Here is a 221369-nt window from a genome sequence, read left to right as displayed (position 1 = left end):
CTGGCCCGCACCATCGTTGGCAGCCCTCATGTCAGCCAGGCCCGTGTGCATATCGCCAACGGGTCGACCAATCCGTTCCAGCGCAGCGTGGCACCGACGGCCTCGGTCTATCTGGTGCCGTCGGGGGCGCAGGTCACATCGGATCAGGCCAAGGCGATCCGGTTTCTGGTGGCTTCGGCCGTCAGTGGTCTGGCGCCCGAGAATGTCACCGTCGTCGATTCGAACGGGGCTGTGATCGGCGCGCAGGAAACGGCCGTTGCCGCGGATACGGCCGATGACAAGGCGCGCCAGTTGCGTGAACGGGTGATGCGACTGGTTGAGGCGCGCGTCGGCACCGGGAACGCAGTGGTCGAGGTCAGTGTCGATACGGTGACCAAGACCGAATCCATCCGCGAACGCCGTTTTGATCCCAATGGGCGCGTCGCCATCAGCACCGATATCGAAGAACGCTCGGACAGCGCCCGCAACCAGTCTGCCGATGTCACCGTGGCCTCGAACCTGCCCGATGGGGACGGTGCTGGTGGCGACGAATCGAACTCCAACGCAACGCAGACGCGCGAGCGGGTGAACTATGAGGTCTCTGAGACCGAGCTTGAGGTTCACAACGCGCCCGGCGCGATCAAACGCCTGACGGTTGCGGTTCTGGTCAACGGAACGCGCACAGTCGACGCGACCGGGGTGGAAAGTTTTGAGCCGATGCCAGAGGCCGAGATGGATGCTCTGAAAGAGCTGGTGGCCTCAGCCGTTGGGTTTGATGAAGCGCGCGGGGATGTCATTACCCTGAAATCGCTGGACCTGCCGGTGGTTGAACCGCAGGGCACGATGGCCTCGGCCTCGATCTGGCAAAAGGTGCATTTCGACGCGATGTCGCTGATCCAGATGGCGGTTCTGGCGATTGTTTCGCTGGTACTCGGCCTGTTCGTGATCCGCCCGATCCTGACGAAACCGGCGATGACGCCCGCGTTGCTGCCTGCCGGGGCTGCTCCGGAGCCTGAGGCCTATCTGACCGGTGAAATCGCAACCGACGAGACCGGACAATTCACTTCGCTTCCAGGTCAGGCACCTGCTGGCGATGTTCCGGCGCTGGCCGCGCAGCAGAGTGCTGATCCGGTAGATCGGCTGCGGGCGATGATCGGCGACAAGCAAGAAGAGACGGTCGAAATCCTGCGCAGCTGGCTCGAAGAAGGGGAGGAGCGTGTCTGATGTCGATTGCCCATCTTCTTGAGGATTTCACCCTGCAGGCCGGCGGCGGCAAGCTGCACTTGCTGGACGAGGACGCGCTGGAAGAACAACGTCTGGCTGCGTTTGAGCAAGGCTATAGCGCCGGTTGGGAAGACGCGGTTCAGGCGCAAGAACAGAGCCGAAGCCGGGTCTCGGCGGAACTGGCCAAATCGCTTGAGGATATGTCCTTCACCTATCACGAGGCCGTCACCCGGATGGCCCTGTCGCTGGAACCGATGTTTCAAAGTCTGGTGCAGGTAGTCCTGCCTGAGACGCTGGATCGCGGCTATGCCGTACGGCTGGTGGAACAACTGGCTGATATGGCACGCGGACAGGTCAGCCAGCCGATGCAGATCTTCGTGCCCACGGGTCGGGGGGGCGAGGTCGAGGCCTTGTTGCCGCAGGATCTGTCTTCACCCGCCCGCGTGATCGAGGACCCGTCGCTGGAGTCCGGACAGGCTCGGCTGCAGGTTGGAACCTCTCAGCGCGAGGTGGATTGCACTGGCCTGCTCGCCTCGGTCGCCGGGGCATTTGACGCATATGTATTTGAGGCAAAAGAGGCAGTGAACCATGAGTGACCCCCAGACCCCGAAACCTGAAAGAGCCAACCCGTTCGAGGCCGTTCCGATTGAGGTCACGGTGTCCGTCGGTCGCGCGCGGCCCCTTATCCGTGATCTTCTGAACATGGGTGAAAACGCCGTACTGACGCTGGACAAACGGATCGAGGATCCGGTCGACCTTTATGTCGGTGATCAACTGGTCGCTCGAGGCCTGCTGGAAGAGATGGAGGGCGATCAGGCGGGTCAGCTTGCCGTGCGCCTGACCGAGATCGCGGATTTGCAGAACGGGATCGGTTGATGCGGGTTCTGCTTTGGCTGTTTGTCGCGCTTGCGACCCTGTCCCCATCTCTAGCTGCAGCGCAAGAGTTGTCGCTTTCCCTGGGCGAGGGTGGCTCGATCTCGGCGCGGACCATCCAGCTAATCCTGTTGATCACGGTGCTCAGCCTCGCGCCAGGGCTTGCGATCATGGTCACCTGTTTTCCGTTTCTGATTACCGTTCTGGCCATCCTGCGGCAGGGCATTGGCTTGCAGCAATCACCGCCCAACATGCTGATTGTCAGCCTGGCGATGTTCCTGACCTATTTCATCATGGAGCCGGTCTTTACCGAGGCCTGGGCTACCGGTATCCGACCCATGGTCGAAGAAACGATGGAGGTTGAGCCAGCGCTTGAGATCGCCATCAAGCCGTTCCGCGCCTTCATGGCTGCGCGGCTGAACCCCGACACCTTTCATTCCATGGCCGCCCTGCGCCCCGGCGGAGATGCGATTGCGTTGTCGCCTCAGGCACCGCTGTCGATCCTGATGCCGTCCTTCATGCTGTCCGAGATCGCTCGCGCGTTTCAGATCGGATTTCTGATCTTCCTGCCGTTTCTGATCATCGATCTGGTAGTGGCGGCGGTGTTGATGTCGATGGGGATGATGATGGTGCCGCCTGCAACTGTGTCGCTGCCTTTCAAGCTGGCGTTCTTTGTTATCGCGGATGGCTGGTCATTGATCGCTGGGGCATTGGTGCGCAGTTACATGACCTAGAGCGGTCACTGTCGGGTGATCTGCAGCCGAGCCCGCAACCCCTGATCCCCTGCCTCGAAGCTGAGGGAACCGCCGTGCTGTTCGGCAATCGTGGCTACGATGGTCAGCCCAAGACCGAACCCGTCTGAGGACCCGATATTCGAGCCGCGGCGGAACGGGGCCATCAGCGCCTCAATATCTGAAACGGACAGATCGGCCCCTTTGTCCTCAACAGTGATGGTGGCCGTACGGGCATCGGTTTCAAGCTGCACCTCGGCATGACGGCCGTATTTCAAGGCGTTGTCGATTAGGTTAGTCAGTGCGCGTTTCAACGAGATCGGCCGGGCCATCACCAGCATCCGCCGCGTTTCCGGAAGCGACCCATGCCCACGTCTTGACATGAAGACCGAGGGCGCGCCTTCGACTGCGACCGGGGCGATTTTCTTCAGTGTCACCGGCAGGTCCATGTCTTGGTAGTCGGCGACCAGAGACTCGACCAGCGCGGTCAGTGAAATCTGACGGGGTTCCTCGACGCTCAACTCGGACCGGGTGTAAGTCAGCACGCTTTCGATCATGCCGGTCATCTGATCCACATCCGCCTCGAGCTTTTCGCGCAACTCGTCATCAGGAATAAGCGCCGCCCGAAGGCGAACCCGGGTGGCAGGCGTGCCCAGATCGTGACTGACCCCGGACAGAACGGTAGCGCGTTTTTCAAGCTGGTCCCGCTCGGCATCCAGATGGTCGTTGACGGCCGAGACGATCTCGCGCAGTTCTGCAGGCCCGTCGGTGTCATAGCTGTTCGGTCCACCCCGGCGCTTGCGGTCGCGCAGCGCACCAGCAAACCGGGTGAAGGTGTCCGAGACATTGCCCACCGAGGTCAGGATGACCGCCAGCGTCACGATCGCAGCGAGAATGGCGGGCAGTCGCAGATCGGCAGGGGCGGCCTTGCAGCCCCAGACATCGGTGCCATCCACCTGCCGCCAGTCATTGCGCCCGAACCGGGCGATTAGAATCGGTTCGCTGCAGTAAGTGGCCAGCAGGCGGGTCAGGTTGCCCAGCTTCTCGGCACCGGTCTGATCAATGCGCGACAGGATATCGGACACCGGATAGACCAGCCGGTCGGACATCACCGCAAGCGTCAACTCTCGCCCGGCCAGAGGGGCGGTATTGTCGGTTAGGATCGATAGGTTGGTGACAAAGCTGCGGTCCGACAGGCCCGGCAATTGTTCGAACCGGCCTGCATCGGCCAGTTGAGCAGCCTCGGCGGACAAAGCTGTCACGGTAACACCCGGCGGCGGGGTAATCCCGACCCGCAGTTCTTCATAGACGGAAAAGCCAGCGACATAGGCGCGAGTGAGAAAATCGTCCCAGGCGCGGGCTGATGAAAACCATAGCCCGGCAGACAGCAAGCCGGTGGCAAAGGCTGCTCCGGTCCAGATCCAGCCCAGGCTGCGTAGGCGCGGCGCGCGCGGCGTCATGCGCCCTCGTCCACGAACACCTCGGCGGCAAAGACGTACCCGACGCCGCGCTCAGTGCGCAGCATCTGCGGGTCTTTCGGGTTCGTCTCGATCTTGGATCGCAACCGTCCAACCAGCATGTCTATGGCGCGGCCTTGCGCTTCGGGCTTGTCGGCGCTGCCGGTGACATCCAGCGCGGCGGCGATCTCATCCCGGGTTAGTGGGATATGCGGGTTGGCCAGCAATACCTTGAGCAGCGCGGTTTCCCGCTGTGAGAGCGAAACCAGATAGCCCTCAGGCGAGTGGACCTCATCCCGTTTGCCGTCATAGGTCCAGTCATTGAAGCGAAAGGTCCGCGTGCGGCGGCGATAGGCCAGCGACGGCGTGCGGCGGGCACGCTGCATCACCGCGCGGACGCGGGCCAGCAGTAGCTGCGGGTTGAACGGTTTGGCGATATAATCGTCAGCCCCGACCTCATACCCTGCCATGCGCTGATGATCGGCAGACAGGGCCGAGACCAGAATGATCGGCACATCCTGCTCGGTCCGCAGGCGGGCGCAGATCTCGACCCCGTTCTCATCCCCCAGCATCACATCCAGCAGGATCAGGTCGATCCGGCCAGCCGTCAAATGCGAGCGGATTTCGTTTTCCGAGCTGGCAGGCAGGGCGATGAAACTGTTCTGCTGCAGGAACTGGGTCATCATCGACCGCATCTCGGGGTCGTCGTCCACCACCAGTAGTCGCGGAATGCTCACGCGGCTTGTCCTCCCAATTTCTGCTCCTCCGGTATCGTGCATTGTAACGAACGGAAACAGATTCAATGTCAACGTAACACGCTGTAACAAAAGCGGTGAATATTTGGGCGGTGACAGGATTTCGCACCGGATTCAGCGTTGCCAGACAGGGATATGGGCGCAGTATGTCGGGCATCGCTGCGTTTGCAGTCACAAAGTTCTCAGGGAGGAGACACGTAATGAAGCGTTTTGTATTTGCCACTGCATCGACTCTGGCCATGGTGGCCGGAACGTCGGTTGTGGCCGAACCACAGGCCGAAGTTCTGCATTGGTGGACGTCGGGTGGCGAGGCCAAATCGGTGGCCGTTCTTCAGGAAGAGTTTGCCTCGAACGGCGGCACCTGGACCGATATGCCGGTTGCCGGTGGTGGCGGTGATGCCGCAATGACCGCTCTGCGTGCTCGTGTTCTGGCTGGCAATGCGCCGACCGCCGTTCAGCTGAAAGGCCCTGCCATTCAGGAATGGTATGAAGAGGGTGTTCTGGCCGATATCTCGAGCGTAGCTGAGGCTGAAGGGTGGGCCGATGTACTGCCCGCTTCGATCGCCGGTCATATGATGTGCGAAGGCACATGGTGCGCCGCACCGGTGAACGTCCACCGCGTTGACTGGATCTGGGCCAACGCGGATGTGCTGGCGGCCAATGGCATCGAGATGCCGACCACATGGGATGAATTCAACGCCGCCGCGACCAAGCTGATGGATGCTGGTGTGATCCCGCTGGCCCATGGTGGTCAGGCGTGGCAGGACGCCACCGTGTTCGAAGCCGTTGTTCTGGGCATCGGCGGCCCCGAGTTCTATCAGAAGGCTCTGGTTGATCTGGACCCCGAAGCGCTGACCTCGGACACGATGGTTCAGGCGTTCGATCAGATGCGCACAATGCGCGGTTATGTCGACGAGAACTTCTCGGGCCGCGACTGGAACCTTGCCACTGCGATGGTCATGAACGGCGAGGCTGCCTTCCAGATCATGGGCGACTGGGCCAAGGGTGAATTCCTGGCTGCTGGCAAGAAACCCGGCGAAGACTTCCTGTGCGCCTCGACCCCCGGTGACGGCTATCTGTACAACGTCGACAGTTTTGCCATGTTCAACGTGGACGGTGACGACAAGAAAGCCGGTCAGGACCTGCTGGCCAAGCTGATCGTCGCGCCGAACTTCCAGAAAGTGTTCAACCTGAACAAAGGCTCGATCCCAGCACGCACCGACGTGGCACTGGATGACTTTGATATCTGCGCCAATCTGTCGGCCGAAGATATGGGCTCGACCTCGGCCAGCGGCTCGCTGCTGCCGTCCTATGCGCACGGTATGGCGCTGCGCGGATCGCAGTCCGGTGCAATCACCGACGTTGTGACCGCTCACTTCAACTCGGATATGTCCTCGGCTGACGCGGTTCAGCAATTGGCGGACGCGGTGGCAAACAGCTACTGATCCGAATCTGCTCTGCCCCCTATACTGACGGGGCAGAGCATCTTTTCTCCCGGAGGAAAAAATGTCCGAATGGCTGGAAAACCACCTTCCCAAGGTGGTGCTGGCACCGTCGTTCATTGCCGTATTGATCTTTGTTTACGGCTTTATCGGATGGACGGCCTGGGTGTCACTGACCCGATCGAAACTGTTGCCGAAATACGAGATCAAGGGATTCATCCAGTATGAACGCCTGTTCGACTCGCCCCGCTGGGACACGGCAATCAACAACCTTTACCTGTTCGGTACCCTGTTCATCGTGATCGCGATGGTTCTGGGTCTGCTGCTGGCGATCCTGCTGGATCAGAAAATCCGCGTCGAAGGGGCCATTCGGACGATCTACCTGTACCCGATGGCGCTGTCGATGATTGTGACCGGTACCGCGTGGAAGTGGATATTGAACCCGGGTCTGGGTATCGAATCCATGGTGCAGGGTTGGGGTTTCACGAACTTCGAATTCGACTGGCTGGTGAACCCGGATTACGCCATCTACACCATCGTGATGGCCGCGATCTGGCAGAGCTCGGGCTTCGTCATGGCGCTGTTCCTGGCCGGTCTGCGGTCGGTGGATGGTGAGATCATCAAGGCCGCGCAGGTCGATGGTATCCCGACATGGCGCATCTACACGGCGATCATCATCCCCTCGATGGCCCCGATCTTCCTTTCGGCCTTCATCGTGCTGGCCCACCTTGCGATCAAAAGCTTTGACCTTGTCATCGCCCTGACGGGTGGCGGTCCGGGCTACGCGACCGACCTGCCGGCAACCTACATGTACGCAATGGCCTTTTCGCGCGGCGATATCGGTCAGGCGGCTTCCTCCGCGATGATCATGATGCTGGTCGTCTTTGCCATCGTGGTTCCTTACCTTTACTCAGAGTTGAGGGCGAAAAATGACTGATATTTCGATGCCCCATACGGAAACCCGTACTCAAAGCGCCACTGGCAAGATTGCCCTACGTTGGTTGCTTTACGTCCTGCTGGGCCTGTTCGCGCTGTATTACCTGATGCCGCTGTTCGTGATGGTGACCACATCGCTGAAAAGCCTTGAGGAAATCCGCACCGGGTCTCTGATATCGCTGCCGCGCGAGGTGAGCTTCGAGGCTTGGAAAACCGCATGGTCCGGTGCTTGTACCGGTATCCAGTGCGAGGGCCTGCAGCCCTATTTCTGGAACTCGGTCCTGATCGCGGTGCCTGCGGTGGCCATCTCGACCCTGCTGGGCGCGCTGAACGGCTATGTGGTCGCGCAATGGCGGTTCAAAGGCGCGAACATCATCTTCTCACTGATGCTGTTTGGCTGCTTCATCCCGTTCCAGGTTGTTTTGCTGCCGATGGCGCGCCTGCTGGGCATCATGGGGATTGCCGGGACCATTCCGGGCCTAATCTTCGTCCACGTGATCTATGGGCTGGGCTTCACCACGCTGTTTTTCCGCAACTACTATATCACCATTCCGGCCGAGCTGACCAAAGCCGCGCGGGTTGATGGCGCTGGTTTCATGCGTATCTTCTGGTCGATCTTCCTGCCGCTGTCGCTGCCGATCATCGTTGTGACCGTTATCTGGCAGTTCACGCAGATCTGGAACGACTTCCTGTTCGGCGTGTCGTTTAGCCAGGCGGGCACGCAGCCCGTGACCGTGGCGCTCAACAACATCGTAAACTCCACCACCGGCGTCAAAGAATACAACGTCGACATGGCCGCTGCGATCATCGCAGGGCTACCGACGCTGCTCGTCTATGTCGTTGCCGGTAAGTATTTCATCCGCGGCCTGACCGCTGGCTCAGTGAAGGGATAAGACCAATGGCACCCATCCTTGATATCAACAAACTCTACAAGAATTACGGCCCTGTCGAAATTCTCAAGGACATCAACATCTCAATCGAACCGGGCGATTTCCTGGTTCTGGTCGGCCCCTCGGGCTGCGGCAAGTCCACCCTGCTGAACTGTATTGCAGGGCTTGAGGAAATCACCGGCGGCACCCTGTCCATTGGCGGCAACGACATGACTCATGTCAGCCCCAAGGACCGCGACATCGCGATGGTGTTCCAGTCATATGCGCTGTACCCGACCATGACCGTGGCCAAGAACATTACCTTCGGCATGAAGGTGCGCGGGGTCGATCAGGCGACGCAGGACGCCAAGCTGAAAGAGGTCGCCCAACTGCTGCAGATCGAACCGCTTCTGAACCGTCGCCCCAGCCAATTGTCGGGTGGTCAGCGTCAGCGTGTCGCGATGGGTCGGGCGCTGGTGCGTGATCCCAAGCTGTTCCTGTTTGACGAACCACTGTCGAACCTCGACGCTAAGCTGCGGGTCGAGATGCGGACTGAGATCAAGAAGCTGCACCAGACGTTGGATGCGTCCATCGTCTATGTGACCCACGACCAGATTGAGGCGATGACGCTGGCAACCAAGATTGTCGTGCTGAAAGGCGGTATCGTGCAGCAGATCGGCACCCCGGCCGAGATCTACAACAGCCCGGCCAACCTGTTTGTGGCCGATTTCATGGGCTCACCGGCAATGAACCTTATCCCGGCGCAGGCGACCAAGAATGGGTCTGGCACCGAGATCGCCATCGCACGCGAAACGGGTGAGACTCTGGTGTTGAAGGATACCCGCGATCTGTCACTGCCTAAGGACGTGATCCTCGGTCTGCGCCCTGAAGATATCGCCGAGGCTGGCTTCCGCGCCGGGGCCGGCGTGCAAGAGGCTGAATGCCTTGTCGATATGGTCGAACCCGCAGGCGCTGATACCTATGTGGTCTCGGAACTGGGCGGCAAACAGGTCACCGCACGTCTGCACGCGGAAACCAGCGCACAGGCAGGCAAGATGCTGAACCTTGCCTTTGACATGAGCAAAGTGTCCTACTTTGCCGAGGAAACCGGCGAGCGTTTAAACTAAACAAAAAAGCGCCGCGCGAACTTAATCGCGCGGCGCTTGTTCAAACTGTAAACCGGATCAGCTGACTTTGTTGCGGTTCATGTCCTTGATCAGACGGTTCAGATCACCACCGCGCGCATCCAGCATCGCGCCGATCTCGGTCCGCTCGGTCAGCAGCATATTCACGCCTTCGATGAACATGTTGAAGAACTTGTCACGTCCTGATTTGTCCGACACCAAGAAGGTTACCTCGAACGGTGACGAGCCCTGCAGCTTGACCGAGGTGCGCACCTCGTAGCCTGCCTTGATCTTGCGGGCATTGCGCACGGTCACCTGACCGCCGATGAATTCGCGGAAACGACGTCCGTATTTATTCGAGATATAGCCCTGGAACGCTCTGGTGAACTGTTTCAGTTGCGACGGGCTGGCTGAACGACCGTCGGCCCCCAACACATAACGCGCCATAATCGGCACATCGGCGTATTGCACAAAGATCTTTTCGAAATCGCGGATCATCGCTTTTTCGGATTTGCCCGAGGCGATCACGCGGTTGATGTCATCCACGACACTGACAACCAGAGCTTTGGCGCTGGCTTCGGTCTGGGCAAAGGCGGGAAGGGCGGTCAGCATCACGCCGGCCAGGCCGGTGGCAATAAAACCGCGTCTGTTCAGATGGTTATTCGGCATAGGGGTCCTCGTAGGGGTCTAGGTAGGGGTCCCTGACAGGGTCGGTCCCGGTTTCTGCATAGGGGTCATCATACAGACCCAGATAGGCTTCCTCATCATCACGTGCCAGTTCGAAGCGGCGATTTTGGATGTAGATTGTCTGTGCCTGCGCATAACTGTCGGCGCTTTCGTATAGAATCGAATCCACCGTATCCGAGAACCGGCCCCGGTCACCCATCCGGCGCACAACCTCGGCATAGACGCCGATATTGTCGACCGGGCGCACCGGGCTAAAGTTGATCGGGTTCGAGAACAGGTTGACGACCACGCCAATCGAATCCCGCTGGGTCGAGGGGCCGTAGAAAGGCAATTCGACATAAGCACCCTCGCCAACGCCCCAAACGTGCAGGGTCTCGCCGAAATCGGTATCCACCGGCGGCAGGTTCAACTCGGCGGCTGGGTCAGACAGGCCCAATCCGCCCACCGTGGAATTGACCACAAAGCGCAGCAGAGCGTTGCCGGATTGCTTGACGTTGCCCTGCAACAAGTAATCCAGTGCCTGTCCGGGCATCGTCAGGTTTTCGGCGAAGTGATTAAAGCTGGTCACCATCGGGTCGGGCACGATCTTGACGTACCCTTTCGAGGCCGGGCGGAACAGAAACCGGTCTACGCCCAGGTTGAACTTGTGAATGCCCCGGTTGGTTCTTTCATAGGGATCGAACACCTCATTTGGTGGGGCCCCTTCCGGAGGTCGCGTGGCGCAGGCGCTCAGGACTGTCATCAGGGACAGCACGATCAGGTGCTTCAGGCGGGGTCTGCTCAACACTGTCTTTGCCACTCCAAACCGTTCGGGGTCGTTGACCCGAACTATCAATCAATACTGCCTATGGCCACATAGCGCGGCCTAATCTGACGTCACATATACGTTCCAAAACAAGCAGGAAACAAATAGCGTTTAACCTGCCCGGTGGGCCAAGGTAAAGCGGCACTGCTTCAACTGTTCGGAATAAGAAGAGTTACGCCCACCTTTCGGGCAGGTCCATCCCCGTTTTCAGGCTTTCCGAACCTGACCTTCCCGGTTAGCTTCGCCGCGACTCAAGATTTGGAGAAACCCTCATGAGCATTGCAGCGAAACTGGAAAGCCTCGGCATCAACCTACCGGACGCGCCCGCACCGGCAGCGAATTACGTGCCTTTCGTACGGGTCGGCAACATCGTTTATGTGTCGGGTCAGATTTCCAAGGATGATGAACTGATCACCGGCAAGCTGGGCGATGACATGGATGTCGACGCCGGTGCGGCTGCAGCCAAGGTCTGCGCCATCAACCTGCTGGCACAGGTCAAGGCGGCCTGCGGTGGCGATATCGACAAGCTGGTGCGCGTCATCAAGCTGACCGGTTTCGTAAACTCGACCGCCGATTTCACCGCACAGCCGCAGGTCATTAACGGCGCGTCCGATTTCCTGGTCGAAGCGCTGGGTGATGCCGGTCGTCATTCCCGTTCCGCCGTCAGCGCCGCCGCGTTGCCGCTGGGCGTCGCCGTCGAAATCGAAGGCATCTTCGAGGTCCAATGACACCGTCCCTGCCTTCCGTATTCTTGCAAACCCCGATCGCGCATCGGGCACTGCATGACAAATCGGACAACCGCCCGGAAAACAGCCGGGCGGCCATTCACGCCGCTGTCGAAGCCGGATACGGGATCGAGATCGATCTGCAACGGACATCGGACAACCGGGCGATGGTATTTCATGACTATGACATGACGCGTCTGACCGGGCAGGCGGGGCCGATTCAGCAGGTCTCGGCAGCGCAGGCGCAAGCCACCCAATTGCTACACGCAGATGACGGTATCCCAACGCTGGATGAGGTGTTGGAGATGGTGGGCGGCACGGTGCCGCTGCTGATCGAGTTCAAGGATCAGGACGGCGCGATGGGCACCGATGTCGGACCGCTAGAGGCGGACGCGGTGCGGGCGCTGCAAGGCTATGACGGGCCTGTGGCTCTGATGTCCTTCAACCCCAATTCAGTGGCCGAGCTGGCGCGCCTTGCGCCGCATCTGCCGCGCGGCTTGGTGACGTGCTCGTATCAGCCCAAAGAGGAACTGTTGTCGCAGACCGTCTGCGATCACTTGCGCGACATCCCTGATTTCAACCGGGTCGGCGCCAGTTTTATCAGCCACGAGGTTGCCGACCTTCCTCGCCCCCGTGTGGCCGAGTTAAAGGCGCAGGGTGTTCCGATTCTGTGCTGGACGGTGCGGTCGCCTGAACAAGAGGCAGAAGCGCGTAAGATTGCCGACAATGTTACCTTCGAAGGGTATCTGGCACAGCAGTCGGGTTGAACCCACCCCCAACCGTCACAGATAAAGACCAGACGCGGAGGGCATATGGATCAGGCGCAAATCGAAGTTCAGGTTCTGGGATCGCTGTCGCAGATTTCTGCTGAAGACTGGGACAGTTGCGCCTGCCCTGAGGCCGCCGAGGGCGGACGGCCTATGGACCCGTTTACCACCCATCGGTTCCTGCTGGCGCTGGAAAACAGCGGCTCGGTCGGGCGTGGTACCGGTTGGCAGCCGCAATACCTGACAACCTATCTGGACGGGATGCTGATCGGTGCGGCCCCGATGTATGCGAAGTCGCACAGTCAGGGCGAATACATCTTCGACCATAACTGGGCCCATGCCTATGAAAACGCAGGCGGGCGGTATTACCCGAAACTGCAGATTGCCGTGCCCTTTACCCCCGCCACCGGGCGGCGCTTTCTGGTGCGTCCGGGCTATGAGGCGGTGGGAATGTCGGCATTGGTACAAGGCGCAGTGCAACTGGCCGCCGACAACCGGGTATCCTCGCTGCACGCCACGTTTTGCACCGAGGGCGAGGCCATCGCCGGTGAACAGATGGGCCTGATGTTGCGCACCTCGCAGCAGTTTCACTGGCTCAATGATGAATACGCGGATTTCGACGGGTTTCTGACCGCGCTGTCCTCGCGCAAACGCAAGAATATCCGCAAGGAACGGGCGCAGGCCTGCGGGTTTGGTGGCGAGATTCGCACGCTGACTGGCGATGAACTGCGCCCCGAGCATTGGGATGCCTTCTGGACGTTCTATCAAGACACCGGATCGCGCAAGTGGGGCACGCCCTACCTGACCCGTCAGTTCTTTGATATCGCACAGGAAACCATGGCGGATGACATGGCCTTGGTGCTGGCGGAACGCGACGGATATCCGATTGCCGGGGCGCTGAACTTCATCGGGCGCGAAACCCTGTTTGGCCGCTATTGGGGCTGCGTCGAACATCACCCCTGCCTGCATTTCGAATTGTGCTACTATAGGGCGATTGATTTTGCCATTGCCCATGACCTGGCTCGGGTTGAAGCCGGGGCGCAGGGTGAACACAAGTTGGCACGAGGCTATTTGCCCACGCGCACGCATAGCTTGCATTGGGTCGGTGACCCCGGTTTTTCCGATGCGATCCGAAAATATCTAGACGCCGAGGCCGCCGCAGTGGGAGAAGAGATCGAGATCCTGACGGAATATGGCCCGTTCAGGAAGTTGAACCCGGAGGAACAGCAATGACCGAACTACTGTCGATCGAGACCCGCGGGCCGCTGCTGGACCCGCTGTTCGAAAATGGTTGGACCATGGTCGAAGGCCGGGATGCGATCACCAAGACCTTTATCTTCGAGGATTTCGTCCACGCCTTCGGCTGGATGACGCAGGTGGCGATATTTGCCGAGAAATGGAACCACCACCCCGAATGGTCCAATGTCTACCGTACAGTCGAGGTTACTTTGGCTACCCATGACGTGGGTGGCCTGTCAGCGCTGGATGCCAAGCTGGCCCGCAAGATGGACAGTCTGTGTTAGCGACTGCCTGAACCGACGCCGCCAGCCAGCGATGCGGCAGTACCCATCTGCTGAAACTCCGCGGGTGTAACGGTGCCACTACTGACATCAATGCCCTCAGGAATACGTGTAGTCCGGTTGCCGATCTGGCGTACGCTGCGTGCGGCCGGGTTAATATCCAGACAGCGATTGTTATAGCAGGTCAGCCCAGCGGTGTTGATCTGGATACGCGTCTGCCCGTCCGGTCCGGTCACTACTGGCGCTTGCGGCGCGTCGCAGGCCGCCAACAGGCCCAAAACTCCGAGAATTACCCATTTTTGCATGGCACGCTCCCTGAGTGGATGGCCCCGCAAATCGCGAGGCCGTCCGGTTTAATCCAATAGGCCGTTCTGGTCTTTGTCGGCCGACAGGAAATCGTCGTTCATCTGGTAGTCGTATTCCGACCTTGACATAAAGCCGTCATTGTCGCGGTCAACCTGCTGAAACTGGTCGTCGTCCAGATGCGGTTTTGCTTCTTGCAGTCCCACCGAATTGTCTTTGTTCACATCCATCGACTGGAAGGCGTAGTCGGCAAAGGCGTCGTATTCTTCCCGGGACAGGAAACCGTCGTTATTCTTATCGATGGCTCTCAGCTCGTTTTCGTGCAGCTCGGCAACGTTTTCGGCCGAGGCGGCACCGGCCAGCAAAACGGCCGCAGCGATAATAAGTCCACGTGTCATTCCGGCTCTCCTCAACATGCGTATCTGTTGCCTTGAACGGCACCGGTGGCTGCACCTGCCGCTGTCAGGATAGACTTGCCTGACCCGCCACCGAACTGGTTTCCGATTGCGCCGCCGATCAGTGCGCCACCCAGTGACCCGCTCAGACAGGCGATCTCATGCTGCCGTGCCGCCTGTTGTTGCGGCGTCGGCGCCGGGCCGCAGGCGGCCAATGCCCCCGCAGACCCAATCAATAGCGTAATAATCTTCAGTTTCATTCAGCAAACTCCCTGATTGTATTGGTCAAATATTGGCAGATCGGGGCGTCGCATCAAGTTAAATGGCACTAGCGGCCCCAAGGTTACCCGGGGCCTTGTGGTATCAGATCACATCCAGCAGGCCCTCACCTGCGGATATTTCGCAGGCACCGGGGTTTTCTTCCAGATTCAACGCCACAACTTTTCCGTCCTCTACCAGCATGGCATAGCGCTTGGATCGCGCGATCAGGCCGGCTGGCGGGGCGTCGAAATCCATGCCGATGGCCTTGGTGAACTCGGACGCGGCATCGCCCAGCATGGTCAGTCCAGCATCGGTGGCGCCGGTGGCCTCACCCCAGGCTTTCATGACGAAGGGGTCGTTAACCGAGACGCAGATGATCTCGTCCACGCCTTTGGCATCGAACTGATCCTTGGTGCGCATGAAGCTGGGCACATGGGCCGAATGGCAGGTCGGCGTAAACGCGCCGGGCACCGCAAAAATCACCACTTTGCGCCCTTTGGTCTTGTCTGAAATCCGCACCTCTTCGGGGCCGTCTGCACCCAGTTGGGTCAGCGTGGCGTCGGGCAGCATGTCACCTGTTGAAATCATTTTAAGCTCCTGTCGTTTGGATTTGCAGAGTCGGGCTCAGCCGCAATATAGGTGGTCACGTGGATGAGACCACGGGAATTCGACACGGTGGGAGGAACATGAGCCATATTGTCGTGATCGGTGCGGGGCAGGCGGGGTCTTCGCTTGTTGCCAGACTGCGCAAAGACGGGTTTGACGGGGATATTACCCTGATCGGGGCCGAGCCGCATCTGCCTTATCAGCGCCCGCCGCTGTCCAAGGCCTATCTGCTGGGTGAGATGGAGCTGGAGCGCCTATTCTTGCGGCCCGAGAGTTTCTATTCCGAGAACAACATCACCTTGCGTCTGGGGCAGCGTGTGACTGCGATTGACCCGCAGGCCAAGACCGTGACCGTCGGGGATGAGGTCATCGCGTATGACGAACTGGCGCTGACCACAGGATCCGATCCACGCTACCTGCCCGCAGCAATTGGCGGGGATCTGGAAGGCGTACACGTGGTGCGCGATCTGGCCCATATCGATGAGATGGAGCCCCGCGTGGCAGACGGCGCGCGCGCGCTGATCGTCGGCGGCGGTTACATCGGGCTTGAGGCCGCCGCAGTCTGCGCCAAGCGCGGGGTCAAGGTGACCTTGGTCGAGATGGCGGACCGGATTCTGCAGCGGGTCGCCGCCCCCGAGACCAGTGACTACTTCCGAGCGCTGCATACCGAGTACGGCGCCGATATCCGCGAGGGCGTCGGGCTGGATCGTCTGATCGGTGAAAACGGTAAGGTCGTCGGAGCTGTCCTGACCGATGGTACCGAGCTGGAGGTTGATTTCGTAGTCGTCGGCGTGGGCATCGCCCCTTCGACACAACTGGCTGAGATGGCGGGGCTGGAACTGGACAACGGCATCAAGACCGATGCTCATGGCCGCACCTCAGATCCGTCGATCTGGGCCGCGGGCGATTGTGCATCCTTTCCGCATGGTGAGGGACGTATCCGTCTGGAAAGTGTCCCGAACGCGATCGATCAGGCCGAGATCGTTGCCCAAAACATGTTGGGCGCAGCCAAAGACTACGTAGCAACGCCGTGGTTCTGGTCGGATCAGTATGACGTCAAGCTGCAGATCGCGGGCCTGAACACTGGCTATGACCGCGTGGTGACCCGCAAGGGCGAAGGACAAACGGTGTCCTTCTGGTACTACAAGGGCGATCAGCTGATTGCGGTGGACGCGATGAACGATCCGCGCGCCTATATGGTCGGAAAACGCCTGATTGAATCGGGCAAGACCGCCGATCCTGCCATCGTGGCCAACCCTGATGCGGACCTTAAACCGCTGCTCAAGGCGTGAGGATCATCGCCGGAGAGTTCCGGGGCCGCGCGTTGGCCTCGGTCGGCAAAGGGGATGCGGGCGCACATCTGCGCCCCACCACCGACCGCGTGCGCGAAAGCCTGTTCAATGTGCTCAGCCACCAGATCGACTTTGACGGTCTGCGTGTGCTGGACCTGTTCGCGGGCACCGGCGCATTGGGGATTGAGGCGTTGTCGCGTGGGGCGGCGCATGTGACCTTTGTCGATGACGGCCGCGTGGCACAGGGTCTGATCCGTAAAAACATCGATCTGACCCGCAGTACTGACCGCACCGATCTGATCCGCCGTGACGCCACGCGGCTGGGCGAAAATCCTGGCGCGCCTTATGATCTGATCTTTATGGACCCACCCTATGGCAAGTCCATGGGCCAGAAAGGCATCGCCGCCCTGTCGCAAGGCTGGATCGCCGACGATGCCCTGATCGTATGGGAGGAAAACGCCCCGATGCAACCGCCCGAGGGGTTCACTCTGCAGGACAGCCGCAAATATGGTGACACGCATATCACCCTGATGTGGAGCGCGGATCCGAATGCATGATCTGGTCATCTTCGATTGCGACGGCGTTCTGGTCGACAGTGAGCCGCTGTCCAATCTGGTGATGGTCGCAAACCTAGCCCGACACGGTTTGTCTTTGACGGCGGATGAATGCCACAGGATCTTTACCGGCAAGACCATGCCGGAAGTTCAGGAGATCGCCCGCAGTTTGGGGGCTGATCTGCCCGAGAACTGGATTGCGGAATTCGATGCTGAAACCGATGCCCATCTTCGGCAGGGGGTGCCTCTGGTTCCCGGCGTGTTGGAGTTGTTGACGCTTCTGGACGAACGCGGCGTGCCTTTCTGCGTTGCCTCCAATGGCGGGCCGGACAAAATGCAGGTCACGCTGGGGCAGAACGGCCTTTGGGATCGGTTCAAGGACGTGATGTTCTCGGCCTACACCTTAGGCGTGGGCAAACCCGACCCGACAATGTTCCTGACAGCGGCGAAACAATTCGGCGCTTCGCGGCCGGTGGTCATCGAAGACAGTGCCAGCGGTGTCACCGCCGCAATCCGCGCCAATATGCGCTGTCTGGCCTATGCGCCGCATGGAGGCGGGGAAAAACTGGCCAAACTTGGCGCCGAAGTGTTTGCAGACATGGCCGAGGTTCCAGCGCTTTTGGGGATTTGACCGGGACGTGCTAGTATCAGCGCATGGACCGTGCCCTGAAACTCCCGTTATGGACTGTACCGCAGGAAACCGACGCAACCACTGGCCCCGAGCAGAAACCCATGCGCGCGCCGGTGTTCATCCATGACGCGGTCACGCCATGGGGGCAGGAAACCCTGTTGCTGAAACTGATGCGCGATCAGGCCGCTGATCAGGAGGAATAGGTCGGATGAAACTTGTCGCCCGGTGACAGGGTGAAGATTTCGACCCCATCCGCCGTAACACCTACCGAGTGCTCGAACTGCGCAGACAGCGACTTGTCGCGGGTCACAGCGGTCCAGTCATCGGCCAGCGTTTTGGTCTCAGGGCGGCCGAGGTTCACCATCGGCTCGATGGTGAAGAACATGCCCTCTTCCAGAACCGCGCCAGTCCCTGGACGGCCATAGTGCAGCACGTTCGGCGGGGCATGGAACACCCGACCCAGACCGTGGCCGCAGAAATCGCGTACGACGCTCATCCGGTGCGCTTCGACATAGGCTTGAATAGCGTGGCCGATATCACCGAAGGTGTTGCCTGGCTTGACCATCTCGATACCCTTGAACAGGGCGTCATGGGTCACCTGGATCAGGCGCTCGGCCTTGCGGGGCAGTTTGCCCGCCACATACATGCGTGAGGTATCGCCGAACCAGCCGTCGACGATGACCGTGACGTCAATGTTCAGGATATCGCCTTCCTTCAGCCGCTTGTCGCCGGGAATGCCGTGGCAGACCACGTGATTCACGCTGATGCAGCTGGCGTGCTGATAGCCCTTGTACCCGATGGTCGCCGAGGTAGCGCCTGCGTCCTCAACCATCTGAGTGATCAACCCGTCAATCGCGCCGGTGGTTTGGCCGGGAAAGACGTGTTCGGCAATGTCATCCAGAATCCGCGCGGCCAAGGCCCCTGCCGCGTGCATGCCGGCAAAGTCACCCTGTTCATAAATGCGGATACCGTCCTTGGTCAGACGGCCACGATGTTCTTTCATGGATGCGAGGCTCCAAATGTTTCGCGCAGCATTTCTTTTACGCTGCTTGTGCAGAAAGTTCCAGAGGGGCTGTTTCTGACCTCTCAAATGGTACTGAGCACCCGTGGTTCAAGAGCTGTTTGCTTCAACAGTCTTACAGCGGCGAAAGCCAAGCCAGCGGGCGCTGAGCCCCGATTCCTTGATCGCTACTTTCAGACGATCTGAGAAAAATACACGGCTTCGAATGCTGCGATCCATCCAGAAGTCTAGATCATTAGCTGATGACGGATCCACGGCGAGTTTGCTGGATCCCTCGGAAAATGAACTCCACACCAGTCCCTCGGATCCTACAGGATTTAGACCAGTAGACTGTTCCGGAACCAATGTTCTTCGATTCTCCAAAATATGCATGAAAAACCATCGCCGCCCTGGATAAGGCGTTTCTTGGTCATATTCGCGCAACTCCACCTCATGAAACCGGGTTCGGCCGAGCTCAAACTCCATCAGCAGATCACGCATCGACTCCGACACAAAAACCAAACCCAAATGGCCCGTAAAAATATCCGGCAGATTTTCCTTCGTTTTCTTGGGGAGATCGCGAAATTCGAAATACACGTAGTCCGGATACTCGGACACATCTATGTCCTGCGCATCTTCGTATCTGTCCTGAAACGCCACATACCCTGACGGTCGTGGAGCATCTAGATGGACCTCGACGGGTTGGACATTGCGGGTGTCGAATATAAGGAGAGATTCCCAAACTTTCTTATGTGTCACTGCGTCCTAAAATCCGGTAATTGCGTAGAATTTTATCAATACCTTAGTTGTAAACTACCCCATGGGTTTTCCGATCCAAACCCCCTCGGGCGTAATTTGCGTCCCATAGACTAACCGCTCGACCCCCTGCGCCTGCGCGGCTTCGAACGCCGCTGCATAGGTCGGGTCGATATCAGCGGCCAGCGCCAGACGGTCGCAATCGGTGCGCTGGACTAGGTACAGCATGATTGCCCGGTGCCCCTGTGCCACCATCGCCGCCAGCTCAGCCAGGTGTTTGGTGCCTCGCGCGGTTACGCTGTCGGGGAACTCGGCCAGACCGGGTTGGCGGGACAGGGTGACGCTTTTGACCTCGACATAGGCATCCGGCAGGCCGGGCTGAGTCAGCAGAAAGTCGATGCGGCTGTTTTCGCCGTATTTCACCTCGGGGCGGATGGTTTCATAGGCCGCCAGTTCGGGGATTTCACGCGCCTCAAGCGCCGCGCGCAGGGCTTTGTTGGGAACCGAGGTATCGACACCGGTGAAATGGCCGTTTTCGTGATCGACCAGCCGCCAACCGTATTTCAGCTTTTTCTTGGGGTCGTCATTGGGCTCCAGCCAGATTTTCTCACCCGGTCCGGCCAGACCCATCATTGAACCCGGATTGGCGCAATGGGCGGTCACCTCGCGCCCGTCCTCCAGCGTGCAATCGGCCAGAAAGCGTTTGTAGCGGCGGATCAGGCGGGCGGGGACAAGGGGGGTTTCAAATCGCATGTCTCAGGGCCTATACCTGCCCTAACGATCGATCAAGAGGGGGCACGCGCCATGGCAAATCCAACCGCTGCAATGCTGGTGATCGGGGATGAGATCCTCTCGGGCCGGACCCGCGACGCGAATATGCATTACCTAGCCGGGGAACTGACCAAACTTGGTATTGATCTGAAAGAGGTTCGGATCGTCAGCGATGATGCCCCGGCGATCGAGGCGGCGGTCAAGGCCCTGTCCGAGGGCCATGACCACGTGTTCACCAGCGGTGGAATCGGCCCGACCCATGACGACATCACTGCCGATTGTATCGCGCGCGCTTTTGGGGCGCAGATCGACATTCGCGACGATGCTCGCGCCCTGCTGCAGGCACATTACGACAAGTCTGGGCTGGAGCTGAACGAGGCTCGGCTGCGCATGGCACGTATTCCAGACGGGGCTGCGTTGATCGATAACCCGGTCTCGACTGCGCCGGGGTTCATCATTGAAAACGTGCATGTGATGGCCGGAGTGCCATCGGTGTTTCAGGCCATGGTGGCAAGTGTGCTGCCCGGCTTGACTGGCGGTAGCCCACTGCTGTCGCAAACCTTGCGTGTGGACCGGGGCGAAGGCGACATCGCTGCCATGCTCTCGGCACTGGCTGATGATTTCGCGGATCTGACGATCGGGTGCTATCCGTTCCAGATCAACGGCGTTTTCGGCGCCAATGTCGTCGTACGCGGCACTGATGGCGCTCGTATAGATGCCGCCACCACCCGGCTTGCGAAAGAGCTTGATCTGTGAGCGTCAACTGGGCCGGTATCGTTGACGGCACATGGCCCGCTGCCGGGTATGAGCGGCTGGGGCCGTTTCAATTGCGTCAGGGGCAGGGTGGCGGGTCTCGCGTGTCTGCTGCCAATGCGCTGGGCCCGGCAAGCGAGGCTGAGATCGACGCCGCCGAGGCCGCGATGCAGGCGATGGGTCAAAAGCGCATCTTCTGCCTGCGTCCAGGGGATGAGGCGTTGGATGGGCAACTGGCCAAGCGCGGCTATCAGATTCTGGATCCGGTCAACATCTATGCCTGCCCTACCGATCACTTGACTGGTACACCAATCCCGCGCGTAACAGTGTTCCTCACACCTGAACCGCTGGCAATCATGCGTGAGATTTGGGCGAAAGGGGGTATCGGCCCCGAGCGGGTCGCGGTGATGGAGCGCGAGCAGGGTCCTAAGACTGGCCTGCTGCTGCGCCACAGCGATCAACCTGCCGGGACCGGTTTCGTTGCGATTCACGACGGCGTTGCGATGGTGCATGCGCTGGAAATCCTGCCCGATCATCGACGTCAGGGCTTGGGCGGCTGGGCTATGCGCGCCGCTGCCTTATGGGCGCGGGACAACGGGGCAGACACGTTCAGCGTGATCTGCACCAAGGCAAACGCCGGGGCCAACGGGCTTTATCACGCGCTCGGGATGGAGATTGCCGGCGAATACCACTACCGTCAGCTTGTTCAAGGAGAAAGCCCGACGTGACCGACCAAACTGCCCCCACCGCGCTGGACCTGCCAATGGTGGACCCGCTGCCGCCCGAGACTCAGAAGTACTTTGATATCTGCGTTGAAAAGCTGGGCTTTGTGCCGAATGTACTGCGGGCCTATGCCTTTGATATTGATAAGCTGAACGCCTTCACCGCAACGTATAACGACCTGATGCTGGGCGATAGTGGCCTCAGCAAGCTGGAACGTGAGATGATCGCCGTGGTCGTATCGGCGATCAATAAGTGCTTTTACTGCCTCGTGGCCCATGGCGCGGCGGTGCGACAATTGTCGGGTGACCCGCAGCTGGGCGAGATGCTGGTGATGAATTACCGCGTTGCGCCCCTGGACACACGACAGCGGGCGATGCTGGACTTTGCCGCCAAGATGACCACCGCCAGCACCGAGATTGAGGAACCTGACCGTCAGCGCCTGCGGGATGCAGGGTTCACCGATCGCGATATCTGGGACATCGCCAATGTGACCGGATTTTTCAACATGTCGAACCGGGTCGCCAGTGCCACGGCGATGGTTCCGAACGACGACTATCACGCGCAGGCCCGATGATCCGCTTTGCCTCATTGATTCTGCTGCTGTTGGCCGGGCCGGGTGCTGCGCAGGACCTGACACTGCCTTCGGGCGCGCGCCAGATCAGCGACCGGATCAGCCCGCTGGACAGCTATGACCTGCCCACCGGCCCGTATGCCGACGATACCCTACCCGCGCGGCAGGTCGAGGGGCGAGTTGAACGGATCACATGGCGCGTGCAATCAGGGTCCAGTACAACGCTGCAACTGCTGGCGCCTCTGCGCGATCAGATCGTGGCACAAGGCTATGACGTGCTGTTCGAATGCGAGGCCCGTGCCTGTGGTGGGTTTGATTTCCGATTTGGAACCGAGGTTGTTCCGACGCCCGATATGTATGTGGCGATTCAGGATTACCGTTTTCTGTCCGCCACCCGCGGCGACGATGTGCTAAGCCTGCTGGTCAGCCGCAACCCGCCCAGCGGGTATATTCAGCTGATCCGGGTCACCCCGGTTGACGCAGAAGCCCCACCGCCACTGGTTATCGAGGAAACTGCCGAGGCGTCCGGTGGGCTGTTGGCCGCGTTGGAGCAAAATGGGCATGTGATTCTGGACGATTTGCATTTCCGCACCGGAGAGATCACGCTGGGCGACGGTCCATTTGCCTCACTGGACCTGATCGCAGCCTTTTTGGCCGACAACCCCGATACCCGGCTGGCGCTGGTTGGGCACACGGACGACACCGGCGCACTGGATGCCAATATCTCGGTCAGTACCGGCCGGGCACAGGCAGTCCGCGCCCGTCTGATTGAAGCCCATGGCGTTGCCGCCGACCGGGTCGAGGCCCGCGGCATTGGCTATCTGGCCCCGCTGACCTCAAACGCCACGCCGGAAGGTCGCGACGTGAACCGCCGGGTCGAGGCGGTTTTGCTGGTCAATTGACCCTGGTGGCATAGGTCAGACTGGCAAACCGATCGAAATACGAAAGGAGCCCCCCATGACTGACCAGACACCAACGCCGCAGGCATTGATTATTGGCGCAGGGGCCGGTCTTTCAGCGTCGTTCGCGCGGGCCTTGTCGCAGGGCGGATATGCGGTGAACCTGGCCGCCCGCGACGTTTCAGATCTGGGACCTCTGGCTGCCGAGACCGGAGCGAAGCTGCATCAACTGGATGGCACGGATGCCAAGGGCGTGGCGGCGCTGGTGGCCAGCTTGCCGGGTGAGCTGCGGGTTGCGTGCTATAACCCCTCGGCCCGGCAACGCGGCCCGATCGCCGAGCTTGACCCGGAAACCGTCCGCAAGGCAGTTGAGGTAACGGCACATGGCGCTTTCTTGCTGGGACAGGCCGCCGCCCGCCGCATGTTGGATCAGCCGATGCGCGACAACAGGCGTGGCACGATTCTGTTCACCGGTGCTTCGGCCGGGGTCAAAGGCTTCCCGCTGTCGGCACCTTTTGCCATGGGCAAGTTCGCGCAACGCGGGCTGGCGCAATCCATGGCACGCGAGCTGCACCCCCGAGGCATCCATGTGGCCTGGATCAATATCGACGGAGCTATTCGCAACCCAGAACGGGCTGCGACTGCTGACACGCCTGATGCTATGCTGGACCCGGACGCTATCGCGCGGGAATACATGCATCTGATCCATCAGGATCGATCCGCCTGGAGCGATGAACTGACCCTGCGCCCCTGGGTCGAACGGTTCTGAGCAAAAAAAAGACCCGCACAGATACGCGGGCCGTTGAGGTTCACCGGGGGAGATATTACCAGTCCATCGGGCCCTTCTCGTTGAAGGACTCGACAAGAAAATCAATGAATGCCCGCACCTTAGGTTGGGTAAAGCGACCGGGCGGGTAGACGGCATAGATGCCCTGCACCTCGTCGGGCAGCGACGGCATCGCATCCAGAACAGCGCCGGATTTCAGCGCTTCCGCGTAGAGATAGCTGGGCAGATAGGCGATCCCCAGTCCGGAGATGGCTGCATTCAACAGTGACTGACCGTCATTCACGCTTAGCCAGCCAGCGGTGCGGACCTGTCGCTTTTCGCCCGAAGGCGCGGTCAGTTTCCAGACATTCCCCGAGGATTGGCTGGAATAGTGCAGCAGCTTGTGTTCGTTCAAGTCGTCGATCTTCTGCGGACGCCCGAATTTCTCAATATAGCTGGGCGCCGCAACCATCCGTTTCACGGTTTCGGTCAGCTTACGGGCGCGCAGGGTGCTGTCCTCCAGCTCACCAATGCGCACAGCGACATCAAAACCTTCCGAGATCAACTCGACATAGCGGTTGTTCAGCACCATGTTCACGGTGATGTCCGGATAGGCGGCAAGGAAATCCGAAAGAACCGGCGACAGATGATTGACGCCGAAATCCGTGGCCACGCTGATCCGCAGCAGACCCGAGGGGGCGGATTGCATCGAGGTCACCAGCGCATCCGCTTCGCCTGCGTCATTCAACACCCGGCGGGCGCGGTCGTAATAGGCCAGCCCGATTTCGGTCGGGGAAACGCGGCGCGTCGTGCGGTTCAACAGCCGTGCACCCAGACGGGCCTCAAGGCTGGACACATGCTTTGACACGGCCGATTTGGAGATGCCCATTTTCTTGGCCGCATCGGTGAATCCACCCTGGTCCACCACATTGGCAAAGGCTTCCATTTCGGTAAGTCGATCCATTCTCGTTCCCCGGGTGCTTAGTCTTTGACAGACTTTCGCCTTCAATCTGGGCGGAAACAGGGCAGACATGGGATAATATCAGGGATTTGAATCGGATCGTTTGCAGATGGGAAACGCGGAAACAATAGTTCTGGCGTTGACACAAAGCCTGCACGGCAAGGATTTTTAGTGTTTGTCGGCAAATGTGTTAAGGTGACAATGGCAAATTTGTGACCACGGAGGAGATCATGAAAGCCTTGCTTGCCCTTGCTGCCCTGTGCCTGTCCGCAACCCTTGCGCTGGCCGGAGGAGAAACCCCATCAAACCCCGACGCGAAGGTTTATTTCGTGAATCTGGCCGATGGGGACACCGTGCAATCCCCTGTAACCGTGGTCTTTGGCCTCAGCGGCATGGGTGTGGCCCCTGCCGGAACCGAGAAGGAAAACACCGGCCATCACCACTTGCTGATCGATCGCCCGCCGCTGGGTGAGGGCGAAGACGGCGCGGATGAACTGGCCTATGGTCTGCCCGCAGACGACAACCACCTGCATTTCGGCGGCGGCCAGACCGAGGTGACGCTGGACCTGCCCCCGGGTGAGCATACGCTTCAACTGGTGCTGGGTGACGCGGGCCACGTGCCGCATTCCACTCCGATTGTGTCCGAGGTGATTACGATTACGGTGGAATAGTCACCGACGTCATCCAGGAAACCGGTTTACAACCATCTGAACGTCGGAAACTCTGTCGGCCAAAACAGGAGGCCGATATATGTCGCTGGAGTTCTTTCTGACATCCCTGATTGTGGTGTTACTGCCCGGAACCGGGGTGATATACACACTGGCAATCGGCCTTGGACGCGGGTTTCGCGCCAGCCTTGCTGCGGCGGCGGGATGCACATTGGGGATCGTCCCGGCCGCTTTGGCCAGCATCATCGGTCTTGCCGCCCTGTTACATACCAGCGCGTTGGCATTTCAGATCATCAAGTATATGGGTGTCCTGTACCTGTTCTACATGGCTTGGGGGATCGTCAAAGACGGTGGCGCAATGGAGGTCAACGCCGAGAAATCCTCGGCAGGTCATCTCAAGATCGCGATGACCGGGACGTTGATCAATGTGCTGAACCCCAAGCTATCCTTGTTTTTCCTGGCCTTCCTGCCTCAGTTTCTGCCGGCAGGCACGGCGAATGCCGGTTTGGAACTGGTCAAGCTGGCCGCCGCCTTTATGGCGATGACCTTTGTGGTTTTTGTCGGGTATGGCGCCTGTGCAGCCCTTGCACGGGACTATGTCATTCGCAGGCCATCGGTGATGGCCTGGATAAAACGGTGCTTCGCAACAGCGTTCGGGGCGCTGGGCGTCAAGCTTGCGCTTTCCGAGTGATCAGAGAGCAGCTGCCAGCCTTGTGCCCTGATTGATCGCCCGTTTCGCGTCCAGTTCCGCCGCCACATCCGCGCCACCGATTACGTGCGGAGTAACTCCGCGGTCGATCAGCGCATCCGCTAGGCTGCGTTCGGACACCTGGCCTGAACACAGCACGATTGTATCCGCCGCGATCAGGGTTGGATCGGCGCGTTCCTCGCCAAAGCTGATATGTAGGCCGTCATCGTCGATGTGCTCGTAGTTCACACCGCCCACGAAATTGACGTCCTTCATCTTCAGCGTTGCACGGTGAATCCAGCCGGTCGTCTTGCCCAGCCCCTTGCCATGTGCCTGCTTCTTGCGTTGCAGCAGAGTGATGTCGCGCGCTGGGGCTTCAGGTTGCGGGCCTTCCGGTGCCAGGCCCGAGCGGTGTTGTTCCGGATCGGTCACGCCCCATTCCTTCATCCACGCAGGCAAGTCGGTGGTGATGCTGTGGCCGTTCTCCAGCAGGTATTCGGATACGTCGAACCCAATGCCGCCCGCGCCGATAACGGCGACGGACTTGCCGACTTCAGCCTTGTCGCGCAGCACGTCGATATAGTTGATGACGTTGTCGCGGTCCTGTCCGGGAATTTCCGGATCGCGCGGGGTGACGCCGGTGGCGATGACCACCTCGTCAAAGCCGGTTAGATCGTCGGCGCTGACCTCGCGGTTCAGTTCCACCTTAACGCCCAGATCGGACATCATGGTTCGGTACCAATCGACCAAGCCCCAGAACTCTTCCTTTCCGGGCACCTGTTTCGCCATGTTTAGCTGGCCGCCAATCTCACTGGCGCGGTCGAACAAGGTCACGTCGTGGCCGCGCTGGGCGGCGGTCATCGCGGTGGACAGGCCAGCCGGACCGGCACCGACAATGGCGACGGTCTTTGGCGCCACAGCTTTGCCAATTTCCAACTCGGTCTCATGGCAGGCGCGCGGGTTGACCAGACACGAGGTCAGCTTGCCGCTGAAGGTGTGATCCAGGCAGGCCTGATTGCAGGCAATACAAGGCGCGATTTGCGCGGATTGACCCGCAATCGCTTTGTTCACGAAATCCGCATCCGCCAGCATCGGGCGGGCCAATGACACCATGTCGGCGCAGCCGGTGGACAGAACCTCCTCGGCGACTTCAGGTGTGTTGATCCGGTTCGAGGTGATCACAGGGATGCCAACCTTGCCCATCAGTTTTTTGGTGACCCAGGCAAAGGCCGCGCGCGGCACGCTGGTGGCGATGGTCGGAATCCGGGCTTCATGCCAGCCGATGCCGGTGTTGATGATCGTGGCCCCGGCCTTTTCGACGCGTTGGGCCAGTTCCACAACCTCTTCATGGGTCGAGCCGTTGGGAATCAGATCGATCATCGACAGGCGGTAGATGATGATGAAATCGGTGCCCACGGCCTCGCGCGTGCGGCGGACCACCTCGATAGGCAGACGCATCCGGTTTTCATAGGAACCGCCCCAGCGATCCTCACGTTTGTTGGTGTGGGTCACAAGGAACTGGTTCAGGAAATACCCTTCAGAGCCCATGATCTCGACTCCGTCATAACCCGCTTTCTGCGCCAGAACGGCAGCGTTGACGATGTCGCTGATCTGTTTCTCGATGCCTTCCTCATCCAGCTCATTCGGAGGGAAGGGCGAGATCGGGGATTTCACCGGGCTGGGTGCCACGCATTTCGGACCATAGGCGTAGCGGCCCGCGTGTAGGATCTGCATCGCGATCTTGCCGCCTGCCTCATGCACCCGCTGGGTGACGATCGAGTGGTTCGCGACCTCTGTATCGTTGGTCATCATCGAGGCGCCGGGCAGAACCGAGCCTTCGAAATTCGGACCAATCCCGCCCGTCACCATCAGCCCAACGCCGCCACGGGCCCGGTCGGCATAGAATTCGGCCACCCGGTTCCAGTCGCCGGTCTCTTCCAGACCCGTATGCATCGAGCCCATCAGCACGCGGTTTTTTAACGTGGTAAAGCCCAGATCCAGCGGGGCCAGCATGTTTGGGTACGCAGTCATGGCGAACTCTCCCTCCCGATTCTTCGTTGATAGATTGACGTTCACGTCACCTTTGTCACGCAGAACCTAACGTCACACCCTTTGCTGTTCCGGAACCGCTTGATACAGAGTTGCCAGAGCAATGTACGAGGCCGCGCATGACCCCTGAAGAAATCGTCAAACTGCCCTATCGTCCCTGTGTCGGGCTGATGCTGATGAACGCCGAGGGCAAGATTTTCGTCGGCCAGCGCAATGACCGCCACAAGGACGCGTGGCAGATGCCTCAGGGCGGTGTGGACAAGGGCGAAGACCCCCGCGATGCCGCCCTTCGTGAGCTATGGGAAGAAACTGGCGTGATGGCCGATCTGGTTGAGGTCGTGGCCGAAACCGACGGCTGGCTGCCCTATGATCTGCCCCATGACATTGTCCCGAAGATCTGGAAAGGTCGCTATCGCGGGCAAGAGCAGAAATGGTTCCTGTTGCGCTTCACTGGCAGCGACGATCAGATCAATATCGAAACCGCCCACCCGGAGTTCACCCGCTGGAAATGGCAGGAGCCTTCGCGCCTGATCGAAGAAATCGTGCCATTCAAGCGCGAGGTATATGAGCAGGTAGTGGACGCCTTTGCCGCCCATCTGTCATAAATCAGTATGCGTATCGAGGACATCTGGCCCCAATACCGCGCCCGGCTAAAGGCTTTCTTGCATACACGCGTGTCGAACCCGGCGGATGTAGACGACCTGTTGCAGGAGATTTCGGTCAAGGTCTTCACCGGCCTGCCCGGTCTGAGTGATCCGGCCAAGTTGCAGCCATGGCTGTTCAAAACCGCAGACCGCACCATAATCGACCATTACCGAAAGTCCGGTCGTGCGCAGGCGCATCCGGACGATCTGTGGTACCACCGCGATGATCCAGAAACCCGTCAGGATCTTGAGGGCTGTGTCGAGCCCTTCATTCGCGGCCTGCCTGAAGAAACTGCGGACATGCTGATGGAAATCGACATCAACGGCATGTCCCAGCGTGACTATGCACAGGCGCAGGGCCTGTCCTATTCAACGCTCAAATCGCGGGTTCAGAAGGGCCGGGCCGAGTTGCGCAAGGCGTTTGAAGACTGCTGTAACATCACGATGGACGTGCGAGGCAATATCACGGACGTGCAGGAAAAAGCCGCTGCATGCAAAAAATGCTGATCTGAACGTCGTCTTTTTGGCGCGGGCTTCGTCTGACAGGTGAAGCAAGCAAAAGGAAAGATCGATGATCCGTATCATTAGCTTTAAAATCTGCCCGTTCGTTCAACGTGTCACCGCGCTGCTCGAGGCCAAGCGGGTTCCGTATCAGATCGACTTTATCAGCCTCAGCGACAAGCCGGACTGGTTTCTAGAGCTTTCACCCACCGGCCAGGTGCCGGTGCTGGTGACCGAAGGTGGCACGCCTCTGTTCGAGTCGGACGCAATTGCCGAGTACCTCGATGAGGTCGCCGCCCCGCTGCAACCCGATCTGACGCCCGAACAACGCGCCCTGAACCGCGCCTGGAGTTATCAGGCCAGCAAGCACTATCTGGTTCAGTGCAGCGCCATGCAAAGCGCCAACAGTGCAGTGTTTGCCGAGCGTATGAGCAGACTGAACGCCTCATTCACCAAGGCGGAACAGCAACTGGGCGATGGCCCGTTCTTTGCAGGGCAGGTGATGGGCAATGTCGACATGGCATGGCTTCCTCTGTTGCACCGGGCTGCGATTGTGGCCGATCACAGCGGGCACGACATGCTGGCAGCGTATCCCAGGGTGAAGGCGTGGCAGCAGGCCTTGCTGGCCACAGGTATCCCGCAGAAATCCGTCTCCGACGATTTCCACGCCCGCTTTGCCGATTTCTATCTGGCGGACCGGACATGGCTGGGTCGTGGGGCGAACGAGAACGAAGCGCCCGCCACGCCGCAAGTGAAACAATCCGGCGGTTGCTGCGGTTAAGTCAATCACCGACCCGCACGTTGGCGTGAGCGGGCGTGGCCGCAAGCCCCGGGCCTCTCTAGCTTGGCGGTATGAAGGACTATTCAGCCATAGTGCCCGCAGGGCGCAGGTTCACCGGAACAGATCGTCGCGCGCCCCTGCGCGGCGGTTTGCAAAGCTGCGGTGAATACGGTGCGGGCCAAACGGCGGGGCGGTTCTATCCCATCGCCTGCGTCGCGCTTGAGGTCACGCAGCGCTGCAATCTGGACTGTTCGCTCTGTTACCTCTCAGACCGGGCTGAGATGACCTATGATCCGCCGCTCTCGGTCCTGTTTGCGCGGCTGGCGACGATCCGCAGCCATTACGGCACCGGGGTTTCGGTGCAACTGACCGGGGGTGATCCGACCCTGCGCAACGTTGAGGACCTTGAGGCGCTGTGCCGCGAGATCCGCCGCTTAGGCATGCGGTCTTGTCTGATGACCAACGGTATCCGTGCCAGCCGGGCAAAGCTGACTCGGTTGGCGGCGGCTGGTCTGGACGATGTGGCCTTTCATGTGGACATGACGCAGGACCGCAAAGGCTTTGGCAGTGAGGTCGAGCTGAACACGGTGCGCCGAACCTATATCCGCCGGGCGCAGGGGCTGGGGCTACGCATTCTTTTCAATACGACCGTCTTTGGCGGCAATTTCGACGATCTTCCGGCGCTGGCGCGTTTCCTAAGGGATTGCCCCGAGGTCGCCTTTGCCTCGTTCCAGATGCAGGCCGATACCGGGCGCGGCGTCCTGCGTGCGCGGCCTGATGCTATCACGCAAGACAGTGTAGCGCGTGCGATTGAGACCGGATATGAGACGCCGCTGCATTTCGGGTCAGCGGCTGTCGGGCATTCCAATTGCAACCGCTATGCCAGCGTTGTCAGCGCCGGAGGGCGCGCAGTTTCGCTGTTGTCGAACCAGCGTCTTGTGCATCGGGTAATTGCCGCGCTGGACCGCGTGGATGACGGGCAGGACGCCCATATCCGTATCCGTCCCAACCTATCGCGCGTGTTTCGGCGCCATCCTGTGTTGGCGCTGCGTGCGCTGGTGCATCTGGCCGTTAGCATTGTGCGTCTGGGGCCGGGATTGTTGCGCGGTCCAGTACGGCGACAGGCGGTGTTCATCCATAACTTCATGGCGGCGGATGTGTTGGAGGACGACCGCTGCGCGTCCTGCGTGTTCATGGTGGCCACGGCGAACGGCCCCTTGTCGATGTGCGTGCACAACGCGCAGCGCGATCAGCATTTGACCAGCCCGGACAGGATCGAGGGGCCAGCCGGACCGAAATGGTGGAATGCAGCAGTGCCCCGTTTGTCTGCCTCTTCGGATTTGCCCGATCTGAATGACCCCGCATTGGCGCCGCTCAAACGGCTAAAAGGCCAGATGCGGGCGATGCGCCAGATCCAAAAGGATGCCTCATGAAAAAGCTAGTGATCGTGATGCTGCTGCCCCTTCTGGCGGCCTGCGCCAGTGTTGAGCGTTTGGCGTTGCCCGCACCCGAGGCGTTGCCGGGGCAAACGCTGACCCGGTTTGCCTCTGCGCCGGGGCAACAGGTCGATCATAGGGACTGGAGTGCATTTCTGTCCCGCTATGTCGCGCCGGATGATCAGGGCGTGAACCGGGTGGCCTATGGGCAAGTAAGCCCTGCGGATCGCGCCCGGTTGGATGGATATCTGAATGAGTTACAAGCCGTTGACCCAATGCGGCTGACCCGCGACCAACAACTGGCCTATTGGATCAATCTCTACAACGCGGTGACGGTAGATGTGATCCTTGAGAATTATCCCGTTGCATCTATCCGCGACATCAAAGACGGTCCGTTGTCCATAGGTCCTTGGAACCGCCCACTGGTGCAGGTTGCAGGGCAAACGCTGACCCTGAATGATATCGAGCATCGTATCATCCGGCCCAATTTCAATGAGCCTCGCATCCACTATGCGTTGAACTGCGCAGCTGTAGGCTGTCCCAACCTGATGAACCGTGCCTGGCAGGCCCAGACGTTGGAGCGTGACTTTGCCGCCGCCGAACACGCCTATATCAACGACCCACGCGGGGTTCGGTTCGACGACCGCGGCAGGCTGATCCTGTCCAAGATATATATCTGGTTCCGTGAAGATTTTGGCGCGAACGAGCAGGCGGTTCTGGACTATCTCCAGACAGTGGCTGACCCCGAATTGCGCGCGCGGTTACAAAGCACCGCGCGCGTCAAAGCTTATAAATACAACTGGGCTCTAAACGGCGCAGCTGCGGCGTTTTAGAGGGTTACAGCAACCCTTCGGCGCGCAGCAGGTCCTGCATATTTGCCTCGGGGCGTGGGCCGATATGGCTGATTACTTCGCGGGCACAGACATTGCCAATCTTCGCACAGGTCTCGTAATCGCGGCCCGTGGCCATGCCGAACAGGAAGCCTGCTGCAAATTGATCACCCGCGCCGGTTGCGTCTACCGGAACCACTTTTTCCACCGGCACGTCGACGCGCTGACCGTCATACATGACAGTTACACCGTCGCCCGAGCGTGTGCAGACAATCAGCGGGCAGATCGCGGCGGTTTTGGCCAGCGCTTCTTCCAGATCGTCGGTTTCGAACAGCGATTTGATCTCGGCCTCGTTGCCGATGACGAAATCCAGCTCGTTCTCGATCAGCAGCAGGAAATCGACCCGGTGGCGTTCGACGCAGAACGGGTCGGAAATGGCGATCCCCGCCTTGCCGCCACCCTTGTGGCAGTTGCGCGCGGCTTCGAGAAACGCGGCCTTGCCCTTTTCCTTGTCGAACAGATAGCCCTCGAGGAACATGATCTGGCTGTTGCCTGCCACATCCGACGACACATCGGCCGAAGACAGTTCCGACGAAATCCCCAGATAAGTGTTCATCGACCGTTCACCATCGGGCGATACAAAGATCATTGAGCGCGAGGTTGGCAGCTCACCACCCGGCACCGGCGGGTTCACGAAATCCACGCCATCCTCGTTCATCGCATCCGCGTAGAACCGACCCAGAGCGTCGTCATGCACGCGTCCGATGAAAGCTGAATCCAGACCCAGCGCGCCGGCGCCGGCAATGGTGTTGGCCACTGATCCACCCGGCGTCTGTACCCGGCCTTCCATCGAGGCATACAGAACTTCGCCGCGTTCCTGCTCGATCAGCTGCATGATGCCTTTTTCGATGCCCATCAGTTCCAGGAAACTGTCATCGGCCTGGGAAATCACGTCCACAACGGCATTTCCGATACCAGTCAATTGGTAGGTTTTCATAGATTCTTGTCCTCAAATTCGCAGAGATCGCGGATGATACAGGTTGGGCACAACGGTTTGCGTGCCTTGCAGTGATAGCGGCCATGCAGGATCAGCCAATGATGCGCATGGAGCTGGAAATCGGTTGGAATATTGTCCTCGATGGCGCGTTCAACCGCGTCCACATTTTTGCCGGGGCAGATGCCCGAGCGGTTGCCGACGCGAAAGATATGGGTATCCACGGCCTGCGCCGGATAGCGCCACCACATGTTCAGAACCACATTGGCCGTCTTGCGGCCCACCCCGGGCAGCGATTGCAGTGCGGCGCGGGAATTGGGGACTTCGCCGTCATACTCGTCAACCAGAATGCGGCTGAGCTTGATGACGTTCTTGGCCTTTTGGCGAAACAGCCCGATGGTTTTGATGTGCTGGGTCAGGCCCTCTTCGCCCAGATCCAGCATTTTTTGTGGCGTGTCGGCAATCTTGAACAGCTCTTTGGTGGCTTTGTTGACGCCCGCATCGGTGGCCTGCGCGGAAAGCGCCACGGCCACAACCAGAGTGTAGACGTTAACATGGTCCAGCTCACCCTTGGGTTCGGGATCAGCCTCGTGAAAGCGCGTAAAGATCTCGCGGATCTTGTGATATCCAAGTTGTTTTGCCATCCGGGCCTTAATGCCGCCCGAGGGGCCGTGACACAAGCCCAAAGCCAATGCGCATGTTCCGGGTCGCGGGGGCGTGGCCGGCACGCTATGTTTAACCTCAGACAAAGAGGTGAAAGACATGAACGTCCAGACCCCCGAAAGCGGTTATCACTACAACGTCATGCGACGCGCGATCGAACTGATCGATCAGGGCGGCGAGAGCCTGAGCCTTGAGGAACTGGCCCGCCAGATGGATATGAGCCCGGCTCATTTCCAGCGCCTGTTCTCACGTTGGACCGGCGTGTCGCCCAAGCGCTATCAGCAATATCTGACGCTGGGCCACGCCAAGGCGCTGCTGCGAGAACGGTTCACCACGCTTGAGACGGCGCACAATGTTGGTTTGTCCGGCAGTGGCCGCCTGCACGATCTGTTTCTGAAATGGGAATCCATGAGCCCTGGTGAATACGCCCGCAAAGGCGCGGGTCTGACGATCTTTTGGGGGTGGTTCGAAAGCCCCTTTGGCCCGGCGCTGGTTATGGGCACCGACAAAGGGATTTGCGGCATGGCCTTCGGCGCCGAAACCGGCGAGGAAGAGGCGATGGAGGACATGCTATCGCGCTGGCCGCAAGCGGAATTCGTAGAGGACCCGATGCGCCTGCGTCCCTGGGTGCTGAGCGCCTTTGGGTCCGTCAGCGACCGGCTGGAACCGACGCCGCTCTATCTGATCGGCTCTCCGCTGCAGATCAAAGTGTGGGAGGCGCTGATGCATATCCCATCCGGTCAGGTGACCACCTATTCCGAGATCGCGGAACGGGTCGGCTCACCACAAGCGGTGCGCGCTGTTGGAACAGCAGTTGGACGCAACCCTGTCAGTTGGCTGATCCCATGTCACCGCGCGCTGCGGAAATCCGGTGGCTTGGGTGGCTATCACTGGGGCCTGCCGGTCAAACGCGCGATGCTGGCCTTTGAGGCCGCGCAGGCGGATGCCTGATTGACAGAGCGCGTTGCCGATGCCACATGTCACGGCAGGTTTGGGTCTCCTGCCGTTCGCGGCCTATGGCTTTGGTGAAACCCTGTTGAAACTCATCTGTTGCCCTTTCACGGCGCGCGGATGGCAATGCGAACCCCGTCCTTATCTTGCGCCCGTTCAAGGAAACGAGGCAGATGACAAAAGAAAACAAGTATATTGCTCCGGTTGAGGAGCTTAAAGCGCAGGCCAAACGCCTGCGGCAAAACCTGCTTGGCGATGGTGTCCAGATATCCCACAGCAAAGCGTTGGAGCTGATCGCGCATCAATATGGTGCGCGCGATTGGAACACCCTTCACGCGCTGGCCGGAAACCGGATGCATCTGCAAGTAGGTGACCGCGTTGCCGGTCGCTACTTGGGTCAGCCGTTTAAGGCCGCTATTTGTGGGATGGCCGTTCTGGGCGATGGCGCGCGCCGTCGCCTGACGCTGCAATTTGACGAGCCGGTGGATGTTGTTCGATTCGACAGTTTTTCATCCTTCCGGCAGCGCGTGACCGGGGAAATCGGTTGGGATGGCCGGTCGCCGCGACAGACGTCGGACGGTCAACCACAGCTGATTGTGCGTCCCGAATAAGAAAAGGGCGAGGCGCTATGCCTCGCCCGATCTTTCGTTTTCAGGGGGCAGGTCTATTCTGCGGCCCAGCCACCGACGGCTTTGACTTCCAGAAAGTCCTCAATCCCCCAAATGCCGCCTTCGCGCCCGTTGCCGGATTGCTTCATTCCTCCGAACGGAGATCCCGCGCTGCGCGACTGGCCGTTCATCTCGACCATGCCGGATCGCAACACGCGAGCCATACGGTTGGCACGGGCGCCGTCCTGCGTCTGGACATAGTTCGTCAGGCCATAGGGTGTGTCATTGGCGATCTCGACAGCCTCTTCTTCGGTGTCGAAGGGGATCATGGTCAGGACCGGGCCAAAGATCTCCTCACGCGCGATTGTCATCTGGTTGTTGGCGTCGGCAAAGACAGTGGGGCGGACGTAATAGCCCTTGTTCAGGCCTTCGGGCCGACCGGTGCCGCCTGCGACCAGACGGGCGCCTTCGTCGATTCCCTTCTGGATCAGGTCCTGAATCTTGGTCCACTGGAGTTCATTCACCACCGGTCCGATATGGCGGCCTTCTTCCAATGCGGGGCCGACCTTGACTATGTTTGCCACCTCGGCGGCCGTTTCAACCGCCTGATCGTAGACGGGTCGCTGCACCAGCATACGGCTTGGGGCGTTACAGCTTTGGCCGGTGTTCTGCATCATGTGCAGCACGCCGCGTTTGACCGCCTTTTCATCGGCATCGGCAAAGATCACGTTGGCACCTTTGCCGCCCAGTTCCAGGTGAACCTTTTTCAGCGTATCCGCCGCAGCCTTGGAAATTGCCGTACCCGCGCGGGTCGAGCCGGTGAAGCTGACCATATCCACGTCCCTGTGCGCCGACAGCTGCGAGCCGACCCCTACGCCATCGCCATTCACCAGATTAAACACGCCGGGCGGGAAACCGGCCTCATCCATCATTTCGGCAAAGATCATGGCGTTCAGCGGGCTTTGTTCCGAGGGCTTCAGCACCATCGTGCAGCCTGCAATCGCAGCCGCGCCAACCTTGAGCGTGATCTGATTCATCGGCCAGTTCCACGGCGTGATCAGGGCAGCGACGCCGACGGCCTCATAGATAATCCGATCATTGGGCGCGTGATCACCCAGAGGGCGATCGAACTGAAACGCTTTGGCGGCGCGGATAAAGTTCTTCAGGTGGTACATCCCGGCACCGGACTGCGCGGTGCGCGACAGATCCAGCGGCGCGCCCATCTCAAGCGACATCGCCTGCGCCAGATCCTCGGAACGGGTCATGTAGATTTCGACCAGTTTCTCAACCAACGCGATCCGGTCCTCGACCGGAGTGGCCATCCAGCCGGGCAGGGCGGCTTTGGCGGCGGCGACGGCTGCATCCGTATCCACTTGCGCGCCCAACGAGATCACCGCGCAGGGTTCTTCGGTCGAGGGGTTAATCACGTGAAAGTCATTGGCCATTGACGGGGCGACCCACTGACCGTTGATGTAGAAATCGCGTTTTTCGATCATGGCGTATCCTCTTATGCCCGCTGTCCGAGGTTGGGTTTTCGGGGTCACTCTGGCACCGGTGCCGGGGCGCGGCAAGCGGCAATTTGATCAAAACAATTCATGCCCCTGGACTGTTTAACAATCGCGCAAAGTGTTTAGGTTGACGACAACCGACTCGGGTTTTTCACAGGAGAGGAGATTTACCATGGGTTTACGCATTAACGACACGGTTCCGAATTTCACCGCAGAAACGGATCAGGGCACGATTCAGTTCCACGACTGGATCGGAGACAGCTGGGCTATCCTGTTCTCGCACCCCAAGGATTTCACTCCGGTCTGCACCACCGAATTCTCGGCCGTGGCGCAACTGAACGACGAATGGGCGGCGCGGGGAACCAAGGTGATCGGCGTATCGGTCGACGGTGTTGAAGACCACAAGAAGTGGAAGAAAGACATCGAAGAATACGGCAAGGCCATCCCTGGATTCCCGATCATTGCCGATGACGGTTTGGCTGTGTCCAAGGCGTTCGATATGCTGCCGGCCGAGGCTTATCTACCCGATGGCCGTACACCTGCGGACAGTGCCACGGTTCGGTCGGTCTTTATCATTGGCCCCGACAAGCAATTGAAACTGTCGATGACCTATCCGATGACTGTAGGCCGGAATTTTGCCGAGATCCTGCGCGCACTGGATGGGTTGCAGATGTCGGCCAAGGGCGTTGCGACACCAGCCAACTGGGTGCCGGGTGAGGATGTGATCATTCCGCCTGCGGTTTCGAATGACGAAGCGAAAGAGAAATTCGGCGAGTTCGAGACGATCTTCCCCTATCTGCGCAAGACCAAAGCGCCGTCGTAAGACTGGGCCGGGTCGGGGGGCTGTCTGCCCCCCATCGCGCCATGGGCGCGATTCCGCCTGAGAATTTTTTCAGCCAGATGAAGCTGGCGGGCGTTGCGGGTGCAGGAGGAGCTTTGCTCGGTAAGTCGCGCGTTTGAACTCGCGGGTCAGTTTTTCTGACAACGGCGGTTTGGTCTGAATGGTCGAGCCGCCGATTTCACCTGCGACCTCCTGATTGCCGCTGCCTTGCAGGGCGTGGATGGGCTGACCAGTCAGCCAGTGCATTTGCAGGAATGTATCCACCGGGCGGTCGATCTTGTCGGTGGCAGCCAGCAGGCGCTCGGCGGCGCGACGTCCCACCACCTGACACACGCATTGCAGGCCGATCACCTTGGGCAGGATCAGCCGCAGCTCATCCTGTTCCGCAAGCGTCTGGGCCGGTACTTCGCGCTGTTTCACCGGGATGCGGATGTAATGATCGGGGGTGGCAAGCGGAGCCAGCATGTCCAGCACTGCGGCCATGCGGTCCGGGTCGACGCGCAGGTCATCCTCGGTGATGATGGCCAGGTCGATCTGTTCTTCGACCAGCTTGCGCCAGATGCGGCGGTGGCTTTCGAAAACACCAATCTCGGCCGGGCGCAGGGCAAACGGATAATGTGGGCGGTGCAGATTGCCGGGATACAGTTCAACGCCTGCGATCTGGTCGGGATCACGGCCGTTCACGGCTTCGAACAGTTCGGCATTGGGCAAGTCCGCGCACAGCTGGTCGGCATTGGGACGTCGGGCCGTGCTGGAGGACATATGGATGACAAAGGATCGCATGATCCCGTGCATAGAACACGGGACCATGGGGGGGAAGAGAAACCGGAGAGAAACTCTGCCCCTAAAGCGCTCAGAAGCTGTAGCGCAGGCCGACATTGACGCTGAACGCGTCGATATCGTCTTCGACGGTGCCGGTGGAGGCACCATTGGGAGCCAGCCGTTCGGATGACACGTCGAACGCGCGGGAATAGCGGGTGTCCAGCGTCAGGGCCGTGGTTGTGTTGAGTTCATAGGCGACACCGGCAATGACTTGTGCTGCGAAGGTCGTATCACTGTCATCCAGTGCTACACCCGGACCATAGACGAAATCCACGTTGGAGTAGGTGGCACCCAGACCCAAACCGACATAGGGGGTGAAAGCGCCTGCCTGTTTGAAATCCAACAGAACATTGGCAAACAAAGAAGTTTGCGTCACATCGCCTGAGATGTTGCCTTCGGCACCCGGCCCATTGCCTGAAAAGTTCACTCCGTCCACGTCGCCGTCGCGGTAAGACAGTTCCAGCTCAACCCGTGTGCCGATTGTGTCATTGGACCACCGTGGGATTTCGGTGCCAATCGCAACACCCAGCCCGTAGCCAGCGTCGAAATCCGTGTCCACCGATTGCGACGACCCGTTGACCGTGCCGCTGAAGTCGCTGTCCTGCAGCTGGCTGTAACCTGCGAAACCCTGAATATACAGGCCCTCTGACAAGCTTTGCGCGGCCAGCCCCGAGGCGTTGATCGTCAGGGCCGCCAAGGCCAAAATGAGACGCGTAACCATAACCATGTCCTTTGTTCCGAGTTTGGTATGGCGCACATGTGGGCGATGCTGGTGGGAAAGAAAGGCGACGGGCCATCACTTCGTTTCACAGGTTTTTTGGGCTGTGTGAGTGAATAATCGTGCGCGGGTTTTCCGCGTGCCGGAACCGAACAAAATCCGGGGCGGGAACGGGGGGTTTGGCTTTGCTATGGTATACGCTCGATAGTCGCGCCCACCTTCAGGCGATATGGTGTGGTGCTCCAACAAGTGCTGTCTAAAGGGCATCCATCTATTGGGTCCTGACTGGCGACGACTCTTGTCTTTTCTGAAAGGGTCAACGTCAAACCAATGTCATCTGGGGTGACGGAATAGTTTTCCTTGTAGGCGTTGAAATTCAGAGCCTTGGCTATTGGTCGCAATTCTTCATCGGTTATACGTACCAGCTGTTTGCGGTCGCCATCTGACAATTCAGGCAAGTATGCTGTGACGGAGCAGCTACGCCCTCTGCTGGGGAGCCCCGAAGTTTCCCCTTCTATCAGATACAGGGTTTCAGACCATCCAACGGAGATTTCCAAGGCGGATTCCTTGGAGTCTTTTGCTGAGCTCCATTCGTTGACTTCGTAGACAAGTCTCAATCGATCTGCTTTCAGCCTGTGCTTTAAGCCGAATTGACGTGCCGCCGATTCAAAATCTGCAAGACGGTTCGGGCTGGTCAGGCACAAGTCTTTGAACAACTGAACAAACTGACTTTGACCGACAATTGGACTGGGACCCGGCAGAACATAGGCATTGGCATCCGACGGCGTCGGGTTCGAGTCAGAGGCGCACGCAAAGAGGAGAGAAAACCAAGCTAGGGTGACTAGTTTCTTCAAATGAAAGGTTCTCTCAAAAGGATAATTCAGATGAGTGGGTCATACATACCTTGTTTTTGCAACACTTCGCTAATGTCCGTTTGCTTGCAGGGTGCGTATCAGTCTGTTTTGCAGGGCAATCAAACAGTACAGTGACCAACCAAAATAGGCCCAAAGAAAAAGCCCCGGCGTTTCCACCGGGGCCTTCGTTACTTGAAAGGGGGCAGATTACTCTGCGCTTTCCTCTTTCTTTTCTTTCTTCTCGGGAACGATCTCTTCGCCGGTTTCCTGATCGACGACTTTCATCGACAGGCGGACCTTGCCGCGATCGTCAAAGCCAAGCAGCTTAACCTTTACTTCCTGACCTTCTTTCAGAACATCCGACGGATGGTTCAGGCGGCGGTTCTCGATCTGGGACACGTGGACCAGACCGTCGCGCTTGCCAAAGAAGTTCACAAAGGCACCGAAGTCGACGATCTTGACCACTTTACCGGTGTAGATCTGACCCTCTTCCGGTTCGGCCACGATCGAATAGATCATGTCATAGGCCTTCTTGATCGATTCACCATCCGGCGAGGCGATCTTGATGACGCCGTCGTCGTTGATGTCGACCTTGGCACCCGAGGTTTCCACGATCTCGCGGATGACCTTACCGCCCGAGCCGATCACTTCACGGATCTTGTCGGTGGGGATGTTCATGGTTTCGATGCGCGGGGCGTGGACCGAGAATTCGTTGGTTTCGGACAGGGCTTTGCCCATCTCACCCAGGATGTGCATCCGGCCGTCCTTGGCTTGCGCCAGGGCTTTCTCCATGATTTCAGGCGTGATGCCCGCAACCTTGATATCCATCTGCAGCGAGGTGATGCCGTTTTCGGTACCCGCCACTTTGAAGTCCATGTCGCCCAGGTGATCTTCGTCACCCAGAATGTCCGACAGGATGGCATAGTTGCCGTCATCTTCCAGGATCAGACCCATGGCCACACCGGCAACCGGCGCTTTCAGCGGAACGCCCGCATCCATCATCGACAGCGAACCGCCGCAGACAGACGCCATCGAAGACGAGCCGTTGGATTCGGTAATCTCCGACACGATGCGGATCGTGTAGGGGAAGTCGGTTGCCGCAGGCAGTACCGCCTGCAGGGCGCGCCATGCCAGCTTGCCGTGGCCGATCTCACGACGGCCGGGGCCACCTACTCGGCCAACTTCACCAACCGAATACGGAGGGAAGTTGTAGTGCAGCAGGAAGTTCGATTTGAAGTTGCCATGCAGCGCGTCGATGAACTGCTCATCATCACCGGTGCCCAGTGTGGTCACAGCCAGCGCCTGCGTTTCACCACGGGTGAACAGGGCGGAACCATGTGTACGCGGCAGCATCGAGGTTTCTGCAACGATCGAACGGATATCGGTGGTCGAACGACCGTCGATCCGCTTGCCGCCCTTGACGACGTCGCCGCGCAGAATGCCGGCTTCCAGCTTTTTCATCGCGGAACCGAGGTTGCCGTCTTCCAGCTGCTCTTCGGTCAGTGCTTCCTTGATCGCTTCACGGGCAGCGGCAACAGCGGCGGTGCGCTCTTGCTTGTCGGTGATTGCGAACGCGGCGCGCATCTGCTCTTCACCGGCAGCCTTAACGGCGGCGGACAGTTCGGAGTAATCCGGCGCTTGGAAGTCAAACGGCTCTTTCGCGGCTTCTTCAGCCAGCGAGATGATCAGATCGATGACCGGCTGAATCTGCTCATGCGCAAAGTTAACCGCGCCCAGCATTTCTGCCTCGGACAGCTCATATGCTTCGGATTCAACCATCATCACGGCGTCTTTGGTGCCGGCAACAACCAGATCCAGACGCTGTTCGGGGTTTAGGCGCAGGTCCTGCATGTCGTCGACGGTCGGGTTCAGAACGTACTCGCCATCCTCAAACCCAACGCGGGCACCGGCGATCGGGCCACGGAACGGCGCGCCCGAGATGGTCAGGGCGGCAGATGCGGCGATCATCGCGACGATGTCGGGATCGTTGACCAGATCGTGGCTCAGCACGGTACACATCACCAGAACTTCGTTTTTGAAGCCGTCAACGAACAGCGGGCGGATCGGACGGTCGATCAGACGCGCGGTCAGCGTCTCTTTCTCGGTCGGGCGCGCCTCGCGCTTGAAGAAGCCACCCGGAACTTTACCGGCGGCATAGTATTTTTCCTGATAGTGGACGGTCAGCGGGAAAAAGTCCTGACCCGGTTTTTGAGCCCGCGCAAAGGTCACGTTTGCCATGACGCTGGTTTCGCCCAGCGTGGCAATCACACTGCCGTCCGCCTGACGGGCAACCTTGCCGGTTTCCAGTGTAAGCGTCTCTTCGCCCCACTGCATAGATTTCTTTGTTACATCAAACATATGCGTATCCTAGATGGGAGCACTCCCGCCCCTGCGGGTCTCCCGTTTTGCATGGCGGCCCCATTGCCGCCGACCCAATTTTAACTTTCGTCTGAGTGCCGGGGTCAGGGCACAACGTCTCAGATACCGCGCGCATACATGAGAATGGACCCAAAGGAAAGGGAAACCGCATGGGCGACAATACCGGAAAGCTTTGGAATGACCTGAGCGCTTTACAGAGACCGTTCACGCGATTTGCGCAGCGACCGGATGTCTTGCGCGGGTTCAGTTACTGATGGCGGGGGCGAGTATTCCGCGTCAGTATCTTCTGATTTCAGCAACGCCAGTGCCGAGATCGACCAGAGCCACGAATTCAGCCACAGCAGTGCTCCACCGGCGGCGGCGGCTCTCAGAATGACCTCGAGGTCGAAGTTTGGCAAACTCTGTGCGTTGACGATCGAGACCACCGACAAAAGGATCGGCATTAGGGCGTACAAGGCGGTGAAAAAGCCGAAATAAAACTGCAGGAAGATCGAGACGAAAAAGACACAGAACAGCGGGACAAAACTGCGCCCGAACCCATTGAAGAACCCGTGGCTTGGGGCGCGGTGCCCTGCGGAATGTGCAGCGCTGGCCATGGGCACAGCCATGAGGGCGTAGAAAACTGCCAGCGCGACATACATCACGATTGCGTTGCTGCCCAAAGCGATCAAAGCAAATGCAATCTGTGTGGATTCCGCTGCATTTTGCATAGCGGACCACGAAAAAGGCTCTCCCACTTGCCACATGGCAAAAGCAACCGCGGATAGGTTGATAATAAGCTTCAGCGCAGCCAAAACCGCGGCAAAGAACAACCCGTAGATCACCGAATACAGGATCATGGCCCGGTAATCTGTGTGCCGCTTGTCCCCCTTTGAGGCCAAGGCCGCGCGTATCCCAAACAAGGTGATAAAGGCGGTCGTGACCGGTTCACTGACGTAGCCGGCCATGCCGAGGGTCAAAACGCCAAGAACCGTCCAGACAACAACCGAGGCAAGGCTGATCACAAAGAACGGAACGATCATGCGCAGCGTTACGCGGATCGACAGCGTCAGCGAGTTGAGGATCAGCATCATGGGAGAAGTGCCTGTCAAAATTACCAAAGTATCAAAGCGAAAACTACCTGAAGGAGAGTTGCTTGCAAGGGGTAGGAAAAAAGCAAATATATTCCCGTACGTGAATGCGTTTTGTGGAAAAGTGATTGCCGTGTAGGATGTTACCACTGAACCTGCGGTCGAAAGGACGGAAACGCGCCAGGGGATAGAACACTCATACCCGTCGGCCGCACGAATACCTTGGCGTTTGCATCTAGCGAACAGAGGGGCATCGTATGGCTCAAACAAAGAAAATGCTGGATCCCGATCCGCGGATCTATGACTTCGAAACAGAGTACGAACTGGGGCAGGATAACGTCCGCCCGTTCGGTCTGGACATTCACAATCCGGTCTTTCTGATATCCAGCGTCCTGATCTTTGCCTTCGTTCTGATCGCATTGGCCAATCAGGAAGCTGCGGCATCGTTTTTTGGCTGGCTCCGGCCCTGGTTAACCAGCACGTTCGATTGGTTTCTGGTCCTGTCCGTTGACGCGATCACTCTGTTCTGTCTGGTGCTGATTGTCCTACCTGTCGGCAAGGTCCGGATTGGGGGCAAAGACGCCAAACCCGACTATTCCTATGCTGGCTGGATTGCGATGATGTTCGCGGCCGGGATTGGAATTGGTCTGTTGTTCTTTGGCGTGATGGAGCCCGTCTATTACAACTTTGCCGAGGAAGGGAATGCTGTCCCTCTGGGCATTGATATTGCGGTTCCGGGCAATGAATACGCCGGGGTTGTTGGCACCATTCACCATTGGGGTCTGGAAGGTTGGGCGGTTTACGCCGCTGTCGGTCTGAGCCTTGCGATCTTTGCCTATAATCTCGATTTGCCACTTACCTTACGGTCTGCATTCTATCCAATTCTGGGTGAACGCGTTTGGGGTTGGTGGGGCCATATGATCGATACGCTGGCGGTGTTTGCAACGCTGTTTGGTCTGACCACCTCGCTTGGTCTTGGCGCGCAACAGGTTGCGGCTGGCCTGAACGAGGTGTTCGGCATCGAACCCAGCCCGACCGTTGTTGTCCTTCTGATTATCGGCATCACGCTGATTGCGCTGGGTTCAGTCCTGATGGGCATGGATGCAGGCGTCAAACGGTTGAGCGAGATCAACATGATCATGGCCGTGGGCCTGTTCATCTTCGTAATCGTCGTCACCGGTGTAGGAACCGCCATCGCGCGGTATTTCAACGTCATGGTGGATTACGTGACGCACCTGCCGGCCTTGTCCAACCCGTTCGGACGTGAAGACACAAGTTACTTCCACGGTTGGACGACATTTTACTGGGCCTGGTGGATTGCATGGTCACCCTTCGTCGGAATGTTCATCGCCCGCATTTCGAAGGGTCGCACAGTGCGCGAGTTCATCCTCTGCGCCCTGCTGGCACCGACGGCCGTTTGTGCCCTTTGGATGTCGACCTTTGGTGGTGCAGCCATTGACATGCTGAACGCGGGCGGAGCCGAAGGTGTCCGGGCCACGGTGATCGACAGCTATGCCCCCGAGGGCGCACTGTTCGGGTTCCTGAAGGAACTGCCTCTTTACGGCATCATCGCGCCTATCGCGCTGATCCTGATCGTGGTGTTCTTTGTCACCTCGTCCGATTCGGGTTCGTTGGTGATCGACACGATCACGGCTGGCGGCAAGATGGACGCGCCAGTGATCCAGCGCGTGTTCTGGTGCACGCTCGAAGGTCTTGTGGCCATCGCGCTGTTGCTGGGCGGCGGCCTGTCGGCCCTTCAAGGCGCGGCGGTCTCGACCGGTATACCGTTCACGCTGGTGGTTCTGATGATGTGCTACTGCCTGTGGCTGGCGCTGAAATCGGAGCGGGCCAAGATGTGAGGTTTGTACGCCAGGAAAACGAAACGCCCGCCTTTTGGTGGGCGTTTTCTTTTTAAGCAGGTACAAGTTCCTGAGGCGATCTCAGGTGGGCAGCGCGTCCGATGCGTACTGGCTTGCGAACGCGCCGGCGGGTGGGATGGGCTTAATCACATCAATCAGCACACCGTTCGGATCGCAGGTGATGAAATGGCGTTGACCAAAAGCTTCGTCAGTCAGCGTTTTGAGGATCGGCAGGCCAGCCTCTTTCAGGCGCTGAAACTCCGCGTCAACGTCTTCAACCTCAAAATTCAGGATCAGGCCTCTGACGGTTCCACGCCCTTCGGTTGGGATGGTTTCATGATCGCCCTCTAGGATTGCGATGTTGACCTTCGGATCCTCGCTTGATTGCAAATGACAATACCAATCGGCCTCAAAACTGACTTCGAAACGGAAGTTGTTCACATAGAAGGTCTTCGTTGCTTCTACATCGTTAGTCTGGATAACGGGATAGTACTGAGTGCATTTCATGTTGTATCTCCCTCAAAAATACATACAGTCTGTATGTGGATATCTATAAACATACAGGCTGCATGTATGCAACAGAAAAATCAAACCCGAACCAACAAGTCGCGTACGGAAGAAACCAGAACTGCGCTGATAAACGCGGCACGACAGTTGTTTGCGGAAAAGGGATATGCCGAAACTTCAACGCCCGAAATCGTCAAGGCAGCAGGTGTGACGCGTGGTGCTCTCTACCATCACTTTGACGACAAAGTGGCTTTGTTTCGGGCTGTTGTCGCTGAAGAATACACGCGTGTTGCCGAGGATATCACCGCTGCTGCGGCAAAGGTTGCGGGAACAGCGGTTGAAGCTTTGCAGCAGGGCGGCAGGGCGTACCTTGGTGCGATGCAGGATAAAGGGCGTGTTCGGATCATGCTCTTGGATGGGCCAGCGGTGCTTGGGCACCCAGAACTTGAGAGCATTGACCGCGAAACATCCGCGGACGCCCTGCGCCTAGGGCTTGCCGAAGCGATGCGCAGTAAGCAGATCAAGGATCTGCCGCTTGATGTACTGACAGTTCAGCTTTCAGCGCTTTTTGACCGCGCTGCGCTGGCAATATCCGACGGGGATGATCCGGAAGAACACCAGCAGGTCATAGACGCTGTATTTGCAGGGTTTGCGCATTAGCGTCCTACTTGGCTGCTGTTAAAATCTGATCAACGGCACGTCTTTATAACTGCAAGCGAGGAATGACTGCGTTGGGCCCCCGAAGGCACCGTTCAAACCAGCCCACATACGTCAAAGAAAACGCCCGCCAAATTGGCGGGCGCAAAACCGGTGAACCGGCTTCAGATCTTGTACAAAAAAGCGCTTAGCGGCGGATGCCCAGCTTTTTGATCAGGTCCTGATAGCGCGCTTCTTCTTTGCCCTTCAGGTAGTCCAGCAGCTTACGGCGCTGAGCAACCATTTTCAGCAGACCGCGACGACCGTGGTTGTCTTTTTTGTGGGTCTTGAAGTGCTCGGTCAGGGTGGTGATGCGCGAGGTCAGGATGGCAACCTGTACTTCAGGCGAACCGGTGTCGCCCTCTTTGGTGCCGAATTCTTTCATGACGCGTGCTTTTTCAGCGGCAGTAATCGACATCGGGGTCTCCTTTAAAGGTTAGAGTTGATGGCGCAGGCCGGGATGTCGTCCAGCACAGGCCCATGGAGAGAACCGCACCGATTCCAATGCGGATGCGCGCGTATAGGCGCATTTCCGGCAAATGGCAAAGGGATTCTGATCAGTCAGCCCATCGCGGTCAGCTGCGCCAGCTCGGCCTCTGAGATCAGTTGAATGTCATCCGAGGTCAAGCCCTCGGCCCCCAGCAATTGCGCCACGTCCTGCCCGTCGATCAGCACATGGGTCAGGTTTTCGTTCTCGGCATCCTGTTCAATCTGGATGTCGGGATCTTCGTCGCCGTCCCATGACACGAACAGCTTGTCCTGCCCAGGCTGGAAATCCATCACCGTCACGGCCTCATCCTCGGGTTCTGGGTCGAGGGTGATCGCATCGTCGCCCTCACCGCCGGTGACGATATCGCCGCTGTCGGCGAGAATCGTATCCTCTCCGGCACCGCCGTTCAGAAAGTCGGGGGCCTGCTCACCTTCGCCATCGTCACCGGTCAGGACGTCATCACCGTCTCCGCCGAACAGAACATCCTCACCCGCGCCGCCGCGTAGTGTGTCGTCGCCATAGCCACCATGCAGCGCATCGTCCCCTTCGCCCCCGTCCAGCGCGTCGTCGTCCTGACCGCCGTCCAGCGTGTCGTCGCCCTCACCGCCATCCAGTTGATCCGCACCGAAATGGCCGTAGATTTCATCGTCGCCCTCATCCCCGCTCAGCAGGTCATCGCCGCCCTCACCGTGCAGGATGTCGTCGTCGTCCCCGCCCCAGACGGTGTCCGCACCTTCACCCCCGTGCAACACGTCATTGCCGCCGCCGCCGTAGATCAGGTCATCCGCGCCGAAGCCGTTGATCTGATCGACGCCGTCCTGCCCGGTCAGGACATCTGCGCCTTCGGTCCCGGCAATGATCAGATCGCCCTGATATTCCGAGATAACTGTGCCGGTCGACGGGGCGGGGTCTTCGGTCTTGGCGGTTTCGTCCGCCTCACCGGTGTCATCAGTGGTCGAAGAGGCTTCGGCGCTGTCATCGATCTCAAGGAAATTGCCCTCGGGCACCTCGTCGATCTGATCTTCGGTTATTTCGTCATCCTCAGGCTCATCCTCGGGTACGAAAACGTCGCTCATAGCGTAGGCGGCACCGCCTACGGCGGCCAGTCCAAGCAATCCGACCAAAAACATGAGTACCCTCCGTGAACGCACTGGTCCGAGGGTAAATGTCTCATGCGATCAGTCACTTGGTCAAAGCCGAACTGATCTTGTGGTTAACCCTTTGTCACCACGCTTCGGGTTGCTGGGTGTAAGCGATATAGAGCGGGTGTTTCGGATGCCCGGCCTTGGTCAGACCCAGATGGAACAGCGACTGGCCGGTACCGCGCAGCAGGGTTTCGACTGCCGGGCCGCGGTCAAGATGCGCGCCATGGGTGCCCCAGGCGGCAATGACCTGATCGGCCCATCGAACACCATCCAGAATCGCCGCGTCATTCTCGGGGCCCACCGGATCGACGGCTGCGCGCATCTTGCGCGGGTCGGTGTCGCGCCAGGCAAAGATGTTGGTCACCTGAAACGCCCCAAACCCCAGCGCCCGCGCGCGGCGTTCGCAGCGTTCGACTGTCGGATCGTTCTGTACCTCGGTCGCGGTCGAGGGGTTCAGCATAACAAACAGCGCCTTGCGCCCAGCGGGATCCCAGACGCGGGTCAGGCTGTAACGATACTTCTCACAATCAGAGTAGATGGCGGTCGAGGGCGCGTCGCCCTTAGTATGCGAACGGGTGATCATGCCACTCGCCTACCACGGAGTTCAGTCAACGAACACCCGGCTTGGGTGCAATTCGCCGGATTTGTAGATCCCAACCGCCACGGCTTTGCCATCCAGCGAAGCCCAGGCCTCGTCGCCGTATTCCACGTTCGAGGCCAGAACCATGCCCGGGTTACCATTGCGCAGGCGGGTTGCACCTTCGGGGGTGCATCTCAGCTCGGGCAAGTCGGCGAGGCCGACCTCTAGCGGATGCAGGTACTCGTCCAGCGCGGTGGTCTTGGCCATCTCGTCGATCTGTTCGATGGACAGGCCATCTTCGACCTCGAACGGGCCGGACCAGATACGGCGCAGTTCCCGAACGTGGCCGTGGCATCCTAGTGCCGCGCCCAGATCGCGTGCGATCGAACGGACATAACCGCCCTTGCCGCAGGTCATCTCCAGCACGACGTGGTCTTCGTCAGGGCGGTCGACCAGAATCAGTTCTTCAACCCACAAGGGCCGGGCGGACAGTTCCACAACCTCGCCATCGCGGGCCAATTTGTACGCACGTTGGCCATCGATCTTCACCGCCGAGAATTTGGGTGGCACTTGCATAATGTCACCCAGAAACGGGGCCAACGCCTGCTTGATATCGTCGTCCGAGGGGCGCGCATCGCTTTCGGCGATCACCTCGCCCTCGGCATCATCGGTGTTGGTGGCCTGACCCAGACGCACGGTGAAAGTATAGGCCTTCAATGCGTCGGTGATATAGGGAACGGTTTTGGTCGCCTCACCCAGAGCTACAGCCAGAACACCGGTTGCCTCGGGGTCCAGCGTGCCCGCATGACCCGCTTTTTTTGCGTCCATAGCCCAACGTACCTTGTTGACCACGGCAGTCGAGGTCATGCCCGCGGGCTTGTCCACAACCAGCCAACCGGAAATGTCGCGACCCTTGCGTTTGCGTCCCATGTCTTACCTTGCTCTTTGCTGAGGCGCGCGAGTTAGCGGATCACTCTGCCGCTGTCAATTTGTGGGAACGTCTTCGACCACACCCACGATCGGTCCCAGCGAGAACCCGATATCGGAACGGTTGCTTGCCCGCTCGTACATCCGGGAAATATTGCCATCCAGAAACAGCGCGTTCGGGGTTTCGAGAACATCCCGGAACAGGCTGCCGAATTCGTGGAAGGTGACATAATCGTCCGAGATCGCAAACACTGCACGCGTACCATCTGCACTGGTGCCAACCCCGTTGCGCACATAGCGCGAGGTGGAATCGCGTAGGAAACGCGGGTGCAATTCTCCGTCGATCACAAGCATCGGGCCGGACTGCGTGGCGAACCGGCATTCAGGAGCCTGATCTACATAGTCCAACGTCTCGAACACATCGGCGCGGCCGTCACGGATACAGAACACACCATTGGGCAGCAGGCCGAAATTGCCGGGGCCAGCGTTTGGGATCACCCGCATCTGTTCTTGCCCCTCTTCGACATAGTGGCCGACGGGCGAGCGGTCGTCGTGGTACATCCCAGCATTCATTGCGAAAGCAAGTTGCTTACCGCCGGGGCCCAATGCCTCGTTCACCGAGGAGAAATGCCCCAGCAAGTCGCCGTTTTCATCATTGAGGAACAAGCGGAGGTCCTCGTTGGCGGCATCCACTTCGCAGATAGTGTACCGCATGTCTTCATGGGTGAGTTTTTCACAGCTCACCGCTCCAGCTTGTGCGGCCCAAAGGAGCGCGCCCAATGTGGCCAGCGCTCGGATCACTCGTCCAGATCGCGGCGCACCGCGTCCTGTTCGAACATGCGGCGGGTGTCGTCCAGACGGTCAAACGTGTCATCCAGACGGAACCGCAGATCGGGCGAGAATTTCAGGTTCAGCTTCTTGCCGATCACGCGCCGCAGCTCACCCTTGTTGCGGGCCAGCAATTCGATCACGTCTTCCTGCCCTTTGCCGCCAAGGGGCAGAACATAGGCGGTGGCGATTTTCAGATCGGGCGAGGCGCGCACTTCGCCTACAGTGATTGACATACGGTTCAGGTCGGGGTCGTGGACATCTCCGCGCGCCAGAACCTCGGACAGGGTGCGGCGGATCAGTTCGCCGACGCGTAGCTGCCGTTGGGACGGGCCGGGGCCATCGTGGAATTTGTTCTTTGCCATACACCCCGATCTAAGCGCAAAGCAGGGCTTTGCCAAGCGGGCGCGAACGGGGTAGGAGGCTTTGAGCCGACAAACGCGAAAGGACCAGCGCAATGACCCATATTCCGGGGATCGTCATCACAGGGGCTTCGGGCCGAATGGGGCAGATGCTGATCAAGACCGTGACTGACAGCGATCAGGCGCGTCTGGTGGGCGTGGTCGAGCGTACTGGCCATGACTGGATCGGTCAGGATGTGGGCACGGCGATGGGTGGCACAGCGCTGGGCGTCACTGTGACTGATGACCCGCTGGAGGCTTTTGCGCAGGCGCAGGCCGTGATCGACTTCACCGCGCCCGAGGCAACGCTGGAATTTGCCGCGCTGGCCGCGCAAGCGCGTTGCGTGCATGTGATCGGCACCACCGGCATGACGGATGAACAGATTGCCGCGCTGGAACCGGCTGCGCGTCACGCGGTGATCGTGCGGGCCGGCAACATGAGCCTTGGCGTCAACCTGCTGGTGCAACTGACCAAAAAAGTCGCCGCCGCGCTGGACGAGGATTTTGATATCGAAGTGATCGAAGGCCATCACCACCACAAGGTTGATGCGCCCTCTGGCACTGCGCTGATGCTGGGTGAAGCCGCCGCCGAGGGGCGGGGGGTCAATCTGGCAGACGTGTCCGACCGGGGCCGCGACGGCATCACCGGCGCGCGCCAACGCGGCAATATCGGCTTCCACGCCATTCGTGGCGGAGACATCGTCGGCGAACATGACGTCCTGTTCGCCGCCCCCGGAGAACGCATCGTCCTGCGCCATCTGGCCACCGACCGCGCCATCTTTGCCCGCGGTGCGCTGAAGGCAGCGCTGTGGGGGCAGGGTAAAGCGCCGGGTCAATATGACATGGTGGATGTGTTGGGGTTGTAAGCCCCGTCACTTGAACGCAGTCAAACCGGGCGGCTTTGCGCCGTCCTGTTCGATTCGTGCAAACAAGGCACCCAGTCGCTGATCCCAGGTCGGGAACTGGCCAGTCACCGCATAGGTCAGGCGCTCGGCCCCGATGGAAATTCCCAGCGGCGCGGCCTCTCCGCCGATGACAATCTCACCGATTTCGGTCCAGTCAGCTGACGGAGGATAGGAGCCGGGGGCGGTTTCATCCGTTTCCCCCACGCGGTAATAGACACCCATGGTCACGATGTAGTCATCGCCAAACGGATCGGGGAAGAAAAAGCCTGAAGCATCGCGGGCGGCCAAAGCCTCGGCTTCGTCTCGTAACAGGACTTTTTCAGCAAAAGGCAAGCCCATCGCGTCCAGCACCGGGCGCAGGGCATCGGATTGCGGCACGCTGACAAAGGCAATGCGGGATGGGTCGAGACCGAACCCCTTTGTCAGAAGGCGCATCATCAGACGGGTCGTGGCCTGACCATCAGCATCCGTGGGGTGACAGCCGACCTCGTGGAACAGAGGTAACACATCCGGGCGGTGTTGTTCGTCCACATCCGCCACCCGCGCCAGAGGCTGGATGACAAAGGCATTGGCAGGCAGAACGGACTGATCGAAATCGTGCCGAAGCCCGCCGTTATAATCCGTGACCCCGGATACAATCGAAAGCGGGTCGGATTCGGTGAGCCCAAGCTCGGCGAATAACGTTCTCAGGCGCGTGAGCGTATCGCTAAAACCTTGTTCGAATGCCTCATTCTGATCTGCTGCCGCAAGCGAGACGCGCGGCAGCAGTGTTCCGACCGTTGCCGCGGTTCCCAACTGGACAACCTTACGTCTGTTCAGTCCCATCTGATGCCTCCCATGTCCATCGGACTTGGATCGACCGTATCACAGATGTCGGCGGCAAGGGTTAAGGGTTTTTGAAGGCGATGTCAGAGGTTCCTGATCTTGTCCGCGCGCAGCGGGCATGCGAGGTAGACGCCGAATTCTTTGCCGATATCGGCGCTGACACGGGCGTGAACTGCGCCCTGCCGGTCGAGGAAGCGTTGGTTATCCTCAACCGGGAAAATCCCCTCATGCCAGATGCCGGGATGGATATAGAGCCCGCGCGAGCCGTCGCACCAAAACGCCACCACCTTTTCCGGTGTAAGGTTGTCTCCAGGCAGAGCGGCGGGGATGATGAACGGCTTGTTGTCCAGCGGCCAGAACATTTGTCCACCGTCGGGGTGATAGTTCATGTGCCACAGCAACACTTGATCGCGGGGTGCGGTCTGGCGTTCCGCCTTTGCCTGTTGTGGATCGGTCGACCAGCCGAGGACATAGTGGCCGTTCACCGCTTCGTTCCGGCCATAGAGCACATCACCCTTCCATTCGCCATGAAACGTGCCCTCGACCCAGCCGCCTTCGTCGCCGGTGCCCTCGTCGATTGGCCGCCAGCCTTGCTGCGGCCAGCGGGTGATCTCGATCTCGAAGGTTGCGGGATCATCGACCAAACAACCATAGCCCTTGACCGACTCGTCGGTGGCGCGGATCAGCGGGACCTCGTGCCACGGCAGCGAGGGTTTGGTGCTGGCTTCAAAGATATATTCCGGCGCGTTCATGACGCCCCCATGTGTTTGTCGACCATACGCTGCACCATCGGTGCGAAATGGGCATAGTCCGGCGTTTCCATATCAGCGCGCTTACCCGCCTCGTCCAGATAGCGGACCTGAATGATCTCTTTCAGGTTCGGGTTGGATTCGAATTCAACCACTTCCTCGGTACTCATCGGGCCGCCCTGCAGTTCCAAAGTGTGGACCGAGGCGTCGGACAGGCGGTTGAAATACTCGGGCTTGGTGGCACAAAGATACCGTTTGGCCGCCACGTGGTAACGACAGCAATCGGTGATGACCGAGGGGAAGAACTGTTCCAGAACCGCAGCACCAGCGTCTTCGTGATGGCGGTCTTCGGTATCGTCCGGGTGATAGCTGCCAAATTCCGAGGTGAAATGACCGATATCATGCAGCAACGCGCCAACGATGATCTCTTCGGGCATGCCGTTCTGTTCGGCGATGGTGGCGCCTTGCAGCATGTGCTCGGCCATGGTGACAGGCTCGCCCAGATATTCTTCGCTGCCGCGGCGGGTGAAAATGTCACCGATGAACGCGACGATATTGTTTTGGTTCAGGGTCGAAAAATCCGGTTTCATTCTGCCGCCTCCGGTTGCGTCATGTCCATGGCCGCCAGTGTCGACAGCAGCCCATCCTTGTCGGCGTAGCAGCCCTGCAGCCAGCGCGATCCAGCGCCGGAATAACCTAGCCGCGCGTGCAGGACGCGGGTGTTGTCGACGATGAAGCTTTCACCCGGTTCCAGCTTGAACGATACGCCCATCGCCGGGTCGTCGATGATCTCGCCTAACTGACGGTAGGCGGTGTAGTAGGCCTCCATCTTGTCAAACGGGATATCGATCAGCGGCGCGGTCGAACGGTTGTTGAAGCGGATGCCGAGCAGCTCTCCGTCCGGTGACAGTTCGATCATTGGGCGACGTGACCGCAGGCAGACCCCGTCCGAGCCTTTGTATTCGAACCGCGCCGGGTAGCCTGCCAAAAGGGCAAAGCCCACGGGGTTCTGGTTGCGCAGTTTCTCGGCCGCGCGGAAACCGTCGACCACGATTGAGTCCCCGCCTTCGGCGCTGTTTTCTAGGCAATAGAGTATTTGCAGCGTTGGCACCGGATCGCGATAGGGGTTGTCCGTATGGGCCTGCAGGCCAAGCCCGGTATAGGCGAGGTTGGTCGGGTTCACCTCGGTCCGGACCTCGAAATAGGGGCCATAGTTAGTCTCGCGCACATAGCCGAACAGGTCCGCTACTTTCAGCAGCGATTCCGGTTCGGTCGGACCATTTGTCAGCTTTGCAAAGCCAAACTCGGCCACCGCAGCCAGCCAGTCTCGCTTGGCGGCAGGGTTGGCATGAACCGCATCCCAATCCGCGCTGGGCGCATCGATGCCCCGTTCCCACGTCGTGATACCGGGGGCGGTGCGGCCGGTTGCTTGCGCCGGGTCACGGTCATAGGTGTGATCGGCCAGCCAAGCGGCTGGAAATGTCACGGTCTTGTCTTCTGGTTGGAAGGTAACGCTCAGATCGCCGTTCAGAACCTCGGCAGAGCTGATCGAAGTAGCGGCGGGAATGTCACCGACGGTGATCAGGCGTTGGCCGTTGCCCGTCGCGCGGGTCTCAGGGTCCAGCGCGTTGTCGCGCAGCCAGATGGCGTGGAAGCGGGCCCGGGTGCCGGTGTCAAATTCAACGGTCACGACCGAGGCGTCATGGGTGGCGGTGCGCAGCATGGGGCTCTCCTGTTCAGCGCGGCTTTGCTTGAGGAAATACGCGCCCCGTGGCATTACGACAATTAATCCTTATTGCTGCTGAGGCTTGGAAAATCTTATGGCTAAAAAAAAGATCGGATTACCGCCACTGGACTGGTTGCGCGTGTTCGAAGCAGCCGGGCGGTTGGGTGGATTTTCGGCCGCCGCCAAGGAGTTCGGTTTGACACAGGCCGCAGTCAGCCAGCGGATCGCAAATCTGGAAACCTGGCTGGGCCGCACGCTGTTCGTACGCGAGGCACGGGGTGTGTCTCTGACGGTCGAAGGTGAGAGCTACCTGCCGCTGGTTCAGGACAGTTTACAGGCGTTGGAGCGCAACACCGAGGACCTGTTCGGTAAATCCCCGCGAGAGCTGCGCGTCGCGGGCCTGTCGTCCCATATCTACGCTTTGGTTCTGCCATGCCTGACATCGTTCCTCAAGGCCCGGCCCAAGGTGCAGGTTCTGACCGATTCCGTCGCACGCCGGTCTTCGCTGGATGAGGAAAAGACATGGTTGCAAATACGCTATGGCCGGGGCGCGTGGCCGGGGCGAGAGGCCGCCTTGATCGCACAGGAGGTTCTGGTGCCGATGGCCGCGCCCGGCATTGCGTGGGGGGCACCTCTGGTCGATCAGCGCGGCGAACGCCCGGGTTGGCGCGATTGGGCCACGGCGGCGGGGGTCAGCGAGTTGCCTCCTGCTCGGGTCAGCTTTGATTCAATGGGCCACGCGATTGCGGCGGCCCGGCAGGGGATGGGAGTGGTTTTGGGCTCGGTGCCCCTTGCGTCAGGGCATGTGCGCAGCGGGCAATTGTGCAGGCTTGACCTGCCGGAACTGCAAACGCGCGAAGGGTACTGGCTAACATGGCCCGAGGATCGGGTTCGGTCAAAGAAACAGCGCGCATTGATCGACGATTTTCTGAAGGCGCTGCGGGGCTGAACGATCAGAAATCGATCGCGATGCCCTTCTTCTCCCAATCGCCGTAACGGGCCGGGTCAGGACCATCGCGGCCGCCCAGTTCCTTGGGCATTTCTTTTGCCTCAGCCTCTGCCTTTTTGCGGCGCTCTTCAGCCTCGGCCAAAGCACGCTGGGCTGCTGGGGGCAGGTCTTTGCGGTCATCGCTCATGACATCGGGTTCCTTTCCGTGCAGGGTCTTGATATACGCCCCCGTCCGCGTTTGGCAATGCGGGCGAGGGTCACATCAAAGGCGGTTCCATGTCCGACAACGCAACAGCAGCGCGACGCAGCGCGATCTATCTGCTGGATCAGATTTTGGGAGAAGGCCGGTTGCTGTCTGAATGTCTGGCCGCAGGCGCGCTGGATCGGCTGGACCCCGAGGATCGTGCGCGGGCTCAGCGGCTGACGCTGGAAACCCTGCGCGGGCTTGAGCGCGCCGACCGTCTGCTGGGCAACCACCTGAACCGAACACCTGCTTTGACCGTGCACAACGCCCTGCGCCTTGGCGCGGTTGAGCTTTGCCACGGTGAGGCCGCGCATGGTGTGGTCAATTCCATGGTCGAAATCGTCGGCCGCTCGCGCAAGCATGGTCGCCTAAAGGGTCTGGTAAACGCTGTGCTGCGCAAAGTGGCCGCAGAAGGGCCCGATGCTTGGCCCAAGATGCGGGTGCCGCGTTTGCCGGAATGGCTGCGCGAGCCGTTGATCATGGCTTGGGGCACTGAGGCCGTTGCGGGCATGGAACAGGCCCATTTCGCAGGTGCCCCACTGGATATCACAGTAAAGCCGGGAGCGACCGGCCCTGGTGATACCCTGCCGACCGGGTCGCTGCGTTTGCAGGATGCGGGTCAGGTCTCGGCTTTGCCGGGCTTCAATACAGGCGATTGGTGGGTGCAGGACGCGGCGGCGGCGCTGCCAGTGCAGGTATTGGCGCCGAACCCCGGAGAAACTGTGCTGGATCTCTGCGCTGCGCCGGGGGGCAAGACGCTGCAACTGGCCGCTGCTGGAGCTAAGGTCACCGCTCTGGATATCGCGGACTCGCGGTTGGAGCGGGTGCGCGACAACCTCAATCGCACAGGCCTGAGCGCCAATGTCGTCGCGGGCGATGCCTTGGAGCATCAGGGCCAGTACGACGCCATCCTGTTGGACGCACCCTGTTCCGCCACCGGCACCATTCGCCGCCACCCGGATTTGCCCTTTGCAAAGGATGGATCGGAATTCGGTGGGCTGATCGAGTTGCAGGCGCAGATGCTGGCCCATGCCTGGACCTTGCTGAAACCGGGTGGGCGGCTGGTCTATTGCACCTGCTCCCTGCTGCCCGATGAGGGCGAGGTTCAGATCGAGGAGGGGTTGGAGCAGTACCCGGACATGGCCGTGGACCGCGATGCGCTGAACATTACCGGGGTTGAACCCGGCTGGATCACCGAGGAGGGCGGCCTACGCCTGCGGCCCGATTATTGGGCGGATCGTGGCGGGATGGACGGGTTCTACGTGGCCTGCCTGAACAAATCCGCCTGATGCGACGCTTTTCGGTGACTTGACGATCTGGGCGGTCTATCGTTGGGTCTCAAGCGCCAGCAGAGCGCAAGGGGCAGAGTAACGAGCGTCATGTCAAAATCAGATACCATGACCAATCGGTGGACACGGTTTCAGAACCGTCTCTATGCGCGGCTCAGTCAACGGCGTAAGGCGGTTAAAGGCTTTGTCGGTGAACCCGAGCCCCGCACTGTCGGGTCGTTTGCGCGGGGGCGGCAGTTGGTGGCGGGTAATCTGCTGTTTGCGGGGTATCTGGTCGAGGCACAGGATACCAACCTGTGGGATGTAGCGGCTCCGAGCGCAGGGTTTGACAACGAACGCCACGGCTTTGCCTGGCTGGATGATCTGGCAGCGGTCGGCGACATGCGCGCCCGTGAAAAAGCGCAACGCTGGGTCTGGGGCTGGATCGACGCACACGGGCGTGGGCAGGGGCCAGGATGGGCGCCTGATCTGACTGGTCGGCGGGTGATGCGCTGGATTAATCACGCGATTTTCCTGCTGCGTGGCGCGGATGAAAAACAAAGCCGGGCGTTTTTCCAGTCGCTGGCGCAACAGACCTGGTTTCTATCCAAGCGCTGGCAGGCCGCCACACCGGGTCTGCCTCGGTTCGAGGCACTGGCGGGGTTGGTTCAGGCCGGGTTGGCTTTGGAAGGGGCCGAGCGCATGGCTGATCCGGCCCTGCGCGCGTTGGCCAAGGAATGTGAAAAACAGATCGACGCGCAAGGTGGCATTCTCACCCGCAATCCAGAAGAGTTGCTGGATGTGTTTACCCTGCTGTCCTGGAACTCGGCCGCGCTGAGCGATCTGGGGCGAGGCACACCGGCTGCGCAGGCTGATGCGATCAAGCGGATGGCGCCGACGCTGCGCAGCCTGCGCCACGCCGATGGTGCGCTGGCCCGGTTTCACGGTGGCGGCCGCGGGGTTGAAGGGCGGCTGGATCAGGCGCTGGCTCAAAGCGGGGTTCGTCCGCAGCACGCGACGGGTTTGGCGATGGGGTTTGCTCGGCTTTATGCCGCGCGGACCAGTGTGATCGTGGATGCCAGCACACCGCCAAAAGGGGCCGCGTCGCTGAACGCCCATGCCTCGACCCTAGCGTTCGAGCTGACCTCGGGGCGGCGGCCGTTGATCGTGAATTGCGGCTCGGGCGAAAGTTTCGGGTCGGAATGGCGGAGGGCAGGCCGTGCGACGCCGTCGCACTCGACCCTGTGCCTGGATGGATATTCCAGCGCCCGTCTGACCCCGGCGGGGACTGGCAGCGAGAGTGAGGCGCTGGTCGATGCACCGCAAGATGTGCCTGTCGACACCGAAGAGGCGTTCGAGGGCGCACGCTTTATGGTCGGACATGACGGCTATACCAAAACCTTTGGCCTGACCCATGCCCGTACGTTCGAGCTGCGTTTTGACGGCCGCCAGCTGACGGGCGAGGATATTTTGCTAACTGCCACCGACAAGGCCAAGCGGCAGTTCGACAAGGCGATGGATGCCTCGGGCCTCAAGGGTATTCGCTATGACGTCCGGTTTCACCTGCATCCGGACGTGGATGCAGCCATTGATCTGGGTGGCGCGGCGGTGTCGATGGCGCTCAAAAGCGGTGAGATCTGGGTTTTCCGCCATGACGGTGTTGCAAAATTAGCCGTCGAACCAAGCGTTTACCTTGAAAAAGGCCGATTAAAGCCCCGCGCGACAAAACAGATCGTTCTATCCGGGCGCGCAATGGAGTATGCGACGCGCATCCAGTGGACGTTGAGCAAGGCACAGGATACAGCCTATGCCGTGCGCGACCTGCACCGGGACGAGCCCGAGTTTGACTGACGCCAAAAGGACCTTTGGACCCATGACCGACCTTCACCCCGTGCGCCGCGCGTTGCTTTCCGTATCCGATAAGACCGGACTGATCGAACTGGGACAGGCGCTGTCCGAGCGCGGGGTCGAGTTGCTGTCGACCGGGGGCACCGCAAAGGCGCTGCGCGACGTCGGGCTTTCGGTGAAGGATGTCAGCGAAGTGACCGGCTTCCCCGAAATGATGGACGGCCGGGTGAAAACCCTGCACCCTATGGTGCATGGCGGCTTGTTGGCGCTGCGCGACAATGACACCCATGTGGCCGCGATGACCGAACACGGCATCGGCGCGATCGATTTGCTGGTTGTGAATCTCTACCCGTTCGAGGCCACCGTGGCCAAAGGCGCCGACTACGATGAATGCGTCGAAAACATCGACATCGGCGGCCCAGCGATGATCCGTGCGGCGGCGAAGAACCATGCTTTCGTGAACGTGGTCGTGGACGTCGAGGATTATGAAAAACTGCTTGGGGACATGGACCAGCACAACGGTGCAACCTGCCCGAAATTCCGCCGCAAGCTGGCGCAAAAGGCCTATGCCCGTACAGCCGCCTATGACACCGCCGTGTCCAACTGGCTGGCAGACGCGCTGGAGCTTGAGGCCCCCAAACGCCGTGCCTTTGCCGGTGAGCTGAAACAGACCCTGCGCTATGGCGAGAACAGCCACCAGTCGGCGGCCTTCTACACTGACGGCACCAACCGTCCCGGCGTGGCGACCGCTGTACAGCATCAGGGCAAAGAACTGAGCTACAACAATATCAACGACACCGACGCGGCGTTTGAACTGGTGGCCGAGTTTGACCCGGCACAAGGCGCTGCCTGTGCCATCATCAAACACGCCAACCCCTGCGGTGTGGCCAAAGGCGCGACCCTGTTGGAGGCCTACAAAGCGGCATTCGATTGCGACCGCACCTCGGCCTTTGGTGGCATCGTCGCGCTGAACCAGCCGCTGGATGCCGAAACCGCGCAGGAAATCACCGGTATTTTCACCGAGGTTGTGATCGCGCCTGGCGCATCGGATGAGGCCAAGGCGATCTTTGCCGCCAAGAAAAACCTGCGTCTGCTGACAACCGATGGTCTGCCGGATGTGACCGCAGGCGGCAAAACCGTGCGTCAGGTTGCCGGTGGCTTGCTGGTGCAGGACAAGGACAATGGCTTTGTCGGCATGGATGACTTGAAAGTGGTCACCAAGAAGGCCCCGACCGAGGAACAGATGCGCGACCTGCTTTTCGCGTGGAAAGTGGCGAAACACGTCAAATCCAACGCCATCGTTTACGTCAAGGATGGCGCTACCGTAGGTGTGGGTGCTGGCCAGATGAGCCGCGTTGACTCGGCCCTGATCGCGGCCAAGAAAGCCGAGCGCATGGCCGATGTGCTGGGGTTGCCGCAACCGCTGACCATCGGCTCGGCTGTGGCGTCTGACGCGTTTTTCCCCTTCCCCGACGGTCTGATGGAGGCCGCCGAAGCGGGCGCTACTTGCGTGATCCAGCCTGGCGGCTCGATGCGTGATGACGAAGTGATTGCTGCAGCGGATGAGGCCGGTTTGGCCATGGTGTTCACCGGCATGCGTCATTTCCGTCACTGATGCGCTATCGCCTTCTGCTCTGGGCCGCGCTGGCCGCGTTTCTGATCGACCAGATCAGCAAGTATCTGGTCGTTCACGTGATGCGCGTGGCCGAGGGCAATATCGACGTCCTGCCACCTTTGCTGGTGTTCAAATACGGCGAGAATCGGGGCATCAACTTTGGCCTGTTCCAGGGGGATAGCGACTCTGCCCGCTGGGTTCTGATCGGTATCTCGCTGGCCATATCGATCGGCGTGCTGATTTGGCTGGTACGCACGACCCCGTCGAAACTGATGCTGTTCTGCGGCGGTCTGCTGATTGGCGGCGCGCTGGCAAATGTGTTGGACCGGGTGATCTATGGCTATGTTCTGGATTTCCTGAACATGTCCTGCTGTGGCATCAACAATCCGTTCGTGTTCAATCTGGCCGATGTGTTTATCTTTGCCGGTGTGATCGGACTTGTGTTGTTCGAAGGCAAAAAGCCCTCGTGACGCGCCCGGTGATATGCGATAAAAGCGCCTGAAACTGGCTGGAGACTCTGATGCGGTTGCCGCGTTCCATATTTGCTGTGACACTGATCCTTGCGGTTGCCGGGTGCTCGAATATCGGTTTGCGCCACCTTGAGGCTCCGGGACAGGGACCGGATGAGTTTTCAGTCATGCCGGTTGAGCCACTGACTCAGCCCAAAGACTACAAGTTCCTGCCGGCACCGACACCGGGCGGGACAAACCTGACCGACCCGAACCCGAAAGGGGACGCGGTTGTGGCCTTGGGCGGAAGCGAGGCCGCACTGAACGCCAATGCCGCCATCCCATCCAGCGATGCAGCACTGGTAACGGCCTCTAGCCGTTATGGCGTGCCGTCCAACACGCGGCAGGTTGTCGACACCGAAGATGCCGAATTCCGCAAAAAGCAGGGTCGCCTGACCCGCCTGCGCCTATTCAAGGTGGATCGCTATTCTCAGGTGTACCAACGTCAGGCGCTTGATGCCGACGCCCAAAATCAGGCGGCGCGCCGTGCGGGGATCGAGACACCCTCTGCGCCTCCGGCGGATGAATAAACCTTAACTTTCCGTCATCGGCCTTGAACCTGCGCCGCGCCACCGTAGTTTGAACACCATAAACGAAACGGAGGACGCCCCATGGTTCGGGCTCTGGCCTTGTCTGCCGCCCTTGTCGCCGCCACGCCTTTGATTGCCAAAGAAGGGCACGAGGCGGTCACAACCTTTACGCTGGATAACGGCATGGATGTCGTTGTGGTCGAAGATCACCGCGCGCCTGTCGTGCAGCACATGGTCTGGTACCGCGCCGGATCCGCGGATGAGCCGGTCGGCTCGTCCGGTGTGGCGCATTTCCTGGAACATCTGCTGTTTAAAGGTACCGACACGCTGGCCCCGGGAGAATTTTCGGCAACGGTTGCAGCCAATGGCGGCAATGACAATGCGTTCACGTCCTATGACTACACCGCCTATTACCAACGCGTCGCCGCCGATCGGCTGGAGCTGATGATGCGGATGGAGGCGGACCGGATGCGCAATATCCGTCTGTCGGAAGAGGATATTCGAACAGAACGCGACGTGATCCTTGAAGAACGCAACCAGCGTACCGACAACAGCCCCCGCGCCCTGTTTGGCGAGCAGATGAACGCGTCGCAGTACCTCAACCATCGCTATGGCGTGCCGATCATCGGCTGGCGGCATGAGATGGAGACGCTGGACATGGACGACGCGCTGTCCTTCTACCAGACGCACTATTCGCCCAATAACGCCATTCTGGTGGTGACCGGCGATGTGGAGCCCGATGCGGTCAAAGCGTTGGCCGATCAGTACTACGGTGTCATCCCAGCCAACCCGGACCTGCCCGAGCGGGTGCGTTCGCAAGAGCCGCCACAAACCGCCGAACGTCGCCTGACCTTCAAGGATGCACGGGTGTCCCAGCCCTATGTGCAGCGCAGCTATCTGGCGCCCGAACGTGATCCGGGCGAACAGGAAAAAGCCGCCGCTCTTTTCCTGCTGGCCGAGTTGCTGGGTGGCAGCACCACGTCCTATCTGAACGAAAAGCTGCAGTTCGAACAGCAACTGGTTGTCTATGCCGGTGCCTTCTATCGCGGTGTTTCGCTGGATGACACGACCTTCGACTTGCTGGTTGTCCCGGCGCAGGGCGTGTCGCTACAAGAGGCCGAGGATGCAATGGATCAGGCAGTTGCCGATTTCATCGCCGAAGGGGTGAACGAAGACGACCTCGACCGGATCAAAATGCAATTGCGGGCCTCGCAAACCTATGCGCGCGACAATGTGGACGGGATCGGCAATCGCTATGGCCGCGCCCTGACCAGTGGTCTGACGGTCGAAGACGTGCAGGCCTGGCCCGATATCCTACAGGCCGTAACCGGGGATGAGATCATTGCCGCCGCCCGTGAGGTACTGCAACGTGAGGCATCCGTGACCGGCTGGCTGATGCGCGACGATGAGGTGACGCAATGAAACGTATATTTGCAACCCTGATCGCCGTCGTCATCGCGTTGCCCGCCTGGGCTGATATCGAGATCGAAGAGGTGACATCCCCTGGTGGGATCACCGCATGGCTGGTCGAGGATCACTCGATCCCCTTCACCGCGTTGGAGCTGCGGTTCCGCGGCGGCACTTCGCTGGACGAGCCCGGCAAGCGTGGGGCTACCTATCTGATGAGCGGTCTGATCGAGGAAGGCGCAGGCGACATGGATGCTCGCACCTATGCGCGCGAGCTGGAATCGCTGGCGGCATCGTTCAGCTATAACGCATCTGACGACACGGTATCGATTTCGGCGCAGTTCCTGACCGAAAACCGCGATGAGGTGATCGACCTGCTACGCACCACCATTCACGAGCCGCGCTTTGACGAGGACGCGGTGGAACGGGTGAAGGCGCAGGTTCTATCCGGGCTGCGCTCGGATCAGACCGATCCCAACGAAATCGCCAGCCGCAGCTTCGCGCAGATGGCCTATGGTGATCACCCCTATGGCACCGAGGGTAAGGGCACGATCGAAAGCGTCAGCGCGCTGACCCGCGATGATGTAGTGACTGCCTATGAGAATGTCCTGGCCAAGGACCGGTTGTACGTTGGCGCCGTGGGTGACATCACTCCCGAAGAGCTGGGCGCATTACTGGATAAGCTGCTGGCGGACTTGCCTGAAACCGGCAAGCCCATACCGGACCGTGCCGATGTAACCATCCCCGGTGGGGTCAGTGTGATCGACTTCAATACTCCGCAATCTGTGGCCCTGTTTGGCCATGCGGGCATTGACCGGGATGATGAGGACTTCTTTGCCGCCTATATCCTGAACCACATTCTGGGGGGTGGCGGGTTTGAAAGCCGCCTGATGCAGGAAGTGCGCGAAAAACGCGGCCTGACCTATGGTGTGGCGACCTATCTGGTGCCCAAGGATCTGGCCTCGGTCTATCTGGGCTCCGTGTCCTCGGGCAATGATCGTATCGCAGAAGCGGTCGAGGTGATCCGTGCCGAATGGGCCCGCGCCGCGTCACAGGGCGTGACCCAGAAGGAACTGGATGACGCCAAGACCTATCTGACCGGTGCCTATCCGTTACGGTTCGATGGCAATGGCCGGATCGCCGGGATCATGGTTGGGATGCAGATGCAGGACCTGCCCATCGACTACATCGCCACCCGCAACGATCAGGTGAACGCGGTGACATTGGATGAGGTCAACCGCGTGGCCCGTGAGTTGCTTGACCCTGAAGGCCTGCATTTCACCGTTGTCGGTAAACCCGAAGGTTTGGAAACCACGAACTGATGAAAAGGGGGCTGAGCGCGCCTCAGCCCTTTTTCCCCGCTGCGCTTCGCAGCATCTGCCCCATCATCTGACCGAATTTACCCGATCCGCGCTGATACAGAGCGCCATCTACGGCCATCACCGTGCCGCTGATATAGCTGGCCAGATCAGAGCTGAGGAACAGGCAGGCATTGGCCACGTCCTGTGGCTGACCCCAACGACCCAAAGGCACATCGCGGCGCAGTTCTTCATGGGCGTTTTCGGTGGGGGCCAGACGTTTCGCGCCCTCGGTGCCTTCGATGAAGCCCGGAACCACCGAGTTCACCCGGATGCCTTCAACGCCCCATTCCATCGACAGGGTGCGGGTGATCTGATCAACGCCCGCTTTGGCGGCGCAGACATGCGCCTGACCTTCGTAAGGCAGATAGGACTGCGGCGCCGAGATGTTGATGATGCTGGCGCCGGGGCGTTTGAGATAAGGATACGCCCCTTTCATCACGTGGACCGTACCCATCAGGTCAATATCGATCACGGTTTTGAACGCATTGACCGACATCTCTGACGTCAGAGCCGGGAAGTTGCCCGCCGCGCCTGAAACCAGCACATCGAATTCGCCGAACGCGTCGTGAAACTGCTTCAGGCCCGCAGCCACAGCCTCGGGATCACGCACGTCAAACGCTGCACCAATGGCGTCAGCTGCGCCCGCAGCTTTCAATGCTGCGACGGTGTCATCCACCTTGTCCTGCGATCGGCTGGCCACGGCCAGTTTGGCACCCGAGGCCGCAAAGGCCTCGGCTATGCCCCGGTTGATACCGCTGGTGCCGCCGATGACGATGACGGTTTTGTTTGCAAAATCCATGTAGGTCTCCCGTGATGCGGGAGCCCTACTCGCCGTAGGGCACCCAGACGTTCTTGATTTCGGTTGCAGCCTGCAGGAAGCGGCGGGAATGGTCCACGCCCCAATCAAGTGCCGTCGCGTTATTGACCCAGGTCCGTTTCAGGTTCCCAGCCGAGACGACCTCGATCTCTTTCGACAGATCCGTCGATGAGAACGACCAGACCGCGTCCACGTTCAGATGCGAGGCCAGCGGTTTCGCCAGTTCCGCGTGGCTGCCGGTCAGGATGTTCACCACGCCTGCTGGCACGTCCGAGGTTTCGAGGATCTGGTAGAAATCGGTTGCCGCCAGCGGATAGGGCTCGGATGCCGCCAGCACCACTCGGTTGCCCATCGCAATCGCCGGGGCCATGGTCGAAACCAGACCCAGAAGCGGTGCCTCATCGGCGCAAAGCGCGCCGATCACACCAACGGGCTCTTTCATCGCAATAGCAACACCCCGGATCGGAACGCCATGAACCTGACCGTCATATTTATCGGCCCAGGCGGCGGCGGTGAATAGCCGCTGGATCGAGGCTTCAACCTCTTTCGCGCCGTCTTTCTTGCCGGTCATCGCGTCGATACGCGCAGCGAATTCATCGGCGCGGGCCGAGAGGTTCTCACCGATGTAATACAGGATCTGAGCCCGCAGATGGCCAGTGGTCTTGGACCAGCCTTTAGCACCCGCCGCAGCCTCAACCGCGTTGCGCACGTCCTTGCGGTTGGCAAGGCCGACATGGCCCAGCAGCCCCGGCTTGCCCCAGACAGGTTTCGAATAGCCCCCATCGGGCCGCGCCTGTTTGCCGCCCACATACATCTTGGCGGTGCGGTCGATGGGATCGACCGGAGCGCCTTCGCCCGTGGTCGCCTCGACCTTTGTCAGCGGCTTGGCTTTGCCTTTGGGCTTGGTGTAGGCCGCCAGACCTTCCCAGCCGCCTTCTCGGCCATAACCGCTTTCACGTACGCCACCGAAACCGGCGGCGGCGTCGAACAGGTTGGTGGCGTTGACCCAGACCACACCGGCAACCAGCTTGGGCGCAATATCCAGCGCGAGATTGACGTTCTCGGTCCAGACCGTTGCGGCCAGGCCGTATCGGGTGTTGTTGGCCAGCTCGACCGCCTCAGAAGGCGTGCGGAAGGTCGAGGACACCAGAACAGGGCCAAAGATTTCTTCCTGCATCAGCGGATCGGACGTTTCGAGCCCCGAGATCAGCGTCGGAGGGTAGTAGCAACCGTTTTCAGGCAGCTCGCACGCGGCCTGATGCACGTGGCCGGCGGTGTTGCTTTCGACCAAACCCTTGATGGTCTGCAGTTGGACCGGGTCCACAACTGCGCCCACGTCGATGCACTTGTCCAGCGGGTTGCCAACACGCAGCTTGTCCATCCGTGCGCGTAGCTTGTCATGGAAACGGTCGGCGATGCCTTCTTGCACCAGCAGACGCGAGCCTGCGCAGCAAACCTGACCCTGATTGAACCAGATCGCATCGACCAGACCTTCAATGGCGCTGTCGATATCGGCATCGTCGAACACGATATAGGCGGATTTTCCACCCAGCTCTAACGTCAGTTCCTTGCCCGAACCTGCGGTCGCCTCACGGATACGACGACCAACAATGGTGGATCCGGTAAAGGCGATCTTGTCCACGTCGGCGTTCACGATCATCTCACCCACGGCACCATCGCCAGTGACGATGTTGACCACGCCTTTCGGCAGCCCGGCCTGCGCGCAGATATCAGCAAACAGCAGCGCGGTCAGCGAGGTGTACTCGGCCGGTTTCAGAACCACCGTGTTGCCCATCGCCAACGCAGGCGCGATCTTCCACGCCAGCATCAGCAGCGGGAAGTTCCACGGGATGATTTGCCCGCACACGCCTACAGCCTGCGCATCCGGTAGCTCGCTTTCCATCAACTGCGCCATTCCGGCGTGGTAGTAGAAATGGCGCTGCGCCAGCGGGATATCGATGTCGCGCGATTCACGGATCGGCTTGCCGTTGTCCAGGCTTTCCAGCACCGCAAACAGACGTGAATGCTTCTGCAACAGCCGCGCGATGGCATAGAGGTGCCGCGCACGGCCTGCGCCGCCCAACTTCTCCCACTTAGGCTGCGCCTTGCGGGCGGCGGATACGGCGGCATCCACGTCAGCTTGTTTGGCTTGCGTCAGCTTGGCCAGAACCTCTCCGGTCGCCGGGTTGCGGCTGTCGAACCCTTTGCCAGGTTTGGTGAAAGCCCCATCGATATAGTGGCCGAACTTGTCGCCTTGATCGACCAGCCAGGCCAGCGCCTCGGCCGCGCTTTCGGGGGCGGGGCCGTAGTCCATGGTTTCGAAAATCTCTTTGACTGTCATTGTTCTTGTCCTCAGCCCATGGAGTGACGGTGGCCGGCGGAGTACGCGCCCGTCACATAGTGTTCCAGCTGCCGCTCGATATCACCCAGCAGCGACGAGGCGCCAAAGCGGAACAGGTCCGGCTCCAGCCAGCGGTCGCCCAATTCGTCCTTGATCAGCGACAGGTAAACCAGCGCATCTTTGGCTTTCGAGATGCCACCCGCAGGTTTATACCCGACACGGTATCCGGTGCGATCATAGTAGTCGCGGATCGCGCGGATCATCACCAGTGAGACGGGCAGGGTGGCGTTGACGCTTTCCTTTCCGGTTGAGGTCTTGATGAAATCTGCCCCCGCCATCATGCAGACCAGCGAAGCTCGCGCGACATTGCGCAGGCTGCCCAACTCTCCGGTTGCCAGAATGGCTTTGACATGCGCATCACCGCAGGCCACGCGGAAGGCTTTCATTTCGTCATACAGCGCTTGCCAGTCGCCCGACAGCACATGACGGCGCGAGATTACGATGTCGATTTCTTCGGCCCCGGCTTTCACGCTTTCCTCGATCTCGGCTACGCGCAGATGGAAGGGGGACAAGCCCGCTGGGAAGCCGGTCGAGACTGCAGCCACCGGGATGCCCGTGCCTTTCAGCGCCGCAACCGCCGTTTCGATCATGTCGTGATAGACACAAACCGCGCCAGTGGTGATTGGCGGCATATCCATAGCTTGCAACACCGACGACGCAACCGGTTGGCGCGCCTTCGCGCAAAGACGCCGCACACGGCCCACCGTGTCATCGCCTGACAAGGTGGTCAGGTCGATCATCGTGACAGCTTTCAGCAGCCACGCGGCCTGATAGTCCTTTTTTACCGACCGCCGACCCGGCAGGGTCGCTGCGCGGCGTTCAATGGCCGAAGTGTTGGCCTGTACGGCCCGCACCCAATCCAGATCAAGGTCCATACCGGGGTTTCTGGGCTCGGTCACTTGCGGCAGATGCGCGGTGCGCACGGGGCTGTCTGAGCTCTGCGTTTCCATAGTCACATCCTTTGGGAGGTTTGTGCCAAAATCGCATGGGCGGCGCATAAATGGAAGGCGTAGCGAGGATGGAGGTGTAAATTTTTTGACCAAATGGACAAAATAAGCGATTTTTTTGCGAATAATTCGCAATAGCGTTGACTTAGTTGCGAATGGTTCGCATATTCATTCTTAACTGTTTAGCAACTCGGGGTCTGAAATGATTCGTCGTAGCTTTCTTGCAGCTTTAGCTTTCGCCGCTGCATTGCCCTTGACGGCCTGGGCCGAAGCGCCGCTGAAGGTGGTTGCCACCACCGGCATGATCGCAGATGCCGCGCGACAGGTTGGCGGTGATCAGGTTGAAGTGAAGGGCTTGATGGGGCCCGGCGTCGATCCGCACGCCTATCGCCAGACCCGCAGCGATATCGTTGCCATGACCCGCGCAGACCTGATCCTGTGGCACGGCCTGTATCTTGAGGCACAGATGGAGGATTTCTTCCACGATCTGGGCCGCAAACGGCCAGTTGTAGCCGTAGCCGAAGGGATCGACACGTCGAAACTGCGCGCCCATGACGATTATGCTGACAAGTATGACCCGCATGTGTGGATGAGCCCTGCTCTGTGGCGCGATGTTGTGGTCGAAGTGCAGGATGCACTGACCGAGGCACGCCCTGACGCGGCCGACATCTTTGCTGCAAACGCGCAGGCGCATCTGGCCGAGATCGATCAGTTGGAGGCTTATGCCGGTCAGGCTCTTGCATCTGTGCCCGAAAACAACCGCGTGTTGGTCACGGCGCATGACGCCTTTGGCTATTTCGGGGCCGAATACGGCTATGAGGTGATGGGCATTCAGGGCATCTCGACCCAGTCCGAAGCCGGCCTGAACCGGATCGGAGAACTGGTGGACACACTGGTCGACAAACAATTGCAAGCGGTGTTCGTGGAAAGCTCGGTGTCTGACCGGTCGATGCGCGCGCTGATCGAAGGCGCTGCGGCCAAAGGTCATGATGTGGGTGTCGGCGGCGAGCTATATTCCGACGCAATGGGCGAACCGGGCACCTATGAGGGTACGTATATCGGCATGTTGGATCACAACATCACCGTCATCGCAGGCGCGCTGGGCGCGGATGTGCCGGATCGCGGCATGAACGGCAAACTGTCGGCGGGGTTTTGAGTTATGCTGGAGCTGGCCACAAATCAGGGTGTGACGGTTACTGAGAACAGCCTGGAAGACAGCCCTCTGGCTATTCGCGGCCTGACTGTTTCCTACGGCCAGAAGCCAGCAGTGTTTTCAGTAGACATGACCGTACAACCCGGCGCGATGACTGCGATCATCGGGCCGAACGGTGCGGGGAAATCGACCCTGCTCAAGGCCGCATTGGGGATCGTATCTCCGCTGTCCGGGCAGGTGACTGTTTACGGCAAGCCGCTGGAGCAGCAGCGCGCCCGCATCGCTTATGTGCCGCAGCGTGCCAGTGTGGATTGGGATTTCCCAACCCGTGTCATCGACGTGGTGCTGATGGGCCTGTCGCGAGAACTGGGCTTGCTGGGCCGTATCCGCGGTCGCCATATGGCCCGCGCGATGGATTGTTTAAACCGCGTTGGGATGCGCGATTTCGCGGATCGACAGATTGGCCAGCTTTCCGGCGGCCAGCAGCAGCGGGTGTTCCTGGCCCGCGCTTTGGCGCAAGAGGCGGATCTGTACCTGCTGGACGAACCCTTTGCCGGGGTCGATGCGGCCACGGAAAAGGCCATCATCGCGGTGCTGAAATCGTTGAAAGAGGCGGGCAAGACCGTTGTTGTCGTGCATCACGATCTGGCAACTGTCACCGACTATTTTGACCACGTTTTCCTGATCAACACCCGCAAAGTGGCCGAGGGTCCGGTGAGTGAGGCCTTCACCGCCGAGACCCTGCAATCGGCGTACGGAGGCCGCTTGGCCACCGCCCAGATCGACCAGATCTCTCGCGCGCTGGGGTAATCCATGCTTTGGGACGCTCTGACCCTGCAGCTTGGCTATAACGCCACGCTGGTTGCCATCGGCGCGACTCTGCTTGGTGTTTCGGCCGGGGTCACGGGCACCTTCCTGTTTCTGCGTAAGCGCGCTCTTGTCAGCGATGCGATCAGCCATGCGACGCTGCCGGGCGTGTGCCTTGCGTTCATGGTTTTGGTTGCCTTTGGCAGCGATGGGCGCAATCTGATTGGCTTGTTGGCCGGGTCGGCGATCTCGGCTTGGATTGGCCTATTATGCATGAACTGGCTAACTCGCCGTACGCGGCTGGCTGAGGACGCTGCAATTGGGGCGGTATTGTCCGTTTTCTTCGGCTTTGGCATCGTTTTGTTGACTGTGATCCAGACAATGGGCGTCGGTCGTCAGGCGGGTTTGGAAGGGTTCCTGCTGGGCTCAACCGCCGGGATGCTCTGGGCCGATGCACTGATCATCGCGATCGGTGGGGCAGCGACACTGCTGATGGTAATGATTATCCGCCGCCCGATGACCATGGTGGCCTTTGACCCGGAATATGCCGCGGCCCGAGGGCTGCCTGTGCATCGCATCGACCTGGCGATGATGGGTCTGGTGATGGCCGTCACCGTGGTTGGCCTCAAGATCGTTGGGCTGATTCTGATTGTGGCTTTGCTGATCATCCCCGCCGTCACGGCGCGGTTCTGGACCGAGCGGTCGGATCGGGTGGTGTTGCTGGCCGGTTTGGCGGGTGGTCTGGCCGGATATCTGGGCGCGGCGCTGTCAGCCTCGGCCCCAAACCTGCCGACGGGCCCGATCATCGTGCTGGTCAGTTTTGGTTTCTTCGCTCTCTCGCTGCTGTTGGCCCCAGTGCGCGGTGTGCTGGCGGCGGTACTTAAACATCTGCGGTTCCAACGCCGTGTCCACATCCGTCAAGGTCTGCTGGCGCTGGCGCAGGATCAGAAGATCTATGAACCGCTGACCCTGCGCTTGTTGAAGCGCGCCGGATTGGCCCGTGCCGACGGCGTCGCCACCGAGGCCGGCAAAGCCCGTGCCGCCAAAGCCCTGCGCGACGAAAAGCGCTGGGAAGTCGTCCGTGCCGACCAGGCACATGAGGCGACAGCCGCGCTTTATGACGGGTTGCGCGATATCGAAACGGTGCTAACCCGCGACCAGATTGCCGAAATCGACCGCCAGATTGGCGGCCCGCAAGGGGTACCTTCATGAGTGGTGAAGAATTTGTCCCCCTGTCGTTAACACCTTTGTTGATCGGCACCTTTGCGGCGATTGCCTGCGCGTTGCCGGGCAATTTTCTGGTGCTGCGTAAACAAGCTCTGATCGGCGATGCAATCAGCCATGTGGTGCTGCCCGGCATCGTGGTGGCCTTTATCCTGACCGGAGCGATCTCGACCTGGCCGATGATGCTGGGTGCGGCGGGGGCTTCGATTGTCGCCGTGGTGATGATCGAGGCGATCCGGCGGTTGGGCCAGATCGAACCGGGTGCGGCGATGGGAGTGGTGTTTACCACCATGTTTGCAGGCGGTGTGCTGCTGTTGGAGCAGACCGATACCTCGACCGTGCATCTGGACGTGGAACATGCGCTTTACGGCAATCTGGAAAGCCTGATCTGGTTGGATGCGATAGGGTGGTCATCCCTGTTGGACCTGACAGCCTTGGCCGGGTTGCCGCCGGAACTGCCGCGCATCGCACTGACGCTGGTGGGCGTTGTTCTGTTCATCTGGCTGTTCTGGCGACCGCTGAAAATCTCTACCTTTGACGAAGGCTTTGCCCGCACAATCGGCATTCGTACTGGTGCGCTTGGCATGGCGTTGGTGATCGTTGCAGCGATTTCCGCGGTGGCGGCCTTTGACGCGGTGGGGTCGATCATCGTGATCGCCATGTTCATCTGCCCCCCTGCCGCCGCGCGTTTGATGACCAACCGGCTAGAAACCCAGATTGCGTGGAGCGTAGTCTTCGCCAGCATCTCGGCTATTTCGGGCTATGTGCTGGCGGGGTACGGGCCCCTGTGGCTGGGCGGAGCGGACGCGGTCAGCGCGGCGGGCATGATCGCCACCATGTCGGGTCTGATCCTGGCCGCAGCAGCGTTGTGGGGACCGTGCCGAACCCGCGCCGGAGCGCCCCAGGTCTCTTGACACGGCGTGTTCCCGCCACCGCTTTCTGCGACGGGTCGGCTGGAATCTGCTCAGTCTGCAAGCGTATGCGGAGTTAATGACGTTGAATGCGTTGATCGTGTTAAACCGCTTCCAGAAATTTTCTGTATGACCACCACTCACTTCGGATCGTTCGGACAATCGCGACCCTATATACCGTTTTTAAACATCGGTATGGCGCGATTGTTCGAACGCCCCTCCTTAAAATTGAAGCGTCCAAACCGGTGGCAGAATCGTACGCGCCTGTGCTAGGTCTGGTGGTATGGCGCAGACACACCCCAATATCAGCGAAAACCCACCCGTTATCCGGCAGCTGGATGACGCTGCGATCAACCGTATCGCCGCGGGTGAGGTGGTGGAGCGTCCAGCCTCGGCGGTCAAGGAACTGGTGGAAAACGCCATCGATGCCGGGGCATCAAGGATCGCCATCGATATCGCCGATGGCGGCAAGACGCTGATTCGCGTCACCGACGACGGGTGCGGAATATCGGCGCAGGACCTGCCGCTGGCTCTGTCGCGCCACGCGACTTCCAAAATTGACGGCTCGGATCTGTTGAACATCCACACATTCGGGTTTCGGGGCGAAGCGCTGCCGTCATTGGGCGCGGTAGGTCGACTGACCATCACCAGCCGGGTGCCGGGCGGGGATGCGGCGCAAGTCCACGTGGCAGGCGGCAAGATGGAAGCGGTGAAGCCCGCCGCCCTGCGCGCCGGTACCGTGGTGGAGCTGCGCGACCTGTTCTTTGCTACGCCTGCACGGCTGAAATTCATGCGCACCGACCGGGCCGAGGCGCAGGCGATAGGTGACACAGTTAAGCGTCTGGCGATGGCTGAGCCAGCGATCACCTTCTCTTTGCGTGATGTTTCGGGCGGGGGCGAGGGGCGCGTGACCTTCCGCGCTGACCGAGAAAATGGCGATCTGTTCGACGCGCTGCATGCACGTCTGGCCCGCGTGATCGGGCGCGAGTTTGCTGAGAACGCCCTGCAGATCGACGCCACGCGCGAAGGTATCCGGCTGTATGGCTACGCGGCGTTGCCAACCTATTCCCGAGGTGCCGCCGTGGCGCAGTATCTCTTCGTCAATGGCCGCCCCGTGCGGGACAAGATGCTGACCGGTGCATTGCGGGCGGCCTATTTTGACTTCCTCAGCCGCGACCGCCATCCGGCGGCAGCTCTGTTCATCGATTGTGACCCGACGCTGGTGGATGTGAACGTCCATCCCGCCAAATCCGAGGTGCGTTTCCGCGATCCCGGTGTGGCGCGCGGGCTGATCGTCTCGGCCTTGCGGCACGCGTTGGCCGAGGCGGGGCACCGGGCCTCGACCACTGTGGCCAATGCCACGCTGGGTGCGATGCGGCCCGAACCGGCGCAGCCTGCTCCGGCGCGGGTGTATCAGATGGACCGGCCTTCACCTGTGGCGCGTCAGGTGGCCTATCAGGCGCAGGCGCCGGGTTTCGCCGAGCTGTCCCGGGAATATAGCGGCAGCGTTGTCGACTCCGCTCCGGTGGTTCCGGTCGCAGTCGAAGAACCCACACCGCAGGACTTGCCGCTGGGTGCCGCGCGTGGACAGGTGCACGAGAATTACATCATCGCCCAGACCGCCGATGGCATGGTGATTGTCGACCAGCACGCGGCGCATGAACGGTTGGTCTATGAAAAGCTCAAAACTCAGATGGCCGAGAACGGCGTTGCTGCACAGGCGCTGCTGATCCCCGAGATTGTTGAGCTATCCGAAGGCGATTGCGCGCGGCTGATGGCTGTGGCCGATGACCTGTCACGCCTTGGCCTGACGTTGGAGCCGTTCGGCGGTGGCGCCATCGCCGTACGCGAAACCCCAGCCATTCTGGGTGAGGTCGATGCCCGCGCGATGATCCTCGATATCCTCGACGAACTGGCCGATCAGGGTGAAAGCCAGACAGTGCAGGCGCGGATCGAGGCGATCCTCAGCCGGGTGGCCTGTCATGGCTCGGTCCGGTCGGGTCGCCGGATGCGGGCCGAAGAAATGAACGCCCTGCTGCGCGAGATGGAGGCAACGCCCCATTCCGGCCAGTGCAATCACGGGCGGCCGACTTACGTGGAGCTGAAGCTGAGCGACATCGAGCGTCTGTTCGGCCGCAGTTGATACTTTGGCCTTGCCGGGCTATGAAGAATAAAACAAGAACATTCGAGGCAACATGATCGAGATTGCTGGCACCCAAATTGCATTGAACGACCCCGTGATCCTGATTGCGGGCGGTGTGTTGGCGCTGATCCTGCTGCTACTGTTTTTGTCCATGCGGGCAGCGCAACGCTCGGCGCAGTTGGCGGAACCACTGGCGCGGCAGATGGCGCATCTGGGTCAACACGTGCAACAGCTGGGGCAGGGGCAAGAGCAGCTGCGCGGCGGATTGCAGCATGTCTCGGACACGCAGGCCAATGCGCAGGTGCAGGTGATTCAGACGGTCGAATCCCGCCTGTCTTCGGTGCAGCAGCAAATGAATGACCGGTTGGCAGATAACGCGATGAAGTCCGCCCGAGCACTGGCCGAGATGCAAGAGCGGATGAAGGAATCGCTGCACGGTTCTTCGAAACAGACCGCGACTTCACTGACCCAGTTGCAGGAACGATTGGCTGCCATCGACAAGGCACAGGACAATATCACCAAGCTGTCAGGAGACGTGCTGTCGCTGCAGGATATCCTGTCGAACAAGCAGACCCGCGGCGCGTTTGGTGAGATTCAGCTGAACGATATCGTCTCCAAAGCACTGCCCTCGGACAGTTTCCAATTGCAGGCGACGCTGTCGAACGGACGTCGCGCAGATTGCCTGATCCACCTGCCGAACCCACCGGGGCCGATTGTGATCGACAGCAAGTTCCCTTTGGAGGCGTATGAGGCGCTGATCGGATCGACCAATGACGCCGAGCTGAAAGCGGCGGTGCAGATGTTCCGCAGTACGGTGCGCAAGCACATCAACGATATTGCCGAGAAGTACATTCTGGACGGCGAAACAGCCGATGGCGCGCTGATGTTCCTGCCGTCCGAGGCCGTTTATGCCGAGCTGCACGCCAAGTTCCCTGAACTGGTGCAGGAAAGTTTCAGCAAACGCGTCTGGATCGTGTCCCCGACAACCTGCATGGCAACGCTGAATACGATGCGCGCGATCCTGAAAGACGCGCGGATGCGCGAACAGGCAGGCGCGATCCGTAAGGAATTGGGCCTGCTGCACAAGGATGTGGAGCGTCTGGGCGACCGTGTCTCGAACCTGGACCGGCATTTCGGGCAGGCGGCCAAGGATATCTCGGAAATCAAGATCAGTGCCGAAAAGGCCGGGCGTCGGGCACAGCGGCTGGACAATTTCGATTTCGAGGAACTGGCCCCGGACGAGCATCCAAACGTCGTGCCGCTGGGCAAATCTGAGGCCTGAGACCTACTGGATTGACAAATCCAGATTATAGCCGACTGTCTTGCCGGTGTCCCGATCATTGCCCATCAGATAGACGCGGATCGTGTAATCTCCATCTTCCGGCAGGTCGATCCGGGCGGTGTTGCCGTTGATTGAGCCATTGTATATTGCATTGCCGTCGCTGCCCGGCGGCAGGATGTTGAAGTAAATCACACCGTTGCCGTTGGTGTCGCTGACCTTTAGTTCGGCAAACATTTCCTGACCGGCATTCGCACCAAGGCTGTAGTCAAAATACTCGTCACCAGTGATGGTTCCGCTGACCATCGTGCCGAAATTGCCGGGCTCGAATTTAACCTCGGCGGCGCGTTGCGCCCAGGCGGCGCAGGCAAGACCGGCAAAGACGATACTCAGGACCAAACGCGTTTTCATGATCACCTCCCAAACCAATTGCAGGCCCAATGTAACACGGTGCGATCGAATTTCTCAGATACGCAGGAAGGGTTGAAACAGGCGCGGCATCAGTTTGTTGAATTTCAGCGGTGCGTCGGTGACGGCCAAACAGATACAATCTTCCGAGATGTCGGCGGTCGGTGTGTGGTGCAGATCTTCATCGGCGATCTCAACATCGCCGCGACCGAAACGATCTACCTCGTCCGAGAACGCACCCTGCAGAACCATTGTCAGCTCGACACCGTTGTGGCTGTGATCTGGCACGGCCGCACCTGCGGGAATAAACAGCAGGCGCGCGGTTGCCTCGCGTGTGGTTGGCAAGATCGCCTGTTTCACACCCATGCCGATAGATCGCCATTTGATGTCGTTCACATCTCCGCCCACGTAATCCTGCAGAGGAGCGGGCAGAACCGAACAGGTCGGACGGGCCGGTTTAGCGATCGGCGCGCCTTGTGCAATCAACGCCATGGTTGCGGCCAGAGATCCATCGCTCATATTCGCCGTCGCGTCCTGATCCTGCAAAACGCAACCGCCGACCGCTTCGAAACTCTCTGCGCGGGCACGGCAGTGGTCGCAGAGAGAAAGATGCGTGGCCACCATTAGGTCGAATGCCTCGGGCAAAGTGCCAGCGGCATAGGCCATCAGCAGGTCGTCTGTCAGGTGATGTTTGATATCGTTGCTCATTGTCATCATCTCAGTTCATCGCGTGGCGCAAGCGGTCCAGCGCCAGCCGTATACGTGATTTGATCGTGCCCAGCGGTAATCCGGTTGCAGAGGCAATCTCTCGGTGGCTCAGATCGCCAAAATAGGCCTTTTCGATCAGTTCTCTTTGCGCCTCGGGCAATGCCGCCATGGCATCACGAAGCTGCGCGGTTTCTTGTTGCAGCACGATCACGTCGTCCTGTTCCGGTTCTGCCTCTGGGCCCCATCCCAGATCTTCGGGCTCGGGCCGGCGTTGTTTGCGCAGAACGTCGATGCGCTTGTTCCTTGCAATCGTAAACACCCAAGTTGCGACAGTCGCACGCGTGGGGTCGAACAGATGCGCCTTGTGCCACAAGGTCGCCATGACCTCTTGCGCGCATTCCTCAGCCAGCGCAGGGTCTGACCCTGACTTGATCAGGAATGCCTTAATCCGCGGCGCGAAGTGCTGGAACAGCTCGGCAAAGGCCGCCTGATCCTGCGCGTCCCGAATGCGTCTGACGTGGCTCACCCACTCAGTTCTGGTATTGCAACTGCCATCCGCTTTGTTCACCGGCTTGCCCCTGATGCGTTTCTTTTCGCGCCAAGGTTTGAGTGCGGGCCTTTCAGCCGCCGGTTCATCCAAGGTCACGGTATCGATCTCGGTAAACATAACAATAATACGTGCGTCAGCCCAAGGCGGATCACTTTGTTTGCGGCTTTTAATCCGTATTGGGCTAACTTTCGTATACTCTGGTACAAGCGGACAAGGAAAAGAATGCCGTTTGAACGGTTTACAGGCAAAGCAAGGAATGCGGCGTGAACAGGATCGACCATATCGCGGGCCACACCTTTCACGGGCGAAAGGGGGATATTCAGAACGCCTTTCGCTATTCCGTCGACTATATTCTGCTGGATCCAGAAGGCGAACCGGAAACCCCGCTGCTGTTTTCCCTGAACCGGGCCAACGTGACCAATTGGCGAGACCGCGACCATGGCGGAGAGCCGGGGCAAGGCCGTGGCGCTGCTTGGCTGCGTGAGCAGTTCGACCAGATGGGTGTTACCCAACCGGCGCGGATCGCTTTGCTGACCCAGCCGCGCGTATTCGGTCATGTATTCAACCCGGTCAGCTTCTGGTTCTGTTTCGACGCTGAACAACAGCTTTTTGCAGTGGTGGCCGAGGTCACCAACACATTTGGCACGCGCCACAGCTATTTGTGTTACAATCCAAATTTCGCGCCGATCCAACCTTCGGACCGGATTGTGGCGGACAAGCTGATGCATGTCTCGCCGTTTCAAAAGATCGAAGGGATTTATACCTTCCGCTTTGACTATCGACCCGACCGGGTCGGCGTCTGGATCGACTACGGCCGCGAGGGCGGCGGGCTGATCGCGACGCTGACCGGGCCGCGCGCACCGCTTTCCGATGGTACGATCCTGTGGTCGCTGCTGCGCCGCCCGTTCGGTGCCCGTCGCGCGTTTGCCCTGATCCTGTGGCAGGCGCTGAAACTGTGGGTCAAAAAAGCCCGGTTCCGCCCGTTTCGCACTGCGCCTGTACCCGACCAACCGGTTTCCCGCATCCGCGAGCCATAAGGCCGCATTGTTTGCGTAAGATCAAAGACTCAGATCCCGCCGAGTGGTTGTGGTAGACTAGAAACCGCGAACACGAGGAGTTGGGACATGTTGGAAATCTCGGCAAGAAAAATCGCTCAGGTCGCCATGATGGGGCGTGAACTGGACCGCGCCGAGGGTGAACTGCGCGCCTTCATTGACCGTATGGGTGAGGACGAGCAGGCCGAACTGGTCGCCGTTATGTGGATAGGGCGCGAGAGCTTTTTCGCCGAGGATCTGGCCGAAGCAATTGCAACCGCCAAGTCCGAGGCCTCGACCCCTTGTGCCGACTATCTGATCGGCACGCCGCACCTGTCGGACCATCTGGAAAACGGTCTGGATGCGCTGGGTATTTCGGCCGAGGATGTGGAAAACGATTTGATGTAGACACAGTGCCCGCGATGATTGCGGGCATTGTTTTTAAGGCCGTTTACAAATTTGCACAGGTTTGATTCAGTCCAACCGAATATACTTTTGGTTGATTGAATGACTTCTGATATTTCTGCTGATCCCCCGAAACGCAAACTTACATTTGTCCGCGTGGCCATTGTTCTGGTCGTGTTGTGCATCGTGGCGCTGCCGATTTTTCGCAAGAAACATGACGCGCTGGTTGAAATCTGTAGCTCGGATAAAGGTGACGTACAGACCACCCTCGACGCCTGCGATCTGCTGTTGGACTGGGCCGTCTTTGACCCGGCTGAGCGGTCTATGGCCTATCGCAACAAGATGCGGCTTTACATGGAGTTGGAGGATTGGGAGGCCGCAAAGCGTGAAGCCGATCTGGCGATTGCAGCGGATCCCGAAAGCGAAGTGCCGCTGCAGTGGAAAGCACTAGTGTTGATGCGCACCAAGGGCTACGCCGACGCACTTGTGGCTATTGAGGCGGCGTTGGCACGCGCACCTGCTAGTGATTACTCGCTAGAAATGAAAGGGAAATTGCTTCGCGCGATGGGTGCGGACGACCAACTGCACGCCTATTTCGCGAAACTAGCAAAGACTTACCCCGATCGCAGATGGATTAAAAAGACGTGGGGAAGTCACCTAATTGAGGATAAGCTTTATTATCAACTGCTCGAAATGACGGTCGAAGGGATCAATCGCGATCCGCAGGATAACGGCCTCATTGGCTATTACTACGGGGCATGTCTTGGTCTTGGGCCTCACTGCCCGCCACTTTTTCCCGAACGGCGGGAAACCTATCCTGAACTCACATGCTCTGAAGCGATCAAGCGATTGGGTGAGCACTTTGACTATTACGGCGACAAACTGCGAGAGACTGGCTTGCAGACTGTAAGTGAGCTTTATGCTCAAGAAACAAGGTGGAGCAAATACGACATTCAGGCTCTCTACGCGGGTCAGATCGCAGTGTTGACGCAAAGCGATCCTATTGAAGCTTCCGAGGGCTTCATTTTAGCGAGCAAAGTGTTCGATTGCGTTTTCCCCGAAAAATATATCTATCCGCTCCGATATGTCGGCCCCGAGGGTGATGATGCGACGATGGTCTATGCGCATTTGTTTACTCCGCCACTGCGCCAAAATCTGCTTGATCTGGCGTATGTGTATCTGGACGCACCCAACAACGATCCCTGACCCAATACATTAACCCTTTTTAATCTATCCCTCTGGCTGCGTTAACGCGGGCTTCTTTTATCTGTTTCAGCAACGACGAATGCAATTCAGACTGAAAGGAGAAAGTCATGGGATACGCACAAACTGTAACTCCGCAGAAGGGGCTCTTCTTCGGTATGTTCTCGAATTACGCCGAAGCACGGGTCGAAAACTTCCGCCGTGGGATTTATGCCAAAACCGTCCGGTCGCTGGAAAACCTGACCGACCGACAGCTGGAAGACATTGGCATTCCGCGCTGCGACATCAACCGGCGCGCCTATGAAAGTGTCTACCACAAGAAGCCCTTTCGCCGCCCCGTGCAGTGATCCAGGCGCCGTGCCTAGCGTGAAAGATGGAGGAGAGGATGCTGGATTCAAAACTCACCTACGAACCGCCGGTAAGGGCCAGTTCCGTGTTGTTGTTCGACCGGGCCATGCGGCTGCAGGCGATCAAATCGGATATCGTTCGCGCCGCGCAGGATTTGAACCGACTGTCTGATCAGGATTTGGCCGAGCTGGGCATCAATCGCAGCGACGTCGAAGCGGTAATCGCGCAATACATCTAGGCTTGATGCCGACGTAAAGTGCGACTGAGAAAACTGGAAAGCCATCCCGCGAAACCGGGATGGCTTTTTGGTTTCTGTGTTGCTCTGGACATGGTGCAAGTCATGTGGCTAGGTCTGACGGAATACACTTTAGGTTGATTAAATGAATTCCGATTTTCCTGCCAAGCCACCTAAACGCAAATCGAAACTTGCTTGGATATTAACTGGGATTGTGCTGATCGCGACTGCAGGGGTTTGGGTTCTTGGGCGCGAGCATCAAAGGCTGAATGCGAGCTGCACCTACAAAGTTCTGGACCCGCAAGCGAAACTTGCCGCGTGCGATACGTTTTTGAAGTGGGCAGCTTACGCACCTTCGACCCGATCATTGTTCCACCGGCACAAGATGCGGGTGCACATGCAGCAGCAGGATTGGCACGCAGCGCACCGTGAGGCGGACCTAGCTGCTAAGGCTGATCCGGACAGCCCGGTTCCGTGGCAATGGAAAGCAAAGATCTTCTACGAAACTGGTGAATCGCAGTCTTCCTTGCAGGCGCTGAACACGTCTTTGGCACTCGACTCCGAGAATACCTATTCGTTGGAAAACAAGTACAAACTTCTGCTCGAATTAGAAGATTATGCGGCCATTGATGACATGGTATTTTCGGTATGGAACAGAGGTGACTCTGCGGTTTGGTTGCCGGAAGACCATCTTCAGAAAATCACCTGGAACCCGTCACGATTCCCCAAAAGCCAGACGGCCTTTCTCAAGAATACGCTAGAGGCCAGGGATGAGTTGGCTGGGAATCCGCGTGATCGAGAGCTTCAGTTCATGTTTTTCTTGCACTGCAGGCTACTTGCTGGGAACTGCCCGCCGCTGTTGCCTGACAAGCGTGCATCTTACCTACAACCGGTATGCGACGAAGTTATCGAAGACTTTGAACAAACGCACCCTAAGGTCATCAAGCGCGTGCTAGATGCCAGTGGCTATCCAACTTGGCGCGACCTCATTGCAAAGGATAGGCAAGCTGCAACAGTCGAAGTTCAGGCCATCTATTTATGGTTCGTTCTCGACTTTGTACCTGCCCCTTCGGCCGAGTTGTCTCGGATTATGATCGTGAATCACAGAATGTTCGAGTGTATCTCGGATGGAGAGTTTGTTTTTCCCGATCATGTTGAAGGGGGCGCAGTGAATGCGATGCGAGACGCCGAAACGCTGTTCAGCAAGGCGCTTAGAATGAACCTTCTGGACTTGGCTTATGTCTATGTGAACTGAGCGCCGACCGGCTTACACCGGTCGGCGCTATTGCATTAGAGCGTGTGATCAACCACTTGCAGGTGCTGGGCCAACTTGTCGATCTCAGCCATCCAGTCCTGTACCAGTTTCGGATCGCTGGGGGCGGCGTGAACGCCGGCGGGGATGGCGCGGTTCAGGACGGCCTCGACCGCCAGTGAGACCGGCACAGACACCAGACGTGCCATCGCAGTGCCACGGGCGTCGCCCCAGGCATCCATCACGTAAGTCTTGTTCCAGACCGGGATGCCGTCTTTTTCCGCCTTCAGACCCACACACAGAACCACGCGGTCCGGCTCGCCCTCGTCATAGGCGTTCTCGGCCCAGAACTGATCCGACATCTCTTTAAGGCGGGCGTCCCCTTCGGGCCCCGATAGGGTCTCGATCTCGGTGAACACGTCCGACCATGCATCGGCCCAGCCGTTCAGGCGCAGGGTGCCGCGGACGAATTCCTTGACCGGCCAGTGCTTTTCGAACTGGTACTCGGCCATGAAAGGGATCGAGTCTCGGTTCGGATAGACCTCGAAGCTCTCCGGTGTCGGCAGAGGTGCGATATAGCTGGTGATCGCGTCCCATGGGCGCGCGACGTCCAGCGGCGCGTAGTCGCGGATTGACTTCGAAGGAGAACGCAGCGCCTTGAGAACGCCCAAAGGCGACCAGCTGAACTTGTAGCGGAACGGGTTGGGATTCTTGGGGATGCCGCCGCAATACGAGATGAAGCTAAGGTGGTTTTCTGCATCGAACGCGTCTGAGGCGCGGTAGTCCGCGACCAGCGCATGCGCCATCAAGTGGTCGATCCCCGGATCCAGCCCGACCTCGTTGACCAGCGCGACTCCGGCCTCGCGCGCCTTTTCGTCCAGCGCGCGCATCTCGGGCGCGATGTAGGACGACGACACGAAGTTCGCCTCTTTCGAGATTGCAAGTTCCGCCAGCGGCACGTGCCAATCGCCCGGTAACATCGAGACGATCACGTCGCCCTTTTCCAGCACCGCGCCCAAGGCGTCGATATCAAAGGCGCGGATGTCGTCGGTCAGGTCGCCGATCTCGGCCTTGGCCTTTTCGATGGTCCGGTTCCAGACGGTGACCTTGTGGCCGCCTTCGATCAGGCGGCGCAGGCCAGGAATGGCCGACAGGCCGGTGCCACACCAGTGAATCGTCATTCGTACGCTCCTTTTGGTTTTCAACCAAATTTCAGTTTCGCGGTCACAATCGCACCGACAAGAAGGATCGATACCACATTGCCAAAAATCAGTGGCCAGGCCGCGATCATCAGCCCGTAGATCAGCCACAAGGTCAGTGTTGTCAGGATCAGCAGGTTTGCGGGCAGGGAAAGGTCTTTAGTCTCGCGCGTGCGCCAGGTTTTCAGGGTTTGGGGCAGCCAGCAGATTGTTCCGAGCACCGCTGCAGCCGTTCCGATCAGGTGTTCCATCAGAGGCCTCGCCTAGACATGTTTTTGGAACTCATCCCGAGCGCGCGCCCAGATGCCGCTGTCCAGATCGGTCAGGGTCAGCAGCGAGGGCAACAATTGTGTGGCATAGTCTTCCGAGCTTTCGACCGGCAGCATTGACGGCAGGTTGTCGATCGCCATCACGTCCATCACCGGATCAGTGGCCACGCGCAGGGCGGGAGCCTCCCAAGTGGTGGCGCGGTCATAGACGGGGACCGGGTTGTAATCGCTGTCCGGGTCGCAGGCTACGTCGCCGATGGCGGTCAGGTTTCGCGTTGCGGTCAGTGCCGCTTGCGGGACAAAGACCGGGGTGCCGGGGCGGGCAAAGATACAGTTCAGAAACAGGTCATGTTCCAGGATTTCCGGAAACGGCCCGCCGCTTGCGGTTTCGGCCATGTCCCATTTGGTGACGCTGACGCCCATCGCTTCGCAGAGGTCCGCAGCACCGGTGCCAACGCGGCCTAAGGCGCCAATGACGATGGCACGCGGTCGGTCGGCGCCGGTGGCGTCCAACTCGGCCAGCAGTTCAGCATTCAGCGCGTCCTTGCTGGGATAGACGCCCACTGGCGGGCATTCCTGATCCCGTTGCTGCGCCGCCCATGTCTTGAGCGTCACGGCAGCGCCGGCATAACCCGCCCAATAGCCAAAGGCGGCAACACGGCGGTCGTTTTCGTCGACCAGATATTCCAGATCGTACAGGGTGCCGCCGCCGGCCTTGAACCGCTCCAACAGCGCGCGGCCGGAATGCTGGCCCTTGTAGGCATGGCCGAACATGATGTGGCGGTGGGGCAGGGGCGTGCCATCCTCGGGCAATTCCTTGAGGCCGAAGATGATTGCATCATGCGGGGCCTGGGGCCAGGAGTTTTCTGCTACGATCTCGCAACCGGCATCCTTGTAGCCATCAATCGGAATGGCACGGACATGGCTTTCCTCGACCGTCACGCGGATGCCTGCGGCGATCAGGGCGGCAGCGCCTTCGGGAGTCAGCCCTACCCGTTCCTCGTTCGGGCGCTGTTCTGCCCGGACCCAGAGATGTGTCATTGTATTTCCTTTTGTCAGAGCATTCCGGCGGCGCGCACCGCCTGAACTGAAGGCCGCGCTTCCATCGCCTCACGGAATGCGACGATCTTGGGAAAGGCCGAAACGTCAACGCCGTCACCTTCCAGCCAGCTGCAGACCACATAGAGGTACGCATCGGCAAGCGAGAAAGCCTCGCCCAGCACAAACGGCCCGCGCAGGCCGTTCGACGAAATGTACTCGCAAGACGCGGTCATTGTCTGCGCGACCTTGTCTTTCATGTCTTTCCAGCTGGCTTTCTTGTCGGCCCAGCGGTGTCCGCGCATCTTGTGGGCGTGGTTCACGTGCATGGTCGAAGCAAGGTAGAACATCACCTCACGCATGCGCGCGGCCATGACCGGATCAACTGGTACGAGGCCTGCCTCGGGGGCTTTGGCCGCGATATACTCCAGCAGCGCGCCGGTTTCCGTTAGGATACCGCCATCCACCACCAGCGCCGGAACGCGACCCTTGGGGTTGATCTGCTTATAAGCCGGTTTTGTTTGCTCACCCCCGGCGAAGTCCAGCTTGACGGCTTCATACTCCAACCCCGCTTCTTCCAGCGCGATGGCAACAGCGACCGAGATCGTACGGGGGGCATAGTAAAGCTGCATCAGGAGCCTCCGAGGTTACAGGTGGGTCTGCGCGTATTGCCGATCGGGCGCTTCCAGATGCGGAATGGCGTTGAACAGGACCGGGCTCAGCTGCGGGCCGATCGGGTGCAGACGATGCATCGACGTGTTCATGATGGCAAGGGCCACCCGCGCCATCGAAGGGATATCCAGCCCCATCGCTTGCCGCACCACCATCGAAATCAGCCCGCCCGACGTTACGACGATCGCGGGCCCGCCCTCGGTTCCGATATCGCGCAGCGCGCCGGAAACGCGGGTCTCGAATTCCTCAAATGTCTCGGGCGTATCCTTGATCTCGCCATTGGCCCAGGCAGCAAAGGTACGGGGCAGGTGTTCTACAAAGCCTTCGCGGTCGGTCGGGACGACAACGCCGTGCTGTTCTTCGAACAGCTTGGCGATGGTAAAGTATTCGATCTCGTTCAGCCGGGGGTCGCGGGTCGGCTCGGCCAGCCCCATGCTGGCTGCGGTTTCGACATGGCGGGTCAGGGTGCCGCAATAGACGCGGGTATAGCTGGTTCGGGTAAATTGCAGATGCGCCCCCAGCCAGCGCGCCTGCTGGTGGCCCAGCTCGCTGAGCTTGTCATAGCTCTCTTCATCACGCGCATCGGTGTTGGCCTGGCCGTGGCGAACCAGTGTTATATGTGACATGGCGGTCCCTCTCAGGCGGAGTCTTAGGGCAGGATGCTGGCAGGTGCCAGAGGCGTTGCACGGAGGTCCGGCAAAAATCTCAGCGGCTTAGGGAGGCGGTCTGCGGGGCGGTCTGCATTTTCCGATTTTGATGTTGCGTAAGGGAAAAAAGTTTCCTATCAGAAACACGAATGCAGCATACAGGCGTATACCCTTTACCCGGCTTCAAGGTGGTCGACCCTGACACAGATCAAAGTTCCCTACCTGTTGACTTGTGAGAAAGTCGTGGGAAGCTGGGCAAAAAAGCTTTGGCGCAAGACGGATTTATGCGGCATTCAGAGACTATGACCTAAGAAAGGTTGGACCCATGACCGATATTAAGCGCACGCCTCTCCACTCCTTGCACGTTGAGTTGGGCGGTAAGATGGTTGATTTTGCGGGTTGGGAGATGCCTGTTCAGTATCCTTTGGGGATCATGGGGGAGCATAAGCAGTGTCGTGAGAAGGCGGCGGTGTTTGATGTGAGCCATATGGGTCAGGTGATCCTGCGGGGCGAGAATGTGGGCGAGAAGCTTGAGGTGCTCTGCCCGCAGGCCTATGCGACCTTGAAAGAGGGCAAGGCGCGGTACGGGTTCTTCACCAATCCGGAAGGCGGGATCATGGATGATCTGATCGTGTCGAACGCGGGGGATCATTATTTCGTCGTGGTGAACGCGGCGCTGCGGCATCAGGACATTCCGCATATGCAGGCCCATCTGGACGGCGTCGAAGTGACCGAGATCTTCGACCGCGCGCTGGTCGCTGTGCAGGGTCCCAAGGCCGAGGATGTGGTGGGCGAACTGTGCCCCGCGGCGCGCGAGCTGAAGTTCATGGAAACCACCGTGGCCGAGATCATGGGCACCGAGTGCCGCATCTCGCGGCTGGGCTATACCGGTGAGGACGGCTACGAGATCTCGATCCCCGAGGACAAGGCGATTGAGATCACCCGCGCGTTTCTGGCGCATGAGGATTGCGAACCGGCGGGTCTGGGCGCGCGCGACAGCCTGCGGCTGGAGGCCGGGCTGTGCCTTTATGGCAATGACATCGATCAGAGCACCTCGCCGATTGAGGCCTCATTGGGCTGGGCGATCCAGAAGCGCCGCAAGGAAGAGGGCGGCTTTCCGGGCGCCGAGCGTATCCAGCGCGAACTGGCCGACGGCCCCGCGCGCAAGCTGGTGGGCATCAAGCCCGAAGGCCGCGCCCCCGCGCGTCAGGGCGTCGAGGTGCAGTGCCTTGAAGGCAATACGATTGGCCAGATCACCTCGGGCAGTTTTGGCCCCACGGTCGGCGGGCCGGTGGCGATGGGCTATGTGGCTGCAGGCCATGCCGAACCGGGCGAGACGGTGAACCTGATCATCCGGGGCAAGGCGCAACCGGCGCAGATCGTGGCGCTGCCCTTCGTCAAACAGAATTACAAGCGTTGAAGTCAGGAGAGAGACACCATGGCAACCTATTATTCCGAAGAGCATGAATGGCTGACCGTTGAGGGCGACACCGCCACGCTGGGCATCACGGCGCATGCGGCCGAGCAGCTGGGCGAAGTGGTCTTTGTCGAACAGCAGGACGTGGGCGAGGAATTTGCCAAGGACGGTGAGATCGGCGTGATCGAATCCGTCAAGGCCGCGTCCGAGCTTTATGCGCCGGTCGATGGAGAGATCACCGAGGTCAACGAGACGCTGGCCGACAACCCCGGCGCGCTGAACGAAGACCCCGAGGGCAACGCGTGGATCTACAAGATCAAGATCGCGGACGCGTCGCAGCTGGAAGATCTGATGGACGAAGCGGGCTACAAGGCCTTTATCGGCTGAGCCTCTGCCGGGGTCCTGATCCGGGACCCCACCCGTTCGGGCCGACCCGGCCCGCTTTCTACCGGAGGTCCTCGCGGCCTCCGCCCGACCTGACTTATTCATAGGAGCGCTGCAATGGCCTTCAAACTGACCGACTACGAAGCCTATGACTTTGCCAATCGCCGCCATATCGGGCCCAGCCCGACCGAGATGCGCGACATGCTCAAGGTGATCGGCTTCAAGACGCTGGACGAACTGATCGACGCCACCGTTCCCCCCGCGATCCGCCAGAAGGAGCCGCTGGACTGGGGCCCGGCGATGACCGAGCGGGATGCGCTGTTCCATATGCGCGAGGTGGCCAGCAAGAACAAGGTTCTGACCTCGCTGATCGGTCAGGGCTATTACGGTACCACGACCCCGGCGCCAATCCTGCGCAACATTCTGGAAAACCCAGCCTGGTACACCGCCTATACGCCGTACCAGCCCGAGATCAGCCAGGGCCGTCTTGAGGCGCTGTTGAACTTCCAGACCATGGTCAGCGACCTGACCGGGCTGGACGTGGCCAACGCCTCGCTTCTGGACGAAGCCACTGCGGCGGCCGAAGCCATGGCGATGGCCAAGCGCGGCGGCCGGTCCAAGGCCAACAACGCGGCCTTCTTTGTCGACAAGAACTGCCACCCGCAGACCATCGCGGTGATCAAAACCCGGGCTGAGCCTCTGGGCATCGATGTGCAGGTGGGCGATCCCGACAGCCTGGACGCTGGTGCCGTCTTTGGCGCGATCTTCCAGTACCCCGGCACCCATGGCCATGTGCGCGACTACACCGCCGAGATCGCGGCGCTGCATGAGCACAAGGCGATTGCCATCGTCGCTGCCGACATCCTGTCACTGGCCCTGCTGAAGTCGCCCGGCGAGATGGGCGCGGATATTGCCATCGGCTCGACTCAGCGCTTTGGCGTTCCGATGGGCTATGGCGGCCCGCACGCCGCTTACATGGCGACCACCGACAAGCTGAAGCGCTCGATGCCGGGCCGGATCATCGGTGTCAGCATCGACAGCCGCGGCAACAAGGCCTACCGCCTGTCGCTGCAGACCCGCGAGCAGCATATCCGGCGCGAGAAAGCCAACTCGAACGTCTGCACCGCGCAGGCGCTGCTGGCGGTGATTGCCTCGATGTATGCCGTGTACCACGGCCCCGACGGCATCAAGGCCATCGCGCAATCGGTGCACCGCAAGACCTCGCGTCTGGCCGCCGGTTTGGAAGAGGCGGGCTTTACCGTCGAACCTGAGGTGTTCTTCGACACCATCACGGTCGAGGTTGGTCATCTGCAGAAAACGGTCATGGAGGCCGCCGTGGCGCGTGGCGTCAACCTGCGCAAGATCGGCGACACGAAAGTGGGCATCAGCCTGGATGAACAGACCCGTCCCGAGACCATCGAAGCTGTCTGGGGTGCCTTCGGCATCGACCGCACCGATGACAGCTCGAACAAGCAGTACCGCCTGCCGGATTACGCGCTGCGCGAGACGCCCTATCTGACTCATCCGATCTTCCATCAGAACCGGGCCGAGGCCGAGATCACCCGCTATATGCGTCGTCTGGCCGACCGTGACCTGGCGCTGGACCGGGCAATGATCCCGCTGGGGTCCTGCACCATGAAGCTGAACGCCACGATCGAGATGATCCCGGTCACCTGGCCCGAGTTCAGCAATCTGCACCCGTTCTGCCCCGAAGATCAGGCGCAGGGCTATCACGAGATGATTGCCGATCTGAACGACAAGCTGTGCCAGATCACCGGTTATGACGCGATCAGCCAGCAGCCCAACTCGGGTGCGCAGGGCGAATATGCGGGCCTGCTGACCATCCGCAACTATCACTTCGCCCGCGGCGAAGGGCACCGCAATGTCTGTCTGATCCCGACCTCGGCACACGGGACTAACCCGGCCTCGGCGCAGATGGTGGGCTGGCAGGTTGTACCGGTGCAGTCGGATGAGAACGGCAATATCGATCTGAATGACTTCCGCGCCAAGGCCGAGAAGCACAGCGATCATCTGGCCGGCTGCATGATCACCTACCCCTCCACCCATGGCGTGTTCGAGACCACCGTGCAGGAGGTCTGCCAGATCACCCATGACCACGGCGGTCAGGTCTATATCGACGGCGCCAACATGAACGCCATGGTCGGTCTGTCGCGTCCGGGTGACATTGGCGGCGACGTCAGCCACCTGAATCTGCACAAGACCTTCTGCATCCCGCATGGCGGTGGCGGCCCCGGCATGGGCCCGATCGGCGTCAAAGCGCATCTTGAGGAACACCTGCCCGGTCACCCGGAATACGGCACAGCCGTGGGCCCGGTCTCGGCGGCGCCGTTTGGGTCGCCCTCGATCCTGCCGGTCAGCTGGGCCTATGTGCTGCTGATGGGCGGCGCGGGTCTGACGCAGGCGACGAAAGTGGCGATCCTGAACGCCAACTACATCGCCGCGCGGTTGGCCGAGGCCTACCCGATCCTCTACACCTCCGAGTCCGGTCGTGTGGCGCATGAATGCATCCTCGACACCCGTCCGTTGGATGAGGCCGCTCATGTTACCGTCGACGACATCGCCAAGCGTCTGGTCGATTCAGGCTTCCACGCGCCCACCATGTCCTGGCCGGTGGCCGGGACCCTGATGGTCGAACCCACGGAATCGGAGCCCATGGCCGAGCTCGACCGCTTCTGCGACGCCATGCTGTCGATCCGCTCGGAAGCGCAGGACATCATCGACGGCAAGATCGACGCGGAAAACAACCCGCTGAAAAACGCGCCCCACACGGTGCGCGATCTGGTCGGCGACTGGGACCGCCCCTACACCCGCGAACAGGCCTGCTTCCCGCCGGGCTCCATGGGCGTCGATAAATACTGGTCCCCCGTCAACCGCGTCGACAACGCATACGGTGACCGAAACCTCGTCTGCACATGCCCACCAATGGACGCATACCAAGACGCAGCTGAGTAAGCGTTGCGAAAACAGATGAAACCCCCGCCTTGGCGGGGGTTTTTCTATTCGGCCGCTTCTTTTTGTTGGGCCGAGGCCAGAAGCGTGGCCAGTTCCGGGCGGCAAGATCCGCAATTGGTTCCAGCCTGCAGTGCCTCACCAATGGCTGCGACCGAGATCAGACCCTGGGTTTCGATCGCTGTCAGGATTGTATTCACGCCAACATCAAAGCAGGAACACAGAATTGGTCCCGGGTCTGGCATGTCGGCCGGTGCGCGGCCTGACAGCAGGCCTAGATTGGGCACCTGCGGCAGCGTCGCCAGATAGTCGCGCATCACTGCGACTGGTTGGGGCGAGACAAAGAGCGCGGCAACCAGCCGTCCGTTTTTGTGGCAGGCCAGACGGGCCACACCCTTGGCCGGGTCCTCGACCGCAGTGATTTCTGCGTCGGGCAATCCAAACAGGTCGCGGGCTGCAGCATGCCAGTCTTCGATCTGGTCCAGTCCGGCCAACTCGGCGCGGTAACCGGATTTCGTTGGGCTTTGCGCCCAGTAGTCGCAGCTTGGGTCCATCTCACGGTCAGAGACCGCAAAGCCGTACCATTTGGCGTTGAACCGGGTGACATTCACAACCGACGCCTTGCTTTCAGGCTGGCCTGAAACCGGGTCGGTTGCGGCCGCCACCACCGCGTCGATGCGGGCAGAAGGAGCGGTTTCTCCGGTCCAGTGGATCGGGGCGAATACCTGACCCTGAGTTACATCCAAGTTGATCCGCGCGCGCAGAATGGCCTTGCCGTGCGGGCTGCTCACCTCGACCAGATCGGCAGCGGAAATCTTGTGGTTCCGGGCGTCGTCCGGGTGGATGTCCAGAAACGGTTCGGGCAGGTGTGCCGACAGGCGGGGCGACAGCCCGGTGCGGGTCATCGTGTGCCACTGATCACGCAGACGTCCCGTGTTCAGCCAGAATGGATAACGCGGGCCGGTTTTAGCAGCAGGTGCGCGCCATTTGACCGGTAACAGCTTGGCTTTGCCATCGACGTGAAAGAACTGCCCATCCGCAAAGTACCGTCCGCCCTGCCGCGTGGTTTTCACCGGCCAGCGTGTCGGCTCCAGGGCCTCATATCCGAATGTGTCAAGCTCGGCCAAGCCCGAGATATCGAAATCCTTGCCAAACCGTGCCGCCACGCCGGACAGCGCCGCATGCTCGCGGAAAATCTCGCCAGGGCTTTGATAGTCAAAGGCCGAGGTCCAGCCCATTCGCCGTCCAACTTCGCACAGGATGTCCCAATCGGCGCGGGCCTGTCCGGGGGCGGGCAGAACCGCGCGCTGGCGGCTGATCGTGCGGTCGGAATTGGTGACGGTGCCGTCTTTTTCGGCCCAAGCCGAGGCAGGAAGCAGCACATCGGCCAGCCGTGCCGTGTCGGTACGGTCGGTGATGTCCGAGACCACTGTGAAGGGGCAGGCGGCGATGGCGTCGCGCACCGCGTCGGCTTCGGGCATCGATACGGCGGGGTTGGTGTGGATCACCCATAGTGCCTTGATCCGCCCGTCGCCGATAGCGCGGAACATATCAACCGCTTTCAGGCCGGGGGCTTCGGGCATTGTTGGGGCCGACCAGAATTCGCGCACGGCTGCACGGTGGTCTGCGTTTTCGATATCCAGATGGCAAGCCAGCATATTGGCCAGCCCGCCAACCTCGCGCCCGCCCATGGCGTTGGGCTGGCCGGTGACCGACAGTGGCCCGCAGCCCGGTTTGCCGATCCGTCCGGTGGCCAGATGGCAGTTGAGGATCGCATTGACCTTGTCACTGCCCGAGGTCGATTGGTTCACGCCTTGACTAAAGATGGTCACCACTTTCTGGGTGCCGGTCCACATGTCGCAGAATGTCGCGATTTCCTCCGGGTCCAACCCGGTGACCGAGACATCGCCGGCCAAGGCGCTGTCCAGTGCCTCGAGAATACCGGTGGTGTGAGTCAGGAAATCTGTATCGACCAGCCCACGCGCGTCGATCTGCGTCAGCAGGTGGTTGAACAGCGCCACATCGCTGCCTGCCGCCAAGGGCAAGTGCAGGTCGGCGCTGTCGCAGGAGGCCGTGCGGCGTGGGTCGATCACCACAATTTTTGTGCCGCGGGCCTGCCGGGCCGCCATCAGGCGCTGATACAGAACCGGGTGACACCAGGCCAGATTGGAGCCGACCAAAACCACCAGATCCGCCTCATCGATATCCTCATAGGTGCCGGGGACGGTGTCGGTGCCGAAGGCGCGTTTATGCCCTGCCACGGTCGAGGCCATGCAAAGCCGCGAATTCGTGTCGATATTGGCCGAGCCGATGAAGCCTTTCATCAGCTTGTTGGCGACGTAGTAATCCTCGGTCAGCAACTGGCCCGAGACGTAGAAGGCCACCGAATCCGGCCCGTGTTCGGCGATGGTTTCGCGGAATCGGTCGGCGACCAGTTGTAGCGCATCATCCCAGCCGGTCTCGACGCCCGCGACGCGCGGGGCCAGCAAGCGGTGCGAGAGGCCAATGGTCTCGGCCAAGGCTGAGCCCTTGGAACAAAGCCTTCCGTGGTTGGCTGGGTGGTCCGGATCGCCGGTGACTGTCAGACCGCCGGCACCGTCCAGTTGCAGCAGAACACCACAGCCGACACCGCAATAGGGGCAGGTCGAGCGCTTGGCGCAGGCGGTCAGATCCTTCACGCGGCGCTCCTTTGGCCCAACGAGGTGCTGTCGAGCAGGATGCGGTCGCCGTCAAGTTGCACCGGGTAGGTGGCAATCTGCCCTTCGTCCGCGCCTTGGGCTTGACCCGAGTTCAGGTCGAATACCCAATTGTGCAGCGGGCAAGTGACGGATTGGCCGTGCACGATGCCTTCCGACAATGGCCCGCCCTTGTGCGGGCAGCGGTCCGAGGCGGCAAAGACCTCATTCTCTGCCGTGCGAAACAGGGCGATGCAGCCGACTGGGGTTTTCACGACCCGCGCGCCGCGCAGGGGGATGTCGTCGATATGTCCGATGTCGATCCAGCTCATTCTGCGGCCTCCAGTGTCAGATCGGCCAGCGGTGCAAAGCGCGGGGCCTCTTTGGCCTGCTCGGCCCATGGGTCTTTGCGATAGATGGATTGGCTGAGCTCGAACCGTTCGACCAGTGCGCGGCGGTTGTCGAGGTCATCCACAACGGTTTCTTTGATCCAGTCGAGGCCTACCTTCGCCATCCACTTATACAGACGGTCCAGATACTTGCCGCCCTCGCGATAGGCTTGGGTAACGGCCATGACGACCTCAATGGCCTCATCCTCGGTGGGCACCTGCACCAGCAGTTCGGTTTCCTTGACGTCCATACCGGCTGCGCCGCCGATGCTGATCTGGTAACCGCTATCGACGCAGACAACGCCGATATCTTTGCAGGTCGCCTCGGCACAGTTGCGCGGGCAGCCAGAGACCGCCAACTTCAGCTTATGCGGCGTCCACGACCCCCACAGGATTTTCTCAAGCTTCACGCCCAATCCCGTGCTGTCCTGCGTGCCGAACCGGCAGTGATCGGTGCCGACACAGGTTTTCACCGTGCGCAGACCCTTGGAATAGGCGTGACCCGATACCAGCCCGGCCTTGTTCAGGTCGGACCAGATGTAAGGCAGGTCCGCGCCTTTCACGCCCAGCAGGTCGATCCGCTGACCACCGGTAACCTTGACGGTGGGCACATCGTATTTCTCGGCGGCATCGGCGATGGCACGCAGTTCTGCCGGGTTGGTGATGCCGCCCCATATGCGGGGCACAACACTGAACGTGCCGTCCTTCTGGATGTTGGCGTGTTTGCGTTCGTTGACGAAACGGCTTTGCGGGTCGTCCTGGTATTCCACCGGCCAGTCGGCCAACAGGTAGTAGTTCACCGCCGGGCGGCAGACATGGCAGCCGTTTCGTGTTTTCCAACCCAGTTCCTGCCAGACGGCCTCCTGACTTTTCAGCTCTTGCGATTTGATCAGGCGGCGGACGTCTTCATGGGTCAGGTCGCAGCAACCGCAGATGGGTTGCGCGGTGGGCATCTGGAAATCATCGCCCAGCGTGACCTGCAGAAGTTGTTCCACTAGCCCGGTGCATGTCCCACACGAGGCGCTCGCCTTGGTGGTTGCGCGGATGGCGCCCAGATCAGTTGCGCCGCCTTCGATAGCGGTGGTGATGTCGGATTTGCAAACGCCGTTGCAGCCACAGATTTCCGCCTCAGGCGGCAATGCTGCAACGGCTGAGAGAGGGTCCGCAGAGCCGCCCCCCTGATAGGCAGGGCCAAAGATCAGCGTCTCGCGCATCTCGGACACGTCCTCGCCATCGCGGATCAGGCCAAAGAACCAGTTGCTGTCACCGGTATCGCCATACATGACCGCACCGACCAGCTTTTCACCTTCCAGAACCAGCCGCTTGTAAACACCACGGGCAGGGTCGCGAAAGACGATATCTTCGCGGGTCTCGCCCTCGGCAAAGTCGCCCGCGCTGAACAGGTCGCAGCCGGTGACCTTCAGCTTGGTGGACAGCGAGCGCTGTTTGAACGCGGCCTCTTCGCCCAGCAGAGTCTGTGCCAAGACTTTCGCCTGATCGTAGAGCGGCGCGACAAGGCCAAAGATTTCGCCCTGATGTTCGACGCATTCGCCCACGGCAAAGATATCGGCATCGGAAGTGATCATCTGATCGTCCACATGGATACCGCGGCCCACGGCAAGACCCGTGTCCTGCGCAAGGGCGGTGTTGGGGCGGATGCCCACAGCCATCACCAACAGGTCGCAGAGCAATTCGGTGCCGTCCTCCAGCAGCAACGCACGGGCCTTGCCGTTCTCACCCGCGATCTCGGTCGATTTGGCGTTCAGCAGAACGGTGATGCCTTTTTCTTCCAGCGATTTCTTCAGCAGGTAACCCGCAGCAGGGTCCAGCTGACGCTCCATCAGGTGGCCCATGATATGCACCACGGTCACGTCGGCCCCGCGTGCGGCCATGCCTGCGGCGGCCTCAAGCCCCAGCAAACCACCGCCGATCACGACGACCTTGTTGCCCGCGCCCATGCCCATCATCTGTTCGGTGTCCTCCAGATCGCGATAGGCGATCACACCTTCCTGATCATGCCCCGGCATCGGGATCATGAACGGGTTCGAGCCGGTGCCGAAGATCAGCTTGTCATAAGGCACATGGCCGTTCTCACCTTCGACCACTTTCAGCTCGCGGTCGATTTTGACCACTTTTTCACCAAACCGACATGTGATCCCACGTTCGGCATACCAGGCGTTGTCATGTGTGATGATCTCTTCATAGGTCTGATCACCAGCCAGAACCGGGCTCAGCATGATGCGGTTGTAATTCCCGCGCGGCTCGGCATTGAACAAGGTGATGTCGAACGCATCGGGGGCGGTGTCGGTCAGGTGCTCCAGCACCCGGCCCGAGGCCATACCGGCACCGATGACTACCAATTTCTGTTTCATGTCATTCACTCCGCGGCAATGGCTTTGGGGGAAGGGGTTTTCGGCTTGGGCTTTGCGCCGTGCTCGTATTCCTCAAGGAAATCCAACACCTCTTGCCGGTATTCGTAGTAGTCAGGATGGGCCAGCAGCGCCTTGCGGGTGCGCGGGCGCGGCAGGTCGACATTGGTGATCTTGCCGATGGTGGCCTGCGGTCCGTTGGTCATCATCACCACGCGGTCGGCCAGCAGGATCGCTTCATCGACGTCATGGGTGACGCAGATGGTGGTCACTTTGGTGCGCGACCAAACCTCCATCAGCACCTCCTGCAGCTCCCATCGGGTCAGGCTGTCGAGCATCCCGAAGGGTTCATCCAGCAACAGCAGTTTCGGACTGAGAGCAAAGGCGCGGGCGATGCCGACGCGCTGGCGCATACCGTTCGAAAGCTCGGCGGCGGATTTATCCATCGCGTCGGCCAGACCAACGCGTTCCAGGTAGTATTCCACCACATCCTCTCGCTCGGCCTGGCTGGCGCGCGGGTAGACGCGGTCGACGCCAACCGAGACGTTTTCCTTCGCGGTCAGCCACGGGAACAGCGAGGGCGACTGGAACACCACAGCGCGCTCGGGGTCGGCCCCTTCAACATGGCGGCCATCCAGCTTGATCGCGCCTTTCGAGATTTCGTTCAGACCGGCGGCCATGGTCAGCACGGTGGACTTGCCGCAGCCCGAGTGGCCGATCAGCGAGATGAACTCACCGCGATTGAGCTTGAGGTTGAAATCCTCGACCACGGTCAGTGGACCTTTGGGCGTGGGATAGATCTTGTGCAACTGGCTGAAGTCCAGATAGCGTTCGTCGATCAGGCCCGTCTGCGCCTCTTTCACCGCTGCAGGCACACCGTGGATCGGGGTGACGTCGGGCAGGGTCTTGGTGCCTTCGACTTTGGCCTCAATCCCCACATCCATCAGGTATTTGGTGACCTCGCCGCGCAGCGCCTTGAACGTCTCATCATGGTTCATGGCTGAGCGGTCGCGCGGGCGGGGGATCGAGACCTTGAACTCAGTCCCCAGCGTTCCATCGGGGTTCAGCGGAATGATGCGGTCTGCCAGCAGGATCGCCTCGTCCACGTCATTGGTGATCAGAACGCAGGTCTTGCGGTTCTCTTCCCAGATTTTTTCGATCTCTTCCGCCAGATTGCCACGGGTCAGCGCGTCCAGCGCCGACAGAGGTTCGTCCAGCAGCAGAACCTCGGGGTCCATCGCCAGAGCGCGCGCCACGTTCACCCGCTGACGCATCCCGCCCGACAGTTCGGCGGGGCGGCGGGCGGCGGCGTGGCTGAGGCCAACCATGCGGATATAGTGGGCGACTTTCTCCTCTTTCTCGGCCTTGGGCATCTTGGGAAAGACCGCATCCACGGCCAGCCGCACATTGCCCGTCACCGTCAGCCACGGCATCAGCGAATAGTTCTGAAAGATCACCCCCCGCTCTGGCGCGGGGCCGGTGATGGCTTTGTCGCGGAAGGTCACGCTGCCCTTGGTGGGAAACTCGATCCCCGCCATCAGGTTGATCAGCGTGGTCTTGCCAGTGCCGGAAAAACCCAGCAGCACCACGAACTCGCCTTCCTGAACCGCGAGGTTGATGTCCTTCAGCACAGCCGTCGCAGCGGTGTCGGTGCCGAAAGATTTGCTGACGTTTTTGAATTCCATCACAGTCATGTCGATCACCGGTTGTTCGAGAAGGTGAACAGGGACTGCAGCGCGTACATCACGCGATCCAGCAGGAAGCCGATGATGCCGATGGTGAACACAGCCACCATGATCTTGGCGAGCGAGCTGGAGGAGCCGTTCTGGAACTCGTCCCAGACGAACTTGCCCAAACCGGGGTTCTGCGCCAGCATCTCAGCCGCGATCAGAACCATCCAGCCGACGCCAAGCGACAGGCGCAGACCGGTGAAGATCAGCGGCAGGGCCGAGGGCAGCACCAGCTTGGTGATCTTGGTGTAGGTGTTCATTTTCAGAACTTTCGACACGTTGACCAAGTCCTTGTCGATCGACGCAACACCCAGCGAGGTGTTGATCAGTGTGGGCCACAGCGAACACAGGGTCACGGTGATGGCCGAGATCAGGAAGGATTTCGCAAACCAGCCATCATTGGTGACGTACACGGCCGAAACGATCATGGTCACAATCGGCAACCATGCCAGCGGCGAGACGGGTTTGAAAATCTGTATCAGCGGGTTCAACGCGGCGTTTGCGGTGGGCGACAGGCCCGCTGCGATCCCCAGCGGAACGGCCACGATGGTGGCGATCAGAAAGCCGAAGAAGACCGTTTTGATCGAGGTCCAGATCTGGTTGTAATAGCTCGGCGCGCCGGTATAGGCGACTTCCTTCACCTTCTCAGGTTGGCCGGCGTCGACGAATTTCTGGTTCCGCTTTTCGACCATCGCCTCGAACTTGGCCTTTTTGGCGGCCTTGGCCTGTGCGTCCTTATGCAAGCTGACCGCCTCGGACCAGACCTGAGCCGGCCCGGGAACAGCGCCCAGCGAGGTCTGCACCTTGGGCGCCAGAGTGCCCCACAGCAGGAGGAACGCGCAGATGGCCAGCAGCGGCACGGCCAGCAAACGCCAAATCTCGCCCATCTGGGCGCGGGGGTTGTCGCCTGCGGCGGCTTTCAGAACCGGGGTGATCCAGGACAGGCCCAGAACCTGAAACCATTTGTCGGCGGCGTTGATCCGGGTGAACAGGCGGGCCTTGCGGGCCTCGCGTTCAGCATCAGCGGATAGCGTATCGTGGTCGATGGCTGTCATCTTGCGGTCTCCTGGCCCGGGTTGAGGTCCGGGCGGGGGTAGAATTCTGTGTGAGAGGGAAGCCCCCCGACCACACCAGGTCGGGAGGCAGGGGAGTTAACCCTGAACTTCGGTGCCGACGACGACCTGCTCGCCTTTCAAGCCAATCGGCAGGCTTTGCAGGTAGGCGTTGGGCTGACGGGCGTCATAAGGGATACCGTCGATGATATCCTCGGACGGGGTCGGGGCTTTGTAGCCATCGCTGTCCCAGGGGAAGTCAGCTTCATTCGCCAGACCTTCGTCCACCAGCATGCGAGCGGCGTCCAGATAGATGTCGGGGCGATAGACCGACTTGGCGACCTCGTCATACCACGCGTCGGTCTGCGGCTCGGCGATCTGGCCCCAGCGGCGCATCTGGGTCAGGTACCAGATGGCGTCTGAATAGAACGGGTAGGTCGCGTTATAGCGGAAGAACACGTTGAAATCGGGCACATCACGCTTGTCGCCCTTTTCGTATTCGAAGGTCCCGGTCATCGAGTTCGCAATCACGTCGTAATCAGCGCCTACATATTCGGGCTGGCTCAGCATCTCGACCGCGGCGGGGCGGTTGGCGTTGTCATTCTCGTCCAGCCAGATCGCGGCACGGATCAAAGCCTTGGTCACGGCGCGGGCTGTGTTCGGGTATTCCTCAGCGAACTCGGCGGTGATGCCGAAGACTTTTTCTGGGTTGTTCTTCCACAGTTCGTAGTCGGTGATCACCGGCACGCCGATGCCCTTGAATACAGCCTGCTGGTTCCACGGCTCACCCACGCAGTAGCCATAGATGGTGCCGGCTTCCAAAGTCGCAGGCATCTGCGGCGGAGGTGTCACCGACAGGAACACATCCGCACCGATCTGGCCGGTCACGTCTTCGGGGCTGTAGTAACCCGGGTTCAGACCACCGGCGGCCAGCCAGTAACGCAGTTCGTAGTTATGGGTCGACACCGGGAAGACCATGCCCATATTGAAAGGCTTGCCTTCGGATTTGTACTTTTCAACCACTGGGGCCAGCGCCTCGGCTGAGATCGGGTGCTGCGGGCGACCGTCATCCATCACCGGGATGTTCGGCTTCATCTCTTCCCAAACCTCATTTGACACGGTGATGCCGTTGCCGTTCAGGTCCATCGAGAAAGGGGTGACGATATGCGCCTCGGTGCCATATCCGATAGTCGCTGCCAGCGGCTGACCGGCCAGCATATGCGCGCCGTCTAGCTGGCCGTCGATCACGCCATCCAGCAGAACCTTCCAGTTGGCTTGCGCTTCGAGCGTCACGAACAGGCCTTCGTCCAAGAAGTAGCCGTTCTCGTAGGCCACGGCCAAAGGGGCCATGTCGGTCAGTTTAATAAAGCCGAAGGTCAGCTCGTCTTTTTCCAGTTCCAGCGTCTCGGCCAGGGCCGGGCTGATCAGGGCGGTGGTGGCGACAAGGCCTGCAATCAGTCTGTTCATGTGGGTCTGTCCCTTGTGTATGTTCCCGGGTCTCCGGGGGTGAAAAAGAAAAAGCCGCTACACGCTCTGACCGGGAGGAGATGGTCAGAGTGTGAGCGGCTTTGCTCAGTCGATCCCAAACTTTGGGAAGAATTTCATCGACACACGCCATTGCGTGCCGTTGGGTTCAGGTTCGAAGAAACCCGGCCTCGGCTCAAGTGATTTTGCTGCGATGCGGCGCGATTTTCTGCGATTGCGTTGTTTGAAGCTGGGTGCCGCCTATTTTTTGGGCGTCAGATATCCTGTGGGTCAAAAATGCGCCCATCCAGAAACGCGTCCCGTTTCAGTGACAGCTGTCCGTTGTGCGAGGCAACCGGGGTGGTTTCCCGAATCGCGCCTTCGAGCTTTTCTGACGCGCCGGGCAGGTCGGCCCCGATATCTGCCATCTGGTCGCGGTAGATGTCACTGCGGAACACGCTGCCCGCCTGCGCCCGCGCCAAATGCGGGTCCAGACCATACCGTACGGCCAGTCGTTGGGCGATCCACTTGGCCTGACTGCGCCACGGGAAATTCGCGGCCCCGTCGTGGAATTCCAGGAACCCGGGTACTTCGCGCTGCTCTGCTTGCCCCGATATAATGAACCGTCCCGACAAGGCTCGATCAATCAACTCTGACGGCAGGTTCAGGTAGGCATCGCGTGCCAGAATCTCGGCGGCGGCGGTTTGGCTGCCCGGCTGGCCCAGCCAGCGCCCGGCCCGCCAGACCGCACGCATAAGCTTGCCCAGCAGATGTGGTTCGGTTTCTGCCCACTCGGTCCGCACGGCCAGCACCTTTTCCGGTGCAAAAGCCCAGATCGCCTGACCGGGCAGCAACAATGCGCCGGCTTGCGATTCCACCGCGACTGAGCCCCAGGGCTCGCCCACACAGAACGCATCCACGTCGCCTTCGGCAAGCGCTTGCGCCATCAGTGGCGGAGGAATGGTACGCACTTCGACGCCGACCTTTGACAGCTCGGTGGCCTCAAGCCAGCAATGCAACAATTCCACATGCAAAGAAAACGGGAACGGCACGCCAAAGACCAAGGGCCGATCCGCGACCGAGGTCAGCGCGGCGGCGGCCCTGAACGGATCGTGGAAGTCGAACTCATAGCCCGTTTCGCGTAGGCGGGTTTCCAAGGCGCGGCTGACGCCGATGACGTCTCCATTCACCGATAGGACCGAAACTGCCGACAAGGGCTGCGTCACCCCGCCCAGTCCCAGCGCCATCGCGACGGGCACCGGTGACAACAAATGCGCCGCATCCACACGTCCAAAGGCCAGCATATCGCGCACGGATGACCATGAAGGCGCAGCGATCAGGTCTAATTCGATCCCTTCGGCGCGGGCCAGTCCCATCTCATGCGCCACAATCAATGGGGCGGCGTCTACCAAAGGGACATATGCAACAGGCAGGGTGACCGCGTTCATGACAGCAACCCCGAGGCCGTCACCAGCGCTTCGGCCACGTCGGCGACGCGGCGGCCCTGATCCATCGCGGCCTTGCGCAACAGAGCATAGGCCTCTTCTTCCTCCACTCCGCGCGCCTTCATCAGCAGTCCTTTGGCGCGGTCAATCACTTTGCGTTCTTCCAGCGCGCGCTTGGTCTCGGCCAGTTCGCGGCGCATTTGGCGCACGATCTGGAATCGCGCGATGGCAGCGTCCAGCACGGGTTTCAGCCGATCGGGCTGCATTCCATCGACCACATACGCTGACAGCCCGGCCTCAATCGCGGTTGAGGCCAGATCCCCCGCCGCGCCCGACACGAACATCGCCACCGGGCGTTCTAACGGGCCAGAGGCCAGCGTCAGTTCCTCAAGCATGTCGCGGGTGGGATTGTCGATATCGATTAGCACCACATCCGGCACCAGCGCCGCGATCTTTCGCGCGAGGCTCGAAACATTACCGATCACATGCACATCGTAAGAACCGGACGCCTTGAGCGCATCGACGATGGCAATCGCGCGTTCGCGATCTTCTTCAACGACAACAATGGTCAGGGTGTCTGGCATGGCTTCTTTTCACCGGGCAACCTCCTGTTCACAAGAGATCGGGCGCGATTCTGATCAGGTTCCGTTGGCTGTGCCTAAAAAATAGTCACATGCCCGGAGCTCCGCATCCAGAAGCCTTCAATTTGCCGCCTATCGGAAACTTGTGACCGCAAGTGGCACGAAGGAAGTCGTCGTTTTTTGGATCTAAAGCGTCTTTTTTGCTTGCTGCACCGCGGCGGGCTTTCTAGGTGTTGGGGTGGGACACCCCTCCCCAACGAGGGGCGTGTATCTGGAAGGGTAATACAGATGAGTATTCAACAACCGGCAACGCGGCCGGCTAATCCGCGTTTTTCCTCGGGCCCCTGCGCCAAACCCCCCACATTTGAGCTGTCCAAACTGGCCGATGCTGCATTGGGCCGGTCGCACCGTGCCGCTGTTGGCAAAGACAAGCTGAAGGCGGCCATCGAAGGCACTCGAGAGGTTCTGGGCATTCCGGCAGACTACAAGATCGGCATCGTTCCCGCCTCGGACACCGGCGCGGTTGAGATGGCGCTGTGGTCGCTGTTGGGCGAACGCAAGGTCGAGATGCTGGCGTGGGAGAGCTTTGGTTCCGGCTGGGTCACCGATGTGGTCAAGCAGCTGAAGATAGATGCCGAGATCAAAACTGCCGATTACGGGCAAATCGTCGATCTGGCCTCGGTCGATTTCGCCAATGACGTTGTGTTTACATGGAACGGCACCACCTCGGGTGTGCGGGTTCCCAATGGCGACTGGATCGCCGATGACCGTCAGGGTTTGACGATCTGCGATGCGACCTCTGCGGCGTTCGCGATGGACCTGCCCTGGGACAAGCTGGATGTGACCACCTTCAGCTGGCAAAAGGTGCTGGGCGGAGAAGCCGCGCATGGGATGCTGATCCTTTCCCCGCGTGCGGTGGAGCGGCTGGAAAGCTACACCCCCGCATGGCCGCTGCCGAAGATTTTCCGCCTGACCAAGGGTGGCAAGCTGATCGAAGGCATCTTTACCGGTGCCACCATCAATACGCCCTCGATGCTGGCGGTCGAAGATTACCTGTTTGCGCTGGATTGGGCGCGCTCGGTCGGTGGGCTGCAGGGTCTGATCGCCCGTGCGGATGCCAATGCGGGCGCAGTACACGCGTTCTGTGATCAGAACGACTGGATCGCCAATCTGGCCGAGGATGCGGCGACGCAATCGAATACGTCGGTCTGCCTGAAGTTCACTGATCCGCGCATTCTGGACGGCGCCACCTTCGCGAAAGCCGTGGCCAAGCGGCTGGAGGCCGAGAACATCGCGCTGGATATCGGCGCCTATCGCGACGCGCCTGCGGGCCTGCGCATCTGGTGCGGCGGCACGGTTGAAACCTCGGATATCGAAGCGATGCTGCCCTGGCTGGCATGGGCCTTCCAGTCCGAGATCGCGGCGCAAACCGAAGCCGCCTGACCTATTCACCGGGCCGCCCAAGGCCCGGATCCCCAATACAATTCAAGGACCAGAGAATATGGCCCCCAAAGTACTCGTATCTGACAAGCTCAGCGAAACCGCCGTGCAGATCTTCCGCGATCGCGGCATCGATGTGGATTTCATGCCCGATCTGGGCAAGGACAAAGACAAGCTGGCCGAGCTGATCGGTCAGTATGATGGCCTTGCCATCCGTTCTGCCACCAAGGTCACGCCGACGCTGCTGGAGAAAGCAGACAACCTGAAGGTCATCGGCCGCGCAGGGATCGGCACGGATAACGTCGACAAAGACGCGGCGTCCAAGAAGGGCGTGATCGTGATGAACACGCCGTTCGGCAACATGATCACAACCGCCGAGCACGCAATTGCGATGATGTTCGCCGTGGCGCGGCAAATCCCCGAGGCCAGCACCTCGACCCATGCCGGCAAGTGGGAAAAGTCCAAGTTCATGGGGATCGAGCTGACCAACAAGACTCTCGGCGTGATCGGTGCAGGAAACATCGGTGGCATCGTCTGCGAGCGTGCGCTGGGCCTGAAGATGAAGGTCATCGCCTATGATCCCTATCTGGGCGAAGAGAAAGCCGCCAAGATGGGCGTGGAAAAGGTTGACCTGGACGAGTTGCTGTCACGAGCCGATTTTATCACCCTGCATGTGCCGCTGACCGATCAGACCCGCAATATCCTGAGCCGCGAAAACCTGGAGAAAACCAAACCGGGCGTGCGCATCGTCAACTGTGCCCGTGGCGGTCTGGTCGATGAGGAAGCGCTGGCCGAGATGCTGCAATCTGGACGCGTTGCCGGAGCGGCCTTTGACGTGTTCAGCGAAGAACCAGCAAAGGAAAACGCCCTGTTCAACCTGCCCAACGTGGTCTGTACGCCCCACCTTGGCGCGGCAACCACAGAGGCGCAGGAAAACGTGGCGCTGCAGGTAGCCGAGCAGATATCGAACTACCTGCTGACCGGCGCGGTGGAAAACGCGCTGAACATGCCTAGTGTGACGGCCGAAGAAGCCAAGGTCATGGGCCCGTGGATCAAGCTAGCGGGCCATCTGGGCAGCTTCATCGGCCAGATGACCGATGAACCGGTTCAGGCGATCAATATCCTCTATGACGGTGTTGCCGCTGAAATGAACTTGGCCGCGCTGAACTGCGCCGTCGTTGCCGGGATCATGAAAAAGTTCAATCCCGAGGTGAACATGGTCTCAGCTCCGGTCATTGCCAAAGAACGTGGTATCAAGATTTCGACCACCAATCAGGATAAATCCGGCGCGTTTGAGGGTTATATCAAGGTCACCGTGGTCACCACCAAGCGCGAACGTTCTATCGGTGGCACGGTGTTCAGTGACGGCAAGCCGCGCTTTATCCAGATCAAAGGCATCAATATCGATGCCGAGGTTGGAGCGCATATGCTCTACACCACCAACGAAGACGTGCCTGGCATCATTGGTGCGCTGGGTCAGACCATGGGTGAGAACGACGTCAACATCGCGAACTTTACCCTGGGCCGGTCCGAAGCTGGTGGCGAAGCGATCGCGTTGCTTTATGTGGACGAACCGGTTCCGGCCGAAGCCCGCGCCAAGCTGGCCGAGACAGGCCTGTTCACCCAGATTAAACCGCTGGAATTCGATGTCGCCTGATTGGTGTTGAATTTCTGAGACAATCCGTACCCGCGCCGCCCATGGCGCGGGTATTTTCTTTTCTGGCGGCCTGAAACGCGCCACAAGCAGGGTATTCACTTTGCCCAGGGATTTTTCATGACCTCCACCATCTACGCCGTTGGCGATATTCATGGTCAGCTTGGCATGCTGGAGCACGCGCTGCGCCTGATTGAACAAGATGGCGGGCCAGATGCGCGCATTGTGTTTCTGGGGGATTATGTGGACCGCGGCCCCAACAGTCGTGGAGTTCTGGACCTTTTGATCGAAGGGCAACGCGCGGGCCGGAACTGGGTGATGGTCAAGGGTAATCACGACCGAATGATGGCAAGGTTCGTGCAGGATTGTGAGATCGCCGACAATCGCCTGCCGATCACGCTCAGCTGGTTGCACCCTCGTTTGGGAGGGCGGGAAACGTTGGGCTCATACGGGGTCGAGGTTGTGGACGAAGACCGCATCTTTCAGGTCAACGAACGCGCCTGCGCTGCAGTGCCGCCTGCGCATATCGACTTCATCAATGCGCTGCCTTTGTATCATCTGGAAGGGGAGCTGCTGTTCGTCCACGCGGGCATCCGCCCTGGTATTCCGCTGGAACAGCAAGCCGAGGACGATCTGGTCTGGATCCGTCACGAGTTTCTGCGTGACCCCGGTCCGCATCCATGGCTGGTTGTGCATGGGCATACGCCGGTGGATCGGGCCGAACACTGCGGTATCCGGATCAATTTGGACGCGGGCGCGGGGTATGGCCGTCCGCTGGCCACGGCGGTGTTCGAAGGCCGCGACTGCTGGCTGCTGACCGAGGCAGGGCGGGTGCCGCTAACCCCTAACCCTTGGTGAACAGGTCCTTGTAATCCTCGCGTAGGACGTTTTTTTGCACCTTGCCCATGGTGTTGCGCGGTAATTCATTCAGAACGATCAGTTTGCGGGGATGTTTGAAGCGCGCCAAAGCGTCTTGAACATTGGCCAGAATGGCCTCGGGGTCCGGGGTCTGTCCCGGTTCGGCCACCAGAATACCCACCGGGGTTTCGCCGAAATCCGGGTGTGGCACGCCGATCACTGCGCTTTCCAGCACACCGGGCTGTTCATCCAAGACCAGTTCGACCTCTTTGGGATAGATGTTGTAGCCGCCTGAGATGATCAGGTCCTTGCCGCGACCAACAATATGGACAAAGCCATCCTCGTCCACGCGGCCCAGATCGCCAGTGATAAAGAACCCGTCTTCACGCAATTCGGCAGCGGTTTTCTTGGGCATCTGCCAATAACCCTGGAACACGTTGGGGCCACGCACCTCGATCATGCCGATCTCACCCTGCGGCAGGGTTTCCCCTGTTTCCGGGTCAGTCACTTTCAGGTCCACATCCGGCAAGGGGAAACCAACTGTACCGGCGCGCCGCTCACCCTCATAGGGGTTCGAGGTGCTCATATTGGTTTCGGTCATGCCATAACGTTCAAGGATGCGGTGGCCGGTGCGGGTTTCAAATCGCTCATGCGTCTCGGCCAGCAACGGCGCCGAGCCCGAGATAAACAGCCGCATATGCCGCGTCAGATCGCCGTTAAAACGATCATCGCCCAGCAAGCGGGTGTAGAAGGTCGGCACCCCCATCATCGACGTGGCCTGCCGCATCAGGCGCAGCATGTCCTCAAGGTCGAATTTCGGCAGAAAGATCATCGACCCGCCCGAGGCCAGCACCACATTGGTCGCCACAAATAGCCCGTGGGTGTGAAAGATCGGCAGTGCGTGCAGCAGCACATCATCGGGCGTGAAGCGCCATTCCCGTACCAGCGTCTCGGCATTCGACAGCAGGTTGGCCTGCGTCAACATCGCGCCCTTAGATCTCCCGGTGGTGCCCGAAGTATACAGGAACGCCGCCAGATCGTCCTCGGACCGGCGAACAGGCTCAAACGCGGGCAACATGCCCATGGATCGCCGCATCAGGCTGCCCGAGCCATCGGCGTTCAGCGTCTCTAACCGTGCGTCTTGGGCGGCGGCGATGGGGGCGAGACCCTCGGCCTTTGTGTCATCGCAGACGACCAGTTTGGCGCCGCTGTTTACGATGAAGTACTGCAATTCAGCCGTGGTGTAGCCGGTGTTCAGCGGCAAAAAGATCAGTCCGGTCTGCGCGCAGGCAGCATAGAGCGCCAATGCCTCGGGCGATTTCTCAACCTGCACGGCGACCCGTTCACCGGGTTCCAACTCATACCCGCTCAGCGCGTTGGCGATCTGCGCGGCCATATCCAGGAAGGCGGCATGTGTCAGGGCCTGACCATCGGGCAGATGCAGAAACGGGGTGTTCTTGCCCGCGTGAATGCCAAACAGCCGGTCATAAAGCGGGTTACCCATACCGTTATTCCTTTGCGCCTGCTCAATATGAGGCCGAATCTGTCCCGGATTGGGTAAGGCGTAAAGCGGAAAACGGGGCAGGCATCAGAATTCCGTGGTCATCCGATAGCCTGCAGCGAAAAACATCTTGGCAAAGGTCACCGGTTTCCCCTGCAGCCATGTGATCCGCTCACCGGTGAAGACCGGCTCACCTTCGGTCACGTCTAGAAACCCGGCAACGGTGGCATCGGCACGACTGGCCAGAAAGCTCAGCTCGACATTAGTGAAGGGTACGGTCTGGATCAGCCATTCATTCGGGCCGATCTGCGAGAAATCTGCTTGCGCCACCTGCGGGACCGAGGCGGTGACGATCCAGCGGTCCTCATACTGAAAAGGGGTGTTGCCGTTGAAATGCATGCAGCGCACATGCATCACGGTTTCCCCCGGTGTCAGGGCCAAACGGGCGCTGAGCCATTCCGGAGCAGTCTCTGAATCGCAGTAAACCAGCGCATAGCGATAGGTGCCGCCCAGGGCCTCAACCTCATCCCGGACCATAGGGATGGTGAAGCGAGCCTGCCGTTGCGGGGCGGCCAACACGCGGGTACCAGCCTTGCGGCGACGCTCCAGATAACCCTCGTCTGCCAATTCCCGCAGCGCACGGTTAACTGTGGTGCGAGTGCAGGAGAACTCGACCGCAAGTTCCTGTTCATTGGGCAGCAGCGAGTCCGGCTGCAACTCGCCCGACCGGATGCGCGCCAGAACGATCCGTTTGATGTCTTTGTAACTGGTGGTGTCGCTGGGCTGTGGCATGGCGCAGCTTTAGACCGAGGCCAGCAAGTCCGCAATCGCGGATCTATAGGCGGGGATGATCCGGTCGCGCGCGACGTGGCGGCCCTGTTGGACCATATGCCGCCCGGCGGACCACAGATCGGTAACCAGCCCGTCGGGTGCCGCGAAACACAGCCCGTCCAGCAGTTGGTCATAGTTCAGGGCGCACAGCGTCGGGTGGTTCCGGTCAACAGCCACCAGATCCGCCAGTTTGCCTTCGGTAATCTCACCCGCGTTGCGACCGAGTGCCTGCGCCCCACCCAGCGCCGCCTTCTTATAAAGCGCCTGACCAACTGAGCCTTCACGGACCAAAACGGCACGTTGCTGGTCGCGCAAGCGTTGTGAATACTCCAGTGTTCGCAGCTCTTCAGGCAAGGAAATTCGTATATTAGAGTCTGAACCCACTCCAAACCGCCCACCTTCGGCAACGTAGGCTGCACCATTGAAGATACCGTCGCCTAGATTGGCCTCGGTGATTGGACACAGGCCAGCAACAGCGCCGGACCGGGCTAAGGCAGAGGTTTCAGCGTCGGTCATGTGGGTCGCATGGATCAGGCACCACTGCTCATCGACCTGTATATTGTCCAGCAACCAGGCCACCGGACGCTGACCCAGTTTGGCGTGCACATCGGTGACTTCCTGCACTTGTTCTGCGATGTGTATATGCACGGGACCATCGGGTGTGGCACCCAGCACCTCGGCCAGATTCTGGGGGGATGTTGCGCGTAGAGAGTGTGGCGCAATACCCAATTTAGAGTCTATTTGAGGCAAGGAAGAGCGGCATTCATCAACCAGTTCCAAGAACCGATCTACATCATTGCCAAAGCGTAGCTGCCCGCCTGAGAGCGGCTCATGCGCGACACCGCCATAGGTGTAGAGCACGGGCAGATGGGTCAGGCCGATCCCCGTTTCTTGCGCGGCGGCAAAGATACGTTGGCTGAGTTCCGAGAGCTGATCATAAGGCGCGCCGCCGGGTTGGTGATGGACATAGTGGAATTCGCCAACCGAGGCGTATCCGGCCTCCTGCATCTCCATGAACACCAGCGCGGCGATGGATTCGATCTGATCCGGCGTCAGGCGGTCCAGAAAGCGGTACATCAGGTTGCGCCAGGTCCAGAAACTTTCGCGCCCGGCAGCGCGGGTCTCGGTCATCCCCGCCATGGCTCGTTGAAATGCGTGACTGTGCAGGTTTCCAAGTGCGGGCAACAAGGCATCAACCCGCGTGTCTCCGGACAATGCGGGGGCCTGCGTTTCTATGTGTTGGACGGTTCCCTGATCAATCTCAATCCGCACATCATGAGCCCAGACAGAGCCTAACAAGGCAGTTTTTGCGTGGATCAACATCTCGCTTCCATTTTGTGTAGACTTTATACTTTTACACATATACGAAAAAATCAAACAAGAGGGGAGCCGAAAAGAATCGCCATGACCCAAAAAATGGTCTTTGCCAGCGCCGCGATGGCGACAATGTCGGCGGGTGACGCGCCCTATGGCCTCAACCCGGATGCGGCCATAGCTGTTGACGGAACAGAGATTGTTTGGGCCGGTGATCGCGCGGCGTTACCGGCCGAATATGTCGATTGGTTGGTTAAAGATTTCGGTGCACGCCTGATTACACCGACCCTGATTGATGCACATACCCACGTAGTGTTCGGCGGCAACCGCGCAACAGAGTTCGAAATGCGTTTGAACGGCGCCTCATACGAGGAAATCGCCCGCGCGGGAGGCGGTATCTTGTCCACGGTCAACGCTACACGGTCCGCAACCGAAGAGGACTTGCTGACCGACGCTTTGACTCGAGTGGATGCGCTGATCGCCGAGGGTGTGTGCACCATAGAGGTCAAGTCGGGCTACGGGCTCGACATGGACACCGAACTGAAGATGCTGCGCGTGGCCCGCCGGATCGGCGAGGTTCGCCCGGTGCGGGTAAAAACCAGTTTTCTGGGCGCCCATGCGGTGCCACCCGAATATGCTGACCGGGCCGATGATTACATCCACAAAGTCTGCATCCCGACCCTGCGCACGGCCCATGCCGAGGGGCTGGTGGATGCGGTGGACGGGTTCTGCGAAGGCATCGCCTTCACCCCCGCCCAGATCGCTCAGGTTTTCGACGTGGCGCAAGAGCTCGGCCTGCCGGTGAAACTGCACGCCGAACAATTGTCCAATCTGGGCGGGGCGCGGCTGGCGGCCGCGTACGGGGCGTTGTCTGTCGATCATATCGAATATCTGGACGCAGAGGGCGTGAAAGCCATGGCCGAGGCGGACACCGCAGCGGTGCTGCTGCCGGGCGCGTTCTACACGCTGCGCGAAACGCAGATGCCTCCGGTCGATCTGCTGCGTCAACATCAGGTTCCGATGGCTCTGGCGACTGATTGCAACCCCGGGTCGTCGCCGCTGACCTCACTGTTGCTGACGATGAATATGGGCTGCACATTGTTCCGCCTGACCCCCGAGGAGGCTTTGGCCGGGGTCACCCGCAATGCAGCGCGCGCTTTGGGGATCACCGATACTGGCATGATCGCGCCGGGCCAGCGGGCAGATCTGGCAGTCTGGAACGTCGCCCATCCGGCCGAGCTGTCTTATCGCGTTGGCTTCAACCCATTGCACAAACGGATTTTCGGAGGGCGGGTATGACGGTCCTGTCTTTGCAACCCGGTCAGGTGACACTGGCGCAGTTGACCCAGGTCTATTGGGATCAAACCGCAGTCGTGTTGGATCACGGGTGCAAACCCGCTGTTGAGGCGGCGGCTCAGCGTATTGAGGCGGTAGCGCAGGGCGAGGTTGCGGTCTATGGCGTCAACACAGGCTTTGGCAAGCTCGCCAGCCATAAGATCGCGCCGCAGGACACCTCGACCCTGCAGCGTAACCTGATCCTCAGCCATTGTTGTGGTGTTGGTCCTGCCGTTCCCCGCCGCGTGGCGCGGTTGATGATGACGCTCAAGCTGTTGTCGTTCGGCCGCGGTGCCTCGGGCGTGCGGTGGGAGTTGGTCGAACTTCTGCAGCAGATGCTGGCCCGTGGCGTGACACCGGTGATCCCAGCGCAGGGCTCTGTCGGCGCGTCAGGCGATCTGGCGCCGCTGGCGCACATGACCGCAGTGATCATCGGAGAAGGCGAGGCCGAAGTGAATGGCGATATCCTGCCGGGCACCGAAGCACTAAAAATCGCTGGTTTAGAGCCAATTCAGCTTGGTCCAAAGGAAGGATTGGCCTTCATCAACGGCACCCAGTTTTCAACCGCATTCGCATTGGCGGGTCTGTTCGAAGCCTGGCGCGCGGCACAAAGTGCGCTCGTCATTTCGGCCCTGTCGACCGATGCGATCATGGGGTCCACCGCGCCTCTGAGGTCAGAAATCCATACTCTGCGCGGCCATCGTGGTCAGACCGAAGCCGCAAGTGCCATGCGTGTTGTGTTGGAAGGATCAGAAATCCGGGAAAGTCATCGGGAAGGCGATACCCGCGTGCAGGACCCGTATTGCATCCGCTGTCAGCCGCAGGTCACTGGGGCAGCCATGGATGTGATGCGTCAGGCAGCCGCAACGCTTGAGATCGAAGCCAACGCCGCCACCGACAACCCATTGGTTCTGGAAGATGGGATCGTCTCGGGCGGTAATTTCCATGCCGAACCCGTGGGTTTTGCCGCCGACATGATCGCGCTGGCACTGTCCGAAATCGGCGCCATCGCCCAGCGGCGTGTTGCGCTGATGGTGGACCCGGCGCTCAGCTTTGACTTGCCGCCCTTCCTGACGCCTGATCCCGGGCTGAATTCCGGCCTGATGATCGCCGAGGTGACTACTGCTGCACTGATGAGCGAGAACAAGCATCTGGCCAACCCCTGCGTGACCGACAGCACTCCGACATCGGCCAATCAGGAGGATCACGTTTCGATGGCCGCCCACGGCGCGCGGCGTCTGTCCCGGATGGTTGAAAATTTGACATATATTCTGGGGGTCGAACTGCTCTGTGCGGCGCAAGGGGTCGAGTTTCGCGCTCCGCTTAGCACCAGCACCCCGTTGCAGCAGGTGATCGCCCGCTTACGGGCGGACATTCCCGCGCTGGCAGAGGATCGCTACCTGGCGCCGGAATTAGAAGCCGCAAAACTGCTGGTAGCCGACAGCGCAATCCTTCGCGCGGTAGGCACATCTATGCCGGAACTGACGTGATGCAGGTATTCAGCTTACAACGTGGGGACAGTCCGATTGTTTTGGGTCAGCCTCATGGCGGGACGCTAGTGCCGGATGACATCGCTGCGCGTATGAACGACACCGGGCGCGCGCTGGCGGACACGGATTGGCACATAAACAGGCTCTATGAAGGGCTCTTGCCCGATGCCACCGTGGTTCAATCCCATGTCCACCGTTATGTGATTGATGCGAATCGTGATCCCGAGGGGGTGTCGCTGTATCCGGGTCAGAACACAACGACGCTGGTGCCTTTGACCGATTTCGACGGGCAGCCGATCTGGCGCGACGGGCAGGAGCCTTCGGCGGAGGAAATCGACCAGCGGCGGCAGGCCTACCACGCGCCCTATCACGCGGCGCTTTCCGGAGAGTTGCAGCGCGTCCGCGACTGTCATGGGGTGGCGGTTCTGTTCGACTGCCATTCGATCCGCAGCCGCATTCCGTATCTTTTCGATGGCACGTTGCCGGATATGAATATTGGAACGGATGGTGGCGCGACCTGCGCATCGGAAATAGAGTCTATTACAGACGAATTTGCGAGTTCCTCGCCCTATAGCACCGTTCTGAACGGTCGGTTTCGGGGGGGATGGACCACGCGCCACTATGGCCGCCCGGCCGACGGGATACACGCCATCCAGATGGAGTTGTCCCAATCCACCTATTTGACCTCAGAGGCTGCCCCTTGGCGCTATGACGCCGCCAAGGCCGACCATCTGCGCCGCTGGCTGCGCGATGTTCTGGACGCCATCCAAGACACTGCATTGGAGCTTACGCCATGACCGACCCTCGCAAGAATACTCGCGATATCTATCCGCCGACCGGCCCCGAACTGAATGCCAAAAGCTGGGTGACCGAGGCTCCGCTGAGGATGCTGATGAACAACCTGCACCCCGACGTGGCCGAAAACCCGCATGAGTTGGTGGTCTATGGTGGCATCGGACGTGCAGCGCGTACTTGGAAGGATTTCGACACTATTGTTGCTGGTTTGAAGGATTTGGAAGAGGACGAGACCTTGATCGTCCAGTCCGGCAAACCCGTTGCGATCATCCGCACGCATAGGGACGCGCCGCGCGTGCTAATCGCGAACTCGAACCTTGTGCCCCATTGGGCGACCTGGGATCATTTCAATGAACTCGATAAAAAGGGCCTGATGATGTACGGCCAGATGACTGCTGGCTCATGGATTTATATCGGCACGCAGGGCATCGTTCAGGGCACCTATGAGACCTTCGCTGAGGCTGGTCGTCAGCACTATGGCGGTGACCTGACCGGCAAATGGATTCTGACCGGGGGTTTGGGCGGCATGGGCGGCGCGCAGCCGCTGGCCGCTGTGTTTGCTGGCGCGTGCTGTTTGGCCGTCGAGTGCAACCCCGACAGCATCGATTTCCGCCTGCGGACAAAATACCTCGACGAAAAGGCTGAGACGCTGGATGAGGCTCTGGCGATGATCGACCGCTGGACCAAAGCGGGTGAGGCGAAATCGGTGGGCCTGCTGGGCAATGCCGCCGAGATATTCCCCGAAATTTATCGCCGCATGGCCGAGGGAGGGACGCGTCCCGATATCGTTACGGACCAGACCAGTGCACACGACCCGATCAACGGCTATCTGCCGCTGGGTTGGACCATGGCGCAGTGGCGCGAGAAGCGCGAAACAGACCCTAAAGCAGTGGAAAAGGCCGCACGTGCCTCGATGAAACAGCATGTCGCTGCGATGGTTGATTTTTGGAATGCCGGCGTTCCAACGCTGGACTACGGCAACAATATCCGGCAGGTGGCACAGGATGAGGGGCTTGAGAACGCCTTTGCCTTCCCTGGTTTCGTGCCTGCCTATATCCGTCCTCTGTTCTGCAAAGGGATTGGCCCGTTCCGCTGGTGCGCCCTGTCTGGCGACCCCGAGGACATCTACAAAACAGACGCCAAGATGAAGGAACTGTTCCCGGAGAACGACCATCTACACCGTTGGCTTGATATGGCGCGAGAGCGGATTGCGTTTCAGGGCCTGCCCGCGCGTATCTGCTGGATCGGTTTAGGAGATCGCCACCGCGCCGGGTTGGCCTTCAATGAGATGGTCGCCAATGGAGAGTTGAAAGCGCCGGTCGTTATCGGCCGCGACCATCTGGACAGCGGTTCGGTCGCCAGCCCCAACCGTGAAACCGAGGCGATGCTGGATGGCTCGGACGCGGTGTCCGACTGGCCATTGCTGAATGCGCTGATCAACACGGCGAGCGGCGCGACCTGGGTGTCTCTGCATCACGGCGGCGGGGTCGGCATGGGGTTCAGCCAGCACGCGGGCGTGGTGATCTGCGCTGACGGAACCGAAGATGCCGCCCGGCGGCTGGAGCGGGTCCTGTGGAACGATCCGGCCTCCGGCGTGTGGCGCCATGCGGATGCAGGGTATGACATCGCAAAGGACTGCGCCCGCGAACATGGACTGCGCCTGCCCGGTATCCTGGGGTAGGCGCGACAAAGGTCTCTGGTGAATTGGCTGCTCCTGCGATATGCGCAGAAGAGCCTGCAGGAGACCGACCATGTACGTAGCCACTCTGTTGACGAACCCAAACACGCCAAAGCTGGACGAGGCTCTGGTCGAGGCGCTTTGCAATGCGTGGGGTGGGGAAGAACCGGTCTGGCTGAGTGAGAACGAGGCGGCCGAGTTCAGGTTCCCGGCTGTATCCGACAATCAATGGAAGGTCTGGGCCGAGCTGCAGCTGTTGGAGGTCGATCTGATTGTGCAGCCGCTGGGCAAGCGTCGCAAACTGATGCTGCTGGCGGATATGGACAGCACCATGATCCTGCAGGAATGTATTGACGAGTTGGCCGATGAGGCCGGCGTTGGCGACCGGGTCAAAGAGATCACCGCGCGGGCAATGAATGGCGAGCTGGATTTCGAAGGTGCCCTGATCGAACGCGTCGGCCTGCTGAAAGGGTTGGACGAATCGGTGATCGACAAGGTGCTTGAGGAACGCATAACGCTGATGCCAGGCGGGGCGGAGCTGGTTGCCACCATGCGCATGAATGGCGGCTATGCGGCTCTGGTCTCGGGCGGGTTCACAGCTTTTACCGCGAAGGTGGCCGAGCAGTTGGGCTTTGACGAAAACCGTGCCAACACGCTGCTGACTGAGAACGGCAAGCTGACCGGCGATGTGCAGCGCCCGATTCTGGGCAAGCAGGCCAAAGTGGATGCGCTGGAGCAGATCACCAAACGGCTGGGTTTGTCCGAGGCTGACGTGCTGGCCGTGGGCGATGGCGCCAACGATTTGGGCATGTTGGGCCGGGCCGGAACAGGGGTGGCGCTGCACGCCAAGCCCTCGGTTGCGCGGCAATGTGACATTCGAGTCAACTACGGGGATCTGACGGCGCTGTTGTATCTGCAGGGCTATTCCCGCGCGGCCTTTGCCATGGTTTGACAGCAGGGGCTTCCCTTTATTTAACAAAAATGTTAAACAGTGGTCATGAACACACTTCTGACCGCCTTCTCAGCCCTGTCCGATGCCACCCGATTCTCGATCGTCGAGCAGTTGATGCAGGATGGCGAACTGCCCGTTGGTGACCTGATTGAAGGGCGCGGCATGTCCGGTGCTGCGATCTCGCGCCATCTGAAACTGTTGCGAGAGGCTGGTTTGGTGCAGCAGCGGGTACAGGGCAGCCAGCGGATGTATTCCATCCAGCCCGAGGGGCTGCGGGCGATTGCCGAATGGACCATCTCGAAACGGCAATTCTGGGAAGGCAGCCTCGACCGTTTGAACGACTTGATCGAAAGGGAAAACTCATGGCCGACCTGAAACTGGAACGTGAGTTCCCCACAACTCCGGAAAACCTGTTCGCTTGGATCAGCGATGGCGCAAAGCTGTTGCAGTGGTGGGGGCCGGAAGGGATGCATGTGCCCGAGCATGACCTGGATTTCTCGCGTCTTGGGCCGTGGTATTCGGTCATGCAGAATGCCGAGGGTCAGCAATACAAGGTCTCGGGGCAAGTCACCCATTTCGATGCACCCAACTCGGTGGGGTTCACATGGGGTTGGCATGACGATCAGGACAAGCGCGGCGCCGAAAGCCATGTGACGCTGACCGTCGAACCGGCGGGCGAGGGCGCGCGACTGATCCTGGATCACCGCGATCTGGGCGATGATGAGATTGCAGCCAACCACAACCAAGGTTGGACATCGTCGTTGCGCAAGCTCGAGGCGCAATTTTAAAAAATTCATCAGGGAGGAAGAGAAATGCCCCAATTTCTATTTGTGTATCACGGCGGTCATACCCCAACCGATCCCGCCGAAATCGAAGCGACCATGGCTGCTTGGGGCGCCTGGTTTCAGAACATGGGCGAGGCGCTGGACATCCCCGGCAACCCGGTGGGTCAGTCTTATACGGTCAGTTCCGGCGGCGTTGTCGACAATGGCGGGGCAAACCCGGCCTCTGGCTTTACCGTGATCAAAGCCGACAGCATCGACGCAGCGACTGAGATGGCCAAGGGCTGCCCCATGGTGGTGAACGGCTCTGGTTCGGTCGAAGTGGCCGAGGTGCATCCGATCGAAATGTGACCCTTAGCCGGGGAATCCCGGCGCAGGACGGATCACGCCGCATTCTATCCCGCGGCGACTGTATTGGATGGCGTTCATGAATTTGCGGGTGGCCGGGTGTTCGGCCTCCAGCACGCCCAGATGGACCAGAATGTTTGCGATGGCGCATTCGCTGGCACGCGTGGTGCCGTCAGTGATCTTCAGCGCCACACCCATGCGTTTTTCCGGAATAATTGCGATGAAAACAGCCTCGGCCCCGGTTTTAATGGCTGCGCGGCCATCCATGGCGCGCATAAGCTCGGTACAGGCGCGGTTTTCACCCGCGACCAGTTCCGGATGCTTGATCATCGCAGCCGTCAACTGCTGCGCCGCATCGCTGGCCCGGTCTGATCGGTCCGCGGCCGAGGCGAACCAGGCCATCGATCGCGCCAGCCCCACAAGCGACGTGGCGAAATTTGGGGCCGAGCAGCCATCGATGCCATAGGCGGGGCTGGTCTCACCGCTGGTTTCTTCAAGCGCAGAAAGGCAGGCTTGCTGCACCGGATGGTCGATTTCCAGATATTCCGGCCCCGCGCCCATATGCTGAGCTACGGTCAAGAACCCACAATGCTTGCCCGAGCAGTTGTTGTGGATCTGGCAGGGCGTATCATCGGCCAGAATCAGCCCGTCGCGCGCGGCCATGTCTTGCGGTTCCTGCGGGCCACAGCGCAAATCGTGCTCGGTCAGACCCAGATGGTCCAGCCAGGCGGTCACGCGGTCGGTATGGATATGCGCGCCGCTATGTGAGGCGCAGGCCAGCGCCAGATGCTCGCTATTCAACCCGTATTTAGCGGCCGCGCCAGAGGTGATCAGAGGCAGCCCCTGAATCATCTTGGCCGAAGATCGGGGGTAGATTGTCACATCCGGGTCACCCCAGCTTTGCACGATCTGGCCGCTGTCATCGCAGATCACCGCATGACCCAGATGCAGGCTTTCCAGCAACGGGCCGCGCCACAGTTCTGTCATTGCTATAGGCTGTGTCATCCGGACCTCCGATTTTATGCGCAAAATTCTGCCAATCGCCCTTTCGCCTGTGGCGAAACCTGCGTTAGTGTGTGTATGTCGACAATCATCGGAATACGCAACTTACAGACGAACCGGCAAGGTGCGCAGGCGTTTCCGATGGGTATGAGGTTTTAGGTCGAGCTAGGAGGCTGGACAGATGGGATCGAAACTCGTCCGCGTGATCGCGGGCCTGTGCGTGGCAGGGATGGCCACAACTGCAATCGCTCAACAGGCGTCCAGCACCAACCGCGTGGCTGCCAAGACGGATTGGAGCGTGTTCGTCGAAGAAGATCCCACGGAATGCTGGAGCGTTGCGACGCCCGACGAAACCGTGAACACACGCGGTGGGCGCGTGGTCTCGGTGCGGCGCAGCGACATCCTGTTGTTCGTGGTTTTCCGCCCCAGTGAAGACGTCGCCGGTCAGGTGTCCTTTACCGGCGGTTACCCGTTTGCGGCCGGGTCTTCGGTCAATGTCCGGATCGACGATCAGGAGTTTGAGTTCATCACCGACGGGGAATGGGCCTGGCCCGCAACCCAAGGTCAGGAACCCAAAGTGATCGCCGCCATGAAAAAAGGCACCGAGGCGGTGCTGACCGCACGATCCGAGCGCGGCACGCAGACCAAAGACACGTTCTCGTTGCTGGGGTTCACAGCAGCACTTGAGGATGCGCAAAAGCGCTGCACGAACTGATCGCCATCGGCAGAAACGACAAAACCCCGTCGTCAGGCGGGGTTTTCTTTTTAGGGCACCACGTTGACGCTACGTCTGCCTGAAAAATTGATCCGTATCAAAGTGAGCCATCGGCTTTTCTGAACTAATCGGTTCAGAAAGAAGGAAGGAGCTTGCCCATGCTGAACAAAACCATTGTCGCCCTCATGATGACCGCTGCCATGTTTTTGAGCGCTTGTGAGAAGGACACCGAAACCTATCCGGTTTCTGGTGAACAATGCGGCCCGGAAGACCCGGTAAAAACGCTGGATGCAGCGGATTGTGATATCCTGCCTACGGGGATCTGAGGGGTTTGATCTGACCCAGCCAGAATGGATTTGGCCGCATCGGCTTGGTCGGTGCGGCCTAACTGTATTTGGGGCCATGGCTAATTGCGTGGTATCGTGGCGCAACATAAGCCTCAGTCGGGAAAAGAAAATGCGCTACGTTTTGCTATTATTGTTGTTGCCATCCACTGCTTTGGCGGACCCGACACTAGAGTGTTCGGACGCGGGATCGCAGGTTGAAATCGGCGCTTGCGTTGGCGAGGCAGAGGACCGCGTCGCGATGGCCTTACAGGAAAGCTACGGCTTTGCCATGCAGGCCGCAGCCGAGCTGGACGAGGTTACCGGGCGGGTGGCGGCTCAGCCTGCGCTTGAGGCCGCGCAAACGGCCTGGGAAAGCTACAGGGATGCACAATGCGAGGCCATCGGCGCCTCATACGGCGGTGGGTCAGGAACAGGAATCGCAATCACCGCATGCCGGGTTGATCTGGGGCGTGCCCGTGTTGATGAATTGCTGCGCTTTGCCGATTGATCGATACGATTCCTTTTGATCTTTGCGGATGTTCCTATATAGAGGCGCATCCCAAGCCAGAATCCGTTGAGATAGCCACATGTCGCCCAAAGCGCCGATCACTCAAGACGTCATGACCATCCCCCGCAAGCTGCCCGAGGGGAAGATTAACCTTGTCGGCCTGACCCGCGACCAGCTGCGCGAGGTTCTGATCGAACACGGCACGCCGGAAAAGCAGGCCAAGATGCGGACCGGCCAGATCTGGCAGTGGATTTATCAATGGGGCGTGCGCGACTTTGCCGAGATGACCAACCTGGCCAAAGCCTATCGGGGGCAACTGGCCGAGAATTTCGTGATCGAAATCCCCGAGGTTGTGACACGTCAGGTGTCCGAGGATGGCACCCGCAAATACCTGTGCCGCATCGCCGGCGGGCATGAGGTCGAGGTGGTCTACATCCCCGAAGAGGATCGCGGCACGCTGTGTATCTCGTCTCAGGTTGGCTGCACGCTGACATGTTCCTTCTGCCATACGGGTACACAGAAACTGGTGCGCAACCTGACGGCAGCCGAGATTGTCGGCCAAGTGATGATGGCGCGTGATGATCTTGAGGAATGGCCGGTGCCTGGTGCGCCCAAGGACGAAACGCGGCTGCTGTCCAACATCGTACTGATGGGCATGGGTGAGCCGCTCTATAACTTCGAAAACGTTCGTGATGCGATGAAGATCGCTATGGACCCCGAGGGGATATCCCTGTCGCGCCGTCGCATCACCCTGTCGACCTCGGGCGTTGTGCCTGAGATTGCGCGTACGGCCGAAGAAATTGGCTGTCTGCTGGCGATCTCGTTCCACGCCACCACGGATGAAACCCGCGACGTGCTGGTGCCGATCAATAAACGTTGGAACATCGAAGAGCTGCTACAGGCTTTGGCCAGCTACCCCAAAGCTTCGAATTCCGAACGGATCACGTTCGAATATGTGATGCTGGATGGCGTGAACGACAGCGATGAGGACGCACATCGCCTGATCGACCACATCAAGCGCCACAACATCCCGGCCAAGATCAACCTGATCCCATTCAACGAATGGCCCGGCGCGCCGTACAAGCGCAGCTCGAACAACCGAATCCGGGCCTTTGCGAACATCATCTATCAGGCTGGCTATGCTTCACCGATCCGCAAAACCCGCGGCGAAGATATCATGGCGGCTTGTGGTCAGCTGAAATCGGCCACCGAGCGCGCGCGCAAGTCACGCAAGCAGATTGCGGCCGAAGCCGGGCTGCAAAGCTGATCCATTCGATTGTATCCCAGTGAGCGACAATAAATTAATGTTCGCCCCGCTGTCCTTTGAATGCAATATTTGATATGTTTGAGCCGTTAAGGCGGGATGGGCGCATTTCACTCTTGCGCACAAAGCGGTGAAAGCCGCCGTCCTGTCGTGGCGTGTTTGTTCAGGGCCGCTATCTTATTTGATGCATGACCAGCGGCGTTCAGGCGAACCTTTTAAACCAGGTAGGCCATCCCTATGTTGTTACGATTAAAACGAGTTTTTTTGATTTCCCTTTCAGCGTTGGCGATTTCGGGCGTTTCCGCCACCCAGTCCGCTGCCCAATCCCCCGGCGAAGATGCGCATATTGCCATCGAAAACCCGGCGGATTTGTCCAAGGACGAGGCGCTGCAGATCTACAAGTCGCTGCAGCGGCGCATGGCGCGCGGGTACCAGGCCGCGCAGATGGATCAGTTGCTGAACTACCAAAGCTGGCCACTGTTCAATGATGCGCCCTATATCTCGGCCACTCATGGCCAGCGTTTCGTGAACAGCTATGCCAATCGCATGGCACATAATTACGGAACCCTGCAGGAGGGCGAAAAGCTGCCCAAGGGCTCGGTCTTGGCCAAGGATAGCGTGACTGTCACGGACGAGGGCAACATCCATCCCGGCGCCCTTTTCGTGATGGAGAAACTGGCCAAGGGCGACAGCCCTGAAACGGCCGATTGGCGCTATATCATGGTACTGCCGGACGGGTCTTTGTTCGGTGACACGATGGGGTTCCGCGCCTCAGCGGTTGCCTATTGCCATGATTGCCACGCGGCAGTTGCGGACCGGGATTACACCTTCTTTGTTCCCGAAGACTACATCGCCGGGAACTGAGCCTCACACGGCCTCGTCGGGCAGTTTCAGCGCTGTGGCTTCGCGGCGGCTGAGTTGTTCGCCCTGTTTGCGTTTCGACAGCACCTCGCGGGCCAATGCGTATTTCTCATCCTGCCAGAAGATCAAGCAACCGTTGCAGCCTTTGCCGCAGCAGCCCTCGGTTCCGATCCGGTTGGTCTTGAAGCGGCGTTCGTTGCCATCCTCGCCGATCTTTTCGACCAGCTCGTCCCGACGACGCTCATAAGCTTTCGGGTTGTCACGGCCCGAGGTCTCAAGCCCTTGCACCAGTTTGTCAAAGCGGATGCGGCTCCAGTGTTCGTCGGTCAGGGCGCGTTCCTTGCGCAGCACGGAATAGATCGGGAAGCGGGCGCGCAGGTCGTCGATGTCTTCGTGATCGAACAGGGTGAAGGGCAGGCGGATGACGGTTTTCGTGCTGCCATGCACCACATCCAACCTTTTGCCGTCATGGGCGCGTTCGAAATCATAGACCCGCAGCAGAACCGTCTCACGCGAGATGGGCGAGACGAAATCCAGCACGTCGCCCGGTTCCAGCTTGTTCTTCACCTCGACCAGAAACGCGTCTTCGGTCACTTCGGTGACGATCCCGGCATATTCCCATTGGGCGATGGATGCCGTGTGCTCGTAATCATGGGAATAGTTGGTCAGGCGACCCTCGTGGAAGGCCAGCGTATAGCCGCGATTCCCGACTGTTTCGAGTTCGCGCATATACGGCTTTGGATCCCAGTTCTCGGGGTCCGCGTGATAGTCATCGATGGCCATGCGGTAAGCGCGCGCGACGATGGCAGCATAATATTCTGACTTGCCGCGCCCTTCGACTTTTAGACTGTCGACCCCGATCTTCAGGTATTCGTCCAGTTTCGACATGATGCACAGATCGCGGGAATTCAGGATGTATGATCCCCGATCATCCTCTTCGATGGGCATCAGGTCACCGGGGCGGCAGCCTTCTTCCAACAGGAACTCGAACAGGTCGGCGTTTTCCTCGGTGATGCGGAGTTCCTGATGCGTGCCGTCCTTGAGGCGCAGCTTAAGTCCATAGTTCCAGCGGCAGGAATTGGCGCAATTGCCCTGATTGGCCCCTCGCTCGGCCATGAAGTTCGACAGCAGGCAGCGGCCCGAATAGGTCATGCACATGGCACCGTGGACAAAGGCCTCAAGCTTGATGTCCGGGCATTTCTCACGGATTTCCACCAGTTCAGGGTACGAGACCTCACGCGCCAAAACCACCAGTTCGGCCCCCTGATCCTGCCAGAATTTCACCGAAAGCCAGGAACAGATATTGGCCTGGGTCGAGATATGCAGCGGCAATTCCGGTGCGCGTTCGCGCACATATTGAAACACTCCGGGGTCGGCGATGATCAGCCCGTCGGGCTTCACCTTGCGGACCGTATCGATGTATTCGTCCAGCTTCGGAATGTCCTTGTTGTGCGAGAACAGGTTCAACGTCAGATAGGCGCGCCGCCCATGTTGGTGGCAGAACTCGACCCCTTCGATCACCTCTTCCAGCGAGAACTCGGATTTCGTGCGCAGCGACATGTCAGGCGTACCCAGATACACCGCGTCCGCCCCATACAGGATGGCGAGTTTCAGCTTGCGCAGACTGCCCGCAGGCATCAGCAATTCGGATCTGGACTGGGTCATGGAAATACCGGGCTTTGGATCAAGGGGGCCTTTTACGGCAAACGCCCCGAGTCCAAAAGCCCGTTATCTGCGACGGAACCGCGCTGTGCCGATGACCTCGATCAGTTGTTTGCGGACGGGGTCGGGTTGCGCCTCGACCGCATTCAGAACCTCACGCAGTTCGGCGCGCAACCCGTGCATCTGGTCGATCAGAGAGATCATCATCGACAGCGCATCCGGCTCCATCTCGTACTGATCGTGTAGCTCGCAAGCCAGTTCCAGACGGGCGACGTCGAGGCTGTGGTAGACCAGCCCCTCATCCGTTTGTTCGGGGATCACGATCTCGGCGGCCAGGTATTCGGTTAGCCGGGCCGAGGTCAGGCGGGTGACGGTTGCGATCAGTTGCTCTTCGGTCAGGCTCATGACGACATTCCTTTGCGCGGATCATAGCTATGATTTTCACGCCATGTCTCCATAAACTGCTTCAACTCGTCGTCGATCTGGTCGGGCATCGTGACGGTCAGTTCGATCAACTGATCGCCGCGTTCGGTCGAACCGCGCTTTTTAACCCCCTTGCCGCGCAGGCGCAGGGTTTTGCCGCTGCTTGTGCCTGCCGGGACGCTGACATTGACGCCGCCGTCGATGGTGGGAGCGGGCACCTTGCCGCCTAAAACAGCCTCATCAATCGTGATCGGCAGGGTGATGTGGATGTCGTCGCCCTGACGGTCAAAGACCGGGTGTTTCGCAACCGAGACCGTGACCAGCGCGTCGCCCGGCGGCCCCTCACCAAAGCCCGGATCACCTTTGCCGCGCAGGCGGATGGTCTGGCCGTCGGTGATGCCTGCGGGGATTTTCACCTCGATCCGGTCGCCATTGGGCAGGGTCAGTTTCTGGCTGGCCCCGAACACCGCATCCAGAAAGCTGATCTGCAGGCTGTAGGCGCGATTGTGTCCTGGTGCATGGAACTCTTGCGTGCGTTGGCCATAGCCACCTCGACCACGCATGAACTCGGCGAAGATGTCCGACATATCGTCCGGGTCCGCCGCCCGTCCGCGATAAGGGTTTCCTGCGGCCTCGGAGTATTCTCGGTAATATTGCTGTTGAGGGCGTTCCTGACCCGAAGCGTCGATCTCACCCCGGTCGTATTGCCCCCGCTTTTCCGGGTCTTTCAGAAGGTCATAGGCGGCCGCGGCGGCCTTGAACTTGGCTTCTGCCTCAGCGTCACCGGGTTTCAAATCGGGGTGACACTCCTTGGCGATGCGCCGATAGGCCTTTTTGATCTCGGCATCGCTGGCGTCTTTGGTGACGCCAAGGGCGGAATAGGGATCGTCGCTCATCTCACCTCTCGCAGGTCGGGCGGAACAGGATGGTTTTATCATGCGTTTTCAAGGGGGCAAAAGGAAGAGGCTTTTGAAACCGCTCGCAAAATCCCGCAGGTCTGTTAACATATGCATGTTTCGATTTTTTTTGACGGAGACGCACATGACGCGCAGACTCAAGTCCATCCTGGCCCTGCTGGCCGGGAATGCCATCGGGTTGTTGATTGCTGCGATTTTGCTGCCGGAGTTTGCGATCCGGCCGATCTCATTCATCGTGGTTGTGATCGTCTTTACGCTGGTGCAGTGGATCGCCGAGCCGCTGATCCTGAAGCTGGGTGAAAAGAAAGCACCTGCTTTGAAGGGTGGGATTGCGCTGATCGTGACCTTCGTGGGCTTGCTGGTGACCGATCTGGTGACCAATGGGCTGACGATTGGCGGGATTTCCAACCTACTGGCCGCAACGCTGCTTGTCTGGCTGGGTGCGTTGATCGGCAGCATCGTGTTGCCGATCTACGTGTTCACCGAGTTGCGCGAACCCAAAAAGTAATCACAGCGCGTTCAGGCTGGCCTCAATCGTGTGCCACAGTTCTTCCACCGGTTCACATCCGACCGACAGGCGGATGAACGCAGGGTCGACGTCGTCGCCCCACCGCGCGCGGCGCTCGGCAGAACTGTGGACACCGCCGAAGGATGTGGCGGGCCGCAGCATCGGGCAGGTGTTGATGAAGGTCTCGGCCTTTTCTTCGTTCTCCAGCGTGATTGAGAGCAGAAACCCGAACCGCGTGGTTTGGGCTTTGGCCAATGTATGCGCAGGGTCATTGGGCAGGCCGGGATATCGGATGTGTTTCACAGCCGGGTGCTGCGCCAGCCGTTCAGCGAGCACCTGCGCCGAGCTACACATCCGGTCAAAGCGCACGTCCAGCGTTTCCAACCCGCGATGCAGCAGCCAGGCCTCATGTGGGCCGGGGATCGCGCCGGACACGCGCCGCCATTCTTCAACCCGCTCCATGATCTGCGAGTTGCGACTGGCTACGTGACCCATCAGCAGGTCGGAATGCCCGCCCATGGCCTTGGTGTCTGAGGCCACCACAACATCGATGCCCATATCCAGCGGGCGCTGGCCCAGCGGCGTCAGGGTCGTATTGTCTGCTATCGTGATACCACCCGCCGCGCGCACGGCTGAGGCGATGGCTTGCAGGTCCATCATGTCCAGCCCGGGATTCGAAGGACTTTCCAAGAAAACAACATCAAACCCGTCAAACCCGCCTTCGGCGAAGGTGGTCGTCGGGCGTTCGGTGACCGAAACTCCCAGCCCGGACAGAAACCGGTCGGCAAGTACGCGCGTGACGTAATACCCATCCGACGGGATCAGAAGGCGCGATCCGGCTTTGAGGGTCGCGAACAACGTCGCCGAGATCGCCCCCATGCCCGACGGGAAGGTCAGGCAGGGCGCGTCCTCCAGATGGGCAAGAACGTGTTCCAGATGCTGCCATGTGGGGTTGTCGACACGTCCATAGGTGGGCAGGCCATCCGGCGAACCGGGCAGATGGTACATGCTGCTCTGGGTAAGCGGCAGCGCCACCGGCTCGCCCGCGTTTAGCGCATTGCCGCGCAGATGCAGCATCTCTCCGGTCTTCGGCGCCATCCCTCAGCGCCCCGGGATTTCGTCGCGGGGCGGGGCAGGTTCCCAATTTTTGATGATCTCGACCGCCTCTTGCGCAGTGTCGACAAAGCGGAACAGGTCGAGGTCTTCGTCCGAGATCGTGCCCGCATCGGCCAGCGCCTCCCAATTGATGACCTTTTCCCAGAATTCGCGACCGAACAGCAGAAAGGGCACGCGTTCCATCCGGCCGGTTTGGATCAGGGTCAGGGATTCGAACAGCTCATCCATGGTGCCGAAACCGCCGGGGAAGATGGTGATGGCACGGGCGCGCATCAGGAAATGCATCTTGCGGATGGCGAAGTAATGGAAGTTGAAGCTGAGGTCTGGGGTCACAAACTCGTTCGGTGCCTGCTCATGCGGCAGCACGATGTTCAGGCCGATCGAGCAGCCGCCTGCATCCTGCGCGCCGCGGTTGCCGGCCTCCATCACTCCGGGGCCACCGCCAGTGACGATGACGTTTTCGCGGCAGCCGGTTTCGTTCGATTTCTCGGTCATCAACCGGGCGAATTCGCGCGCCTCGTCATAGTACTCCGACAGGTTGGCCAAGGTCTGGGTCCGTGCCGTGTGTTTCTGAGATGGCTCGGGAATGCGCGCGCCGCCGAACATGACGATGGTCGAGGTGATCTCGCGCTCGGTCATGATCATCTCGGGTTTCAGCAATTCCAGCTGCAGGCGCACCGGTCGCAGCTCATCCCGACACAGGAAATCGTCATCGGCAAAGGCAAGGCGATAGGCGGGTGAGCGTGTTTGCGGCGTGTCCGGCACCTCGCTCGCGGTCGAGCGGTCGGTTTGCGCGTCGCGGAAGGGGCTCAGGCGGTCTTCTCTCATGGGTGATCTATCCCTGCTTGCGTGTTCGTAAAACAGCTATAGGGTTCGCGGCCAGAGCGCCAGTCACGGAAGAACAACAATGAAATGGAAGAGTGAAATTTCAGCAGCTGCCGAGCGGATCACCGGATATGCGCAGGTGACGCCGGTGATGGAGAGCCGGGCCTTGGGGCTGGGTTACCCGGTCGAGATGAAGCTGGAGCACCTGCAGCATACGGGCAGTTTCAAGGCGCGCGGGGCGTTCAACACGCTGCTGAGCCTGGATGTGCCTGACGCGGGCGTTGTCGCTGCATCCGGCGGTAATCATGGTGCGGCTGCGGCTTATGCGGCGCGGTCCTTGGGCTATCCGGCGAAAATCTTCGTTCCGGAAATCGCGGGGCCGTCCAAAATTGCTCTGATCGAACAGACCGGTGCCAATCTGAGCGTGGTGCCGGGCGAATATGCCAACGCGCTGACCGGCGCGCAGCAACACGAAGAGGCGACGGGCGCGATGCAAATCCACGCCTACGACGCGCCCGGCACTGTCGCCGGGCAGGGTACCTGCTTTGCCGAGTGGGAGGCGCAGGGCCTGCGGGCCGATACCGTATTGATCGCCGTCGGCGGCGGTGGCTTGATCGCCGGGGCGTTGGCCTGGCTCCAAGGCGCGCGCAAGGTTGTGGCGGTAGAACCCGAAACCTCCTGCGCGCTGAATGCGGCTTTGCAGGCGGGTGAACCGGTGGATGTCACCGTCTCGGGCATCGCCGCCAATGCGCTGGGCGCGCGGCGAATTGGCTCAATCTGCTTCGGTCTGGCGCGGGGTGTGACTTCCGTTCTGGTCAGGGATGAGGCCATCGCGGAAGCCCAGCAACGTCTTTGGCAATCACATCGAATCCTTGTGGAACCGGCCGGTGCGACGGCGTTGGCCGCGCTGCTATCAGGGGCTTACCAGCCGGAACCGGATGAGCGCGTAGCGGTGCTGATCTGCGGCGGCAACATCTCTCCGGATCCGCTGGGCGCCTAAAACCGCAGCAAACAGCCGCAAAGCGCGCGTTCAGCGTCGCATTGCGGCCAGTCCTTCGCTTGCGTATAGGCAACACCAACGTGAACAGATTCTGCAGGGAGCCCATACATGTCCAACGCGCAACTGGAAGCCGCCATCGAAGCCGCCTGGGAGGCGCGCGACACCATCACCCCCGCCACTACCGGCGAGACCCGTGAAGCGATCGAAGATACGCTAAACGCGCTGGACAGCGGCTCGCTGCGCGTTGCCAAAAAGCTGGAAAGCGGTGATTGGCACGTGAACCAGTGGGCCAAGAAAGCGGTTCTGCTGGGATTCCGTATCAAGGATATGGAAATCCAGAACGGCGGTCCTCAGGCTGGTGGCTGGTGGGACAAGGTGGACAGCAAGTTCGCCGGTTGGGGTGAAAACCAGTGGCAGGCCGCCGGCTTCCGCGCGGTTCCGAACTGTGTGGTCCGCAAGTCGGCCTTTATCGCGCCGGGCGTGGTGCTGATGCCGTCTTTTGTGAATCTGGGTGCCTATGTTGACGAAGGCACCATGGTTGATACCTGGGCCACCGTGGGTTCGTGCGCGCAGATCGGCAAGAACGTGCACCTGTCCGGCGGCGTTGGTATCGGCGGCGTGCTGGAGCCGATGCAGGCTGGTCCGACCATCATCGAGGACAACTGCTTTATCGGTGCACGCTCCGAAGTGGTCGAAGGTTGCATCGTCCGCGAAGGCTCGGTTCTGGGCATGGGCGTGTTCATCGGCAAGTCGACCAAGATCGTCGACCGTGAGACCGGTGAGGTCATGTATGGCGAAGTGCCGCCCTATTCGGTTGTTGTTGCCGGTTCGATGCCGTCCAAAAACAATGTCAGCCTGTACTGCGCCGTGATCGTAAAGCGGGTGGACGAGAAGACCCGTTCGAAAACCGGGATCAACGAACTGCTGCGCGACTGATCGGACTGCAGATCAAACCAGAGGCCGCGGCGCAATGCTGCGGCCTTTTTGTTTACCCTTTGATCGGATAGCTTGTTTACCCTTTGACCGGATAGCGGTCGGGTTCCTCAAACACGTCGATCACTCGCGATCCAGCCTTGATCTTGCCGCCATGTTCAACGCCGGAGGGGATCGAATAGCTGTCGCCGGGACGATAGGTTTTGGTTTCATCCCCGATGGTCAGTTCCACCTCACCTTCGATCACCGTGCCCCATTGTGCCTTGTGTGAATGCGCGGGCAGTTCGAAATCCTTGAGAAAGGTGAAGAAGGCCACCAACCCCGCATCCGACCGGATCACCGCTGATTGCACCACGTCCTCGGGGAAGGGTACGTCAAGGCTGGGAAAGTCGGTGATGAATTCAGGATAGGGCATTGGGGCATCCTTTGCGGTCTGTGTCCTGGCACTATGAAGGCGAAGCTGCAGTCCTGCAATTCCCGACTGCTTGACCGTGGGCGGGCGCACGGCTATGGCCCCCACCATGGAAAAGCAAAAGAAACCCTCTCGTCAGCAGGTCTATACCCTGCTTGTGCAGATCGGCCGCAAGGATGGCGACGGCCTGCCTGAAGGCGCGACCGGGGCGGCGCTGATGTGTTTCGCCAGCGGTGTGGACGAGGCCGAGGCCGTGCGTGAGACCGTGGCCATTCTGAAACAAGCTGATACCGCTCCGCTGGATGTCACCGGCTATGGCACCCTTGCCGAGCGCGAGGCGCAGGGCCATGACATCGATCCCGACGAGCGGGCGCTGATGCAGCGGGCTTTGGATGAAAACGCAGTGATTGTCGCGCAGATGACGCCGTTCTTTGGCGATGAGGAACAGGCCTAAGGCTGAGTTCAATTGGTTTTTTCTGTGAAAACCTAAAGCGCCTTAGTTCCGCACCCCGAACCACTTGCGGTAAACCTCGTCATAGGTGCCGTCTTCGCGCAGCGACAACAGCGCTTGGTTGACCTCTTCGACCAGCGGTGAGCCGGTGGGGAATGCGATCCCATAGCTTTCACGCAGAAAGATGCCGCCGGTCATTGTGGCGATCCGGCGCCCTTCGTGCGAGGCATAGTAGGACAGGATCGGCGCATCAAAAACTGCGGCGTCCAGATCCTTGGCTTCGAAGGCGGCTAGCATCTCATCAAGCCCGGAATACCCGACAAACTCAATCTCGCGCCGGTTCAGGAAGTTTGCGGCGGTGGAATCCGTGATTGTACCCACCTGCTTGCCATACAGGTCATTGACAGAATTCACGCTGCCGCTGATCGCATCCACCGTCATCACCGAGGTGATGCGCGCCGTGAATACCGACACGATGAACAGGGACGAGACTACCAGGACCACACCCAGCAGGCGGCCAAACGGGGTGCGGGGCATTCGTTCCTCGAACCCGCCATTTACCACCAGGTTCAGCGCCCACCAGAAGGACGGGAACCATGCCTCGTTCAGCTTGCGGTCGAAATAGGGCTGCGAGCGGCGTTCGAACGTCCACATCAACATGCCGCCGCCCAACAAAAGGGCAAAGGCCAGACCGATGGCGATGAATAGCTCACGCGACAGCAGCGCATGTAGCAGCGACGGTTGGCGTGCGGCCTCGGACGGAACCATGATCTGCAGCCCGGCCTCGAAAATCGGCTGGCTGAAATCCATCTGAGTCTCACGTGCGGCGGTGATCGAGATGTTAGCGATGGCCAGATCGGCCGACCCGTCCTGTACCGCGCCCAGCATCTCGCTGAATGACCCGACCCGGTCGACCGAATACTCCCAGTTCAGCTTTTCGGCCAGCGCTTCGAGCAGGTCCATGGAAAACCCGGTCTGGGCCCCGTCTTCAACATAGGAAAACGGAGGGCGGGTCACCGTGGTGACATCCAGCGTCTGTGCCCGGCTTTGCTGTGCAAGGATGGCAAAGGTCAGGCAGACCAATGCGAAAAGCGCGCGTATCATCTCTACATCACCTGTTTCGCGGGGCTCTAACGCAGTTTTGAACGGTGCAGCAAGGTGGTCGCGGGGTAAAGACCTGTGTTTTGTTGGGGTGTCAAAGCGAAACGCTTGGAAAAAAGCCGCCTGATTTGCGCGGGCGGGGGTTGGCAAATGGCGCAATTCGTTGAATCTGTGCGCGCAAACGAACCTAAGAGGGCCAACTATGACTGATCCGGTAGAATTGACAGCGGCCCTGACCCGTTGCCCATCGGTCACACCCGAGGAAGGTGGAGCCCTGGTTCTTTTGGAACAACTCCTGTCCGATGCGGGCTTCGATTGCACCCGCGTGGATCGCGGCGGCATCAGCAACCTTTTCGCGCGCTGGGGCGAAAAGGGCCACGCACGCAGCTTTGGGTTCAATGGGCACACCGATGTGGTTCCAATTGGGGATGAGGCCGCCTGGACCATGCGGCCCTTTGGTGCTGAAATCCGCGATGGCGTGATGTACGGGCGCGGCACGACCGACATGAAGTCCGGCGTGGCGGCCTTTGCGGCAGCTGCGGTTGATTTCGTGCGTAACACGCCGCCTGATGGCGCTGTGATCCTGACCATTACCGGCGATGAAGAGGCGGATGCGCTGGACGGCACCACAGCGCTGCTGGACTACATGGCCGAAGCGGATGAGAAGATGTCGGTTTGTCTGGTGGGTGAGCCGACTTGCCCTAACACAATGGGCGAGATGATGAAGATCGGCCGCCGGGGCTCGATGACCGCGTGGTTCACCGTGACCGGCGTGCAGGGCCATTCGGCCTATCCGCATCGGGCCAAAAACCCGCTTCCCGCGATGGCGCGGCTTATGGACCGCTTGGCCAGTCATGAACTGGATCGGGGTTCGGACCACTTTGATGCTTCGACGTTGGCTGTTGTGAATATCGACACGGGCAACGAAGCGACCAACGTGATCCCGGCGCAATGCAGCGGGGCAGTGAATATCCGCTTCAACGATCTGCACTCGGGTGCAAGCCTCAGCGAATGGCTGCGGACCGAGGCGCAAAACGTGGCCGAAGCCTATGGCGTTGAGGTTGGCGTACGCATTAAAATTTCGGGCGAGAGCTTCCTGACCCCGCCTGGCCCGCTGTCAGAACTGGTGGCGCAGGCGGTTGAGGCGGAAACCGGTATCAGGCCCGAGATGTCCACGACCGGCGGTACCTCTGATGCGCGGTTCGTAAAGAACCATTGCCCGGTGGTCGAGTTTGGTTTGGTCGGTCGCACCATGCATCAGGTGGATGAATGCGTTGAGGTGGCTCAGATCGAACAGCTCAAGGCGATCTACACGCGCATCCTGCGGGACTATTTTGCCTGAGTGATGCTGCGCACTCTGGTCATCATGGTAAAAGAACCGCGCCCGGGCCGGGTGAAAACACGGCTGGGCCGTGATATCGGCATGGTTGGCGCGGCGTGGTGGTTCCGGCACCAGACACGGTCGCTGATCCGTCGACTGCGCGACCCACGATGGCAGATCGTGTTGGCGGTGTCCCCTGATCGTGAAGGGCTGACCAGCCGTACCTGGCCTGTAGATCTGCCACGCGCGGCACAGGGACATGGGGATCTGGGCGACCGGATGGGGCGAATGCTGCGCGGCATGCCGAACGGGCCGGTCTGTCTGATCGGCGCGGATATTCCCGGCATCACGCGTGGGCACATTGCTCAGGCGTTCAAGGCTTTGGGCCGAGACCAGATGGTCTTCGGCCCCGCGCCAGACGGAGGCTACTGGCTGGTCGGAGCGCAAAGATACGGTGCGCTGCCGCTGAGTCTGTTCCGTGATGTGCGTTGGTCGACCGAGCACGCTTTGGCTGACACGATGGCCTCTGTTCCCGGCACGCGCGTGGCCTTGTTGGACCAGTTGCGCGATGTCGACACCGTTGCCGATCTGAAACCCTGACCCTTTTTAGTCATGACGCCGTCGCACCGTCATGCTAGGCCGGAATTATGACTCGCATCCCCACCAAGCAAGAGGTCCTCGACTGGATCTCGGCGAACCCCACCCTGACTTCGAAACGCGATATCGCCAAGGCCTTTGGCATCAAGGGCGCGGACCGGATTGACCTGAAGCGTATCCTCAAGGAACTTGAGGCCGAAGGGCATCTGGAAAAGCGCAAGCGCAGCTATCGCGACCCGGATCGCCTGCCGCCGGTCAGCGTGTTGCAGGTGAAAGCGCCGAACGCGGACGGTGATCTGTTTGCACGTCCGCTGGAGTGGCACGGCGAAGGGGTCGAGCCCATAGTGCTGCTGATCACGCGCGCCAGTGATCCGGCGCTGGGCGAGGGCGATCGCATTCTGGCCCGTCTAACCGTGGTGCATGAAGAGGATCACAATTATGAGGCCCGCCTGATCCGCCGCATCGGAACCAACCCGCGCAAGATTGTCGGCATCTTTCGCAAAGGGGCCGAGGGCGGGCGGATCGTGCCCATCGACAAGACCGGCCAGACTGAATGGTTGGTCCATGATGGCGCTGTTCTGGGGGCCAAGGATGGTGAGTTGGTCGAGGCCGAACAGGCCGGACCAAAGAACCGTATGGGCCTGCCCCGCGCACGCATCGTGGAACGTCTGGGCGACCCGTCTGCACCCAAGGCGGTGTCGCTGATCGCAATTCACCAACACGGCATCCCGGACGATTTCCCGGATAAGGTCATCGCCGAGGCCGACAAGGCCAAACCCGTCGGCCTAAAGGGCCGCGAGGACCTACGTGACATGCCGCTGCTGACCATCGACCCTTCGGATGCACGCGACCATGACGACGCCTGCTATGCCCATGCCGATGACGATCCGAAAAACCCCGGCGGCCATGTGATTTGGGTCGCGATTGCCGACGTCGCCGCTTATGTGCAACCCGGCACCGCGCTGGATCGTGAGGCGCGCAAGCGGGGCAATTCCAGCTACTTCCCTGACAGGGTGGTACCTATGCTGCCCGATCGTCTGTCGGGTGACCTGTGTTCGCTGCACGAAGGCGTCCCGCGCGCCTGCATCGCAGTTCGCATGCAGATCGACGCTGACGGCAACAAGATTGGCCACCGATTTGTGCGCGGACTAATGCGCTCTGCGGCCTCGCTGCACTACGCCGAAGTGCAAGAGGCCATCGACGGCAATCCCAATGACCGCACCGGGCCGCTGTTGGAACCTGTGTTAAAACCGCTCTATGCCGCTTATGCCGCTCTGAAAAAGGCGCGGGCTGTTCGGCAGCCGCTGGAACTGGACTTGCCAGAACGCAAGATTGTCCTCAGCGATTCAGGTGAGGTCGAAAGCGTAGCCTTCCGCGACCGGCTGGACGCCCACAAACTGATCGAGGAATTCATGATCCTCGCCAACGTGGCCGCTGCCGAGACGCTGATCGCCAAACGACGCCCATTGTTGTTCCGCGTGCATGAAGAACCCGCGCCCGAGAAACTGGAAAGCCTGCGGGAAACGGCGCAGGCGGCGGGGTTGAACCTTGCAAAAGGGCAGGTGCTGCAAACCCGTCATCTGAACGCGCTGCTGAATGCCGCCGCCGGGACCGAGGATGCCGAGTTGATCAATCTCACGACGCTACGCTCGATGGCGCAGGCCTATTACAACCCCGAGAATTTCGGCCATTTCGGGCTGGCGCTGCGGAACTATGCGCATTTCACCTCGCCCATCAGACGATATGCCGACCTGATCGTACACCGTGCGCTGATCTCGGCACACGGCTGGGGCAAGGACGGTCTGACCGAGGATGAAATTGCCCGTTTGGAGGAAACTGCGACGCATATCTCGGATACCGAACGTCGCTCGATGATGGCGGAACGTGATACGACCGACCGGTATCTGGCCGCCTATCTCAGCGAACGGGTGGGAAATGAGTTTTCGGGGCGGATGGGCTGGTGCCGGTGCGGTCGCTGGGGCGCGAGTTTTTCCATTTTGACCGCGAAGCCGGAACCCTGATGGGATCAGACACCGGGCTGATCATCGCCATCGGCCAACGTGTCACGGTGCGTCTGACCGAGGCCACACCCGTGACAGGTGGACTTGAACTGGAATTGCTGTCTATCGACGATCAGGCTCTGCCCCGGGGGCGTGCTCCGAAAGGGCGGCCAACACGGCGCAAGGCGGTCAGCACCAAACGCAAGAAAGACAAGATCAAACGCAAGGTCGAACGAAAACGCCGTCAGAGGTGATAGGTCAGCGCCCGCGCAATCAGCCATCCGTGGCGCGTGGGATCGATTTGTGCGGGATCGTCAAACAGGACAGCCCGGTTGCCATCGATCTGATCTTCTTCCGGAAAGGCCGAGGTGAAATCGCCCATCAGCCGGCTTTGGCAGTGCACGAACATCGCAAAACGCGCCGATTTATGCGTGCCGATCCGGATCGTGGACCCTTTAGGTGCCAGATAAGCGGGCTGCCCCCAGCGCAGCGCCTCTTGCAGAGGCTGTGCAGTGGGCAAAGACGCGGCGGTCTCAAAGACCAGTTCGCGCAGGATTAGCGCGCCCGTACGGGCCTCTCTCGGCAGGGCATCATATGCATCCGCCACTTTTGGATCGGTAAAAGGTGTCATGTCAGCAGCTTATCCGGTTTGGCCGGTTGCGTCAGAAGTTTCGACCTGAGCCCTTTGTGAAATTCACGTTTTGCGCTATTCTAACCCTGAGCAGTAATCAGGAATTTCGGAATGCGTAAATGCACAAGTGGCGTCATTGCCGCTGCATTATGGGCATCCATTGTGCAGGCGGAATCCCTCAATACAGCGGATGGGTTGACGTCCATCCAATTGGCCTCGGCTGATCTGACAGTGTCGTTACGACCGGTTCTGCGGCCCTCAGCAATGGAGTATCGGGTGTCGACCGAAGGTAACGCGCGGTTTCAGGCGTGGCTGGGGGCGTTTCGGGACCGGGCGCTTGAACAGGGCATTTCGGCCGCCACTCTGGATCGGTCTTTGGCCGGGCTGGCCTATGACAAGAAGATCATTGAACGGGATCGTAATCAGGCCGAGTTCTCAAAACCGATCTGGGAGTATCTGGATTCCGCTGTCTCGGACACGCGGGTTTCGAACGGTCGCGCGGGGTTGGACCGCCATCACGCAACTCTGACCCGGATCGAGGCGCAATATGGCGTCGAGAAAGAGATCGTGACCGCAATCTGGGGGCTTGAGACCTCATTCGGGACGTACCGCGGCAGCGATCACACCATCCGCTCGTTGGCGACACTGGCCTTTGACGCGCGGCGGGCGCAGTTCTTTGAGACTCAGCTGATCGCTGCGTTGCAGATCATTCAGGCGGGCGATGTCAGCCCGGGTCACATGCTGGGCAGCTGGGCCGGTGCGATGGGTCATACGCAGTTCATGCCGACCTCGTATCTGGATCACGCGGTGGATTTCGATGGCGATGGGCGGCGGGATGTCTGGTCGGATGATCCGACCGATGCGCTGGCTTCGGCCGCCGCTTATCTGGCGCGGCACGGTTGGACCAAGGGGCAACCCTGGGGGGTCGAGGTACGCCTGCCCGAGGGGTTCGACTTTGCCACCGCCAAGCGGGATTACACGCTGCTGCCTTCGGATTGGGCCGCACGCGGTGTGGTCGGACGTGACGGCCAACCGGTCCCGGACCATGGGCAAGCTGCCATCCTGCTACCTGCGGGCGGGCAGGGCGTGGCGCTGATGATCTTCGACAATTTCCGCGTGATTGAGGCATATAACGGGGCGGATGCCTATGTGATCGGCATCGGCCACTTGTCTGACCGTCTGGCCGGACACGCCCCGTTTCATGGCGATTGGCCCCGCGACGACCGGGTCTTGAGTTTCACGGAGAAAAAGGAATTGCAATCCCGCCTGACCGAGGCCGGATTTGACACTCAGGGTATTGATGGGCGCACCGGGCCGAACACGACCAATGCGGTACGGGCTTTTCAAATCGCACAGGGTCTGGTGCCGGATGGATATGCGAGCCTCAGATTGTTGGAGCGGTTGCGTTAGACCTGCAGTAAAAACCCTGATCAGCGACAGTATTTCGGCGCCATAGCTGCAAAAGGTTGGTCGTTTTGGCCAATCTCTTGTGACTTTGTGCCATGGGTGTTGTGTAGGCTCTAACCGGTCCCAAGTGTGCTTCAAATTGATGAGGCCGCTCTATGATTGATGACGAACCGAAGCCAGCACAATATTACGATGATCGCATGATCTGGACCCAGGATCCGACATCCACAGACAAAGATGTCTACGATGTCTTCGCGACCGACATTGTGCGGCTGGTAAAAGTTCTGGATGAAAACGAACCCCTTATGTCGAGGGACGTCTACGCAAGGCTATTCGCGTCCTTGTTGGACTTGTCCAGAGTACTCGGAGAGTACGAAGACAGTTGGAGTCGGAGTTACAAGACGCCGTAATACCGGCGTCCGCCGAACGGTGTGTCCGCAGGACACTGGCAAAAAGGGCGGCAGCGTCAGGCCGCCCTTATTTTTTTGGTGCTTTCTTAAGACGCGGCTTTCATCAGCCCCTGTGCGATGATCTCGGCTTGCGCCTCGTCCAGCGACTTGTGGATGCGCACGAACATCTCGTCGATATCCGTAGGGGTCAGGACCAACGGTGGAGAGATGATCATCCGGTCGCCCACGTGGCGCATGATCAGGTTATTCGCAAAACACCGGTCGCGGCAGATATAGCCGACCGTCCCGGGGTCCGAGGCAAACTTGGCACGGCTGGCCTTGTCCGGCGTCAGCGCTATCGAGGCCATCATGCCGACGATCTTGGCTTCGCCCACCAGTGGGTGATCGGCCAATGCCTCCCATTTCTGTTTCAGGTAGGGCGCGGCGACGTCGCGGACGTGGTCGACGATCTTTTCTTCTTCAAGAATGCGCAGGTTTTCCAGCGCTACGGCTGCAGCTACCGGGTGGCCGGAGTAGGTGTAGCCATGGTTGAATTCGGTGCCGCCGATGACCTCAGCGATTTCGTCATTCACGATCGACCCGCCGATAGGTGCATAGCCCGAGCTGAGCCCTTTTGCGATGGTCATGATATGCGGTTTGATCCCGACGGTCTGTGAACCAAACCAGTTGCCGGTGCGGCCAAAACCGCAGATCACCTCATCCGCGATCAGCAGGATGTCGTATTTGTCGCAAATGCGCTGAACCTCGGGCCAGTAGGTATCCGGTGCCACGATCACACCGCCCGCGCCTTGCACAGGTTCGGCGATGAAGGCTGCGACGCGGTCTTCGCCCAGTTCCAAGATCGCCTGTTCCAGCTCACGCGCGCGGGCCAGGCCGAAGTCTTCTGGCGTCATGTCGCCGCCTTCTGCCCACCAGTTCGGTTGGTTGATGTGGTGGATGTTCGGGATCGGAATGCCACCTTGCGCGTGCATCCCTGCCATGCCGCCCAAAGACGCGGACCCCACGGACGAGCCGTGATAGGCGTTCTTGCGGCTGATGATGATGTTCTTGTCGGGCTGACCTTTCTCGGCCCAGTAGGTGCGCACCAGTCGGATGTTGGTGTCATTCGCCTCGGACCCGCCTGCAGCGAAGAAGACGTGGTTCAGATCGCCCGGCGCCAGCTCGGCCAGTTTCTTGGCCAGCGCAATGGCTGGCACGTGAGTCGTTTTGAAGAACGTGTTGTAGTAGGGCAGCTCGCGCATCTGGCGGGCGGCGGCATCGGCCAATTCATCGCGGCCATAGCCGATATTGACGCACCACAGACCGGCCATGGCATCCAAAATCTCTTCGCCTTCGCTGTCGGTCAGGTAGACACCCTTGGCGCGGGTGATGACGCGGGCGCCTTCTTTCCCAAGCGATCCGTTGGCCGAAAACGGGTGCATGTGGTGGGCGGCATCCAGCGCCTGCAATTCGGCGGTGGGCATGTGGTTGGTGATGGTGGACATCCGGAAACCTCCTGAAAGAGCGGTTGGCATTCACAATATGATCAAATTTTTTTCTGTCAATCGAATCGCAATAATCTAGGCGTGGGACAGGGCGTCGGCCATCAGCTCCATCCCCTGCTCGATGTCCCGCGCGGTGGCTCTTGCAACCCCTTCAGCATCTTGGGCGCGCAACGCAGCAAGGATATCCTTGTGCCAATCCGGCAGGCTCTGTGTGCCAAAACGACCACAAACCACCCGCAGGGATGGACCGAATCTAAGCCAGAGCCGCTCGGTCAGATCGCTGAGAATCGGTGCGTTTGCATGGGAATAGAGCGCCTCGTGAAAGCTGTGGTTCAGGCGCAGATAGCCGCTGACGTCGCCATCTGCAATGGTGCGGTCCAGTTGCTGGTCGATGCGCTCCAGCTTGTCAATGTCCGCACGATTCATATTCGCGGTTGCGCGTCTTGAAAGCTCTGATTCTATTGATAATCTTGCAAATATCATCTGCTCAACATCGCGGGCCGACAGCAGCGGAACGCTGACCCTGCGGTTGCCCTGAAACACCAGCGCCCCGTCCGAAATCAGGCGTCGGATCGCTTCGCGAACCGGGGTCATTCCTACCCCTAGAGATTCGGTCAAACCCTGTATCGTGACAGGCTGTCCCGGCACCAATTCGCCAAACATGATCTGCGCTTTCAGGGTTTGGTATACCTGTTCATGCGCGGGCTGTTTTTCACCCTCTGCCTTCGTTCTCGGTGCTTTATTTTTGATCAAATCCAATTGGTTTGCCCTGTTTCCAATGTTGTTAGCTTGCCAGGTGCCTGACCTTTTGAAACCATACGCGGGATCGGGGGAAAACGCAAAACTTGATCAAATCCAAAAAAGCGGGAAAATACCCGTACACTTGCAGGGAGAAGAAAATGTCAATCAAAACGCTGACGATGACTGCGGTCATCGCATTGGGGACTTCGGCGGCCTTTGCCGAAGAAGTGCGTGTCTACAATTGGTCCGACTATATCGACGAGGACCTTCTGAAGAAGTTCGAGGAAGAGACCGGCCTGACGCTTATCTACGACGTATTCGACAGCAACGAGGTTCTTGAAACCAAGATGCTGGCGGGCGGATCGGGTTATGACGTCGTGGTTCCGACCGGCAGCTTCATGAGCCGCCAGATTCAGGCGGGCGCATTCCAGGAGCTGGATGCGGCCAAGCTGTCAAACATCGGCAATGCGTGGGATGTCATTGCTGAACGTGTCTCGCAGTTCGACCCCGGTAACAAGCATTCGGTCAACTACATGTGGGGCACCACCGGGCTGGGCGTGAATGTCAGCAAGGTCAAGGAAGTGCTGGGTGAGGACGCGCCTCTGGACTCGATGGAGCTGATCTTTAATCCGGAAAACATGGAGAAACTAGCTGAGTGTGGCGTGTATTTCCTTGACGCCCCAGATGAGATGGTGCCTGCGGCGCTGGTCTATGCGGGCCTCGATCCGAACTCGCACGACAAGGACGATATCGCCAAGGCAGAAGAGGTCTTTGCCGCGGTCCGTCCTTACGTGAACAAGTTCCACAGCTCGGAATACATCAACGCGCTGGCCAATGGAGATATCTGCGTGGCCGTCGGATTCTCGGGCGACGTGCTGCAAGCGCGGGATCGCGCGGCCGAGGCCGACAATGGCGTTGAGATCGCCTATAACGCGTTCAAAGAAGGCTCACAGATGTGGTTCGACCAATTGGCGGTTCCGGTCGATGCGCCGAACCCGGACGGGGCGCATAAGTTCATCAACTTCATGCTGGACGCCCAGAACATGGCCGCCGCATCGAACTATGTGTATTACGCCAACGGCAACAAGGCCTCGCAAGAATTCCTTGAAGAAGACGTAATCGGTGATCCGGCCGTCTATCCGTCGGAAGAGGCAATGGCGAATACCTATATCAAAGGGCCTTACCCGCAGAAAACGCAGCGCATCGTGACGCGCATGTGGACCAAGATCAAATCGGGCACCTGATCCGATACTGCGCAGGGCGGCGCGGGCCGCCTTGCGCCTTTTTCCAGATTGTCGAACGGGGGCCGCTTTGAACTCTGACGTTTTTGCGCCGTGGGAAGACCCGCAGGCGAAACCTTTGATCCAGTTCCGGAATGTCACCAAACGGTTTGGAGACTTCACGGCCATCGACAACCTGTCTTTGGACATTTTTGAGCGCGAGTTCTTTGCGCTGCTGGGGCCGTCAGGCTGCGGCAAAACCACAATGATGCGGATGCTGGCAGGGTTCGAGAAACCGACCGAAGGTCATATCATGTTGGGCGGTCAGGACATCGACCCGATCCCGCCGAACAAACGCGCGGTGAATATGATGTTCCAGTCATACGCGCTGTTTCCGCACCTTAGCATCTGGGACAACATCGCCTTTGGATTGCGTCGGGACAACATGCCCAAGCATGATCTACAGGACCGTGTCGAGGAAATGCTGCGCCTAACCCGGCTAGAGCAATTTGCCCGCCGCAAGCCGCACCAGATCTCGGGCGGGCAACGTCAGCGAGTGGCGCTGGCGCGGTCTCTGGCCAAGGCGCCCAAGCTGCTGCTGCTGGACGAACCGCTGGGCGCGCTGGACAAGAAACTGCGGCAGGACACGCAGTTCGAACTGATGGATATCCAGGAAAAGACCGGCACCACCTTTGTGATCGTCACCCACGATCAGGAAGAGGCGATGACCGTCGCCAGCCGAGTGGCCGTTATGGATCAGGGCAAGCTGATGCAGGTCGCGACGCCGGATCGCATCTATGAGAACCCGAACTCGGTATATGTCGCGGATTTCATTGGCGATGTGAACATCATTGAGGGCCGCGCCTCGGCCAACGGTGAAAATACCTATCAGATCGACTGGGCAGAGGGTCAGGCACCTCTAACGGCGACTTCGGCTAACGGGGTTTCGAATGGTCAGTCCTGCCACCTTGCGATCCGGCCTGAGAAGGTGACGATCTCGGCCGACCGCCCAGCGGATGCGATCAATGCGGTGCAGGGCAAGGTACATGACATCGCCTATCTGGGCAACTTGTCCACCTATCACGTCGAGTTGCCGAACGGTACGATTATCAAGGCGCAGACGGCCAATACCCGCCGGATCTCGCGCCGGTCGTTCACATGGGAAGACCCGGTCTGGCTGTCTTGGACAGCAACGGCTGCGGTCCTGCTGGCAAACTGATGCGCCGCGCGTTTCTGATTGCCGTTCCATACGTCTGGCTGCTGGCGCTGTTTCTGGTGCCGTTTTTCATCGTCCTGAAAATCTCTCTGTCGGATAGCGAACTGGCTATCCCGCCGTATACGCCAACACTGGACTTGTCACAGGGCTGGGCCGGGATCAGGGATTTCTTCAGTCAGCTGGATTTCGAAAACTTCGTCTGGCTGACCGAGGATGACCTGTATTGGAAAGCCTACCTCTCCAGCGTCAAGATCGCGGTGGTTTCCACCTTTCTGACGCTGCTGGTGGGCTATCCTATCGCCTACGGTATGGCCCGCGCGCCTGCGGAATGGCGGCCGACATTGATGATGCTGGTGATCCTGCCGTTTTGGACCTCGTTCCTGATCCGGGTTTATGCGTGGATGGGCATCCTGTCGAACGAAGGTTATCTGAACCAGTTCCTGCTGTGGACGGGCATTATTTCGACCCCGCTGACCATTCTGAACACCAACGCGGCGGTCTATATCGGCATCGTTTATACCTATCTGCCCTTCATGATCCTGCCGATCTATTCGTCGCTGGAACGGATGGACGGATCGCTGATCGAGGCGGCAGAAGACCTTGGCTGCTCGCGTCTTGAAGCCTTCTGGCTAGTGACAGTCCCGCTGTCGCGCCCCGGTATCATCGCGGGCTGTTTCCTAGTCATGATCCCAGTGATTGGTGAGTTCGTGATCCCGTCACTTCTAGGCGGTTCAGGCACGCTGATGATTGGTAAGGTTCTGTGGGAGGAGTTCTTCTCGAACCGCGACTGGCCGGTGGCCAGCGCCGTGGCCGTGGTGCTGTTGCTGATCCTCGTGATCCCGATCGTGCTGTTCCAGCGCAACCAGCAGAAACAGGCGGAGGCAGAACAATGAGCAGGCTAAGCTGGTTCAATACCGTGTCCCTGACCCTGGGGTTCGCCTTCCTTTATATTCCAATGGTTATCCTGATCATCTTCAGCTTCAATGAAAGCAAATTGGTGACGGTTTGGGCCGGGTTTTCGACCAAATGGTATGGTGAGCTTTTCCAAAACGAGCAAGTCTTAGACGCCGCGTGGGTGACGTTGCGCGTTGCGGTTTTCTCGTCGACGATTGCAACAATTCTGGGTACCGCCGCTGCCTATGTGTTGGTGCGCGGGGGGCGTTTCTTTGGCCGGACGTTGTTTTCCGGCATGATCTACGCACCATTGGTTATGCCCGAGGTGATTACCGGCCTGTCTCTGTTGCTGCTGTTCATCGGTATCGGGCTGGATCGTGGTATCCTGACCATTGTGCTTGCGCACACGACGTTTTCGATGTGTTTCGTTTCCGTGGTCGTCTCTTCTCGCCTTGTGACCTTCGATCAATCACTGGAAGAGGCCGCGCTTGATCTGGGGTGTTCTCCGGCGCAAGCGTTTCGTCTGGTAACACTGCCGATCATCGCCCCGGCCGTAATTTCGGGATGGCTGCTGGCTTTCACACTCTCTCTGGATGATCTTGTGATCGCATCCTTTACCGCGGGGCCGTCGGCGACGACTTTGCCGATGAGGATTTTCTCGGCCGTACGACTGGGGGTCAGTCCGGAAATTAATGCGCTATCGACGATCATGATCGCTGTTGTCACCCTTGGCGTGATCACCGCCTCACTGGTGACCAAGCGCGCAATGGTGCGGCAAAAGCGGGATGAGATGGCGGCAGCGCGAACCGAATGAAACGGCTGTTTCCTGACTATACCTATGGCCCCGGTCCACGGACCAACTGCTGGTGGGATGAAACGATTGACAGCCCGGATTGGCCAGTGCTGCAAGATGGCGGTGAAGTTGATGTTGCCATCATTGGCGGCGGGTTCACTGGGCTTTCAGCCGCGTTGCATCTTGCCAAGGCGGGCGCGTCCATTGCCGTGCTTGAGGCGCAAACGCCCGGCTGGGGGGCCTCGGGGCGCAATGGCGGGTTTTGTTGTCTGGGCGGCTCCAAGCTGAGCCATGGCGCGATGGTTCGCCAGTTCGGTGAGGCCGATGCGCACCGCTATGCGCAAGCTGAGGAGGGCGCGGTTGACCTTGTTGCCGATCTGCTAGCCACCCATGACATTGATGCGGATGTGCATTCGCGAGGCGAAACCCAACTGGCCCACACCCCGCGGGCGATGGAACGGCTTCGCAAGCACGCCGAGGATGAGGGCACGCTTCACGAACCCAGTGATCTGCCTGCGCTTGGCATGGGCGGCGGATTTCTTGGCGGCTATACCCACCCGGTCGGTTTTGCCCTGAACCCCAGAAAGTACCTGTTCGGACTGGCGCGCGCGGCAAGGTCGCGGGGGGTCGATCTGTTCCAGAAAAGTGCGGTTCAATCGATTCACAGAACTCAAGCCGGCTTCGACCTAGAGACTGGGGTGTGTCGGATCAGGGCCAAAACCGTTTTGATCTGCACCAACGGTTATTCCAGCGAGGACATCCCGCCGTGGATGGCGGGTCGCTACATGCCTGCTCAATCCACGGTTCTGGTAACCCGCCCCTTGTCCGAGGCCGAGTTGCAAGCGCAGGGCTGGACCTCGGATCAGATGGCTTATGATACCCGCCATCTGCTGCACTATTTCCGCCTGATGCCTGACCGTCGGTTTCTGTTCGGAATGCGTGGAGGGCTGCTGTCTTCTCCAAGGGCCGAGGCTGCCATTCGGCGCAATGCTGTCAAAGATTTCAGGCAGATGTTTCCGGAATGGGCGGGCGCTGAGGTGACCCATATGTGGTCCGGTATGGTTTGCTTGTCGCGGGGTCTGACGCCATATGTTGGTCCTGTGGAAGGTCAGCCGGGGATGTTCGCCGGGTTCGCATACCACGGAAATGGAGTGGCAATGGGCACTTATTGCGGGCGTGCGCTGGCCCGGATGGTTCTGGGGCAGGATGCGAAACTACCAGCCCCAATAGCACGCGCCCCGGAACGATTTCCGCTTGGACGTTGGCGTCGTGCATTGATGCCGCCTGCTTATGCGGCGATGGCGCTTGCGGATTGGTAGCGGTCAGAGCGCTTCCAGCTCCAGCTCCAACCCTTCGGCGTAGTCGGCAGCACCATTTTCGATACGCCACAGGCAATAGGCTGCCATCCGCCACGCGTACCATCGACGCAGCGACTTGAACCGCTCGACCGTTTCCCTGTGATCATAAGCCGACAGGAACTGACGCTCTTCAGCCGGAGACAGAGCCGCGCCGCGGTAAAGGTGCTGCATTGCCGGCGAAAGAAACAACGCCAGGTCCTCACACGGATCACCCCGCGCCGGGCATTGCCAGTCGATAAGGGTCAGGCCGGACGGTGCGGCCAGAATGTTCCCGGCAACCGGATCGCCATGGATCAAGCAGGTATTAGTGGTTGGTGGCACTTGCTCGTCGGGCTTCAATTGTTCCAGCCGACGCCGCGTTGGCGAGCCACAGACGTCAAGAATGCGTTGCCCGTGCCGCGCCAGATCAGCGCTGCCGTTGCATCCTCTCGGAGCCTGGACTGGCAGGTCGAGCGCGTGAAGTGTGCGCAGCAGCTTCCCCACATTAGTCACCCCCTCGCGCCAGGGCGTGCCCGGTGCATGGTCATAAAACACCCACCGGCCATGTTCATGCTGGCCGGCTGCGCGAAGACGGGGGACAAACCCCGTGGGCTCCAAAGCGGTCAGGCACTGCGCTTCCAATTGAGCATCGTTGCGGAACAACGGATTGCGCAACCCGGCGCGATAAAGTTTCAGAACCTTACCGCCGTTTTCTTCCAACACCTTCCAGACCTGATTGGTGCGCCCGCCATACAGGGTTTGAAAGCGCGTATCCCCCGCAACCAGCCCCCGGTCGCGCAGGTCATCGACAAGATCCAATGGAGGGGTAATCGGGTCAGACAGAGGGGCCACCGGTACATTAAGCGAGTCGCAGGTTGCACAGGTTTGGCCTGTCGCGCCCTGCAGATCAAGCTCCGGCGCGAACCCCTGTTACCATTCCCACCGGAACGACCTGACCGCTTTCCAGCGTCAACAAGACCGAGTCCTCTCCGACCTGCGCCTCGACCACCTGATTGTAGGACGCGACGGGTTGGGTCGACAGCAATTCATCGCCGTCATAGCTTTCCAGCGTCGCCGAATAACTGCCTGCTGGTAATGGGCTGCCGTCACTCGCTGTGCCAGCCCAGACAAAGTCGGTTTGCGTCACCGGGACGGAAATCCGCTCGACCTCATTGCCGTTGCTGTCACGGACGACCATGACTGCGCCATCGGCCGCTGTTGCGGCCTGTGCGGACAGGGTCACGGGCTCACCGTCAAAGTGAAAAGCCGCAGTGGTTTTCACATCCATGCCGACCCAATTGGCTAGCTCTTCCAGCTTGACGCCGCCCAGTGACAGCACCAGTTCCGACAGTGCCTCGTTGGTTTGCACCTGCTGCTCGACCATCGAAAACTGCGCAAGTTGTGAGGCGTATTCGCTTGAATCCATCGGTTCCAACGGGTCCTGATTCTTTGCCTGGGTAGTCATCAGCAACAGAAAAGTGTCGAAGTCAGATGCCACAGATGCAGCTTGCGACTTGGAGGCCGCTTGCGCGGGTGCGGTGGCCTGAGTTGTCGATTGCGTTGGGGTGATCATGGTCAAAGCCTCATGTCGATTCGCCCGTCAGGGGCAATGTGTGGGCGCGCCGGGCCAGTCTCGGCGGCGTTTTCAGGTTGAGGGGCGGAGAACTCATTGCTGTCTTCCCCATCAGGCCCGTCGTGCGGTGAATCGGCGGATGTGCCCAGATCAAAGGACAGATCGCCCAGGCCAAAGTTCTTGAACTCGGCCTCAAGAACCGAGAGGTGGCGGCGCATCATGTCCAATGTCTCGGGGCGCTCTGCGTTGATGGTCAGATGCAAGCCATCGTCGCGGCCATTCAAAACGATTGAAACGCGCCCCAATTCTTCGGGATTCAGGGCAACCTCGATGGTGCCGGAATGCGGTCGTACATTGATTGCGGTTGCCATCTGGGATGCGATTGCACGCGCTGTTTCAGCGCGGGCGGTAGCAGTCATCGCCTGAACAGCAGGTCCCGATTCGCGCGGGCTTGAAACGGTTGGGGCTTCTCTGACGGCCTGTGTGTCTTCTACCTCGGGGATCGGCTGTGTTTCGACCTGAAGGCTGGTTTTTTCGGTCGCCAGAAGTTGCATCTGGACAAGAGACGGCACGCGATCAGGGAGTTTCGAGGCTTTTGGCATCGGCTCAGCCACTGGCGCGTGTTGCGGCACATGCCGGTCCGGATCGGAAAAGACCGACGGGACGGGTATTTCTTTCGGTCGCTGGTCCGCGATGATCGGTCCCACCGGCAGGCTTTGCGATTTAAGGATGATTCCAGTCGGTCGCCTCGGATGTTCACCCCCGGAAATCAAAGCCTGAAAAGCCGGGGGAACCGAACGCTGTGCTTTGCTTTCGACTGCATGCTGAGTTTCACCCCCCGCAAGATCCGACTGACTGTCCCCGTTCGGCTCGACCTCTGCCTTGGCCATTGAAGGGATTGCCAACAGCTCTTTTGGGGCCGAAGCCAGAACCGCTTTGGGAACAGCTTCCGCAGCAACAGGACGAATTTCCTCAGGTGGCTGGTCATCCGGTGCAACTGGGATATCTGCCGATTCAACTTCTTCCGTGATGACCTCAAGCTCTGACGCTGCATCCGGGTCTTGAACCACTAGGTCAGCCGTTTCAGCGTCACCAGATTGCGGACCGGTGTCCTGATCCATGACTGTTTGAAAGGACGTACCGCCTTTGCGCACGCCGGCCTCGTGTGGGGTCGCATCGGGTTTTGCGGTGGCGGTTGGTGAGGGCATCACCGCTGAAAGAGGGTTGGGCATTTCGCTCCGGCTCCTTTTGTGTACCCGGAAATCTGCCCGCAGGAAGTTACGTTTATTTTAACCGCTTTCGCCTTTGATCAAGAAAGTTCGATGCAAATTTCGGAGAAAAACAATGAAGGTTTCTGCGACCCCTCCCGCCGCGCAACCACTGACAACTCCTCAGAAAGTACAGGCCGCCGCTGTAGAGTTGGAGGCCGCGTTTCTGGCTGAAATGCTCAAGGCCTCGGGGTTGGGCAAGGCGCGCCAGTCTTTTGGCGGCGGCGCCGGGGAGGGTCAGTTTTCCTCCTTCCTTGTGCAGCATCAGGCGCGCGCGCTGGCCGAATCCGGTGGCGTCGGCCTGTCCGAAATTTTGTTCCAGTCCATGATGGAGAAAACCAATGCCGACCAAAGCTGACACCGACCTGATCAAGTCCCTGGAAGAAGTGCTGGAGCTTGAGCGTACTGCGCTTGTTGACGGTGACCTGGACCGGTTGAATCACATGGCACCGGAAAAGGAAAAGCTGATCGGAGCAATCAATGAACTGCAGGTTTTTGACAGTGCTGAGTTGATTCGCCTGCAAGAAAAGGTCGAACGCAATCAGGCCTTACTGAACAGCGCGGCCGAGGGGATTCGCGCCGTGGCCAGCCGCATGGCCGAATTGCGCCGTGTGCGACAGGAGTTCAGTACCTATGGAGCCGATGGTCAACGCAACGGATACACCGTGCGTCACAACGCAAAGCTGGAAAAAAGGGCATAGCGGCGGGTTTGATTCAAATCCGATTTTTCTGGTTTGGACGCCTTAGCACTCCGTTAGGGGATCAGCGGCAAAGGTGGTCGGGCACTTGGAAACAGCAGGTGGCGCGAACAGCCCGACGGCGGATCGCATTGATCAGAAAGACGTCAAAGCCCGCAGATGGTGCGGGGTAAGCATGGGCGCAAAGGGCCCGAACGGAAAAGGAAGAAAGCTATGTCCAGCATTCTGACCAACAATGGCGCAATGGTTGCGCTGCAAACTCTGAAATCGGTCAACAAGAACCTGGCACAGACCCAGAACGCGATCTCGACCGGTAAGGACGTTGCAACTGCCAAAGACAACTCGGCCGTCTGGGCGATCTCCAAAGTTATGGAGTCTGACGTCAATGGCTTCAACGCGATTAAGGACAGCCTGGCACTGGGTGAATCGACCGTAGCAGTGGCCCGAAATGCCGCCGAAACGGTGACCGATCTGCTGACCCAGATGAAAGGCAAGATCGTCGCCGCGCAAGAAGACAACGTCGATCGTGGCAAGATCAACGACGACGTGACCGCTCTTAAAGATCAGATCAACTCGGTTGTCAGCGCAGCACAGTTCAATGGTTTGAATCTGGTAGATGGGTCCTCGGGTTCTGCGTCGATTCTGGCCTCGCTGGATCGTGACAACACAGGTGCGGTGACCGCGTCGTCGATCTCTGTGGCGGGTCAGAACCTGTCTACGGGCGGCTATACTGCGGCACAGGTGTTTGATGGGTCGACAGGCGCCTCGACCGGCAATGACCGGGTAGGTGCGACCATTGACAACGGCGCAACCTCGGCAACCGCGCTGGTGACAGACGAATCCAGCGGTGCTTTTGCCGCGGGTGACAAGGTCGTTGTCGCGATTAACGATCAGACTGTGTCCTATACCGTTTCGGCTGCCGACGCCGCTGCGACAACCACAGGTGACCTTGTCGCTGTGGGCCTGAAGGCGAAGATCGACGAATTGGGCATCACCGGTTTGACCGTTGACTACGACTCGGGCACGCAAGGCACGCTGTCGGTCGCCAACGCAACTGGCAACGACATCTCGTTCTCGGCTCAGTACGTGAACGCAGGCTCGGGCGGTCTGGGTGCGTTGACCGGCATCGACGTTTCAACCGGCGCTGGCGCAACTGCTGCTATGGCAACGATTGAAACCCTGATCGACACCTCGATTGACGCCTCGGCTGCGTTCGGTTCGTCGCAGGGCCGGATCGAGACGCAGAAGGAGTTCATCTCGAATCTGGCTGACTCGTTCAAGTCCGGCATCGGTTCGCTGGTTGACGCCGACATGGAAGAGACCTCGGCCCGTCTGCAAGCCCTGCAAGTGCAGCAGCAGCTGGCCACCCAGTCGCTGTCGATTGCCAACCAGGCACCGCAGTCGATCTTGTCTCTGTTCCGTTAACCTAAGGAACCTGGCTGGGGCGTGGAAACCCGCCCCAGCCGTGATCGCCAAAAGACGGACTATTGGAAGGATTTCAAGTGACACCGCACACTCTTGCACAGCGCGCCTATGCACAGACCGCCGCCCCCACGCGCACGCCGCGTGATACCGAGTACGAGGCGATTTCAAAGATCACGCACCGGCTCAAGGCTGCGGCCGCCCGACAAAAGTCAGACTTTGGCGGTTTCGTTCAGGCGCTGCACGAAAATCGTCGCCTTTGGACCGTTCTGGCCAGCGGTGTCACGGATTCGGACAACGCCTTGCCCACCGAGTTGCGGGCGCGCATTTTCTACCTAGCCGAATTCACCGAACAGCACAGCAGCCAGGTCCTGGGCAATAAGGCGACTGTGGAACCCCTGCTTGAAATCAACATGGCCGTGCTGCGTGGCCTGCGGCAAAGGGGGGCCACCTGATGGGCGGGTTGGTTCTGAAACTGGCCCCAAAAGAGAGGGTGTTGATTAACGGCGTGGTTGTTGAAAACGGAGATCGCCGCAGCCGCTTTTCGATCATGACGCCGGATGCCAACGTCCTACGCTTGCGGGACGCCATCCACCCTGAAGAGGTGAACACTCCGGTACGTCGGGTCTGCTATGCCGCCCAACTTGTGTTGTCCGGCGATATGGAGCCTGAACAGGCCCGCCAGCAACTGCTGCGCCGAGTAGAAGAACTGAGCCAGGTCTTCACTGACGCAGACAGCCGGAGGGTGCTGTCCGAGGCAACCGAGGCCTTGTTGTCCGAGCAGTATTACAAGTGTCTGAAATCTTTGCGAGCGTTATTGCCGCGCGAAGAACGGTTGATGGCATATCAGCAATGACGTTCCAGCCTGTCATCCCTACGGGGGGCTTGGTGGGCTGGCGATTTCTACAGCGCACTTATGACGCACAGCTCGACAGCTTTTCGTCGTCATCTGTCAATGAGAGGGAGCGGCAGTACTTTCTAGACAACATCGGAAAGGTGCAAACGGCCGAGGATCTGGTGTCCGACCGCCGCTTGCTGCAGGTCGCATTGGGCGCTTTCGGTTTGGAAGACGATATAAACAATCGCTACTTCATCCAGAAGGTGCTGTCCGATGGCACCAGCGCCGATGACGCTCTGTCAAACCGTTTATCTGACGGCAGATATCGCGAGTTTTCCGAAGCGTTCGGTCTGGGTCCGGGGGAAATACGCAGAACCGGGCTGGCGACTTTCATGGAGGATATTGCGCGCGACAATGACGTGTCCCGGTTCGAGATTGCGGTTGGCAATTCCGACGATACCATGCGCATTGCGCTTTATGCACAGCACGCCCTAGCCGATCTGGCCGGGCAAAGTGGCAGCGCAGATACAAAATGGTTCGATCTGATGAGCCTGCCGCCGCTGCGAAGTATGATGGAAACCGCGCTGGGATTGCCGTCCAGCTTTGCTCAACTGGATATCGACCGACAGCTTAACGTGTTCAAAGATCGATTGTCAGGCCTGACTGGGTCCGATGATCTGGCACAGTTCACCGATGAAGCAGCGGTGGCGCAACTGACGGACCGGTATCTGGCGCGCAGCCAGATTGCCCAGTTGCAGAGCACGATTTCACCGGCTCAGACCGCGCTGATCCTGTTGGGTGCGTGATCTGAACTCGGGCTGGTGTCAGCCGTTCAAAACCGCATCTGCCGAGGTTCGCAGGGCGTAAGATATGACCGGCTGGGACACATTGTGTAGTTTGACATCGCCCAGCGGCATCGCATTGGCACAGGCAGGTTGAATGTCGGCCGATACAACGATACGGTGGCCGACCTTTTTGCCATACTCTCCCAGTCGCGCCGCAACATTCGCGGCCTGTCCGATGACGGTGAAATCCAGCCGTTCGCGTGATCCGACATTGCCATAGGTGACCCGACCATAGGCAACACCGATCGAACAGTCGCAATGAATGTCTGATCCGGATTGGCGCAATTCGCCCAGTTTTTCGACGATTTCGATGGCTGACCGCTGGGCATTCCAGCGTGCCGATTCCGAGTCGTCTCCAGCCGGGAATACTGCCAGCACAGCGTCGCCGATGAACTTGAGAACCTCGCCGCCATTGTCATGCACAATGCCGGATACGGTCTCAAAGAACTCGTTCAACAGGTTGATGTAGGCGGTTCGCCCCAGCTCTTCTTCCAGACTGGTGGAGTTTCGCAAGTCGCAGAACATGATTGCGGCGTCGATCTCATCGCCGTCACCGCGACGGATTTCACCCCCCAGAACCCGCGCGCCAGAGCGTTTGCCAACATAGGTCTCCAGCAGAACCTGCGCGTTTTCGCGCTGCATGAAGACCTCGTAGAACCGGGCTATGACCGAGGAACATTCGAACACCAACCCAAGGTTTTCGGTGGTGAACCCGTCCGGGTGGTCACAGGTCAGAGTTAAAACATTGGTCCGCCCGTCCGAGAACGGCAGCGGCATGGCGACGTAGTCGGTCGCACCTTTGGCGCGCAAATCCTCCATGATCGGAAAGCTGTTCTGCGGGTTTTCGTCGTTCAGCCGCTGACGCACCCCGCCCAGCCCGTTCGATACATGACGCAGTGGACTGTTGATATAGGCCGGGTGGTCGTGAATCTCATAGGTTGGCACATTGGTTGAAATCTCGGCCTCGCCCTTTTCCCAGATATAGTGTTTGCCCGCGATCAGCGGATGCAACGACCAGGCCAGAATGCTGAGCCGCTGAATGGCGATGCCGTGCTCCAGCATCTTTTCGGCCAGCGCTTTGGTGAAGGCCTCGGGGGTTTGGTTTTCGGACGCGCCACGCATCAGCCAGTCGATCAGCGGGCCGCTGATATTTCCATCCTCGGGATCGCGCAGAGCGTTTTCGCCCAGATCTATCCGCGTATAGGCGTTGGGCATGAATCCGATATGGCCCTGAATGGCCGTGCTTTCAGGCAGCGCATCTTCGTAGGCCCAGACAGAGTTTGCCAGACGTTGACCATCCAGAATGACATCGTGATATGTCGCGGTGCCTTTGAAGGGGCAAAAGGTCTGCAACTCGGTTTCGTCGCCAAGATCGATACGGACGTCATCCCGCGGGATATAGATCGTGGCCGGCAGCCGCGTTTCATACATGACTTTGGCGTTGGTGCTTTCGGCCAAAAGGGTATTGTCGCGGTAGATTGCAACACGCCCAGTCAGTTCCTCGACCGAGATGCCGTAACCTTTGGTCTTTGGGGTGGTGTGCACATTCATCATCAGACTCCCTGACGCGAGTCTTAATAGGATGGGCCTTTCACCGCCGCATTCCAAGGGGTGTCACCGGCATTTTATCGCACGTGTCCTGTGCGACGCGGCAGGGTCAGACCATCTGAATCACGTCTTTTTCGATCGACAGCATGTAACCCTTTTTGGCGATGTTCTTGACCAGAAGCTCGCTCACCATCTGGTTGCCTAGGGCATCGCGCAGCCTTTTGATCCGGGTGGCGCCCGCAGCCTCATCACAATCGGCGGCGTCCTTGCCGGAAATCATCGCTTCGATCTGAACGCCTGACAGAACCTCGTCATCCAGACGGGATTCGGCCAGGACTGACAGGGTTTCCATCGCCGCCGGGGTTAGTTTGAAATCCATGTTGTTTAGGTAGACGGTGTTTTCCTCGCGGCTGATCAGCAGTGAGGTCACCTGAATACCGGTGCGTTCGATCTGCGCCATCCGCCGGTTCAGCAGGACCAACATCACCAGAAACACCAGCGCAGTCACTAGCATGGCGCTGGCAAAGACCAGCAGCACAAAGATCACCATACGATAGCTGGACAGCGTGTCGGCAAAAGCGGTGCCGGATTGAGCCAGAATCTCCAACAGCCGGATTTCGGTCTGCGAAGTCAGATCGCTTTCGATGAACAGCCGCTCGACCCTGGCGTTGAAGGCATTGGCGTCGGGCAGGGTCCAGAACAGGAAGATTGCCGCCGTCACCAGAATCAAAACGATCGCCACGATGCCCGCACCGACTAGTCTGACGCCGGATCGGCGAGCCTCAGTAACGGAGATAGAATTGTCCGGCATTGGCCTTCCTTTTATCCAACCCTTCCGGCCCGAACACGGACATGACGTTCAGCAGGGTCCAGCCCGAGCCCTTGAGGCGCTGGGCGACTTCGCGTTTTGCCTGCCCCTTGTCGCAGGCCGAAACCTGCATGACGCCATAGTGCAGGCGCAGCGGATTGTCCTGTTTGGCCTTGTAATCCGCGTAGCAATCGGCCGCCGCAGCAGCAGAGCCAAGCGATATCAGGGCCAACACGGCCAGAGAAGAGAGGATCTGTTTCATAGGCCGCATCCTGCGCACGGGTTCGCGCGATATTCAATAACCCAAGGGGTTAGGCCGGGCTGATATTGGATAACAGCGTGCCGTTATTGCTTGTCTGGGCAAGGCGCACCCAATGTCGGGGCATCGAGCACACGGCCCGCCACCGGGCCTCCTGAGACTTCTGAAGGACAAGCACCATGCATAAGAAATTCATCGCCCTGATCGTGGCCTCTGCGGTTGCCATCACCGGAGTTTCGGCGTCGCAGGCGCGGGCAGCCGATGTCGAAGATATCCTTGGTGGATTGGCAGCCATCGCGCTGCTTGGCGTCGCGGTGAAGCACTTGAATGACAAAAACAAGAAGAACACCGTTACGAACAACTACAATCACGTATATAAGGCGCCGCAAGATCACGTGTACACAAAACCGCAACGCAGGCCGCGTGACATACGCCCGCTGCCGAAGCGGGTCGCGCGTTATAACCTGCCGCAACGATGCTTGCGCACTTTCCACGGCTTCTCGCCCAATCAGCCGCTGTTGGGCACGAACTGCCTGAGCAAGCATTACAAATACAGCAATAGCCTGCCAGACCAGTGCAAGGTCAGGTTCTGGAATGGCAACAAGGTCAAGCGGGCATACCACCCTGGCTGTTTGCGCCAGAACGGATACCGGGTGAGTTACAAGTAACGGTTTTCGAGCAGGAGCGGCGCCACAGAAGCGCCGTGCAGGGAGAGGGTGGCGCAAGCTGCCCTCTCTTTTTTTGTTGCGGTGGACGGTGAAACGCGGTTTTCCGGGGGTATGACGACACCGGATTATGAAATTGAGAAAGCAGCCGTGGCGCAGGGGTATCTGCGGATTGCCGGCGTGGATGAGGTTGGGCGCGGGCCGCTGGCAGGGCCTGTGGTCGCTGCCGCGGTCATCCTGAACCCTGAGGATATTCCCGAGGGGTTGAATGATTCCAAGAAACTGTCCGCAAAACGGCGTGACGCTCTTGAAACGGCCATACGTGACCGGGCCGAATTTGCATTAGCCGAGGCCACGGTAGCGGAGATCGATGAACACAACATTCTGCGTGCTTCGCATTTGGCAATGGAGCGCGCGGTGGCTGCGCTGGACCCTCCGCCTGACTATCTTCTGATCGATGGCAACATGATCCCGCGCGGTCTGACGATCCCGTCGCAAGCCGTGATCAAAGGTGACGCGCATTCTGTGTCGATTGCAGCGGCCTCGATCATCGCCAAAAACTGGCGCGATAAACTGATGGTGGATTTGGCGCAACAGCATCCCGGCTATGGCTGGGAGACAAACGCCGGTTATCCGTCGAAACAACACAGAGAAGCGCTGCGAAATCTGGGTGTGACCCCACACCATAGACGTTCGTTCAAACCGGTACACAATATCTTGTATCAAGAGTAAATTGTAAGTCGCTGATTCAAAAAAGAAATTGACGGCGAATCGTCTTTGACTCATCCTTGTCTCAACCAAATGAGCGCAAAAGCGCCGTGGATACTTGAGGCAGTAAAATGACAACAACCACCAAAAAGGGCGCAAAAGCGCTCCCTTTAAACACGATTCTATCCGGGGACTGCATCGATGTGATGAACAGTCTGCCTGAGGCGTCGGTGGACCTGATCTTTGCGGATCCGCCCTATAATCTGCAGCTGAAAGGCCAGTTGCACCGCCCTGATAACAGCCAGGTAGACGCGGTCGACGATCACTGGGACCAGTTTTCCAGCTTTGGCGCCTATGACCAGTTCACCCGTGACTGGCTGAAGGCGGCGCATCGTCTGCTCAAGCCGAACGGGGCGATTTGGGTGATTGGCTCGTATCACAACATCTTCCGTGTGGGCTCGGCCCTGCAGGACGCGGGATATTGGATTTTGAACGACGTCGTATGGCGCAAATCGAACCCGATGCCGAATTTCCGCGGCAAGCGGTTCACCAATGCGCATGAAACTATGATTTGGGCGTCGAAACGCGAAGGTGCGAAATACACGTTCAACTACGAAGCTCTGAAAGCGCTAAATGAAGGCGTGCAGATGCGCAGTGACTGGGTGCTGCCGATCTGCACCGGGCATGAGCGTCTAAAGGACGAAAACGGCGACAAGGCGCATCCGACGCAGAAACCGGAATCGCTGTTGCACCGTGTCCTGATCGGCTCGACCAATCCGGGAGATGTGATCCTCGATCCGTTCTTTGGCACCGGGACCACAGGCGCTGTAGCCAAGATGCTGGGTCGCGAATTCATCGGCATCGAGCGCGAGGAAAGCTATCGCAAAGTGGCTGAGAAGCGCATCGCCAAGGTCCGCAAATTCGACCGTGAGGCGCTGGAGGTCAGCGCCAGCAAACGCGCCGAACCGCGTGTTCCCTTCGGCCAGCTTGTCGAACGAGGCATGCTACGCCCGGGTGAGGAACTGTATTCGATGAACCAGCGCCACAAGGCCAAGGTTCGCGCCGATGGCACGCTGGTTGGGCAAAACGTCAAAGGCTCGATCCATCAGGTGGGTGCGCATCTGGAAAACGCGCCGTCCTGCAATGGCTGGACCTACTGGTGCTTCAAGCGCGACGGCAAGACGGTGCCGATCGACGTTCTTCGCCAGCAGATCCGGGCCGAGATGAACTGATTTCACCAATACCGCCGGTGCCTGTGGCCTGACACTAGGCACTACGCCTTGCCCCGCCGATATCGGCGGGGTCTTTTGTTTTTGCGCTATAGGTGATTGCATAGGCGTATCGCCCTGCAACGCCCGAAAGGTACCCGTCATGAGCGAAACAACCGCCAGCCCATCCCGTTTGGAACGGTTCACCCTGACGCGGCCCGATCCTGTGGAGATGGACAACAAATACACCGAAGCAGCGCTGGAGCGGCACAAGCAGGAAGGGCTTGAATTGGCCGTGCGCGCGCGGTGGATCGCCATGGCATTGACCGGGGTTCTTCTGATCTACTTTAACCCTCAATGGGAGGTGTTGTGGTATCTTTTCATCCTGCTGTTGATTTGCGCGAACGGGTGGCTGATCAGGCGGGCTGGCAGGGTCGGGCAGTCGCGTACTGAGCTTTTGTTGATCTTTGCCGATCTGCTGATCATGACCCTTGGTATGCTCGTACCGAACCCGTTTAGCGACGATGTCCGACCGTTAGCGATGCATTTTCGCTTCGACAACTTTCAGTATTTCTTCATCATTCTGGCGGCGGGCACGCTGGCTTATTCGTGGCGTACGGTCATTGCGATTGGGTCATGGACGGCCATGGTCTGGACCGCAGGTTGGATTATCGCCTGGTGGGTCGCAACTCCGATCCCGGGTATCAGCGAACGGGTTGCACAGGCGCTGGCGGGTTATCCGGATGTGGCCGAGTTGATGGACCCGAATAGTTTCCTGCCGAACCTGCGTATACAGCAGGTCGTTGTTTTCGTCATGGTTGCAGTAACCTTGGGTGTGTCCATGCGGCGCCTTAACCATCTTCTGTTGACCAATGCCGGGCTTGAGAGGGAACGGGCGAACCTGTCCCGTTACTTCTCGCCCAATGTGGTTGATGAACTCAGCCAGAATGACGAACCTCTGAAACAGGTACGCAAAGAGAATATCGCTGTTCTGTTCATCGATATCGTTGGGTTTACGAAATTCGCGGCGGGTCGTGATCCTTACGAGGTGATTGAGGTTCTGCGGGGATTTCATGCCCGGATGGAAACCGAAGTGTTCCGCCATCATGGAACGCTGGACAAGTATCTGGGCGACGGTTTGATGGCCACATTCGGGACTCCGGTACCGACACAGTTGGATGCGACCAACGCTCTGGCCTGCGCCCGAGCAATGGTTGAAATGATGGATCGTTGGAACCTTGAGCGGCGGCGCGCGGGTGAGGTTGAGATTCACGTTGGGATTGGTGTCCACTATGGCTCAGTGGTTTTGGGCGATATCGGTGCCAACCGTTTGGAATTTGCAGTGATCGGAGATGCAGTGAATGTCGCGGCAAAGCTGGAGGCGATGACGCGGGACCTTCAGGCCCGGATCGTAGTCAGCGATGCGTTGCTGACACAGGCATTGAGCGAAGGTCCGACCAGCCAGCCCGAGATGGAGGCGTTTACAAAGCGCAGCGGCGAGATCGTGCGGGGCGTCGCCGCGCCGATGGATGTATGGGTTTACGGAGATGCCGCCGCCCGTTAGGGCAGTATCAAAGATGCACATCCAACCCTTGGGGCGGTCATCGCGTGCCGCGGTCACGCGTTTGGTTTGGGATTTAATCCTTTGTTATACGGGTGCCACTCGGTAATTTCAGGGTAATACTGCTTGCGCCAGGCCCGGACACGCGGGTTCATGACACGCCGCCAAAGAGGCGGGATCATCGCAGCAATGGTCATCACTGGATATCCGTAGGGCAGCTGCGGAGCGTCGGCTTTCGCGTGGTTTTGCAACAGCGGGAAGCGCCTGTACGGTTTGTAGTGGTGGTCCGAGTGGCGCTGCAGGTTGATCAGCAGCCAGTTCGACGCTTTCTGCGAGGCGTTCCATGAATGACGCGGCAAAACATGTTCGTATTTGCCCTGACCCAGATGTTTGCGGGTCAGGCCGTAATGTTCCACGTAATTGACCAGTTCCAGCTGCCAGATCGCAACGCCAGCCTGGATCAAGAATAGGGCAAGGCCGGACAGGCCTCCGATCGCAAAGGCAAGTGCCAGCATCCCACCTTGCAGGGCCCAATAGCGCCAGAACGGGTTGGATAGGTCGGTCCAGCGGCGATCCTTGCGGGCCAGTTTTTCGCGTTCGGCCCGGAAGGCAGAGACGAGGCATTGTGTGAGGACACGCGGGTAGAAACGGTGAAAGCCTTCGTTGTAGCGCGCCGTAACCGGATCGCGCGGAGTGCCAACATAGCGGTGATGGACCAGCAGGTGTTCTGAGCGGAAGTGCGAATACAGCACCATCGCCAGAAGGATATCGCCCAGCCAACGCTCGAACCGGCCCTTTTGGTGCATCAGCTCGTGGCTGTAGTTGATACCGATAGTGCCAGAGATAACACCCATGCCGAAGAACAACCCGACCTTGGCAAACGCGGACAAGTGGTCGGTATGGGTGGCGTACCAAATCAATCCGTAGAGAGTCAGGAACTGTACGGGAACCCAAGCTTTGGTCAGCAGGATATACCAACGCAGCACCGAGTCCGGCGTGTCGGGATCGGCGTTGCTCAGCTCCAGGCCGGTTAACCGATCCAGAACGGCGAAGGCCCACCATGTCGATACCGGAACAAGCAGCACCCACCAGCCACCCGCCATCGCAGTCGTCCAGATCACCGGAACCAGCAAGAACGAGATCCAGAAGGGCAGGGCAGACTGCCAGCGGGACAGGGTGTCAGATGCGATCATGGGGCCTCCGAACGATTGCGCATAGACTAGTCACAGTCCGACGGGGTGCACAACGGATTATCGGTTACGCCAAAGGTCGTGCGCCTTGCGCATCACGGTTGGCAGGTCGCTGGGGCGAAAGGCATGTTTTTCCAGCATGATAAGGCCTTCGGGTGCGGTTCCGTCAGGCAGCGGAGCCGTCCAGATGCGCAGTATCAGGTGGAAATGTGTGAATGTGTGTCGCACCTCTCCGGCCAGCACCTGCCAATCTGCCTCGAACGGCGGCGATTCATCTGGCGCTTCGGACCAATCCGAGCCCGGCCAACCCAGCATTCCGCCCAGTAGCCCCTTGTCGGGGCGGCGCTCCAGAAGCAGGGCGCCAGCATCACTCTGGGAGATGTAGACATGGCCGTATCGCGTGGGTTTCGGCTTTTTTGGTGTCTTGCGCGGCAGTTCGGGCTGCGTTCCGACCGTGCGGGCCTGACATGGATCGCGGACGGGGCAGATGCCACAGGCCGGAGATTTTGGTGTGCAGATCGTGGCGCCCAGATCCATCACCGCCTGCGCATAATCTCCGGGCCGTGTGTCTGGCGTCAGCGCGGCGGCTTTGTCTTTGAGCATAGGTTTCGAACCGGGCAGGGGGTCATGAATATCGTAGAGCCGCGCCATGACCCTTTCGACATTGCCGTCCAGAACCGTCTCGGGCCGGTCAAAGGCAATGGCCGAGATTGCAGCGGCGGTATAAGGGCCGATACCGGGCAGTTTCAGCAGGGCGTCATAGCTGTCGGGGAAGATACCGTCATGCTCATCAGCCACCACCCGCGCGCATTTCAGCAGGTTGCGGGCGCGGGCGTAGTAGCCCAGTCCGGCCCATTCACCCATGACCTGATCGTCTGGGGCGTCGGCCAGAGCCCGAACCGTCGGCCAGCGGGTCGTGAACCGCATGAAGTAATCGCGCACGGCAGCCACGGTTGTCTGTTGCAGCATCACTTCGGACAGCCAGACGCGATAGGGGTCGGGTATCACCCCTGCGGCCCGGTCCGCAGGCCCTACACGCCAGGGCATTTCACGGGCGTGGCGGTCGTACCAGCCCAGCAGAGCGCCGCTCAGGTCCTGTTGAATAGAGTCACGCAAGTTTTATCTATCTCCCTGTCGGGTTTCGCTGGCGCCCGGTGTCATGCCCTTTACAATAGCGGCGCAGGAGTTGGAAACCAGATGCAGCGCAGACGTTCTTCGACCCGCGGGTTCAAACGCACCGCGACATTGCTGAACGGACAGATTCGGCGCGCCGGTGAAAGCCGGGGCTTTGCCGTATCGCGGCTGCTGACCCACTGGGCTGAAATCGTGGGCCAGGATCTGGCATCGATCGCGCGCCCGGTAAAAGTGGGCTATGGTCGGGAAGGGATCGGCGCAACGCTGACCGTTCTGACCACCGGCCCGCAGGCCCCAATGCTTGAGATGCAGAAGGAACAGCTGCGCGGAAAGGTGAATGCGGTTTACGGCTATAACGCCATCAGCCGTGTACGTATCACCCAGACCGCTCCGACCGGATTTGCCGAGGGGCAGGCCAGTTTCGATCACAAACCGAAACCGAAAAAACCAAAGATTGACCCAGAGATTGAGGCCGAGGCAGGCCGGACCGCACGCGACGTTCACGATGGTGATTTGCGCGCGGCCCTTGAACGTCTGGGCCGTAACGTTTTATCCAAGCAAAAACGCTGAGAAAGGGCTGAGAAATGAGCCGTATCGCAACTGGAATCTGCGCGGCGGTGGCCATCGCCGCAGGCGGCTATTGGCTGTCGCTGTCAAATTCCTCTCCGTCTTATCCGCTGATCGGCAGTGCTGAGGCGCAAGAGGCTGATCTGGACACCTCGACCATTGTTGAGATGGTGCAGGGCGCTGAGGATGCGCCGGTCGAGATCATCGAGTATGCATCCTACACCTGCCCGCACTGCGCGACCTTCCATCAGGGCGCTTACAAGCAGCTAAAGAAGGACTTCATCGACACCGGCAAGGTCAAGTTTATCTACCGCGAGGTGTATTTTGATCGCTACGGCCTGTGGGCATCGATGGTGGCACGCTGCGGTGGCCCCGAGAAGTTCTTTGGTATTACCGATTTGATCTTTGAAGGTCAGTCCGAGTGGGTCAAAGCCGGTGGCCCGGCCGAGATCGTGGACGAACTGCGCAAAATCGGACGCCTGGCGGGTATCGACAATGACCAACTTGAAGCCTGCCTGCAGGACGGCACCCGCGCACAAACGCTGGTGGCCTGGTATCAGGAAAACGCCGAACGTGACGGTGTTCAAGCGACGCCGTCCTTCGTGGTGAATGGCAAGAAAGTCGACAACCAGTCCTATGCCGATTTCAAGAAACTGATCGAAGACGAACTGGGCAGCTAACTGTCTTTTACGACCGGCTCAGGTGGGCCGGTCGCCTTATCAGGGCGATGGAGCGACGTGCAGCAACATCTGCCTGACCTTGTCGGCCTCTTCCACTTTCAAACGAACAGGCAACGTCAGGACCTTGCTGCGGAACGCGGCAGGCAGGCGCACGGCGTCTTTTTCCGTTGTCACCATCTGTGCACCCAATTGCCGGGCTTCGTTTTCCAGTCGCGTCATCAGGGCCGGGGTCAGCGGTTGATGATCGTCCAGCGCCTCGGCTCGCAGCAGCTTTGCGCCTTGCTGGCGCAGGGTGCGAAAGAACTTTTCCGGATGCCCGATGCCCGCAAAGGCAAGAACGGGCGTGTCGGCCCAGTCCATACCGGTCTGCAACGGTTCGACCTCTCCCATGACATGAGGCACTGTCAGGGACGTACCCCAGTGTTCGCGGAATTGCGCCTGAGACGCAGCATCTCCCAATGACAGAACCAGATCGGCCCGTTGCAGCCCGATATCAACGGGTTCACGCAGGGGGCCGGCTGGCAGGCATAGGCCATTACCAAAGCCGCGTGTGGCGTCCACCACGATGACCGAGAAATCCTTGGTGACCGAAGGGTTCTGGAATCCGTCATCCAGCACGATCACCGTAGCCCCGGCCTCGGAGGCGGCTTGTGCCCCGGCGGCGCGGTCCTTGGCCACCCAGACTTCAGCGAAGGCGGCCAGCAAAAGGGGCTCGTCCCCAACCTGTGCGGCGGTGTGTTTGGCAGGGTCAACGCGTACAGGGCCTTCCAACGAGCCGCCATGGCCGCGTGTCACCACATGGGGTGTGTGCCAGGCGTCCCGCAACTGTTCGATCATCCAGATCACAGTAGGGGTCTTGCCGGTGCCGCCTGCGTTAAGGTTGCCAATGCAGATCACTGGAACACCCGGTTTGATTCCGGTGCCCGAGGTTACCCGGCGCACCGTGGCGGCCGCATAGATGCGGCCCAGCGGGGCCAGTAGTCTGGCGCGCAGGTCCAGTCGGTCAGGGGCGGTGTTCCAGAAATCAGGTGCGCGCATCATCTGCCCCCCGCTGATCCAAACAGTCTTGCACCAAGTCGATCAGCTGATCTGTCTGAGGCGCACCCTCAGATACGATCTGCCATCCCGCCAGCGCCATGTCTGCTGCGCGATCCGGCGACAGCATCTCAACCACAGCGTCGCCAAGTTCGGTCACGGTTTTGACTTTGCGCGCGGCGTCGGCGCGATCCAACTGATCGTATATCTGCTGATGGCGATGCACAAACGGCCCGTGGATGATGGACGAGCCGAGGGCAGCGGCAACCAGCGGGTCGTGCCCGCCCGCGCCGCGTTCCAGTGAACTGCCCATGAACGTGACCGGCGAAATCCGGTGCCACAGGCCCAGATCTTCGGGTTCAGCTGACAGTATGACCTGCGTGGTGTCTTCGATCTGACCGTCGGTGTCCCAATTGGCACATCGCAGGTCCATGGATTCCAGACGCTGATGCAGCGGTTCAGCCTCGGCAGTGTCCGCCACGTGCAGCACCAGTGTCAGCCGCGGCAGGATCCGCATCGCCTGACGATGGGCGCTGAGCACCGAGATGAATTCCTTGTCCAGAACGTTTGCGGCAAGCCAGACCAGCCGCCCGGCCAGGGCATGGTTCGTTTCGATCAGCTCGTCCTCGGGCCAGGGCCTTGGGTTCGGGCTGACATGCAGCGGCGGCGACTCACCGACTTTGTCCGAAGAAATGCCAAGGCGACGGATCGTGCGAGCCGTCTCGGATGTCTTGGTCAGGATCGATTGGAAACAGTCCAGCGTATATCGGGTGATATCAGGCAGCCATCGGGCCCCGCGTGCGATCTTGATGTCGATCTGCGCCTCGATCAGGATTAGGGGGATGCCGCGTTCCTCGGCGCGGGTGATCACGTTGGGCATCAGGCTGCCCCCAACCCAGAGGCCGATATCGGGCTTCCAATGATCCAGAAATGCGCGCGCGGCGCCGGTCTGTTCCATAGGAAGGCTCACCAGCGGATAATCACAAAGGTCCCAGCGCCGAAGATCGGCCTCGGGCGGGGCCGTCAGAAGCACGTTCAGGGTCGGGCGGGCCAGCTGTAGCCTGCGGCAGAAATCGGTAACCGCGCGCTGGCGGTGCTGGGTGCTGATATGGACCCAGATCAGTTCGCCCTCGGGGCGCGGCATGTCGGGCCGGTTGCCCGTGTTAGGCACACCCCAGGACAGGACACGGTACGCGGCCAGGCTAAGAGAGCGCGGTTTGCTCATGAGCGAATCCCGTCGCCGTTCGGATCAAGGTGCCCAAACAAGGCATCGTGCAGAACCGGACCCGCCGCGATCACGCCGTTCAGGCGTGGATGTGCGTTGTTAAACCGCAATGGCTGACCCAGCCGATCGGAACAAGTGCCGCCCGCCTCGCGGATGATGAGGGCTCCAGCGGCGATATCCCATTCCCAGCTGGGTCTGAGTGTCAGCATACCATCAAACCGTCCCTGACCGACGGTGGCCATGCGATAGGCCAGCGAAGGGCGATAGGCCCGTTTGAACTCGGGTACCCGACCGCGCAGCCAATGGTGCGGGTTCAGATTGGGCTTTGCGGCCAGAATCTCGGCCGATTCCATATCCGACACCTGTGACACCCGAATTGCTGCACCGTTCAGCGTCGCGCCTTCGCCTTTGGCAGCCGCATAAAGCAGGTCGCGCCGCGGCAGGTAAATCACCGCGGCAGTGACTTCGCCTCCGTCTGCTATGGCCAGCGAATGCGCCCAGGTGCGAGACCCTTCGGCAAAACTGCGGGTGCCGTCGATCGGGTCGATGATGAAAACGCGGTCGCGCGTCAACCGGGCGGAGGAATCCTCGGTCTCTTCGCTCAGCCAGCCATAGTCGGGCCGGGCCGAGGGCAAGCGCTGTTCCAGCATGGCGTTTACGGCCAGATCGGCCTCGGTCACCGGACCAGCGCCGTCGGGTTTGTCCCAGCGCTGCGCCGTGGTGCCCGAGTATCGGGTGGCGATCTTTCCGGCCTCAAGTGCGGCGTCGATCAGAAGGGGCAGGTCAGTTGCCGGCAAGCGTCATTCCTTCGATCAGCACCGAGGGCACCACCCGGGACAGGTAGGGCCGCGCATCGTTTGCCGGGATGATCCGTTTCAGCATGTCGCGCAGATTGCCCGCGATGGTGCATTCATTGACCGGATGGGTGATTTCTCCGTTTTCCACCCAGAAACCCGAGGCACCGCGCGAGTAGTCGCCCGTATTTGGGTTGATGGTGGAGCCGATCATCGAGGTCACCAGTAGCCCGGTACCCATGTCCCGCAGCAATTCCTCGCGGCTTTGGGCGCCTTGCGTCAGGCTCAGGTTCCAGTTGCTGGGCGAGGGTGGCCCCGACACGCCGCGCGCCGCGTTGCCAGTTGATGTCATGTCCAGCTTGCGCGCACTGGACAGGTCCAGGGTCCAGCCGGTCAAAATGCCGTTTTCAACAATCGCACGCTGCTGGGTCGCCAGCCCCTCGGCATCGAACGGGCGCGAGCCTGCGATGCGCGGGCGGTGCGGGTCTTCGATCAGCGACAAGTGCTCGGGCAGCACCTGTTCTCCCAGGCCATCCTTCAACCATGAGGCTCCCCGTGCGATGGCGGCGCCGTTGCTGGCCGCCAGCAGGTGACCGATAAGCGAGGATGAAATGCGTTCGTCAAACAGCACCGGAAACGTGCCGGTTGCAGGCTTTTGCGCGCCCACCAAAGCGACAGCGCGTTCGCCTGCGCTGCGGCCGATGTCTTCGGCATCGCGCAGATCGCTTTGAAAGGTGCGGCTATCGCCGTCATAGTCGCGCTCCATCCCGGTGCCTTCGCCCGAGATCGCCACGCAGGATGTCGAGCGGCTGCTGCGGGCATAGCCGCCGGAAAACCCGTTGGTCGCCTTCAGATGCACGCGATGGGTGCCGTACCCCGCCGCTGCGTCAGAGACCTGAGAAACACCCTGAACTGTCAGCGCTGCAGCTTCGGCCTCTAATGCGTCGCGCATCAAGTCCTCGGCCGCCGGTTCCGGGGAAGGGTCGAATAGCTCAAGCGCGGGAAGGTTCCACTCTTTGGCCAGTTGTTCCGCATCGGCCAAACCAGTGAACGGATCCTCGGGCGCTTCGCGTGCCATGGCCACGGCGCGTTCGGCCATCGCAGTCAGAGTCTCAGGCCGGCTGTCCGAACTGGACACGATCGCTTGCCGCTGTCCAAGAAACACCCGTAGGCCCAGATCGGTGCCTTCCGATCGTTCGGCATGTTCCAGCGCGCCGCTCCGCACCTCGACTGAGACCGAAGAGCCGTCGATCACAATTGCATCCGCGGCGTCGGCCCCGGCTGCGCGGGCTGCGTCCAACAGGGCTTGGCTGATCTCTTCAGGTGTTTGGGTCATGCGGCCTCCGGGTCTTTATCCAATGGACCTAGCCTTGGACCGCCCAACCCGCAAGACCTCAGGGTTGAGAGAATTCAACTTGGCCCGCGTAACTTTGGCCCACTTCCCGGTAAAGGCACAAAGGGTTTACATTTGCGTTTAAACTTCCATTAGTTGAGGCGCGTTACCGATTTTCAGAGCGGCGATCACAACAGGTTGATACTGTTGCAAAGGTAAATGCAGGCAAAAAGGAGAGCTTCGTTTGGCTCAGTTTTTCGTTGTTGATTTTGACGAGCCTCATGTCGTCGCCAAGGGTAAAGGGTCAAGCAACGTCATCACTCACTTCACTCGGGTCCTGACCAAGCTGCAGGTTCCGGCTGAGGTTTTGACGTTCCGCGAACTGGTCGGACGCGGCCCGACGACTGATCCGAAAAGCTATGTTCTGCTTCATTACAATGAGTTATTCGTTGTGAAGTTCGAAAAGGTTGATTGGTTGCGCGCCCGCGAGGCCGAGCTTGTCGCGTTGGGTTACAAGATCCTGCATTCGGTCGAACAGGGTCGCGTTGTCGGCCATAAAGTAAGGCAGAACAAAGTCCTTACGGCTGCAAATGTGCCTATGCCGAGACTAATTCAGGCGGGTGATGAATTTGACACTGTGTTCTCCAACCAGATTACCAACGCAAATGTGGCGGTCCAGTTGGTTGATCGCGCCGAGAACCTTAACCCGAGCAGATACAATACCGAATACGTTGATTGCAGATACGAATATGGTGGGGAAACGTGGAATGTCTGCATTCGGGCCCAGGCCATCGGTGAACGTGTCCTGTTTTCCTGGGTGCGGGCTGGAAAAGGGCTAAGCGTCCACAACCGGGATACCCCTGTTGATGCGGAAATGATCCGGCATTTTCATCGCAAACTGATCGATCCTAACATGGATCAGATCAACAACATCGCTCGCCATGTAAGAAAGGCGATTGGTGTAGGGCTATTTGCTCATGACATCTTGCCATGTGCACGGACAGGGCGGTTTTTTCTCTGTGAGACCAACTTCAAATTCTATGATGGGATACACAGGTTCCATATGGCACCAATTGCCAAAGATCATCCGGTGCCTGCTTTGTTTAACGGCCGAGTGGTCGGTCGCCGTATCGCACGGGCACTGATCCAAGAGCTTGACCTGACGGCCTGAAACATCCGAAGCAGAAAATGAGCGAAGCTCTGTAGAGGCAGAACTTCGCCCGGTGCGCATCACTTGATGCGTTGACCATTGGCCAGAATCTGACCGTCTTCAGTGAATTCGATTTTCGAGTTTAGCGTGTCGGGCTCATCCCCGGGCACTGCCATCAGGCCCATCATCATCCGGGCACCCATTGCATCACTCTCCTGAAGCAGGCCCATGCCGATCAGTTTGTCGATCAGCACATTGGCTCCTACCAGCTGCAGGTTTGCCACGCCCGACGGTGCGGGCATTCCGTCGAACTCTTCGGTGTTCGAATTGTCAAAGGTGAAGTCTGCGTCACCCGTCAGCTTCGCACCGACCAGCGACACCAGCAACTCGTTGATTTTCAGCGAGTTCAACTCACCCGGCGCGGCACCGGATTCCTCCATCTCTTCGATCGATGCAGGATCGAAGAAGTTGGTCAGGACCTTGGCCGTGCCGGTGGCGTCTAGCGCGATGGTCGCCGGATCGCGCGGCAGCGCACCGGTGGGGTCGAAAATGCTCCAAAGCACGTCCGACATGGTGAAATCCGTCAGGTTCATGGCAAACCCAAAGGGCTGCTCTTCTTCGGATTGCTTTAGCGGGAACTCGAAGCTGAGGCCGGATTTGGTCATGGCGATTTCAATCGGGAACGGCAGGTCAGCCGTAGTTACCGCCAGTTTTGCGCTGTTCTGCTCGATGTCGTACGCAAGGCGCTGTTCATCCAAGCTGGCGCCGAAGCGGCCGCCCTGGGACTCACTGCCCATAGAGAACGCCTGACCTTCGCTGGTGCCTTCAATGGCCGTGTTGCCCGAGCCATAGGTGAACAGACCCGAGAAGGATGTGTCACCCTGGAAAAAGCTTGCGGGGTCGTCGGCGTCGAAATCCGAAGGGATCACGCTGGTACCTTCAAAGGCCAGATCTTTCATCGCACCATCGATCTTGCCGTCATCCGATCCTTCGGGATCGTTGAAGACCAGATCATAGGTCAGGCCGTCAGCGGTGAATTTCTGATCGACGTCCCGGTTTTCACCGATTTTCATCCGTGAACTGCCGGCAAGGTTGCTAAGTTCGAAGTCCAGATCCAAAAGGTCTTCGGGTGTGGGTTCTCCGTCAACCGACAGCCCGCCCAGCTTCACGCCCAGAGTTGGCGCGGAATAGTCGTAGGTCATGTCATCCGGATCACCTGAGACAAGCATCTTAAGCCCGGTGTGGTAGTATTCGATATCGACCGAGAACGAGTCCCCTTCATCCTCGCCCGATACGGTCATGGGAAAGCTTTCGGGAAGGTCGATGCTGACCGTACCGTCGCCGTTTTCGGTCAGGGTCATTTGCGGCACAGTCATCTGGAACGCATCGTCGCTGTCCGGCACAGCCAAGGTCACGACCATGTCCGAGATGGTGGTCACGTTGCCCGACGCGGATTGTTCGGCTGCAACCGTGTAACCCATCTGTGTCAGGTAGGCTTGCCAGTCGTCCCAAATCTGCTGCGCGGTAACATCGGCAAGTGCACCTTGGGTGACAACGGCATACGCCAAAACTGCGCCACAGCTGCGGCGAACGAAAACGGACATGTGAGAACCCTTCTTGATCAATTTTGCGGGCATCGTCGTGTTTGCAGCGGCGGGCGTCAAGGGGCAAGGACTGGACCCGTTCCCCGTTGGCGCGGTAGAGATTCACACAATCTCAAAACTACGGAGCTACAGAGGTCACATGCAGGGGAAAACCGTACTGATAACAGGGGCCAGCCGTGGCATCGGGGCCGAGGCAGGGCGCGTATTTGCCGCAGCCGGTGCGAATGTCGTTTTGGTCGCACGCAATCGTGATCAGATCGGGGCGCTGGCTGACGCGCTCGGTGAAAACGCGATCGCCTTGCAGTGTGATGTCAGCGATTTCGCGCAGGTCGAACAGGCGGTTGCCGATTGTGTCGACCAGTTCGGTGGGCTGGACGTCCTGATCGGAAACGCCGGCGTCATCGATCCGATCTTCCATCTATCCAACGCCGATGTCGCGGCGTGGAGCGCAGCCATCGACATCAACCTCAAAGGCGTGTTCCACGGAATGCGTGCGGCCCTGCCTGTCATGCGGGCTGCGGGCGGGGGGACGGTGATCACCGTGTCCTCTGGGGCGGCGTCCAATCCGATCGAAGCGTGGAGCCACTATTGTGCCTCAAAGGCCGGGGCCAAGATGCTGACCGAATGCCTGCATCTTGAAGAGTCGATCCACGGCATCCGCGCCATGGGCCTGTCGCCGGGCACCGTGGCCACCGACATGCAGCGGGTGATCAAGGCCAGCGGTATCAACGCCGTCAGCCAGCTGGATTGGAGCGACCACATTCCTGCCGATTGGCCCGCGCGGGCGCTGCTGTGGATGTGCAGCCCGGATGCGGATGAGTTTCTGGGCTCGGAAATCTCGCTGCGCCGTGAAGATATCCGGCAAAGGGTTGGGCTGACGTGATCGAACTGACTAAAGAAGACGGGTTGTGGACCGTTACGCTCAACAACCCGCAAAAGGCCAACGCCGTAACCGAGGCGATGTTGTCTGAGTTGGCTGAGATTGCTGAGGCCGCGACCGAAGCGCGTGCATTGATCCTGACTGGCGCGGGCAAGGTGTTCAGCGCAGGGGCCGACCTGGACGAGGTGCGCGCTGGCCTGGCGACGTCGGATGTATGGGAAAGGCTGTCGGGCGCCATCGCGGCCCTGCCGTGCCTGACGGTTGCCGCTTTGAACGGAACGCTTGCAGGCGGGGCCAACGGGATGGTGTTGGCTTGTGATATTCGGATTGCAGTCCCGCAGGCCAAGTTCTTTTATCCGGTGATGAAATTGGGCTTTCTGCCCCAACCGTCGGACCCGGTGCGCATGGCTGCGTTGATCGGCCCGTCTCGAACCAAGTTGATCTTGATGGGGGGGCAAAAGATCACTGCTGAGGAGGCTTATTCCTTCGGTCTGGTTGATCGCGTGGTTGAGCCTGATCAGTTGATGACAACGGCGCACGCACTGGTGGCGGACAGTCTGGCCGCCGACCCCCAGATTGCCGCCGGTATTGCAAGGATGTGTCGATGAGATTGTCTGCTGTGCTGCTACGTGTCGCCGACCCGGACCGGCTGACCGCGTTTTACGTAGACGTTTTGGGCATGACCGGGCGGGCGCAGGGGTCGAATCGCCGCGTTGGCTATGGCGGGCAGGACGCGGACTTGCTGCTGATGTCGGGCGGAGGCGGCTATACACACGACGGGGGGCAAAGGTATTGGAAGATCGGGATTACCGTGCCGGATGTCGATCTCGCTGCCGCACATCTGCGCCAGAACGGGGTTGAGGTCTCGGACCCGAAACAGTTCCTCGACATAGGCTACATGTGTCACCTGAAAGACCCCGAAGGGTTTGTGATCGAGCTGCTGCAACATGATTTTCAGGGCAACCGGCCTGAAAATGCCGCCGATCCGGCCGCCCCTTTTGCCTATGCCTGTATCGGCCAGATCACATTACGCACCGGGGACATCGCCGCCGAGGATGCGTTCTGCCGCGCGCAAGGCATGCATCTCTTGTCGGTGCAGGATGTGGCCCAATATGGGTTCGACCTGCACTTCTATGCTTTCACCGATGAGGAGCCGCCGAATGCGGACCTATGGGCGGTCGAAAACCGGGAATGGCTGTGGAAACGCCCCTTTACCACGCTGGAGTTTCAGCATCTTGCGGGCGCGCAATTTGCTCCGGCCCCGGATTATCGCGGGCTGGAGGTTCAGGGGCTGACGGTATCCCTGCGCGATGCCTTTGGCGACCCGGTGCGGCCCGGCTGATCACCGCCCGCGCCGTTTGCCAGGCACTTTCGACCGAAAACCGGGCGGGCGTTTGCGAACCCAGTTCAAAAACTTCTCAAGCCGCGGATGGGCGCGAAGGGCTTCAACCGTGTTGAACTCGCGTGCCAGGTCTGTCTCAGACAGAGTGGCGTGCACCTCTTTGTGGCAGATGATGTGCAGTAAAACCGTGGGTCCGCCCTTGCCCCCTTTGAGTTTTGGGATCAGATGGTGCAGGCTACCGCCCCCATCGGGGATAGGGCGGTCACATAACGGGCAGATTGGATCACTGTTCGGCATGGCAGGAACTAACTTGCGCCAGATGGCGCGGAAGGCAAGAGGACGGGAATGGCGCAGGCAGTGGTAATTGGAGCCGGACCCGCAGGCCTGATGGCTGCGGAAGAATTGGCTGCTGCGGGCCATGATGTGCTGATGGCCGAGGCCAAGCCTTCCGTCGCGCGCAAATTCCTGATGGCCGGAAAGTCGGGCCTGAACCTGACTAAGGACGAACCGTTCGAGACTTTGATGCAAGCCTATGGTGGCGCGTCAGACTGGCTGCGCCCGATGATTGCCGGGTTTGACGCCGCCGCCGTGCAGGATTGGGCGCGGGAACTGGGGCAGGAGGTGTTTACCGGTTCGACAGGGCGGGTGTTTCCCATGGAGATGAAAGCCTCGCCCTTGTTGCGCGCGTGGCTGAGGCGGCTGGAAAGCGCAGGTGTGCAGATCAAGACCCGCTGGCGTTGGCACGGTTGGGACGGCGATGCACTTTTGTTCGAAACTGCGGATGGTCGGCAAAGTATCACGCCGGATGTCACCGTGCTTGCACTGGGCGGGGCCAGTTGGGCGCAGCTTGGGTCGGATGGGCAGTGGGCGCAATCCTTGCAAGAGAAAGGTGTAGACCTTGCTCCGTTTGCCCCTTCGAACTCGGCCCTGTCCGTCGATTGGAGCCCCCACATGCAGCCCCATTTCGGGGCGGAATTGAAGTCGGTTCGCTGGATGGCCGGAGAGTTGGACAGTCGTGGTGAAGCCACGATTTCCGAGACCGGGTTGGAGGGCGGAGGCCTCTATTCCCTGACCCCGGCACTGCGCGCTGGTGCGGACCTTTACGTTGACCTTTTGCCCGATCTGGATGCAGTGCTATTGCAGAAAAGGCTAGAGGCCAAAAATCCAAAAACCACCTTCTCGCAGTGGATGAAGAAGGTGTTGAAACTTTCGCCTCAGAAAATCGCGCTGTTTCATGAGATGGCCAAGCAATACCCGTCGCCAACATCTCAGGAGGTGTGGGCACTCAAACAGCTTCCAATCTTCGGCGTGGATCTGCGCCCGATGGATGAGGCGATCTCGACCGCTGGTGGCGTCACGCAAGCAGCGTTGGATGAAAGGCTGATGCTGACCGCAATGCCCGGCGTATTCTGCGCCGGAGAGATGCTGGACTGGGAGGCCCCAACCGGGGGCTATCTGCTGACCGCCTGTATGGCGTCGGGGAAATGGGCAGGGCGGTCTGCGGCAGAGTGGGTGAACCGTTCAGCGTGACCGCGCCAGCATCGCCAGACGGATCATGGCGCGCTCAACCAACGCCATAGCCGGGGCCGTTTGCCCTGCCGACCGCAGCGACAGGTCGGTATCGGTAAGAACGGTCAGCGCGGTTTGCAGTTTCGGCGCGCCCCAACCCTGCGCCTGCCGCAGAATGCGGTCGCGGCGTTTGCCATAAACCGGTGGGCGCAGCTTGCCGATGCCTTGCGACGCTCCTCCCGGGTCAGACGCGCAGGCGTATAGAGTTCGAAAATGTCGGGTCGCGCCGATGCACAAGCTGACTGCGTTAGTGCCTTGCGATTGCAGTCTCCGGATCAGCGGCCCGATCTCGCCCGCGCGGCCCTCGGCCACCACGTTCAGAACATCGTCCAACGCTGCCTCGGTTGATCGGGGGGCACAGGCTTCGATATCTTCAATGGTTAATTCGGAACTGTCACCGCGCTTGTAAAGGGACAGTTTCTCAATCGTTTGCGTGAAATCGCCCGGGCTGATCCCGGTGGCCAGCTCTGCAAGAGCCGACATAGAATCGCGGGGGATGTTCTGCAAACCGGCCTCGTTCAGAATCCGTTCGATCTCACCACGCGAAGGCGGATCGTCGTAGATACCGACCGCATAAGCCGCCGGATGCGCCTCGAACGCCTTGCGGATTTTCGAACTGGCTTTCAACTGGCCGGCAGTGACGATGATCTGAGCATCGCCCGGGGCCCAGTCCTCGAACGCGGTAAGAATTGCGGGGGCTGCTACATCGGTGGTGTCTTCGACAAATACCGCCCGCGGGCCGGGAAAGAACCCCACCGCCTTGACCGCATCCAGCAACAGGGCGGGGTCACCGCGCAGATCCGCGCCCGGCATACGGGTCAGGCGCATTTCCTCTTCGGCGTTGGGGCCCAGCAACGCAGCCAAAACCTGCTGACGTTTCAGCGCCACGCGCATTGCATCCGCGCCATAGATCAGCAGCCCGGCCTTATCGGCATCTGGTCGGGCAAAGTACCCCTCAGCCTCGCGCGGGCTGAGCTTCATGTGCCAAGGCCTGGCGCAGCGTAGAGTTCAGCTAGAATCTGATCAGACAGAATCACCATTAGTCGTTCTTTGGCGTCACGTTCGTCCGCCAGGGTGGACACGGTCGATCCGGCCGCCGAGTAGCCGACGAAATTGTTCACACTGCCCGAGGCCAGAATTTGCCCCGTGTCATTGGCTCTCAGCGTGTAACTCGCCGTGCCTTGAATGTTCAGGCGGTTGGTTTCGTTTGCTTGGGTTATCGCGGCTGCGGTGACAACGGTCGAGACACCGACATCGAGGTTATATGCATTGCCGGAACTGGCGCTGCGACCAAGCCGCTGCTCCAGATTCTGGACCAGCAAATAGCTGTCGACTGAATTCGGCGCGGATACGACGACCTGACCATTCAGGGCCGCGCCCGAACCGCCGGGCGCGTAAACCGGTTCAAAGCCGCAGGCGGCCAGCGCAAGCGGCATCAACAACAGGGTTCTGCGATTAAACAACGACATTTACGATCCGACCCGGGACAACAATCACCTTCTTCGGCGCATTTCCATCCAGCGCCTTTTGCACAGCTTCGGTGCTGAGCGCGATTTTTTCAACCTCGTCCTTGGCCATATCCTTGGTCACGCTGATTTCCGCGCGGCGTTTGCCGTTGATCTGGATCGGCAGGGTGACGGTGTCATCGACCAGCATCGCCTCATCCGCGACCGGCCATGGGGCAGTGGCCACCAGTCCTTCGCCACCCAGCAGCTGCCAGAGCTCTTCGGACAGGTGCGGGGTCATCGGCGACATCAACTGTGCCAGCGTCTTGGCGGCTTCGCGTTTTGCTGCGGTACCCGCCTTGGATTTCGCCAGGGTGTTGGTGAAGGCATATAGCTTGGCGATGGAGGCGTTGAAGCCAAAGGATTCGACTCCACCCGACACATCATGGATCGCCTTGTGCATTTCACGCAGCAGGGTTTCGTCTTCGGCATTGGCCGGAACGTCCGACTCGGCGATTTCTGACGCAATCCGGTGAACGCGGCTAAGATGCTTAAATGCGGCTTCGGCGCCCGAGGCGGTCCACTCTACATCGCGCTCGGGCGGCGAGTCGGACAGTACGAACCAGCGCGCGGTGTCCGCGCCAAAGGCCGAGATGATGCTGACCGGATCCACCACGTTCTTCTTGGATTTCGACATTTTGGCCGAGGGGATGATCTCAACCTCGGTGCCGTCGGCCAGTTTGCCGTCGGTCACGTCCTCGGGCAGGTGATAGACCGGGCGGCCATTGGCGTCGCGGGTCTGATAGATTTCGTGTGTCACCATGCCCTGCGTGAACAGCGCGTCGAATGGCTCGATGGCTTTCTTTGGCAGGTGGCCGGTGATCTGCATCGCTCGCGCGAAGAATCGGGAATAGAGCAGGTGTAGAATCGCATGCTCAATGCCGCCAATATACTGGTCGACATTCATCCAGTATTCGGCCTCGGCTAGATCGGTCGGCGTTTCAGCGCGCGGGGCGGTGAACCGGGCGTAGTACCAGGACGAATCGACGAACGTGTCCATCGTGTCGGTTTCACGTTTGGCCGGTGCGCCACAGGACGGGCAGGGGGTGTCACGCCAATTTGGGTGGCGATCCAGCGGGTTGCCGGGGATCGAGAAGTCGATGGGTTTGCCGTTGCCATCGTCGTAGGGCAGTTCGATCGGCAGGTTCTCTTTCTTCTCAGGTACCGTGCCGCATTTCTCGCAGTGGACAACGGGAATCGGGCAACCCCAATAGCGCTGACGGCTGAGCCCCCAGTCACGCAGGCGGTACTTGGTGACACCTTCGCCCCAACCAGCTTTTTCGGCGAAATCGACTGTGGCATTGATCGCCTCGTCGCCTGTCGCCTCAGTCAGACCGGCGAAATGGTTCACCCAGCGAACTTTTTCGGATTTTGGCGGCACAAAGGCGATCTTGTCGACCGGAGTGTCATCGTCCAGCGCAAAGAAGGTGTCCACCACGGGCAGGTCATATTTGCGGCAGAAATCGAGGTCACGCTGGTCATGTGCCGGGCAGGCGAAAATCGCGCCGGTGCCGTAATCCATCAAGATAAAGTTGGCGATCCAGACCGGAAGCTCCCAATTCGGGTCCAGCGGGTGTTTGACCTTAATGCCGGTGTCATACCCCAGCTTTTCAGCTGTTTCGATGGCCTCTTCGGTGGTACCGCCCTTGCGGCATTCTGCCACAAAATCAGCTACTTCAGTGTTTTCAGCTTCAAGCTGTTTGGCAATTGGGTGATCCGGAGAAATCCCAACGAAGGACGCGCCCAACAGCGTGTCGGGGCGAGTCGTATAGACGGTGATCGGCTCGCCACCATCTGTGCGTTCAAAGCCGAATTGCAGACCGCGCGACTTGCCGATCCAGTTTTCCTGCATCAGCCGCACCTTGGCAGGCCAGTTCTCCAGCGTGTCCAGCGCGTCCAGCAGTTCCTCGGAATAGTCCGAGATTTTGAAGAACCACTGCGTCAGCTCGCGGCGTTCCACCAACGCACCCGAACGCCACCCGCGGCCGTTTTCGACCTGTTCGTTGGCCAGAACGGTCATATCGACCGGGTCCCAGTTCACCACGGCGTTCTTGCGGTAAACCAGACCGGCCTCGAGCATATCCAGGAACAGCGCCTGCTGCTGGCCGTAATATTCCGGGTCACAGGTGGCAAATTCGCGGGACCAGTCGATCGACAGGCCCAGCGGCTTCATCTGACCGCGCATGTCGGCAATGTTGCCATATGTCCAGTCCTTGGGGTGGCCACCAATGGCCATCGCCGCGTTTTCGGCCGGCATCCCGAACGCATCCCAGCCCATCGGGTGAAGCACGTTGTGCCCGGTCGCCAGCTTGTGCCGTGCGATCACGTCACCCATCGTATAGTTGCGCACATGCCCCATATGGATTCGGCCAGACGGGTAAGGGAACATCTCAAGCACATAGTATTTCGGCTTGTCCGCCGTTCGGTCGGCGGTGAAGATTCCGGCCTTGTCCCAGGCCTCTTGCCATTTTGCTTCGATTTCGTTGGCCGAGTAGCGAGACATCGTGCGGTCCTTCGTGAATGAAAACGCCGGGCGTGAACCCGGCGTGGTAATATTGCGATTTTCTGCGGGTGGCTAGAGCTTGTTGTCCGCAATGCGCAACTGACGGGCACGGGACAGGATGGCATCTTCGACCGCGCGGGCCGTGGCCGCGCTGACCGGAGCGCCGCCGCTGGTCTGCAGCGACACCGACAAAGAGCGTGCCGCCAGCGCCGGATCACTAATATGCACGGTCGCACGATATTGACGCCCACCACCCGGAGGTGTGCCGTAACCCGTTACGATCACACCGGTAAACGGATCGACCTCTTGGATGGGCAGGAAATTCAAAACGTCCAACGACGCGGCCCACAAGTACCGATTTACATTTGTAACCTGCTCGGCATTTCCATTGTCGAACAAATCCCAAATGGTCGAACGTTCAGGATCGTTGAATTCTTGTTCGTCAGAGTTGCCGCCAGTCGCGACAACATTCGGATTGGGCGATGCCCCCCGATTCTCTCCGCAAGCCGACACGGCAGCAGTCACTATGATCAAACCGAAAATCGTCTGCAGGCGCATCGTCGACTGGTCCTGTTCACTAAGGTCTACATTGTCAGATGTTACTCCTAGACAAGGACCCGTTCAGCAACAACCCTATTATTGTCGCATTTACGTGGGTTCAGCGTCGGTCAGGTGCACAAAACGGACTGTGGCATCCTTGCACCAATTTTCTGCCAATGCGGTCAATTCATTTATGCCAAGCTTGCGTGTCAGGGGCAAAAAGAGCGAAACGGTTCCCGTGCTGAGACATGTGCTGAGGCATGTGTCGAGTAGAAAAACTTTTGAAACCGAGGGAAACAAGATGAAAAAAGTTCTCTTCGCATCGACCGCTCTGATCGCAACCGCCGGTATGGCCGCGGCTGAGTCCGGTGTAAATCTGAGCGGTTACGGCCGTTTTGGTATCGGCTACGTTGAAGATCGTACCGGTGCTGTGCCGAACGTAAACACCAACGTGACCACCACCCAAATCGTTAACGGTGCTATCGTTCAGACAACTGGCCAAACCACTGCAGGCACCGCAGTTGTCGACACCGACGACGCGATCCTGGTTTCGCGCTTCCGTCTGAACATCGACGGTTTCACCGAAACCGACGGTGGCGTTCGCTTTGAAGGCCGTGTTCGTCTGCAAGCTGACGAAAACTCCGCCAACGGCGAAGCCAACTCGGCTGGCCTGAACGGCGCACGCTTCTCGGTCATCTACGGTGGTCTGCGTGTTGACGCCGGCAACGTAGCAGGTTCGTTCGACAACCTGGCAAACTACTACGGCAACGAAATCGGTCTGGAACTGTTCGCAGGTCAGTACTCGGGTGTTAACTACAACTTCCTGGCGTACTCCTCGACCGGTTCGGGCGCAAACGCTGTGTTCTTCCAGTACGCAGTTGGCGACTTCGCATTCGGTGCGTCGTATGACCAAGCCACTGTTGCTCTGAACGGTGTTGCAACCGACGCCGACCGTTGGGACGTGAGCGCGACCTACACCTTCAACAACATCACCGCAGCTGTGGCCTATGGTCAAACTGACGGCGGCGCCGGCAGCGACCCGAGCCTGACCGTTCTGACCCTGGGTGGTGAATGGGGTGACTTCGGCGGTACGCTGTTCGTTGCAGACGACGCCACCGAAATCGACGCAACTGACGGCACCGCATGGGGTCTGTCGGCTTCCTACAACCTGGGCGCCGCAACCACCCTGCTGTTCGCTTACGGCGACGGTAACGCAGAAGCTGACCTGCAGCAGGTTGCTCTGGGTGCGATCTACGACCTGGGCGGCGGTGCTTCGCTGCGCGGTGGTATCGGTGTAAACGACTGCGACTCCTGCTCGGACTCGTCGATCGTTGCCGACTTCGGTGCACAGTTCAACTTCTAAGTTGATCTGAAACCGCAAGGTTTAAGGGCAGGTCTTCGGACCTGCCCTTTTCTTTTGTGCCGACATGGTGTTTTTCTGCGCTCAAAGCAGATTGAGGAATCCAATGTCGCTGCAAGATATCACTGCACGTATCGCCAAAGCCGAATCCGCCGCGGGGCGGGCCCCGGGATCAGTCAAATTGATCGCGGTGTCCAAGGTGCAGCCGAACGAACGGGTGCAGGCTGTTCTGGATCAGGGGCATCGGTGTTTCGGTGAAAACCGGGTGCAAGAGGCAGCAGGCAAGTGGCCGGGCTTTACCGCGCAATTCCCGGATGTCGATCTGCATCTGATCGGCCCGCTACAAACCAATAAAGCCCGGCAGGCGATGGACCTGTTCAGTACCATCCACTCGGTCGACCGGCCTAAGCTGGCCAAGACGTTGGCCCGGCTGGCGCAAGAGGTCGGTTCGTGCCCGGACCTTTTCATTCAGGTCAATACCGGGGAAGAGGAACAAAAGGCGGGTATTCTGCCTGCCGATGCTGATGCCTTCGTTAAAGAATGCCGGGGCCTGGACCTGCCTGTTCAGGGGCTGATGTGCATCCCGCCGGTCGACGAAGAGCCAGCGCTGCATTTTGCCCTGCTGGCCAAGATTGCCGAGCGCAATGGCCTTCAGGGCCTGTCGATGGGTATGAGTGGGGATTTCGAAAAGGCCATAACGCTTGGCGCAACCCATGTGCGCGTCGGCTCTGCCATTTTTGGCGAACGGGTCAGGCCTCAGGAATAATCAGCCGCGTGCCCAGCGACACCCTGCCCGCAATCCAGTGCAGGTTGTCGCGTTGGAAGGCGACGCAGCCTTCGGTCGGATAGCCGAGGCGCCGCCACTGGTGGATGAAGATTGCCGATCCATGGCCGGGCACGGCGTTGGGCCAGTTCCAGTCAGTGATAAGCACCAGATCATAAAGGGGATCGGCACGGCGCAGCTTTTCATGGCTAAAGGCATAGGGCGCGGTGACCAGGTGGTTATAGTTGCTGTCCCTCACGTCATCCGACCATAAGTCGCGCGGACCGATGGGAATCGCCCATTCAGCCGGTTTTGAAATCCGATCTGGGCGGTACAGCATTCCGACGATGTGATGCGTGCCAGTGGGCGTGGCGCCGTCGCCTTCACGCTTGGTGTTGCTTAGGCCGCCTTTGCCAACCGAGCAGGGAAAGACTCGCCCTGCAAACCTTACACCCCGCGGGGTCAGCACCAGATCTGCAGGCGTCACAGCAGGTGCCCGGACTTGGCCGCTTTGGTTGCCAGATACCCTCGATTATGGGCGGTTTCACCGACCTTCAGGGGCACACGTTCGGTCACGGCAATCCCGGTCTTTTCCATCATGGCGATTTTGGCGGGGTTGTTGGTCAGCAACCGGACCGAGTTGAACCCCAGCGATTTCAGGATATCTGAGCCCAGCCGGAAATCCCTTTCATCATCCTCGAAACCCAAACGGTGATTGGCCTCGACCGTATCGAATCCCTGATCCTGCAGGAAATAGGCGCGCATTTTGTTGGCCAGGCCAATCCCGCGCCCTTCTTGGTTGAGGTACAGCAGAACCCCGGACCCTTCCGAGCCCATCTGCGCAAGCGCCCCTCGCAATTGGGGACCACAATCGCATTTAAGACTGCCCATCAGGTCACCGGTAAAACAGGCCGAATGCAGTCGCGCCAGGACCGGCTTGTCGCGATCCGGGCGGCCGATTTCGACGGCGTAATGCTCTTCGCCACCATCCTCGGGGCGGAAGACGTGCAGCCGCCCGGCTTCGGACACTTCCATCGGCAGGCGAGCCGCAACTACTTCGTGCAGTTCACTGCGATCCGCCAGATGCGGCGCGGCGCGAGTGTGGTCGATGCATGTCAGGCCATGTGCCGCAGCAAAGCTGCGCCCGTTCTCGACAGAAACAACAACTGCTGCAGGCAGCAGACGTGCTGATTTGGCCAGGGCAATCGCGATACGGTGCAGATTGGCGTGGCCCTGACGCTCGGTCATCAGGGGTCCTTTCATCGGTGCATTCAGATCGTCCGATGGATCGGCCACGGCCTGAACCCAGGCAATATCTGCATCTGCCGGAATGATCACCCGGGCCAGATCACCGTCGTAAGCCCGCGCTTTCAGCGTCTCGGCCCGGCGCATAGTGACGGCAACAACCGGCTCACCTCCAAGACCGCGCAGATCCGCAAGCCGCTGGGCGCTCAGCGTCTCGGTCGCAACGGCCAGCACGCTTAGGCCGCTGTCATCGGTCAGGGCAACCGGAACCCCCATGCGCAGGTCCGCGCGCGCCCGCGCCAGCAATTCTGAAATATCCGGGACAAGACTCATCTGTGTTACCCTGTAACCTTCCGGCCTTCCTGTAGCCTGATAAGACGGAAATGTGAAACATTTCCTCCGCGTCAGACACGAGGGCGTGAAACCATTGCAGTAAACCTTGTTGATTGCATCTTCTGCACGCAAGTGGTGGAAAAGGCTTAGGAGGACCGCACATGGCTCAGCTCAAGAAAATCCTGCTGGTGGATGACGACGAAGACCTGCGCGAGGCGCTCAGTGAGCAACTTGTGATGACCGAGGACTTCGACGTGTTCGAAGCCCATGACGGGGCATCCGCGATGGAACGCGCGCGTGAAGCGATTTACGACCTGGTCATTCTGGACGTCGGCCTGCCGGATACTGATGGGCGAGAGCTGTGCCGCCTTATGCGCAAGCAGGGCGTCAAAAGCCCGATTCTGATGCTGACCGGCCATGACAGCGACGCGGATACCATTCTGGGTCTGGATGCGGGTGCCAACGACTACGTCTCTAAGCCGTTCAAGTTTCCGGTTCTGCTGGCTCGCATTCGTGCTCAGCTTCGCCAGCACGAACAGTCCGAGGACGCGGTGTTCGTTCTGGGGCCCTACACCTTCAAGCCTGCGATGAAGATGCTGATCACCGAAGATGATCGCAAGATTCGGCTGACCGAGAAAGAAACCAACATTCTCAAGTTCCTGTACCGCTCGACCGATGGCGTGGTTGCCCGCGACGTGCTGCTGCACGAGGTCTGGGGCTATAACGCCGGGGTCACCACCCACACGCTTGAAACCCACATCTATCGCCTGCGCCAGAAGATCGAGCCCGATCCGTCGAACGCCCGCCTTTTGGTCACAGAATCGGGCGGATATCGACTGGTCTCTTAACTCGTTGTGGATTGACGTGGATCAAAGTGATACTCTGGATGTGTAATTAGATTTCTCCCAACCCGCGCATGTCCGGGTTAAGACATGCACCTCCCTGTTGGACTGCCGGGCCTTATGGCCCGGCTTTTTTTGTGTTGGTGAAGCTGGCTCAACGCGGCTGGTTTTAAGGACAGCTTACCCGTCCTTATGGCGTTGCCTCAGTTTTGAGGTTGTCGAAGTCATTCCGCAATGGCGCGGTGTCATAAATGATAGTCAGTTTTTCAAACTTGTTTCCCGCGTCGTTCATTTCGAACACATCTACACATTCGAACGACACTTGTTTCCCATCCGCCAATGTCCATTGGTAACGAAAGTGCAAGGCGATCGACTGGGACGTTTCTGACGTGTCAAATACGTTTAACAGTGTGGTTTCCGAATTTGTCGTATCTCGGAAAAGATCGGCATAGAAATCATGAGCTGTCTGCACACCGTAAAGCGGTGAAACAACTGTGGCGCCGTTAACAAAAAGGGCGCGAACCTTATCCAAATCCCCTTCGTTCAGGGTGTTCAGGTATTCGGTGCAAAGCTGCATAGGAGTCATTTCAAAGTCCTTTTTAGTGCCGCAACCTGAATGATTGATAACTCAAACCGCCAAGGCGCGGCGGTTTGGATCAACAACGAAGTCCACCGCCTTATGTTTGGCGATAGGAATAAACTTGGCAGTTTGGAATACGCTGGTTGATCATGGGCGGCGGCTTAATCCTGGTAACGCGATAAGTCAATTGACGCTTGGCCTTCGGTTCAAACACTCGCAATCCGGGCGCAGAATGCTGCATTCTTTTGGCATGGCGTCTTTTTCCGCAGCGCGCTAACCTCCGCCCAACCCGCGACAGAGGAATCCCCCATGCCTTTCACCCTTGCCACCTGGAACATCAACTCGGTCCGCCTGCGCGAGCCCATCGTGCTGAAACTGCTGCAGGAAGAGGCTCCGGATGTTCTGTGTCTGCAAGAGTGTAAATCGCCGGTCGAAAAGATCCCGACCGAAGGGTTTGCCGAGCTGGGCTATACCCACATGGTTGCGCGCGGGCAGAAGGGGTATAACGGCGTCGCCATCCTGTCGCGCTTGCCGATGCAAGAGGTGGGCGACAAGGACTTCGCCGGTCTTGGTCATGCCCGGCATATTGCAGGACGGTTGGAAAACGGCGTCACCATCCACAACTTCTACGTCCCCGCGGGCGGGGATATCCCGGACCGCGAAAAGAACGAGAAGTTCGGGCAAAAGCTCGATTACCTCACCGATATGCGCGATTGGTTCCACGCGGAAAAGCCCGAGAAGTCCATTTTGGTCGGTGACCTGAACATTGCCCCGCGTGAGGATGACGTGTGGTCGCATAAACAACTGCTCAAGGTCGTCTCGCACACGCCGATCGAGGTGGAACAACTGGCCGAAACGCAGGATGCGGGCGGCTGGGTTGATGTCACGCGCCAGGACATCCCCGAAGGTCAGCTTTATAGCTGGTGGTCTTATCGGGCCCGCGACTGGGATGCGGCGGATAAGGGACGGCGGCTGGATCACGTCTGGGCCACGCCCGATATTTCCAACGCGGGCCATTCCAGCCGCATCTTGCGTGACGCGCGCGGGTGGGAGAAACCCAGCGACCACGCGCCCGTTTTTGCCAGTTTCGATCTGTAAAGCCGCAACTCTGCCCTTGGTTTCTGCAACAAGCGGTTGCATATAGGGCGCAAGTTCGAACCGGAGAGTGAATGCCATGGACCTTCTGAACGCCGCAGCCAGCCCAGATGCCGATCTGATCAAGGACGGAACCGAAGCCACGTTCATGGCCGACGTGGTCGAAACCTCGCAAGAGATCCCGGTCATAGTGGATTTCTGGGCACCTTGGTGCGGCCCGTGCAAGACGCTGGGTCCATTGCTGGAAGAGGCTGTGACCGCCGCCAAGGGCGCGGTGAAGATGGTAAAGATCAACGTGGACGAGGCGCAGATGATCGCCGGTCAACTACGCATTCAATCGATCCCCACCGTCTACGCATTTTTCAAAGGCCAGCCTGTGGATGGGTTTCAGGGCGCACTGCCGGGCTCCGAGATCAAGGCATTTGTCGACCGTGTGATCGAGGCCGCAGGTGGCGAAAGCCCCGGTGGCCAACTGGATGAAGCTGTTGCCGCCGCCGAAGAAATGCTGGCCGAAGGCGCGGCTACGGACGCGGCCCAAACCTTTGCCGCCATTCTGGGCGAAGATCCCAACCATGCGGGCGCTTATGGCGGGCTGGTGCGTGCTCATATTGCGGCAGGTGATCTGGAACAGGCCGAGGCAATCCTGAATGGTGCTCCGGCCGAGATTTCCTCATCGCCCGAGTTGGAAGCCGCCCATGCACAGCTGGAGCTGGCCAAACAGGCCGCTGATGCCGGCCCCGTAGCCGAACTGACCGCAGCGGTTGAGGCCGAGCCTGACAACCATCAGGCGCGTTTCGATCTGGCGCAGGCATTGCACGCCAATGGCGATGTGGAAGAAGCCGTCGCACAGCTGCTGGACCTGTTCCGCCGCGACCGCGAATGGAATGATGGTGCCGCCAAGGCTCAGCTGTTCACCATCTTCGACGCGCTCAAGCCCAATGATCCGATTGTTCTGAACGGGCGGCGCAAACTCAGCTCGATGATATTTGCCTAATTCCGGATCAGAGCTACACTCGGATACATGATGCATCCCGCTGATCTGCCGGAAACGGTATCCGTTTTTCCATTGCCCGGGGCGCTGTTGCTGCCCCGTTCGCGCCTGCCGCTGCATATTTTCGAGCCGCGCTATCTGCAAATGCTGGACGATGCCCTGAAAACGCAGGAGCGCCTGATCGGTATGGTGCAGCCGAACCCAAGTCAGAGCGATGAAAACAAGCTGCACCAGATCGGCTGCGCCGGGCGGGTGACGCAGTTTTCCGAAACCGAAGATGGCCGCTACCTGATCACGCTGACCGGTATTTCCCGGTTCCGCATCTCCTCTGAGCTGGACGCCTTCACGCCCTACCGCCGCTGTGCCGTGTCCTGGGGTGGGTTTGACCGTGATCTGGGCAAGACCGAGCGGGATGACGGCTTCGACCGCTCGCAGTTTTTATATCTGCTGGAACGCTTTTTCGCCTCGCGTCAGTTGTCGACGGATTGGGAGTCGCTGAAAGACGCCGATGATGAGTTGTTGGTTAACTCACTGTCGATGCTGCTGGACTTCGACCCCGAAGAAAAGCAGGCGCTGCTTGAAGCGCCTTGCCTGCGCACCCGGCGCGAGACCTTGGTGACGTTGATAGAATTCGCCATGCGCGGCGGAACGAACGAGGAAAAACTGCAATGACCGAGCCCGAACACCCCTTTGACCGCCACATGCTTGAGGCGCTGATCTGTCCGCAGACGCACACCACGCTGCACTATGACGCCGAAAAGCAAGAACTGGTGTCCAAAGCGGCCGGTCTGGCCTTTCCGATCCGCAATGGAATCCCGGTGATGTTGGTCGACGAGGCGCGCCAGCTCGACTAAATCGGGCGGCCCTGTAGCAGTTTCGGCAGGTCTCCGGTCAACCCGGCGGCCTCGCGCACGAAACCGCGGCGCAGACCGGGCAGAGAGCCGACGATCCCCATCCCGATATCGCGCCCCATGCGCAGTAGTGGATTGTCGTTGGAAAACAGCTTGTTGAACACGTCCGTTGCCATCGCCAGCGCTGCTGTGTCAAAGCGGCGCCATTCCTGATAGCGCTCTAGTACCAGAACCGAGCCGATGTCTTCGCCCCGGCGCCCGGCCAGCGTCAGCACCTCAGCCAAAGCGCCGACATCGCGCAGACCCGCGTTCAGACCTTGCCCAGCGATGGGGTGCATGCCGTGGGCGGCGTCTCCGACCAGCGCCATGCGGTCGCCGATAAAGGAATTTGCGATGGTCAGGTTCAGCGGATAGGTGAACCGGTCGCCCTGCAGGCGGATATCGCCCAGAAAATCCCCGAACCGAGGGCGCAGAACCTGCAGATACTCGGCCTCGGGCAGGGCGTTGATGCGCTGTGCTGCCTCAGACCGTTCGCTCCAGACAATCGAGCTGCGATTGCCGGTCAGCGGCAGGATCGCCAGCGGGCCGGGTGGCATGAAAAACTGATGTGCGACGCCGTGATGGGGCAGGTCGTGTTCGATGGCACAAACCAGAGCGGTTTGGCCGTAATCCCAACCGCTGCGTTTAATGTCAGCGCGCGATGCTGTGCCGCTGCGGCGGCCATCACAACCCACCAACAGTCCACCGCTGACGGTGCTGCCATCGTCCAGTGTCAGGGTCACACCAGTTGCGTCAGCCTCTTGCGCGACGACGGTCCGGCCATTGATCCGGGTGATGTTCTGTTCCTCGGCCATTGCGTCCAGAAAGGCGCGGCGCAGGTGGCGATCCTCAACCATATAGCCCATCGGGCCTTCTTCGATCTCGGCATGATCGAAATGCATGAAAAACGGCGACGGTCCGGCACCTGCATGCCCGTCGGTGACCTTGATCTCCAACATTGGCTGGGCGTGTTCGGCGACCCGATCCCATACCCCGATTGCATCCAGCAGGCGTTGCGACGCCAATGCCAGCGCATAGGCGCGCCCGTCAAAGGCTGCGTTCTTGCGCACTGTTTCGGCCAACGCGTCAATTACCACAACGGAATGCCCCGTCTGCGCCAGTGCCAGGGCCAGGGCCGGGCCATTCAGGCCGCCGCCAACAATCAGGATATCGGTCTTCTGTTCCATGCCCCGCAATATGCGCGCCCTTTCGGGATTGTCCATGTGCGGTCCTGTCGCTACCGTCCGATGAACGCGATTTTTCAAAGGGGGCGGGGATGCAGGACTGGCTGACCATGACGGCGTGTGATCTGGGTCGGGGCATCGGCATGGGGCGGATCGACCCCGTTGAACTGACCGAGACCTATCTGTCCGCCATCGATGAGCACTCCCATCTCGACCGGATCTATGCTCGCGTGACCCACGACCGCGCCCGCGCAGAAGCCAAGGCGGCGCAAGAACGCGCTAAGCTGGGTCTGCGCCTGTCGTTGTTGGACGGCGTGCCGATCAGCTGGAAAGACCTGTTCGACACCGCCGGAACCGCGACCGAGGCCGGATCGGCCCTGTTGAAAGGCCGGGTCCCCGAGGCTGACGCGGTTGTCCTGCGCAATGCAACCGCAATGGGGGCCGTCTGTCTGGGCAAAACCCACATGAGCGAGCTTGCCTTTTCCGGGCTGGGCTTGAACCCGGTCACCGGAACCCCGCCTTGTGTAAACGATGAAGAGGCCGTTTCTGGTGGCTCGTCCTCAGGGGCTGCGGCATCGGTGGCCTGGGGGTTGGCGGCCGGTGGCATAGGCTCGGACACGGGCGGGTCGGTGCGCATCCCGGCAGCGTGGAACAATCTGGTCGGGCTAAAAACCACCGCCGGGCGCGTCAGTCTGGAAGGGGTGGTGCCCTTGTGTTTGCGTTTCGATACCGCTGGCCCGCTGGCGCGGTCTGTCGAAGACGCGGTGCAATTGCTGGCGATGATGGAAGGGAATGCTCCAGCCGATCTGCGCGGCGCCAGCCTGAAAGGTCGTTGCTTTGCCGACCTGCAGAACGTGGCTCAGGACGATCTGCGGGATGCCCCGCGAAAGGCATACGAGGATGCTTTGGACCGCTTGCGGGATGCGGGCGCTGAAATCGTGCCTCTTGAAGTGCCCGAGTTGAACGAGGCGATGGGCCTGTCCGGTATCCTCTATACAACCGAAGCCTACGGGCTTTGGCGCGACGTGATCGAGGCCAACCCGGACGCCATGTACCCCGAAATTCTGGAACGCTTCCGTGCGGGCAAAAACGTCTCTGGCCCTGACTATATTGCAGCCTGGTCCAAGCTGAAGGCCAGCCGTGCCGCGTGGGACGCAGCCACTGCCGGATTCGATGCGGTTCTGGCTCCGACGGCCCCAATCCTGCCGCCGAATCTGGACAGGTTGATGAACGATCATGACTACTACGTCACCGAAAACCTGCTGGCGCTGCGCAACACGCGGATTGGCAATCTGATGGGGTTGGCGGCACTGACCTTGCCTACGTCAACACCCGGCTGCGGGCTGATGATGATGGGCTATCCGGGGTCGGAAGAAGCTCTGTTGCGGCTCGGATCAGCCGCCGAGGCTGCTTTGGCCTGAATGCCACAATCCCCTGATTCGGCACCTCTTTGTCTGGACGAAGCGGGGTGTGACCTGTAATCTGCCAAAAAAACGGGGCGAAAATGATCCCGGCATTGAGGCAACAGTTATGAATTTCCCCGAGCGGTTTTCGAACCTACCGGAATACGCATTCCCGCGTTTGCGCACCCTGTTGGACCACCACCAACCGGGCGGCGATGTGATTCACATGACCATCGGCGCGCCGATGCATGACTTCCCGGCTTGGGTGACAGATGTGATCACCGAAAACGCCGCCGGGTTTCAGGGCTATCCGCCGAATGAGGGCTCGCCCGAGCTGCGGGGGGCGATCACCGACTGGATTGCGCGCCGCTATGGTGTGCAGATCGACCTCGACACCAACGTGATGGCCCTGAACGGCACGCGCGAAGGGCTGTATAACGCCGCCATGGCGCTGTGCCCCGAGGAAAAAAACGGCCAAAAACCGGTCATCCTGTGCCCGAACCCGTTCTATCAGGTCTATATGGTCGCCTCGATCTCGGTCCGGGCTGAACCGGTATTCGTGCCCGCCACAGCCGCAACCGGCCATCTGCCAGACTATGCAGGCCTGCCCGAAGACGTTCTGAACCGCACCGTCGCAGCCTATATCTGTTCGCCCGCAAACCCGCAGGGGGCGGTTGCTTCACACGACTATTGGGTCGAGCTGATCCAACTAGCCGAGAAGTACGATTTCCGTATTTTCGCCGACGAATGTTATTCCGAGATCTACCGTGATGAGGCCCCTACCGGGGCGCTGACCGTGGCGCAGGAACTGGGTGCAGACCCTGAACGGGTGACGCTGTTCAACTCGCTGTCGAAACGATCAAACTTGGCCGGCCTGCGGTCAGGCCTGATTGCGGGTGGGCCGGAAACCATCAAACGCGTCAAGCAATTGCGCAACTATGCAGGCGCACCGTTGCCGTTGCCGTTGCAGGCTGCTGCGGCCCGGGTTTGGGCCGACGAAGAACATGTGGCTCAGAACCGTGCGCTCTATCAGGAAAAATACGCGATTGCCGATGAGGTGTTTGCGGGCCTTCAGGGCTATATGCCGCCCGATGCCGGGTTTTTCTTGTGGTTGCCGGTCGAAAACGGTGAAGAAACTGCATTGAAGGTCTGGAAACAGACCGGTGTCCGGGTGTTGCCGGGCGCATATCTTTCTCAAGGTGATCCGGGGCAAAACCCGGGCGAGCAATTTATCCGGGTCGCTCTGGTGGCCCCAAAAACAGAGTTGCAGCAAGGGCTGATCAAGCTCCGCGACTGCATCTATTCGTGAGGTACGAGGGCAAAATGGCATCATTGAACGCGCGCAACCGTGATCCATTGTTGGACAGCACGACTCAGGCTGCAATTGAGCGGCGCAGTAAGGAACTGATTGGGATCGCCCTGATCCTGCTGGGGCTGGCTGCTGCAGCAATGATCTGGTCCTACACACCCGATGACCCGAACTGGATGGTGTCGACCGATGCGCCGGTGCAGAACTGGATGGGGCGGATTGGTGCCTCGATCGCGGCACCCTTGTTCATGATCGTGGGTTGGGGCAGCTGGAGTATCGCGCTGGTGCTGATCGGCTGGGGTGTACGTTTTGCCGGGCACTTCGGTGAAGACCGTGCCATCGCGCGGCTGATCTTTGCGCCGATCTGGATTGCTGTTGTTTCGGTATATGCCGCGACACTGGTGCCCGGTGAGGCTTGGCGCGCGACCCATAGCTTTGGTCTTGGTGGTCTGTTTGGTGACACCGTGATGGGTGCGCTCCTAACGCTGCTGCCGATCTCTTCGCATTTCATGGTCAAGCTGATGTCGCTGGCAATGGCTGCCGGGATGCTGGTGCTGGGTGTCTTTGTTCTTGGCTTCACTAAGGCCGATGTGCGCAGGGGGTTTCGCGCCTTCCTGCTAGGTTTGGTGATGGCCTACGACATGCTAATGAACATGCTGGGTCGTGGCGCTGCCGCCACCGCGCAGGCCGCGCGCGACCGTCGCGCGCAATGGGATGAACGCAAAACCGCCCGCGCCGATGCCGTTTTTGATGATGAGATTGCCTTTGAGGACCCGATCTTCGAAGAACCGGCATTTGACGAACCCGAGCCCGCAAAAACCGGTCTGCTGGCACGGATGCCAAGCCTGATCCGCCGCCCGGAACCGATGCCTGAACCCGAACTGGTTGATCCCGAACCCATTGCGGGCTTTGATGAGATGCCGGGCGAGGATCGCATCCGATCCAAGATTTCCGCCGCTGTGCGCAATCGCAAGGTCGCCGCGGGTGAGATGGCACCCGAGCATGACCCGAACCTGCCGCTGACCAAGGGGCGGGGCCGCGGACCGGACCCCCTGATCCTGAACCCCCGAGGTGGGGACGAACTGCCGCCCGAGCCGCCCATGACCTCGGCCGGCCTGCCGCCTGAGCCGATGCTGACCGCAGAGCCCGCGCCCGAATGGCAGCAGGAACCGCTGCATGAGGACTTCGCGCCTGAGCCGGATTTCGAAGACGAAGCGGGGTTCGAAGATGCGCCTCTGCCCGAACCCGAACCGCAACCACGCCCGGCAATGAAAATCCCGGTGGCCGAGCCGCGCAAGCCGGTGGTGGCCCAGCCTGTACGCCGCACCCCACCGCCGTCGCGTCGCGCTCAGGCCGAGGCGCAGCCTGCTCTGTCATTCGAAGATCGGCACGCGGATTTCGAACTGCCGCCGCTGGGCCTGCTATCGAACCCGGCCAGCATTCAACGCCACCACCTCAGTGATGAGGCGCTGGAGGAAAACGCACGGATGCTAGAAAACGTGCTGGATGATTACGGTGTGAAGGGCGAGATCGTAAGTGTGCGCCCCGGTCCTGTTGTCACTATGTATGAACTGGAACCCGCTCCGGGCTTGAAAGCCAGCCGTGTGATCGGTCTGGCGGACGATATCGCACGCTCAATGTCCGCCCTGTCGGCGCGGGTTTCGACCCTGCCGGGCCGCTCGGTGATCGGTATCGAACTGCCGAACGAAAACCGTGAGATGGTGGTGTTGCGTGAGATCCTCGCCAGCCGAGATTTTGGCGATGGCAACCACGCGCTGCCGTTGGCGCTGGGCAAGGATATCGGCGGTGAGTCTGTGGTGGCGAACCTGGCGAAAATGCCTCACCTGCTGATCGCGGGGACCACGGGTTCCGGTAAGTCGGTGGCGATCAATACGATGATTCTGTCGCTGCTGTATAAGCTGACACCGGATGAATGTCGGTTGATCATGATCGACCCCAAGATGCTGGAACTGTCGGTTTATGACGGCATTCCGCACCTGCTGTCACCCGTTGTGACCGACCCGAAAAAGGCGGTTGTAGCCCTGAAATGGGTCGTGGGCGAGATGGAAGATCGTTACCGGAAGATGTCCAAAATGGGCGTCCGCAACATCGCCGGCTACAACGGCCGCGTAAAGGACGCGTTGGCCAAGGGCGAGATGTTCAGCCGCACGGTCCAGACCGGGTTCGACGATGAAACCGGAGAACCGGTGTTCGAGACCGAGGAATTTGCACCCGAAGCGATGCCCTATATCGTCGTTATCGTCGACGAGATGGCCGACCTGATGATGGTTGCGGGCAAAGAGATCGAAGCCTGCATCCAGCGCCTTGCCCAGATGGCGCGAGCCTCGGGCATTCACCTGATTATGGCGACGCAGCGTCCGTCGGTCGATGTGATCACCGGCACGATCAAGGCGAACTTCCCGACGCGGATTTCGTTCCAGGTGACTTCGAAAGTCGACAGCCGTACCATTCTTGGCGAGATGGGTGCCGAGCAACTGCTGGGGCAGGGTGACATGCTCTATATGGCCGGTGGTGCCAAAATCACCCGTTGCCACGGGCCCTTTGTCTCGGATGAAGAGGTCGAGGAAATCGTGAACCACCTGAAACAGTTCGGTCCCCCGGATTACATGAGCGGCGTGGTTGATGGCCCCGCCGAAGAGAAAGCCGACAATATCGACGCCGTTCTGGGCCTGAACACCGGTGGCAACACCAACGGTGAGGATGCTCTGTACGATCAGGCGGTGGCGATTGTGATCAAGGATCGCAAATGCTCGACCTCTTACATCCAGCGAAAACTTGCCATTGGCTACAACAAAGCCGCGCGGTTGGTTGAGCAAATGGAAGACGAAGGCGTTGTTTCGGCGGCAAATCACGTCGGTAAGCGGGAAATCCTCGTCCCGGAGCAGTAGGATATTTAATAACAAGGGCAAAGCGCTTATCTGGGTCTCATGAAACAGATTGCTTTTGCCCTTGCTTTGACACTGGCCGCACCCGCCGCATGGGCGGCGGATAAGCTTCCGCTGTCGCAGATTTCCAACTATCTGAACGGTCTGAAAACCGTTCAGACTACATTCACTCAGGTCAATGATGATGGCTCGCTGAGCACCGGCAAGCTGTGGTTACAACGGCCTGGCAAGATGCGGTTCGAATATGATCCGCCCAACAGCGGCGTGGTCTTGGTCAACACGGGTACGGTGCAGATTTTTGACCCCAAGTCGAACCAACCGGCCGAGCAATACCCGCTGAACCGGACGCCTTTGTCATTGGTTCTGGCGCGGAACGTGAACCTGGGGCAGGCGAATATGGTCGTGGATCATGACTTTGACGGTACGGCCACGGTCGTGACCGCTCAAGACCCTAAGAATCCTGAATCAGGACGGATCGAACTGATGTTCACCGATAACCCGATCGAGCTGCGTAAATGGGTCATTCATGACAACGCGGGTATCCAGACAACCGTGCTGCTGGGGCAACTGGACACAGGTAAAAGCCTGAACCGCGATCTGTTCTCGAATTCGAAAAGAAGCGGGTCAGGCAATCGCTGACCCGCAAGCCCGTTAGTAGCGGCACCCGGACAGTTGCGCCTGATACAGCTTGGCGCGCGCGTCCACGTCATTGGCGACGTTCAGCAGCCATGTTTTACTGTAGTGGCTGCCGCGTGCGTAACCGGTGTGGCCCTCGTGATAGGCGAGGTACTGGTTACGCGTGTCGCTGGGATGAATGCCGTTCCGCTCGTAGCTTTTGTTCATGTACCAACCGATGAAGTCCGACGCATCGCGGATGCGATCCCGCTTGGCGCGGCGCTTGCCGGTTTCCTTTTGGTATTCTTCCCAAGTGCCATCCAGCGCCTGGCTGAAGCCATAGGCGCTACTTTGACGGCCCATCGGTATCACGCCCAGCACGTATTGATGCGGCGTGCGCGCGTCATGTTTATAGCGGCTTTCCTGATAGATCGTCGCCATCTGTACGTGAACGGGGACACCCCATTTACGCTCGGTGCTTTTGAAGGCCTTCATGAATTCGGGCCGTTCGCGCGCAATGCTGCACGCGTCATTCAACTTGCTGGGCGGCTGTTTGGAACCACCCCCACAGGATGCCAAAAGCAGCACCCCGAAGAGTACGAAAAGAATTCTGCTCATGTGCCTCGTGCCTTTTTCTTTTATTCTAGCGCAGATTGAGCTTTTAGGAAATCACAATCGTTACAGAACAATAGCCAGAATGAGAGGCAAAGCGCCGACAGACAGGATCGTCGAGATCATGACCATGCCCGCTACCGCATCTGCATCCGCGTCAAACCGTTCCGCCAACAGGTAAGACGTCACTGCGACTGGGGTGCACATCTGCAGGACCATCACGCCAAACGCGATGGAATCGAGACCGAAGAGTGCCGCCAAAGCCCATCCAAGGGCAAAACACACGACCAGTTTGATCATTGACAACCAGACAGCCTGCCCAATTTTCTGCGTCGTCAGGCGGGCGATTGCGACCCCGACCGTGATCAACATCATTGGAATTGCCATCTGACCCAACAGGTCCAGCGTGTTGGTCAAAAAAACCGGAGTTTGCCAACCGCGCCAAAGAAACAAGGCTCCTAACAGCGTTGCCCAGACCATTGGCTCGCGTGCCGCTTTGCCGAAACCGCCTTTCCCTGCCACCAAATAGATGCCGTATGTGAAAGACAGCAACGCAGTGACGGCCAGAAATATGACCGCATAGCCCAGCCCGGCCTGCCCAAAGGCAAAGACGCACAGCGGCAGGCCCAAATTTCCCGTATTCCCGAAAATCAGCGGAGACAGGTAGGTTCTGCGGTCCAATTCGCGTAGACGTACGAATACCTCAAACACGATTGCCAGCCCGACATGTCCTGCAATGGCGGCCAGTGTAAAGCGTGTCAGTTCTCCGGGCGGGATCTGGGTTTGCATCAGGGCCACAAAGATCAGACTGGGCACCGCAAGGGTCACGCCAAGACGGGTCACGAACTCCAGTCGGTACTCGAATCCCAGCTTGACCCAGGCAAATCCAATGCCTGCCAAAAGAAAGACCGGCGCCACGATTTCGAATACTGTCAGCAAGAGGTTCACAGACTGTTTCCTTTGAATTCAGATCAATGATTGGCTTTTCGGCCCGGAAACAGGTAGTAAGGCTATTGGGGGCAGAAACAATGCTGAAGACACATGCCAAGTACCGCCTGGGTCAGGTGGTCCGACACAAAAAACATCCCTTCCGAGGGGTGATTTTTGACGTGGATGCAGAGTTTTCGAACACCGAAGAATGGTATCAGGCCATCCCCGAAGACAGCCGCCCGATCAAGGATCAGCCGTTTTACCACCTGTTGGCGGAGAACGACCAATCCTTCTATGTTGCTTATGTTTCAGAACAAAATCTGGTTGCGGACCAGTCGGGCGAGCCGGTTGAGCACCCCGATATCCCCGATATGTTCGGTCCGTTCGAAAATGGATCCTACCCGTTGCATTTCAACCTGAACTGAGGTCGACTGGCCGCGCATTCGCCGGTCAATACCCAAGCGCGCAACCGTCTTTGCGAGGGTCACTTGCGCCCTGCAGCACGCCATTTTCACAGATTCGGATGGCTTGTGCTCCACCCAGTGGAGTTTCCGGGACCTCGACAGTGTGCCCAAATTCACACAATTGTTGAGCCGCTTCGGGCGAAATTCCGCGTTCCAGCTTCAATACGCCATTGTCTGCAAAAGCGCGTGGTGCATCGATGCTAGCCTGCATACCCAGCCCGTGGTCGGTTAAGTTAGACACGAACCGAGCGTGACCGGTGGGCTGATAGGCGCCGCCCATCACTCCGAACGGCATCAGAACTCGACCATTTTGCTTCAGTAGACCGGGAATGATCGTGTGCATCGGGCGTTTGCCGCCGCCCAGCTCGTTGGGGTGACCCGCCTGCAGGGTGAAGCCAGCGCCCCGGTTCTGCAGGAGAATTCCGTATTTTTCGGACGCGATCCCGGACCCGAAACTGTGAAAGATAGAGTAGATTAGCGACACCGCCATCCTGTCCCGATCTACCACGGTGATATAGACGGTGTCTTTGTGAATGGACTCGGTCAGCGGCGCTGCAGCAGGCATCGCGCGTTTCGGGTCGATCAGCGCGGCCAGCTTGTTGGCCACATCCTGATCCAGAAACCGATCCGCATGAGATGTGTGATCGGGATCGGCGATGAACCGGTTGCGGGCGTCATAGGCCAGTTTTGAGGCCTCGGCCTCGATATGCAGGCGTTCGGCCCCGAACGGGTCCATGCTGGCAAGGCCGAAATTCTTCAGGATGTTCAGCAGCAATATCGCGGTGGCGCCTTGACCGTTGGGCGGATGCTCGACCAAATCCAGCCCGTTATAGGGGCCGCTAACCGGAAGAGTTTTGGTACAGCCAGTGGCCTGAAAATCCTCGGCCGTGTGGGTGCCTCCCCGTTGCGTAAGTGCCGCGATCATATCCTCGGCGATGTCGCCGGAATAAAAAGCATCCCGCCCGTTTTGGGCAATCTGGCGCAGAACCTCGGCCTGACCGGGGGATCGAAATATCTGCCCGGCTTCCGGGGCCTTGTCATCGATCAGATAATGCGCCCGCGCCGCGCCCTGCAGGGTTGTTGCACTGGCCTGCCAATCCATTGCGACTCTCGGTGCAACCGGCACACCGGTTTCGGCATAGTGAATGGCGGGTCGCAGAATGGCGTCCAAACCCAGCTTGCCCTCGGTTTCTGCCAGGTGACAGAACGCATCGACCGCGCCGGGAATGGTCACCGCATCCGCCGTGTTCAGAGGCACCGCCGTTAGTCCTTGTGCCCGCAGTCGCTCCGCATCAGCTGCGGCAGGCGCGCGGCCCGAGCCGTTCAGGGCACGGACCTCGTCCTCTCCGGCACGGTTGAACAGGACAAAGCAATCGCCGCCCAAGCCGGTCATCTGTGGTTCGCAAATGCCCAACAGAACTGCACCGGCAATGGCCGCATCCATAGCGTTGCCGCCACGTGCAAGAATATCCACGGCTACCTTTGCGGCCAGTGGGTGCGACGTTGCGCACATCCCTTCGGTCGCCAGAACTTCGGATCGGCCCGGAGTGTGAAAATCCCGCATGATGCTTTTCCCTGATTTGAACGCGACGAAGGTATCGTGCGGTCGGTCGTTGTCCAGTCACATGAGGGAGAAGTTCCTCGGCGCCGTTCACTGGGTGGGGGCTGTGACACTTGGCGCCGAGGGAAGCTATCTGAGCTACAAGTTTCTTTTTGTCCGTTGTTTGCGGCGCCACAATGGTTCGATCTGGGCCTTATTGTGACGTTTTCTTGCCGTCAGGCAGGATCGGGGAAGTCAAAGCGTAGCGACAATCGGTTGCAGCCATCCGAGCGTTCGTACCGAATGTCACTGGTCAATTCGTGGATCAAGAACCAGCCGAAACCACCTTCGGGCAGGTCTTCAATGGCTGATCCCAACGGCGCCGGAACCCCATCCGGCACCCGAAAACCGGGCAAGGGGTTGCCGGTGTCCGAGATCAGAATGTCCAGCCAGTTCCGATGCAGACGGCAGCGCACCTGAACCTTCGCGGGCGTGACATCAGCATAGGCGTGCTCCACCACATTGTTGATCGCCTCTGCCAAAGCGATTTTCACATCCCCCGCCTTGTGCTGCGGCAGCCCCTGTGTCGCCAGACATCTGCTGAGTTGCGCAATTCCGGCGCTGGCCTCAGATTCGGTCGCTGCAAAGCTCAGATCCAAACATTTGCCGTCACACATGGGCATTGGGCCTATTCAGATAGTCACGTGGGTCAGCTGGTGGCCGTCGACAGGGCGTCATCCAGCGTCGGGTACAGTTTGAACACCGTATCCATGCGGGTCAGTCGAAACACCTTTTCGACAAAGGGATGCAGCCCGGCCAGATCCAGCCTGCGGTCGTTGCCTAGCTGTTTCATCGAGGCGACGATGGCGCCCAGCCCACTTGAATCTATGAACTCCACACTGCTCAGGTCCAGCACCACTCTTATGGCGCCGCCTTCGGCCTCGTTGCGCATGTCCTCTTTGAACTGAATGGCCATGGCGGCATCAATTCGGTCGGAATGGACTTTGATAATCTGGGTTGCGTCGGTCGTTGTGCTGGTCAGGGCCATGCGCGACGGTCCTTTAATCTGAATATCGCTGGTAGAAATACGCTAGACGGCAAATCTTACTATTCGGTATCCATCCAACGGGAAAGAGGAGGATCATGCCGATGAAACAGGTTGTTATCGCCGGGGCCGCGCGCACACCCATGGGAGGGTTTCAAGGGATGTTCGACGGTGTGGCCGCCGCCGAGCTGGGCGGAACTGCCATCCGGGCCGCGTTGCAGGGCGCGGGGGCTGATACTGTGGATGAGGTGCTGATGGGCTGCGTTCTTCCCGCCGGTCAGGGTCAGGCTCCTGCGCGGCAGGCCGGTTTTGCGGCGGGTCTGGGTGAAGAAGTTCCCGCCACGACCTTGAACAAGATGTGCGGGTCAGGGATGAAAGCAGCGATGATGGCTTTTGACCAGATCGCCTTGGGTTATGCGGATACGATGATTGCAGGCGGGATGGAAAGCATGACCAACGCCCCCTATCTGCTGCCAAAGATGCGCGGTGGTGCGCGGATCGGGCATGGTAAGGTGGTCGATCACATGTTTCTGGACGGGCTCGAGGATGCCTATGACAAGGGTCGCCTGATGGGCACTTTCGCCGAGGACTGCGCCGAAGCCTATCAATTTACCCGCGAGGCACAAGACGAATACGCGTTGCAATCGCTGTCCAACGCTCTGTCCGCACAGGAAAACGGGGCCTTCGAGGGTGAGATTACGCCGGTCACAACCCGCACCCGCAAGGGCGAGGTCATCTTTGCCGAAGACGAACAACCGCAATCCGCGCGGCCGGACAAAATCCCGACGCTGAAACCTGCCTTCCGTAAGGATGGTACGGTGACGGCGGCCAACTCCTCATCGATCTCTGACGGAGCTGCCTCTTTGGTGCTGGCTTCGACCGATGCCGCCGAGGCGCAGGGGTTGACCGTACGCGCCCGGATCGTTGGACACGCCAGCCACGCGCAAGCACCCGGCCTGTTTACAACCGCGCCTGTCCCTGCGGCGCAAAAGCTGCTTTCGGCCATCGGTTGGTCCAAAGACGAAGTGGATTTGTGGGAAGTGAACGAGGCCTTTGCCGTCGTCCCCATGGCTTTCATGCACGAAATGGGCCTGCCGCGGGACAAGGTGAACGTGAACGGCGGTGCCTGTGCTTTGGGCCACCCGATCGGCGCGTCCGGTGCGCGGATCATGGTTACGCTGCTGAACGCGTTGGAAAAGCGAAACCTTAAACGCGGTGTGGCTGCCATCTGCATTGGTGGCGGGGAAGGCACGGCTATTGCCATTGAACGCGTTTGACGCTTTATCTTTTTCCACATACTCCGGGGGGTGAGTTGAGCCAAACGCTCACAAGGGGGGCAGCGCCCCCGCCCAGCCGGGGAAAGACTGACAATGACCGTTGATTATGACACGCTCGCCAAGACCATTGCCGCCTTGACCGAAGGCGAAACGGATCAGGTTGCCCTGATGGCCACGATTGCCTGCGAGGTGCATCATGCCGACGACCGCTTCGACTGGACCGGGTTCTACCGGGTGACCGAACCGGGCGTTCTGAAAATCGGCCCCTATCAGGGCGGGCATGGCTGTCTGGTTATCCCTTTTGGTCGTGGCGTCTGCGGCGCGGCGGCGCGAACCGGGGAGGTGCAATTGGTGCCCGACGTGGATGCGTTTCCGGGCCACATCGCCTGTGCCTCGTCCACCCGATCGGAATTGGTGTTGCCAGTGCGGGATGCGGCGGGCGAAATCATTGCCGTGTTCGACATCGATAGCGACCAGCCTGACGCATTCCGGAACGAGGATGAGGAGATGCTGAGTGCAATTCTCTCACGGGTTTTTGCCCATGCTTGACACGATTGTTCTGGAGCGTGGGAACGGAGACCTGCAAATGCAGGGGGCATCTGCGTTGAAACGCAAGGGTTAAGCACGATGAAGTTCTTCTGTATCGGGCTCACAAAAACCGGAACCACGTCTTTTAACAGCCTGATGAGCAGCATTGGCTACAAGACCCATGGGTATTCTAGAAAACTGTTGAACGAATACCTGGATCAGGGTGGGATCGGTCCGAATATTCGCCTTGCAATCGACGAGCATGACGCCTTCGATGATTGGCCTTGGCCGTTTCTGTACCGCGAGATTTTACAAGAGTTCGGGGATGACGCCGTCTTTGTTCTCACGCGGCGCAGTTCCCCGGAGGCCTGGCTTGCGTCGATTAAACGTTACTCTCTCAGCGCCCGTACCCAATGGATTCGCCAGGTTACATATGGGACCGAGTTCCCACACGGGTTCGAAGAACACTATCTAACCCGGTACAACAGCCACCTGGAAGAAGTTCGCGCGCATTTTGGCGAAGCTGGTGCGCTGGACCAACTCATCGATGTCGAGATTGGTACGCCTGACATGTCGGACGCGATCGCGAAGCTGACCAACAAACAAATTCCGGATCATTCGGTTCCTCACCAAAACCCGACGGTGCCGCGTAAAAGGGTTGCTCAGGAGAACATTCGGAAAATTAATCGAACCTTACTGGGGTTGGGTAAGCGACCAATTACCCTGCAGGAGGCAGGTTTCAGGGAAAGCTGACGGATTGGGGGAGATTGTGAGCTTCCGTCCTTTCACGCGCGCGCGTTAGTCGGTTTAGGTTGCAACCAACTGAAGTCGGCTTGGGTTGCGATCATGTAGAATATCGTAGCCTGCACCCCGAGGATCGCAAACAGCCACATGGAAAACCCACGCATGCGGGTTTTATGGCGGAACATCCAGCGCCCCAACACTGCACCAGGGCTGCCGCCAAGCGCGGCCAGCCATAGTAGCCGCCGTTCTGGAATTCTGCTTCTGCGCCGCCGTGCGCGGGCCTTGTCCCATGCAAATGCCAATAGCGTCAGGGCGTTAATCACCCAAAGATAAATCACTGCAATCCACATAGCCTTGGCATAAACAGGCCTGCTTTTCCGCGCAAATGAAAAAACTATTGGAAATTTCACGAATCTGCGCCATCGTGAAAAACAAGAGAGAAATTTCACCAGAATCGGAGCGGCACGTGAACACTCAGGCCCCACACAGCGCGACGCTCGGTGCGGATATCCGCGCTTTGCGCAAGGCACGCGGGCTGACGTTGACTGAAATTGCCGAACGTCTGAATCGCTCGGTCGGGTGGCTCAGCCAGGTCGAGCGGGACATGTCGGACCCATCGATCTCGGATCTTCGGCAGATTGCTGAATGTCTGGGTGTGCCGATGTCGATGCTTTTTGCGCATTCCTCTGTGCCGGCAGACGAGCAGGGTTATGTCGTGCGCGCCGGGTCACGCCGCCCGATGGGTTCGGGCGAGGAAGGGCTGATCGAAGAACTGCTGTCACCGGATTTGACCGACGAATTCGAAGTGGTGCACTCAACGTTCGAGCCATTCTCAAAAATGCAGACGCCAGCCAACCGCCCTACGCAAGAGGTCGGCTATATGGCGTCAGGACGTTTGGACTTGGTGATTGGGGAACGGGCGTTTTCGGTCGGTCCGGGGGACAGTTTCCGCATCAAGAACGAGCCTTACCAATGGGCCAACCCCTATGATGAGCCTGCAGTGGCCATCTGGGTCATCGCACCGCCAGTGTACTGACATGTCGGATGCGGTCTTCAACACTTGTGGCGCAGCGCCGACATCTGCCCATGCGCCCGCAGCAAGGAGGTAATCCCATGCATACCGGTTCCTGCCTTTGCGGCGCTGTTTCGTTTGCCATTGACGGTGATCTGTCGCCGCCCTCGGCCTGCCATTGCGGCCAATGCCGCAAGCAGTCGGGTCATGTCTGGACCTCGACCTCGACCCATCAGGACAACCTGAGTTTTACCTCCAGCGACACGCTGCGCTGGTTCCGGGCCTCGGATATTGCCCGGCGCGGTTTTTGCAGCGCCTGCGGGTCGTTCCTGTTCTGGCAGCACAATGACGAAGACACAATTTCGATTTCCATGGGCGCTTTGAGCGAACCCACCGGACTGCACCTCGCCCGGCACATCTTTGTGGCCGACAAGGGCGACTACTACGACATCACAGACGATCTGCCTCAAGAGGCACAGTAAAAGAGGATCCAAACACATGAGTGATTTTCCAACCAAGGCCCGTGTGGTCATCATCGGCGGCGGCGTCGTTGGCTGCTCGTCCCTGTATCATCTGGCCAAGAAGGGCTGGACCGATTGCGTTCTGCTGGAAAAGAACGAACTGACCGCTGGTTCGACCTGGCATGCGGCGGGCAACGTGCCGACCTTTTCGACCTCGTGGGCGATCATGAACATGCAGCGCTATTCGACCGAGCTGTATGCGCGTCTGGCCGAAGAAGTCGACTATCCGATGAACTACCATGTATCGGGCTCGATCCGTCTGGCGCACAGCAAAGAGCGGATGCAGGAATTCGAGCGCGCCATGTCGATGGGTCTGTACCAAGGCATCCCGATGGAGATGTGGACCCCGGAACAGACGAAAGAGCGGTACCCATTCCTCGAAACCCACGATCTGGAAGGCGTTCTGTACGATCCAACCGATGGCGACATCGACCCGGCGCAGCTGACGCAGGCCTTTGCCAAAGGCGCGCGCGATCTGGGCCAGAAGATCATCCGTTTCTGCCCGGCGACCAACGTGACCCAACACGACGATGGCACCTGGACCGTTCACACTGAAAAGGGTGACATCGCCTGTGACTATGTGGTGAACGCCGCCGGTTACTACGCGCAGCGCGTGGGTGAGATGTTTAAGCCCTATGGCGGCCGCACTGTGCCTGCGATGGTCATGAGCCACCAGTACCTGCTGACCGACGAAGTACCTGAGGTCGAAGCATGGTCGAAAGAGAACGGTGGCAAGCTGCCACTGCTACGCGACGTGGATATCTCGTACTACCTGCGTCAGGAAAAGAACGGCTTCAACCTTGGCCCCTACGAGCCCAACTGTAAGGGCGAGTGGATGACCGAAGACGATCCGATGCCCGAGGACTTCAGCTTCCAGCTATGGAATGACGATCTGGACCGCATCGAAGACATCGTCACCGACGCGATGGAACGGGTGCCACTGATGGCAACGTCGGGAGTTGGTCGCGTCATCAACGGCCCGATCCCCTATGCACCCGATGGTCTGCCGATGATCGGCCCGATGCCGGGCGTGACAAACGCGTTTGAAGCACACAGCTTCACATTCGGCATCGCGCAGGGCGGTGGTGCAGGCAAAGTGCTGGCGGAATGGATCGTCGATGGCCACACCGAGTGGGACATGTGGGCGGTCGATCCGCGCCGCTACACCGACTATACCGATCAGGACTACTGCAACCAGAAAGGTATGGAAGTTTACGGCAACGAATACGCCATGCACTTCCCGCACCATGAATGGCCTGCAGCGCGGGACAAGAAGCTGTCTCCGGTGCATGCCAAGGTCAAGGAACTGGGCGGTGTCATGGGTGCTTACAACGGTTGGGAACGTGCCAACTGGTTTGCGAAGCCGGGCGACGATACCTCTGAGGAAGCTACCCACACCTGGGGCCGGTTCGGCCCGTGGGAACAGCGCATCAAGGAAGAGTGCGAAGCCGTCCGCGACAATTGCGGTGTGCTCGACCTGCCAGGCTTCTCGCGTTTCATGGTCAAGGGTGAAGGCGCGGCCGAAGCTCTGCGCGGTCTGATCACCGGCGGCCTACCCAAAGTTGGCCGCATCAACCTCGTCTATATCTCGGATGACCGGGGCCGCATCCTGACCGAGATGTCCTGTGTCCGTCTGGGCGACGATGAGTTCATGATGATCACCGCAGCGACCGCTCAGTGGCATGACCGCGATATCCTGACGAACGCGATGCCCGCCAGGGTTTCGGTTGAGGATGTCACCACCACCCGCGACACGCTGATCGTGACCGGCCCGAAATCGCGCGAGATCCTGTCGGGTCTGAGCGACGCGGACCTGTCCACCGGATGGTTGACCCACCAGGCAGCGACCGTCGCAGGCAAACCGGCCTTCCTGATCCGCGTTTCCTTTGCTGGAGAACTGGGCTGGGAAGTGCACGCTCTGAACGAAGACATGCCCGCGATCTACGAGGCTATCCTTGGTGCCGGTGCAACTCCGTTTGGTATGTACGCGCTGAACGCGCTGCGGATCGAAAAGGGCTACCGTACCTGGAAGGGCGATCTGTCCAGCGACTACTCGCTGCTGGAAGGTGGTCTGGGACGTTTCGTCAAGCTGGACAAGCCGCAGGACTTCCCCGGCAAGGCCGCGATCCAGAACGAAAAGCAGCAAGGGGTGAAGAAATCCTTTGTCACGCTGACCGTTGAAGCCGGTGATTGCGACGCGCCCTACATGTCCTGCATCTCACAGAATGGTGAGATCGTGGGTGAGACCACCTCGGGCGCCTGGGGTTACCGTGTTGGCAAATCCATCGCGCTGGGCATGGTAAAGACCGAAGCCGCCAACCCGGGCACAGAGCTTGAGGTGGAAATCTACGGTCAGAAGTACCGCGCTGTGGTACAAGAGGACCAACCGCTCTGGGATCCGGCGAACGAGCGGCTGCGCGCGTAACCCCGGACTGAGGTGCCATGAGCAAGCGATACTCCAAATTGGGGCCCGGTGAGGGCCCCAACTATGACTGGGAAAACGACCATACCTTCGTCAAGGTGTCCGGTCAGGACACCGATGGTGCGTATACGCTCATGGAAGACAATCTGAAGGCCAGCTTCGCGCTTGGCCTTCATCGTCATGACAGCCATGCCGAAACCTTCTACTTTTTGGAAGGTGAGGTGGATTTCTACGTCGACGGCGACTGGCATCGGTGCACGGCGGGCACCACGATGCATGTCCCACCTGGGGTGCCGCACGCGTGCCGCGTGGCCGATGGCGCGCCCGCGCGGATGCTGATGATCTTTCAGCCCTCGGGGTTTGATGGTTTTCTGGCCGAGCTTGCGACAATGAACGACGCCGATTTCTCTGATGAGGCTAAAATGGCTGCGTTGAACGCCCGTTACGATATCATCCCGATGGGGCCGGTTCCGGCGCATCCGGATGATCAAACCTGAAAGCCGACCGGATGAAACTCCCCCAAACAATGTCCGGCGTTTACCTGACCCAACACGGTGGGCCAGAAGCGCTGGAATGGCGGGACGATTTACCTGTGCCCCAACCCGGGCCGGGGCAGGTGCTGGTCCGAGTTCTGGCCGCCGGGGTGAACAACACCGATATCAACACACGTATCGGCTGGTACTCCTCTGACGTGACGGCCGCGACCGATGCTGTCGACCAGGATGTCGAGGCCGGAGGTTGGGGCGGGGCGCTGCACTTCCCGCGTATTCAGGGCGGTGATCTGTGTGGAGTTGTCGAAGTGGCCGGGCCGGAGGCGGGTTTCCAACCCGGCCAGCGCGTGACCTGTCCGATCAACCTGCCGCGCCCACGTCCGGGCCATCCGACCGGGTTTATTGCTCTGGGTTCTGAAATGGACGGGGCGTTTGCGCAATATTGTCTGGTTGAGGCGGATGACTTGTATGACGTGACCGCCTCGCCCCTGTCAGACGTCGAAATCGCTGCAATCCCCTGTGCCTTTGGCACAGCTGAGAACCTGCTGACCCGTGCAGGTGTAAAATCGGGGCAAAAGGTTCTGATTACCGGGGCGTCAGGCGGAGTTGGTCTCGCCGCCGTGCAACTGGCGACGCTGCGGGGGGCCACTGTATGGGGCGTCACCAGCGCGGCCAAAGCAGATGTGGTCAAAAATCAGGGCGCGGTCGAAACCTTTGCGCGAGATGCCTCACTGCCTGCGGATATGTTCGATGTGGTGATCGACGTCGTAGGTGGCCCCGCTTGGCCCGGGCTGATCCTGGCCCTGAAACCGGGCGGTCACTACGCTGTGTCGGGCGCAATCGCCGGACCGATTGTTGAGGCTGACCTGCGCGACATCTATCTGCGCGATGTTACCATTCACGGCTGTACCCATCAGGCCTTTGACGTGTTTGGACGGTTGGTGGAGATGATAAACACTGGTCGGATCAGACCTTTGATCTCAAAGACTTACCCGTTAAAGGACATTGCGCAGGCGCAGGCGGATTTTCAATCCAAGGCGCATCCGGGCAAACTTGTTCTTATTCCGTGAAAGGGCTGGGGAAATGGCGAATATCACTCTTCTGGATGGTTCGATCGGGCAGGAACTGGTCAAGCGCAGCGGTGACCGGCCGACGCCGTTGTGGTCGACCCGGGTGATGATCGACCGCCCCGAACTGGTCGGGGACGTTCATGCCGAGTACTTCCGCCGTGGCGCAACGGTGGCCACTACGAATACGTATGCCGTGCATCGGTCGCGACTGGTGCGCGAAGGGATAGAAGCGAAACTTGCCGATCTGATCAACGCAGCGGTCACGCAGGCCGAACAGGCGCGCAGCTCAATAGGTGGGCGTATCGCCGGGGCGTTGGGTCCGCTGTTGGCCTCGTACCGGCCTGACCTGAAACCCGATGTGGATGACGCGGCTGAGAAGTTCGCTGAATTGGCAAGGATGATGGCGGATCATGTGGACTTTTTCCTAATCGAAACCGTGTCCTCGATTCAGGAGGCCGAAGGTGCCTTGCGCGGTGCGGAGGAAGGTGGCAAGCCTGTCTGGCTGGCGCTGACGGTGATGGATGACGATGGTACGCGCCTACGGTCCGGTGAGCCTCTGTCCGATATCGCTCCTGTGGTGGATCGTTTCGCGCCCGAGGCCGTGCTGATCAACTGCTCGCGCCCCGAGGCTATCCCTGCCGCGCTTGATATCATTGCCAAATTTGATCGCCCATATGGGGCGTATGCAAATGGCTTCACTGGCATTACCCAGAAGTTTCTGGAAGACGCGCCGACTGTAGACGCGTTGGAACAGCGCCAGGATCTGGGCCCTGAGGCCTATGCCGATCACGCGATGGCATGGGTTGCGCAGGGCGCGACCATTGTTGGCGGCTGCTGCGAGGTTGGTCCGGACCACATCGAAACCCTGGCCGACCGGCTCCGCGCGGCCGGTCATCAGATCGTCTGAGGCGCAGAGAATGGGGAAACCTGCGGACACCTCGTCTCAGTTCCATTTCGATATCCTGGTTGCGCCGGGATACGTGTTGTTGGAACTGGCCTCATTGGTCGAGGTGCTGCGCCTGGCCAATCGTGTCTGCCCGAGCCCTCCGTTCACCTATACCTACCGCTCGCTGAAGGGCGGACCGATTGCCAGCAGCAGCGACGCGGTGGTGCAGACCGAACCGGTGCCGACGCAGCCCAAGGCGGATTACCTGTTCGTGATCGGCAATTCCGACCCGGATCATCCGGACCTGTCTTTGGGGCGTGTCGTGACAGACTACACCTTCCGCGGGGCCAAGGTGTTTCTGCTGGCCGAAGCCGCCAGCCGATATATCGACGAGCAAGGCACCGACGACATGGCAACGCACTGGGAAAATGCCTCGTTCCTGCGTGAACGCGGGGCGCGGTTCGAAGCCAAGTTGTCGATCGCAACCGAGCAGGGCGCGGTGGTGACCTGCGCGGGGATGGAGGCGACGACGGATGTGGCACTGGCCGTCATTGGCCGCCATATCTCAGGGCCGGCCAAGATGACGGTGGCGGACATCATGCTGCACGAGAACATCCGCGACTTTGCCTCGATGCAGCCGTTTTCGGGGGCCAAGCAGACCGCAACAGGCGATGCCAAGCTGGACCAGTGCATCAAGCTGATGCAGGCAAATATTGAAGATCCGCTGCCGATCCATGAAATCGTTGATTCGCTGAACCTGTCGAACCGGTCACTTGAGCGGAAGTTCAAAACCTTCTTCGGAACCACACCAAATGGGTTTTACCGCGAAATGCGGCTGGCCAAAGCCAATAACCTGCTGCTCAACACTACCATGAGCGTTCGTGAAATCGGCTTGGCCTGCGGGTTTCCGAACGGTTTTTCTTCTGTTTACAAGAGTTTTTTCGGCGTCACCCCTTTTGTCGTCAGGCGGGAAAAACGGGCGGCGATACATAGGTGAAAATCACCGATTCTGTGACGCTTTTGATGCATTTATTGTCGATCTTCCGTGGCATTTTCCCCAAAACCTGACACAGCGGAGATTTCAGGATGGTTGATCTTCCCAGCAAGGCCCGAGTGGTCATCATCGGCGGCGGCGTCATCGGATGCTCGGTCGCGTATCATCTGACCAAAAAGGGCTGGAACGACGTTGTCCTGCTTGAGCGCAAACAGCTGACCAGCGGCACCACCTGGCACGCGGCAGGTCTGATCGCGCAGCTGCGTGCAACGGCGAACATGACCAAGCTGGCGAAGTACAGTCAGGAGCTGTACGGCTCGCTGGAAGAGGAAACTGGTGTCGCCACCGGCTTCAAGCGCTGCGGCTCGATCACCGTTGCCTTGACTGAAGAGCGCAAGGAAGAGATCTATCGTCAGGCTGCCATGGCCCGCGCTTTTGGGGTTGAGGTTGAAGAGATCTCGAACGAGCGCGTGGCCGAGCTGTATCCGCATTTGAACATCCAAGACGTCAAGGGCGCGGTATACCTGCCGTTGGACGGTCAGGGCGATCCTGCGAACATAGCGCTGGCGCTCGCCAAAGGTGCACGCCAGCGCGGCGGCATCGTCAAGGAACGTGTGAAGGTCACCGATATCGTCAAGCAAGGGCGCAAGGTGACCGGTGTGGACTGGGTTGCCGATGACGGCAGTTCTTCGGGCCATATCGAATGCGACATGGTTGTGAACTGTGCCGGGATGTGGGGGCATGAAGTCGGCCGCATGGCGGGCGTGAATGTGCCTCTGCATGCGTGCGAGCATTTTTACATCGTAACCGAGGGCATCGACGGGTTGACCCAATTGCCGGTGCTGCGTGTTCCGGATGAATGCGCCTACTACAAGGAAGATGCGGGCAAAATCCTGCTGGGTGCGTTTGAACCAAACGCTAAACCTTGGGGTATGAATGGCATCCCCGAGAGCTTTGAATTCGACCAGCTGCCCGAGGATTTCGACCATTTTGAGCCGATCCTCGAAGCGGCCTGTAATCGGATGCCTATGCTGGCCGAGGCGGGCATCCACACCTTCTTCAACGGCCCCGAGTCCTTTACCCCCGATGACGCCTATCATCTGGGACTAGCGCCTGAGATGGACAATGTCTGGGTCGCGGCCGGATTCAACTCAATCGGTATCCAGTCCGCCGGCGGTGCTGGCATGGCGCTGGCCGAGTGGATGGACAGCGGTGAGAAACCGTTTGATCTGGGTGACGTGGACATCAGCCGGATGCAGCCGTTCCAGGGTAACAAAGAGTATTTGTTCGAACGGTCCAAGGAAACGCTGGGTCTGCTCTATGCTGACCACTACCCTTACCGCCAGAAGGCGACCGCCCGCGGCGTGCGCCGGACCCCGTTCCATCACCACCTGTTGGAACAGGGTGCCGTGATGGGCGAACTGGCAGGGTGGGAACGCGCGAACTGGTTTGCCAATGAAGGGCAGGAGCGCGAATACCAATACAGTTGGAAGCGCCAGAACTGGTTTGAAAACTCGGCGGCCGAGCACCGCGCGATCCGCGAGAACGTCGGCATGTATGACATGTCGTCCTTCGGCAAGATCCGTGTCGAGGGACCGGATGCCGAGAAGTTCATGAACTTTATTGGCGGCGGCGACTATTCGGTGCCCAATGGCAAGATCGTCTACACCCAGTTCCTGAACCGCACCGGCGGGATCGAGGCGGACGTCACCGTCACCCGCCTGACTGAAACCGCCTATCTGGTGGTCACACCGGCGGCAACGCGTCTGGCCGACCAAACCTGGATGATGCGCCACGCGGGCAACTTCAACGTGGTCATCACCGACGTAACCGCCGGTGAAGGGGTTCTGGCCATCATGGGGCCAAACGCCCGCGCGCTGCTTGAGAAGGTCTCGCCCAACGACTTTACAAACGCAACCAACCCGTTCGGCACCGCGCAGGAGATCGAACTAGGAATGGGCCTCGCCCGAGCCCACCGTGTGACCTATGTGGGTGAATTGGGGTGGGAGATTTATGTCTCATCCGACATGGCTGGTCACGCGTTCGAAACGCTGCACGAAGCGGGTCAGGACATGGGCCTGAAGCTGTGCGGGATGCACATGATGGACAGCTGCCGGATCGAAAAAGGCTTCCGCCACTTTGGCCATGACATCACCTGTGAAGACCACGTGGTCGATGCCGGGCTGGGTTTTGCGGTCAAGGTCGACAAGGGCAGCGACTTCATCGGTCGCGAGGCAGTGATTGCGCGCAAGGAAAGTGGGCCCAAGAACCGTCTGGTGCAATTCAAGCTGACAGATGCCGAGCCGCTATTGTTCCACAATGAGCCGATCATCCGGGACGGTGAATATGTGGGCTATCTGAGCTCGGGGAACTACGGCCACACGATTGGCGGTGCCATCGGTCTGGGCTACGTGCCGTGCGTGGGAGAAAAGGCAGCGGATGTGCTGGCCTCGACCTATGAGATTGACGTCTGCGGTGTGAAGGTCAAGGCCGAGGCATCGCTGAAGCCGATGTACGACCCGAAATCGGAACGCGTCAAAGTATAATCAAGTTATCGGGGCGCTGCGGCGCCCCGACTCTTTTCGTGGGGTCACAATTGACGACCGCGACGTATCAGAATTCCTGATGACCTGCTTCACAGTTTTCGCAGTTCCCAACCCGGTCTGATTTGCCGTAGAGAGGCTTGATATCAGTCGGAGACCCGCCGTGGCAGACGCTCCTGTACCACCGAACCGAGAAGACACGCCCAAGGGGCTGGCATTGGCCGTGACGGCCTATGTCCTGTGGGGCTTTCTTCCGCTGTACATGAAGGCCATGTCCCATGTTGGGCCGATCGAGGTCGTGTCGCATCGCATCATCTGGTCCGTTCCGGTGGCGGGCCTGCTGCTGGTGGCCTTGGGGCGGACGCGAGACCTGAAGGCCGCGCTGGTGAACCCGAAGATGCTGGGGATGGCTTGCATAACTGCGGCGCTGATCTCGGTGAACTGGGCGATTTATGTGTGGGCGATTGCCAATGACCGGGCATTGGACGCGGCCTTGGGATATTACATCAACCCGCTGTTCAGTATCGCTTTGGGCGCCGTTCTGCTGCGAGAGCCGTTAACGAAAACCCAACTGGTGGCAGTGGCAATTGCCGCGCTGGGCGTGCTGGTTCTGGTAATCGAGGCGGGCAGCCTGCCGTGGGCAGCTCTGGGCCTTATGGTAAGCTGGGGGTTCTACGCTTTTTTCAAGCGGTCGTTGCCGATTGGTCCAAATCAGGGGTTCTTGCTTGAGGTTCTGATTCTGCTGGTCCCGGCGCTGATGTATGTCACGTGGCTGGGCGTCCAGGGCACCGGGCATTTCGGAGTTGCAGCCTCGGACACCATGCTGCTGGCCTGTGCGGGTGTTGTCACGGCCGTGCCGCTGCTGGTTTACGCCAACGGGGCAAAGCTAGTGCGGCTGTCGACCATGGGAATTCTGCAATATATCGCGCCGACCATGATTTTCATCACGGCCATCACCTTGTTTGGTGAACAGATCGACCGAGGCCGTATGATCGCGTTTCCGCTGATCTGGACGGCACTGGTGGTCTATTCGATACCGATGATCCGGCAGATGCGGTCTCAGGCCTGACGCAACAGGCGGGCGGCTTCCTCGGCCCAAATGGCGTATGTCTTTGGGCTGGGGTGATAGCCGTCCGGCGCGGCGAGGGCCGGGTCATTGGGCAAGTCAAGTTGGAGGTGCTTTGCCTGTGGAAAGCGAGACGCGACTTGTTGCAGGCCACAGTCTAACCGTGCAGCCTGACGCCCCAATGCCCAGGCCAGGGGTTGTGGCAGGGCCGGGAACAGGTGCATCTGCGGCACAGCCGTGATTACTAGCCGACGTACACCCAATGGGCCGGTCAGCAGCTCCAGCAATTGGGTTTGGCGGTCGATGAACCGCTGGCGTGTCACGCCGCGTGTCACGTCATTCACGCCGAGCGCAGTGATGGCCATATCGAACTGGCCGTTCAGGTTGCGCAGTCGGTCAATGGTGTCTTGTGTGGTATGTCCGGTCGTTGCCTCAAGTTGCCATTCGACCGAGTAGTGCTTGGCCAGCTGCGCCACGAGATACCCAGAAAGAGCTTGCGCTTGCGTCCCAGCGCCGACCCCTGCAGCCGAACTGTCGCCTGCGATCAGTAGGCGCCGACGCGGCCCACGTCCTGCGCGCCCTTCGCGGGGGCCAGTGGGTTCCGGTAGCATCTGGGCGTTGCGGCGCACTGACAGGCCCTGGGCCGCCAGAATCGGCAACAAGGGCACGCGCAACAGCTGATCGACCGCGACTGGCATGGTCAGCTGAGCGCGTTTTTGTATTCGAGGAATCGCGGGTCGGTCATGACGCGTGCCATCATCGCCTCACGCAGGGCGCCGATGGTTTTGTAGGGGCGCATGACGACCTCGAACTCCTGGATAAGGCCGTCATCGTTCAGCGTGATCAGGTCCACCCCGACGGCGTCCAGATCACCAACCTTGCACTGAAACTCCAGTGCCCAGTCCTTGCCCGCACCCATCACACGACGATAGCGGAAGTCTGAGAACACCTGCCCCACATGGCCCAGCACAGCCGCCACGGGTTCGCGACCGGTCCAGGTGCTGTAATAGGTTGGCGGGGAAAAGCGCACGTCCTCGGCCAGCAATTCGTGGATCAGGCTCTCATCGCCCTTGGCGACCACCTCTTGCATAAGTTCGATCGTGGGGTGCATGGGTTCTCCTCTCCGGTTTGGGGCAGAGTTGCTGAACCGATCCGTTCAGGCAAGCGCGACGTTGCGGGAGGTCGCGTGCTGCGATAGGCAGGCGCGCATGAGCGAGACCTATGATCCCCCGAAGACCCCCCTGGACGTCTTGTATGAGGACGCGCAGCTGATTGTGGTGAACAAACCCTCGGGGCTATTGTCGGTGCCGGGACGCGGGGAGCATCTGGCCGATTGCCTGCTGACCCGGGTGCAGGCGGCGTTTCCGCAGGCGCTGCTGGTGCACCGGCTGGATCGGGATACATCCGGTGTCATGGTCTTTGCCCAATCACCCCATGCACAGCGCCACCTGAGCATGCAGTTCGAAAACCGCCAGACCCGAAAAACCTATGTTGCGCGTGTTTGGGGGCGGTTCGAGGAAAAGACCGGAACCGTTGACTTGCCGCTGATCGTGGACTGGCCCAACCGGCCGCGCCAGATGGTGTGCCATGAGACCGGCAAGCCCGCCGTCACCGATTGGCATGTTGTAAAGCACGAGGGTGAGACGACACGGGTTCGGCTGTTTCCAAAAACGGGCCGGTCGCATCAGTTGCGGGTTCACATGTTGGCATTGGGTCACCCGATACTGGGCGACCCGTTCTATGCCGAGGGCGCGGCGCGGGATTTCCCGCGCCTGATGCTGCATTCCGAAGAATTGCGCCTGAAGAACCCCGAAGGTGGGGTTTCGATGAAGTTTCGCGCCAAGGCGGATTTTTGACCTTCAGGCGGTGCTGGTCCACAGCATCTTGAGGTTGCCCAGCGAAAACCGTTTGCGGCGTTTGCGCGGGGCGCAGGGATGACGGGCGGCCATGATCTCGCGTTCGATCTCAAAACTGCGCAGGGTATGGTCCTGCGCCCAAGGGCCCAGTTTCAAAGTCATCATCACGTGATTGTCGAGGTGAGGCATCGGTGATCTCCTTTTCGTCTGAGCTCAAGTCTCACCCATCACTCCTGACACCACCTTGTCAGGGGGGTGTGCTAGAGTGTCAGCAGAGGAACCGGAGAAACCCATGCGCCGATCGACCCGCCTGTTCGAAATCATCCAGATTCTGCGCGCTGCCGAGGCGCCGGTGACAGCTGAAATGCTGGCCGAAAAGCTCGAGGTCTCTGCCCGCACGGTCTATCGCGATATCGCGGCCCTGCAGGCGCAACGCACCCCGATCGAGGGCGAGGCTGGGGTCGGGTATCTGATGCGGCGTGGCTATGACCTGCCGCCGCTAAATTTCGACGCCGAAGAAGTCGAGGCGCTGTGGGTTGGCTTGTCCATGCTGGCCCGTACAGGGGACAGCACGTTGCAACAGGCTGCCGACCGGGTGTGTCGCAAGATCGAAGCGTTGCGCGAGCCTGCTGACTGGTTGCAGGTTGCCCCTTGGGGGGCCCCGATGGATGATCCCAAAAAAGGTTGCGTGCCGGTGGTGAATTATCGCGAAGCCATTCGGGACGAACGAAAACTCCGCATCACCTATCAGAATGGAGAAGGCGAGCGGACAGAACGGATCGTCCGGCCCGTCGCACTCATCTATCACATCGAATGCACGCTGCTGGCTGCGTGGTGCGAGATGCGCAACGGGTTCCGCCATTTCCGTACCGACCGTATCTGGGCCTGCGAAACGACCGAGGATCATTTTTGCGGGCAGGGGGAGCCTTTGCGCGCGATTTGGCAGGAGCAGAACCGCTGGGATAGATCGGCACGGGTATCCTAAGCGGCGGGTATTCGCCGATTTCACTGGATTGTTGCTTGAGAACACCTGCAAGCAGCGTGATAAACTGCGCCAAACAATACGCGCCCGGAAAACGGGTGCCGGAGCAGAAGGTGATATCATGACGATTTCCAAATTTGTCTTAGCCGCCGGGCTAAGCTCGGCCTTGGTTCTGGGAGCTTGTACGGATCCCGGCACGTTGAACCTGCCAGCCGACCCTAACCAGAACACCAAACAGGGCGCAATCTTGGGTGGTTTGGTCGGGGCCGGTGTTGGTGCGATTGCCAATAACTCGAACCCGGGTCTGGGCGCACTGGCTGGGGCCGCGGTGGGGGCCGCCGGTGGCGGTCTGATCGGCAACCAGCTGGACCGTCAGGCGGCCGAGCTGCGCCAGCAACTGGCCAATCAGGGCATCACCGTGACACACGCGGGCGACCGGCTGATTGTCACCGTGCCGAATGATATCTCGTTTGACACCGACAGCGCGACTGTGCGCCCGGCACTGCGGGCCGATCTGGTCCGGGTGGGTCAGAACCTGACGAGATACCCCAACTCAAGCGTCCAGGTTGTTGGCCATACCGACAGCGATGGCGAGGCGTCCTATAATCAGGCGCTGTCAGAGCGCCGCGCCCAATCTGTGGCGGCAATCCTGCAGGCCAACGGCGTCAGCAGTGCTCGCATCAGCACGATTGGTCTTGGTGAGAACCGCCCCGCCGCGTCGAACCTGACGCCCGAGGGTAAGGCTCGCAACCGTCGTGTCGATATCGAGATCATCCCGAACGGTAGCGTCTAAAGCGATAGGGCACCCGCGGGTGCCCTTTTTCGCACATTGACTGCGCGTCAACTGGGCTTTGGCGCGCGCGGGCTTTGGGCTAGCTATTGGGAAACACCATGACGGAGTGTCCCGATGTCCGAACCGATCCTGCTGAGCCTCTCTGGCTCATTGCGCCAAAGCGCCACCAACCGCAAATTGCTGCGCGAGGCAGCGCGGCTGTTCAATCCCGGCACCCATATCGAGGCTGACCTGAACCTGCCGCTTTACGATGGTGATCTGGAAGATGGCGAGGGCATTCCGCAAGCGGTCCAAACGCTGGCAGATCAGATCGCTCAGTCCCATGCGGTGATTATCTCCACGCCGGAATACAACAAGGGGCCGTCGGGCGTTCTGAAAAACGCGCTGGACTGGGTCAGCCGGACTGAGGGTCGCCCTTGGGCTGACAAACCGGTCGCCGTTATGTCGGCCGCCGCTGGTCGTGCCGGTGGGGAACGCGCGCAGATGGTATTGCGCAGCTATATGGTTCCATTCCAGCCGCGTATTTTGCAGGGGCCGGAAATTCATTTGGCTAACAGCTCGAACGAGTTCGACGAACAGGGGAAACTGTCCAGCGACCGCTATGAAAGCAGCTTGCGTGCGCTGATGGAGAAACTACGGACCGAGGCGGGTTTCTAACGCTTGTTGGCCCGGCCCGGGCCACCTAATCTGCTGTCATGGCAGATGAAATCCAATCCGATGTGATAGACCCGGCCCGCGCCGCTGCTTTGCAAGTGGCGTTGGGGCTGGAGGCGACGATAACGGCAGGGGCAGTGTTGCCGCCGTTCTTTCAACAGCTTTATTTCTGGTCACCGCAGCCTCCGGACCTGTTGGGTCGCGACGGTCATCCGAAGGTCGGAGGTAGCCTGATCCCGGATATGGGACTGCCCCGTCGCATGTGGGCCGGTGGACGCCTTCATTTTCACACTCCACTGATCGCAGGAGCTGTGGCCAAGCGGCGCTCGGTCTGCGAAAACGCTGCTTCGAAAACCGGACGCACTGGGCCTTTGGGGTTCGTCACCTTGCGCCATGAGATTTGGCAGGGCGATACTCTCTGTCTGACCGAATGGCAGGATCTGGTTTACCGTCGGGACCCTTCACCGGATGAGGTCAAACCCGTTCCACCAAGGGCCCGCACGGATGAGGCTGATAGCCGTGAGGTCGCCTTCGATACAACATTGCTCTTCCGATACTCGGCGCTGACCTTCAACGGGCACCGTATCCACTATGATCTGGACTATGCACGCGAAGTCGAAGGCTATGCCGGGCTCGTCGTGCACGGCCCACTATTGGCGCAGCATCTGATGCTGTTTGCGGAAGAGATGATGGGGCCTTTGGCACAATTCTCGTTCCGGGCGACCGCACCGCTGATGCATTTCGAAACAGCGACCCTGTGCCGGAAGGGGCAAACCCTATGGGTTCGTGGCCCAGATGGACAGCAATGCATGTTGGCCGAGGCCGTGCCGTTGTCAGAGTGACGCTTCGGGCCGGAAGTCCTCGGGGATTGTATCGCGCCCGTCCAGCATTAGATCGGCCATGACCTCGGCCACTCTGGGGGCCATGCCAAAGCCGATCTTGAAGCCGCCATTGGCGATGAACTGCCCCTGATGCAACGGATGCACGCCCAGCATCGGGGCGCGGCTTTTGCTGCGTGGGCGCACTCCGGCCCATCGTTCGATCACCTCGGCACCGTGCAGCAAAGGCACCGCCCGTGTGGCGCGGTCCAGCACGTCGTCCAGCGCGGTATCCGTGCTGGATGGATCGTCATAGTCGCGTTCCGAGGTCGAACCGATCGCCAGCGTGCCATCGGCATGGGGCACGATATGGATCGCATCGGCAAACAGCTGCGGGACTTCACCCGCATCAAAACGCAGCAGCGCTGCTTGTCCCTTGACGCCATTGCCAACGGTTTTGCCAAAGGTTTGGCTCAGCTCCTGCAATCCGGTCAGACCGGTGGCATGAACCACTTGCCCTTTGTCCGGTGCCTCTGTCACCACGTCCACGCCCATCACGGCCAGAGCGGCCACCAGCGCGGCACAGGCACGGCGGGGGTGCATCCGCGCGCTCAGCGTGTCGTGGATCACAAAACCGGTCGGGCTGGGCGGACACCAACCGCCCAGTGCTTCGGCATCGACCACTCGCCATTCGGCGCGACCCCGCCATAGCTCAGCGGCTGTAATTGCGCGGGTATGAGCAAGTTCCAGCGTGCGGGCGTCAGCGATGGGTTGCAATCGGCCCAGGCGTGCATATCCGGGGGAAACGCCGCCAGTCGCCTCAACCTGTTTCCAGAACGGCTCGGCCATGATCAGACTGTCGAACTGAAAGGCCTTCTTGGCGTTCCAGTTCTCGGGAACGTGCGGGGCCAATGCACCGACCAGCCCGTTGCTGGAGCCCGAGCCGGCACCAAAGGGGTCGACAACCTGCACCTTGGCACCACGCCGAGCGCAGGTCCACGCGATGGAGAGGCCAAAGATGCCCGCACCGCGCACCGTTACATCGACCATTGCCATTCCCCTTTTCCTTGTTCAGTGTCGCGCCGCTTAGCTACAGGATTCCCCGATGGCAGACCAGCGTGCTGAACTGACATGGACCGAGGATCAGATCCCGGTCTCGGACCGTTTCGACGATCCCTATTTCTCGCTGCAAAACGGGCTTGAGGAAACGCGCCACGTGTTTCTGGCGGGCAATGACCTGCCCGCACGCTTCGCGCAGGGGTTCCGCATTGCCGAACTGGGGTTCGGCACCGGTCTGAACATGCTGACCGTCTGGTCCGAGTGGGAAAAGGCGGGTCAGACCTCGCCTCTTAGCTTTACCAGTTTCGAAGCCTTTCCAATGGCGCCCGAGGATATGAAGCGCGCCCTGACGGCCTTCCCTGAAGTCGCCCCGTGGGCAGATCGTTTTCTGGCCCAGTGGCAGGGCGGACGTTGTGATCTGGGTACTCTGCATCTTGAGGTGATCGAAGGCGATGCGCGCCAAACATTGCCTGCATGGCAAGGAAAGGCCGACGCCTGGTTTCTGGACGGGTTCTCTCCGGCCAAGAACCCAGAACTTTGGGGCGCGGACTTGATGCAGCAGGTGGCCGATCACACGGCGGCTGGCGGCACAGCAGCGACCTATACCGCTGCCGGGTTTGTGCGACGTGGGCTGCAAGAGGCAGGTTTCACCGTCACCCGTGCCCCCGGATATGGCCGCAAGCGCCATATGACCCGGGCGATCCGCGAATGACCCAACAGAACAACACCCGCGCCGGTATCGCGCTGATGGTCGCGGCAACGGTTGTGTTTGCGCTGCAGGACGGAATCTCACGCCATCTGGCAGGAACCTATAACACCTATATGGTTGTTATGATCCGCTATTGGTTTTTCGCCGCCTTTGTCATCGCGCTGGCGGCGCGGTCTCCCGGAGGATTAAAGGCGGCGACTCAGACAAGCCAACTTGGCCTACAGGTGTTTCGCGGCGTTTTGCTGGCAACCGAGATTTGCGTCGCCGTCTATGCTTTTACAGTGCTGGGGCTGATCGACAGTATGGCCGTGTTCATTTGTTATCCATTGCTGGTCGCTGCACTCAGCGGGCCGGTTCTCGGCGAGCAGGTCGGCTGGCGGCGCTGGGCGGCGATCGGCGTAGGCTGCATCGGCGTTCTGATCATCCTGCAACCCGGCGCGGGGGTGTTTAACCCATGGGCCATTATCCCGCTGATTTCGGCTTTTTTGTTCGCACTCTATGGCTTGCTGACCCGTTATGCCGCCCGCAAGGACAGCGCCGCCACCAGTTTCTTTTGGACCGGGGTGGCCGGGGCCGTGGCGATGACCTTGGTAGGGATGTGGTTCTGGGAACCAATGGAGCAAAGCGACTGGGCGTGGATGGCGCTGCTGTGCGTCAGCGGCGTTCTGGGGCACTGGCTGCTAATCAAATGCTATGAAATGGCCGAGGCCAGCGCCGTTCAGCCCTTTGCCTATTTCCACTTGGTCTGGACGGCCATCATTGGCATATCGGTCTTTGGTGAGGCTTTGCGGCCCGCGGTTATCCTAGGGGCCGCATTGGTTGTGGCTGCGGGCCTATTCACCCTATGGCGCGAACGACGCCAGGGTTGAGCCCACCAGCTCCTGCGAGAACGGAACCGGCAGCGGGGGCTGACCCAGACGGGCACGATAGACCGGCAGACTTTCGGCCACCCGCATCACATAGTTGCGGGTCTCGCTGAAAGGGATGGTCTCGATCCAGTCGACCACGTCAATCTCACCCGCGCGGGGATCGCCATATCGATCCATCCACGAGATCGGTCGCCGCGGCCCGGCGTTATAGCCCGCGGCCATCATCACCACATTGCCGTTGAAATCCGCCGCCAGCCCGGACAGGTAATTTGCCCCCAGCTTGGCGTTGTACTGCCAGTCCGAGGTCAGCTTTAACGTCTTGTGACCACTCAGGATGCCCAGTTCCTTGGCTACAAGTTTGGCCGTGGCGGGCATCACCTGCATCAACCCCCGTGCGCCCGCGCCGCTGACCACTACCGGGTCAAATTCGCTTTCGCGGCGAGCAATGGCTAACGTCATTTCTTTGGCCATGGGCAGGCCCATATCGGCAACCGGATGCACCGGGTAATAGGCGGCGGGCAGGACAACTCCGGTTTTGGCCGCACGCTTGGCGATCATCACGGCCAGATGTGGCTCTTTCAGTTCGATCACAAGATCGCCCAGCTGAGTAGCTTGTGTGGCGTCCAGATCTTCGACCAGATGGGTCAGAAACCGTTCCGACAGGTTGTTTTCCCCGGCGCGCAGCAACAGCAGCCCGGCTTCCAATACGCTGGAATTGGCGAAATCGGCTTGCTTCCAATGCGGAGCTCGGCGTGGATTGGCCAGCTCACTGTCGAAGGGCCGCCCGATCCGCTCGGCCGCCAATAGACCATAGAACGAGGTCTGAT

At 59.7% G+C, this 221369-nt stretch carries 233 protein-coding genes and 1 pseudogene (2 of these 234 cut by a window edge); 135 read left to right on the top strand and 99 right to left on the bottom strand.

The window, feature by feature from the left end; translation table 11 throughout:
• The 4 genes in view from fliF to fliP are tightly spaced (each overlapping or abutting the next) and all read left to right on the top strand, a layout consistent with a single transcriptional unit that may run on beyond the window.
• Positions 1-1203 carry the 3' portion of a flagellar basal-body MS-ring/collar protein FliF gene (fliF, locus tag ACXAGD_RS15950; RefSeq protein ID WP_475211882.1) on the top strand. 387 nt of this gene lie to the left of the window's left edge, so the window shows 1203 of its 1590 coding nt (coding positions 388-1590); its start codon lies off the left edge, out of view; it ends in the stop codon at positions 1201-1203.
• A complete protein-coding gene (locus ACXAGD_RS15945) occupies positions 1203-1799 on the top strand; it encodes a FliH/SctL family protein (protein WP_475211881.1) in 597 nt (198 codons plus the stop codon). The genes fliF and ACXAGD_RS15945 overlap by 1 nt, the downstream gene beginning before the upstream one ends.
• Entirely contained in the window at positions 1792-2079 is a 288-nt protein-coding gene (locus ACXAGD_RS15940) for a FliM/FliN family flagellar motor switch protein (RefSeq protein WP_475211880.1), read from the top strand. Before ACXAGD_RS15945 ends, ACXAGD_RS15940 begins: the two co-directional genes overlap by 8 nt.
• Positions 2079-2810 carry a flagellar type III secretion system pore protein FliP gene (gene fliP / locus ACXAGD_RS15935; RefSeq protein WP_475211879.1) on the top strand — a complete coding sequence of 244 codons (732 nt, stop codon included), beginning with the start codon at positions 2079-2081 and terminating at the stop codon, positions 2808-2810. Before ACXAGD_RS15940 ends, fliP begins: the two co-directional genes overlap by 1 nt.
• Before the next feature lie 5 nt (positions 2811-2815).
• Here fliP and ACXAGD_RS15930 read toward each other — a convergent pair whose 3' ends face one another.
• On the bottom strand, positions 2816-4267 hold the full coding sequence (locus ACXAGD_RS15930) for a sensor histidine kinase (RefSeq protein WP_475211878.1): 1452 nt from the start codon (positions 4265-4267) through the stop codon (positions 2816-2818).
• Positions 4264-5001, bottom strand: coding sequence for a response regulator transcription factor (locus tag ACXAGD_RS15925; protein WP_475211877.1), 738 nt, complete (start codon positions 4999-5001; stop codon positions 4264-4266). The genes ACXAGD_RS15930 and ACXAGD_RS15925 overlap by 4 nt, the downstream gene beginning before the upstream one ends.
• Positions 5002-5219: 218 nt before the next feature.
• On the opposite strand from ACXAGD_RS15925, the gene ACXAGD_RS15920 reads away from it, so the two are divergent.
• From ACXAGD_RS15920 to ACXAGD_RS15905, 4 genes are all read left to right on the top strand, one after another.
• Entirely contained in the window at positions 5220-6464 is a 1245-nt protein-coding gene (locus ACXAGD_RS15920; protein WP_475211876.1) for an ABC transporter substrate-binding protein, read from the top strand.
• A 61-nt stretch (positions 6465-6525) separates the two neighbouring features.
• The gene (locus tag ACXAGD_RS15915; protein WP_475211875.1) at positions 6526-7398 is read left to right on the top strand and encodes a carbohydrate ABC transporter permease; all 873 of its coding nucleotides are present in this window, start codon (positions 6526-6528) and stop codon (positions 7396-7398) included.
• The gene (locus ACXAGD_RS15910) at positions 7391-8290 is read left to right on the top strand and encodes a carbohydrate ABC transporter permease (RefSeq protein ID WP_475211874.1); all 900 of its coding nucleotides are present in this window, start codon (positions 7391-7393) and stop codon (positions 8288-8290) included. Before ACXAGD_RS15915 ends, ACXAGD_RS15910 begins: the two co-directional genes overlap by 8 nt.
• Before the next feature lie 5 nt (positions 8291-8295).
• On the top strand, positions 8296-9393 hold the full coding sequence (locus ACXAGD_RS15905; protein WP_475211872.1) for an ABC transporter ATP-binding protein: 1098 nt from the start codon (positions 8296-8298) through the stop codon (positions 9391-9393).
• A gap of 57 nt (positions 9394-9450) precedes the next feature.
• Here the strand turns inward: ACXAGD_RS15905 and ACXAGD_RS15900 are convergent, their stop codons facing one another.
• Positions 9451-10059 carry an MlaC/ttg2D family ABC transporter substrate-binding protein gene (locus ACXAGD_RS15900; RefSeq protein ID WP_475211870.1) on the bottom strand — a complete coding sequence of 203 codons (609 nt, stop codon included), beginning with the start codon at positions 10057-10059 and terminating at the stop codon, positions 9451-9453.
• Positions 10049-10819, bottom strand: a complete 771-nt coding sequence (locus ACXAGD_RS15895) for an MlaA family lipoprotein (RefSeq protein ID WP_475212612.1) — start codon at positions 10817-10819, stop codon at positions 10049-10051. Before ACXAGD_RS15895 ends, ACXAGD_RS15900 begins: the two co-directional genes overlap by 11 nt.
• Positions 10820-11154: 335 nt before the next feature.
• Between ACXAGD_RS15895 and ACXAGD_RS15890 the strand changes: the two genes are divergently transcribed.
• Genes ACXAGD_RS15890 through ACXAGD_RS15875 form a run of 4 tightly spaced genes read left to right on the top strand, consistent with a single transcriptional unit; the run spans position 11155 to position 13897 of the window.
• Positions 11155-11610 (top strand): RidA family protein, encoded by a 456-nt coding sequence (locus tag ACXAGD_RS15890; protein WP_475211868.1) that lies wholly within the window; start codon positions 11155-11157, stop codon positions 11608-11610.
• Positions 11607-12374 (top strand): glycerophosphodiester phosphodiesterase family protein, encoded by a 768-nt coding sequence (locus ACXAGD_RS15885; protein ID WP_475211867.1) that lies wholly within the window; start codon positions 11607-11609, stop codon positions 12372-12374. Before ACXAGD_RS15890 ends, ACXAGD_RS15885 begins: the two co-directional genes overlap by 4 nt.
• Before the next feature lie 45 nt (positions 12375-12419).
• Positions 12420-13607 carry a GNAT family N-acetyltransferase gene (locus ACXAGD_RS15880; protein WP_475211865.1) on the top strand — a complete coding sequence of 396 codons (1188 nt, stop codon included), beginning with the start codon at positions 12420-12422 and terminating at the stop codon, positions 13605-13607.
• Positions 13604-13897 carry a 4a-hydroxytetrahydrobiopterin dehydratase gene (locus ACXAGD_RS15875; RefSeq protein WP_475211864.1) on the top strand — a complete coding sequence of 98 codons (294 nt, stop codon included), beginning with the start codon at positions 13604-13606 and terminating at the stop codon, positions 13895-13897. Before ACXAGD_RS15880 ends, ACXAGD_RS15875 begins: the two co-directional genes overlap by 4 nt.
• Here ACXAGD_RS15875 and ACXAGD_RS15870 read toward each other — a convergent pair.
• From ACXAGD_RS15870 to ACXAGD_RS15855, 4 genes are all read right to left on the bottom strand, one after another.
• Positions 13894-14199: a hypothetical protein gene (locus ACXAGD_RS15870; protein ID WP_475211862.1), complete on the bottom strand. Its 306-nt coding sequence runs from the start codon at positions 14197-14199 to the stop codon at positions 13894-13896. The genes ACXAGD_RS15875 and ACXAGD_RS15870 overlap by 4 nt on opposite strands.
• A 48-nt stretch (positions 14200-14247) precedes the next feature.
• Positions 14248-14595 carry an EF-hand domain-containing protein gene (locus tag ACXAGD_RS15865; RefSeq protein ID WP_475211861.1) on the bottom strand — a complete coding sequence of 116 codons (348 nt, stop codon included), beginning with the start codon at positions 14593-14595 and terminating at the stop codon, positions 14248-14250.
• Between the two features lie 11 nt (positions 14596-14606).
• On the bottom strand, positions 14607-14852 hold the full coding sequence (locus ACXAGD_RS15860; RefSeq protein WP_475211859.1) for a glycine zipper 2TM domain-containing protein: 246 nt from the start codon (positions 14850-14852) through the stop codon (positions 14607-14609).
• A gap of 103 nt (positions 14853-14955) precedes the next feature.
• The gene (locus ACXAGD_RS15855) at positions 14956-15441 is read right to left on the bottom strand and encodes a redoxin family protein (protein ID WP_475211858.1); all 486 of its coding nucleotides are present in this window, start codon (positions 15439-15441) and stop codon (positions 14956-14958) included.
• Positions 15442-15539: 98 nt separating this feature from the next.
• On the opposite strand from ACXAGD_RS15855, the gene ACXAGD_RS15850 reads away from it, so the two are divergent.
• The 4 genes from ACXAGD_RS15850 to ACXAGD_RS15835 are packed head-to-tail and all read left to right on the top strand — an operon-like array spanning position 15540 to position 18139.
• Entirely contained in the window at positions 15540-16751 is a 1212-nt protein-coding gene (locus tag ACXAGD_RS15850; protein ID WP_475211857.1) for an NAD(P)/FAD-dependent oxidoreductase, read from the top strand.
• Positions 16748-17308, top strand: a complete 561-nt coding sequence (rsmD, locus tag ACXAGD_RS15845; RefSeq protein WP_475211856.1) for a 16S rRNA (guanine(966)-N(2))-methyltransferase RsmD — start codon at positions 16748-16750, stop codon at positions 17306-17308. The genes ACXAGD_RS15850 and rsmD overlap by 4 nt, the downstream gene beginning before the upstream one ends.
• Positions 17301-17936, top strand: coding sequence for an HAD family hydrolase (locus tag ACXAGD_RS15840; RefSeq protein WP_475211855.1), 636 nt, complete (start codon positions 17301-17303; stop codon positions 17934-17936). The genes rsmD and ACXAGD_RS15840 overlap by 8 nt, the downstream gene beginning before the upstream one ends.
• Positions 17937-17959: 23 nt before the next feature.
• A complete protein-coding gene (locus ACXAGD_RS15835; protein WP_475211853.1) occupies positions 17960-18139 on the top strand; it encodes a hypothetical protein in 180 nt (59 codons plus the stop codon).
• Here the strand turns inward: ACXAGD_RS15835 and map are convergent.
• The 3 genes from map to sfsA all read right to left on the bottom strand — a co-directional run bounded on the left by map (position 18127) and on the right by sfsA (position 20445).
• Positions 18127-18939 carry a type I methionyl aminopeptidase gene (gene map, locus ACXAGD_RS15830; protein ID WP_475211851.1) on the bottom strand — a complete coding sequence of 271 codons (813 nt, stop codon included), beginning with the start codon at positions 18937-18939 and terminating at the stop codon, positions 18127-18129. The two genes, ACXAGD_RS15835 and map, sit on opposite strands and share 13 nt — an antisense overlap.
• A gap of 108 nt (positions 18940-19047) precedes the next feature.
• Positions 19048-19596, bottom strand: coding sequence for an imm11 family protein (locus tag ACXAGD_RS15825; protein ID WP_475212610.1), 549 nt, complete (start codon positions 19594-19596; stop codon positions 19048-19050).
• A 153-nt stretch (positions 19597-19749) separates the two neighbouring features.
• A complete protein-coding gene (sfsA, locus tag ACXAGD_RS15820; RefSeq protein ID WP_475211850.1) occupies positions 19750-20445 on the bottom strand; it encodes a DNA/RNA nuclease SfsA in 696 nt (231 codons plus the stop codon).
• A gap of 51 nt (positions 20446-20496) precedes the next feature.
• Between sfsA and ACXAGD_RS15815 the strand changes: the two genes are divergently transcribed.
• From ACXAGD_RS15815 to ACXAGD_RS15795, 5 genes are read left to right on the top strand one after another with little or no spacing between them, the layout of a single operon-like run.
• On the top strand, positions 20497-21219 hold the full coding sequence (locus tag ACXAGD_RS15815) for a competence/damage-inducible protein A (RefSeq protein ID WP_475211849.1): 723 nt from the start codon (positions 20497-20499) through the stop codon (positions 21217-21219).
• Positions 21216-21944, top strand: coding sequence for a GNAT family N-acetyltransferase (locus tag ACXAGD_RS15810; protein WP_475211847.1), 729 nt, complete (start codon positions 21216-21218; stop codon positions 21942-21944). Before ACXAGD_RS15815 ends, ACXAGD_RS15810 begins: the two co-directional genes overlap by 4 nt.
• The gene (locus tag ACXAGD_RS15805; protein WP_475211845.1) at positions 21941-22513 is read left to right on the top strand and encodes a peroxidase-related enzyme; all 573 of its coding nucleotides are present in this window, start codon (positions 21941-21943) and stop codon (positions 22511-22513) included. Before ACXAGD_RS15810 ends, ACXAGD_RS15805 begins: the two co-directional genes overlap by 4 nt.
• Complete coding sequence (locus ACXAGD_RS15800; RefSeq protein ID WP_475211844.1) at positions 22510-23412, top strand: OmpA family protein; 903 nt, start codon at positions 22510-22512, stop codon at positions 23410-23412. Before ACXAGD_RS15805 ends, ACXAGD_RS15800 begins: the two co-directional genes overlap by 4 nt.
• A gap of 55 nt (positions 23413-23467) precedes the next feature.
• Positions 23468-24178 carry an SDR family NAD(P)-dependent oxidoreductase gene (locus tag ACXAGD_RS15795; RefSeq protein WP_475211842.1) on the top strand — a complete coding sequence of 237 codons (711 nt, stop codon included), beginning with the start codon at positions 23468-23470 and terminating at the stop codon, positions 24176-24178.
• A 55-nt stretch (positions 24179-24233) separates the two neighbouring features.
• Here the strand turns inward: ACXAGD_RS15795 and ACXAGD_RS15790 are convergent, their stop codons facing one another.
• Positions 24234-25139: a LysR family transcriptional regulator gene (locus ACXAGD_RS15790; RefSeq protein WP_475211840.1), complete on the bottom strand. Its 906-nt coding sequence runs from the start codon at positions 25137-25139 to the stop codon at positions 24234-24236.
• A 227-nt stretch (positions 25140-25366) separates the two neighbouring features.
• Here ACXAGD_RS15790 and ACXAGD_RS15785 point away from each other — a divergent pair, with 227 nt between their 5' ends.
• Both ACXAGD_RS15785 and ACXAGD_RS15780 read left to right on the top strand, forming a co-directional pair.
• Positions 25367-25807, top strand: a complete 441-nt coding sequence (locus tag ACXAGD_RS15785; RefSeq protein WP_475211839.1) for a DUF4399 domain-containing protein — start codon at positions 25367-25369, stop codon at positions 25805-25807.
• A 79-nt stretch (positions 25808-25886) separates the two neighbouring features.
• Positions 25887-26495 (top strand): LysE family translocator, encoded by a 609-nt coding sequence (locus ACXAGD_RS15780; RefSeq protein WP_475211838.1) that lies wholly within the window; start codon positions 25887-25889, stop codon positions 26493-26495.
• Here ACXAGD_RS15780 and ACXAGD_RS15775 read toward each other — a convergent pair whose 3' ends face one another.
• Positions 26496-28523, bottom strand: coding sequence for a 2,4-dienoyl-CoA reductase FMN-binding domain-containing protein (locus ACXAGD_RS15775; protein WP_475211837.1), 2028 nt, complete (start codon positions 28521-28523; stop codon positions 26496-26498). It abuts the gene before it with no gap.
• Between the two features lie 137 nt (positions 28524-28660).
• On the opposite strand from ACXAGD_RS15775, the gene ACXAGD_RS15770 reads away from it, so the two are divergent.
• From ACXAGD_RS15770 to ACXAGD_RS15750, 5 genes are all read left to right on the top strand, one after another.
• Positions 28661-29146 (top strand): RNA pyrophosphohydrolase, encoded by a 486-nt coding sequence (locus tag ACXAGD_RS15770; protein ID WP_475211835.1) that lies wholly within the window; start codon positions 28661-28663, stop codon positions 29144-29146.
• A gap of 6 nt (positions 29147-29152) precedes the next feature.
• Complete coding sequence (sigZ, locus tag ACXAGD_RS15765; protein WP_475211834.1) at positions 29153-29692, top strand: RNA polymerase sigma factor SigZ; 540 nt, start codon at positions 29153-29155, stop codon at positions 29690-29692.
• 64 nt (positions 29693-29756) lie between these two features.
• Positions 29757-30467, top strand: coding sequence for a glutathione S-transferase family protein (locus tag ACXAGD_RS15760; RefSeq protein ID WP_475211832.1), 711 nt, complete (start codon positions 29757-29759; stop codon positions 30465-30467).
• Between the two features lie 71 nt (positions 30468-30538).
• Positions 30539-31900, top strand: coding sequence for a radical SAM protein (locus ACXAGD_RS15755; RefSeq protein WP_475211831.1), 1362 nt, complete (start codon positions 30539-30541; stop codon positions 31898-31900).
• Positions 31897-32736 (top strand): DUF547 domain-containing protein, encoded by an 840-nt coding sequence (locus tag ACXAGD_RS15750; protein ID WP_475211829.1) that lies wholly within the window; start codon positions 31897-31899, stop codon positions 32734-32736. Before ACXAGD_RS15755 ends, ACXAGD_RS15750 begins: the two co-directional genes overlap by 4 nt.
• A 4-nt stretch (positions 32737-32740) precedes the next feature.
• Here ACXAGD_RS15750 and ACXAGD_RS15745 read toward each other — a convergent pair whose 3' ends face one another.
• Positions 32741-33730 (bottom strand): adenosine kinase, encoded by a 990-nt coding sequence (locus tag ACXAGD_RS15745; RefSeq protein ID WP_475211828.1) that lies wholly within the window; start codon positions 33728-33730, stop codon positions 32741-32743.
• Positions 33727-34371 (bottom strand): endonuclease III, encoded by a 645-nt coding sequence (gene nth, locus ACXAGD_RS15740; protein ID WP_475211827.1) that lies wholly within the window; start codon positions 34369-34371, stop codon positions 33727-33729. The genes ACXAGD_RS15745 and nth overlap by 4 nt, the downstream gene beginning before the upstream one ends.
• 118 nt (positions 34372-34489) lie before the next feature.
• Here nth and ACXAGD_RS15735 point away from each other — a divergent pair, with 118 nt between their 5' ends.
• Together ACXAGD_RS15735 and ACXAGD_RS15730 are read left to right on the top strand one after the other, a co-directional pair.
• The gene (locus ACXAGD_RS15735; protein WP_475211826.1) at positions 34490-35341 is read left to right on the top strand and encodes a methylated-DNA--[protein]-cysteine S-methyltransferase; all 852 of its coding nucleotides are present in this window, start codon (positions 34490-34492) and stop codon (positions 35339-35341) included.
• A gap of 173 nt (positions 35342-35514) precedes the next feature.
• Positions 35515-35952 (top strand): glyoxalase superfamily protein, encoded by a 438-nt coding sequence (locus ACXAGD_RS15730; protein WP_475211825.1) that lies wholly within the window; start codon positions 35515-35517, stop codon positions 35950-35952.
• A 53-nt stretch (positions 35953-36005) separates the two neighbouring features.
• On the opposite strand, the gene ACXAGD_RS15725 is transcribed toward ACXAGD_RS15730, so the two are convergent.
• Positions 36006-37445 (bottom strand): aldehyde dehydrogenase family protein, encoded by a 1440-nt coding sequence (locus tag ACXAGD_RS15725; RefSeq protein WP_475211824.1) that lies wholly within the window; start codon positions 37443-37445, stop codon positions 36006-36008.
• Between the two features lie 184 nt (positions 37446-37629).
• On the opposite strand from ACXAGD_RS15725, the gene ACXAGD_RS15720 reads away from it, so the two are divergent.
• Positions 37630-38280, top strand: a complete 651-nt coding sequence (locus ACXAGD_RS15720; RefSeq protein ID WP_475211822.1) for a peroxiredoxin — start codon at positions 37630-37632, stop codon at positions 38278-38280.
• 69 nt (positions 38281-38349) lie between these two features.
• Here ACXAGD_RS15720 and ACXAGD_RS15715 read toward each other — a convergent pair whose 3' ends face one another.
• From ACXAGD_RS15715 to ACXAGD_RS15695, 5 genes are all read right to left on the bottom strand, one after another.
• On the bottom strand, positions 38350-39081 hold the full coding sequence (locus tag ACXAGD_RS15715) for a glycosyltransferase family 25 protein (protein ID WP_475211820.1): 732 nt from the start codon (positions 39079-39081) through the stop codon (positions 38350-38352).
• 70 nt (positions 39082-39151) lie between these two features.
• Positions 39152-39841 carry an outer membrane protein gene (locus tag ACXAGD_RS15710; RefSeq protein ID WP_475211818.1) on the bottom strand — a complete coding sequence of 230 codons (690 nt, stop codon included), beginning with the start codon at positions 39839-39841 and terminating at the stop codon, positions 39152-39154.
• 185 nt (positions 39842-40026) lie between these two features.
• Positions 40027-40692 carry a hypothetical protein gene (locus ACXAGD_RS15705; RefSeq protein ID WP_475211816.1) on the bottom strand — a complete coding sequence of 222 codons (666 nt, stop codon included), beginning with the start codon at positions 40690-40692 and terminating at the stop codon, positions 40027-40029.
• 207 nt (positions 40693-40899) lie between these two features.
• Positions 40900-43050 (bottom strand): polyribonucleotide nucleotidyltransferase, encoded by a 2151-nt coding sequence (gene pnp, locus ACXAGD_RS15700; RefSeq protein ID WP_475211814.1) that lies wholly within the window; start codon positions 43048-43050, stop codon positions 40900-40902.
• Between the two features lie 212 nt (positions 43051-43262).
• Positions 43263-44144: a hypothetical protein gene (locus ACXAGD_RS15695; RefSeq protein WP_475211812.1), complete on the bottom strand. Its 882-nt coding sequence runs from the start codon at positions 44142-44144 to the stop codon at positions 43263-43265.
• 254 nt (positions 44145-44398) lie between these two features.
• Here ACXAGD_RS15695 and ACXAGD_RS15690 point away from each other — a divergent pair, with 254 nt between their 5' ends.
• Complete coding sequence (locus ACXAGD_RS15690; protein WP_475211811.1) at positions 44399-46000, top strand: BCCT family transporter; 1602 nt, start codon at positions 44399-44401, stop codon at positions 45998-46000.
• Positions 46001-46081: 81 nt separating this feature from the next.
• On the opposite strand, the gene ACXAGD_RS15685 is transcribed toward ACXAGD_RS15690, so the two are convergent.
• Positions 46082-46507 (bottom strand): VOC family protein, encoded by a 426-nt coding sequence (locus ACXAGD_RS15685; protein WP_475211810.1) that lies wholly within the window; start codon positions 46505-46507, stop codon positions 46082-46084.
• A 66-nt stretch (positions 46508-46573) separates the two neighbouring features.
• Here ACXAGD_RS15685 and ACXAGD_RS15680 point away from each other — a divergent pair, with 66 nt between their 5' ends.
• Complete coding sequence (locus ACXAGD_RS15680) at positions 46574-47167, top strand: TetR/AcrR family transcriptional regulator (protein ID WP_475211809.1); 594 nt, start codon at positions 46574-46576, stop codon at positions 47165-47167.
• A gap of 184 nt (positions 47168-47351) precedes the next feature.
• Here the strand turns inward: ACXAGD_RS15680 and rpsO are convergent, their stop codons facing one another.
• The 6 genes from rpsO to rbfA form a co-directional block, all read right to left on the bottom strand.
• Positions 47352-47621, bottom strand: a complete 270-nt coding sequence (rpsO, locus tag ACXAGD_RS15675) for a 30S ribosomal protein S15 (protein WP_170379357.1) — start codon at positions 47619-47621, stop codon at positions 47352-47354.
• Positions 47622-47764: 143 nt separating this feature from the next.
• A complete protein-coding gene (locus ACXAGD_RS15670) occupies positions 47765-48823 on the bottom strand; it encodes a calcium-binding protein (protein WP_475211808.1) in 1059 nt (352 codons plus the stop codon).
• Positions 48824-48917: 94 nt separating this feature from the next.
• Positions 48918-49421 carry a DUF1643 domain-containing protein gene (locus ACXAGD_RS15665; protein WP_475211806.1) on the bottom strand — a complete coding sequence of 168 codons (504 nt, stop codon included), beginning with the start codon at positions 49419-49421 and terminating at the stop codon, positions 48918-48920.
• Between the two features lie 21 nt (positions 49422-49442).
• Positions 49443-50348: a tRNA pseudouridine(55) synthase TruB gene (truB, locus tag ACXAGD_RS15660; protein ID WP_475211804.1), complete on the bottom strand. Its 906-nt coding sequence runs from the start codon at positions 50346-50348 to the stop codon at positions 49443-49445.
• Between the two features lie 54 nt (positions 50349-50402).
• Positions 50403-51146 carry a phosphodiester glycosidase family protein gene (locus ACXAGD_RS15655; RefSeq protein WP_475211803.1) on the bottom strand — a complete coding sequence of 248 codons (744 nt, stop codon included), beginning with the start codon at positions 51144-51146 and terminating at the stop codon, positions 50403-50405.
• Complete coding sequence (gene rbfA, locus ACXAGD_RS15650; RefSeq protein WP_475211801.1) at positions 51143-51538, bottom strand: 30S ribosome-binding factor RbfA; 396 nt, start codon at positions 51536-51538, stop codon at positions 51143-51145. Before rbfA ends, ACXAGD_RS15655 begins: the two co-directional genes overlap by 4 nt.
• 92 nt (positions 51539-51630) lie before the next feature.
• On the opposite strand from rbfA, the gene dapB reads away from it, so the two are divergent.
• The gene (gene dapB / locus ACXAGD_RS15645) at positions 51631-52440 is read left to right on the top strand and encodes a 4-hydroxy-tetrahydrodipicolinate reductase (protein WP_475211800.1); all 810 of its coding nucleotides are present in this window, start codon (positions 51631-51633) and stop codon (positions 52438-52440) included.
• Positions 52441-52446: 6 nt separating this feature from the next.
• Here dapB and ACXAGD_RS15640 read toward each other — a convergent pair whose 3' ends face one another.
• The 4 genes from ACXAGD_RS15640 to tmpA all read right to left on the bottom strand — a co-directional run bounded on the left by ACXAGD_RS15640 (position 52447) and on the right by tmpA (position 55776).
• The gene (locus tag ACXAGD_RS15640; protein WP_475211798.1) at positions 52447-53304 is read right to left on the bottom strand and encodes a hypothetical protein; all 858 of its coding nucleotides are present in this window, start codon (positions 53302-53304) and stop codon (positions 52447-52449) included.
• A gap of 83 nt (positions 53305-53387) precedes the next feature.
• Positions 53388-54056 (bottom strand): ureidoglycolate lyase, encoded by a 669-nt coding sequence (locus tag ACXAGD_RS15635; RefSeq protein WP_475211796.1) that lies wholly within the window; start codon positions 54054-54056, stop codon positions 53388-53390.
• A complete protein-coding gene (gene tmpB, locus ACXAGD_RS15630) occupies positions 54053-54643 on the bottom strand; it encodes a (R)-1-hydroxy-2-trimethylaminoethylphosphonate oxygenase (RefSeq protein ID WP_475211795.1) in 591 nt (196 codons plus the stop codon). The genes ACXAGD_RS15635 and tmpB overlap by 4 nt, the downstream gene beginning before the upstream one ends.
• On the bottom strand, positions 54640-55776 hold the full coding sequence (tmpA, locus tag ACXAGD_RS15625) for a 2-trimethylaminoethylphosphonate dioxygenase (protein WP_475211794.1): 1137 nt from the start codon (positions 55774-55776) through the stop codon (positions 54640-54642). The genes tmpB and tmpA overlap by 4 nt, the downstream gene beginning before the upstream one ends.
• Positions 55777-55873: 97 nt before the next feature.
• Between tmpA and ACXAGD_RS15620 the strand changes: the two genes are divergently transcribed.
• Positions 55874-56728, top strand: a complete 855-nt coding sequence (locus ACXAGD_RS15620; RefSeq protein WP_475211792.1) for a LysR family transcriptional regulator — start codon at positions 55874-55876, stop codon at positions 56726-56728.
• 4 nt (positions 56729-56732) lie between these two features.
• On the opposite strand, the gene ACXAGD_RS15615 is transcribed toward ACXAGD_RS15620, so the two are convergent.
• A complete protein-coding gene (locus tag ACXAGD_RS15615; RefSeq protein WP_170326393.1) occupies positions 56733-56915 on the bottom strand; it encodes a DUF1674 domain-containing protein in 183 nt (60 codons plus the stop codon).
• A gap of 89 nt (positions 56916-57004) precedes the next feature.
• Here ACXAGD_RS15615 and ACXAGD_RS15610 point away from each other — a divergent pair, with 89 nt between their 5' ends.
• From ACXAGD_RS15610 to ACXAGD_RS15580, 7 genes are all read left to right on the top strand, one after another.
• Positions 57005-58261 (top strand): RsmB/NOP family class I SAM-dependent RNA methyltransferase, encoded by a 1257-nt coding sequence (locus ACXAGD_RS15610; RefSeq protein WP_475211790.1) that lies wholly within the window; start codon positions 57005-57007, stop codon positions 58259-58261.
• 90 nt (positions 58262-58351) lie between these two features.
• Positions 58352-60091 carry a heparinase II/III family protein gene (locus ACXAGD_RS15605; RefSeq protein WP_475211789.1) on the top strand — a complete coding sequence of 580 codons (1740 nt, stop codon included), beginning with the start codon at positions 58352-58354 and terminating at the stop codon, positions 60089-60091.
• A gap of 22 nt (positions 60092-60113) precedes the next feature.
• Positions 60114-61703, top strand: a complete 1590-nt coding sequence (gene purH / locus ACXAGD_RS15600; RefSeq protein WP_475211788.1) for a bifunctional phosphoribosylaminoimidazolecarboxamide formyltransferase/IMP cyclohydrolase — start codon at positions 60114-60116, stop codon at positions 61701-61703.
• Positions 61703-62173: a signal peptidase II gene (gene lspA / locus ACXAGD_RS15595; RefSeq protein ID WP_475211786.1), complete on the top strand. Its 471-nt coding sequence runs from the start codon at positions 61703-61705 to the stop codon at positions 62171-62173. The genes purH and lspA overlap by 1 nt, the downstream gene beginning before the upstream one ends.
• A gap of 50 nt (positions 62174-62223) precedes the next feature.
• Positions 62224-62742: a DUF3035 domain-containing protein gene (locus ACXAGD_RS15590; RefSeq protein WP_475211784.1), complete on the top strand. Its 519-nt coding sequence runs from the start codon at positions 62224-62226 to the stop codon at positions 62740-62742.
• 81 nt (positions 62743-62823) lie between these two features.
• On the top strand, positions 62824-64164 hold the full coding sequence (locus ACXAGD_RS15585) for a M16 family metallopeptidase (RefSeq protein WP_475211783.1): 1341 nt from the start codon (positions 62824-62826) through the stop codon (positions 64162-64164).
• Complete coding sequence (locus ACXAGD_RS15580) at positions 64161-65471, top strand: M16 family metallopeptidase (protein ID WP_475211781.1); 1311 nt, start codon at positions 64161-64163, stop codon at positions 65469-65471. Before ACXAGD_RS15585 ends, ACXAGD_RS15580 begins: the two co-directional genes overlap by 4 nt.
• A 22-nt stretch (positions 65472-65493) precedes the next feature.
• Here the strand turns inward: ACXAGD_RS15580 and ACXAGD_RS15575 are convergent, their stop codons facing one another.
• The 3 genes from ACXAGD_RS15575 to deoC are packed head-to-tail and all read right to left on the bottom strand — an operon-like array spanning position 65494 to position 69678.
• Positions 65494-66309, bottom strand: coding sequence for an SDR family oxidoreductase (locus ACXAGD_RS15575; RefSeq protein ID WP_475211780.1), 816 nt, complete (start codon positions 66307-66309; stop codon positions 65494-65496).
• A gap of 25 nt (positions 66310-66334) precedes the next feature.
• Positions 66335-68668 (bottom strand): aldehyde dehydrogenase family protein, encoded by a 2334-nt coding sequence (locus ACXAGD_RS15570; RefSeq protein WP_475211779.1) that lies wholly within the window; start codon positions 68666-68668, stop codon positions 66335-66337.
• An 11-nt stretch (positions 68669-68679) separates the two neighbouring features.
• Entirely contained in the window at positions 68680-69678 is a 999-nt protein-coding gene (deoC, locus tag ACXAGD_RS15565) for a deoxyribose-phosphate aldolase (RefSeq protein WP_475211778.1), read from the bottom strand.
• A 199-nt stretch (positions 69679-69877) separates the two neighbouring features.
• Between deoC and ACXAGD_RS15560 the strand changes: the two genes are divergently transcribed.
• From ACXAGD_RS15560 to ACXAGD_RS15535, 6 genes are all read left to right on the top strand, one after another.
• Positions 69878-70831, top strand: a complete 954-nt coding sequence (locus tag ACXAGD_RS15560; protein WP_475211777.1) for a metal ABC transporter solute-binding protein, Zn/Mn family — start codon at positions 69878-69880, stop codon at positions 70829-70831.
• Positions 70832-70834: 3 nt separating this feature from the next.
• A complete protein-coding gene (locus ACXAGD_RS15555) occupies positions 70835-71638 on the top strand; it encodes a metal ABC transporter ATP-binding protein (RefSeq protein WP_475211776.1) in 804 nt (267 codons plus the stop codon).
• 3 nt (positions 71639-71641) lie between these two features.
• On the top strand, positions 71642-72847 hold the full coding sequence (locus ACXAGD_RS15550; protein ID WP_475211774.1) for a metal ABC transporter permease: 1206 nt from the start codon (positions 71642-71644) through the stop codon (positions 72845-72847).
• Positions 72844-73773 (top strand): metal ABC transporter permease, encoded by a 930-nt coding sequence (locus tag ACXAGD_RS15545; RefSeq protein ID WP_475211773.1) that lies wholly within the window; start codon positions 72844-72846, stop codon positions 73771-73773. The genes ACXAGD_RS15550 and ACXAGD_RS15545 overlap by 4 nt, the downstream gene beginning before the upstream one ends.
• A 280-nt stretch (positions 73774-74053) precedes the next feature.
• Positions 74054-75913 (top strand): DNA mismatch repair endonuclease MutL, encoded by a 1860-nt coding sequence (gene mutL / locus ACXAGD_RS15540; RefSeq protein ID WP_475211772.1) that lies wholly within the window; start codon positions 74054-74056, stop codon positions 75911-75913.
• 52 nt (positions 75914-75965) lie between these two features.
• Positions 75966-77195: a DNA recombination protein RmuC gene (locus tag ACXAGD_RS15535; protein WP_475211771.1), complete on the top strand. Its 1230-nt coding sequence runs from the start codon at positions 75966-75968 to the stop codon at positions 77193-77195.
• Between the two features lie 3 nt (positions 77196-77198).
• Here ACXAGD_RS15535 and ACXAGD_RS15530 read toward each other — a convergent pair whose 3' ends face one another.
• Genes ACXAGD_RS15530 through ACXAGD_RS15520 form a run of 3 tightly spaced genes read right to left on the bottom strand, consistent with a single transcriptional unit; the run spans position 77199 to position 78975 of the window.
• Positions 77199-77603 (bottom strand): hypothetical protein, encoded by a 405-nt coding sequence (locus ACXAGD_RS15530; RefSeq protein ID WP_475211770.1) that lies wholly within the window; start codon positions 77601-77603, stop codon positions 77199-77201.
• A gap of 54 nt (positions 77604-77657) precedes the next feature.
• The gene (locus tag ACXAGD_RS15525; protein ID WP_475211769.1) at positions 77658-78308 is read right to left on the bottom strand and encodes a ChrR family anti-sigma-E factor; all 651 of its coding nucleotides are present in this window, start codon (positions 78306-78308) and stop codon (positions 77658-77660) included.
• Between the two features lie 10 nt (positions 78309-78318).
• Positions 78319-78975: a sigma-70 family RNA polymerase sigma factor gene (locus ACXAGD_RS15520; RefSeq protein ID WP_475211768.1), complete on the bottom strand. Its 657-nt coding sequence runs from the start codon at positions 78973-78975 to the stop codon at positions 78319-78321.
• Between the two features lie 146 nt (positions 78976-79121).
• On the opposite strand from ACXAGD_RS15520, the gene ACXAGD_RS15515 reads away from it, so the two are divergent.
• The 6 genes from ACXAGD_RS15515 to ACXAGD_RS15490 all read left to right on the top strand — a co-directional run bounded on the left by ACXAGD_RS15515 (position 79122) and on the right by ACXAGD_RS15490 (position 83338).
• A complete protein-coding gene (locus ACXAGD_RS15515) occupies positions 79122-79895 on the top strand; it encodes a DUF1365 domain-containing protein (protein ID WP_475211767.1) in 774 nt (257 codons plus the stop codon).
• A gap of 87 nt (positions 79896-79982) precedes the next feature.
• Positions 79983-80300 carry a DUF3775 domain-containing protein gene (locus ACXAGD_RS15510; protein ID WP_170408475.1) on the top strand — a complete coding sequence of 106 codons (318 nt, stop codon included), beginning with the start codon at positions 79983-79985 and terminating at the stop codon, positions 80298-80300.
• A gap of 99 nt (positions 80301-80399) precedes the next feature.
• Positions 80400-81503 carry a tetratricopeptide repeat protein gene (locus ACXAGD_RS15505; protein WP_475211765.1) on the top strand — a complete coding sequence of 368 codons (1104 nt, stop codon included), beginning with the start codon at positions 80400-80402 and terminating at the stop codon, positions 81501-81503.
• A 107-nt stretch (positions 81504-81610) separates the two neighbouring features.
• Entirely contained in the window at positions 81611-81847 is a 237-nt protein-coding gene (locus ACXAGD_RS15500) for a DUF1127 domain-containing protein (RefSeq protein WP_475211763.1), read from the top strand.
• Between the two features lie 38 nt (positions 81848-81885).
• Positions 81886-82086 (top strand): DUF1127 domain-containing protein, encoded by a 201-nt coding sequence (locus ACXAGD_RS15495; protein WP_475211761.1) that lies wholly within the window; start codon positions 81886-81888, stop codon positions 82084-82086.
• Positions 82087-82228: 142 nt separating this feature from the next.
• On the top strand, positions 82229-83338 hold the full coding sequence (locus ACXAGD_RS15490) for a tetratricopeptide repeat protein (RefSeq protein ID WP_475211759.1): 1110 nt from the start codon (positions 82229-82231) through the stop codon (positions 83336-83338).
• 35 nt (positions 83339-83373) lie between these two features.
• On the opposite strand, the gene ACXAGD_RS15485 is transcribed toward ACXAGD_RS15490, so the two are convergent.
• From ACXAGD_RS15485 to ACXAGD_RS15465, 5 genes are read right to left on the bottom strand one after another with little or no spacing between them, the layout of a single operon-like run.
• Positions 83374-84516, bottom strand: a complete 1143-nt coding sequence (locus tag ACXAGD_RS15485; protein ID WP_475211757.1) for a saccharopine dehydrogenase family protein — start codon at positions 84514-84516, stop codon at positions 83374-83376.
• A gap of 20 nt (positions 84517-84536) precedes the next feature.
• Positions 84537-84785 (bottom strand): SemiSWEET family sugar transporter, encoded by a 249-nt coding sequence (locus ACXAGD_RS15480; RefSeq protein ID WP_475211756.1) that lies wholly within the window; start codon positions 84783-84785, stop codon positions 84537-84539.
• 12 nt (positions 84786-84797) lie between these two features.
• On the bottom strand, positions 84798-85844 hold the full coding sequence (locus ACXAGD_RS15475; protein WP_475211755.1) for a saccharopine dehydrogenase: 1047 nt from the start codon (positions 85842-85844) through the stop codon (positions 84798-84800).
• 14 nt (positions 85845-85858) lie between these two features.
• A complete protein-coding gene (locus ACXAGD_RS15470; protein ID WP_475211754.1) occupies positions 85859-86473 on the bottom strand; it encodes a glutathione S-transferase family protein in 615 nt (204 codons plus the stop codon).
• Between the two features lie 15 nt (positions 86474-86488).
• Positions 86489-87139, bottom strand: a complete 651-nt coding sequence (locus tag ACXAGD_RS15465) for a histidine phosphatase family protein (protein WP_475211753.1) — start codon at positions 87137-87139, stop codon at positions 86489-86491.
• A 346-nt stretch (positions 87140-87485) separates the two neighbouring features.
• Between ACXAGD_RS15465 and gcvT the strand changes: the two genes are divergently transcribed.
• From gcvT to gcvP, 3 genes are all read left to right on the top strand, one after another.
• Entirely contained in the window at positions 87486-88580 is a 1095-nt protein-coding gene (gene gcvT / locus ACXAGD_RS15460) for a glycine cleavage system aminomethyltransferase GcvT (protein ID WP_475211752.1), read from the top strand.
• Between the two features lie 18 nt (positions 88581-88598).
• Positions 88599-88964: a glycine cleavage system protein GcvH gene (gene gcvH, locus ACXAGD_RS15455; protein ID WP_475211197.1), complete on the top strand. Its 366-nt coding sequence runs from the start codon at positions 88599-88601 to the stop codon at positions 88962-88964.
• A 114-nt stretch (positions 88965-89078) separates the two neighbouring features.
• Positions 89079-91934 (top strand): aminomethyl-transferring glycine dehydrogenase, encoded by a 2856-nt coding sequence (gcvP, locus tag ACXAGD_RS15450; RefSeq protein ID WP_475211199.1) that lies wholly within the window; start codon positions 89079-89081, stop codon positions 91932-91934.
• Between the two features lie 44 nt (positions 91935-91978).
• Here gcvP and ACXAGD_RS15445 read toward each other — a convergent pair whose 3' ends face one another.
• The 8 genes from ACXAGD_RS15445 to ACXAGD_RS15410 form a co-directional block, all read right to left on the bottom strand.
• Positions 91979-94609 (bottom strand): molybdopterin-dependent oxidoreductase, encoded by a 2631-nt coding sequence (locus ACXAGD_RS15445; RefSeq protein WP_475211751.1) that lies wholly within the window; start codon positions 94607-94609, stop codon positions 91979-91981.
• On the bottom strand, positions 94606-94938 hold the full coding sequence (gene nirD / locus ACXAGD_RS15440) for a nitrite reductase small subunit NirD (protein ID WP_170328020.1): 333 nt from the start codon (positions 94936-94938) through the stop codon (positions 94606-94608). The genes ACXAGD_RS15445 and nirD overlap by 4 nt, the downstream gene beginning before the upstream one ends.
• Positions 94935-97367, bottom strand: a complete 2433-nt coding sequence (gene nirB / locus ACXAGD_RS15435; protein WP_475211748.1) for a nitrite reductase large subunit NirB — start codon at positions 97365-97367, stop codon at positions 94935-94937. The genes nirD and nirB overlap by 4 nt, the downstream gene beginning before the upstream one ends.
• 5 nt (positions 97368-97372) lie before the next feature.
• Positions 97373-99058, bottom strand: a complete 1686-nt coding sequence (locus ACXAGD_RS15430) for an ABC transporter ATP-binding protein (protein WP_475212608.1) — start codon at positions 99056-99058, stop codon at positions 97373-97375.
• 5 nt (positions 99059-99063) lie between these two features.
• Entirely contained in the window at positions 99064-100149 is a 1086-nt protein-coding gene (locus ACXAGD_RS15425) for an ABC transporter permease (protein ID WP_475211746.1), read from the bottom strand.
• Positions 100150-100245: 96 nt separating this feature from the next.
• On the bottom strand, positions 100246-101613 hold the full coding sequence (locus tag ACXAGD_RS15420; protein ID WP_475211745.1) for a CmpA/NrtA family ABC transporter substrate-binding protein: 1368 nt from the start codon (positions 101611-101613) through the stop codon (positions 100246-100248).
• 272 nt (positions 101614-101885) lie between these two features.
• On the bottom strand, positions 101886-103058 hold the full coding sequence (locus tag ACXAGD_RS15415) for an ABC transporter substrate-binding protein (RefSeq protein WP_475211744.1): 1173 nt from the start codon (positions 103056-103058) through the stop codon (positions 101886-101888).
• Positions 103055-103639, bottom strand: coding sequence for an ANTAR domain-containing response regulator (locus tag ACXAGD_RS15410; RefSeq protein ID WP_475211743.1), 585 nt, complete (start codon positions 103637-103639; stop codon positions 103055-103057). Before ACXAGD_RS15410 ends, ACXAGD_RS15415 begins: the two co-directional genes overlap by 4 nt.
• A 285-nt stretch (positions 103640-103924) precedes the next feature.
• Between ACXAGD_RS15410 and ACXAGD_RS15405 the strand changes: the two genes are divergently transcribed.
• The 3 genes from ACXAGD_RS15405 to ACXAGD_RS15395 all read left to right on the top strand — a co-directional run bounded on the left by ACXAGD_RS15405 (position 103925) and on the right by ACXAGD_RS15395 (position 107588).
• Positions 103925-105079 (top strand): phosphoserine transaminase, encoded by a 1155-nt coding sequence (locus tag ACXAGD_RS15405; protein ID WP_475211742.1) that lies wholly within the window; start codon positions 103925-103927, stop codon positions 105077-105079.
• A 58-nt stretch (positions 105080-105137) separates the two neighbouring features.
• Entirely contained in the window at positions 105138-106733 is a 1596-nt protein-coding gene (gene serA, locus ACXAGD_RS15400) for a phosphoglycerate dehydrogenase (RefSeq protein ID WP_475211741.1), read from the top strand.
• Between the two features lie 117 nt (positions 106734-106850).
• Positions 106851-107588: a metallophosphoesterase family protein gene (locus ACXAGD_RS15395; RefSeq protein WP_475211739.1), complete on the top strand. Its 738-nt coding sequence runs from the start codon at positions 106851-106853 to the stop codon at positions 107586-107588.
• Here the strand turns inward: ACXAGD_RS15395 and ACXAGD_RS15390 are convergent.
• From ACXAGD_RS15390 to ACXAGD_RS15380, 3 genes are all read right to left on the bottom strand, one after another.
• Entirely contained in the window at positions 107575-109092 is a 1518-nt protein-coding gene (locus tag ACXAGD_RS15390) for a malonate--CoA ligase (RefSeq protein ID WP_475211737.1), read from the bottom strand. The genes ACXAGD_RS15395 and ACXAGD_RS15390 overlap by 14 nt on opposite strands.
• An 84-nt stretch (positions 109093-109176) precedes the next feature.
• Complete coding sequence (locus tag ACXAGD_RS15385) at positions 109177-109881, bottom strand: GntR family transcriptional regulator (RefSeq protein WP_475211736.1); 705 nt, start codon at positions 109879-109881, stop codon at positions 109177-109179.
• A 9-nt stretch (positions 109882-109890) separates the two neighbouring features.
• Positions 109891-111243, bottom strand: coding sequence for a formimidoylglutamate deiminase (locus tag ACXAGD_RS15380; protein WP_475211735.1), 1353 nt, complete (start codon positions 111241-111243; stop codon positions 109891-109893).
• Between the two features lie 81 nt (positions 111244-111324).
• On the opposite strand from ACXAGD_RS15380, the gene hutI reads away from it, so the two are divergent.
• The 8 genes from hutI (at position 111325) to ACXAGD_RS15340 (ending at position 118617) form a co-directional block, all read left to right on the top strand.
• Positions 111325-112533 carry an imidazolonepropionase gene (gene hutI, locus ACXAGD_RS15375; RefSeq protein ID WP_475211733.1) on the top strand — a complete coding sequence of 403 codons (1209 nt, stop codon included), beginning with the start codon at positions 111325-111327 and terminating at the stop codon, positions 112531-112533.
• Positions 112530-114059, top strand: coding sequence for a histidine ammonia-lyase (gene hutH / locus ACXAGD_RS15370; protein WP_475211731.1), 1530 nt, complete (start codon positions 112530-112532; stop codon positions 114057-114059). The genes hutI and hutH overlap by 4 nt, the downstream gene beginning before the upstream one ends.
• Positions 114059-114856 carry an N-formylglutamate deformylase gene (gene hutG / locus ACXAGD_RS15365; RefSeq protein WP_475211730.1) on the top strand — a complete coding sequence of 266 codons (798 nt, stop codon included), beginning with the start codon at positions 114059-114061 and terminating at the stop codon, positions 114854-114856. The genes hutH and hutG overlap by 1 nt, the downstream gene beginning before the upstream one ends.
• On the top strand, positions 114853-116535 hold the full coding sequence (gene hutU, locus ACXAGD_RS15360) for a urocanate hydratase (protein WP_475211728.1): 1683 nt from the start codon (positions 114853-114855) through the stop codon (positions 116533-116535). The genes hutG and hutU overlap by 4 nt, the downstream gene beginning before the upstream one ends.
• A 70-nt stretch (positions 116536-116605) precedes the next feature.
• A complete protein-coding gene (gene serB / locus ACXAGD_RS15355) occupies positions 116606-117484 on the top strand; it encodes a phosphoserine phosphatase SerB (RefSeq protein WP_475211727.1) in 879 nt (292 codons plus the stop codon).
• A gap of 45 nt (positions 117485-117529) precedes the next feature.
• Positions 117530-117859, top strand: a complete 330-nt coding sequence (locus ACXAGD_RS15350; RefSeq protein ID WP_475211725.1) for an ArsR/SmtB family transcription factor — start codon at positions 117530-117532, stop codon at positions 117857-117859.
• A complete protein-coding gene (locus tag ACXAGD_RS15345; protein ID WP_475211723.1) occupies positions 117847-118272 on the top strand; it encodes an SRPBCC family protein in 426 nt (141 codons plus the stop codon). The genes ACXAGD_RS15350 and ACXAGD_RS15345 overlap by 13 nt, the downstream gene beginning before the upstream one ends.
• Before the next feature lie 24 nt (positions 118273-118296).
• Positions 118297-118617 carry a YciI family protein gene (locus ACXAGD_RS15340; RefSeq protein ID WP_475211722.1) on the top strand — a complete coding sequence of 107 codons (321 nt, stop codon included), beginning with the start codon at positions 118297-118299 and terminating at the stop codon, positions 118615-118617.
• A 3-nt stretch (positions 118618-118620) separates the two neighbouring features.
• On the opposite strand, the gene ACXAGD_RS15335 is transcribed toward ACXAGD_RS15340, so the two are convergent.
• Positions 118621-119619 (bottom strand): asparaginase, encoded by a 999-nt coding sequence (locus ACXAGD_RS15335; protein ID WP_475211721.1) that lies wholly within the window; start codon positions 119617-119619, stop codon positions 118621-118623.
• A 178-nt stretch (positions 119620-119797) separates the two neighbouring features.
• Here ACXAGD_RS15335 and ACXAGD_RS15330 point away from each other — a divergent pair, with 178 nt between their 5' ends.
• The 5 genes from ACXAGD_RS15330 to ACXAGD_RS15310 all read left to right on the top strand — a co-directional run bounded on the left by ACXAGD_RS15330 (position 119798) and on the right by ACXAGD_RS15310 (position 123293).
• A complete protein-coding gene (locus ACXAGD_RS15330; RefSeq protein WP_475211720.1) occupies positions 119798-120331 on the top strand; it encodes an invasion associated locus B family protein in 534 nt (177 codons plus the stop codon).
• 158 nt (positions 120332-120489) lie between these two features.
• Positions 120490-120657, top strand: coding sequence for a hypothetical protein (locus ACXAGD_RS15325; protein ID WP_475211719.1), 168 nt, complete (start codon positions 120490-120492; stop codon positions 120655-120657).
• 130 nt (positions 120658-120787) lie between these two features.
• On the top strand, positions 120788-121165 hold the full coding sequence (locus ACXAGD_RS15320) for a lysozyme inhibitor LprI family protein (RefSeq protein WP_475211718.1): 378 nt from the start codon (positions 120788-120790) through the stop codon (positions 121163-121165).
• A gap of 79 nt (positions 121166-121244) precedes the next feature.
• A complete protein-coding gene (rlmN, locus tag ACXAGD_RS15315) occupies positions 121245-122432 on the top strand; it encodes a dual-specificity RNA methyltransferase RlmN (protein ID WP_475211717.1) in 1188 nt (395 codons plus the stop codon).
• 261 nt (positions 122433-122693) lie between these two features.
• Positions 122694-123293, top strand: a complete 600-nt coding sequence (locus ACXAGD_RS15310; protein ID WP_475211716.1) for a cytochrome P460 family protein — start codon at positions 122694-122696, stop codon at positions 123291-123293.
• 3 nt (positions 123294-123296) lie between these two features.
• On the opposite strand, the gene ACXAGD_RS15305 is transcribed toward ACXAGD_RS15310, so the two are convergent.
• The 3 genes from ACXAGD_RS15305 to ACXAGD_RS15295 form a co-directional block, all read right to left on the bottom strand.
• Positions 123297-124955: a U32 family peptidase gene (locus ACXAGD_RS15305; protein WP_475211715.1), complete on the bottom strand. Its 1659-nt coding sequence runs from the start codon at positions 124953-124955 to the stop codon at positions 123297-123299.
• A gap of 63 nt (positions 124956-125018) precedes the next feature.
• Positions 125019-125357, bottom strand: a complete 339-nt coding sequence (locus ACXAGD_RS15300; RefSeq protein ID WP_170328048.1) for a chaperone modulator CbpM — start codon at positions 125355-125357, stop codon at positions 125019-125021.
• Complete coding sequence (locus ACXAGD_RS15295) at positions 125354-126271, bottom strand: DnaJ C-terminal domain-containing protein (RefSeq protein ID WP_475211714.1); 918 nt, start codon at positions 126269-126271, stop codon at positions 125354-125356. The genes ACXAGD_RS15300 and ACXAGD_RS15295 overlap by 4 nt, the downstream gene beginning before the upstream one ends.
• A gap of 145 nt (positions 126272-126416) precedes the next feature.
• On the opposite strand from ACXAGD_RS15295, the gene ACXAGD_RS15290 reads away from it, so the two are divergent.
• Positions 126417-126800, top strand: a complete 384-nt coding sequence (locus ACXAGD_RS15290; RefSeq protein WP_170329562.1) for a hypothetical protein — start codon at positions 126417-126419, stop codon at positions 126798-126800.
• Here the strand turns inward: ACXAGD_RS15290 and ACXAGD_RS15285 are convergent, their stop codons facing one another.
• Positions 126801-127898, bottom strand: a complete 1098-nt coding sequence (locus ACXAGD_RS15285) for a cystathionine gamma-lyase (protein WP_475211712.1) — start codon at positions 127896-127898, stop codon at positions 126801-126803. It lies immediately after the preceding gene.
• A 3-nt stretch (positions 127899-127901) separates the two neighbouring features.
• Complete coding sequence (locus tag ACXAGD_RS15280; RefSeq protein WP_475211711.1) at positions 127902-128744, bottom strand: LOG family protein; 843 nt, start codon at positions 128742-128744, stop codon at positions 127902-127904.
• A gap of 79 nt (positions 128745-128823) precedes the next feature.
• Between ACXAGD_RS15280 and ACXAGD_RS15275 the strand changes: the two genes are divergently transcribed.
• Both ACXAGD_RS15275 and dapD read left to right on the top strand, forming a co-directional pair.
• Complete coding sequence (locus tag ACXAGD_RS15275) at positions 128824-129741, top strand: threonine/serine dehydratase (RefSeq protein ID WP_475211709.1); 918 nt, start codon at positions 128824-128826, stop codon at positions 129739-129741.
• Positions 129742-129849: 108 nt separating this feature from the next.
• Positions 129850-130677, top strand: coding sequence for a 2,3,4,5-tetrahydropyridine-2,6-dicarboxylate N-succinyltransferase (dapD, locus tag ACXAGD_RS15270; protein ID WP_475211708.1), 828 nt, complete (start codon positions 129850-129852; stop codon positions 130675-130677).
• 76 nt (positions 130678-130753) lie between these two features.
• On the opposite strand, the gene ACXAGD_RS15265 is transcribed toward dapD, so the two are convergent.
• Positions 130754-131089, bottom strand: coding sequence for a cupin domain-containing protein (locus ACXAGD_RS15265; protein ID WP_475211706.1), 336 nt, complete (start codon positions 131087-131089; stop codon positions 130754-130756).
• 106 nt (positions 131090-131195) lie between these two features.
• On the opposite strand from ACXAGD_RS15265, the gene ACXAGD_RS15260 reads away from it, so the two are divergent.
• Entirely contained in the window at positions 131196-131540 is a 345-nt protein-coding gene (locus ACXAGD_RS15260; RefSeq protein WP_170328148.1) for a hypothetical protein, read from the top strand.
• Between the two features lie 42 nt (positions 131541-131582).
• On the opposite strand, the gene ACXAGD_RS15255 is transcribed toward ACXAGD_RS15260, so the two are convergent.
• Positions 131583-132641: a transporter substrate-binding domain-containing protein gene (locus ACXAGD_RS15255; RefSeq protein ID WP_475211704.1), complete on the bottom strand. Its 1059-nt coding sequence runs from the start codon at positions 132639-132641 to the stop codon at positions 131583-131585.
• A 199-nt stretch (positions 132642-132840) separates the two neighbouring features.
• Between ACXAGD_RS15255 and dapE the strand changes: the two genes are divergently transcribed.
• The 3 genes and pseudogenes from dapE (at position 132841) to rnr (ending at position 136810) form a co-directional block, all read left to right on the top strand.
• Positions 132841-133980 carry a succinyl-diaminopimelate desuccinylase gene (gene dapE / locus ACXAGD_RS15250; protein ID WP_475211703.1) on the top strand — a complete coding sequence of 380 codons (1140 nt, stop codon included), beginning with the start codon at positions 132841-132843 and terminating at the stop codon, positions 133978-133980.
• A gap of 3 nt (positions 133981-133983) precedes the next feature.
• Positions 133984-134559, top strand: coding sequence for a TIGR04282 family arsenosugar biosynthesis glycosyltransferase (locus tag ACXAGD_RS15245; RefSeq protein ID WP_475211702.1), 576 nt, complete (start codon positions 133984-133986; stop codon positions 134557-134559).
• A 47-nt stretch (positions 134560-134606) separates the two neighbouring features.
• Positions 134607-136810 (top strand): annotated as a pseudogene (gene rnr, locus ACXAGD_RS15240) (ribonuclease R).
• On the opposite strand, the gene ACXAGD_RS15235 reads toward rnr, so the two are convergent.
• Complete coding sequence (locus ACXAGD_RS15235; protein ID WP_475211701.1) at positions 136801-137187, bottom strand: DUF1801 domain-containing protein; 387 nt, start codon at positions 137185-137187, stop codon at positions 136801-136803. The pseudogene rnr and the gene ACXAGD_RS15235 overlap by 10 nt on opposite strands.
• A 111-nt stretch (positions 137188-137298) precedes the next feature.
• Between ACXAGD_RS15235 and ACXAGD_RS15230 the strand changes: the two genes are divergently transcribed.
• Both ACXAGD_RS15230 and ACXAGD_RS15225 read left to right on the top strand, forming a co-directional pair.
• Positions 137299-138597 (top strand): lytic murein transglycosylase, encoded by a 1299-nt coding sequence (locus ACXAGD_RS15230; protein ID WP_475211699.1) that lies wholly within the window; start codon positions 137299-137301, stop codon positions 138595-138597.
• A 152-nt stretch (positions 138598-138749) separates the two neighbouring features.
• Positions 138750-139004: a hypothetical protein gene (locus tag ACXAGD_RS15225; protein ID WP_475211698.1), complete on the top strand. Its 255-nt coding sequence runs from the start codon at positions 138750-138752 to the stop codon at positions 139002-139004.
• A gap of 86 nt (positions 139005-139090) precedes the next feature.
• On the opposite strand, the gene ACXAGD_RS15220 is transcribed toward ACXAGD_RS15225, so the two are convergent.
• Both ACXAGD_RS15220 and ACXAGD_RS15215 read right to left on the bottom strand, forming a co-directional pair.
• Complete coding sequence (locus ACXAGD_RS15220) at positions 139091-140488, bottom strand: aspartate aminotransferase family protein (protein WP_475211697.1); 1398 nt, start codon at positions 140486-140488, stop codon at positions 139091-139093.
• A 75-nt stretch (positions 140489-140563) separates the two neighbouring features.
• The gene (locus tag ACXAGD_RS15215; RefSeq protein ID WP_475211695.1) at positions 140564-141247 is read right to left on the bottom strand and encodes a GntR family transcriptional regulator; all 684 of its coding nucleotides are present in this window, start codon (positions 141245-141247) and stop codon (positions 140564-140566) included.
• Between the two features lie 140 nt (positions 141248-141387).
• On the opposite strand from ACXAGD_RS15215, the gene ACXAGD_RS15210 reads away from it, so the two are divergent.
• The 5 genes from ACXAGD_RS15210 (at position 141388) to ACXAGD_RS15190 (ending at position 146671) form a co-directional block, all read left to right on the top strand.
• The gene (locus ACXAGD_RS15210; protein ID WP_475211694.1) at positions 141388-142473 is read left to right on the top strand and encodes a polyamine ABC transporter substrate-binding protein; all 1086 of its coding nucleotides are present in this window, start codon (positions 141388-141390) and stop codon (positions 142471-142473) included.
• Between the two features lie 67 nt (positions 142474-142540).
• Positions 142541-143668 carry an ABC transporter ATP-binding protein gene (locus tag ACXAGD_RS15205; RefSeq protein WP_475211693.1) on the top strand — a complete coding sequence of 376 codons (1128 nt, stop codon included), beginning with the start codon at positions 142541-142543 and terminating at the stop codon, positions 143666-143668.
• Positions 143668-144558, top strand: coding sequence for an ABC transporter permease subunit (locus tag ACXAGD_RS15200; RefSeq protein WP_475211692.1), 891 nt, complete (start codon positions 143668-143670; stop codon positions 144556-144558). The genes ACXAGD_RS15205 and ACXAGD_RS15200 overlap by 1 nt, the downstream gene beginning before the upstream one ends.
• Positions 144555-145373 carry an ABC transporter permease gene (locus tag ACXAGD_RS15195; RefSeq protein ID WP_475211691.1) on the top strand — a complete coding sequence of 273 codons (819 nt, stop codon included), beginning with the start codon at positions 144555-144557 and terminating at the stop codon, positions 145371-145373. Before ACXAGD_RS15200 ends, ACXAGD_RS15195 begins: the two co-directional genes overlap by 4 nt.
• A complete protein-coding gene (locus ACXAGD_RS15190) occupies positions 145370-146671 on the top strand; it encodes an NAD(P)/FAD-dependent oxidoreductase (RefSeq protein WP_475211690.1) in 1302 nt (433 codons plus the stop codon). The genes ACXAGD_RS15195 and ACXAGD_RS15190 overlap by 4 nt, the downstream gene beginning before the upstream one ends.
• 3 nt (positions 146672-146674) lie before the next feature.
• On the opposite strand, the gene ACXAGD_RS15185 is transcribed toward ACXAGD_RS15190, so the two are convergent.
• The 3 genes from ACXAGD_RS15185 to ACXAGD_RS15175 are packed head-to-tail and all read right to left on the bottom strand — an operon-like array spanning position 146675 to position 149494.
• Positions 146675-147541: a phosphotransferase family protein gene (locus ACXAGD_RS15185; RefSeq protein WP_475211689.1), complete on the bottom strand. Its 867-nt coding sequence runs from the start codon at positions 147539-147541 to the stop codon at positions 146675-146677.
• A gap of 55 nt (positions 147542-147596) precedes the next feature.
• Complete coding sequence (locus ACXAGD_RS15180) at positions 147597-148262, bottom strand: flagellar hook capping FlgD N-terminal domain-containing protein (protein WP_475211688.1); 666 nt, start codon at positions 148260-148262, stop codon at positions 147597-147599.
• A 2-nt stretch (positions 148263-148264) separates the two neighbouring features.
• Positions 148265-149494 carry a flagellar hook-length control protein FliK gene (locus ACXAGD_RS15175; protein WP_475211687.1) on the bottom strand — a complete coding sequence of 410 codons (1230 nt, stop codon included), beginning with the start codon at positions 149492-149494 and terminating at the stop codon, positions 148265-148267.
• Positions 149495-149606: 112 nt separating this feature from the next.
• Between ACXAGD_RS15175 and ACXAGD_RS15170 the strand changes: the two genes are divergently transcribed.
• From ACXAGD_RS15170 to ACXAGD_RS15145, 6 genes are all read left to right on the top strand, one after another.
• Entirely contained in the window at positions 149607-149888 is a 282-nt protein-coding gene (locus ACXAGD_RS15170) for a rod-binding protein (protein WP_475211686.1), read from the top strand.
• On the top strand, positions 149872-150231 hold the full coding sequence (locus ACXAGD_RS15165) for a flagellar biosynthesis protein FlgN (protein WP_475211685.1): 360 nt from the start codon (positions 149872-149874) through the stop codon (positions 150229-150231). The genes ACXAGD_RS15170 and ACXAGD_RS15165 overlap by 17 nt, the downstream gene beginning before the upstream one ends.
• 210 nt (positions 150232-150441) lie before the next feature.
• On the top strand, positions 150442-151653 hold the full coding sequence (locus ACXAGD_RS15160) for a flagellin N-terminal helical domain-containing protein (protein ID WP_475211684.1): 1212 nt from the start codon (positions 150442-150444) through the stop codon (positions 151651-151653).
• Between the two features lie 77 nt (positions 151654-151730).
• Positions 151731-152105 (top strand): flagellar biosynthesis regulator FlaF, encoded by a 375-nt coding sequence (flaF, locus tag ACXAGD_RS15155; RefSeq protein ID WP_475211683.1) that lies wholly within the window; start codon positions 151731-151733, stop codon positions 152103-152105.
• Positions 152105-152506: a flagellar biosynthesis repressor FlbT gene (gene flbT / locus ACXAGD_RS15150; RefSeq protein WP_475211682.1), complete on the top strand. Its 402-nt coding sequence runs from the start codon at positions 152105-152107 to the stop codon at positions 152504-152506. The genes flaF and flbT overlap by 1 nt, the downstream gene beginning before the upstream one ends.
• A gap of 32 nt (positions 152507-152538) precedes the next feature.
• Positions 152539-153294, top strand: coding sequence for a DUF1217 domain-containing protein (locus ACXAGD_RS15145; protein WP_475211681.1), 756 nt, complete (start codon positions 152539-152541; stop codon positions 153292-153294).
• Between the two features lie 18 nt (positions 153295-153312).
• Here the strand turns inward: ACXAGD_RS15145 and ACXAGD_RS15140 are convergent, their stop codons facing one another.
• The 3 genes from ACXAGD_RS15140 to ACXAGD_RS15130 all read right to left on the bottom strand — a co-directional run bounded on the left by ACXAGD_RS15140 (position 153313) and on the right by ACXAGD_RS15130 (position 155951).
• On the bottom strand, positions 153313-154884 hold the full coding sequence (locus ACXAGD_RS15140; RefSeq protein ID WP_475211680.1) for a DUF427 domain-containing protein: 1572 nt from the start codon (positions 154882-154884) through the stop codon (positions 153313-153315).
• 106 nt (positions 154885-154990) lie between these two features.
• Positions 154991-155692, bottom strand: a complete 702-nt coding sequence (locus tag ACXAGD_RS15135) for a winged helix-turn-helix domain-containing protein (protein WP_475211679.1) — start codon at positions 155690-155692, stop codon at positions 154991-154993.
• On the bottom strand, positions 155664-155951 hold the full coding sequence (locus ACXAGD_RS15130; RefSeq protein ID WP_475211678.1) for a hypothetical protein: 288 nt from the start codon (positions 155949-155951) through the stop codon (positions 155664-155666). Before ACXAGD_RS15130 ends, ACXAGD_RS15135 begins: the two co-directional genes overlap by 29 nt.
• A 176-nt stretch (positions 155952-156127) precedes the next feature.
• Between ACXAGD_RS15130 and ACXAGD_RS15125 the strand changes: the two genes are divergently transcribed.
• From ACXAGD_RS15125 to ACXAGD_RS15110, 4 genes are all read left to right on the top strand, one after another.
• Positions 156128-156616, top strand: a complete 489-nt coding sequence (locus tag ACXAGD_RS15125) for a hypothetical protein (protein ID WP_475211677.1) — start codon at positions 156128-156130, stop codon at positions 156614-156616.
• A gap of 111 nt (positions 156617-156727) precedes the next feature.
• Positions 156728-157345 (top strand): ribonuclease HII, encoded by a 618-nt coding sequence (locus ACXAGD_RS15120; RefSeq protein WP_475211676.1) that lies wholly within the window; start codon positions 156728-156730, stop codon positions 157343-157345.
• A 107-nt stretch (positions 157346-157452) separates the two neighbouring features.
• On the top strand, positions 157453-158553 hold the full coding sequence (locus tag ACXAGD_RS15115; protein ID WP_475211675.1) for a DNA methyltransferase: 1101 nt from the start codon (positions 157453-157455) through the stop codon (positions 158551-158553).
• Positions 158554-158692: 139 nt separating this feature from the next.
• Positions 158693-160093: an adenylate/guanylate cyclase domain-containing protein gene (locus ACXAGD_RS15110; protein ID WP_475211674.1), complete on the top strand. Its 1401-nt coding sequence runs from the start codon at positions 158693-158695 to the stop codon at positions 160091-160093.
• 53 nt (positions 160094-160146) lie between these two features.
• Here the strand turns inward: ACXAGD_RS15110 and ACXAGD_RS15105 are convergent, their stop codons facing one another.
• Positions 160147-161283: an alkane 1-monooxygenase gene (locus ACXAGD_RS15105; protein WP_475211673.1), complete on the bottom strand. Its 1137-nt coding sequence runs from the start codon at positions 161281-161283 to the stop codon at positions 160147-160149.
• Positions 161284-161340: 57 nt separating this feature from the next.
• Complete coding sequence (gene mutY / locus ACXAGD_RS15100) at positions 161341-162396, bottom strand: A/G-specific adenine glycosylase (RefSeq protein WP_475211672.1); 1056 nt, start codon at positions 162394-162396, stop codon at positions 161341-161343.
• 81 nt (positions 162397-162477) lie between these two features.
• On the opposite strand from mutY, the gene ACXAGD_RS15095 reads away from it, so the two are divergent.
• Both ACXAGD_RS15095 and ACXAGD_RS15090 read left to right on the top strand, forming a co-directional pair.
• Positions 162478-162984 (top strand): DUF721 domain-containing protein, encoded by a 507-nt coding sequence (locus tag ACXAGD_RS15095; RefSeq protein WP_475211671.1) that lies wholly within the window; start codon positions 162478-162480, stop codon positions 162982-162984.
• A gap of 14 nt (positions 162985-162998) precedes the next feature.
• Positions 162999-163661 carry a DsbA family protein gene (locus ACXAGD_RS15090; protein ID WP_475211670.1) on the top strand — a complete coding sequence of 221 codons (663 nt, stop codon included), beginning with the start codon at positions 162999-163001 and terminating at the stop codon, positions 163659-163661.
• 39 nt (positions 163662-163700) lie between these two features.
• Here ACXAGD_RS15090 and lpxK read toward each other — a convergent pair whose 3' ends face one another.
• The 4 genes from lpxK to ACXAGD_RS15070 are packed head-to-tail and all read right to left on the bottom strand — an operon-like array spanning position 163701 to position 168051.
• Positions 163701-164699 carry a tetraacyldisaccharide 4'-kinase gene (gene lpxK / locus ACXAGD_RS15085; protein ID WP_475211669.1) on the bottom strand — a complete coding sequence of 333 codons (999 nt, stop codon included), beginning with the start codon at positions 164697-164699 and terminating at the stop codon, positions 163701-163703.
• Positions 164686-165921 (bottom strand): 3-deoxy-D-manno-octulosonic acid transferase, encoded by a 1236-nt coding sequence (locus ACXAGD_RS15080; RefSeq protein WP_475211668.1) that lies wholly within the window; start codon positions 165919-165921, stop codon positions 164686-164688. The genes lpxK and ACXAGD_RS15080 overlap by 14 nt, the downstream gene beginning before the upstream one ends.
• Positions 165918-166718, bottom strand: a complete 801-nt coding sequence (locus tag ACXAGD_RS15075) for an inositol monophosphatase family protein (RefSeq protein WP_475211667.1) — start codon at positions 166716-166718, stop codon at positions 165918-165920. Before ACXAGD_RS15075 ends, ACXAGD_RS15080 begins: the two co-directional genes overlap by 4 nt.
• Complete coding sequence (locus ACXAGD_RS15070; protein ID WP_475211666.1) at positions 166705-168051, bottom strand: TldD/PmbA family protein; 1347 nt, start codon at positions 168049-168051, stop codon at positions 166705-166707. Before ACXAGD_RS15070 ends, ACXAGD_RS15075 begins: the two co-directional genes overlap by 14 nt.
• A gap of 241 nt (positions 168052-168292) precedes the next feature.
• Here ACXAGD_RS15070 and ACXAGD_RS15065 point away from each other — a divergent pair, with 241 nt between their 5' ends.
• Positions 168293-169219: a hypothetical protein gene (locus ACXAGD_RS15065; protein WP_475211665.1), complete on the top strand. Its 927-nt coding sequence runs from the start codon at positions 168293-168295 to the stop codon at positions 169217-169219.
• A gap of 59 nt (positions 169220-169278) precedes the next feature.
• Here ACXAGD_RS15065 and ACXAGD_RS15060 read toward each other — a convergent pair whose 3' ends face one another.
• The gene (locus ACXAGD_RS15060; protein WP_475211664.1) at positions 169279-170802 is read right to left on the bottom strand and encodes a DUF2125 domain-containing protein; all 1524 of its coding nucleotides are present in this window, start codon (positions 170800-170802) and stop codon (positions 169279-169281) included.
• Positions 170803-170941: 139 nt separating this feature from the next.
• Here ACXAGD_RS15060 and ACXAGD_RS15055 point away from each other — a divergent pair, with 139 nt between their 5' ends.
• From ACXAGD_RS15055 to ACXAGD_RS15045, 3 genes are read left to right on the top strand one after another with little or no spacing between them, the layout of a single operon-like run.
• On the top strand, positions 170942-171685 hold the full coding sequence (locus ACXAGD_RS15055) for an SDR family oxidoreductase (protein ID WP_475212606.1): 744 nt from the start codon (positions 170942-170944) through the stop codon (positions 171683-171685).
• Complete coding sequence (locus tag ACXAGD_RS15050; RefSeq protein ID WP_475211663.1) at positions 171682-172290, top strand: enoyl-CoA hydratase/isomerase family protein; 609 nt, start codon at positions 171682-171684, stop codon at positions 172288-172290. The genes ACXAGD_RS15055 and ACXAGD_RS15050 overlap by 4 nt, the downstream gene beginning before the upstream one ends.
• Complete coding sequence (locus ACXAGD_RS15045; RefSeq protein WP_475211662.1) at positions 172287-173024, top strand: VOC family protein; 738 nt, start codon at positions 172287-172289, stop codon at positions 173022-173024. Before ACXAGD_RS15050 ends, ACXAGD_RS15045 begins: the two co-directional genes overlap by 4 nt.
• On the opposite strand, the gene ACXAGD_RS15040 is transcribed toward ACXAGD_RS15045, so the two are convergent.
• On the bottom strand, positions 173025-173321 hold the full coding sequence (locus ACXAGD_RS15040; protein ID WP_475211661.1) for an HNH endonuclease: 297 nt from the start codon (positions 173319-173321) through the stop codon (positions 173025-173027). It lies immediately after the preceding gene.
• 48 nt (positions 173322-173369) lie between these two features.
• Between ACXAGD_RS15040 and ACXAGD_RS15035 the strand changes: the two genes are divergently transcribed.
• Positions 173370-174554 carry a TIGR03862 family flavoprotein gene (locus ACXAGD_RS15035; RefSeq protein ID WP_475211660.1) on the top strand — a complete coding sequence of 395 codons (1185 nt, stop codon included), beginning with the start codon at positions 173370-173372 and terminating at the stop codon, positions 174552-174554.
• On the opposite strand, the gene holA is transcribed toward ACXAGD_RS15035, so the two are convergent.
• From holA to ACXAGD_RS15015, 4 genes are all read right to left on the bottom strand, one after another.
• Positions 174546-175574: a DNA polymerase III subunit delta gene (gene holA, locus ACXAGD_RS15030; protein WP_475211659.1), complete on the bottom strand. Its 1029-nt coding sequence runs from the start codon at positions 175572-175574 to the stop codon at positions 174546-174548. The two genes, ACXAGD_RS15035 and holA, sit on opposite strands and share 9 nt — an antisense overlap.
• Positions 175571-176062 carry an LPS assembly lipoprotein LptE gene (gene lptE / locus ACXAGD_RS15025; RefSeq protein WP_475211658.1) on the bottom strand — a complete coding sequence of 164 codons (492 nt, stop codon included), beginning with the start codon at positions 176060-176062 and terminating at the stop codon, positions 175571-175573. The genes holA and lptE overlap by 4 nt, the downstream gene beginning before the upstream one ends.
• Entirely contained in the window at positions 176049-178601 is a 2553-nt protein-coding gene (gene leuS, locus ACXAGD_RS15020; protein ID WP_475211657.1) for a leucine--tRNA ligase, read from the bottom strand. Before leuS ends, lptE begins: the two co-directional genes overlap by 14 nt.
• Positions 178602-178673: 72 nt before the next feature.
• Positions 178674-179159, bottom strand: a complete 486-nt coding sequence (locus ACXAGD_RS15015; RefSeq protein ID WP_475211656.1) for a DUF3576 domain-containing protein — start codon at positions 179157-179159, stop codon at positions 178674-178676.
• Positions 179160-179442: 283 nt separating this feature from the next.
• Between ACXAGD_RS15015 and ACXAGD_RS15010 the strand changes: the two genes are divergently transcribed.
• Both ACXAGD_RS15010 and ACXAGD_RS15005 read left to right on the top strand, forming a co-directional pair.
• Entirely contained in the window at positions 179443-180504 is a 1062-nt protein-coding gene (locus ACXAGD_RS15010; protein WP_475211655.1) for a porin, read from the top strand.
• Between the two features lie 103 nt (positions 180505-180607).
• A complete protein-coding gene (locus tag ACXAGD_RS15005) occupies positions 180608-181267 on the top strand; it encodes a YggS family pyridoxal phosphate-dependent enzyme (protein WP_475211654.1) in 660 nt (219 codons plus the stop codon).
• Here the strand turns inward: ACXAGD_RS15005 and ACXAGD_RS15000 are convergent.
• The gene (locus ACXAGD_RS15000; RefSeq protein ID WP_475211653.1) at positions 181251-181751 is read right to left on the bottom strand and encodes a L,D-transpeptidase family protein; all 501 of its coding nucleotides are present in this window, start codon (positions 181749-181751) and stop codon (positions 181251-181253) included. The two genes, ACXAGD_RS15005 and ACXAGD_RS15000, sit on opposite strands and share 17 nt — an antisense overlap.
• On the bottom strand, positions 181748-182842 hold the full coding sequence (gene ribA, locus ACXAGD_RS14995; RefSeq protein ID WP_475211652.1) for a GTP cyclohydrolase II: 1095 nt from the start codon (positions 182840-182842) through the stop codon (positions 181748-181750). Before ribA ends, ACXAGD_RS15000 begins: the two co-directional genes overlap by 4 nt.
• A gap of 161 nt (positions 182843-183003) precedes the next feature.
• Between ribA and ACXAGD_RS14990 the strand changes: the two genes are divergently transcribed.
• Positions 183004-183690, top strand: coding sequence for a response regulator transcription factor (locus ACXAGD_RS14990; RefSeq protein ID WP_170328103.1), 687 nt, complete (start codon positions 183004-183006; stop codon positions 183688-183690).
• Between the two features lie 184 nt (positions 183691-183874).
• On the opposite strand, the gene ACXAGD_RS14985 is transcribed toward ACXAGD_RS14990, so the two are convergent.
• A complete protein-coding gene (locus ACXAGD_RS14985; RefSeq protein WP_475211651.1) occupies positions 183875-184270 on the bottom strand; it encodes a nuclear transport factor 2 family protein in 396 nt (131 codons plus the stop codon).
• Positions 184271-184573: 303 nt separating this feature from the next.
• Between ACXAGD_RS14985 and ACXAGD_RS14980 the strand changes: the two genes are divergently transcribed.
• The 4 genes from ACXAGD_RS14980 (at position 184574) to ACXAGD_RS14965 (ending at position 187204) form a co-directional block, all read left to right on the top strand.
• The gene (locus ACXAGD_RS14980; RefSeq protein WP_475211650.1) at positions 184574-185362 is read left to right on the top strand and encodes an exodeoxyribonuclease III; all 789 of its coding nucleotides are present in this window, start codon (positions 184574-184576) and stop codon (positions 185360-185362) included.
• A 76-nt stretch (positions 185363-185438) separates the two neighbouring features.
• Positions 185439-186353, top strand: coding sequence for a tetratricopeptide repeat protein (locus ACXAGD_RS14975; protein ID WP_475211649.1), 915 nt, complete (start codon positions 185439-185441; stop codon positions 186351-186353).
• A gap of 27 nt (positions 186354-186380) precedes the next feature.
• Entirely contained in the window at positions 186381-187022 is a 642-nt protein-coding gene (locus ACXAGD_RS14970; RefSeq protein ID WP_475211648.1) for an LON peptidase substrate-binding domain-containing protein, read from the top strand.
• The gene (locus tag ACXAGD_RS14965; RefSeq protein ID WP_475211647.1) at positions 187019-187204 is read left to right on the top strand and encodes a Trm112 family protein; all 186 of its coding nucleotides are present in this window, start codon (positions 187019-187021) and stop codon (positions 187202-187204) included. The genes ACXAGD_RS14970 and ACXAGD_RS14965 overlap by 4 nt, the downstream gene beginning before the upstream one ends.
• On the opposite strand, the gene ACXAGD_RS14960 is transcribed toward ACXAGD_RS14965, so the two are convergent.
• Entirely contained in the window at positions 187201-188427 is a 1227-nt protein-coding gene (locus ACXAGD_RS14960) for an FAD-dependent monooxygenase (protein WP_475211646.1), read from the bottom strand. The two genes, ACXAGD_RS14965 and ACXAGD_RS14960, sit on opposite strands and share 4 nt — an antisense overlap.
• Positions 188428-188516: 89 nt before the next feature.
• Between ACXAGD_RS14960 and ACXAGD_RS14955 the strand changes: the two genes are divergently transcribed.
• The 4 genes from ACXAGD_RS14955 (at position 188517) to ACXAGD_RS14940 (ending at position 194681) form a co-directional block, all read left to right on the top strand.
• Positions 188517-189845, top strand: a complete 1329-nt coding sequence (locus ACXAGD_RS14955) for an amidase (protein WP_475211645.1) — start codon at positions 188517-188519, stop codon at positions 189843-189845.
• A gap of 109 nt (positions 189846-189954) precedes the next feature.
• Positions 189955-191136 (top strand): aminotransferase class I/II-fold pyridoxal phosphate-dependent enzyme, encoded by a 1182-nt coding sequence (locus ACXAGD_RS14950; RefSeq protein ID WP_475211644.1) that lies wholly within the window; start codon positions 189955-189957, stop codon positions 191134-191136.
• Positions 191137-191150: 14 nt separating this feature from the next.
• On the top strand, positions 191151-194045 hold the full coding sequence (locus tag ACXAGD_RS14945; protein WP_475211643.1) for a DNA translocase FtsK: 2895 nt from the start codon (positions 191151-191153) through the stop codon (positions 194043-194045).
• A 39-nt stretch (positions 194046-194084) separates the two neighbouring features.
• Positions 194085-194681 (top strand): LolA family protein, encoded by a 597-nt coding sequence (locus ACXAGD_RS14940; RefSeq protein ID WP_475211642.1) that lies wholly within the window; start codon positions 194085-194087, stop codon positions 194679-194681.
• Positions 194682-194693: 12 nt separating this feature from the next.
• Here ACXAGD_RS14940 and ACXAGD_RS14935 read toward each other — a convergent pair whose 3' ends face one another.
• Together ACXAGD_RS14935 and ACXAGD_RS14930 are read right to left on the bottom strand one after the other, a co-directional pair.
• Positions 194694-195275, bottom strand: a complete 582-nt coding sequence (locus tag ACXAGD_RS14935) for a transglycosylase SLT domain-containing protein (RefSeq protein ID WP_475211641.1) — start codon at positions 195273-195275, stop codon at positions 194694-194696.
• A gap of 60 nt (positions 195276-195335) precedes the next feature.
• Positions 195336-196217: an AEC family transporter gene (locus tag ACXAGD_RS14930; protein WP_475211640.1), complete on the bottom strand. Its 882-nt coding sequence runs from the start codon at positions 196215-196217 to the stop codon at positions 195336-195338.
• Between the two features lie 80 nt (positions 196218-196297).
• On the opposite strand from ACXAGD_RS14930, the gene hspQ reads away from it, so the two are divergent.
• Complete coding sequence (hspQ, locus tag ACXAGD_RS14925) at positions 196298-196624, top strand: heat shock protein HspQ (protein WP_421596800.1); 327 nt, start codon at positions 196298-196300, stop codon at positions 196622-196624.
• A 25-nt stretch (positions 196625-196649) separates the two neighbouring features.
• Here the strand turns inward: hspQ and ACXAGD_RS14920 are convergent, their stop codons facing one another.
• From ACXAGD_RS14920 to ACXAGD_RS14910, 3 genes are all read right to left on the bottom strand, one after another.
• Positions 196650-198227: a gamma-glutamyltransferase family protein gene (locus ACXAGD_RS14920; RefSeq protein ID WP_475211639.1), complete on the bottom strand. Its 1578-nt coding sequence runs from the start codon at positions 198225-198227 to the stop codon at positions 196650-196652.
• A 212-nt stretch (positions 198228-198439) separates the two neighbouring features.
• Positions 198440-198880 (bottom strand): ATP-binding protein, encoded by a 441-nt coding sequence (locus ACXAGD_RS14915; RefSeq protein ID WP_475211638.1) that lies wholly within the window; start codon positions 198878-198880, stop codon positions 198440-198442.
• A 32-nt stretch (positions 198881-198912) separates the two neighbouring features.
• Complete coding sequence (locus ACXAGD_RS14910; RefSeq protein WP_475211637.1) at positions 198913-199251, bottom strand: STAS domain-containing protein; 339 nt, start codon at positions 199249-199251, stop codon at positions 198913-198915.
• 101 nt (positions 199252-199352) lie between these two features.
• On the opposite strand from ACXAGD_RS14910, the gene ACXAGD_RS14905 reads away from it, so the two are divergent.
• The 3 genes from ACXAGD_RS14905 (at position 199353) to ACXAGD_RS14895 (ending at position 201806) form a co-directional block, all read left to right on the top strand.
• Complete coding sequence (locus ACXAGD_RS14905; RefSeq protein WP_475211636.1) at positions 199353-200525, top strand: thiolase family protein; 1173 nt, start codon at positions 199353-199355, stop codon at positions 200523-200525.
• A 93-nt stretch (positions 200526-200618) separates the two neighbouring features.
• A complete protein-coding gene (locus ACXAGD_RS14900; protein WP_475211635.1) occupies positions 200619-201074 on the top strand; it encodes a GAF domain-containing protein in 456 nt (151 codons plus the stop codon).
• A 78-nt stretch (positions 201075-201152) separates the two neighbouring features.
• Positions 201153-201806: a sulfotransferase gene (locus ACXAGD_RS14895; RefSeq protein WP_475211634.1), complete on the top strand. Its 654-nt coding sequence runs from the start codon at positions 201153-201155 to the stop codon at positions 201804-201806.
• A gap of 32 nt (positions 201807-201838) precedes the next feature.
• On the opposite strand, the gene ACXAGD_RS14890 is transcribed toward ACXAGD_RS14895, so the two are convergent.
• Entirely contained in the window at positions 201839-202135 is a 297-nt protein-coding gene (locus ACXAGD_RS14890) for a DUF1294 domain-containing protein (RefSeq protein ID WP_475211633.1), read from the bottom strand.
• Between the two features lie 128 nt (positions 202136-202263).
• On the opposite strand from ACXAGD_RS14890, the gene ACXAGD_RS14885 reads away from it, so the two are divergent.
• The 9 genes from ACXAGD_RS14885 (at position 202264) to rarD (ending at position 212805) form a co-directional block, all read left to right on the top strand.
• On the top strand, positions 202264-202833 hold the full coding sequence (locus ACXAGD_RS14885) for a helix-turn-helix domain-containing protein (RefSeq protein ID WP_475211632.1): 570 nt from the start codon (positions 202264-202266) through the stop codon (positions 202831-202833).
• A gap of 77 nt (positions 202834-202910) precedes the next feature.
• The gene (locus ACXAGD_RS14880) at positions 202911-203291 is read left to right on the top strand and encodes a GFA family protein (RefSeq protein ID WP_475211631.1); all 381 of its coding nucleotides are present in this window, start codon (positions 202911-202913) and stop codon (positions 203289-203291) included.
• 16 nt (positions 203292-203307) lie between these two features.
• Entirely contained in the window at positions 203308-205755 is a 2448-nt protein-coding gene (locus ACXAGD_RS14875) for a GcvT family protein (protein ID WP_475211630.1), read from the top strand.
• 17 nt (positions 205756-205772) lie between these two features.
• Positions 205773-206249: a cupin domain-containing protein gene (locus ACXAGD_RS14870; protein ID WP_475211629.1), complete on the top strand. Its 477-nt coding sequence runs from the start codon at positions 205773-205775 to the stop codon at positions 206247-206249.
• An 11-nt stretch (positions 206250-206260) separates the two neighbouring features.
• Positions 206261-207313 carry an alcohol dehydrogenase family protein gene (locus ACXAGD_RS14865; RefSeq protein ID WP_475211628.1) on the top strand — a complete coding sequence of 351 codons (1053 nt, stop codon included), beginning with the start codon at positions 206261-206263 and terminating at the stop codon, positions 207311-207313.
• A gap of 13 nt (positions 207314-207326) precedes the next feature.
• The gene (locus ACXAGD_RS14860; RefSeq protein ID WP_475211627.1) at positions 207327-208220 is read left to right on the top strand and encodes a homocysteine S-methyltransferase family protein; all 894 of its coding nucleotides are present in this window, start codon (positions 207327-207329) and stop codon (positions 208218-208220) included.
• Positions 208221-208230: 10 nt separating this feature from the next.
• Positions 208231-209196, top strand: a complete 966-nt coding sequence (locus ACXAGD_RS14855; protein WP_475211626.1) for a GlxA family transcriptional regulator — start codon at positions 208231-208233, stop codon at positions 209194-209196.
• Positions 209197-209285: 89 nt separating this feature from the next.
• Entirely contained in the window at positions 209286-211739 is a 2454-nt protein-coding gene (locus ACXAGD_RS14850; RefSeq protein WP_475211625.1) for a GcvT family protein, read from the top strand.
• 160 nt (positions 211740-211899) lie between these two features.
• Positions 211900-212805: an EamA family transporter RarD gene (rarD, locus tag ACXAGD_RS14845; protein WP_475211624.1), complete on the top strand. Its 906-nt coding sequence runs from the start codon at positions 211900-211902 to the stop codon at positions 212803-212805.
• On the opposite strand, the gene ACXAGD_RS14840 is transcribed toward rarD, so the two are convergent.
• A complete protein-coding gene (locus ACXAGD_RS14840; RefSeq protein ID WP_475211623.1) occupies positions 212796-213500 on the bottom strand; it encodes an SGNH/GDSL hydrolase family protein in 705 nt (234 codons plus the stop codon). The genes rarD and ACXAGD_RS14840 overlap by 10 nt on opposite strands.
• 2 nt (positions 213501-213502) lie before the next feature.
• Positions 213503-213913, bottom strand: coding sequence for a nuclear transport factor 2 family protein (locus tag ACXAGD_RS14835; RefSeq protein ID WP_475211622.1), 411 nt, complete (start codon positions 213911-213913; stop codon positions 213503-213505).
• A gap of 97 nt (positions 213914-214010) precedes the next feature.
• Here ACXAGD_RS14835 and ACXAGD_RS14830 point away from each other — a divergent pair, with 97 nt between their 5' ends.
• Positions 214011-214658 carry an RluA family pseudouridine synthase gene (locus ACXAGD_RS14830; protein ID WP_475211621.1) on the top strand — a complete coding sequence of 216 codons (648 nt, stop codon included), beginning with the start codon at positions 214011-214013 and terminating at the stop codon, positions 214656-214658.
• Positions 214659-214661: 3 nt separating this feature from the next.
• Here the strand turns inward: ACXAGD_RS14830 and ACXAGD_RS14825 are convergent, their stop codons facing one another.
• Entirely contained in the window at positions 214662-214847 is a 186-nt protein-coding gene (locus ACXAGD_RS14825; protein WP_475211620.1) for a hypothetical protein, read from the bottom strand.
• Between the two features lie 103 nt (positions 214848-214950).
• Here ACXAGD_RS14825 and ACXAGD_RS14820 point away from each other — a divergent pair, with 103 nt between their 5' ends.
• The 4 genes from ACXAGD_RS14820 to ACXAGD_RS14805 all read left to right on the top strand — a co-directional run bounded on the left by ACXAGD_RS14820 (position 214951) and on the right by ACXAGD_RS14805 (position 217929).
• Positions 214951-215643 (top strand): helix-turn-helix transcriptional regulator, encoded by a 693-nt coding sequence (locus ACXAGD_RS14820; RefSeq protein ID WP_475211619.1) that lies wholly within the window; start codon positions 214951-214953, stop codon positions 215641-215643.
• 118 nt (positions 215644-215761) lie between these two features.
• Positions 215762-216433, top strand: a complete 672-nt coding sequence (locus ACXAGD_RS14815; RefSeq protein WP_475211618.1) for a YiaD family glycine zipper/OmpA-like lipoprotein — start codon at positions 215762-215764, stop codon at positions 216431-216433.
• A 114-nt stretch (positions 216434-216547) separates the two neighbouring features.
• The gene (locus tag ACXAGD_RS14810) at positions 216548-217090 is read left to right on the top strand and encodes an NADPH-dependent FMN reductase (RefSeq protein ID WP_475211617.1); all 543 of its coding nucleotides are present in this window, start codon (positions 216548-216550) and stop codon (positions 217088-217090) included.
• 38 nt (positions 217091-217128) lie between these two features.
• A complete protein-coding gene (locus ACXAGD_RS14805; protein ID WP_475211616.1) occupies positions 217129-217929 on the top strand; it encodes an HTD2 family dehydratase in 801 nt (266 codons plus the stop codon).
• Here the strand turns inward: ACXAGD_RS14805 and ACXAGD_RS14800 are convergent.
• Positions 217921-218961: an NAD(P)/FAD-dependent oxidoreductase gene (locus tag ACXAGD_RS14800; protein ID WP_475211615.1), complete on the bottom strand. Its 1041-nt coding sequence runs from the start codon at positions 218959-218961 to the stop codon at positions 217921-217923. The genes ACXAGD_RS14805 and ACXAGD_RS14800 overlap by 9 nt on opposite strands.
• 49 nt (positions 218962-219010) lie before the next feature.
• Between ACXAGD_RS14800 and mnmC2 the strand changes: the two genes are divergently transcribed.
• Together mnmC2 and ACXAGD_RS14790 are read left to right on the top strand one after the other, a co-directional pair.
• The gene (gene mnmC2 / locus ACXAGD_RS14795) at positions 219011-219676 is read left to right on the top strand and encodes a tRNA (5-methylaminomethyl-2-thiouridine)(34)-methyltransferase MnmC2 (RefSeq protein WP_475211614.1); all 666 of its coding nucleotides are present in this window, start codon (positions 219011-219013) and stop codon (positions 219674-219676) included.
• The gene (locus ACXAGD_RS14790) at positions 219673-220542 is read left to right on the top strand and encodes a DMT family transporter (RefSeq protein WP_475211613.1); all 870 of its coding nucleotides are present in this window, start codon (positions 219673-219675) and stop codon (positions 220540-220542) included. Before mnmC2 ends, ACXAGD_RS14790 begins: the two co-directional genes overlap by 4 nt.
• On the opposite strand, the gene ACXAGD_RS14785 is transcribed toward ACXAGD_RS14790, so the two are convergent.
• Positions 220516-221369, bottom strand: partial view of a lytic transglycosylase domain-containing protein gene (locus tag ACXAGD_RS14785; protein WP_475211612.1) — the 3' portion only. 1111 nt of this gene lie beyond the right edge of the window; the window shows 854 of its 1965 coding nt (coding positions 1112-1965); its start codon lies off the right edge, out of view; the stop codon is at positions 220516-220518. The genes ACXAGD_RS14790 and ACXAGD_RS14785 overlap by 27 nt on opposite strands.

The organism is Ruegeria sp. ABF4_144 (assembly GCF_056160045.1).
This window is presented reverse-complemented; position numbering and strand designations above follow the sequence as displayed.

Coding starts and splice junctions, on each gene's coding strand:
- ACXAGD_RS14875 (WP_475211630.1), top strand. CDS start 203,308: ATGAGTGATTTTCCAACCAAGGCCCGTGTGGTCATCATCGGCGGCGGC.
- ACXAGD_RS15335 (WP_475211721.1), bottom strand. CDS start 119,619: ATGACACAGCCTATAGCAATGACAGAACTGTGGCGCGGCCCGTTGCTG.
- ACXAGD_RS15160 (WP_475211684.1), top strand. CDS start 150,442: ATGTCCAGCATTCTGACCAACAATGGCGCAATGGTTGCGCTGCAAACT.
- ACXAGD_RS15485 (WP_475211757.1), bottom strand. CDS start 84,516: ATGACGATTCACTGGTGTGGCACCGGCCTGTCGGCCATTCCTGGCCTG.
- ACXAGD_RS15800 (WP_475211844.1), top strand. CDS start 22,510: ATGATCCGCTTTGCCTCATTGATTCTGCTGCTGTTGGCCGGGCCGGGT.
- hutI (WP_475211733.1), top strand. CDS start 111,325: ATGACCCAAAAAATGGTCTTTGCCAGCGCCGCGATGGCGACAATGTCG.
- ACXAGD_RS14905 (WP_475211636.1), top strand. CDS start 199,353: ATGAAACAGGTTGTTATCGCCGGGGCCGCGCGCACACCCATGGGAGGG.
- ACXAGD_RS15930 (WP_475211878.1), bottom strand. CDS start 4,267: ATGACGCCGCGCGCGCCGCGCCTACGCAGCCTGGGCTGGATCTGGACC.
- ACXAGD_RS15840 (WP_475211855.1), top strand. CDS start 17,301: ATGCATGATCTGGTCATCTTCGATTGCGACGGCGTTCTGGTCGACAGT.
- ACXAGD_RS14945 (WP_475211643.1), top strand. CDS start 191,151: ATGGCATCATTGAACGCGCGCAACCGTGATCCATTGTTGGACAGCACG.
- ACXAGD_RS15470 (WP_475211754.1), bottom strand. CDS start 86,473: ATGCAGCTTTACTATGCCCCCCGTACGATCTCGGTCGCTGTTGCCATC.
- ACXAGD_RS15090 (WP_475211670.1), top strand. CDS start 162,999: ATGAGCCGTATCGCAACTGGAATCTGCGCGGCGGTGGCCATCGCCGCA.
- ACXAGD_RS15730 (WP_475211825.1), top strand. CDS start 35,515: ATGACAAAAGAAAACAAGTATATTGCTCCGGTTGAGGAGCTTAAAGCG.
- lptE (WP_475211658.1), bottom strand. CDS start 176,062: ATGTCGTTGTTTAATCGCAGAACCCTGTTGTTGATGCCGCTTGCGCTG.
- ACXAGD_RS15255 (WP_475211704.1), bottom strand. CDS start 132,641: ATGATACGCGCGCTTTTCGCATTGGTCTGCCTGACCTTTGCCATCCTT.
- ACXAGD_RS15870 (WP_475211862.1), bottom strand. CDS start 14,199: ATGCAAAAATGGGTAATTCTCGGAGTTTTGGGCCTGTTGGCGGCCTGC.
- ACXAGD_RS15885 (WP_475211867.1), top strand. CDS start 11,607: ATGACACCGTCCCTGCCTTCCGTATTCTTGCAAACCCCGATCGCGCAT.
- ACXAGD_RS15220 (WP_475211697.1), bottom strand. CDS start 140,488: ATGTCCACCATCACCAACCACATGCCCACCGCCGAATTGCAGGCGCTG.
- ACXAGD_RS15940 (WP_475211880.1), top strand. CDS start 1,792: ATGAGTGACCCCCAGACCCCGAAACCTGAAAGAGCCAACCCGTTCGAG.
- ACXAGD_RS15285 (WP_475211712.1), bottom strand. CDS start 127,898: ATGGCGCCGAAGACCGGAGAGATGCTGCATCTGCGCGGCAATGCGCTA.
- ACXAGD_RS14870 (WP_475211629.1), top strand. CDS start 205,773: ATGAGCAAGCGATACTCCAAATTGGGGCCCGGTGAGGGCCCCAACTAT.
- pnp (WP_475211814.1), bottom strand. CDS start 43,050: ATGTTTGATGTAACAAAGAAATCTATGCAGTGGGGCGAAGAGACGCTT.
- ACXAGD_RS15945 (WP_475211881.1), top strand. CDS start 1,203: ATGTCGATTGCCCATCTTCTTGAGGATTTCACCCTGCAGGCCGGCGGC.
- ACXAGD_RS14810 (WP_475211617.1), top strand. CDS start 216,548: ATGTCCGAACCGATCCTGCTGAGCCTCTCTGGCTCATTGCGCCAAAGC.
- ACXAGD_RS15790 (WP_475211840.1), bottom strand. CDS start 25,139: ATGGATCGACTTACCGAAATGGAAGCCTTTGCCAATGTGGTGGACCAG.
- ACXAGD_RS15875 (WP_475211864.1), top strand. CDS start 13,604: ATGACCGAACTACTGTCGATCGAGACCCGCGGGCCGCTGCTGGACCCG.
- ACXAGD_RS15225 (WP_475211698.1), top strand. CDS start 138,750: ATGATTGATGACGAACCGAAGCCAGCACAATATTACGATGATCGCATG.
- gcvT (WP_475211752.1), top strand. CDS start 87,486: ATGACCGATATTAAGCGCACGCCTCTCCACTCCTTGCACGTTGAGTTG.
- ACXAGD_RS15165 (WP_475211685.1), top strand. CDS start 149,872: ATGCCGACCAAAGCTGACACCGACCTGATCAAGTCCCTGGAAGAAGTG.
- ACXAGD_RS15545 (WP_475211773.1), top strand. CDS start 72,844: ATGAGTGGTGAAGAATTTGTCCCCCTGTCGTTAACACCTTTGTTGATC.
- ACXAGD_RS15290 (WP_170329562.1), top strand. CDS start 126,417: ATGACGCGCAGACTCAAGTCCATCCTGGCCCTGCTGGCCGGGAATGCC.
- ACXAGD_RS15560 (WP_475211777.1), top strand. CDS start 69,878: ATGATTCGTCGTAGCTTTCTTGCAGCTTTAGCTTTCGCCGCTGCATTG.
- ACXAGD_RS15850 (WP_475211857.1), top strand. CDS start 15,540: ATGAGCCATATTGTCGTGATCGGTGCGGGGCAGGCGGGGTCTTCGCTT.
- serB (WP_475211727.1), top strand. CDS start 116,606: ATGTACGTAGCCACTCTGTTGACGAACCCAAACACGCCAAAGCTGGAC.
- ACXAGD_RS14950 (WP_475211644.1), top strand. CDS start 189,955: ATGAATTTCCCCGAGCGGTTTTCGAACCTACCGGAATACGCATTCCCG.
- ACXAGD_RS15715 (WP_475211820.1), bottom strand. CDS start 39,081: ATGCGATCCTTTGTCATCCATATGTCCTCCAGCACGGCCCGACGTCCC.
- ribA (WP_475211652.1), bottom strand. CDS start 182,842: ATGAGTCTTGTCCCGGATATTTCAGAATTGCTGGCGCGGGCGCGCGCG.
- ACXAGD_RS14960 (WP_475211646.1), bottom strand. CDS start 188,427: ATGGAACAGAAGACCGATATCCTGATTGTTGGCGGCGGCCTGAATGGC.
- ACXAGD_RS14865 (WP_475211628.1), top strand. CDS start 206,261: ATGAAACTCCCCCAAACAATGTCCGGCGTTTACCTGACCCAACACGGT.
- ACXAGD_RS15670 (WP_475211808.1), bottom strand. CDS start 48,823: ATGTTTTTGGTCGGATTGCTTGGACTGGCCGCCGTAGGCGGTGCCGCC.
- ACXAGD_RS14920 (WP_475211639.1), bottom strand. CDS start 198,227: ATGCGGGATTTTCACACTCCGGGCCGATCCGAAGTTCTGGCGACCGAA.
- ACXAGD_RS15420 (WP_475211745.1), bottom strand. CDS start 101,613: ATGAACAGACTGATTGCAGGCCTTGTCGCCACCACCGCCCTGATCAGC.
- ACXAGD_RS15695 (WP_475211812.1), bottom strand. CDS start 44,144: ATGATGCTGATCCTCAACTCGCTGACGCTGTCGATCCGCGTAACGCTG.
- ACXAGD_RS15345 (WP_475211723.1), top strand. CDS start 117,847: ATGGCCGACCTGAAACTGGAACGTGAGTTCCCCACAACTCCGGAAAAC.
- ACXAGD_RS15060 (WP_475211664.1), bottom strand. CDS start 170,802: ATGTCCGTTTTCGTTCGCCGCAGCTGTGGCGCAGTTTTGGCGTATGCC.
- ACXAGD_RS14935 (WP_475211641.1), bottom strand. CDS start 195,275: ATGAGCAGAATTCTTTTCGTACTCTTCGGGGTGCTGCTTTTGGCATCC.
- ACXAGD_RS15405 (WP_475211742.1), top strand. CDS start 103,925: ATGAGTATTCAACAACCGGCAACGCGGCCGGCTAATCCGCGTTTTTCC.
- ACXAGD_RS15055 (WP_475212606.1), top strand. CDS start 170,942: ATGCAGGGGAAAACCGTACTGATAACAGGGGCCAGCCGTGGCATCGGG.
- ACXAGD_RS15535 (WP_475211771.1), top strand. CDS start 75,966: ATGATCGAGATTGCTGGCACCCAAATTGCATTGAACGACCCCGTGATC.
- ACXAGD_RS14820 (WP_475211619.1), top strand. CDS start 214,951: ATGCGCCGATCGACCCGCCTGTTCGAAATCATCCAGATTCTGCGCGCT.
- ACXAGD_RS14855 (WP_475211626.1), top strand. CDS start 208,231: ATGGGGAAACCTGCGGACACCTCGTCTCAGTTCCATTTCGATATCCTG.
- ACXAGD_RS15725 (WP_475211824.1), bottom strand. CDS start 37,445: ATGATCGAAAAACGCGATTTCTACATCAACGGTCAGTGGGTCGCCCCG.
- ACXAGD_RS15610 (WP_475211790.1), top strand. CDS start 57,005: ATGTCCGACAACGCAACAGCAGCGCGACGCAGCGCGATCTATCTGCTG.
- rlmN (WP_475211717.1), top strand. CDS start 121,245: ATGTCGCCCAAAGCGCCGATCACTCAAGACGTCATGACCATCCCCCGC.
- ACXAGD_RS15860 (WP_475211859.1), bottom strand. CDS start 14,852: ATGAAACTGAAGATTATTACGCTATTGATTGGGTCTGCGGGGGCATTG.
- ACXAGD_RS15605 (WP_475211789.1), top strand. CDS start 58,352: ATGTCAAAATCAGATACCATGACCAATCGGTGGACACGGTTTCAGAAC.
- mutL (WP_475211772.1), top strand. CDS start 74,054: ATGGCGCAGACACACCCCAATATCAGCGAAAACCCACCCGTTATCCGG.
- ACXAGD_RS15530 (WP_475211770.1), bottom strand. CDS start 77,603: ATGAAAACGCGTTTGGTCCTGAGTATCGTCTTTGCCGGTCTTGCCTGC.
- ACXAGD_RS14835 (WP_475211622.1), bottom strand. CDS start 213,913: ATGCACCCCACGATCGAACTTATGCAAGAGGTGGTCGCCAAGGGCGAT.
- ACXAGD_RS15815 (WP_475211849.1), top strand. CDS start 20,497: ATGGCAAATCCAACCGCTGCAATGCTGGTGATCGGGGATGAGATCCTC.
- mnmC2 (WP_475211614.1), top strand. CDS start 219,011: ATGGCAGACCAGCGTGCTGAACTGACATGGACCGAGGATCAGATCCCG.
- ACXAGD_RS15775 (WP_475211837.1), bottom strand. CDS start 28,523: ATGACTGCGTACCCAAACATGCTGGCCCCGCTGGATCTGGGCTTTACC.
- ACXAGD_RS15620 (WP_475211792.1), top strand. CDS start 55,874: ATGGCTAAAAAAAAGATCGGATTACCGCCACTGGACTGGTTGCGCGTG.
- ACXAGD_RS15490 (WP_475211759.1), top strand. CDS start 82,229: ATGAATTCCGATTTTCCTGCCAAGCCACCTAAACGCAAATCGAAACTT.
- ACXAGD_RS15920 (WP_475211876.1), top strand. CDS start 5,220: ATGAAGCGTTTTGTATTTGCCACTGCATCGACTCTGGCCATGGTGGCC.
- purH (WP_475211788.1), top strand. CDS start 60,114: ATGACCGACCTTCACCCCGTGCGCCGCGCGTTGCTTTCCGTATCCGAT.
- ACXAGD_RS15295 (WP_475211714.1), bottom strand. CDS start 126,271: ATGAGCGACGATCCCTATTCCGCCCTTGGCGTCACCAAAGACGCCAGC.
- ACXAGD_RS15230 (WP_475211699.1), top strand. CDS start 137,299: ATGCGTAAATGCACAAGTGGCGTCATTGCCGCTGCATTATGGGCATCC.
- ACXAGD_RS15680 (WP_475211809.1), top strand. CDS start 46,574: ATGCAACAGAAAAATCAAACCCGAACCAACAAGTCGCGTACGGAAGAA.
- ACXAGD_RS15480 (WP_475211756.1), bottom strand. CDS start 84,785: ATGGAACACCTGATCGGAACGGCTGCAGCGGTGCTCGGAACAATCTGC.
- sfsA (WP_475211850.1), bottom strand. CDS start 20,445: ATGCGATTTGAAACCCCCCTTGTCCCCGCCCGCCTGATCCGCCGCTAC.
- ACXAGD_RS14970 (WP_475211648.1), top strand. CDS start 186,381: ATGATGCATCCCGCTGATCTGCCGGAAACGGTATCCGTTTTTCCATTG.
- ACXAGD_RS15395 (WP_475211739.1), top strand. CDS start 106,851: ATGACCTCCACCATCTACGCCGTTGGCGATATTCATGGTCAGCTTGGC.
- ACXAGD_RS15175 (WP_475211687.1), bottom strand. CDS start 149,494: ATGCCCAACCCTCTTTCAGCGGTGATGCCCTCACCAACCGCCACCGCA.
- ACXAGD_RS15350 (WP_475211725.1), top strand. CDS start 117,530: ATGAACACACTTCTGACCGCCTTCTCAGCCCTGTCCGATGCCACCCGA.
- ACXAGD_RS15555 (WP_475211776.1), top strand. CDS start 70,835: ATGCTGGAGCTGGCCACAAATCAGGGTGTGACGGTTACTGAGAACAGC.
- ACXAGD_RS14910 (WP_475211637.1), bottom strand. CDS start 199,251: ATGGCCCTGACCAGCACAACGACCGACGCAACCCAGATTATCAAAGTC.
- ACXAGD_RS15640 (WP_475211798.1), bottom strand. CDS start 53,304: ATGGGACTGAACAGACGTAAGGTTGTCCAGTTGGGAACCGCGGCAACG.
- rpsO (WP_170379357.1), bottom strand. CDS start 47,621: ATGTCGATTACTGCCGCTGAAAAAGCACGCGTCATGAAAGAATTCGGC.
- ACXAGD_RS14965 (WP_475211647.1), top strand. CDS start 187,019: ATGACCGAGCCCGAACACCCCTTTGACCGCCACATGCTTGAGGCGCTG.
- ACXAGD_RS15200 (WP_475211692.1), top strand. CDS start 143,668: ATGCGCCGCGCGTTTCTGATTGCCGTTCCATACGTCTGGCTGCTGGCG.
- ACXAGD_RS14915 (WP_475211638.1), bottom strand. CDS start 198,880: ATGTGTGACGGCAAATGTTTGGATCTGAGCTTTGCAGCGACCGAATCT.
- ACXAGD_RS15330 (WP_475211720.1), top strand. CDS start 119,798: ATGGGATCGAAACTCGTCCGCGTGATCGCGGGCCTGTGCGTGGCAGGG.
- ACXAGD_RS15760 (WP_475211832.1), top strand. CDS start 29,757: ATGATCCGTATCATTAGCTTTAAAATCTGCCCGTTCGTTCAACGTGTC.
- ACXAGD_RS15015 (WP_475211656.1), bottom strand. CDS start 179,159: ATGCGCCTGCAGACGATTTTCGGTTTGATCATAGTGACTGCTGCCGTG.
- ACXAGD_RS15325 (WP_475211719.1), top strand. CDS start 120,490: ATGCTGAACAAAACCATTGTCGCCCTCATGATGACCGCTGCCATGTTT.
- ACXAGD_RS15410 (WP_475211743.1), bottom strand. CDS start 103,639: ATGCCAGACACCCTGACCATTGTTGTCGTTGAAGAAGATCGCGAACGC.
- ACXAGD_RS15780 (WP_475211838.1), top strand. CDS start 25,887: ATGTCGCTGGAGTTCTTTCTGACATCCCTGATTGTGGTGTTACTGCCC.
- ACXAGD_RS14825 (WP_475211620.1), bottom strand. CDS start 214,847: ATGCCTCACCTCGACAATCACGTGATGATGACTTTGAAACTGGGCCCT.
- lpxK (WP_475211669.1), bottom strand. CDS start 164,699: ATGCGCGCACCTGATTTCTGGAACACCGCCCCTGACCGACTGGACCTG.
- dapE (WP_475211703.1), top strand. CDS start 132,841: ATGACTGATCCGGTAGAATTGACAGCGGCCCTGACCCGTTGCCCATCG.
- ACXAGD_RS15720 (WP_475211822.1), top strand. CDS start 37,630: ATGGGTTTACGCATTAACGACACGGTTCCGAATTTCACCGCAGAAACG.
- ACXAGD_RS15245 (WP_475211702.1), top strand. CDS start 133,984: ATGCTGCGCACTCTGGTCATCATGGTAAAAGAACCGCGCCCGGGCCGG.
- ACXAGD_RS15465 (WP_475211753.1), bottom strand. CDS start 87,139: ATGTCACATATAACACTGGTTCGCCACGGCCAGGCCAACACCGATGCG.
- ACXAGD_RS15570 (WP_475211779.1), bottom strand. CDS start 68,668: ATGACAGTCAAAGAGATTTTCGAAACCATGGACTACGGCCCCGCCCCC.
- ACXAGD_RS15265 (WP_475211706.1), bottom strand. CDS start 131,089: ATGCCCTATCCTGAATTCATCACCGACTTTCCCAGCCTTGACGTACCC.
- ACXAGD_RS15320 (WP_475211718.1), top strand. CDS start 120,788: ATGCGCTACGTTTTGCTATTATTGTTGTTGCCATCCACTGCTTTGGCG.
- ACXAGD_RS15500 (WP_475211763.1), top strand. CDS start 81,611: ATGGGATACGCACAAACTGTAACTCCGCAGAAGGGGCTCTTCTTCGGT.
- ACXAGD_RS15635 (WP_475211796.1), bottom strand. CDS start 54,056: ATGAACGCGCCGGAATATATCTTTGAAGCCAGCACCAAACCCTCGCTG.
- nirD (WP_170328020.1), bottom strand. CDS start 94,938: ATGAGCTGGATCGACATCGGACATATCGACGACATCCCCCTGCGCGGC.
- ACXAGD_RS15070 (WP_475211666.1), bottom strand. CDS start 168,051: ATGACCCAAACACCTGAAGAGATCAGCCAAGCCCTGTTGGACGCAGCC.
- map (WP_475211851.1), bottom strand. CDS start 18,939: ATGAAAGAACATCGTGGCCGTCTGACCAAGGACGGTATCCGCATTTAT.
- hutU (WP_475211728.1), top strand. CDS start 114,853: ATGACCGACCCTCGCAAGAATACTCGCGATATCTATCCGCCGACCGGC.
- ACXAGD_RS14815 (WP_475211618.1), top strand. CDS start 215,762: ATGACGATTTCCAAATTTGTCTTAGCCGCCGGGCTAAGCTCGGCCTTG.
- ACXAGD_RS15275 (WP_475211709.1), top strand. CDS start 128,824: ATGAAATGGAAGAGTGAAATTTCAGCAGCTGCCGAGCGGATCACCGGA.
- ACXAGD_RS15035 (WP_475211660.1), top strand. CDS start 173,370: ATGGCGCAGGCAGTGGTAATTGGAGCCGGACCCGCAGGCCTGATGGCT.
- ACXAGD_RS15900 (WP_475211870.1), bottom strand. CDS start 10,059: ATGCCGAATAACCATCTGAACAGACGCGGTTTTATTGCCACCGGCCTG.
- ACXAGD_RS15340 (WP_475211722.1), top strand. CDS start 118,297: ATGCCCCAATTTCTATTTGTGTATCACGGCGGTCATACCCCAACCGAT.
- ACXAGD_RS15915 (WP_475211875.1), top strand. CDS start 6,526: ATGTCCGAATGGCTGGAAAACCACCTTCCCAAGGTGGTGCTGGCACCG.
- ACXAGD_RS14850 (WP_475211625.1), top strand. CDS start 209,286: ATGGTTGATCTTCCCAGCAAGGCCCGAGTGGTCATCATCGGCGGCGGC.
- ACXAGD_RS15135 (WP_475211679.1), bottom strand. CDS start 155,692: ATGCCGGACAATTCTATCTCCGTTACTGAGGCTCGCCGATCCGGCGTC.
- ACXAGD_RS15095 (WP_475211671.1), top strand. CDS start 162,478: ATGCAGCGCAGACGTTCTTCGACCCGCGGGTTCAAACGCACCGCGACA.
- ACXAGD_RS15795 (WP_475211842.1), top strand. CDS start 23,468: ATGACTGACCAGACACCAACGCCGCAGGCATTGATTATTGGCGCAGGG.
- ACXAGD_RS15180 (WP_475211688.1), bottom strand. CDS start 148,262: ATGATCACCCCAACGCAATCGACAACTCAGGCCACCGCACCCGCGCAA.
- ACXAGD_RS14955 (WP_475211645.1), top strand. CDS start 188,517: ATGCAGGACTGGCTGACCATGACGGCGTGTGATCTGGGTCGGGGCATC.
- ACXAGD_RS15210 (WP_475211694.1), top strand. CDS start 141,388: ATGTCAATCAAAACGCTGACGATGACTGCGGTCATCGCATTGGGGACT.
- ACXAGD_RS15890 (WP_475211868.1), top strand. CDS start 11,155: ATGAGCATTGCAGCGAAACTGGAAAGCCTCGGCATCAACCTACCGGAC.
- ACXAGD_RS15305 (WP_475211715.1), bottom strand. CDS start 124,955: ATGACCCAGTCCAGATCCGAATTGCTGATGCCTGCGGGCAGTCTGCGC.
- hspQ (WP_421596800.1), top strand. CDS start 196,298: ATGCTGAAGACACATGCCAAGTACCGCCTGGGTCAGGTGGTCCGACAC.
- ACXAGD_RS15550 (WP_475211774.1), top strand. CDS start 71,642: ATGCTTTGGGACGCTCTGACCCTGCAGCTTGGCTATAACGCCACGCTG.
- ACXAGD_RS15710 (WP_475211818.1), bottom strand. CDS start 39,841: ATGGTTACGCGTCTCATTTTGGCCTTGGCGGCCCTGACGATCAACGCC.
- nirB (WP_475211748.1), bottom strand. CDS start 97,367: ATGAAACAGAAATTGGTAGTCATCGGTGCCGGTATGGCCTCGGGCCGG.
- flbT (WP_475211682.1), top strand. CDS start 152,105: ATGGGCGGGTTGGTTCTGAAACTGGCCCCAAAAGAGAGGGTGTTGATT.
- ACXAGD_RS15040 (WP_475211661.1), bottom strand. CDS start 173,321: ATGCCGAACAGTGATCCAATCTGCCCGTTATGTGACCGCCCTATCCCC.
- ACXAGD_RS15520 (WP_475211768.1), bottom strand. CDS start 78,975: ATGTTTACCGAGATCGATACCGTGACCTTGGATGAACCGGCGGCTGAA.
- ACXAGD_RS15880 (WP_475211865.1), top strand. CDS start 12,420: ATGGATCAGGCGCAAATCGAAGTTCAGGTTCTGGGATCGCTGTCGCAG.
- ACXAGD_RS15105 (WP_475211673.1), bottom strand. CDS start 161,283: ATGATCGCATCTGACACCCTGTCCCGCTGGCAGTCTGCCCTGCCCTTC.
- ACXAGD_RS15385 (WP_475211736.1), bottom strand. CDS start 109,881: ATGCCACAGCCCAGCGACACCACCAGTTACAAAGACATCAAACGGATC.
- ACXAGD_RS15905 (WP_475211872.1), top strand. CDS start 8,296: ATGGCACCCATCCTTGATATCAACAAACTCTACAAGAATTACGGCCCT.
- ACXAGD_RS14805 (WP_475211616.1), top strand. CDS start 217,129: ATGGCAGATGAAATCCAATCCGATGTGATAGACCCGGCCCGCGCCGCT.
- serA (WP_475211741.1), top strand. CDS start 105,138: ATGGCCCCCAAAGTACTCGTATCTGACAAGCTCAGCGAAACCGCCGTG.
- ACXAGD_RS15585 (WP_475211783.1), top strand. CDS start 62,824: ATGGTTCGGGCTCTGGCCTTGTCTGCCGCCCTTGTCGCCGCCACGCCT.
- leuS (WP_475211657.1), bottom strand. CDS start 178,601: ATGTCTCGCTACTCGGCCAACGAAATCGAAGCAAAATGGCAAGAGGCC.
- ACXAGD_RS15895 (WP_475212612.1), bottom strand. CDS start 10,819: ATGACAGTCCTGAGCGCCTGCGCCACGCGACCTCCGGAAGGGGCCCCA.
- ACXAGD_RS15510 (WP_170408475.1), top strand. CDS start 79,983: ATGTTGGAAATCTCGGCAAGAAAAATCGCTCAGGTCGCCATGATGGGG.
- ACXAGD_RS15390 (WP_475211737.1), bottom strand. CDS start 109,092: ATGGGTAACCCGCTTTATGACCGGCTGTTTGGCATTCACGCGGGCAAG.
- ACXAGD_RS14895 (WP_475211634.1), top strand. CDS start 201,153: ATGAAGTTCTTCTGTATCGGGCTCACAAAAACCGGAACCACGTCTTTT.
- hutG (WP_475211730.1), top strand. CDS start 114,059: ATGCAGGTATTCAGCTTACAACGTGGGGACAGTCCGATTGTTTTGGGT.
- ACXAGD_RS15010 (WP_475211655.1), top strand. CDS start 179,443: ATGAAAAAAGTTCTCTTCGCATCGACCGCTCTGATCGCAACCGCCGGT.
- ACXAGD_RS15195 (WP_475211691.1), top strand. CDS start 144,555: ATGAGCAGGCTAAGCTGGTTCAATACCGTGTCCCTGACCCTGGGGTTC.
- ACXAGD_RS15120 (WP_475211676.1), top strand. CDS start 156,728: ATGACGACACCGGATTATGAAATTGAGAAAGCAGCCGTGGCGCAGGGG.
- ACXAGD_RS15125 (WP_475211677.1), top strand. CDS start 156,128: ATGCATAAGAAATTCATCGCCCTGATCGTGGCCTCTGCGGTTGCCATC.
- ACXAGD_RS14860 (WP_475211627.1), top strand. CDS start 207,327: ATGGCGAATATCACTCTTCTGGATGGTTCGATCGGGCAGGAACTGGTC.
- dapB (WP_475211800.1), top strand. CDS start 51,631: ATGACCCATATTCCGGGGATCGTCATCACAGGGGCTTCGGGCCGAATG.
- ACXAGD_RS15430 (WP_475212608.1), bottom strand. CDS start 99,058: ATGACTGTGATGGAATTCAAAAACGTCAGCAAATCTTTCGGCACCGAC.
- ACXAGD_RS15910 (WP_475211874.1), top strand. CDS start 7,391: ATGACTGATATTTCGATGCCCCATACGGAAACCCGTACTCAAAGCGCC.
- ACXAGD_RS14985 (WP_475211651.1), bottom strand. CDS start 184,270: ATGACTCCTATGCAGCTTTGCACCGAATACCTGAACACCCTGAACGAA.
- ACXAGD_RS15735 (WP_475211826.1), top strand. CDS start 34,490: ATGAACGTCCAGACCCCCGAAAGCGGTTATCACTACAACGTCATGCGA.
- ACXAGD_RS15425 (WP_475211746.1), bottom strand. CDS start 100,149: ATGACAGCCATCGACCACGATACGCTATCCGCTGATGCTGAACGCGAG.
- nth (WP_475211827.1), bottom strand. CDS start 34,371: ATGGCAAAACAACTTGGATATCACAAGATCCGCGAGATCTTTACGCGC.
- ACXAGD_RS15300 (WP_170328048.1), bottom strand. CDS start 125,357: ATGAGCCTGACCGAAGAGCAACTGATCGCAACCGTCACCCGCCTGACC.
- rbfA (WP_475211801.1), bottom strand. CDS start 51,538: ATGGCAAAGAACAAATTCCACGATGGCCCCGGCCCGTCCCAACGGCAG.
- ACXAGD_RS15235 (WP_475211701.1), bottom strand. CDS start 137,187: ATGACACCTTTTACCGATCCAAAAGTGGCGGATGCATATGATGCCCTG.
- lspA (WP_475211786.1), top strand. CDS start 61,703: ATGCGCTATCGCCTTCTGCTCTGGGCCGCGCTGGCCGCGTTTCTGATC.
- deoC (WP_475211778.1), bottom strand. CDS start 69,678: ATGGAAACGCAGAGCTCAGACAGCCCCGTGCGCACCGCGCATCTGCCG.
- tmpB (WP_475211795.1), bottom strand. CDS start 54,643: ATGAAACCGGATTTTTCGACCCTGAACCAAAACAATATCGTCGCGTTC.
- ACXAGD_RS15505 (WP_475211765.1), top strand. CDS start 80,400: ATGACTTCTGATATTTCTGCTGATCCCCCGAAACGCAAACTTACATTT.
- gcvH (WP_475211197.1), top strand. CDS start 88,599: ATGGCAACCTATTATTCCGAAGAGCATGAATGGCTGACCGTTGAGGGC.
- ACXAGD_RS15380 (WP_475211735.1), bottom strand. CDS start 111,243: ATGTTGATCCACGCAAAAACTGCCTTGTTAGGCTCTGTCTGGGCTCAT.
- fliP (WP_475211879.1), top strand. CDS start 2,079: ATGCGGGTTCTGCTTTGGCTGTTTGTCGCGCTTGCGACCCTGTCCCCA.
- sigZ (WP_475211834.1), top strand. CDS start 29,153: ATGCGTATCGAGGACATCTGGCCCCAATACCGCGCCCGGCTAAAGGCT.
- gcvP (WP_475211199.1), top strand. CDS start 89,079: ATGGCCTTCAAACTGACCGACTACGAAGCCTATGACTTTGCCAATCGC.
- ACXAGD_RS15665 (WP_475211806.1), bottom strand. CDS start 49,421: ATGATCACCCGTTCGCATACTAAGGGCGACGCGCCCTCGACCGCCATC.
- ACXAGD_RS14880 (WP_475211631.1), top strand. CDS start 202,911: ATGCATACCGGTTCCTGCCTTTGCGGCGCTGTTTCGTTTGCCATTGAC.
- ACXAGD_RS15835 (WP_475211853.1), top strand. CDS start 17,960: ATGGACCGTGCCCTGAAACTCCCGTTATGGACTGTACCGCAGGAAACC.
- ACXAGD_RS14800 (WP_475211615.1), bottom strand. CDS start 218,961: ATGGCAATGGTCGATGTAACGGTGCGCGGTGCGGGCATCTTTGGCCTC.
- ACXAGD_RS15170 (WP_475211686.1), top strand. CDS start 149,607: ATGAAGGTTTCTGCGACCCCTCCCGCCGCGCAACCACTGACAACTCCT.
- hutH (WP_475211731.1), top strand. CDS start 112,530: ATGACGGTCCTGTCTTTGCAACCCGGTCAGGTGACACTGGCGCAGTTG.
- ACXAGD_RS14940 (WP_475211642.1), top strand. CDS start 194,085: ATGAAACAGATTGCTTTTGCCCTTGCTTTGACACTGGCCGCACCCGCC.
- ACXAGD_RS14990 (WP_170328103.1), top strand. CDS start 183,004: ATGGCTCAGCTCAAGAAAATCCTGCTGGTGGATGACGACGAAGACCTG.
- ACXAGD_RS15495 (WP_475211761.1), top strand. CDS start 81,886: ATGCTGGATTCAAAACTCACCTACGAACCGCCGGTAAGGGCCAGTTCC.
- ACXAGD_RS15575 (WP_475211780.1), bottom strand. CDS start 66,309: ATGGATTTTGCAAACAAAACCGTCATCGTCATCGGCGGCACCAGCGGT.
- ACXAGD_RS15280 (WP_475211711.1), bottom strand. CDS start 128,744: ATGAGAGAAGACCGCCTGAGCCCCTTCCGCGACGCGCAAACCGACCGC.
- ACXAGD_RS15005 (WP_475211654.1), top strand. CDS start 180,608: ATGTCGCTGCAAGATATCACTGCACGTATCGCCAAAGCCGAATCCGCC.
- ACXAGD_RS14830 (WP_475211621.1), top strand. CDS start 214,011: ATGAGCGAGACCTATGATCCCCCGAAGACCCCCCTGGACGTCTTGTAT.
- ACXAGD_RS15525 (WP_475211769.1), bottom strand. CDS start 78,308: ATGAGCAACGATATCAAACATCACCTGACAGACGACCTGCTGATGGCC.
- ACXAGD_RS15615 (WP_170326393.1), bottom strand. CDS start 56,915: ATGAGCGATGACCGCAAAGACCTGCCCCCAGCAGCCCAGCGTGCTTTG.
- ACXAGD_RS15785 (WP_475211839.1), top strand. CDS start 25,367: ATGAAAGCCTTGCTTGCCCTTGCTGCCCTGTGCCTGTCCGCAACCCTT.
- ACXAGD_RS15415 (WP_475211744.1), bottom strand. CDS start 103,058: ATGAACGCGGTCACCCTGCCTGTTGCATATGTCCCTTTGGTAGACGCC.
- ACXAGD_RS15590 (WP_475211784.1), top strand. CDS start 62,224: ATGCGGTTGCCGCGTTCCATATTTGCTGTGACACTGATCCTTGCGGTT.
- ACXAGD_RS15080 (WP_475211668.1), bottom strand. CDS start 165,921: ATGAGCAAACCGCGCTCTCTTAGCCTGGCCGCGTACCGTGTCCTGTCC.
- ACXAGD_RS15750 (WP_475211829.1), top strand. CDS start 31,897: ATGAAAAAGCTAGTGATCGTGATGCTGCTGCCCCTTCTGGCGGCCTGC.
- ACXAGD_RS15190 (WP_475211690.1), top strand. CDS start 145,370: ATGAAACGGCTGTTTCCTGACTATACCTATGGCCCCGGTCCACGGACC.
- ACXAGD_RS15475 (WP_475211755.1), bottom strand. CDS start 85,844: ATGACACATCTCTGGGTCCGGGCAGAACAGCGCCCGAACGAGGAACGG.
- ACXAGD_RS15580 (WP_475211781.1), top strand. CDS start 64,161: ATGAAACGTATATTTGCAACCCTGATCGCCGTCGTCATCGCGTTGCCC.
- holA (WP_475211659.1), bottom strand. CDS start 175,574: ATGAAGCTCAGCCCGCGCGAGGCTGAGGGGTACTTTGCCCGACCAGAT.
- ACXAGD_RS15855 (WP_475211858.1), bottom strand. CDS start 15,441: ATGATTTCAACAGGTGACATGCTGCCCGACGCCACGCTGACCCAACTG.
- ACXAGD_RS15770 (WP_475211835.1), top strand. CDS start 28,661: ATGACCCCTGAAGAAATCGTCAAACTGCCCTATCGTCCCTGTGTCGGG.
- ACXAGD_RS15130 (WP_475211678.1), bottom strand. CDS start 155,951: ATGAAACAGATCCTCTCTTCTCTGGCCGTGTTGGCCCTGATATCGCTT.
- ACXAGD_RS15115 (WP_475211675.1), top strand. CDS start 157,453: ATGACAACAACCACCAAAAAGGGCGCAAAAGCGCTCCCTTTAAACACG.
- ACXAGD_RS15110 (WP_475211674.1), top strand. CDS start 158,693: ATGAGCGAAACAACCGCCAGCCCATCCCGTTTGGAACGGTTCACCCTG.
- tmpA (WP_475211794.1), bottom strand. CDS start 55,776: ATGCTGCGCACCGCCACCCATGACGCCTCGGTCGTGACCGTTGAATTT.
- truB (WP_475211804.1), bottom strand. CDS start 50,348: ATGGGACGCAAACGCAAGGGTCGCGACATTTCCGGTTGGCTGGTTGTG.
- ACXAGD_RS15865 (WP_475211861.1), bottom strand. CDS start 14,595: ATGACACGTGGACTTATTATCGCTGCGGCCGTTTTGCTGGCCGGTGCC.
- ACXAGD_RS15140 (WP_475211680.1), bottom strand. CDS start 154,884: ATGAATGTGCACACCACCCCAAAGACCAAAGGTTACGGCATCTCGGTC.
- ACXAGD_RS15045 (WP_475211662.1), top strand. CDS start 172,287: ATGAGATTGTCTGCTGTGCTGCTACGTGTCGCCGACCCGGACCGGCTG.
- dapD (WP_475211708.1), top strand. CDS start 129,850: ATGTCCAACGCGCAACTGGAAGCCGCCATCGAAGCCGCCTGGGAGGCG.
- ACXAGD_RS14975 (WP_475211649.1), top strand. CDS start 185,439: ATGGACCTTCTGAACGCCGCAGCCAGCCCAGATGCCGATCTGATCAAG.
- ACXAGD_RS14900 (WP_475211635.1), top strand. CDS start 200,619: ATGACCGTTGATTATGACACGCTCGCCAAGACCATTGCCGCCTTGACC.
- ACXAGD_RS14790 (WP_475211613.1), top strand. CDS start 219,673: ATGACCCAACAGAACAACACCCGCGCCGGTATCGCGCTGATGGTCGCG.
- ACXAGD_RS15690 (WP_475211811.1), top strand. CDS start 44,399: ATGGCTCAAACAAAGAAAATGCTGGATCCCGATCCGCGGATCTATGAC.
- ACXAGD_RS14840 (WP_475211623.1), bottom strand. CDS start 213,500: ATGCCAGTCGCGGTCGATCAGCTGTTGCGCGTGCCCTTGTTGCCGATT.
- ACXAGD_RS15685 (WP_475211810.1), bottom strand. CDS start 46,507: ATGAAATGCACTCAGTACTATCCCGTTATCCAGACTAACGATGTAGAA.
- ACXAGD_RS15755 (WP_475211831.1), top strand. CDS start 30,539: ATGAAGGACTATTCAGCCATAGTGCCCGCAGGGCGCAGGTTCACCGGA.
- ACXAGD_RS15745 (WP_475211828.1), bottom strand. CDS start 33,730: ATGAAAACCTACCAATTGACTGGTATCGGAAATGCCGTTGTGGACGTG.
- ACXAGD_RS15260 (WP_170328148.1), top strand. CDS start 131,196: ATGGAAAAGCAAAAGAAACCCTCTCGTCAGCAGGTCTATACCCTGCTT.
- ACXAGD_RS14980 (WP_475211650.1), top strand. CDS start 184,574: ATGCCTTTCACCCTTGCCACCTGGAACATCAACTCGGTCCGCCTGCGC.